General features: G+C 56.5%; 193 protein-coding genes, 8 tRNA genes, 1 pseudogene and 1 riboswitch (2 of these 203 only partly in view). Of the genes and pseudogenes, 132 read left to right on the top strand and 70 right to left on the bottom strand.

Annotation, left to right across the window (positions count from 1 at the left end; translation table 11 throughout):
- On the top strand, positions 1–475 hold the 3' portion of the coding sequence (locus tag FGO67_RS12715; RefSeq protein WP_203301016.1) for a biliverdin-producing heme oxygenase. Its footprint begins 149 nt before the window's first position; the window shows 475 of its 624 coding nt (coding positions 150–624); its start codon lies beyond the left edge, outside the window; it ends in the stop codon at positions 473–475.
- A 54-nt stretch (positions 476–529) separates the two neighbouring features.
- On the opposite strand, the gene FGO67_RS12710 is transcribed toward FGO67_RS12715, so the two are convergent.
- A complete protein-coding gene (locus FGO67_RS12710) occupies positions 530–1,096 on the bottom strand; it encodes a DUF2845 domain-containing protein (RefSeq protein ID WP_238942356.1) in 567 nt (188 codons plus the stop codon).
- Between the two features lie 126 nt (positions 1,097–1,222).
- Between FGO67_RS12710 and FGO67_RS12705 the strand changes: the two genes are divergently transcribed.
- Positions 1,223–2,014, top strand: coding sequence for a bestrophin-like domain (locus FGO67_RS12705; RefSeq protein ID WP_203301015.1), 792 nt, complete (start codon positions 1,223–1,225; stop codon positions 2,012–2,014).
- A 77-nt stretch (positions 2,015–2,091) separates the two neighbouring features.
- On the opposite strand, the gene FGO67_RS12700 is transcribed toward FGO67_RS12705, so the two are convergent.
- Both FGO67_RS12700 and FGO67_RS12695 read right to left on the bottom strand, forming a co-directional pair.
- The gene (locus FGO67_RS12700) at positions 2,092–2,880 is read right to left on the bottom strand and encodes an OmpA family protein (RefSeq protein WP_238942355.1); all 789 of its coding nucleotides are present in this window, start codon (positions 2,878–2,880) and stop codon (positions 2,092–2,094) included.
- Positions 2,881–2,900: 20 nt separating this feature from the next.
- Positions 2,901–3,278 (bottom strand): DUF4398 domain-containing protein, encoded by a 378-nt coding sequence (locus FGO67_RS12695; RefSeq protein WP_203301014.1) that lies wholly within the window; start codon positions 3,276–3,278, stop codon positions 2,901–2,903.
- Positions 3,279–3,577: 299 nt separating this feature from the next.
- On the opposite strand from FGO67_RS12695, the gene yghU reads away from it, so the two are divergent.
- Entirely contained in the window at positions 3,578–4,459 is an 882-nt protein-coding gene (gene yghU, locus FGO67_RS12690; RefSeq protein WP_203301013.1) for a glutathione-dependent disulfide-bond oxidoreductase, read from the top strand.
- A 36-nt stretch (positions 4,460–4,495) separates the two neighbouring features.
- Here the strand turns inward: yghU and ftsH are convergent, their stop codons facing one another.
- From ftsH to ggt, 3 genes are read right to left on the bottom strand one after another with little or no spacing between them, the layout of a single operon-like run.
- On the bottom strand, positions 4,496–6,361 hold the full coding sequence (gene ftsH, locus FGO67_RS12685; RefSeq protein WP_203301012.1) for an ATP-dependent zinc metalloprotease FtsH: 1,866 nt from the start codon (positions 6,359–6,361) through the stop codon (positions 4,496–4,498).
- Positions 6,358–6,606 carry a YkoF family thiamine/hydroxymethylpyrimidine-binding protein gene (locus FGO67_RS12680; protein ID WP_138441052.1) on the bottom strand — a complete coding sequence of 83 codons (249 nt, stop codon included), beginning with the start codon at positions 6,604–6,606 and terminating at the stop codon, positions 6,358–6,360. Before FGO67_RS12680 ends, ftsH begins: the two co-directional genes overlap by 4 nt.
- A gap of 39 nt (positions 6,607–6,645) precedes the next feature.
- The gene (gene ggt / locus FGO67_RS12675; RefSeq protein ID WP_203301011.1) at positions 6,646–8,409 is read right to left on the bottom strand and encodes a gamma-glutamyltransferase; all 1,764 of its coding nucleotides are present in this window, start codon (positions 8,407–8,409) and stop codon (positions 6,646–6,648) included.
- Between the two features lie 144 nt (positions 8,410–8,553).
- Here ggt and purU point away from each other — a divergent pair, with 144 nt between their 5' ends.
- The 12 genes from purU (at position 8,554) to pyrF (ending at position 23,066) form a co-directional block, all read left to right on the top strand.
- The gene (gene purU, locus FGO67_RS12670; protein WP_203301010.1) at positions 8,554–9,408 is read left to right on the top strand and encodes a formyltetrahydrofolate deformylase; all 855 of its coding nucleotides are present in this window, start codon (positions 8,554–8,556) and stop codon (positions 9,406–9,408) included.
- 126 nt (positions 9,409–9,534) lie between these two features.
- The gene (gene gyrA / locus FGO67_RS12665) at positions 9,535–12,201 is read left to right on the top strand and encodes a DNA gyrase subunit A (RefSeq protein ID WP_203301009.1); all 2,667 of its coding nucleotides are present in this window, start codon (positions 9,535–9,537) and stop codon (positions 12,199–12,201) included.
- Positions 12,202–12,251: 50 nt separating this feature from the next.
- Positions 12,252–13,334, top strand: a complete 1,083-nt coding sequence (gene serC / locus FGO67_RS12660) for a 3-phosphoserine/phosphohydroxythreonine transaminase (protein WP_203301008.1) — start codon at positions 12,252–12,254, stop codon at positions 13,332–13,334.
- 2 nt (positions 13,335–13,336) lie between these two features.
- Positions 13,337–14,434, top strand: coding sequence for a prephenate dehydratase (gene pheA, locus FGO67_RS12655; RefSeq protein ID WP_041338924.1), 1,098 nt, complete (start codon positions 13,337–13,339; stop codon positions 14,432–14,434).
- Positions 14,435–14,481: 47 nt separating this feature from the next.
- Positions 14,482–15,627 (top strand): histidinol-phosphate transaminase, encoded by a 1,146-nt coding sequence (gene hisC, locus FGO67_RS12650; protein WP_203301007.1) that lies wholly within the window; start codon positions 14,482–14,484, stop codon positions 15,625–15,627.
- A 1-nt stretch (position 15,628) separates the two neighbouring features.
- Positions 15,629–17,857, top strand: a complete 2,229-nt coding sequence (locus FGO67_RS12645; RefSeq protein ID WP_203301006.1) for a bifunctional prephenate dehydrogenase/3-phosphoshikimate 1-carboxyvinyltransferase — start codon at positions 15,629–15,631, stop codon at positions 17,855–17,857.
- Positions 17,857–18,537: a (d)CMP kinase gene (gene cmk, locus FGO67_RS12640; protein WP_203301005.1), complete on the top strand. Its 681-nt coding sequence runs from the start codon at positions 17,857–17,859 to the stop codon at positions 18,535–18,537. The genes FGO67_RS12645 and cmk overlap by 1 nt, the downstream gene beginning before the upstream one ends.
- A 130-nt stretch (positions 18,538–18,667) precedes the next feature.
- Positions 18,668–20,359 carry a 30S ribosomal protein S1 gene (gene rpsA / locus FGO67_RS12635; RefSeq protein ID WP_041338919.1) on the top strand — a complete coding sequence of 564 codons (1,692 nt, stop codon included), beginning with the start codon at positions 18,668–18,670 and terminating at the stop codon, positions 20,357–20,359.
- Between the two features lie 134 nt (positions 20,360–20,493).
- Positions 20,494–20,790 (top strand): integration host factor subunit beta, encoded by a 297-nt coding sequence (locus FGO67_RS12630; protein ID WP_041338916.1) that lies wholly within the window; start codon positions 20,494–20,496, stop codon positions 20,788–20,790.
- A 63-nt stretch (positions 20,791–20,853) separates the two neighbouring features.
- Positions 20,854–21,156, top strand: a complete 303-nt coding sequence (locus tag FGO67_RS12625) for a LapA family protein (protein WP_138441062.1) — start codon at positions 20,854–20,856, stop codon at positions 21,154–21,156.
- Positions 21,156–22,325 carry a lipopolysaccharide assembly protein LapB gene (gene lapB / locus FGO67_RS12620; RefSeq protein WP_203301004.1) on the top strand — a complete coding sequence of 390 codons (1,170 nt, stop codon included), beginning with the start codon at positions 21,156–21,158 and terminating at the stop codon, positions 22,323–22,325. The genes FGO67_RS12625 and lapB overlap by 1 nt, the downstream gene beginning before the upstream one ends.
- A gap of 30 nt (positions 22,326–22,355) precedes the next feature.
- Entirely contained in the window at positions 22,356–23,066 is a 711-nt protein-coding gene (gene pyrF / locus FGO67_RS12615; RefSeq protein WP_203301003.1) for an orotidine-5'-phosphate decarboxylase, read from the top strand.
- Positions 23,067–23,649: 583 nt separating this feature from the next.
- On the opposite strand, the gene FGO67_RS12610 is transcribed toward pyrF, so the two are convergent.
- Both FGO67_RS12610 and FGO67_RS12605 read right to left on the bottom strand, forming a co-directional pair.
- Positions 23,650–23,725, bottom strand: a tRNA-Asn gene (locus FGO67_RS12610).
- A gap of 70 nt (positions 23,726–23,795) precedes the next feature.
- On the bottom strand, positions 23,796–24,980 hold the full coding sequence (locus FGO67_RS12605) for a pyridoxal phosphate-dependent aminotransferase (RefSeq protein WP_203301002.1): 1,185 nt from the start codon (positions 24,978–24,980) through the stop codon (positions 23,796–23,798).
- Between the two features lie 184 nt (positions 24,981–25,164).
- On the opposite strand from FGO67_RS12605, the gene uvrB reads away from it, so the two are divergent.
- Positions 25,165–27,222 carry an excinuclease ABC subunit UvrB gene (gene uvrB, locus FGO67_RS12600; protein ID WP_203301001.1) on the top strand — a complete coding sequence of 686 codons (2,058 nt, stop codon included), beginning with the start codon at positions 25,165–25,167 and terminating at the stop codon, positions 27,220–27,222.
- Here uvrB and FGO67_RS12595 read toward each other — a convergent pair whose 3' ends face one another.
- Positions 27,223–28,341 carry a GNAT family N-acetyltransferase/peptidase C39 family protein gene (locus FGO67_RS12595; RefSeq protein WP_203301212.1) on the bottom strand — a complete coding sequence of 373 codons (1,119 nt, stop codon included), beginning with the start codon at positions 28,339–28,341 and terminating at the stop codon, positions 27,223–27,225.
- A 201-nt stretch (positions 28,342–28,542) separates the two neighbouring features.
- On the opposite strand from FGO67_RS12595, the gene FGO67_RS12590 reads away from it, so the two are divergent.
- Positions 28,543–30,042, top strand: coding sequence for a RimK family protein (locus FGO67_RS12590; protein WP_203301000.1), 1,500 nt, complete (start codon positions 28,543–28,545; stop codon positions 30,040–30,042).
- A 3-nt stretch (positions 30,043–30,045) separates the two neighbouring features.
- Here the strand turns inward: FGO67_RS12590 and FGO67_RS12585 are convergent, their stop codons facing one another.
- Positions 30,046–31,206 carry a cation diffusion facilitator family transporter gene (locus FGO67_RS12585; protein WP_203300999.1) on the bottom strand — a complete coding sequence of 387 codons (1,161 nt, stop codon included), beginning with the start codon at positions 31,204–31,206 and terminating at the stop codon, positions 30,046–30,048.
- A 404-nt stretch (positions 31,207–31,610) separates the two neighbouring features.
- Here FGO67_RS12585 and FGO67_RS12580 point away from each other — a divergent pair, with 404 nt between their 5' ends.
- Positions 31,611–32,657 carry a quinone-dependent dihydroorotate dehydrogenase gene (locus FGO67_RS12580; RefSeq protein WP_203300998.1) on the top strand — a complete coding sequence of 349 codons (1,047 nt, stop codon included), beginning with the start codon at positions 31,611–31,613 and terminating at the stop codon, positions 32,655–32,657.
- A gap of 180 nt (positions 32,658–32,837) precedes the next feature.
- Here FGO67_RS12580 and rmf read toward each other — a convergent pair whose 3' ends face one another.
- On the bottom strand, positions 32,838–33,050 hold the full coding sequence (rmf, locus tag FGO67_RS12575; RefSeq protein WP_094191138.1) for a ribosome modulation factor: 213 nt from the start codon (positions 33,048–33,050) through the stop codon (positions 32,838–32,840).
- A gap of 315 nt (positions 33,051–33,365) precedes the next feature.
- Between rmf and rlmKL the strand changes: the two genes are divergently transcribed.
- Positions 33,366–35,540 (top strand): bifunctional 23S rRNA (guanine(2069)-N(7))-methyltransferase RlmK/23S rRNA (guanine(2445)-N(2))-methyltransferase RlmL, encoded by a 2,175-nt coding sequence (gene rlmKL / locus FGO67_RS12570; RefSeq protein ID WP_203300997.1) that lies wholly within the window; start codon positions 33,366–33,368, stop codon positions 35,538–35,540.
- A 3-nt stretch (positions 35,541–35,543) separates the two neighbouring features.
- Here rlmKL and FGO67_RS12565 read toward each other — a convergent pair whose 3' ends face one another.
- A complete protein-coding gene (locus FGO67_RS12565; protein WP_203300996.1) occupies positions 35,544–36,164 on the bottom strand; it encodes an outer membrane beta-barrel protein in 621 nt (206 codons plus the stop codon).
- Between the two features lie 117 nt (positions 36,165–36,281).
- Complete coding sequence (locus tag FGO67_RS12560; RefSeq protein ID WP_203300995.1) at positions 36,282–36,767, bottom strand: hypothetical protein; 486 nt, start codon at positions 36,765–36,767, stop codon at positions 36,282–36,284.
- 122 nt (positions 36,768–36,889) lie between these two features.
- On the opposite strand from FGO67_RS12560, the gene FGO67_RS12555 reads away from it, so the two are divergent.
- Positions 36,890–38,179 carry a M18 family aminopeptidase gene (locus FGO67_RS12555; RefSeq protein WP_203300994.1) on the top strand — a complete coding sequence of 430 codons (1,290 nt, stop codon included), beginning with the start codon at positions 36,890–36,892 and terminating at the stop codon, positions 38,177–38,179.
- 56 nt (positions 38,180–38,235) lie between these two features.
- Here the strand turns inward: FGO67_RS12555 and FGO67_RS12550 are convergent.
- Positions 38,236–38,311, bottom strand: a tRNA-Asn gene (locus FGO67_RS12550).
- 123 nt (positions 38,312–38,434) lie between these two features.
- On the opposite strand from FGO67_RS12550, the gene FGO67_RS12545 reads away from it, so the two are divergent.
- The gene (locus FGO67_RS12545) at positions 38,435–39,442 is read left to right on the top strand and encodes a YheT family hydrolase (protein WP_203300993.1); all 1,008 of its coding nucleotides are present in this window, start codon (positions 38,435–38,437) and stop codon (positions 39,440–39,442) included.
- Positions 39,443–39,472: 30 nt separating this feature from the next.
- On the opposite strand, the gene FGO67_RS12540 is transcribed toward FGO67_RS12545, so the two are convergent.
- Positions 39,473–40,105 (bottom strand): arylesterase, encoded by a 633-nt coding sequence (locus FGO67_RS12540; protein ID WP_203300992.1) that lies wholly within the window; start codon positions 40,103–40,105, stop codon positions 39,473–39,475.
- 63 nt (positions 40,106–40,168) lie between these two features.
- On the opposite strand from FGO67_RS12540, the gene FGO67_RS12535 reads away from it, so the two are divergent.
- Both FGO67_RS12535 and FGO67_RS12530 read left to right on the top strand, forming a co-directional pair.
- On the top strand, positions 40,169–40,888 hold the full coding sequence (locus FGO67_RS12535; RefSeq protein ID WP_203301211.1) for an ABC transporter ATP-binding protein: 720 nt from the start codon (positions 40,169–40,171) through the stop codon (positions 40,886–40,888).
- Positions 40,888–43,374 carry an ABC transporter permease gene (locus tag FGO67_RS12530; RefSeq protein ID WP_203300991.1) on the top strand — a complete coding sequence of 829 codons (2,487 nt, stop codon included), beginning with the start codon at positions 40,888–40,890 and terminating at the stop codon, positions 43,372–43,374. Before FGO67_RS12535 ends, FGO67_RS12530 begins: the two co-directional genes overlap by 1 nt.
- Positions 43,375–43,382: 8 nt before the next feature.
- On the opposite strand, the gene FGO67_RS12525 is transcribed toward FGO67_RS12530, so the two are convergent.
- From FGO67_RS12525 to FGO67_RS12510, 4 genes are all read right to left on the bottom strand, one after another.
- On the bottom strand, positions 43,383–44,159 hold the full coding sequence (locus FGO67_RS12525) for a substrate-binding periplasmic protein (RefSeq protein WP_238942354.1): 777 nt from the start codon (positions 44,157–44,159) through the stop codon (positions 43,383–43,385).
- A gap of 128 nt (positions 44,160–44,287) precedes the next feature.
- Positions 44,288–45,475, bottom strand: coding sequence for an iron-containing alcohol dehydrogenase (locus FGO67_RS12520; protein ID WP_203300990.1), 1,188 nt, complete (start codon positions 45,473–45,475; stop codon positions 44,288–44,290).
- Positions 45,475–46,020, bottom strand: coding sequence for a hypothetical protein (locus tag FGO67_RS12515; protein ID WP_203300989.1), 546 nt, complete (start codon positions 46,018–46,020; stop codon positions 45,475–45,477). Before FGO67_RS12515 ends, FGO67_RS12520 begins: the two co-directional genes overlap by 1 nt.
- A 181-nt stretch (positions 46,021–46,201) precedes the next feature.
- A complete protein-coding gene (locus FGO67_RS12510) occupies positions 46,202–47,479 on the bottom strand; it encodes a M48 family metalloprotease (RefSeq protein ID WP_203300988.1) in 1,278 nt (425 codons plus the stop codon).
- Positions 47,480–47,681: 202 nt separating this feature from the next.
- On the opposite strand from FGO67_RS12510, the gene FGO67_RS12505 reads away from it, so the two are divergent.
- The 7 genes from FGO67_RS12505 to FGO67_RS12475 all read left to right on the top strand — a co-directional run bounded on the left by FGO67_RS12505 (position 47,682) and on the right by FGO67_RS12475 (position 54,082).
- Positions 47,682–48,413: a DUF599 domain-containing protein gene (locus FGO67_RS12505; RefSeq protein WP_203300987.1), complete on the top strand. Its 732-nt coding sequence runs from the start codon at positions 47,682–47,684 to the stop codon at positions 48,411–48,413.
- Positions 48,414–48,439: 26 nt separating this feature from the next.
- The gene (locus FGO67_RS12500) at positions 48,440–48,940 is read left to right on the top strand and encodes a PaaI family thioesterase (RefSeq protein ID WP_203300986.1); all 501 of its coding nucleotides are present in this window, start codon (positions 48,440–48,442) and stop codon (positions 48,938–48,940) included.
- On the top strand, positions 48,937–49,371 hold the full coding sequence (locus FGO67_RS12495; protein ID WP_203300985.1) for a PaaI family thioesterase: 435 nt from the start codon (positions 48,937–48,939) through the stop codon (positions 49,369–49,371). The genes FGO67_RS12500 and FGO67_RS12495 overlap by 4 nt, the downstream gene beginning before the upstream one ends.
- Before the next feature lie 220 nt (positions 49,372–49,591).
- On the top strand, positions 49,592–51,484 hold the full coding sequence (htpG, locus tag FGO67_RS12490) for a molecular chaperone HtpG (RefSeq protein WP_203300984.1): 1,893 nt from the start codon (positions 49,592–49,594) through the stop codon (positions 51,482–51,484).
- Positions 51,485–51,489: 5 nt separating this feature from the next.
- Positions 51,490–51,708: a DUF2835 domain-containing protein gene (locus tag FGO67_RS12485; protein WP_203300983.1), complete on the top strand. Its 219-nt coding sequence runs from the start codon at positions 51,490–51,492 to the stop codon at positions 51,706–51,708.
- A gap of 281 nt (positions 51,709–51,989) precedes the next feature.
- Positions 51,990–52,967, top strand: a complete 978-nt coding sequence (locus FGO67_RS12480; RefSeq protein WP_203300982.1) for a tRNA dihydrouridine synthase — start codon at positions 51,990–51,992, stop codon at positions 52,965–52,967.
- A gap of 122 nt (positions 52,968–53,089) precedes the next feature.
- Positions 53,090–54,082: an MBL fold metallo-hydrolase gene (locus tag FGO67_RS12475; RefSeq protein ID WP_238942353.1), complete on the top strand. Its 993-nt coding sequence runs from the start codon at positions 53,090–53,092 to the stop codon at positions 54,080–54,082.
- Between the two features lie 2 nt (positions 54,083–54,084).
- Here the strand turns inward: FGO67_RS12475 and FGO67_RS12470 are convergent, their stop codons facing one another.
- A complete protein-coding gene (locus tag FGO67_RS12470) occupies positions 54,085–55,098 on the bottom strand; it encodes a class I fructose-bisphosphate aldolase (protein ID WP_203300981.1) in 1,014 nt (337 codons plus the stop codon).
- Between the two features lie 164 nt (positions 55,099–55,262).
- Between FGO67_RS12470 and FGO67_RS12465 the strand changes: the two genes are divergently transcribed.
- Complete coding sequence (locus FGO67_RS12465; protein WP_238942352.1) at positions 55,263–57,347, top strand: dehydrogenase; 2,085 nt, start codon at positions 55,263–55,265, stop codon at positions 57,345–57,347.
- Here FGO67_RS12465 and FGO67_RS12460 read toward each other — a convergent pair.
- The 6 genes from FGO67_RS12460 to FGO67_RS12435 all read right to left on the bottom strand — a co-directional run bounded on the left by FGO67_RS12460 (position 57,322) and on the right by FGO67_RS12435 (position 64,265).
- On the bottom strand, positions 57,322–58,017 hold the full coding sequence (locus tag FGO67_RS12460) for an aspartate/glutamate racemase family protein (RefSeq protein WP_203300980.1): 696 nt from the start codon (positions 58,015–58,017) through the stop codon (positions 57,322–57,324). The two genes, FGO67_RS12465 and FGO67_RS12460, sit on opposite strands and share 26 nt — an antisense overlap.
- Positions 58,018–58,101: 84 nt before the next feature.
- On the bottom strand, positions 58,102–58,800 hold the full coding sequence (locus tag FGO67_RS12455) for a TSCPD domain-containing protein (RefSeq protein WP_203300979.1): 699 nt from the start codon (positions 58,798–58,800) through the stop codon (positions 58,102–58,104).
- Positions 58,801–58,828: 28 nt separating this feature from the next.
- Positions 58,829–60,967: an adenosylcobalamin-dependent ribonucleoside-diphosphate reductase gene (locus FGO67_RS12450; protein WP_203300978.1), complete on the bottom strand. Its 2,139-nt coding sequence runs from the start codon at positions 60,965–60,967 to the stop codon at positions 58,829–58,831.
- 551 nt (positions 60,968–61,518) lie between these two features.
- The gene (locus tag FGO67_RS12445) at positions 61,519–62,313 is read right to left on the bottom strand and encodes an ABC transporter ATP-binding protein (protein ID WP_203300977.1); all 795 of its coding nucleotides are present in this window, start codon (positions 62,311–62,313) and stop codon (positions 61,519–61,521) included.
- A gap of 9 nt (positions 62,314–62,322) precedes the next feature.
- The gene (locus FGO67_RS12440) at positions 62,323–63,225 is read right to left on the bottom strand and encodes an ABC transporter permease (protein WP_138441092.1); all 903 of its coding nucleotides are present in this window, start codon (positions 63,223–63,225) and stop codon (positions 62,323–62,325) included.
- A gap of 65 nt (positions 63,226–63,290) precedes the next feature.
- Entirely contained in the window at positions 63,291–64,265 is a 975-nt protein-coding gene (locus FGO67_RS12435) for an ABC transporter substrate-binding protein (RefSeq protein ID WP_203300976.1), read from the bottom strand.
- Positions 64,266–64,565: 300 nt separating this feature from the next.
- On the opposite strand from FGO67_RS12435, the gene FGO67_RS12430 reads away from it, so the two are divergent.
- Complete coding sequence (locus FGO67_RS12430; protein WP_203300975.1) at positions 64,566–66,233, top strand: AMP-binding protein; 1,668 nt, start codon at positions 64,566–64,568, stop codon at positions 66,231–66,233.
- Positions 66,234–66,363: 130 nt separating this feature from the next.
- A complete protein-coding gene (locus tag FGO67_RS12425) occupies positions 66,364–66,849 on the top strand; it encodes a thioesterase domain-containing protein (RefSeq protein ID WP_203300974.1) in 486 nt (161 codons plus the stop codon).
- An 18-nt stretch (positions 66,850–66,867) separates the two neighbouring features.
- Here the strand turns inward: FGO67_RS12425 and FGO67_RS12420 are convergent, their stop codons facing one another.
- Both FGO67_RS12420 and FGO67_RS12415 read right to left on the bottom strand, forming a co-directional pair.
- Positions 66,868–68,556: an ABC transporter permease gene (locus tag FGO67_RS12420; RefSeq protein WP_203300973.1), complete on the bottom strand. Its 1,689-nt coding sequence runs from the start codon at positions 68,554–68,556 to the stop codon at positions 66,868–66,870.
- Positions 68,557–68,700: 144 nt separating this feature from the next.
- Positions 68,701–69,717: a Fe(3+) ABC transporter substrate-binding protein gene (locus FGO67_RS12415; RefSeq protein ID WP_238942351.1), complete on the bottom strand. Its 1,017-nt coding sequence runs from the start codon at positions 69,715–69,717 to the stop codon at positions 68,701–68,703.
- A gap of 182 nt (positions 69,718–69,899) precedes the next feature.
- Here FGO67_RS12415 and FGO67_RS12410 point away from each other — a divergent pair, with 182 nt between their 5' ends.
- The 3 genes from FGO67_RS12410 to FGO67_RS17305 all read left to right on the top strand — a co-directional run bounded on the left by FGO67_RS12410 (position 69,900) and on the right by FGO67_RS17305 (position 72,236).
- A complete protein-coding gene (locus FGO67_RS12410; protein WP_203300972.1) occupies positions 69,900–70,178 on the top strand; it encodes a PilZ domain-containing protein in 279 nt (92 codons plus the stop codon).
- Between the two features lies 1 nt (position 70,179).
- Positions 70,180–70,752: a hypothetical protein gene (locus FGO67_RS12405; protein WP_238942350.1), complete on the top strand. Its 573-nt coding sequence runs from the start codon at positions 70,180–70,182 to the stop codon at positions 70,750–70,752.
- 176 nt (positions 70,753–70,928) lie between these two features.
- Entirely contained in the window at positions 70,929–72,236 is a 1,308-nt protein-coding gene (locus FGO67_RS17305; RefSeq protein WP_203300970.1) for an HD-GYP domain-containing protein, read from the top strand.
- Here FGO67_RS17305 and FGO67_RS12395 read toward each other — a convergent pair.
- Positions 72,226–73,344, bottom strand: a complete 1,119-nt coding sequence (locus tag FGO67_RS12395; protein WP_203300969.1) for an organic solvent ABC transporter permease — start codon at positions 73,342–73,344, stop codon at positions 72,226–72,228. The genes FGO67_RS17305 and FGO67_RS12395 overlap by 11 nt on opposite strands.
- Before the next feature lie 276 nt (positions 73,345–73,620).
- Between FGO67_RS12395 and FGO67_RS12390 the strand changes: the two genes are divergently transcribed.
- Genes FGO67_RS12390 through queF form a run of 3 tightly spaced genes read left to right on the top strand, consistent with a single transcriptional unit; the run spans position 73,621 to position 76,177 of the window.
- Complete coding sequence (locus FGO67_RS12390) at positions 73,621–74,571, top strand: ABC transporter ATP-binding protein (RefSeq protein ID WP_203300968.1); 951 nt, start codon at positions 73,621–73,623, stop codon at positions 74,569–74,571.
- Entirely contained in the window at positions 74,568–75,341 is a 774-nt protein-coding gene (locus FGO67_RS12385) for an ABC transporter permease (RefSeq protein WP_203300967.1), read from the top strand. The genes FGO67_RS12390 and FGO67_RS12385 overlap by 4 nt, the downstream gene beginning before the upstream one ends.
- Before the next feature lie 14 nt (positions 75,342–75,355).
- On the top strand, positions 75,356–76,177 hold the full coding sequence (queF, locus tag FGO67_RS12380; protein WP_203300966.1) for an NADPH-dependent 7-cyano-7-deazaguanine reductase QueF: 822 nt from the start codon (positions 75,356–75,358) through the stop codon (positions 76,175–76,177).
- Between the two features lie 51 nt (positions 76,178–76,228).
- Here queF and FGO67_RS12375 read toward each other — a convergent pair whose 3' ends face one another.
- Together FGO67_RS12375 and FGO67_RS12370 are read right to left on the bottom strand one after the other, a co-directional pair.
- The gene (locus FGO67_RS12375; protein WP_203300965.1) at positions 76,229–77,656 is read right to left on the bottom strand and encodes an adenylate/guanylate cyclase domain-containing protein; all 1,428 of its coding nucleotides are present in this window, start codon (positions 77,654–77,656) and stop codon (positions 76,229–76,231) included.
- 1 nt (position 77,657) lies between these two features.
- On the bottom strand, positions 77,658–77,969 hold the full coding sequence (locus tag FGO67_RS12370) for an Mpo1-like protein (protein ID WP_203300964.1): 312 nt from the start codon (positions 77,967–77,969) through the stop codon (positions 77,658–77,660).
- A 143-nt stretch (positions 77,970–78,112) separates the two neighbouring features.
- Here FGO67_RS12370 and FGO67_RS12365 point away from each other — a divergent pair, with 143 nt between their 5' ends.
- The 18 genes from FGO67_RS12365 to secF all read left to right on the top strand — a co-directional run bounded on the left by FGO67_RS12365 (position 78,113) and on the right by secF (position 96,028).
- Positions 78,113–78,667, top strand: a complete 555-nt coding sequence (locus FGO67_RS12365; protein WP_203300963.1) for a nitroreductase family protein — start codon at positions 78,113–78,115, stop codon at positions 78,665–78,667.
- Positions 78,668–78,906: 239 nt separating this feature from the next.
- Positions 78,907–79,305: a flagellar basal body rod protein FlgB gene (gene flgB / locus FGO67_RS12360; RefSeq protein ID WP_203300962.1), complete on the top strand. Its 399-nt coding sequence runs from the start codon at positions 78,907–78,909 to the stop codon at positions 79,303–79,305.
- Positions 79,306–79,339: 34 nt separating this feature from the next.
- Complete coding sequence (gene flgC, locus FGO67_RS12355; RefSeq protein ID WP_203300961.1) at positions 79,340–79,789, top strand: flagellar basal body rod protein FlgC; 450 nt, start codon at positions 79,340–79,342, stop codon at positions 79,787–79,789.
- Positions 79,790–79,807: 18 nt separating this feature from the next.
- On the top strand, positions 79,808–80,485 hold the full coding sequence (locus FGO67_RS12350) for a flagellar hook assembly protein FlgD (RefSeq protein WP_203300960.1): 678 nt from the start codon (positions 79,808–79,810) through the stop codon (positions 80,483–80,485).
- 27 nt (positions 80,486–80,512) lie between these two features.
- Positions 80,513–82,366 (top strand): flagellar hook protein FlgE, encoded by a 1,854-nt coding sequence (locus FGO67_RS12345; protein ID WP_203300959.1) that lies wholly within the window; start codon positions 80,513–80,515, stop codon positions 82,364–82,366.
- A gap of 75 nt (positions 82,367–82,441) precedes the next feature.
- Positions 82,442–83,194, top strand: coding sequence for a flagellar basal body rod protein FlgF (locus FGO67_RS12340; protein ID WP_203300958.1), 753 nt, complete (start codon positions 82,442–82,444; stop codon positions 83,192–83,194).
- 82 nt (positions 83,195–83,276) lie between these two features.
- Positions 83,277–84,065, top strand: a complete 789-nt coding sequence (flgG, locus tag FGO67_RS12335) for a flagellar basal-body rod protein FlgG (protein ID WP_203300957.1) — start codon at positions 83,277–83,279, stop codon at positions 84,063–84,065.
- A gap of 3 nt (positions 84,066–84,068) precedes the next feature.
- Positions 84,069–84,770 carry a flagellar basal body L-ring protein FlgH gene (gene flgH, locus FGO67_RS12330; RefSeq protein WP_203300956.1) on the top strand — a complete coding sequence of 234 codons (702 nt, stop codon included), beginning with the start codon at positions 84,069–84,071 and terminating at the stop codon, positions 84,768–84,770.
- Positions 84,767–85,864 carry a flagellar basal body P-ring protein FlgI gene (locus FGO67_RS12325; RefSeq protein WP_203300955.1) on the top strand — a complete coding sequence of 366 codons (1,098 nt, stop codon included), beginning with the start codon at positions 84,767–84,769 and terminating at the stop codon, positions 85,862–85,864. The genes flgH and FGO67_RS12325 overlap by 4 nt, the downstream gene beginning before the upstream one ends.
- Positions 85,865–85,872: 8 nt before the next feature.
- Positions 85,873–86,868, top strand: coding sequence for a flagellar assembly peptidoglycan hydrolase FlgJ (gene flgJ, locus FGO67_RS12320; RefSeq protein WP_203300954.1), 996 nt, complete (start codon positions 85,873–85,875; stop codon positions 86,866–86,868).
- 5 nt (positions 86,869–86,873) lie between these two features.
- Entirely contained in the window at positions 86,874–88,904 is a 2,031-nt protein-coding gene (flgK, locus tag FGO67_RS12315; protein WP_203300953.1) for a flagellar hook-associated protein FlgK, read from the top strand.
- Positions 88,905–88,947: 43 nt separating this feature from the next.
- A complete protein-coding gene (flgL, locus tag FGO67_RS12310; RefSeq protein ID WP_203300952.1) occupies positions 88,948–90,171 on the top strand; it encodes a flagellar hook-associated protein FlgL in 1,224 nt (407 codons plus the stop codon).
- 85 nt (positions 90,172–90,256) lie between these two features.
- Positions 90,257–90,343, top strand: a tRNA-Leu gene (locus FGO67_RS12305).
- A gap of 138 nt (positions 90,344–90,481) precedes the next feature.
- Positions 90,482–91,585 carry a tRNA preQ1(34) S-adenosylmethionine ribosyltransferase-isomerase QueA gene (queA, locus tag FGO67_RS12300; RefSeq protein WP_203300951.1) on the top strand — a complete coding sequence of 368 codons (1,104 nt, stop codon included), beginning with the start codon at positions 90,482–90,484 and terminating at the stop codon, positions 91,583–91,585.
- Positions 91,586–91,599: 14 nt separating this feature from the next.
- Complete coding sequence (tgt, locus tag FGO67_RS12295; RefSeq protein ID WP_203300950.1) at positions 91,600–92,721, top strand: tRNA guanosine(34) transglycosylase Tgt; 1,122 nt, start codon at positions 91,600–91,602, stop codon at positions 92,719–92,721.
- Between the two features lie 41 nt (positions 92,722–92,762).
- On the top strand, positions 92,763–93,125 hold the full coding sequence (gene yajC, locus FGO67_RS12290) for a preprotein translocase subunit YajC (RefSeq protein ID WP_041338799.1): 363 nt from the start codon (positions 92,763–92,765) through the stop codon (positions 93,123–93,125).
- A gap of 82 nt (positions 93,126–93,207) precedes the next feature.
- Positions 93,208–95,082 (top strand): protein translocase subunit SecD, encoded by a 1,875-nt coding sequence (gene secD / locus FGO67_RS12285; protein WP_203300949.1) that lies wholly within the window; start codon positions 93,208–93,210, stop codon positions 95,080–95,082.
- Positions 95,075–96,028 carry a protein translocase subunit SecF gene (gene secF / locus FGO67_RS12280; RefSeq protein WP_203300948.1) on the top strand — a complete coding sequence of 318 codons (954 nt, stop codon included), beginning with the start codon at positions 95,075–95,077 and terminating at the stop codon, positions 96,026–96,028. The genes secD and secF overlap by 8 nt, the downstream gene beginning before the upstream one ends.
- A 75-nt stretch (positions 96,029–96,103) precedes the next feature.
- On the opposite strand, the gene FGO67_RS12275 is transcribed toward secF, so the two are convergent.
- Positions 96,104–96,904, bottom strand: a complete 801-nt coding sequence (locus FGO67_RS12275) for an inositol monophosphatase family protein (protein ID WP_203300947.1) — start codon at positions 96,902–96,904, stop codon at positions 96,104–96,106.
- 184 nt (positions 96,905–97,088) lie between these two features.
- Between FGO67_RS12275 and trmJ the strand changes: the two genes are divergently transcribed.
- The 13 genes from trmJ to der all read left to right on the top strand — a co-directional run bounded on the left by trmJ (position 97,089) and on the right by der (position 109,810).
- Positions 97,089–97,964 carry a tRNA (cytosine(32)/uridine(32)-2'-O)-methyltransferase TrmJ gene (trmJ, locus tag FGO67_RS12270; protein WP_203300946.1) on the top strand — a complete coding sequence of 292 codons (876 nt, stop codon included), beginning with the start codon at positions 97,089–97,091 and terminating at the stop codon, positions 97,962–97,964.
- Positions 97,957–98,733 (top strand): serine O-acetyltransferase, encoded by a 777-nt coding sequence (cysE, locus tag FGO67_RS12265; RefSeq protein ID WP_203300945.1) that lies wholly within the window; start codon positions 97,957–97,959, stop codon positions 98,731–98,733. The genes trmJ and cysE overlap by 8 nt, the downstream gene beginning before the upstream one ends.
- Before the next feature lie 77 nt (positions 98,734–98,810).
- Positions 98,811–99,308, top strand: a complete 498-nt coding sequence (gene iscR / locus FGO67_RS12260) for a Fe-S cluster assembly transcriptional regulator IscR (RefSeq protein WP_041338790.1) — start codon at positions 98,811–98,813, stop codon at positions 99,306–99,308.
- Between the two features lie 19 nt (positions 99,309–99,327).
- Positions 99,328–100,476, top strand: a complete 1,149-nt coding sequence (locus tag FGO67_RS12255) for an IscS subfamily cysteine desulfurase (protein WP_203300944.1) — start codon at positions 99,328–99,330, stop codon at positions 100,474–100,476.
- A gap of 68 nt (positions 100,477–100,544) precedes the next feature.
- Positions 100,545–100,973, top strand: coding sequence for a nucleoside-diphosphate kinase (gene ndk / locus FGO67_RS12250; RefSeq protein ID WP_041338786.1), 429 nt, complete (start codon positions 100,545–100,547; stop codon positions 100,971–100,973).
- 60 nt (positions 100,974–101,033) lie between these two features.
- Entirely contained in the window at positions 101,034–102,146 is a 1,113-nt protein-coding gene (rlmN, locus tag FGO67_RS12245; protein ID WP_203300943.1) for a dual-specificity RNA methyltransferase RlmN, read from the top strand.
- Positions 102,147–102,187: 41 nt separating this feature from the next.
- A complete protein-coding gene (gene pilW, locus FGO67_RS12240) occupies positions 102,188–102,997 on the top strand; it encodes a type IV pilus biogenesis/stability protein PilW (protein ID WP_203300942.1) in 810 nt (269 codons plus the stop codon).
- Positions 102,987–103,976, top strand: a complete 990-nt coding sequence (locus FGO67_RS12235) for a RodZ domain-containing protein (RefSeq protein ID WP_203300941.1) — start codon at positions 102,987–102,989, stop codon at positions 103,974–103,976. Before pilW ends, FGO67_RS12235 begins: the two co-directional genes overlap by 11 nt.
- A gap of 35 nt (positions 103,977–104,011) precedes the next feature.
- Positions 104,012–105,130 (top strand): flavodoxin-dependent (E)-4-hydroxy-3-methylbut-2-enyl-diphosphate synthase, encoded by a 1,119-nt coding sequence (gene ispG, locus FGO67_RS12230; RefSeq protein ID WP_041343536.1) that lies wholly within the window; start codon positions 104,012–104,014, stop codon positions 105,128–105,130.
- A gap of 52 nt (positions 105,131–105,182) precedes the next feature.
- Positions 105,183–106,463, top strand: coding sequence for a histidine--tRNA ligase (gene hisS / locus FGO67_RS12225; RefSeq protein ID WP_203300940.1), 1,281 nt, complete (start codon positions 105,183–105,185; stop codon positions 106,461–106,463).
- A 42-nt stretch (positions 106,464–106,505) separates the two neighbouring features.
- Positions 106,506–107,159: a YfgM family protein gene (locus tag FGO67_RS12220; protein ID WP_203300939.1), complete on the top strand. Its 654-nt coding sequence runs from the start codon at positions 106,506–106,508 to the stop codon at positions 107,157–107,159.
- A 5-nt stretch (positions 107,160–107,164) separates the two neighbouring features.
- Entirely contained in the window at positions 107,165–108,331 is a 1,167-nt protein-coding gene (bamB, locus tag FGO67_RS12215) for an outer membrane protein assembly factor BamB (RefSeq protein ID WP_203300938.1), read from the top strand.
- Between the two features lie 57 nt (positions 108,332–108,388).
- Positions 108,389–109,810 (top strand): ribosome biogenesis GTPase Der, encoded by a 1,422-nt coding sequence (gene der / locus FGO67_RS12210; protein ID WP_203300937.1) that lies wholly within the window; start codon positions 108,389–108,391, stop codon positions 109,808–109,810.
- A 17-nt stretch (positions 109,811–109,827) separates the two neighbouring features.
- On the opposite strand, the gene pta is transcribed toward der, so the two are convergent.
- Genes pta through FGO67_RS12195 form a run of 3 tightly spaced genes read right to left on the bottom strand, consistent with a single transcriptional unit; the run spans position 109,828 to position 115,647 of the window.
- The gene (gene pta, locus FGO67_RS12205) at positions 109,828–111,990 is read right to left on the bottom strand and encodes a phosphate acetyltransferase (RefSeq protein ID WP_203300936.1); all 2,163 of its coding nucleotides are present in this window, start codon (positions 111,988–111,990) and stop codon (positions 109,828–109,830) included.
- A gap of 24 nt (positions 111,991–112,014) precedes the next feature.
- Positions 112,015–113,208, bottom strand: coding sequence for an acetate kinase (locus tag FGO67_RS12200; RefSeq protein WP_203300935.1), 1,194 nt, complete (start codon positions 113,206–113,208; stop codon positions 112,015–112,017).
- Between the two features lie 21 nt (positions 113,209–113,229).
- On the bottom strand, positions 113,230–115,647 hold the full coding sequence (locus tag FGO67_RS12195) for a bifunctional diguanylate cyclase/phosphodiesterase (protein ID WP_203300934.1): 2,418 nt from the start codon (positions 115,645–115,647) through the stop codon (positions 113,230–113,232).
- 217 nt (positions 115,648–115,864) lie between these two features.
- Here FGO67_RS12195 and ccoM point away from each other — a divergent pair, with 217 nt between their 5' ends.
- Entirely contained in the window at positions 115,865–116,038 is a 174-nt protein-coding gene (gene ccoM, locus FGO67_RS17300) for a cytochrome c oxidase subunit CcoM (protein WP_338039567.1), read from the top strand.
- 26 nt (positions 116,039–116,064) lie between these two features.
- On the opposite strand, the gene FGO67_RS12190 is transcribed toward ccoM, so the two are convergent.
- The 3 genes from FGO67_RS12190 to FGO67_RS12180 form a co-directional block, all read right to left on the bottom strand.
- Positions 116,065–116,140, bottom strand: a tRNA-Glu gene (locus tag FGO67_RS12190).
- Positions 116,141–116,261: 121 nt separating this feature from the next.
- Positions 116,262–117,164 (bottom strand): TIGR01777 family oxidoreductase, encoded by a 903-nt coding sequence (locus FGO67_RS12185; protein WP_203300933.1) that lies wholly within the window; start codon positions 117,162–117,164, stop codon positions 116,262–116,264.
- A gap of 71 nt (positions 117,165–117,235) precedes the next feature.
- Complete coding sequence (locus FGO67_RS12180; RefSeq protein ID WP_203300932.1) at positions 117,236–117,607, bottom strand: sirohydrochlorin chelatase; 372 nt, start codon at positions 117,605–117,607, stop codon at positions 117,236–117,238.
- 100 nt (positions 117,608–117,707) lie between these two features.
- Between FGO67_RS12180 and FGO67_RS12175 the strand changes: the two genes are divergently transcribed.
- The 6 genes from FGO67_RS12175 to FGO67_RS12150 all read left to right on the top strand — a co-directional run bounded on the left by FGO67_RS12175 (position 117,708) and on the right by FGO67_RS12150 (position 122,932).
- Positions 117,708–118,310: a DUF924 family protein gene (locus FGO67_RS12175; RefSeq protein WP_203300931.1), complete on the top strand. Its 603-nt coding sequence runs from the start codon at positions 117,708–117,710 to the stop codon at positions 118,308–118,310.
- A gap of 134 nt (positions 118,311–118,444) precedes the next feature.
- On the top strand, positions 118,445–119,167 hold the full coding sequence (locus FGO67_RS12170) for a murein L,D-transpeptidase catalytic domain family protein (RefSeq protein ID WP_203300930.1): 723 nt from the start codon (positions 118,445–118,447) through the stop codon (positions 119,165–119,167).
- Positions 119,168–119,315: 148 nt separating this feature from the next.
- Positions 119,316–119,391: transfer RNA gene (locus FGO67_RS12165), tRNA-Gly, on the top strand.
- 135 nt (positions 119,392–119,526) lie between these two features.
- Positions 119,527–120,321, top strand: coding sequence for an MOSC domain-containing protein (locus tag FGO67_RS12160; RefSeq protein WP_203300929.1), 795 nt, complete (start codon positions 119,527–119,529; stop codon positions 120,319–120,321).
- A gap of 8 nt (positions 120,322–120,329) precedes the next feature.
- On the top strand, positions 120,330–122,267 hold the full coding sequence (locus tag FGO67_RS12155; protein WP_338039566.1) for an ATP-binding cassette domain-containing protein: 1,938 nt from the start codon (positions 120,330–120,332) through the stop codon (positions 122,265–122,267).
- Positions 122,264–122,932, top strand: a complete 669-nt coding sequence (locus FGO67_RS12150) for a DUF6901 family protein (RefSeq protein WP_203300928.1) — start codon at positions 122,264–122,266, stop codon at positions 122,930–122,932. Before FGO67_RS12155 ends, FGO67_RS12150 begins: the two co-directional genes overlap by 4 nt.
- Positions 122,933–122,990: 58 nt before the next feature.
- On the opposite strand, the gene FGO67_RS12145 is transcribed toward FGO67_RS12150, so the two are convergent.
- Both FGO67_RS12145 and FGO67_RS12140 read right to left on the bottom strand, forming a co-directional pair.
- Positions 122,991–123,422, bottom strand: a complete 432-nt coding sequence (locus FGO67_RS12145; protein WP_203300927.1) for a universal stress protein — start codon at positions 123,420–123,422, stop codon at positions 122,991–122,993.
- 149 nt (positions 123,423–123,571) lie between these two features.
- Complete coding sequence (locus FGO67_RS12140) at positions 123,572–124,390, bottom strand: hypothetical protein (protein WP_203300926.1); 819 nt, start codon at positions 124,388–124,390, stop codon at positions 123,572–123,574.
- Positions 124,391–124,754: 364 nt separating this feature from the next.
- On the opposite strand from FGO67_RS12140, the gene fadB reads away from it, so the two are divergent.
- The 3 genes from fadB to topA all read left to right on the top strand — a co-directional run bounded on the left by fadB (position 124,755) and on the right by topA (position 130,995).
- The gene (gene fadB / locus FGO67_RS12135) at positions 124,755–126,902 is read left to right on the top strand and encodes a fatty acid oxidation complex subunit alpha FadB (RefSeq protein ID WP_203300925.1); all 2,148 of its coding nucleotides are present in this window, start codon (positions 124,755–124,757) and stop codon (positions 126,900–126,902) included.
- A gap of 33 nt (positions 126,903–126,935) precedes the next feature.
- Positions 126,936–128,111: an acetyl-CoA C-acyltransferase FadA gene (gene fadA / locus FGO67_RS12130; RefSeq protein ID WP_203300924.1), complete on the top strand. Its 1,176-nt coding sequence runs from the start codon at positions 126,936–126,938 to the stop codon at positions 128,109–128,111.
- Positions 128,112–128,361: 250 nt separating this feature from the next.
- Positions 128,362–130,995, top strand: coding sequence for a type I DNA topoisomerase (gene topA, locus FGO67_RS12125; RefSeq protein WP_203300923.1), 2,634 nt, complete (start codon positions 128,362–128,364; stop codon positions 130,993–130,995).
- Between the two features lie 88 nt (positions 130,996–131,083).
- Here the strand turns inward: topA and FGO67_RS12120 are convergent, their stop codons facing one another.
- Together FGO67_RS12120 and gltA are read right to left on the bottom strand one after the other, a co-directional pair.
- The gene (locus FGO67_RS12120; protein WP_338039574.1) at positions 131,084–131,977 is read right to left on the bottom strand and encodes an NAD(P)-dependent oxidoreductase; all 894 of its coding nucleotides are present in this window, start codon (positions 131,975–131,977) and stop codon (positions 131,084–131,086) included.
- A gap of 177 nt (positions 131,978–132,154) precedes the next feature.
- Complete coding sequence (gene gltA, locus FGO67_RS12115) at positions 132,155–133,429, bottom strand: citrate synthase (protein WP_203300921.1); 1,275 nt, start codon at positions 133,427–133,429, stop codon at positions 132,155–132,157.
- A gap of 474 nt (positions 133,430–133,903) precedes the next feature.
- Between gltA and sdhC the strand changes: the two genes are divergently transcribed.
- From sdhC to rluB, 13 genes are all read left to right on the top strand, one after another.
- Complete coding sequence (gene sdhC / locus FGO67_RS12110) at positions 133,904–134,281, top strand: succinate dehydrogenase, cytochrome b556 subunit (protein WP_203300920.1); 378 nt, start codon at positions 133,904–133,906, stop codon at positions 134,279–134,281.
- Positions 134,272–134,619 (top strand): succinate dehydrogenase, hydrophobic membrane anchor protein, encoded by a 348-nt coding sequence (gene sdhD / locus FGO67_RS12105; protein WP_238942349.1) that lies wholly within the window; start codon positions 134,272–134,274, stop codon positions 134,617–134,619. Before sdhC ends, sdhD begins: the two co-directional genes overlap by 10 nt.
- A gap of 3 nt (positions 134,620–134,622) precedes the next feature.
- Complete coding sequence (gene sdhA / locus FGO67_RS12100; protein ID WP_203300919.1) at positions 134,623–136,395, top strand: succinate dehydrogenase flavoprotein subunit; 1,773 nt, start codon at positions 134,623–134,625, stop codon at positions 136,393–136,395.
- A gap of 15 nt (positions 136,396–136,410) precedes the next feature.
- Positions 136,411–137,115: a succinate dehydrogenase iron-sulfur subunit gene (locus FGO67_RS12095; RefSeq protein ID WP_203300918.1), complete on the top strand. Its 705-nt coding sequence runs from the start codon at positions 136,411–136,413 to the stop codon at positions 137,113–137,115.
- Between the two features lie 313 nt (positions 137,116–137,428).
- On the top strand, positions 137,429–140,266 hold the full coding sequence (locus tag FGO67_RS12090; RefSeq protein ID WP_203300917.1) for a 2-oxoglutarate dehydrogenase E1 component: 2,838 nt from the start codon (positions 137,429–137,431) through the stop codon (positions 140,264–140,266).
- A 25-nt stretch (positions 140,267–140,291) separates the two neighbouring features.
- On the top strand, positions 140,292–141,512 hold the full coding sequence (gene odhB, locus FGO67_RS12085) for a 2-oxoglutarate dehydrogenase complex dihydrolipoyllysine-residue succinyltransferase (protein WP_203300916.1): 1,221 nt from the start codon (positions 140,292–140,294) through the stop codon (positions 141,510–141,512).
- 35 nt (positions 141,513–141,547) lie between these two features.
- A complete protein-coding gene (lpdA, locus tag FGO67_RS12080; RefSeq protein WP_203300915.1) occupies positions 141,548–142,990 on the top strand; it encodes a dihydrolipoyl dehydrogenase in 1,443 nt (480 codons plus the stop codon).
- A gap of 195 nt (positions 142,991–143,185) precedes the next feature.
- A complete protein-coding gene (gene sucC, locus FGO67_RS12075) occupies positions 143,186–144,352 on the top strand; it encodes an ADP-forming succinate--CoA ligase subunit beta (protein WP_041338720.1) in 1,167 nt (388 codons plus the stop codon).
- Entirely contained in the window at positions 144,352–145,224 is an 873-nt protein-coding gene (gene sucD, locus FGO67_RS12070; RefSeq protein ID WP_203300914.1) for a succinate--CoA ligase subunit alpha, read from the top strand. The genes sucC and sucD overlap by 1 nt, the downstream gene beginning before the upstream one ends.
- Before the next feature lie 118 nt (positions 145,225–145,342).
- On the top strand, positions 145,343–146,557 hold the full coding sequence (locus FGO67_RS12065; protein WP_203300913.1) for a tryptophan--tRNA ligase: 1,215 nt from the start codon (positions 145,343–145,345) through the stop codon (positions 146,555–146,557).
- A 59-nt stretch (positions 146,558–146,616) separates the two neighbouring features.
- A complete protein-coding gene (locus FGO67_RS12060; protein WP_203300912.1) occupies positions 146,617–147,444 on the top strand; it encodes a segregation and condensation protein A in 828 nt (275 codons plus the stop codon).
- A 51-nt stretch (positions 147,445–147,495) separates the two neighbouring features.
- Entirely contained in the window at positions 147,496–148,125 is a 630-nt protein-coding gene (gene scpB / locus FGO67_RS12055) for an SMC-Scp complex subunit ScpB (RefSeq protein WP_203300911.1), read from the top strand.
- Positions 148,126–148,163: 38 nt separating this feature from the next.
- On the top strand, positions 148,164–149,135 hold the full coding sequence (rluB, locus tag FGO67_RS12050; RefSeq protein WP_203300910.1) for a 23S rRNA pseudouridine(2605) synthase RluB: 972 nt from the start codon (positions 148,164–148,166) through the stop codon (positions 149,133–149,135).
- A 3-nt stretch (positions 149,136–149,138) separates the two neighbouring features.
- Here rluB and FGO67_RS12045 read toward each other — a convergent pair whose 3' ends face one another.
- Positions 149,139–150,065 carry a diguanylate cyclase gene (locus FGO67_RS12045; protein ID WP_203300909.1) on the bottom strand — a complete coding sequence of 309 codons (927 nt, stop codon included), beginning with the start codon at positions 150,063–150,065 and terminating at the stop codon, positions 149,139–149,141.
- 288 nt (positions 150,066–150,353) lie between these two features.
- Between FGO67_RS12045 and FGO67_RS12040 the strand changes: the two genes are divergently transcribed.
- From FGO67_RS12040 to FGO67_RS11995, 10 genes are all read left to right on the top strand, one after another.
- Positions 150,354–151,037: a GntR family transcriptional regulator gene (locus tag FGO67_RS12040; RefSeq protein WP_203300908.1), complete on the top strand. Its 684-nt coding sequence runs from the start codon at positions 150,354–150,356 to the stop codon at positions 151,035–151,037.
- A gap of 1 nt (position 151,038) precedes the next feature.
- Entirely contained in the window at positions 151,039–154,539 is a 3,501-nt protein-coding gene (smc, locus tag FGO67_RS12035; protein ID WP_203300907.1) for a chromosome segregation protein SMC, read from the top strand.
- A gap of 129 nt (positions 154,540–154,668) precedes the next feature.
- Positions 154,669–155,760 carry a cell division protein ZipA gene (gene zipA, locus FGO67_RS12030; RefSeq protein ID WP_203300906.1) on the top strand — a complete coding sequence of 364 codons (1,092 nt, stop codon included), beginning with the start codon at positions 154,669–154,671 and terminating at the stop codon, positions 155,758–155,760.
- A 73-nt stretch (positions 155,761–155,833) separates the two neighbouring features.
- Entirely contained in the window at positions 155,834–157,867 is a 2,034-nt protein-coding gene (ligA, locus tag FGO67_RS12025) for an NAD-dependent DNA ligase LigA (RefSeq protein ID WP_203300905.1), read from the top strand.
- A gap of 326 nt (positions 157,868–158,193) precedes the next feature.
- Complete coding sequence (locus FGO67_RS12020; RefSeq protein WP_203300904.1) at positions 158,194–159,918, top strand: efflux RND transporter periplasmic adaptor subunit; 1,725 nt, start codon at positions 158,194–158,196, stop codon at positions 159,916–159,918.
- An 8-nt stretch (positions 159,919–159,926) separates the two neighbouring features.
- Positions 159,927–162,074, top strand: a complete 2,148-nt coding sequence (locus FGO67_RS12015) for a zinc metalloprotease (RefSeq protein ID WP_203300903.1) — start codon at positions 159,927–159,929, stop codon at positions 162,072–162,074.
- 149 nt (positions 162,075–162,223) lie between these two features.
- The gene (locus tag FGO67_RS12010; RefSeq protein ID WP_203300902.1) at positions 162,224–163,597 is read left to right on the top strand and encodes an efflux RND transporter periplasmic adaptor subunit; all 1,374 of its coding nucleotides are present in this window, start codon (positions 162,224–162,226) and stop codon (positions 163,595–163,597) included.
- Between the two features lie 44 nt (positions 163,598–163,641).
- Positions 163,642–172,539: a tandem-95 repeat protein gene (locus FGO67_RS12005; RefSeq protein ID WP_203300901.1), complete on the top strand. Its 8,898-nt coding sequence runs from the start codon at positions 163,642–163,644 to the stop codon at positions 172,537–172,539.
- A gap of 13 nt (positions 172,540–172,552) precedes the next feature.
- A complete protein-coding gene (locus FGO67_RS12000) occupies positions 172,553–175,627 on the top strand; it encodes a sensor domain-containing protein (RefSeq protein ID WP_203300900.1) in 3,075 nt (1,024 codons plus the stop codon).
- Between the two features lie 207 nt (positions 175,628–175,834).
- Entirely contained in the window at positions 175,835–178,618 is a 2,784-nt protein-coding gene (locus FGO67_RS11995; RefSeq protein WP_203300899.1) for a hypothetical protein, read from the top strand.
- Here the strand turns inward: FGO67_RS11995 and FGO67_RS11990 are convergent.
- The 3 genes from FGO67_RS11990 to FGO67_RS11980 all read right to left on the bottom strand — a co-directional run bounded on the left by FGO67_RS11990 (position 178,615) and on the right by FGO67_RS11980 (position 181,835).
- Positions 178,615–179,250, bottom strand: coding sequence for a CBS domain-containing protein (locus FGO67_RS11990; protein WP_203300898.1), 636 nt, complete (start codon positions 179,248–179,250; stop codon positions 178,615–178,617). The genes FGO67_RS11995 and FGO67_RS11990 overlap by 4 nt on opposite strands.
- A gap of 67 nt (positions 179,251–179,317) precedes the next feature.
- Entirely contained in the window at positions 179,318–181,210 is a 1,893-nt protein-coding gene (mnmC, locus tag FGO67_RS11985) for a bifunctional tRNA (5-methylaminomethyl-2-thiouridine)(34)-methyltransferase MnmC2/FAD-dependent 5-carboxymethylaminomethyl-2-thiouridine(34) oxidoreductase MnmC1 (protein WP_203300897.1), read from the bottom strand.
- A 4-nt stretch (positions 181,211–181,214) separates the two neighbouring features.
- Positions 181,215–181,835: a peptidylprolyl isomerase gene (locus FGO67_RS11980; RefSeq protein ID WP_203300896.1), complete on the bottom strand. Its 621-nt coding sequence runs from the start codon at positions 181,833–181,835 to the stop codon at positions 181,215–181,217.
- Between the two features lie 214 nt (positions 181,836–182,049).
- Here FGO67_RS11980 and FGO67_RS11975 point away from each other — a divergent pair, with 214 nt between their 5' ends.
- Entirely contained in the window at positions 182,050–182,793 is a 744-nt protein-coding gene (locus FGO67_RS11975) for a cyclic di-GMP-binding domain-containing protein, MshE-related (protein ID WP_203300895.1), read from the top strand.
- 68 nt (positions 182,794–182,861) lie between these two features.
- Here FGO67_RS11975 and FGO67_RS11970 read toward each other — a convergent pair whose 3' ends face one another.
- The 3 genes from FGO67_RS11970 to flgA form a co-directional block, all read right to left on the bottom strand.
- Positions 182,862–183,332: a flagella synthesis protein FlgN gene (locus FGO67_RS11970; protein ID WP_203300894.1), complete on the bottom strand. Its 471-nt coding sequence runs from the start codon at positions 183,330–183,332 to the stop codon at positions 182,862–182,864.
- 7 nt (positions 183,333–183,339) lie between these two features.
- Positions 183,340–183,666 carry a flagellar biosynthesis anti-sigma factor FlgM gene (gene flgM / locus FGO67_RS11965; RefSeq protein WP_041338680.1) on the bottom strand — a complete coding sequence of 109 codons (327 nt, stop codon included), beginning with the start codon at positions 183,664–183,666 and terminating at the stop codon, positions 183,340–183,342.
- A 203-nt stretch (positions 183,667–183,869) separates the two neighbouring features.
- Positions 183,870–184,571, bottom strand: coding sequence for a flagellar basal body P-ring formation chaperone FlgA (flgA, locus tag FGO67_RS11960; RefSeq protein ID WP_203300893.1), 702 nt, complete (start codon positions 184,569–184,571; stop codon positions 183,870–183,872).
- Between the two features lie 186 nt (positions 184,572–184,757).
- On the opposite strand from flgA, the gene FGO67_RS11955 reads away from it, so the two are divergent.
- The 4 genes from FGO67_RS11955 to FGO67_RS11940 all read left to right on the top strand — a co-directional run bounded on the left by FGO67_RS11955 (position 184,758) and on the right by FGO67_RS11940 (position 187,835).
- Positions 184,758–185,687 (top strand): chemotaxis protein CheV, encoded by a 930-nt coding sequence (locus tag FGO67_RS11955; RefSeq protein ID WP_203300892.1) that lies wholly within the window; start codon positions 184,758–184,760, stop codon positions 185,685–185,687.
- Positions 185,688–185,724: 37 nt separating this feature from the next.
- Positions 185,725–186,552, top strand: coding sequence for a CheR family methyltransferase (locus FGO67_RS11950; RefSeq protein WP_203300891.1), 828 nt, complete (start codon positions 185,725–185,727; stop codon positions 186,550–186,552).
- Positions 186,553–186,556: 4 nt separating this feature from the next.
- On the top strand, positions 186,557–187,174 hold the full coding sequence (locus tag FGO67_RS11945) for a flavin reductase family protein (RefSeq protein ID WP_203300890.1): 618 nt from the start codon (positions 186,557–186,559) through the stop codon (positions 187,172–187,174).
- Positions 187,175–187,265: 91 nt separating this feature from the next.
- Entirely contained in the window at positions 187,266–187,835 is a 570-nt protein-coding gene (locus FGO67_RS11940; RefSeq protein ID WP_203300889.1) for a lipocalin family protein, read from the top strand.
- A gap of 4 nt (positions 187,836–187,839) precedes the next feature.
- On the opposite strand, the gene FGO67_RS11935 is transcribed toward FGO67_RS11940, so the two are convergent.
- Both FGO67_RS11935 and FGO67_RS11930 read right to left on the bottom strand, forming a co-directional pair.
- On the bottom strand, positions 187,840–188,496 hold the full coding sequence (locus tag FGO67_RS11935) for a cupin domain-containing protein (protein ID WP_203300888.1): 657 nt from the start codon (positions 188,494–188,496) through the stop codon (positions 187,840–187,842).
- A gap of 21 nt (positions 188,497–188,517) precedes the next feature.
- Positions 188,518–189,048, bottom strand: coding sequence for an isochorismatase family protein (locus tag FGO67_RS11930; protein WP_203300887.1), 531 nt, complete (start codon positions 189,046–189,048; stop codon positions 188,518–188,520).
- A gap of 209 nt (positions 189,049–189,257) precedes the next feature.
- On the opposite strand from FGO67_RS11930, the gene FGO67_RS11925 reads away from it, so the two are divergent.
- A tRNA-Ser gene (locus FGO67_RS11925) sits at positions 189,258–189,348 on the top strand.
- 219 nt (positions 189,349–189,567) lie between these two features.
- On the opposite strand, the gene FGO67_RS11920 is transcribed toward FGO67_RS11925, so the two are convergent.
- Genes FGO67_RS11920 through yccX form a run of 3 tightly spaced genes read right to left on the bottom strand, consistent with a single transcriptional unit; the run spans position 189,568 to position 192,522 of the window.
- Positions 189,568–191,601 (bottom strand): TonB-dependent receptor family protein, encoded by a 2,034-nt coding sequence (locus tag FGO67_RS11920; protein WP_203300886.1) that lies wholly within the window; start codon positions 191,599–191,601, stop codon positions 189,568–189,570.
- Positions 191,602–191,627: 26 nt separating this feature from the next.
- Positions 191,628–192,266 carry a DUF938 domain-containing protein gene (locus FGO67_RS11915; RefSeq protein ID WP_338039565.1) on the bottom strand — a complete coding sequence of 213 codons (639 nt, stop codon included), beginning with the start codon at positions 192,264–192,266 and terminating at the stop codon, positions 191,628–191,630.
- Positions 192,244–192,522, bottom strand: a complete 279-nt coding sequence (gene yccX, locus FGO67_RS11910) for an acylphosphatase (RefSeq protein WP_203300885.1) — start codon at positions 192,520–192,522, stop codon at positions 192,244–192,246. Before yccX ends, FGO67_RS11915 begins: the two co-directional genes overlap by 23 nt.
- A 59-nt stretch (positions 192,523–192,581) precedes the next feature.
- Here yccX and FGO67_RS11905 point away from each other — a divergent pair.
- Positions 192,582–193,379 (top strand): annotated as a pseudogene (locus FGO67_RS11905) (fructosamine kinase family protein); the annotation flags it as partial.
- Here the strand turns inward: FGO67_RS11905 and FGO67_RS11900 are convergent.
- On the bottom strand, positions 193,376–194,323 hold the full coding sequence (locus FGO67_RS11900) for an AEC family transporter (RefSeq protein ID WP_203300883.1): 948 nt from the start codon (positions 194,321–194,323) through the stop codon (positions 193,376–193,378). The pseudogene FGO67_RS11905 and the gene FGO67_RS11900 sit on opposite strands and share 4 nt — an antisense overlap.
- Positions 194,324–194,593: 270 nt before the next feature.
- Between FGO67_RS11900 and FGO67_RS11895 the strand changes: the two genes are divergently transcribed.
- Positions 194,594–194,998, top strand: a complete 405-nt coding sequence (locus FGO67_RS11895) for a DUF1330 domain-containing protein (protein ID WP_203300882.1) — start codon at positions 194,594–194,596, stop codon at positions 194,996–194,998.
- Positions 194,999–195,000: 2 nt separating this feature from the next.
- On the opposite strand, the gene FGO67_RS11890 is transcribed toward FGO67_RS11895, so the two are convergent.
- Both FGO67_RS11890 and FGO67_RS11885 read right to left on the bottom strand, forming a co-directional pair.
- Positions 195,001–195,333, bottom strand: a complete 333-nt coding sequence (locus FGO67_RS11890) for an AzlD domain-containing protein (RefSeq protein ID WP_203300881.1) — start codon at positions 195,331–195,333, stop codon at positions 195,001–195,003.
- Positions 195,326–196,033: an AzlC family ABC transporter permease gene (locus FGO67_RS11885; protein WP_203300880.1), complete on the bottom strand. Its 708-nt coding sequence runs from the start codon at positions 196,031–196,033 to the stop codon at positions 195,326–195,328. Before FGO67_RS11885 ends, FGO67_RS11890 begins: the two co-directional genes overlap by 8 nt.
- Positions 196,034–196,201: 168 nt before the next feature.
- On the opposite strand from FGO67_RS11885, the gene FGO67_RS11880 reads away from it, so the two are divergent.
- From FGO67_RS11880 to pgsA, 5 genes are all read left to right on the top strand, one after another.
- The gene (locus FGO67_RS11880; RefSeq protein ID WP_203300879.1) at positions 196,202–197,821 is read left to right on the top strand and encodes a methyl-accepting chemotaxis protein; all 1,620 of its coding nucleotides are present in this window, start codon (positions 196,202–196,204) and stop codon (positions 197,819–197,821) included.
- A gap of 97 nt (positions 197,822–197,918) precedes the next feature.
- Positions 197,919–198,173 carry a YheU family protein gene (locus FGO67_RS11875; RefSeq protein ID WP_203300878.1) on the top strand — a complete coding sequence of 85 codons (255 nt, stop codon included), beginning with the start codon at positions 197,919–197,921 and terminating at the stop codon, positions 198,171–198,173.
- A 91-nt stretch (positions 198,174–198,264) separates the two neighbouring features.
- Positions 198,265–198,924, top strand: a complete 660-nt coding sequence (gene uvrY / locus FGO67_RS11870) for a UvrY/SirA/GacA family response regulator transcription factor (RefSeq protein ID WP_041338642.1) — start codon at positions 198,265–198,267, stop codon at positions 198,922–198,924.
- Positions 198,908–200,767: an excinuclease ABC subunit UvrC gene (uvrC, locus tag FGO67_RS11865; RefSeq protein WP_203300877.1), complete on the top strand. Its 1,860-nt coding sequence runs from the start codon at positions 198,908–198,910 to the stop codon at positions 200,765–200,767. The genes uvrY and uvrC overlap by 17 nt, the downstream gene beginning before the upstream one ends.
- A 7-nt stretch (positions 200,768–200,774) precedes the next feature.
- Positions 200,775–201,323, top strand: coding sequence for a CDP-diacylglycerol--glycerol-3-phosphate 3-phosphatidyltransferase (gene pgsA, locus FGO67_RS11860; protein ID WP_203300876.1), 549 nt, complete (start codon positions 200,775–200,777; stop codon positions 201,321–201,323).
- A gap of 11 nt (positions 201,324–201,334) precedes the next feature.
- On the opposite strand, the gene FGO67_RS11855 is transcribed toward pgsA, so the two are convergent.
- From FGO67_RS11855 to thiB, 7 genes are read right to left on the bottom strand one after another with little or no spacing between them, the layout of a single operon-like run.
- A complete protein-coding gene (locus FGO67_RS11855) occupies positions 201,335–201,949 on the bottom strand; it encodes an ABC-type transport auxiliary lipoprotein family protein (RefSeq protein WP_203300875.1) in 615 nt (204 codons plus the stop codon).
- Complete coding sequence (locus FGO67_RS11850; protein WP_203300874.1) at positions 201,946–202,884, bottom strand: MlaD family protein; 939 nt, start codon at positions 202,882–202,884, stop codon at positions 201,946–201,948. Before FGO67_RS11850 ends, FGO67_RS11855 begins: the two co-directional genes overlap by 4 nt.
- Positions 202,885–202,889: 5 nt before the next feature.
- Entirely contained in the window at positions 202,890–203,720 is an 831-nt protein-coding gene (locus tag FGO67_RS11845) for an ABC transporter ATP-binding protein (RefSeq protein WP_338039564.1), read from the bottom strand.
- Positions 203,721–203,723: 3 nt separating this feature from the next.
- Entirely contained in the window at positions 203,724–204,890 is a 1,167-nt protein-coding gene (locus FGO67_RS11840) for an ABC transporter permease (RefSeq protein ID WP_420844508.1), read from the bottom strand.
- 44 nt (positions 204,891–204,934) lie between these two features.
- A complete protein-coding gene (locus FGO67_RS11835) occupies positions 204,935–205,549 on the bottom strand; it encodes a thiamine ABC transporter ATP-binding protein (RefSeq protein ID WP_203300873.1) in 615 nt (204 codons plus the stop codon).
- Positions 205,542–207,224, bottom strand: coding sequence for a thiamine/thiamine pyrophosphate ABC transporter permease (gene thiP / locus FGO67_RS11830; RefSeq protein ID WP_203300872.1), 1,683 nt, complete (start codon positions 207,222–207,224; stop codon positions 205,542–205,544). Before thiP ends, FGO67_RS11835 begins: the two co-directional genes overlap by 8 nt.
- Positions 207,225–207,239: 15 nt before the next feature.
- The gene (thiB, locus tag FGO67_RS11825) at positions 207,240–208,244 is read right to left on the bottom strand and encodes a thiamine ABC transporter substrate binding subunit (protein WP_203300871.1); all 1,005 of its coding nucleotides are present in this window, start codon (positions 208,242–208,244) and stop codon (positions 207,240–207,242) included.
- 54 nt (positions 208,245–208,298) lie between these two features.
- Positions 208,299–208,397: riboswitch (TPP riboswitch) on the bottom strand.
- A 153-nt stretch (positions 208,398–208,550) separates the two neighbouring features.
- Here thiB and FGO67_RS11820 point away from each other — a divergent pair.
- The 8 genes from FGO67_RS11820 to FGO67_RS11785 all read left to right on the top strand — a co-directional run bounded on the left by FGO67_RS11820 (position 208,551) and on the right by FGO67_RS11785 (position 219,923).
- A tRNA-Gly gene (locus FGO67_RS11820) sits at positions 208,551–208,626 on the top strand.
- A gap of 98 nt (positions 208,627–208,724) precedes the next feature.
- Positions 208,725–208,798: transfer RNA gene (locus FGO67_RS11815), tRNA-Cys, on the top strand.
- A 182-nt stretch (positions 208,799–208,980) separates the two neighbouring features.
- A complete protein-coding gene (locus FGO67_RS11810; RefSeq protein WP_203300870.1) occupies positions 208,981–210,102 on the top strand; it encodes a metallophosphoesterase family protein in 1,122 nt (373 codons plus the stop codon).
- Positions 210,099–212,738, top strand: a complete 2,640-nt coding sequence (locus FGO67_RS11805; protein WP_203300869.1) for an AAA family ATPase — start codon at positions 210,099–210,101, stop codon at positions 212,736–212,738. The genes FGO67_RS11810 and FGO67_RS11805 overlap by 4 nt, the downstream gene beginning before the upstream one ends.
- Positions 212,739–212,846: 108 nt before the next feature.
- Entirely contained in the window at positions 212,847–213,194 is a 348-nt protein-coding gene (locus tag FGO67_RS11800; RefSeq protein ID WP_203300868.1) for a nucleotide pyrophosphohydrolase, read from the top strand.
- A 9-nt stretch (positions 213,195–213,203) separates the two neighbouring features.
- Complete coding sequence (locus FGO67_RS11795; protein WP_203300867.1) at positions 213,204–215,588, top strand: DNA/RNA helicase domain-containing protein; 2,385 nt, start codon at positions 213,204–213,206, stop codon at positions 215,586–215,588.
- A 140-nt stretch (positions 215,589–215,728) separates the two neighbouring features.
- A complete protein-coding gene (locus FGO67_RS11790; RefSeq protein WP_203300866.1) occupies positions 215,729–219,574 on the top strand; it encodes a DUF3427 domain-containing protein in 3,846 nt (1,281 codons plus the stop codon).
- A gap of 97 nt (positions 219,575–219,671) precedes the next feature.
- The gene (locus tag FGO67_RS11785; RefSeq protein WP_238942348.1) at positions 219,672–219,923 is read left to right on the top strand and encodes a beta/alpha barrel domain-containing protein; all 252 of its coding nucleotides are present in this window, start codon (positions 219,672–219,674) and stop codon (positions 219,921–219,923) included.
- 87 nt (positions 219,924–220,010) lie between these two features.
- Here FGO67_RS11785 and FGO67_RS11780 read toward each other — a convergent pair whose 3' ends face one another.
- On the bottom strand, positions 220,011–220,529 hold the full coding sequence (locus FGO67_RS11780; protein ID WP_203300865.1) for a hypothetical protein: 519 nt from the start codon (positions 220,527–220,529) through the stop codon (positions 220,011–220,013).
- A complete protein-coding gene (locus FGO67_RS11775) occupies positions 220,526–221,059 on the bottom strand; it encodes a demethoxyubiquinone hydroxylase family protein (RefSeq protein ID WP_238942347.1) in 534 nt (177 codons plus the stop codon). The genes FGO67_RS11780 and FGO67_RS11775 overlap by 4 nt, the downstream gene beginning before the upstream one ends.
- A gap of 183 nt (positions 221,060–221,242) precedes the next feature.
- Here FGO67_RS11775 and FGO67_RS11770 point away from each other — a divergent pair, with 183 nt between their 5' ends.
- A complete protein-coding gene (locus FGO67_RS11770) occupies positions 221,243–222,076 on the top strand; it encodes a formate/nitrite transporter family protein (RefSeq protein ID WP_203300864.1) in 834 nt (277 codons plus the stop codon).
- Between the two features lie 10 nt (positions 222,077–222,086).
- Here the strand turns inward: FGO67_RS11770 and FGO67_RS11765 are convergent, their stop codons facing one another.
- From FGO67_RS11765 to FGO67_RS11750, 4 genes are all read right to left on the bottom strand, one after another.
- Entirely contained in the window at positions 222,087–222,881 is a 795-nt protein-coding gene (locus tag FGO67_RS11765) for an RES family NAD+ phosphorylase (protein ID WP_203300863.1), read from the bottom strand.
- Positions 222,878–223,246 (bottom strand): MbcA/ParS/Xre antitoxin family protein, encoded by a 369-nt coding sequence (locus FGO67_RS11760; protein WP_238942346.1) that lies wholly within the window; start codon positions 223,244–223,246, stop codon positions 222,878–222,880. Before FGO67_RS11760 ends, FGO67_RS11765 begins: the two co-directional genes overlap by 4 nt.
- A gap of 75 nt (positions 223,247–223,321) precedes the next feature.
- Entirely contained in the window at positions 223,322–223,987 is a 666-nt protein-coding gene (locus FGO67_RS11755) for a transglutaminase-like cysteine peptidase (protein WP_203300862.1), read from the bottom strand.
- An 8-nt stretch (positions 223,988–223,995) separates the two neighbouring features.
- Positions 223,996–224,646, bottom strand: a complete 651-nt coding sequence (locus FGO67_RS11750; RefSeq protein ID WP_203300861.1) for a type II secretion system protein N — start codon at positions 224,644–224,646, stop codon at positions 223,996–223,998.
- Between the two features lie 163 nt (positions 224,647–224,809).
- Between FGO67_RS11750 and gspE the strand changes: the two genes are divergently transcribed.
- From gspE to gspK, 7 genes are all read left to right on the top strand, one after another.
- Positions 224,810–226,318 carry a type II secretion system ATPase GspE gene (gspE, locus tag FGO67_RS11745; protein WP_203300860.1) on the top strand — a complete coding sequence of 503 codons (1,509 nt, stop codon included), beginning with the start codon at positions 224,810–224,812 and terminating at the stop codon, positions 226,316–226,318.
- Between the two features lie 3 nt (positions 226,319–226,321).
- Positions 226,322–227,533, top strand: coding sequence for a type II secretion system inner membrane protein GspF (gene gspF / locus FGO67_RS11740; RefSeq protein WP_203300859.1), 1,212 nt, complete (start codon positions 226,322–226,324; stop codon positions 227,531–227,533).
- Between the two features lie 66 nt (positions 227,534–227,599).
- Positions 227,600–228,052, top strand: coding sequence for a type II secretion system major pseudopilin GspG (gene gspG / locus FGO67_RS11735; protein WP_203300858.1), 453 nt, complete (start codon positions 227,600–227,602; stop codon positions 228,050–228,052).
- Positions 228,053–228,058: 6 nt separating this feature from the next.
- Positions 228,059–228,589 carry a type II secretion system minor pseudopilin GspH gene (gene gspH / locus FGO67_RS11730; RefSeq protein ID WP_203300857.1) on the top strand — a complete coding sequence of 177 codons (531 nt, stop codon included), beginning with the start codon at positions 228,059–228,061 and terminating at the stop codon, positions 228,587–228,589.
- Positions 228,586–228,960, top strand: coding sequence for a type II secretion system minor pseudopilin GspI (gene gspI, locus FGO67_RS11725; protein WP_203300856.1), 375 nt, complete (start codon positions 228,586–228,588; stop codon positions 228,958–228,960). Before gspH ends, gspI begins: the two co-directional genes overlap by 4 nt.
- Entirely contained in the window at positions 228,960–229,715 is a 756-nt protein-coding gene (gene gspJ, locus FGO67_RS11720) for a type II secretion system minor pseudopilin GspJ (RefSeq protein WP_203300855.1), read from the top strand. Before gspI ends, gspJ begins: the two co-directional genes overlap by 1 nt.
- Positions 229,715–230,686, top strand: the 5' portion of a protein-coding gene (gene gspK / locus FGO67_RS11715; RefSeq protein ID WP_203300854.1) for a type II secretion system minor pseudopilin GspK. The gene runs 39 nt beyond the window's last position; 972 of the gene's 1,011 nt are visible here — the first part of the coding sequence; its start codon is at positions 229,715–229,717; its stop codon lies off the right edge, out of view. The genes gspJ and gspK overlap by 1 nt, the downstream gene beginning before the upstream one ends.

Genomic DNA, 230,686 nt, shown 5'->3' with positions numbered 1-230,686 from the left:
TCGGTGCTGGCAACCACAGCTGGACAGGGCATTCCCGGCAACGCGACTGGGTAAACCCTGGCAGATTGATTTGGCGTTGGACAAGTTAAGCCTGGACTGCGCGGACCAGCTCAAAACATCTGTGCGACTGACCGCTCCCGAGCCAGCGCCACTGACTGTTGAAGGGTCTGCCGAATACCTGGGGTGTGCCTACGTTTTTGAGGGCTCCAGATTGGGCGGCCGCTACATATATAAAGCCTTGCAGTCTCGACGAGCTCACCTTGGTGTTGACCGTTTTCACTATTACGAGACGCTTGCCCAAAATACTTCCGTCGCCTGGCCGGCGTGGGTGCAGCAGCTAGAGGCCTATGCGGTTGCCAATGATCTGGCGTTCGAACAGATCGTGAGCGGCGCTGTCGCTTGTTTCGAAGTCTTGACTGATTGGTTCAAACAACCACAGGTAGCGCCCAGCAGAACGATACAGACGGTGTTGTAGGCCAGAACGGTTGCCAGGGGAGGTCGAACCCCGCAATAACACGAAGCTGATGCTTTACCGACTGGGGCGGGACTCAATGTCCACTACCTGTCCGTTTCTCAGGGTAACGACCTGCCGGAACTGGTTGTCGGACAAATCGTACAGCCACAGCTGAACCAGCACAGGCCGTATACCTTGCCAGGTTTCCAGCCTACGCGTTGGTTTGGGTGTTCGCCATTCCACGCGCTTTGAGATGGGCTCGCCGCAACGGGCGACCAACTCGTACTCGGTTCTGGCGTGGCGAAGTGTGCTGATGTTGCAGCTGGCCCGCTCGGACACGTGGAAGCCGTACCCCAGGCTCTCCACCTGCGCCAGCTTGCCATTACGGAAGGTCAACCGACGGATAAACCGCTGCGGCCCCGGGTTGTAGTACCAGTGCATTTCGGTTTGCACTACGCCCAGCCCGTGAACCGTGGCCGTCGGGTATTCCACCACGTAGTCCGGCGGCCCGCAGCGCTCTTCCACTTCGATGGGCCAGGCGTCGTTGTCGACCAGGTACGAACCGCAGCGCAGGGCGCCCTGAACGCTCGGGGCGAGGGCGGTCAGCACAAGCATCCACATGAATCGTCGGGAGCGGGTCATGATCTGGTCACTGTTCTGCGCGTTGGTTTCTCCTTATTGTACGCCTCGACCACTAGTGCAGACTAAGTAACTGTGGATAATGTGCTTTTCGCGGATTATGGCTATTGGCTTCACCTAGGAAATTCCATGAACGAACAGGAAGTACTCTACAGTTTCAGCAGTGTTCTGATTGCCACGTCGCTTTTCGTAGCGATTGTGCTTTGCAACGAACTGGGGGTCGGCATTGGCCGTTTTACCCAGAATCGGACGACGTCGGAGATGAAGGCACTCACAGGGTCCGTTCAGGCGAGTATCCTGGGTTTGTTGGCATTGCTGCTGGGTTTTACCTTCAGCATGTCGATGCAGCGCTACGACAATCGCAGCATCGCGGTTATTGATGAAGCCAACGCCATCGGAACTGCAGTGCTGCGGGTGGAACTGCTGCCACAGGAGTTGCAGAACGACGCCAAGCGGTTGTGGCGTGACTACGTTCAGCTGCGGGTGGAAGTTGGTCAGGTGGACCTAACCAAGGTTGATGAGCGAAATGAGTACAACGCCAAAATTGCCGCTTTGCAGAGCGAGCTTTGGTCGCTCGCGGTCTTGGCGACCAACCTTGACCCTCGGCCAGTAACCACGGGGGCGTTTGTTAAATCCCTGAACGACGCGATCGACAGCCAAGGCAAGCGCAATGCCTTGCTTCAGATGCATGTGCCGGAAGTGGTGCTCATTCTTCTGTTTGTCGTTTTTATCGCGTCGGGAGGGATCATGGGCTACTCCTCGGGGTTGAGCGGCGAGCGGATGGTCGTGCCGATCATGCTGGTGTCTTTGCTGATTACGCTGATTGTGTTCCTGATTATCGATCTGGACCGGCCGAAACGCGGGTTCATTCAGGTGAACCAGACCCCGATGGTTGAGTTGCTGACCAGTTTGAACCGATAGCAGGCTCGCTGTGAAGGCTTTAATCCGGATTCGAATCAAGGCCCTGGCGGCTGTGTGCGCCGCCGGGCCGGATGATGTCAGCGGCTTTGGATTTGGCCGGATTCGTCCGAAATGACGATCTCGACCCGCCGGTTTTGCTGCCGCCCGGCGCTGGTGTCGTTACTGGCCACCGGATAGGATTCTCCGTAACCTTCAACTTCGACGCGGCTGCTGGAAACGCCGTGGCTGAGTAGTTCGTCATAGACCGCCATGGCGCGACGCTCGGACAACCGTCGGTTGTAGGACTCATCGCCAGTGCTGTCGGTGTATCCTTCAATGCGCACTCGACGGTCATCATACTGCAGCATGAACTCGGCTAATCGGGCGACGGTGCGTTGGCCTGAGGCCTTGAGGTCAGCCTTGTTCAGATCAAACAGGACATCGCCGAGCGTCAGCACCATGCCGCGTTCGGTCTTTTCTGCTTGAAGCGCCGCCATCTGGGCCCGCAGTGCCTCGGCTTCGTTGGTTTTCATCTGCAGCATGATCTTCTGACGCCGCTCTTCCGCGGAGCTTATCTCTTCCTCGAGGCCAGCACGAAGGCCCTGTTGCTGGGCGATTTCTGCGTGGCGGGTGGCAAGATAGGCGGCATGTTCAATGGCGACGAGGTCGGCTTCCTCCTTCAGCAACGATTCAGCCCGCTCAAGTTCACGTTTGGCTGCCCGAAGTTGACTGGCGCCACTGCGGGCGACATCCGGGTCCTGCTCAATGTTCAGGTATAGGGTGCGCGCCTGATCGACCTCGGCATTGTACGGTGGAGAGCTGGCACAGCCAGTAAGCAGTGCAAGCAGCCCGACTGCGATGCTGGTGGCAAAAGTACGAGTCATCATCTCAATCTCCTGGTTCGGGCTCACGATTCGTTGTTCTCGAGCTGATCCTGCAGTTCGTCGATAGACCGGTTAATCTCCGCTACCGCACGCTGGGCTTTCTCGGTTTCTGAGCGAGCGGCGGCCAATTGGGCATCCACGGTGGCCTGCTCCAGCAGGCGTTCCGCCTTTCTGTATTGCTCCTGGTCCATTAACTCACGGGCATCCGCCACTTTGTTCTGGGCCTGATTCAGCAGAACCGGCTCAAATTTCCGAGCGTCGGCCGCTTCGGCTTGCTGAACGGACGACTCGGCAGCTTGCAGTTCGCTGTCTGGTTTTGGCCCTGGTCCGGCGCAGGCGACCAGAAGTGTGGCCGTGGCGACGACCAGCCAGGTACCTGCTAATCGATTTAATGGCTTCATATGTAAACTCCCTTGTTTACAGCGGTATTCGTCACAGGACGGTGTGAACAAGATTGTCAAAAAATGTGAAACAGACTATTTCAACTATAGCAGTGAATTCGGATCTTGCCGTTTCGACTCCGGTGCGCCCAAGGCTCGGGAAGGGCCCTGCTTGAATCCTCGGTTTCCAGCCCAATACCTCTGAGTTATAGGCATTTTTTCGACTGGTCCTGTCCGCCTTAAGCGGCGTATCACTTGCAGGAAATCCAAAGGGCAGCCGCAAAGCGTTGTCCGTTTGCCCGTTAGGAGAGAATTTCGTTATGAGTGACCCGACTTACACCCCTCCCAAAGTCTGGAAATGGGAGTCCGAGAGTGGCGGCACCTTTGCCAAAATTAATCGGCCGATTGCCGGGCCGACCCACGATCAGGAGCTGCCGGTGGGCGAGCACCCATTGCAGCTGTATTCGCTGGCAACGCCCAACGGTGTCAAAGTCACGGTGATGCTCGAGGAGCTGTTAGAGCAGGGTATCAGGGGCGCGGAATACGACGCTTACCCGATCAAAATTGGCGATGGCGACCAGTTTGGCAGTGGCTTTGTCGAGGTGAATCCGAACTCCAAGATTCCGGCTTTGGTGGACCGCAGTACCGATCCGGCCATTCGCGTGTTCGAGTCCGGTAACATCCTGCTTTATCTCGCAGAAAAGTTTGAGGCCTTCCTGCCCAAGGATATCGCCAAGCGCACGGAAACCCTGAACTGGCTATTCTGGCAAATGGGCAGCGCGCCCATGCTGGGTGGTGGTTTTGGTCACTTCTACGCCTACGCGCCGGAAAAGTACGAGTACCCCATTAACCGCTACACCATGGAGGTAAAGCGGCAGCTGGATGTGCTGGATCGCCAGTTGGCGAAAAACCGGTACATTGCGGGTGATGAATACACCATCGCCGATATGGCGATCTGGCCCTGGTACGGGGCCCTGGTGGCCAACAAGGTGTATGACGCGGCCGAGTTCCTGGAAGCTCACACCTACACCAATGTGGTGCGCTGGATGGAAGACATTGCCCATCGCCCAGCGGTGCAGCGTGGACGGATGGTTAACCGCACGTGGGGCGAGCCAGAGGAGCAGCTGCACGAGCGCCACGATGCCAGTGACTTTGAGGATAACACCCAGGATAAACTGGCCGCGATCCTCGGCCATTCCTGATGGCCGGGCAGTCCGCCTGGGCGGCGTGAATGCCGCTCAGGCAATTTTGCGGTTGTCTTCCCGCTTGAGGATTTCATCGACTTCTTCCGCCGACAGGGTTTCCTGTTTAAGCACGGCTTTGGCCAGGGCTTCAAGTTGCGCGCGGTGCTTAGTCAGGAAATCAAACGTGGTCTTTTCCAGTGCTTTCAGTTGTGCCTGAATTTCAGCATCGATCAGCTCGGCGGTCTTCTCGCTGAACTCTCTAGGCAGACCCATTTCGCGACCGAGAAACACGTGCTCCTCGCCAATACTCAGTCCTAGCGGCCCGATCTTCTCGCTCATGCCCCACTGGCCGATCATTTTCCGGATCAGTTTGGTGGCTTCTTTCAGATCGTTCTGGGCGCCGGTGCTAACCTCGCCGTAGATAAGCTTTTCGGCTGAGCGGCCACCCATCATTACTTTGATCCGATCCTTCAGATAGCTCTCGGTGAAGCTGTACTGATCGTCTCTTGGTGTCTGTTCCGTGACGCCCATGGCCATGCCGTGGGGAATGATGGTGAGCTTGGTTAGCGGGTCGGCCTTGGGTAGGTAGTAAGCCATGATGGCGTGACCACACTCGTGGTAAGCCACGGCCTCACGCTCCTCGGGTGAGAGGTGAGCGTCGCGCTCTTCGCCGAGAATGATTCGGTCTCGGGCCAGTTCAAAGCAGTGGGCCGTAACTTCATGCAGGTTCTCCCGGGCTGCGGTCAGGGCAGCTTCGTTGACCAGGTTTTTCAGGTCCGCGCCGGAGAACCCAATGGTGCGCGCGGCTACTTTTTCGAGATCAACATCCTCCGCCAGGGGCACTTTGCGCACGTGCACTTTCAGGATCTCGGTGCGTGCTTCCTTGTGGGGGCGGTCCAGGGTGATTTTGCGGTCGAATCTACCGGGGCGGAGCAGGGCGCTATCCAGGACATCCGGCCGGTTGGTAGCGGCCAACACCAGAATGTTCTCGTGGGGTTCAAAGCCGTCCATCTCCGTGAGAATCTGGTTCAGGGTCTGCTCCCGTTCGTCGTGACCGCCGCCGAGTCCGGTGCCCCGGGACCGGCCGATGGCATCCAGTTCGTCAATGAATATCAGAGCCGGCGCGGCTTTACGGGCGTTCAGGAACATGTCCCTTACCCGGGCGGCACCCACACCGACAAACATCTCGATGAATTCCGAGGCGCTGATACTGAAGAAGGGTACGTCGGCTTCGCCGGCGATGGCGCGGGCCAACAGGGTTTTGCCAGTGCCTGGTGGGCCTACGAGAAGCACGCCCCTGGGCATTTCGGCACCGAGCGCCCGGTATTTTTCCGGGGATTTGAGGAAATCGATGATTTCAGCTATCTCCCGTTTTGCAGATTCGATCCCTGCGACATCATCAAGCGTGGTGGTGGACGTTTCCGGGCGAGCCAGCCGCGCTTTCGACTTGCCGTAATTGAAGGGGCCGCCGCCCTGGGTCATCCGCTTCTGGGCCACTCCCCAGAACCAGAACATCAGTGCCAGCAGAAGGATCCAGGGCAGGAAGCCGCGAATTAATTCCTGCCACCAGGGCAGCCCGGAAGGGGCCGCCGAGATGGTGACGTCGTATTCTTCAAGTAAGTTGAGTAATGCCGGGTCCTCCATCGGTGGGCGAATGGTCTGGAATCCGGCATCGGCGTCGGAAAACTGGCCAGTGATGCGCTCGTCTTTCAGAGTGACGGCGGCCACCTGGCCATTGATAACCGCTGTCTTGAACTCGGAGTAAGCCAGTACCTGCAGCTTTGGTTGCCCGCTGTCCTGGAGCCAGAGCACCATCAGGAAGATGGCGGCACTCAGCCACAGGAAGGAATACTGGTTCGGAATGGCCGGTTGTGGTGAATCCGACGGCTTCCGATCGCCCGGTTCATTGGGAGCGGTCATTTCGGTCTCCGGTCACCCTCCATGATCTTGGCCACGAACACGGATTTGCCGTAGGTTTCGAATGACCATTTCATGGTATCCGAGAGCACCTTCATGACTTCGTCGTACTCTCCAAAGATTTCTGTGCTCATGCGGCCGGGGTAGACTTCCAGCCCGGTTTGTTCCAGGCGGGCAATCAGGTCCCGGATCGGTTGTTTGTAGTCTTCCTTGAGCGGGTAGCAGCTCAGTTGCACAGACAGATACATAATCGCCTCCTGGTTTGGGAAATCCGGCGCAGCGGCGGTTTAATAACCTTTTGCCGAGGACGTACTTCGCCGCGGATCCGCGCCCCCGTATAGCGTTCCGTCCTCTCCCACCATAATACTCTGTATAGCGCCCATCGCCGAATTGGTCACCACAGTATGGCCGCGATCCTCAAGAAGCCTGATGGTGTCGCCGCTGATGCCCTGTTCAATCCGGAGTTCATCGGGCAGCCACTGGTGGTGGACCCGGGGCGCACTGACTGCGGTCTGGATGTTCATGTCGTGGTCGATCACATTCAAAATGACCTGAAGCGTGGTGGTGATTATGCGTGAACCACCCGGGCTTCCGGTTACCAGGAAGTTCTTGCCCTGCTTTTTCATAATGGTGGGCGACATGGAGCTGAGCATGCGCTTGCCGGGCTCCACCTTGTTGGCCTCACCGCCGATCAGGCCATAAGCGTTCGGCACGCCGGGTTTGGCGCTGAAATCGTCCATTTCATTGTTGAGCAGGAAGCCGGCGCCCTCAACGGTGATGCCGGAGCCGTAGCTGAAATTGATGGTGTAGGTGTTGGAGACGGCGTTGCCCCATTTATCAACGACGGAGAAGTGCGTGGTCTCGGGGCTCTCGTAGGCCGCAGGCTGCCCGGGCCCGATGTCGCTGGCGGGTCGAGCCTGCTCGGAACTGATATCTTTTCTGAGGGTCTCGGCGTAGGACTTGCTGGTAAGACCGGCCAATGGCACCTCGACGTAGTCGGTGTCCCCCAGGTACTGGGAGCGGTCAGCGTAAGCGAGTTTCATGGCTTCGGCCATCCAGTGAATGGTGTCGGCAGTGTTGTGGCCGGATTCCCGGATCGGGAAACCTTCCAGGATGTTGAGGATCTGGACGATGTGAGTGCCGCCAGAGGAGGGCGGTGACATGGAGTAGATATCGTAGCCGCGATAGGTGCCGTGCACCGGGCTGCGGACAACCGGCTCATAGGCGCTCAGATCCGCCTTGGTGATCAGGCCGCCGTGACGTTCCATTTCTTTGACAATCAGGTCGGCGGTTTTGCCCTGATAAAAGCCATCGACACCTTTTTCCGCGATGCGCTGGAGTGTATTGGCCAGTTTCGGTTGGCGAAATGTCTCGCCTGGCTGGTAGGCGCTGCCGTCGCGTTTGTAGAAGGTTGAACGTGTGGCCGGCCAGCGTTCAAGGCGGGGTCGGGCCTGTTCCAGGCCATCGGTAAAGCGCTGGGGTACCGTGAAGCCGTCCCGAGCCAGTTTGATCGCCGGTGCCAGGGCCTGTTTCAGGGATAGAGTACCGTGGCGCTCCAGGGCCATGGCCAACCCGGCGACGGTGCCCGGGACACCCGCTGCCAGATGGGTGAACCGGCTTCGATTCTGCACGACGTCACCGTTGTCATCCTGGAACATGGTTTCGTTGGCGGCGGCTGGCGCCTTTTCCCGGAAGTCGATGGCTTCCGGTGCGCTGTGATCGCCCTTGGCGATGAGCATGAATCCACCGCCACCAATGTTGCCGGAGCGGGGCTGGGTGACGGCCAGGGCAAAACCCGCGGTGACCGCCGCATCAATGGCATTGCCGCCTTCTTTTAATACCTGCAGAGCTACGTCGGTGGCGAGGGTGTGACTGGTGGACACCATGCCCTGAGTGGCAACGGCGGGGTGGAAACGTTCGCCTTCCAGAATGGCCTGCCCGGAGACTGGACTGGCAATGAATAAGGTCAGGGTCAGGGCGATGGCGCTGAGGCTCTCTGACCGCCTCTTGAGGCGGGTTCCTTTGATTTGCCGCTGTGGGGCCTTGTCCATGATTCTGTTCCTCGTTTCTGGCGTTCAGATAGGCTATGATAGCCGGTCATTTTCATCGGTGCGTAACGTCAACCTGTCGATTGTTCCGCCAGTGGTTCCCCGGCGCACCTGCTTTCCCGGATTTCAGTTAAGGAAAGGCTTTCCATGGAGCATACCTATCGTCTTGTGATTTCCTGCCCGGATCGGGTCGGAATTGTCGCTAAGGTGAGTAATTTTCTGTCCACGTACAACGGCTGGATTACCGAGGCGAGCCATCACTCGGACACCCAGAGCGGCCGGTTCTTCATGCGGCACGAAATCAAGGCCAGCTCGATTCCCTTTGGCCTTGACCAGTTCCGGGCGGCGTTTGAGCCGATTGCCCGTGAGTTTGAGATGGACTGGCACATTGCCGACTCGGCCCAGCCTAAGAAGGTCATTCTGATGTGCAGCAAGGAGTCACACTGCGTGGCGGACCTGTTGCACCGCTGGCACAGCAAGGAGCTGAATGCCGAGATCGCCGCGGTGATTTCCAACCACGACGACCTTCGCCGCATGGTGGAGTGGCACGAAATTCCCTATCACCATGTTCCGGTGAGCAAGGACAACAAGGCCGAGGCCTTCGCTCACATCGAAGAGCTGTTCCAGCAGTACGATGTGGATGTGGTTGTGCTGGCCCGCTACATGCAGATTTTGCCTGCCGAGTTGTGCCGCAAGTACTCGGGCAAGGTGATCAACATCCACCACAGCTTCCTGCCGTCGTTTGCCGGTGCGCGTCCATACCACCAGGCCTATAGCCGGGGTGTGAAGCTGATTGGTGCGACCTGCCATTACGTCACCGAGGATCTGGACGAAGGTCCGATCATCGAGCAGGACGTTATTCGCATAACACACCGCGACTCCATCGACGACATGGTGCGCCTGGGCAAGGATGTGGAAAAGAACGTGTTGGCCCGAGGCCTTCGCTCCCACATCGAAGACCAGGTGATTACCTACGAAAACAAGACCGTGGTGTTTGATTAAGCCTGTCTCACAGTTGCCCCGGTAACGGTGTGATTGTGGTAGACTCGGCGGCTTATTACAGAATAACTAGGGGGCCCGGAAACGGCTCCGACACGACTTCCAGATAACGCAAAGGAACCTTTCTCGATGGGTGAGTTAGCCAAAGAGATCCTGCCGGTAAATATAGAAGACGAGTTAAAACAGTCCTACCTCGATTACGCCATGAGCGTCATCGTCGGCCGTGCGCTGCCGGATGTGCGGGACGGCCTCAAGCCGGTACATCGCCGCGTTTTGTTCGCCATGTCTGAACTGAACAATGACTGGAACAAGGCGTACAAGAAGTCGGCCCGTGTGGTCGGTGACGTTATCGGTAAATATCACCCGCACGGCGACTCTGCGGTCTACGACACCATCGTACGCATGGCCCAGCCGTTCTCCCTGCGTTACCCGCTGGTTGATGGCCAGGGTAACTTCGGTTCGATCGATGGCGATAACGCGGCTGCCATGCGTTACACCGAAATCCGCATGGAAAAGATCGCCCACTCCCTGCTGGCGGATCTGGAGAAGGAAACGGTTGATTTCGTCGACAACTACGACGGCACCGAGCGCATTCCTGAAGTACTGCCCACCCGGGTTCCCAACCTGCTGGTTAACGGCTCTTCCGGCATCGCCGTTGGTATGGCCACCAACATTCCGCCCCACAATCTGACGGAAGTGGTAAACGGCTGTCTGGAACTGATCAACAATCCGGACCTCACCGTTGACGAGCTGATGGAATTTATCCCCGGGCCGGATTTCCCGACTCAGGGCATCATCAATGGCCGGGCGGGTATTGTTGAGGCTTATCGAACAGGTCGCGGCCGGATCTACATTCGCGCCCGTCACGAAATCGAGCACGACAAGAAAACCAACCGCGACGCCATCATCATTACCGAGCTGCCGTACCAGCTGAACAAGGCACGGCTGATCGAGAAGATTGCGGAGCTGGTAAAAGAGAAGCGCCTGGAAGGCATTTCCGAGCTGCGGGACGAGTCCAACAAGGAAGGTATCCGTGTTGTGATCGAGCTGCGCCGGGGTGAAAACCCGGACGTTATCATTAACAACCTGTTTGCCCAGACCCAGCTGGAAACGGTCTTCGGCATCAACATGGTTGCCCTGATCAACGGCGAGCCCAAGACCCTGAATCTGAAGCAGATGCTGGATGCGTTCATCCGTCATCGCCGGGAAGTGGTCACCCGCCGGACCATCTTCGAACTGCGCAAGGCCCGTGAGCGTGGTCATATCCTTGAAGGCCTGACTGTTGCGCTGGCCAACATCGATGAAATCATTGAGCTGATCAAGGCCTCGCCGTCCGCGGCGGAAGCCAAGGAAAAGCTGATGGATAAGGGCTGGTCGCCCGGTGATGTTCTGGCCATGCTGGAACGCGCCGGCGAAGACGCCTGTCGTCCGGACGATCTGCCCGAGATCTACGGCCTGCGTGAAGGCCTGTACCACCTGTCACCCGAGCAGGCCCAGGCGATTCTGGATCTGCGTCTGCACCGCCTGACCGGTCTTGAGACCGAAAAGCTGCAGAACGAGTACAAGGAAATCCTGGAGAAGATTGCTGATCTGCTCGACATCCTGGGCGATCCGGAGCGTCTGATGCAGGTGATTCGTGATGAGCTGCAGGAAATCGTGAACGACTACGGTGACGAGCGCCTGACCGAGATCACCAGCTCCCGTCGTGACCTGACCATTGCCGATTTGATTGACGAAGAAGACCTGGTGGTAACCATCTCCCACAGTGGTTATGCCAAGACCCAGGCGGTCGAGGATTACCAGGCTCAGCGTCGCGGTGGTCGAGGCAAGGCAGCAACGTTCATGAAGGACGAAGACTTTGTTGAGAAGCTGCTGGTCGCAAACTCTCACGACACCATTTTGTGTTTCTCCAACCGCGGCAAGGTTTATTGGCTGCGAGTCTTTGAGATTCCCCGTGCCAGCCGTGCCCACCGTGGTCGTCCGATGGTAAATATCCTGCCGCTGGACGAAGGGGAGCGTATTACTACCTTCCTGCCGGTGCGCGATTATCCGGAAGACCAGTTTGTGCTGATGGCGACTTACGCCGGCGTCGTTAAGAAGACTCCGCTGCCGAACTTCTCCCGTCCGCGCAGCAGCGGCTTGATTGCGCTGTCACTGGACGAAGGCGATACCCTGATTGGTGCAGCCATCACCAAAGGCGACGCCGAAGTCATGCTGTTCTCCACCGCTGGTAAAGCAGTGCGCTTCAATGAAGAAGCTGTTCGCCCGATGAGTCGGACCGCTCGTGGTGTGCGCGGCATCAAGATGCCAGAAGGGCACCACGTGGTTTCCCTGATTATTCCTCAGGAAGATGGCGTGATCCTCACTGCCAGCGAAAACGGCTACGGCAAGCGCACAGCCATTGATGAATTCCCGACTTACGGCCGAGGCAGCCAGGGCGTTATTGCCATGCAGTGCTCCGAGCGTAACGGGAACCTGGTAACGGCCCTGCAGCTGTTCGACGGCGATGAAATGATGCTGATCTCCGATAAGGGCACGCTGGTGCGGACCCGTACGGACGAAGTTTCCGTGCTGAGCCGGAACACCCAGGGTGTGCGTCTGATCAAGCTGAGCCAGGAAGACGAGCGCCTGGTAGGCGTGGAGCGGATTGCCGAAGCCGATGACGCTGGCCTTGATGGTGAAGAGCTTGACGGTGAAGCACCTGAGGGCGAAGCGCTGGACGGTGCAGAGTCCAATGGTGAAGCCGGTGATGCGGCGGGTGAAAGCAGCACCGAGGAAGGTGCCGGCGAAGACTAAGCCGGCACTGCCAACAGACCGAATCAGTATGACTTGAGAGATCACGGAACATGAGTAGGGCGTATAACTTTTGTGCAGGCCCGGCAACCTTGCCGGAAGCAGTGCTGCAGCAGGCACGCGAGGAAATGCTGGACTGGCGCGGCACTGGCATGTCCGTGATGGAGATGAGCCATCGCAGCGACGAGTTTGTACAGATTGCTGAGACTGCCGAGCGAGATCTTCGTGAATTAGCCGGTATATCAGATGATTACGCGGTACTCTTCATGCAGGGTGGAGCTTCCAGTCAGTTCGCCACCATCCCCCTCAATCTCCTCGGAGAAGGTGGGACTGCGGATTACGTGAACACCGGAATCTGGTCCAAAAAGGCGATCGCCGAGGCCAAGCGGTACGGCAACATCAATGTGGTGGCCAGTGCCGAGGATTCCGGATTCAGCTCGATTCCGGATGTTTCAGGTTGGCAGACCAGCGCCGATGCGTCGTATCTCCACTACACGCCGAATGAAACCATTGGCGGCCTGGAATTCGACTTTATTCCAGACAGCGGTTCCGTGCCGCTGGTAGCGGATATGTCCTCAACCATGCTGTCCCGGCCAATGGATTTTTCCAAGTTTGGTCTGATTTACGCCGGCGCCCAGAAAAACATCGGGCCGTCCGGTCTGGTGGTGGTGATCATTCGGAAAGACCTTCTGGGCAAAGCCCGTAGGGAAACTCCGACGATGATGAACTACCAGGTCATCGCCGATAACGATTCCATGTACAACACGCCGGCTACCTATTCCTGGTACCTGGCAGGGTTGGTGTTCCAGTGGATGAAGGCTCAGGGTGGGGTAGAGGCCATGGGGGCGATCAATGCCCGCAAGGCCAAAAAACTCTACGATTTCATCGACACTAACGATTTTTACGCCAATCCGATCGATCCTCGTTTCCGGTCCTGGATGAACGTGCCGTTCACCCTGGCGGACGATGCTCTCAATGCTGACTTCCTTCGCGGTGCTGATGTCCGAGGTTTGCTTAACCTCAAGGGGCACCGCTCCGTGGGTGGCATGCGTGCGAGCATCTACAACGCCATGCCGGAGGCCGGTGTCGATGCGTTGGTGCAGTACATGGCTGAATTCGCGAAGGAGCGTGGTTAATCATGAGTGACGAGCAGATTCGTCTGGCTGAACTCCGGGACGAGATTGATAGCCTTGATCAGCAGATCATGGATCTGATCAGTGCCCGCGCTCGCTGTGCCCAGGAAGTGGCGCACGTGAAGATGGATTCAAATCCGGACCAGGACGTGTTCTTCTATCGTCCGGAGCGGGAAGCCCAGGTGCTGCGCCGTATCAAGGAGCAGAATCCCGGGCCATTATCGGGCGAGGAAATGGCGCGACTGTTCCGCGAGATCATGTCGGCCTGTCTGGCATTGGAAAAACCAATGCACATTGCCTTCCTGGGGCCGGTAGGAACGTTCACCCAGGCGGCTGCTCTGAAGCACTTTGGGCATTCAGTGGTCAGTGTACCGTTGCCCGCCATTGATGCAGTGTTCCGGGAAGTGGAGTCGGGTGCGGCTCATTACGGCGTGGTGCCGGTGGAAAACTCCACCGAAGGCATGATCAACCACACGCTGGATATGTTCATGTCGTCACCGCTGAAGATTTGCGGCGAAGTCCAGCTGCGGATTCACCACCACTTGCTGGTGTCGCCCAAGCACGAAGACCAGGACATCACCCGGATCTACTCTCATCAGCAGTCTTTTGCCCAGTGCCGCCAGTGGCTGGATACCCATCGCTACGGTATTGAGCGCATCACCGTGTCCAGCAACGCCGAGGCGGCGCGCCGGGCAGCGGAAGAGCCTGGTGCCGCGGCAATCGCCGGCGACATGGCCGCCGAACTTTACGGCTTGAAAAAACTGGCGAACAGCATTGAAGATCGCCCGGACAACACCACCCGGTTCCTGATTATTGGTCGGGAAGAAGTGCCGGCCAGTGGCCACGACAAGTCTTCCATCCTGGTTTCCATGCGCAACAAGCCGGGCGCCCTGTACCAGTTGCTGGAACCCTTCCATCAGCACGGTATCAGCCTGACTCGCATTGAAACGCGGCCGTCGCCCAGTGGTACCTGGGCCTATGTGTTCTATATCGATTTCGAAGGCCATATGGAAGACGACCAGGTGAGTAAGCTACTGGCCCAGGTGGACGAGGAAGCAGTTGAGCTGAAACGTCTGGGTTCCTATCCGATTGGTGTTCTCTAGCATTGCGATGTTAAGGGCAGGAACAAGTTACGGAGTGAGTGATAGCGATGGCAGTTGATTACCAGAGTCTGGCAGTAACCGGGGTTCAGGCGCTGTCTCCCTATCAGCCGGGCAAGCCAATTGACGAGCTGGCCCGCGAGTTGGGTTTGAATCCGGCCGATATTGTTAAGCTGGCCAGCAATGAAAACCCGCTCGGCCCCAGTGACGTTGCCCTGAAGGCAGCCCAGAAGGCGCTGTCAGAGCTGTGTCTGTATCCGGATGGCAACGGCTTTGATCTGAAGCAGGCATTGGCGAATCGATTTGGCGTCAACATGGATCAGATCACTCTGGGTAATGGCTCCAACGATGTCCTTGAGGTTATTGCTCGCTGTTTCGCCGATCGAGATGCCGAAGTTATCTTCTCGCAGTATGCGTTTGCGGTTTACCCGCTGGTGACCCAGGCCATTGGTGCCAAAGGGGTCTCGGTACCTGCCCGAGACTGGGGCCATGATCTCGACGCCATGGCGGCGGCCGTTACCGACCGTACCCGCCTGATCTTCGTCGCTAACCCGAATAATCCCACCGGCACTGTCCACGGCGCTGGGGTGATAGAAGCTTTCCTCGAAAAAATACCGGCCGATGTGCTGGTTGTGCTGGACGAAGCCTACTGCGAATACTTGCAGGGCGATGAGTTTCCGGATGGGGTGAAACTGCTGGCACGGTTCCCGAACCTGATTGTCTGCAGAACCTTTTCCAAAGCCTGGGGCCTTGCGGCACTCAGGGTGGGCTACAGCATCAGCTCGGCAGCCATTGCCGATATTCTCAACCGTGTGCGCCAGCCCTTTAACGTTGACACTGTGGCGCTGGCGGCCGCAACTGCCGTGCTGGCAGATGAAAGCTATCTGGAGCGTTCCCGTGAGGTGAATACGGCCGGCCTGCGCCAGCTTGAGCAGGCCTTCGACCGTCTCGGGCTTGAGTATATACCCTCTGCCGCCAATTTCGTCGCAGTTGATGTGGGCGACAGGGCGCAGGACATCTATCAGGCCTTGCTCGCCAAGGGCGTGATTGTACGCCCGGTAGGCGGTTACGGCATGCCTCGCCACCTGCGGGTGTCAGTTGGTCTGGCGGAAGAGAATCAGCAATTTATTGAGGCGCTCGAACAGTCTTTGTCATCTGGGTCGTCATCAGAGTCGCTGTCTGAGAGGGAAGCCTGAGGTGTCGGGTCAGCAAGCTCTGTTCAAGCGTGTTGCGATTATCGGCTTGGGCCTGATTGGCGGTTCGCTGGCCAGCGCATTGAGGCGCAATGGCCTGGCCGACGTGGTGGTCGGAGCGGACAAACGCGCCGAAGAGCTGGCGCTGGGCGTTGAGCTGGGCGTTATTGATCAGGCGGCCAAGTCTATTGAAGAGGCGGTCACCGGCAGTGATCTGGTGGTTCTGGCGGTGCCGGTTCGGGCAACCCGGGCGGTGCTGGCAGAAATTAAACCTTGGCTGGGTGAGTCGGCAGTACTGACTGATGTTGGTAGCACCAAGTCCAGCTTTGTGGCCGACGTTGAAGCGGTGTTTGGCAGTTTGTCCCCGCAGGTAATTCCCGGTCATCCGATTGCGGGCTCTGAGAAGAGCGGTATTCGGGCTGCCAATCCCGACCTGTTTGCCCGCCATAAAGTCATTCTGACGCCGGCCGACGACGCCAATCCCGAGGCCCTGGCGAACCTCAAGCGGTTATGGGAAGGCTGCGACGCCACCGTATTGACGATGTCGGTGGCGTATCACGATGAGGTGCTTGCGGCCACCAGCCATCTCCCGCACCTGATCGCCTTTTCGCTGGTGGATACCCTGGCTGGCGAAGACGAGAATATGGACATCTTCCGGTACGCCGCGGGCGGGTTTCGCGACTTCACCCGAATCGCAGCCAGCGATCCGGTAATGTGGCATGACATTTTTCTTTCCAACCGTGACGCGGTGCTGCGCGTGATTGACCATTTCACTCATGATCTGGATCAGTTGCGCGATGCGATTGCCAAACAGGACAGCGCCATGCTGCTCCGGGTTTTCAGTCGCGCCAAAGCGGCGCGGGAACATTTTTCAAAAATGCTTTCAGGGCAGGCTTACGTGACAAAAAACAGTGAGAATCAGGTAACGTTCCGTCTTAAGCCCGGCGGCGCGATCGCCGGTGATATCCGGGTTCCGGGCGATAAATCCATGTCCCACCGGTCGATCATGCTGGGTGCGCTGGCTAACGGCATCACCGAGGTAAAGGGATTCCTCGAGGGCGAGGATAGCCTGGCAACGCTTCAGGCGTTTCGGGATATGGGTGTAACCATTGAAGGGCCGGATGACGGCTTTGTCCGTATTCACGGCGTCGGCGTCAACGGTTTGCAGGCACCGCGGGGCCCGTTGTACCTGGGCAACTCCGGGACAGCCATGCGTCTGTTCGCTGGTTTGCTGGCGGCGCAGCCATTCGATTCTGAGTTGACGGGCGATGCTAGCCTGACCAAGCGGCCAATGGGTCGTGTAGCCGATCCGCTGCGGGCCATGGGAGCAGTGATTGAGACCGCCGAGGGCGGGCGTCCGCCGATGAAGATCCGTGGCGGCCAGCACCTGACCGGTATCCATTATGAAATGCCCGTGGCCAGTGCCCAGGTTAAATCCTGCCTGTTACTGGCCGGTCTCTATGCCGAGGGCAGCACCTCGGTGACAGAGCCTGCGCCAACCCGGGACCACACTGAGCGCATGCTGGCCGGATTCGGCTATCACGTGCATCGCGATGGTGCCACCGCCAGTGTCAGCGGCGGCGGGGAGCTCGTTGCCAACGATATTGATGTGCCTGCAGATATTTCTTCCGCTGCCTTTTTTCTGGTGGCTGCCAGCATTGCCCCGAACTCAGATTTGGTGCTTCGCCACGTCGGCATGAACCCGACCCGTGTTGGTGTCATCAACATCCTGCGCCAGATGGGCGCGAATATCGAAGTGCTCGATGAGCGTGAGATCGGCGGTGAGCCAGTGGCCGACCTTCGGGTTCGTTCCGCAGAACTGTCCGGTATCGACATTCCGGAAGACCAGGTGCCCCTGGCTATCGACGAATTCCCGGTGCTGTTCATTGCTGCCACCTGTGCCAAGGGGCGAACCGTGCTGCGTGGCGCCGAAGAGCTTCGTGTGAAGGAGAGTGACCGGATTCAGGTAATGGCTGATGGTCTGGCGAATCTGGGTGTCGAAACCACGGTAACGCCGGACGGCATCATCATCGATGGTGGGCAAACCATTTCCGGTGGTCAGGTCGACAGCGAAGGCGATCACCGCATTGCGATGGCGTTTGCCGTCGCCTCCTTGCGGGCAACGGGTGACATTGAAGTGACTGATTGCGCTAATGTGGCAACATCGTTCCCCGGTTTCGTCGAGTTGGCCCAAAGCACCGGAATCCGCATCACTGCGGAGGGAGCTGAGTAATGACGGATAACCTGCCGACGGTAATCACGGTCGACGGCCCCGGTGGGTCGGGCAAGGGCACGGTCACCCAGATGCTGGCCAAGAAACTGGGCTTTCATCTGCTCGACAGCGGCGCACTCTATCGCTTGACCGCACTGGCGGCGGTGCGTCAGGGTGTGTCTCTCGAAGATGAGGCGACCCTGGTGGGCGTGGCAGCGTCTTTGGATGTGGCATTTGAGCCGACGCCCCCGGGTGAACCGGCGAAGGTCATTCTGGCTGGAGAGGATGTCACCTCAGAGATACGCACCGAGACCTGCGGCGATAACGCGTCGCGGGTTGCAGTCATGCAGCCGGTTCGCGATGCGCTGTTGCAGCGTCAGCGGGATTTCCGAAAGGCGCCGGGCCTGGTGGCCGACGGTCGTGATATGGGCACTGTGGTATTCCCCGATGCTCCGGTTAAGATCTTCCTGACCGCCAGTGCCGAGGAACGGGCTCGCAGAAGATTCAGCCAGTTGAAGGATGTAGGCGTCGATGTTAACATTGATGCCCTTTTAGAAGAGATACGGGTTCGCGATGAGCGGGACATGAACCGTTCTGCAGCCCCTCTCAAGCCTGCGGATGATGCGCAAGTCATTGATTCTACAGGGTTGAGTATTGAAGAGGTGTTAGGCAGGTGTATGGCCGCAGCGGGTCAGGCCTGACTGCACCTTTTCGTCGTTGAAATGCCGGATGTGGCGTTATCGGCCAGCCACTGGCTTCATCCGGACATGACTAACAGACCGTGTTGCTGGTAGCACGGAGTAAACTTGCGTTGATCACATAGGACACATAATGAGCGAGAGCTTTGCGGATCTTTTTGAAGAAAGCCTAAAAGAAATTGACATGCAACCGGGTTCCATCGTCCAGGGAACCGTAGTTGACGTCGACAGCGACTGGGTCACCGTTAACGCCGGACTGAAGTCCGAAGGCGTTATCCCCGCCTCCCAGTTTCTTAACGAAAAAGGCGAGTTGGAAGTTGCGATTGGCGACGTTGTAGATGTCGCTCTCGATGCTGTCGAAGATGGTTTCGGGGAAACCCGTCTGTCTCGCGAGAAAGCCAAGCGCGCAGAAGCCTGGAAGGTACTTGAGAAGTCCTTCGAAGCGGAAGAGGTTGTTAAGGGTATTATCAACGGTAAGGTCAAGGGTGGTTTCACCGTCGATCTGGCCGGTATCCGCGCCTTCCTGCCTGGCTCTCTGGTAGATGTTCGTCCGGTTCGCGACACCGCGCACCTGGAGAACAAAGAGCTCGAGTTCAAGGTTATCAAGCTGGACCAGAAGCGTAACAACGTGGTTGTTTCCCGCCGCGCGGTTCTGGAAGCTGAAAACAGCGCTGAGCGTGAAGCTCTGCTGGAAACCCTGACCGAGGGTATGGAAATTAAGGGTATCGTCAAGAACCTGACCGACTACGGCGCGTTCGTAGATCTGGGCGGTGTTGACGGCCTGCTGCACATCACCGATATGGCCTGGAAGCGCATCAAACATCCGAGCGAAATCGTGAATGTGGGCGATGAGATCAGCGTTAAGGTTCTGAAGTTCGACCGTGAGCGTAACCGTGTATCCCTCGGCCTGAAGCAGCTGGGTGAAGATCCCTGGGTTGATATCAAGGGTCGTTACCCGGAAAACAGCCGGGTCAAGGCACGTGTTACCAACCTGACCGACTACGGCTGCTTTGCTGAGCTGGAAGAAGGTGTTGAAGGTCTGGTTCACGTATCCGAAATGGATTGGACCAACAAGAACATCCATCCGTCCAAAGTCGTTCAGGTTGGCGACGAAGTGGAAGTGATGATTCTGGACATCGACGAAGAGCGTCGTCGTATCTCCCTGGGTATCAAGCAGTGTGTATCCAACCCGTGGGAAGATTTCTCCAGCAACTTCAACAAGGGCGACCGCATCTCCGGTAAGATCAAGTCTATTACTGACTTCGGTATCTTCATCGGTCTGGACGGTGGCATCGATGGTCTGGTTCACCTGTCTGACATCAGCTGGAACGAGACTGGCGAAGAAGCAGTTCGTGAATACAAGAAGGGTGACGAAGTTGAAACCGTTATCCTGTCTGTTGATCCTGAGCGTGAGCGTATCTCCCTCGGCATCAAGCAGCTTGAAAGCGATCCGTTCGCCGAGTTTGTACAGCTGAACGACAAGGGCTCTATCGTTAAGGGTACCGTCTCTGCTGTAGACGCGAAGGCCGCGACCATCGCTCTGAATGACGAAGTGGAAGCTGTCCTGAAGGCCTCTGAGATCAGCCGTGACCGTGTTGAAGATGCACGCAACGCGCTGAAAGAAGGCGAGGAAGTTGAAGCGAAGATCATCAGCATCGATCGCAAGAACCGCATCATCAACCTGTCTGTGAAGTCCAAAGACGTTGAAGATGACAAGCAAGCGGTTGAAGGCATGCGTGCCAAGACAGCTGAAACTTCTGGTGCGACCACCATCGGTGATCTCATCAAGGAGCAGATGCAGCAGCAAAACGCCAACAAAGACTGATAATCTCGGTTGGTAAGAAAAAAACGGGCTCTAAGAGCCCGTTTTTTTTGTGTTTTTTTTTGGTTTGGCTAAACTAGGAGTCATGAGAGTCCGGTATCCGGCGGACACATAATAAAGAAAGAGGGAAACGCCTCATGACGAAGTCCGAACTGGTCGAGCTGATTGCGTCCAAGCAAAGTCAGCTTTCCGTTAAAGACGTCGAGTTGGCTGTAAAAACCATTATTGAGCACATGTCCCAGTCGCTCGCCGATGGCCAGAGAATTGAAATTCGAGGGTTTGGCAGTTTTTCGCTGCATCACAGGGCTGCACGCACTGGTCGCAATCCGAAAACCGGCGAAGCCGTGCAACTGCCCGCCAAATTCGTGCCGCACTTCAAGCCTGGCAAGGAATTGCGGGAACAGGTTAATGACAGCCTGAAAAAAGGCTTCTGACGCAGCATCAGGGAACTTGTATAATCCGGGCTTCTTTAAAGTCCGTTTGGGAGCGTTATTGCTATGGCAGGATTGCAGAAAATCTTTATTATTCTGTTAGTACTGGTGCTCATCCTGCTGGCACTCGTGTTCTCTCTCAACAATCAGATGGCGGTATCGCTCAACTTCCTGTTGTTCGAAACCCAGCCCCACGGCGTCGCCGTCTGGATTATCATGTCTTTTATCATTGGCGCGCTTGTGGGCGTGTTGATGACCATGCTGGCCACCGTTCGTAACTCGGTGTCCCGGCGAACCCTCGAGAAGCGACTTAATCGTGCCGAGCAGGCATTGGAGAAATCCAGGGCCCAGACCGACCGGACTCTTTAATGGATATAGTGCTTCAGTGGCTGCTGCTGACGATAGCGGTTGCGGCCGGCTGGTTTGCAGGCCGGCTTGGCAAAAGCCGTCGCAGGTCCAGCACCCCGATCGCTGATGAAGAGTCGGTGCGCGACCGACTCCAGTTCCTTTTTACCAATTACTCCGATCAAGCCGTCGAGAACTTCGTACAGTCCCTGGCCGTGAACAAAGAGACGGTCAGCCTGCATTTATCCATTGGCAGTCATTTCCGCCTCAAGGGCGAGACTGAGCGCGCCATTCTCATTCATCAGAATCTGCTGGCGCGCCCTGAATTACCTACCCGCTTTTCTCCCCAGGTTACCCTCGAGCTTGCCAAGGATTATCTCAAGGCGGGTCTGCTGGACAGGGCCGAGGCACTGCTGCAGGAGCTGATGGGCGATCGCGATTACGGTCGCGGGTCGTCGCAGCAACTGATCGAGCTGTACCAGCAGGAAAAAGAGTGGGGCAAGGCCGCCGACGTGGCGCGGGCGCTCACCAAGGGGGACGCCGATCCGGCCATGTTCAAGGTGCTGGCTTACATTACCTGTGAGCTGGCCGAGCAGGCGTTGCGTGAGGATGACCGCTGGGGCGCCCAAAAGCTCTGCAAACAGGCGTTGGATTATGACCAGTCCTGCGTTCGCGCCACGCTGATTCTGATGAAGTTGCAGATTCGCCAGGGTAGTTTCCGGGAAGCCGCGAATCAGAGCTTGAAGGTGTTCGATCAGAATCCAGAATTTGGTCCCGAGGCTGTGGATCGGTTGATGAAGCTGGAGCAGGAGCACGGCGATGTTGGGCGGCTGGGCAAAAAGCTGCGGAAGCTTTACGAGAGCTACCCCAGTACCAGTCTCTTGTTGGCGCTAGTGGAGTCCGTTGAGCGATCCTCCGGGCGCCTTGCCGCCATCGAGCTCCTGCGCAAGGAGCTTGAAGTGCGCCCTAGCGTTCGGGGCCTGTTGCGGCTGGTTGAGATGGCCGGGTATGAGAAGGGCATGACTACTGATGAGGGGCGTTTGGTAAGCCGCATCGGTCACCTGATTCTCGTGAACCGACCCATATACCGTTGTGCCAACTGCGGCTTCTCCGGCCAGCAATTGCACTGGCTCTGCCCCAGCTGCAAGCAGTGGGAGACCATTCGCCCGATTCAGGGTGTAGAGGCCGAATAATTCTTTAAAGCATTCTGTAGGGTTTATAACGTGCAAAACCAAAACGATCCGAAGATCATTGTCGCCCTGGATTTTCCATCTGAGAAACCGGCTGTAGAGCTGGTAGAGCAACTGGATCCGGCCAAGTGTCGGCTCAAGGTAGGCAAGGAGTTGTTCACCCGCAGTGGTCCGCAGCTGGTAGATCGCCTGCAGAAGCGCGGTTTCGATGTGTTCCTGGATCTGAAGTTTCACGACATCCCGAACACAACCTCGGCCGCCGTGGCAGTGGCTGCAGATCTGGGTGTTTGGATGGTCAACGTTCACGCCTCAGGTGGTGAGAAGATGATGACCGCCTGCCGGGAGCGGCTGGAATCTTACGGTGCCAGCCGCCCGTTGCTGATCGCAGTCACTGTGCTGACCAGTATGTCTGCGGATGATCTGACCGGAATCGGTATCACTGACTCGCCCGAAGTCCAGGTTTCGCGCCTGGCGACCCTCACCAAAAACTGCGGCCTCGACGGCGTCGTCTGCTCCGCCCAGGAAGCCCCCAAGCTCAAAGCCGAGCAGGGCGCCGACTTCCAGCTGATCACCCCCGGAATCCGCCCGTTGACCGCCGACAAAGGTGATCAGCAGCGCATCATGACGCCCACGGACGCTTTGAAAGCCGGTTCCGACTACCTCGTGATTGGGCGCCCGATTACTCGGGCTTCTGATCCTCTGGCTGCTCTAGAGGCGATTCATGCTGAGGTGATTGGTCTCTAGCTCTGATTCTTTGTTTTCGTTCCTGCCCCAGCCTTCTTGATTCGGAGGTTGGTGGTGTGGGAACGCCCTCCCAAAAACCGCTACAAGCACGTCCGTGTGCGCTTGTTTCCGGCCGTCCATGGCCTCCAACATTTTTGGGAGGGCGTTCCCACACCACCTTTTCGAATTTGGGAGGAATAGTCGCGCTCCAAACCGTCTGAGTCGGCTTTTCTCTGAAAGGAGTTTGGCCTGCCATAGCCGTTTCCTAAGAGAGGTGTATAACGTGTCGCTTGCTGTTCTTCGCTGGGTTTGAGTTGATCAGGTTTATGAGGTTGGAGGTCTTTGAAGCGTTAGCTATATCTGTAAATTAAGATAGGGCGCGGCCGCACCTACTTCTCAAAAATGTTGGAGGCCATGGACGGCCGGAAACAAGCGCACACGGACGTGCTCGTAGCGGTTTTTGAGAAGTAGGTGTGGCCGTGGCCAAACACCAAATCTCGCAGGCTAGGAGCAGAGTTCGGCCTCACAAAACGGCAAACGTTAGGAGAAAAAGCAGGCAATAAAAAACCCGCTAACTCAGAGAATTAGCGGGCTTTTCGAATAGTGGCTCCCCGAGCTGGGCTCGAACCAGCGACAAACGGATTAACAGTCCGTTGCTCTACCAACTGAGCTATCGGGGAACGTCGTCGTGTGACGAGGCGCGTATATTAGTGTGGCTATACGCCCTCGTCAACCCCTCGCCATATTTTTTTAGCCAAGGGCCTTTTGCAGACGTTCAATGGCCTGCTTGAGGTTGTCCATGCTGGTGGCAAAGCTCAGTCGCATGTGGCCCGGAACACCAAAGGCAGAGCCCGGAACCAGGGCAACACCGGCTTCAGTCAGCAGCTTCTCGGCAAACTCGACGTCTGTGTTGGCGTCCTTGTCGGCTTCGATTGCGGCGTGAAAGCTCGGGAATACGTAGAAGGTGCCGTCACCATGCAAGCAATCCACACCGGGCAGGCCGTTCAGGGCCTCTACGAGCCAGTCGTGACGCTCCTTGAACGCGCTGACCATCTCGCCAACGCAGTCCTGTGAGCCATCAAGAGCCGCCTGGGCAGCAGCCTGGGACACCGACGACGGGTTGGACGTGCTCTGGGACTGGATCTTCTTCATGGCGCCAATGATCTTGGCGGGGCCAGCGGCATAGCCGATGCGCCAGCCAGTCATGGAGTAGGCCTTGGAAACACCGTTCAGAACGAAGGTGCGGTCGTACAGCTCCGGCGTCGCGTTCAGGATGTTGCAGAACGGCTTGCCGGTCCAGAGGATGGGCTCGTACATGTCGTCGGTGGCGATCATGATGTTCGGGTGCTTCTTCAGCACTTCGCCAATCGCCTGCAACTCTTCCAGGGTATAAGCCATACCGCTTGGGTTGGACGGGCTGTTGATTACGAACAGACGAGTCCGCTCGGTAATGGCGTTTTCCAGTTGTTCCGGCGTGATCTTGAAGCGAGTATCAGCACCCGTTTCGAGAATCACTGGTTTGCCTTCGGCGACCAGAACCATGTCCGGGTAGGACACCCAATAGGGCGCCGGAATAATGGCTTCGTCACCGGGGTTCAGAGTGGCAAGTGCGAGGTTGAAAAAGCTCTGTTTGCCTCCACTGCTTACCAAGATCTGGTTGGCTTCGTAATCCAGGCCGTTGTCCCGTTTGTACTTCGCGATAATCGCTTTTTTCAGGGCCGGCGTACCATCCACAGCCGTGTACTTTGTCTGGCCGTTGTTGATGGCTTCAATGGCTGCCTGTTTGATGTGATCCGGGGTGTCGAAGTCGGGCTCGCCAGCTCCAAGGCCAATGATGTCCTGGCCGGCTGCGCGGAGTTCAGCGGCTTTGTTGGTGACTGCGAGGGTGGGAGAGGGCTTGATAGCCTGTACTCGGCTGGAAAGTTGAAGGTCCAAACTTGCGCTCCTTAAAGCTGCGTCTGATAGGGCTCTGCGACGGGCGGAAATACGCACAATGACTTATTTTCTGCCGGCCGTCGATTGCTCCGATGGTATCATGAAGCCGGCATAACGCTAAATTTCTGGACAGTGGGGCTTTTCGTGGCCCTGTCCGTCAAAAACCGGAGGTTGTCCGCCTATTATGGCCAAGAATGAGCCGAGTACCGCAAACGAGGGGAAGTTCAGGGTTGATTCACCCTTCGAGCCCGCCGGTGATCAGCCGAAGGCCATCGAAGGTCTGGTGGATGGCATCCATTCCGGCCTGGCACACCAGACCCTGTTGGGCGTGACGGGCTCCGGCAAGACTTTCACCGTTGCCAAGGTGATCGAGGAGATTCAGCGGCCCACCATCATCATGGCCCATAACAAGACGCTGGCCGCGCAGCTGTACGGTGAGTTCCGCGAGTTCTTCCCGGAGAACTCAGTGGAGTATTTCGTTTCCTACTACGACTACTACCAGCCGGAAGCCTACGTACCGTCGTCCGACACGTTCATCGAGAAAGATGCGTCGATCAACGAGCACATTGAGCAGATGCGCCTGTCAGCCACCAAGGCTTTGCTGGAGCGGCCCGACGCAATCATCGTGGCCACGGTATCGTCCATCTACGGTTTGGGCGACCCGCAGTCCTATCTGAAAATGATGCTGCACCTGGATCGGGGTGATCAGATTGACCAGCGCTTTATCCTGCGCCGTCTGGCCGAGCTGCAGTACACCCGGAATGACATCGAATTCCATCGCGCCAATTATCGGGTTCGCGGTGACGTCATCGATGTGTTCCCGGCCGAATCCGAGAAAGAAGCCATCCGCATTGAGCTGTTCGATGACGAGGTAGAAAACCTTAGCTATTTCGATCCGCTCACCGGTGAGGTGCTGCGCCGAGTGCCTCGGGTGACGATCTACCCCAAGTCCCACTATGTCACTCCGCGTCAGACCGTGCTCGATGCGGTGGAACACATTCGCGTAGAACTGGATGAGCGTCTGAAGCAGCTGCGTGACAACAACCGGCTGGTGGAAGCGCAACGGTTGGAGGAGCGCACCCGGTACGACATCGAAATGATGATGGAGTTGGGTTATTGCAACGGCATCGAGAACTACTCGCGCTACCTGTCGGGCCGTCGTCCAGGCGAGGCGCCACCGACCCTGTTCGACTACATCCCGGCCAATGCGCTGCTGGTGGTGGATGAGTCCCACGTAACCATTCCCCAGATTGGCGCCATGTACAAAGGCGACCGGTCCCGTAAGGAGACCCTGGTGGAATACGGTTTCCGGTTGCCATCGGCACTGGATAACCGACCCATGAAATTTGACGAATGGGAGCGTATCGCGCCCCAGATGATTTTTGTGTCGGCGACTCCGTCCACCTACGAAGCCGAGCATGCTGGGCAGATTGTGGAGCAGGTGGTCAGGCCCACCGGCTTGCTGGATCCCGAAATTGAAGTCCGCCCTGCATCAACCCAGGTGGATGATCTGTTGTCCGAGATTCACGCCCGAGTGGCGATCAAGGAACGGGTGCTGGTGACCACCCTGACCAAGCGCATGGCCGAAGATCTCACCGACTTCCTGATGGAGCACGATATCAAAGTGCGCTACCTGCACTCCGACATCGATACTGTAGAGCGCGTGGAAATTATCCGCGATCTGCGCCGCGGTGAGTTCGACGTACTGGTCGGGATCAACCTGCTGCGGGAAGGCTTGGATATGCCCGAGGTGTCGCTGGTGGCCATACTGGACGCCGATAAGGAGGGCTTCCTGCGCTCGGAGCGCTCGCTGATTCAGACCATCGGCCGGGCCGCGCGGAATGTAAACGGCCGGGCGATCCTCTATGGTGATCGGATTACTGGCTCGATGCAGAAAGCGATTGATGAAACGGCTCGCCGGCGAGCCAAACAGGCCGAACACAACGAAGAACACGGCATTACGCCGCAGGGTCTTAATAAGAAGATTGCCGACATCATGGAGGGTGCCGGCGGCGGCGGTCGTGGTCGCCGCAAGGCTGAGCGTCCGGGGCAGAAGGCGGCCGAAGAAGCCGAGAAGTATCGGGCCAAGACCGGCAACAAGTCGCCTGAAGAGGTGCTTAAGGAAGTTTCTCGCCTTGAGGATGAGATGTACAAGGCAGCCACGGATCTAGATTTCGAGACCGCGGCGCGGCTCCGGGATGAGATCTCGGAGCTTAAAGAAGCTGCCTTGCGGACCGGTTGATCAGGGCTTTCGCTTAGGGCCGACGATGACGGCGGCCTGGAGCGGTTGCAGACTGCCGTAGCGCGACATCTTGTCGAATATCCGGCGGTCGATGGGCAGATATTGCTTGTCGGCCACGGTCTCACCGGCCTCCACGTCGATTTCCGGATCGTGCAGGTAGACGAACTGATCATCGATGGCACACACGGTTACCCAGTGCGGCACCCGGCTGCGGTTCAGTTGCCAGGTGCTGATCAGGATGACCGGGATGCGCCCTTGGTGCAGTGCGCGCTCCATTCCTTCAAGTGTTAGCGGGTCGTGCCGCAGTTCGATCTCGGTCTGGCCGATGTCGTGCAGAAAACCCTCGTGCACCAACTCCAGAACCCGTTTCTTGTCTTCGTTCCGCACTGTGTCCTTGAACAGGGCGCCCTCTTTGCTGATCCATGCGCTGGCATGAAAGCCACGGTTCCAGGCGGACAGCGCCAGACCATGGGGGCCACAGCCTCCGTGGCCCGCAAGCATGAAGATGGTGGTGGCCTCACGCCAGAGCTTTAATTCCTCAAGAGTGCTGACGGCCTGGCCCTCGTCAAGCGCTGCCATGGCCATGATCAAAGCTGCCGGACCACAGGAAAATTCCGTGGTTTGAGGGTAGTAGGGTACGTCTGGGAAATTCCCGGAGGGTTCGTAAAACAGAATGCGTCGTTCAAAGCGCAGAGCGTTACCGTGATCCTCGTAATAGTCACGGTATGTGCCAAACTGGCGGTAGCCCAGGCGCTCGTAGAGACCGATGGCAGACTGGTTGTCCTCACGAACTTCCAGGCGCATCACAATACGGCCGGCTTCGACCGCTTCCTGTTCCGCTGCCCGAATCAGTTTTTCCCCGGCACCGCGACCCCGGGCTGAAGGGGCAACGGCAATGGAATAAATGCGGGCCAACCGGGTGGCCGCATTCATCAGTACCAGGGCATAGCCCACGAGCTCTCCGGCCAGAGTCGCGACAATCAGACGGTCTCGGGGCACCTCGAGAAAACGGCGAAAACTGCGCCGGGAAATCCTGTCTTCATCGAAGCACAGGTTTTCGAGACGGACGAGCGCATCCAGGTCGGCAGTCGTAGCCTGTCGGAGCAGGAGGTCGGTCATGGTGATGGAGCCTTGGCGAGTGACGGGTCGGGGCATGCAGGGAGCTTCCCTTACCTGGGTATTATGAGAGAGAGTGTGCTACTGGAACATAGCTCAAGTATGCGTAAAAGCACGCATTATTCGAAGATTGTGCGGGTACCCGTCCAGGGGTATTGTTGCGCAAATTAGTCAGGGCTCAACCTTCAGGGAGGATTGCCCCAGATGTCTCGATTGTTGATTGTGGTGGACCGCGCGAAAGACTGGTCTCCGTATTACCCCAGTGAAGACGTACTGACGTTTGACCAGTACCTGCAATTTACAACACCGGCCAACGGCCGGGTGCGGGTGATCAACCTTTGCCAGAGCGCCAAGTACCTCAGTCGCGGCTATTACTGCTCCCTGTTGGCGGAGGCCCGTGGTCATCACGTGGTGCCCTCAGTGATGACGCTGAACGACCTGAGCCGCAAGGGCCTGTTCTCACTTGAGCTGGAAGAGCTGGATAGCAGCGTTTTGGAGTGGCTGGAAGCGTCAGGCTCGGCCATCGATCCGTCCAAAGATGCGCGTCATGCCACTCACGAAGTGCGTATCCGGACCTATTTTGGTCAGGTCGAACATCCGGAGCTGAAGCCGGTGGCGAGAGCGCTGTTCGAGCGTTTCCCCTGTCCGATTCTTGAGGTGGTGTTCAAGCGACGCAAAGGCTGGCAGATTGAATCCATGAAGCCGGCATCTCCGGCCGATCTGGAAGAACGCGAGCAGGATGTGTTTGCCGCCGCCCTGGACCGGTTCAGCAGTATGATTTGGCGCAAGCCACGGGCCCGCCGCCGCTATCGCTTTGATCTGGCGGTGCTGGTCAATCCGGACGAGGAAATGCCGCCCAGTGACAAGGTGGCCCTGACACGATTCGAGAAAGCCGGCCGCAAGCTGGGTATCAACGTTGAGCAGATAACCCGGCGCGATTACATGCGACTGCCGGAATACGACGGCCTGTTTATCCGGGAAACCACCGCCATCGACCATCACACCTATCGGTTTGCCCGCAAGGCCGAAGCCGAAGGAATGGTGGTGATTGATGATCCGGTGTCCATCCTGCGCTGCACCAACAAGGTCTTCCTGGCTGACTTGTTGAAGAACAACAAGGTGCCTACGCCCAAGACCCTGATCCTGTCGAAGGACCAGAAGCAAGCTGTGGAGCAGGTGATGGATGAGCTGGGCTTCCCGGTGGTCATCAAGATACCGGACGGCGCCTTTTCCCGGGGTGTGACCAAGGCTGAAGACGAGGAATCACTGCGTGCGGGCCTGAAGGAGCTGTTCAAGCAGTCGGCTCTGGTGCTGGCCCAGGAATACCTGTACACCGATTACGACTGGCGTATCGGAGTCCTCGGTGGCCGTGCCATCTATGCGTGCAAGTACATGATGGTGAAGGGGCATTGGCAGATTTATCAGCACGGCGAATCGACCAGCGAAAGTGGTGACTTTGAGACCATGCCCACCTACGAGGTGCCGCGTAATGTGATCCAGGCAGCCTTGAGCGCGACCAAGCTGATTGGTAATGGGCTCTACGGTGTTGATATCAAGCAGTCGGGCAATCGCGTGGCAGTCATTGAGGTCAACGATAACCCCAGCATCGACGCCGGGGTAGAGGATCGGTTCCTGGGGGGCGAACTCTATACCCTGATCATGCAGGAGTTCCTGTCCCGGATGGAGGCCAACCGGCGCCGGTAAATCTCAGGGGCCACTGACCCACACCCGAACACTGCCAAGCCAGCTGTAGTCCGCCAACTCACCCCGAATTCGTTCGGCGGTGAGTATGTCGCTGCCTGCCGAGGTGTCAAAGAACAGTTCCAGGTGCACCTTGTTTTTCAGGTAGTGCAGCCGGAGCCGGGTGTTTGACGGTAAATCCCCAACGTGATCAACCAGTACCCTGTGAATTTCATCCCGGTGGGGCAAACGCTCGGACGTGGGTGAGTGGTCTTCATCGTTCTCGGCATCGATGTGGAAGTTGATGTCACGGATGTTGTCGAGTGCGTGCCGCATGCCACTGACAACCTGCATGCCGATCTGGTGGCCCTCGGAAACACTGATGTCGGGCCGGACCAGGAGGTGGATGTCCAGCAGGATGTCGTGGCCCATACGCCGGCTCCGCAGCTCGTGTACATTGCGCACGCCATCGGTCTGTCGGGCAATGTCCTTTAGCATTTCGGTATCGGCAGGAGACAGGCCGGTATCGACCAACTCTTTCACGCTGTCCCAGGAAAATTTCCAGCCTATGTGAATAATGATGCCAGCAATGACGACCGCCGCCAGCACGTCCAGCCAGAGAAAGCCTGCCATCGCCCCTGTGGTTGAAATCAATACGACAACAGACGAAAAAGCATCCGAACGACTGTGCCAGGCGTTGGCAAGGATAAGGTCGGAGCGAATGGCCAGGCCAACGCGGCGAGTGTAGTGGTAGATCCACTCTTTGCTGGCGACCGATACAGCCGCTGCCAACAGCACCGGCCATCCGGGAACAATGTCTGCTTTACCCTCGATCAGTCGTAAGGTATTTTCCCACGCCAGCGCTGCACCCACTGCAATCAAGATGCTGCCCAGAACCAGGGTGCCGAAGGTTTCGATCCGTTGATGGCCGTAGGGATGCTCCTGATCGGGTTCTTTTCGGGACACCCGCATGACTCCGAGCACTACCAGATCGGAGGCAACGTCAGTAAAGGAGTGAATGCCGTCAACAACCAGGGCCTGGGAATGAAAAAGAGCACCTGCAATGACTTTAATGAGACCGAGTATCACATCCAGAATCATGCCGATGATGGTGACCCGGGATGCCGCCTTTTTTTCACCGGACAGGTTTTGGCGATGCTTTTGAGCGGGTGAAGCGGGCTCGTTCATGAAGGGCTCCGGAATCATGGGGAGTGCCTAATTATAACGTTATTCCCCGTCAAGGGCTGAATCGCTTTTTCAGGCCCATTTTGACTTTTTTATGCACAGTGTTGCGAAGTTGTGACCAGCTAACATTTTGTTCATGTTTACTCAACACCTTATAAAAATATTTATAACTCACTGAAAACAAAGCAAAATTTAACTGGTTAAAAAATGATCAATCTGTAGGCGGGCGCAGTTATCAAGGGATAGCACCCGTTGCCCCGGGATTTTCAACAGGTTTATCCACAGATTCCGTGGAAAAGATTTCAAGAGCGGCTCTCGACAGCTATTTACCTCATTTTTTTCAGGTGCGGCGATGCTGTGGACAACTTCCGGTATACTCCGATCACCGAAATGCAAGGAGTTTTCAGATGTACGGCTTAATTCGTAACCTGCTTTTCCGGCTGCCTCCCGAGCAGGCTCACAACCTGGCACTGAGTGGCCTCGATGCGATCAACCGGATTGGCTTGCTGAATGCACTCTCGCCCAAAATAGATGCATTGCCAGTGAATGTTATGGGGCTGGATTTTCCCAACCCCGTGGGATTGGCCGCCGGACTGGATAAGAACGCCGATCATCTGGATGCCCTGGGAGCTTTGGGCTTCGGTTTTATCGAAGTAGGTACCGTGACTCCGCTGGCCCAACCGGGTAACCCCAAGCCGCGGATGTTCAGGTTGCCGGAGCATCAGGCGATCATTAATCGCATGGGCTTTAATAACGAAGGTCTACAGCACCTGTTGGATCGGGTAGATCAGCGGCGCTACCAGGGCGTTCTCGGTATCAATGTGGGTAAAAACAAGGATACCCCGAACGACGAATCGGAATTGGACTACCGCAAAGGCATTCGCTCGGTTTATACACGGGCGGACTACATTACCGTCAACGTGTCATCGCCCAATACGCCAGGCCTGCGGGATCTTCAATTTGGTGATTCGCTGAAACAGTTGCTGGCGTCGATTAAAGACGAGCAGCTTCAATGTCAGAGCCAGCTGGGCCGCTACGTTCCCATCGCGGTAAAGATCGCGCCGGATATGGATGACAACGGAATTCGCTTTGTGGCCTCCGCCATGAAAGAAACCGGCCTGGATGGGGTGATTGCCACCAACACCACCATTAGTCGCGACGCGGTCGCCGGTCACGCGCACGCGGGTGAAGCGGGCGGGCTTAGCGGCGCACCTGTTCGGGCCGCCTCTGTGCGAGTCATTGAAGGGCTCTACGCAGAATTGGGTGAGGCACTGCCGATCATTGGGGTAGGCGGCATTACCGATGGCGAGAGTGCGGCAGAAAAAATTCGCGCCGGTGCCAAGCTGGTGCAGATCTATACCGGGTTTATCTACCGTGGCCCCGAGCTGATTCGGGAGGCGGTGGAAGCCATTCGTCACCTGGAGCAGGGTGGTGAGCTAGCGACAGCGCCCTGAGTTTTCAGCAGGCAAAAAAAATGGGCCCGCTTAGCGGGCCCGTGCGGGGAATGAACCCCGTGGCGCTTCTTCGCATGGTACGGGGCGGGAGGCCCCGTTTGGGTTACACTTTGGTTTTTAAGTTACTGCTTCAAATTGTGTACAAAAGACCAGATCAAGATCCGGGGTTGTATTGAATTGTCACGCCGACGTGACGTTTGAAAGTTTGTGGATGCCGGAAACTCCGGTCATGCCCTCCCAGTTATCGGTGCGGCCTTCACGCCACCCGTTTAGCCATTCCTGGCGAACTTCCATTTGTTCTGAGGGGCAACTGTCTTTAGGTTTACCTGATACGCCGGCTAGATAACCCCGTTTGAATGCACGAGCGAAAACGTCTCTCTTCTGTCTTTTCATGCCGTTCCTCACTGATGGATTAACAGAACAAGCGTGTACACATCTGCAGTGGCGAGGACAGAGGGCCCATTCCGGGATAACCCACTATTGTCAGCTCAAGCCAGAGCAGTCAGGATCCTGTTATCGGAGACCTTTGTTTGCCTCCGGAACGACGCGTCACCTACAAGGTAGTTCGAACGTCGAGCGGATGTACACTAATAATTTCATCTATATGACGCTTTTCTTATAGTTGTATGAAATAACGAAGAGTGGCTGGCTGCTTAAAGTCCGCTATTCCGGAAACTTACCCGAACCCGAGTGAACCAGGAGTTGAACTTGTCCAAATCCGTCTTTTTCGTAAGCTGCCCAAAAGGGGTTGAATACCTTTTGGCAGACGAACTCAGTACTTTCGGCCTGGAACCGGTGCGTAATGCGCCGGCTGGTGTCTGGGCGGAGGGTAGTCTGGAAGGCGGTTACCGAGCCTGTCTGTGGTCGCGCCTGGCCAACCGGGTCATCCTTCATCTGGACGAGGTGGATGCCACCAGTGGTGACCAGCTGTATGACGGCGTGGTGCACATGGACTGGCAGCAGCACATTCCGGTTAACGGCAGTTTCCGGGTGACCTTTCTCGGGCAGAACGACGCGATCCGCAACACACAGTACGGGGCCCAGCGGGTCAAGGACGGAATTGTGGACCGATTCCGCGCCAGCGGTGGCCAGCGCCCTTCGGTGGCGGCCAAGATGCCCGATGTCACGGTGTCGGCACGCTTGAATCGTGGTCGGCTGTCGCTGGGCATCGATCTGAGCGGACACAGCCTGCACATGCGTGGCTACCGTATCGAAAAGGGCATGGCTCCTCTCAAGGAAAACCTGGCAGCGGCGCTGTTGATGCGTGCCGGGTGGCCTGAGCTGGCAAAGGAGGGTGGCGATTTTGTCGATCCCATGTGCGGTTCCGGCACTCTGGTTATTGAAGCGGCCATGATGGCCCTGGATCTGGCGCCGGGACGCAAGCAGGAACATTTCGGGTTTGAGAAGTGGCTTGGGCACCAGCCCGACCTCTGGCTGGCTTTGCGGCAGGAGGCCGAGCGCAGGGCTCATGAAGGCAAGCAGCGAAAATTGCCGAGAATGGCAGGTTTTGATCAGGACAGTCGGGTGCTTTCGACCGCCCGGAATAATATTGAACGGGCTGGGCTGCAGGGCCTGGTGCAGGTGGACAGTAGCGCGATTGCCGACCTGGCGCTGGAAGGTGACTGGGCATCCTCAGGTTTGGTGCTGGTCAACCCGCCTTACGGTGAACGGCTGAGCGAGCGACGTGAACTGGGCACTCTGTATCGGGCGCTGGGCGATACCGTTAAGCGTCTGCTGCCGGGTTGGCGCCTGGGGGTGTTCACCGGCACACCGGAGTACGGCAAGTCCATTGGTCTGCGCAGCTACAAGCAGTACCGGTTGTTCAATGGCAAGCTGCCCGCCCAGCTGCTGCTGTTCACCGTAGACGAAGCCAGCGCGATGACGCCCCACGAGCCGGACGTACCGGGTGAAATCACGCCCAAGATCGCCAATGAGGAACGGGCGGCTATGCTCAGAAACCGGCTGAAGAAAAACCGCAAGAGCATCGGTCAGTGGGCCCGCAAGCAGGGCATCGGCTGCTATCGTCTCTACGATGCCGACATGCCCGAGTTTGCCCTGGCCATCGATGTCTACGAGGGCAGGGTGCACGTTCAGGAATACGCTGCTCCGAAGACCGTGGACGAGCGTTCCGCCCGGGAGCGCCTGGCAGAGGCGCTGGCGGTGATACCCGAGGCTCTGGGTATCGAGCGAGAGGATATGGTGTGCAAACAACGCCAGCGCCAGTCAGGCACCAGCCAATACGAAAAGCAGGCCGCCAGCGGTGACTTTTTTCAGGTGCACGAGCACGGCTGTGTGCTGAAAGTAAACCTCAAGGACTATCTGGACACCGGCCTGTTCCTGGATCATCGGCCTGTTCGGCACTGGATTCAGCAGCATGCCAAGGGTCAGCGCTTCCTGAACCTGTTCTGCTACACCGGAGCGGCTACCGTGCACGCTGTGGCTGGGGGCGCGAGTCGCTCGTTGAGTCTGGATATGTCGAAAACCTATGTGAACTGGGCCCAGGATAATCTGGCCCTGAATGGGGCAGATCCCAAGAAGCATGTTGTGGAACAGGCTGATTGCCTGGCCTGGCTGGCCTCGAAGCCGACTCTGGATCAGCGTTACGATCTTATATTCATGGATCCCCCGACCTTTTCCAACTCAGCGAGAATGGCCGGAGTGCTGGATATCCAGAAAGACCATGGCCGGCTGGTGCGCCAGGCCATGGCTCGCCTGAACTCCGAAGGCTTGCTGATTTTTTCCAACAACTTCCGTCGTTTTAGGCTGGACGAAGATCTGGCTGCGGAATTTGATATCGAAGAGGTCAGTTCCAGCACGCTGGATAAGGACTTTCAGCGTAACGCCCGTATTCACCGGTGCTGGCATATCCGCCATCAGGGCTGAGCTTTAGAACTCGTAGCGTAACCCGCCGGAGAACTGGAACGTATTCACCTCCGTTTCAGTATCTTCGAACAGCCGGCCGCCTTCGAAGGCGAGGTAGGTGTTGTCGAGAAGTTCGATGTCCAGGCCAACCAGCCAGCTGACACTGAAACTGCTGCCAGGAAAGTCTTCCTCGAAGAGTTGAAACTGGCGGTTCTGGGCGGCCTCGGGCCGCTTCAGTTCAGACTTGCCGCTGAGGTGGGAAAAACCGAACTGGCCGTAGACGTTGGCGTAGTCTGTGATCGAGTGATGCATGCCGATGTACCAGCTGGCGAAATAGTCGATGGCCAGGGTCAGGTTGCTGTTGGGTACGTCAGCATCAGTGATGCCGCCACCAGCGCGGATTTCGGCGTGAAACAGATCGGTGATGTGGCCGCCGACTACCAGTGTGGCGCCATTGCCCCAGGCTGCCTCGTTGGTCACGGTTCCGACAGAGCGATGATTAAAGGCCGTGGCCAGTAATCCCACGTAGTGCATGTCTTCCCGGGCCTTGTCAGAGGCCATTTCCTGGGCGAAAACAGACGAAGTGGTCATCAGTGTCGCTGGAATCAGCGCGGCAAGCAGGGATGTTCGCACAACCTTGTTCATTAGTATCGGGCTTCCTGACGTCAACGGTACGGACCTGATCTTGCCCTGTGTAACCGTTTGTTACGTCGACCCGTGTCACACTTCCCTGTGTCGGTTCCCGGTCAGCACTGGTCTGCGTCAGTCGGCGTCGAACAGGCCTTCTTCGCGGGCCATCAGAAGCAGGGCATACACCCCGTTTTCCGGTAGCTGTGGTTCCAGGCCTTCGTCGATCATTAGCTGACGGCGGCGATCCTCTAGGGTGTCACCGTCCAGGCTGGTGATCAGCTCGGTGATGGGGGCAATTTCGAAAGGGGCATCTTGTCCGATGGCGCTGAAAATCTTGTCGATCAGAATCTCATCCGGGTCCAGACCGTCCACGTAGACAGTCTGGTCGGGCAGGTCTTCGTGCAGTTCGCGCGCGATTTCCAGCGGAGGCACGCCCTGTTCTTCCAGGTAGCGAAGGTCGAAGTCACCCAGGTCACCGTCGTCCGGCAGCCATGCGTCCTCGGGGCTGATCACCACGGTTTTCATGCGGCCATCGGCCAGGGACCAAGCCATGGCAACGGGAAACAGGGCATCGTCGGTTTGGCAGTATTCGATATCAAGAAATCTGGGTGCTTGCACGCTGAGCTCCGCTTGCGACGGGTGAGTGTGATTAGGGCATAAGGAATGTCCGTGCAGCCAGTATGAGGCATCAAGGCTTCATGCCATACTGTTGTGGCAATTATCATTCAATCAGGGACATCATGGAACACGCTGAATTTAACAAAGATTTGCTGAAGTTTCTGGATTCATCGCCAACACCCTGGCACGCCGTGTCGACGATGAAAGACCGACTGGACGCCGCCGGCTTTGTCGAGCTCGACGAAAAGGACGATTGGTCGCTGGCCTCGGGGCAGGGCTATTATGTCATTCGCAACGGCTCTTCCATTGTCGCCTTCCGGACCGGCCAGCGGGATGTAGCCGCCTCCGGGATTCGAATGGTTGGCGCGCACACCGACAGTCCCTGTCTGAAGGTGAAACCGAACCCGGAAGTTCGTCGCAAAGGATTCTTTCAGCTTGGTGTCGAAGTGTACGGCGGAGTGCTGCTGAACCCCTGGTTTGATCGCGATCTGTCACTGGCCGGTCGAGTTACCGTGCTTGATGAAGCGGGCGAAGTTCGGGACAGCCTGATCAATTTTCGCAAGCCGGTAGCGTTCATTCCCAGCTTGGCAATCCACCTCGATCGGGAAGCAAACAGCAACCGCACCGTAAACCCACAGACTGATCTGCCGCCGGTGCTGATGCAGGTGCCAGAAAGCGACACCACCAGCTTTGCCGACTTACTGCGCCAGCAGATTGCGACCGAGTCCGGATTGAAGGTGCGTAAGGTGCTTGGTTACGAGCTGAGCTTTTACGATGCCCGCGAAGCCTCGTTTGTTGGCCTGCGTGATGAATTCATCGCCTCCGCCCGGCTCGATAACCTGCTCAGTTGCTACATCGGCCTGCAGTCTCTACTGACCGCCTCTGGCGACGAAGCCGCGCTGTTGGTCTGCAATGACCATGAGGAAGTCGGCAGTATGTCCGCTGAGGGCGCCCAGGGGCCGTTTCTGTCGTCGGTTCTGGATCGCTGGTGCGGTGCCGGCAGGAATCGTGCTATTGCCCGTTCCATGATGATTTCCGCGGATAATGCCCACGGTATTCACCCCAACTACATGGATCGACACGATGAAAACCATGGACCGCTGCTGAACCAGGGGCCGGTGATCAAGATCAATCATAACCAGCGTTATGCGACCAACAGCCGGTCAGCCGCCGTTTATCGTCACATCAGCGATGAACTGGGCTTGCCGCATCAGTCGTTTGTGGTGCGCAGTGATATGGGCTGTGGCAGCACGATTGGGCCAATTACGGCAGGTAATCTGGGTGTCACCACGCTGGATATTGGTGTGCCGCAATTCGGTATGCATTCGATTCGGGAGCTCATCGGCACTGAGGATGGCTATACTCTGTTTAGGGTGTTGACCGAATTCATGCAGCGCGAACAGGTTTTGTGAGGCCTGAAACGAAAAATGCCGCTGCTTCGTATGAAGTAGCGGCATTCCGGAAAAAGTGGCTCCCCGAGCTGGGCTCGAACCAGCGACAAACGGATTAACAGTCCGTTGCTCTACCAACTGAGCTATCGGGGAACAGCATCAGAGTGGCGCGCATATTAAGTGCTTTGGTGAGCCGGGTCAACCCCCTGAATTAAAAGGTTAAAAATTGTACGAAAGCCAGTGTTCAGTAGTGCGTAGTGACAGGGAGGTGTCGTTATGACTGCTTTCGAATCCGCCCCTCAACCTTTGCCCGCGAATGTAAAGCCGGACCGCCTGCAGTATCACCCACCACCCTGGTTACGTAACGGCCACATTCAGTCGGTCTGGCCGACGCTGTTTCGCAAGGTCGATATGATCTCGCCCCAGGCCGAGATTCTGCCCACCGACGATGACGATGAACTTCACCTGGATTGGTATCGCCAGGGCAGTAATCGCCTCGCCATTGTCTCCCATGGTCTGGAAGGGCATAGCCGGCGACCCTACGTGCTGGGCATTACCCGAGCCCTTCTGAGTGCGGGCTGGGATGTGCTGGCCTGGAATTATCGATCGTGCGGCGGAGTAATGAACCGGCAGCCCCGGTTTTACCACAGTGGGGCAACGGCTGATCTCGAGCGTGTCATCCACCATGGCCTGGGCAAGACCTACGACACGCTGTTTCTGTCCGGCTTCAGTATGGGTGGCAACCTGACCCTGCTGTATTTGGGCGAGCAGGGAGAGCGGATCGATAGCCGAATTTGCGGTGCTGTTACCTATTCGGTGCCGTGCGATCTCGCTGGCAGCGCCGAGGTGCTCTCCCGGCCAACGCGGCGCATCTACATGCAGCGTTTCTTGAAGGATCTTCATTGGAAGATGCGCGAAAAAGCGCAAAGATTCCCGGATCTGATCGACGTGTCCGGCTTCGAGTCTATTCGCAATTTTCATCAGTTTGACGATCGCTACACCGCGCCCCTGCATGGCTTCCGCAGCGCCGTGGACTATTGGGCGCAGGCGTCCGCGCTTGGGCGGCTCCGGGATATTCGGGTGCCAGCGTTGATGGTCAATGCCGCTGACGACCCGTTCCTGTCTAGCAGCTGCTTTCCGGAATCACGAAATCTTCTGGGAGCCTACGTGCGCGTGGAGGCGCCACGCTGGGGTGGGCATGTCGGCTTTGTTGAGCACGCCCGCGACGGCTATTACTGGTCGGAACGCCGCGCCATCGCGTTTCTCCGCGATATCTGCGCTTAGTCGATCAGGGAATAGTCGATCAGGGAAGGTTCAGTTTAGGGCTGGTTTGAGCACCGGCCACACGTTCTCCAGCAGTTTTGGCTGCGCCTCGGCACTTGGGTGAATGCCATCGTCCTGCATCATGCCTTCCTGGTCGTATACGCCCTGCAAAAAGAAGGGAACAAGCGCGGTGTTATAGCGGTCTGACAGTTTCGGAAAGATATCAGCGAACATCTGGGTGTAGCGTTGGCCGTAGTTCGGCGGGATCTGCATACCGACCAGGATGGCCCGGGCACCTGCATCCTGCACCTGAGTGATCATCTGGGCCAGGTTGGACTCAATGACGTTTGGCGGAAAACCGCGCAGGCCGTCGTTGCCGCCAAGCTCAATAACCACAACATCCGGGCTATTATCGGCCAGCAGGCCGGGTAGGCGCCGCGCGCCACCATCGGTGGTTTCACCACTGATGCTGGCATTGACGACGTTCCACTGGCTCAGGCCATTGTTGTTCAGGCGTTCCTGCAGCAGCTGAACCCAGGCCCGGTCCGACGGAACACCGTAAGCCGCACTAAGGCTGTCGCCCACTATCAGAAGTGTGTTTTGATTGGCCAGAGCCACTGATGCCATTAACCAGGTCAGTGCAATGAAAAGGATTGATCTGACCCACAGCCGTGCCGTATGCATAAACAAATTAAGTACCTTAAATCCGTTGATTTGAACCCAGAATCGGGAGTGTCCGTGAACCAGATGACCAATGTTAAAGCCGACCGTCCAGCACCGATGTTGCGGGTCGACAACCTGACGCACCGGGTTCGCCTGGAAACCGATACGTTAACGATCTTGCAGGGGGTCAGTCTGGAAATCAATCGCGGCGAATCGGTGGCGATTGTTGGTCGCTCCGGTTCCGGGAAAACCACCTTGCTGGGATTGCTGGCGGGGCTGGATACGCCCAGCGACGGCACCGTTGAGCTGGATGGTGCCATGATCAGCCAGTTGTCGGAAGACGAGCGCGCCAAGCTTCGTGCCCATCGGGTCGGGTTTGTCTTCCAGTCGTTCCAGCTGCTTCCGGCGCTGTCTGCGTTGGAGAACGTAATGCTGCCGCTGGAACTGGCCGGCTCCGAGGCGCCCGAAGACCGGGCGCGTGAGCTGCTGGAGCGAGTGGGGTTGGGGGAACGGCTTAATCACAGCCCGCGGCAACTGTCCGGGGGAGAACAGCAGCGAGTCGCAATCGCGCGGGCCTTCGCCTCGGATCCTGCCATCCTGTTCGCTGATGAACCCACCGGCAATCTGGACAACCGCACCGGGCAATCGGTGTCGGATCTGTTGATGGAGCTGAACCGGGAGCAGGGCACTACGCTGGTGATGGTTACTCACGATGAGCATCTCGCGGCGCGCTGCAGTCGTCAGTTCCACATCGAGGCTGGTGTATTGACTGAACCGTCGGCGGTCGAGGAGTTGACCCACTGATGGCCGCTGCACGGAAATTAATGTCAGTGCGCCGGGACTGGCGCGAACGTGACGTACGGGTGGTGCTGGTAGCACTCATCATTGCCGTGGCCACGGTCGCCACCATCGCGCTGTTTGCGGCGCAGTTGCAGCGCACTCTGGTGTCGTCGGCAAGTTCGTTTTTGGCGGCAGACCGTCAGCTGGAGGCGGAAAATGGCCGGGAAATACCGCCTGACTGGCTCACCGAGGCGCAGTCTCGTGGGCTTGAGACCGGTCGCATGGTGGAGTTTTCCACCATGGTTTTTGGCGCCGGCGGATTCCAGCTGGTTTCGGTGAAAGCGGTCAGCGATGAATACCCCCTGCGCGGCCAAATTGAAACCCAGGCTGCTCCGGAGCAGCCCAGAGAGCTGGTACGCTCGGGGCCTCCACCGGGCGAGGTGTGGATCAATCCGAGATTGCTGCGCCTGTTGGAGCTGGAAATCGGCGATTCTCTGGAAGTGGGTAACCGGAATCTCAAAGTGTCGTCGTTGCTGGTGCGGGAACCGGATGGAGGGTTCCGGCTGTCGGCGCTGGCTCCAAGGGTAATGATGCACGTCGACGACGTGACCTCTACCGGTGTGATTCAGGAAGGCAGCCGGGTCGAGTATGTGTACCTGTTTGCCGGCGACGACACGGTTATTGAAGACTATTACCAATGGCTGGAGCCGCGTCTGGAGCCCAGCCACGAGTGGGAGGGCGTTCGCGATGGCGAGACCTTCTCTCGGTCCCTGGAACGCGCTGAGCGCTTCTTGTTACTGGGTGGCAGCCTTGCGGTGTTGCTTGCGGCCGTGGCCGTGGCGGTGGCCAGCCGACAATACGCGCTGGCGCAGCGGGACACCGTCGCGCTACTGAAAACCCTGGGTGTGCGTAGCCGCGGCATTGGCCGACTCTATCTGCGCCGACTGGTGCTGTGGGGCGTAACTGGCGTGGTGGGCGGCTTGATGGTGGCCCTGCCGTTGTTCTGGCTGCTTACCCGATTGCTGAGTGAGGTGTTGGAGCGACCGGTTGAATTCCACCTGTCGCCGCAGGCCCTGATCCCGGCGTTGTTGACTGCGCTGGTGTCCCTGTTTGCGTTTGCCTACCCCCCCATTCGCAGGCTGCGGGATGTGCCGGCCATGCGAGTGCTTCGGAGCCAGCCCGGAGAGGCGGGACGTGGTGCTTTGACGGATGCAGCGATTGCCATCCTTGCGGTTTTTGGTCTGGTTTGGCTGTATGCCGGCGAGATTAGCCTGGTGGTGTCGCTGTTAGCTGGTCTTGCGTTGCTGTTGGGCGCGCTCGGACTGCTGGGTTGGCTTCTGGTTGCCCTGTTACGCAAAGTACGGGGCGGCGGCAATGCCTGGCGCCTGGCACTTGTGGGTTTGTATCGTCACCGTCGGGCCAGCCTGTCGCAGATGGCCGTTTTTGCCATGACGCTGATGCTGGCGGCAACCCTGGTGTTGGTGCGCACATCGTTACTGAACGACTGGCAGGCGCAACTGCCGGAAAACGCCCCCAACCATTTCCTGATCAACATCGCGCCGGATGCCGTGGAAGAGGTTGGTGCGTTCTGGCAGGAGCGCGGACAACCGCTAAACCAGTTATACCCTATGGTGAGGGGCCGATTGACCGAGCTCAATGGCGAGCCGGTCAAGGAAGCGGTCAGCAAGGATGAGCGAATTGGCGCCCTTAACCGTGAACTGAACCTGACCTGGATGTCGGCGTTGCCTGAGGATAACGAGATCGTGCAGGGCCAGTGGTTTGGCCAAGGTGACGTTGATGGGGTTTCTGTTGAAGCCGAATTGGCGGAGAAACTGGGTCTGGCTCTGGGTGATCGGTTGACGTTCACCATCGGCTCGGAAAAAGTAACGGAACCGGTTACCAGCATCCGCACCGTGCAATGGGATAGCATGAAGCCCAATTTTTACATGGCGTTTCCTCCGGATGGCGGCCTGACCGACATGCCGGCCACCTGGATCACCAGTTTCTATCTGCCGTCGGATGAGAAGACGGCATTGAATGCGTTCTCCAGGAGCTTCCCGACCATTTCGGTGCTGGAGATTGATCACATCATTGACCGCATCCAGCAGATCGTTCGCCAAGTCACTCAGGCCATCGAGGCGATACTGGCTCTGATTCTGGCTGCGGCACTGGTGGTGATGGCGGCCGTGGTGAGTGCCACCCTGCATGACCGGCAGAGAGAGGGGGCCTTGCTTCGGACCTTGGGCGGCCGGCAGTCGTTGTTGGTGCGCAGTACGATGCTGGAGTTTGCCCTGCTGGGTGGTTTCGCCGGGGTGTTGGGTGTCGCGGCCGCGGAAGTCGCGGTCTGGGCGTTGCAGTTCCGGATGTTTGAGGGCTCATTCAGCTGGCACTGGCAGGTGGTCTTGCCGGTGCCGCTGATCAGCGCCCTGGTGCTGGCGTTCTTTGGCCGTTGGCAATTGCGCCCGGTGCTGAATGTGTCGCCGATGTTGTTGCTTCGTCGGCTGGAGTAATCGGCAGGCTAGCGATATTTCGCGAGGATGGCGTCCAGTTCGCCGTTCTCGCGGATGCTCTTTAACTCTGCATTGAAGGCATCAACAAACGCTTTCGAGTCTTTCCGCAGCATGATCCGAAAATCAACCTGGCTAATGCCCCGGCGAGTGCTCCGGAATTGGTCCTGAAGACCTTGTTTTTTAAGTATCCACTGGCCTACTAGCCGGTCGGCGACAGCGGCGTCAAACCGGTCTCCGTGAAGGACAAAAGTAAACATGTCCTGATCCTTGGGAACATCGAAACGGCGGATGTTTCCCGCATCAAAATGAACCTGAAGTTCCGGATAGTGATAGCCCAGGTGGGTCACCACGGTTTTCGAATAAAGATCTTGCGGGGATCGGTATTCCAGCTTCGATTCCCTGGGCACAAAGAACACTTCTTCAATGGGCACCACCGAATCGGTGAACAGGAAACGGTTGGGGTTTTCGGTCCACTCACGGGCTCGTGAGGTTCCGTCTATCACCCCGTCCAGCAACATCTGGTCGACGCGCTTTCTGGGTACTTTTTTGGGCACGACGTTATAGTTTAGTCGCTGACCAATCAGTGAGACGACATCCCAAATAATTCCGGAAGGCTGTTCCTGCTCAACAATCAGGTACGGTGGATAGCCGTTAGGAGAAACGTTGAAGCGGAAGGTTTTCTGATGTGAGGCCGCGCTGGTGTTAAAGCTGAGGGCCAAGACCCACACGAAGGTAATAACCAGTTGTGGGAAATAGGCCAGTCGGTTCGACCGATTTCTCATCATTATGCTGGACCCTTGTTACTGGAAAGTGTCCGGCCGTCCTGCCAGTGTAGGAATCAGTGTCACGTTTTTGCGGGGAAACTTCAATGATAGGGAGCCAGGGACCGGATAAGGCCCCTGGCGGGAGGAGATTAGGCCCAGGCCCGTTGCAATACCGCTCGGGCGTCCTCCAGGGAAACTTCTTTTGGATTGAACATGATGGCACCGTCGTCCAGGGCCATCTCTGCAATCTGGTTTCGTTGGTCTTCGGAGACCTTACCGGTTTCCTTGAGTGTGCGGGGCAACTGGCAGCGCTTGTGCAGTTGGTCCCGCAGCTTGCGCAGCGCCGAGATGCTGGCTTCGGCCCGGCGGGCTGCTGGCGTTGCCGAGAACACCTCAGGGCCCTCGAGTGACAGCAGTAAGTCGCCCAGCGGTTCGCGTATGGTCTCGAGGTTGTACTCGAGCACGTACGGCAGGTAAAGACTCATGCACAGGCCGTGGGGCAGGTGGCAGATAGCGCCGGTCGCGTGGCCCAAGGCGTGCACCAGACCAACCATGGAGTTGGAGAAGGCAATGCCGGCCATGGTGGACGCCTGGGCAAGTTCGAGTCGGCCATCCACGTCTTTCGGGTTGTCCATGACGGACAGCAGCGACCGACTGACTTTCTTCACGGCAGCGGTGGCATAGGCATCGCTGAGCGGATTCTTGGCCATGCAGGTGAACGCCTCAACGGCATGGGTCATGGCGTCCATGGCGGTTGCGGCGGTGATGTGCGGTGGCAGGGTCAGGGTCATGCGGGGATCAATGATGGCCGCATTGGGCAGCAGGAACGACGACGTGAAGGGCAGTTTCACGCCCTTGGCTTCGTCGGTGATGACGGCAACGGAAGTTACCTCAGACCCGGTGCCGGCAGTGGTGGGCACCACGAAGAACGGCTTCAGCGGGTGTTTGATAACACCGGCACCGCTGTACTTGGCGATGTCATCGCCACCCTCAGATACCAGAATGTTTACGGCCTTGCCAGTATCGATGGCAGAGCCGCCGCCTACGGCGATGATCGAGTCGCACTTTTCCTGGCGATAGATGCCGGCGATGTCCCGAACTACGGTTGTGGAGGAATCCGGCGGCACGTCATCGTAAATGGTGACGATCTCCAGACCACTCTCTTCACAGGCGGCGATGACCGGATCCAGCAAGCCCGCTGCCCGAACGCCCTTGTCGGTCACGATCATTGGCCGCTTTGCGGCCAGACCCGTGAGCTCGTAGGGAATGTGCTCAAGGGCGGATTTGCCGGCGATGACTTTGACCGGGCAGAAGAACTCATAATATTTTTGGGTCATTACGCTCTCACCGTCTCAACAAAATTAGTGGCAACTTTCAGGTAGATTCGCACTGCACTGATCAGCTTGTGCGGCAGGTGCAGATTGCTGGGGTATTCCTTGACTGCTCGTTCGGCAATGAGTTTGGGCAGAATGAACGATTCCAGCCGGTTCAGCACACGGGTCATGCGCACGGCGTAACTGATGTCGCCGTCTACCAGCATTCGGTCATTGGCAAAGGCCACCGCCGTCTTCTCCTGAAACGACAGAACCAGAAAGGCGTGGGCGATGTGCTTGAACTGAATCGACAGATCGACCGGTCGGGGCGCAGAGGCGCCGTGGTAATGAAGGCGTCCCAGACCGGTATGTTCCACAATCAGACGCGGACCGTTCGGCATCACCATCATTTCGAAAAGGAAACCCGCTGGCAGGGCCTGGGTCTCTTTTTTTACTGCATCATCGACTTCACTCACGGCCTGAAGGGCCCGTCCCATTACCTGGAACATCAGCTCGACATACAGGCGTCGAGCCTGGGATACCATTGGTTGGATACGTTTCGCCAGCATTGCTGCCATCCACTTGTTGTTTGTGTAATCTGATTTTTAGAGTTATTGCTCTAAAAGTCAATGTAGTGATGACAGGTAATGGGCGTCAGTGCGGTCAACTCATGGAGAAACCGTAAAAAAAGAGCCGGCGGAGGGGCTCCGTCGGCTCTTTTTGCTCAATTCGTTTCGTTCAATTTGGGGCCTAGTTTCTGAGCGCCTCGAGTTTCTGCTGGGCTTCCTTGGCGATCTCACCGCCTGCTTCGGCTGCCTTGCCGTAATAGGCGATGGCCTCGTCCCGGCGGTTCTGCCGCGCGGCGATGTCGCCCAGGCGCAGGTAAGCGATAGAAGTGGGTACCACCTGGTTGGCGCGCTCAAGGTTAGTGCGGGCCTTATCGAGGTTGTTCAGCTCCAACGCATTCAGACCGTTATAGATCCTATACACGAACATTTCCGGGTACAGCGATACAGCCTTGTCGAAATCGTCTGAGGCTTGTTGCAGCTTCTCCTGCTCGTTGTAGATCCGGCCGCGCAGGGTATAGAACATGGCCTCATCCGGGGCCAGTCGAATGGCCTCGTTGACCTTTTTCAGGGCTGCGTCCATATTGCCGTCCGAGGCCAGTTTGAGGGCCTCGTCGTGGGCGTCATAGGCAGGCTGGAGTTTGCGGAGGGTCGCCAGCTTGCGCTCGTAGACATCCTCGCCCCGATAGCCGCCAACTCCAATCTCGTCGACCAGTTCCCGATTTCGCTGAACCCGTTTTGCTGACGGCGGGTGTGTGGCAAACATGCCTTGAATGAAGCTGCTATCACGACCTTCTGACAGCTCGAGGAACAGCTGCTGCAGTTCAACCGCGGCGGTGGGGTCGTAGCCCGCCTTTTTCATATACAGGATGCCGTAGTAGTCGGACTCAAGTTCGTCCGACTGGCTGTACTGCGCCAGCGCTAGTTGGGCGCCCAGCGCCGCACCGCCCATCAGCACGCCAGCCCACTCATTGTCGGACAGGGCAAAGCCCAGGCCGGCAACGCCGGCGCTGATCAACATGCTTTGCTGCATACGTTGAACACTGTGACGGGCAGCGGCATGGACAATTTCATGGCCGAGGACGGAGGCCAGCTGTGCTTCGTCGTCCAACTTGGTCAGCAGGCCCCGGTTAATGGCAATTTTACCGCCGGGCAGCGCCCAGGCATTCGGCGTGCTGCTGTTCAGCACTACAAACTCATAGGGCAAATCCGGCCGGTCACTGACCTCCGCCAGTTTCTGGCCAACCTCGCGAACATAAAGAGCGAGTTCCGGATCCATGTAGAACTGACCACCCTGGGTTTGCTGGGTCGGGGTGTATTGCTCCGCGCCCATGGACAGTTCCTGGCTTTCCGGGATCAGCGATAACTGTTTTTCACCGGTAACCGGATTGACCGAACAAGCGGTCAGCGACAGCGCCACCACTACCGGGGCGATGCAGCGTTGCAAGAGGTACTGATTCACACGAAACTCCCTTTTTGAATGGCTTCCAGGCGGACAGATCGGAGTCTTATCGCCTCATCGTGTCCTTCACGTTAGCTACATGATTGCATGGCTGGGGCGGCCTGAAAATCCCCCGTCGTTCTGGTGACGTAAAGGCCCTTAGCGTATTATAAGTGCCTGTTCCAGCACCATTTGATTGTGCATTTTCTACCAAAGGCGGCCTATGGGTAATATTCTCGAAGTAATTGCGTTGCTCTGGTTTCTGACCTGCTGGCTGGGGTACACCGTGTACTCCCGGCGTCGGGCAAGTGACCGTCCGTGCCTTTCTAATACGCTGGATATGTATCGGGAAGACTGGATGCGTGTGATGCTACGCCGTGAAAACCGCATCGCAGATGCTTCGGTGGTGGGTAACCTTGAGCGTAATGGTGCCTTTTTCGCGTCCAGTTGTCTTCTGATCCTGGCGGGTATCATCACCGCCCTGGGTTATACCCAGGAAGTGATGGAGGTATTCAGCACCCTGCCATTCGGCACCTTGCCCAGCCGTGAAATCTGGGAGCTCCGGATGGTGCTGTTGCTGGTGGTGTTCATCTACGCTTTCTTCAAGTTCACCTGGTCCATGCGGATGTACAACTTCGTGTCCGTGATGGTGGGCAGCGCGCCGCCACCGGACGACACCAAGACCAGCCCTGCCGGGCGCGAGGCCTTCGCGCGCAGTGCGGGCAATGTCTGCAACCTGGCTGGCGACGCTTTCAACCTTGGCTTGAGATCCTACTATTACGCCATGGCGGTTGTCGGTTGGTTTATACACCCGCTGGTCTTCATTGCCGGGTCCACACTGGTGGTGGTGGTTCTGTATCGGCGGGAGTTCTGCTCTGACGCCCTCGGCGCTTTGCGTTCCGGGAAGGTGTTTGACGAAGAAGCGCCAGCCAAAGCCGAGAAAACACCCAAATAAATCTTTGATCCACAGGTTCGCTCTCAATGAATGACGACATCCGACTAGACCGGGTTGCCCGGTTTATCGACACCCTGAAACAGGCCAAGGAACTTGGCCTGTCGGTAATTGAGGCCAGGGAAGGCAGCCTGACGCTGTGCCTGCCATACAGCGATCGTATTATTGGTAACCCGGATACCGGCGTTATCCATGGCGGTGCCATTACCACCCTGATGGACACAACCTCCGGCTCGGTAATCCTGTGCGCTCTGGACGAGTTCGAGCTGTGTCCAACGCTGGATTTGCGGGTGGATTACATGCGCCCTGCAGCACCCCACAAGCCGGTCTACGCCCGCGCCGAAACCTACAAGGTTACCCGCAACATCATTTTTACCCGGTGTGAGGCCTACCAGAAGTGCGACGAGCAGGGCGGTGCTGAACTGAACGAAATTGAGACCATTGCCAACTGCGTGGGTACTTTCATGCGCATTGGCCAGGAAGCAACGCCGAAGCATTACCGTGACCTGATTACCGGAGGTGCCCAATGACCGATCCGGAGATCTATCGTCACACCCGTGAAACCGGGGATTTCACCCGTTTTTTGGAGAGTATCCCTTATGCCACCTTCATTGGTCTGGAGTGCGATCAGTTCGGTGACGACCTGATTTTCCGCCTGCCTAAGAAAGAGGAAAATATCGGCAATCCCATCCTGCCTGCCATTCATGGTGGGGTCATCGGTGGGTTCATGGAACTCTCGGCCGCGATCTACCTGATGATGTCCCAGGACAGCATGCGAATGCCGCGTATCGTCGACTTCTCCCTGGATTACCTGCGGGCAGGCCTGAACCGCGAAACTTACGCCGAATGCCGGCTTACCCGACAGGGTAACCGTGTTGCGAATGTGATGGTCACCGCCTGGCAGAAATCCCGTGCTCAGCCCATTGCCACGGCTCGGGCGCACTTTCTCCTCGAAGACTAATCTCCCTCCGATACCGGGGCTTGAAATGCCCCGGCATGCCCCCACTTTTGTCTGCAAGTTAATTCCGTAGTCGGATGACACGGGTGCGCAGGGCTTTCCAGAACCGTGCGGAGCCATGGATGGCGGAGCCGAGCGTACAGGGATGTATTTACAGCGTGTTCTGGAAAGTTTTGCGCACCCGAGTCCTCACCAAACGTTGAATGTAGGAGACACATAAGCCATGACGGTTGAGTCGCAAAAAGAGACCCTGGGTTTTCAGACCGAAGTGAAGCAGCTGCTTCACCTGATGATCCACTCCCTCTATTCCAACAAGGAAATCTTCCTTCGTGAGCTGATTTCAAATGCCTCAGACGCCGAAGACAAACTGCGTTTCGCGGCACTGAAAGACGATGGTCTGTACGAAAACGATCCGGAACTGAAGATCCGCCTCGACTACGACAAAGAGGCGAACACCATCACGCTGGCCGATAACGGTATCGGCATGAGCCGTGACGACGTGATCGAGAACTTGGGTACCATTGCTCGTTCCGGCACCGCAGAGTTCCTGAAGCAGCTGTCCGGTGATGAGAAAAAGGACAGCAAGCTGATCGGTCAGTTTGGTGTGGGTTTCTACTCGGCCTTTATCGTCGCCGACAAGGTAGACGTCTTTACCCGCCGTGCCGGTGCGCCAGCCGAAGAGGGCGTGCACTGGGAGTCCAAGGGCGACGGCGAGTTCTCCATCGAGCAGGTGAACCGCGAGAACCGGGGTACCGAGATTGTTATCCACCTGAAGAAAGACGCCAGCGAATTTGCCGATGGCTTCCGTCTTCGCAACCTTGTGAAGAAGTACTCTGACCACATCTCGTTCCCGGTCGTCATGAAGTCCGAGTCGGAAGACGAGGAAGAGAAGGGCAAAGACGAAACCGTCAACGATGCCACTGCGCTGTGGACACTGCCGCGTACCGAGATCAAAGACGAAGAGTACAAAGAGTTCTACAAGCACATCGCGCACGATTTTGAGGACCCGCTTACTTGGTCCCACAACAAGGTGGAAGGCAAGTTGGACTACACCAGCCTGCTGTATATCCCGGCTCGTGCGCCGTTTGACCTGTACAACCGCGAAGCGCCGCGTGGCCTGAAGCTTTACGTTCAGCGTGTCTTCATCATGGACGACGCCGAGCAGTTCCTACCGCTGTACCTGCGCTTTGCCAAGGGTGTGATTGATTCCAACGATCTGTCCCTGAACGTGTCTCGTGAGATTCTCCAGAACGACAGCACCGTGGAAAGCATCCGCACCGCACTGACCAAGCGGGTGTTGGACATGCTGTCCAAGCTGGCCAAGAAGGATCCGGAGCACTACCAGAAGTTCTGGGGTGAGTTCGGTACCGTGCTAAAAGAAGGCCCGGCAGAAGACTTCAGCAACCGAGAGAAGATTGCCGGCCTGTTGCGCTTTGCCACCACCCACACCGGCGAAAGTGCCCAGTCAGTGTCTCTGGACGATTACATCGGCCGGATGAAAGATGGTCAGAAGAAGATCTACTACATCACTGCTGACAACTTCATGGCCGCCAAGAGCAGCCCGCATCTGGAAGTCTTCCGCAAGAAGGGCATCGAGGTGCTGATTCTGTCGGATCGCATCGACGAGTGGATGATGGGTTACCTGAACGAGTACGACGGCAAGCAGTTCCAGGACGTTGCTCGTGGTGACCTCGATCTTGGCGAAGTAGAGACCGAAGAGGACAAGAAGCACAAAGAAGAGGCTGCCGAGGAGCACAAGGATCTGCTCGAGCGCATCAAGACAGCGCTGAGCGACCGAGTGCAGGAAGTTCGTGTGACCAACCGCCTGACTGACTCCCCGGCGTGCCTGGTTGTGGGCGACTTCGACATGGGTGCCCAGATGAAGAAGATCATGGAAGCTGCTGGTCAGAAAGTGCCGGACAGCAAGCCAATCTTTGAAATCAACGTGGACCACCCGCTGGTTCAGCGCCTGGAAAATGAAAAGGGCGAGGAGCGCTTTGGCGAACTGTCTGCGGTACTGCTGGATCAGGCTACCCTGGCCAGTGGCGAGCAGCTGGAAGACCCGGGCGCTTATGTCACCCGCCTAAACCGTCTGTTGCTGGAACTGGCTAACTAAGCCCTATGCAGCAGATTATTGTGGACATCAGCATCAGTCCTGATGAGTGGATCAAACTCTATCAGGGCGTTGCCACCGACGTTCACACCACGGCCCGGGACGGACGTTCTGTCCGTTTCCCGGCCCGTATTCTCTCCCGTTTTTACCTGCGCGATGGTGTGCGCGGATCCTTCCGTATCCTGTTCGATGGTCAGGGCAAGTTTGCAGGCATCGAGCGGCTTTGATAGCTAATACCTACCGTTAGTTTTTCTTTCCTTTATTTCCCACAGTGGCTGAGCATTGACTATTCTTCGAGTATCCACACTGGAAAGGGAGTTGTGTGATGGTTCGTTGGATGGCGTCCTGGTCCGAACAATGGCAACAACAAAGTAAGGTGCTGGCGGATTACTGCGTCAATTACGCGATGTCCCAGTAGGCCCCTGGCGTGGTTTGCCACGCTTCATTCTGTCCCAAAAACTGACTACAATGCCGGCCCGCTCAATCTTTAACCACGTCCGGAGCCGACATGCGAGTAATCCTCGCCCCTATGGAGGGGCTGGTAGATGCACCCATCCGTGAAACGCTGACCAAAGTTGGCGGCATAGACCGGTGCGTTACCGAGTTTGTTCGCGTGACCCACGGCATGCTGCCCCCCCGTGTTTTCTACAAGTACGCACCCGAACTCTACAACCAGTCGCTGACCCGGGTCGGTACGCCGGTGGCGTTGCAGTTGCTGGGTTCTGACCCCAAGCAGATGGGGTTGCACGGCGCCCGGGCTGTTGAGCTTGGTGCAACCCAGGTGGACATTAACTTTGGCTGCCCGGCCAAAACCGTCAACAAGCACAAAGGCGGCTGCGTACTGATGCGGGAACCCGAGCTGATGCACGAAATTGCTGCGGCCGTGCGCCGGGCGGTGCCAGACGCTATTCCGGTAACTGCCAAGATGCGGCTTGGCTACGACGACCGCTCCATGGGCGTCGCCTGTGGCCAAGCCCTGGAAGCAGCCGGTGCGGCCGAAATCGTAATTCACGCCCGGAGCAAGGTTGATGGCTACAAGCCGCCGGCCTACTGGGAAGAGATTGCGAAAGTGCGTAACGCGGTGGCAACCCCGGTGATTGCCAATGGCGAGATCTGGACCGTTGACGATTACTGGCGGTGCCGCGAGGTTTCTGGCTGTGACGATGTCATGATCGGTCGAGGGCTGATTGCCCGGCCTGATCTGGCCCGCAAAATCAAAGCCAGCCAGCGTGGTGACGAGATTGCTGACATGACCTGGCCGGAGGCAGTTGCTCTAGTTCGGGAGTACGCCGAAGTCCTGCAAGGTTGGCTGGAAGACCGCTACGTAACCGGGCGCATAAAACAATGGATGAATTTCCTCCGGCTGGGCTTCACCGAAGCTGAGGCAATCTGGCCCCAGGCTAGAAAGATTCGGGAAGTCGCTCCGATGATGGCGTGCCTGGAACAGGGCGCTGTTTCAGACAGCTCCGGTATTCGAGCCGCCTGATGATCCTTTAATCTTCCTGCGATCGCTTTTCCTCCCTGGTTGCCAACTACACTGGTACGAAGCGGGCTGAGGCTCGTAACTGTTGTGGTTGTAGAAGAATAATCCACCAGGGAGGAATACCCATGTTTGATCGATTATCACGACGTGCGCTCGCCACAATGGCGGGCTGTGTGACCCTGACAATTGGGCTGGTCGCCGGAGCAGGCGCGGCTGAGGGCGATGTAAAGGTGACGCCGCTAGGCAGCCACGACGGTGAGTTCTGCAGTCGCGACCGGGCCCTGGTGTTCGAGGATCCCAACGGCACCCGGATTCTGTACGATGCCGGGCGCACCGTGGCCGGGCCGGATGATCCCCGGCTTGGGGACATTGATGTGGTCCTGGTGTCGCACATGCATGGCGATCACGTTGGCGATGCCCGTATTGCCAAGACTAACGCTGGCACCTGTGCCGCTCCGGATACCTCCGTGTCCACCCTGCCACAATCAAATACCGTAGACATCGCTGTAAAGAAGCAGGCCAAGATCCTTACTGGCAGCGAAATGCCGGCGTTCTTTAGCGCTAAACTGCGTGAGGCTGGCGGTGATGCAGGGAACTCCATGCTGGTGCGCTTCGGCGCCGAGCAGGAGTTGGGTGGCGTGGCCATGACCACCGTGCCAGCGGTGCACAGTAATGGTGTGTCGCCCAGTTTCCTGACTGGACCGCTCGCAGAATACCTCAAGGCAGCAGGTGTTGGCGCGAGCGTCGGGCCGCCCACCGGCTATGTCCTGACCTTCTCTAACGGCCTGGTGGTTTATCTTTCAGGGGATACCGGTATTACCGCGGAGCAGGAGTTGGTGGTGAAAAATCACTACGGCGCCGAACTGGTGGTTATGAACATTGGTGACACCTACACCACCGGCCCTAAAGAGGCGGCTTATGTCATTAATGAGTTGATTGAGCCAAAGGCCGTTATTGCCTCCCATGCTAACGAGCCGGCCACCGACGGTGGCAAGCTTAGGCAGGGCACCCGTACCGCACAGTTCCGAGAGCTGGTGAAAGTGCCGATGTACGTCCCCCTGAGTGGACGCACCATGGCTTTTAATGGCGACGCAGACTGCACGCAGGGCTGCGACTGAATTTAGTGCTCCATGTCGGGGCTGTAGGTGCCTGAGCGCGCGGCTCCATTGAGCCGTGCCCGCTTCAAGATGGCGTCCTGAGCTGCAGGGCCGTTGCCCAGATCGCCAGCCCAGGCTTTCTGGGCCGGTTCCTGAAGGGCTCGGCCGTAGGAGAAGCTCAGCTCCCAAGGCTGGATTCCCACGCTGTTGATGGCGTTCAGATTCAGGGTCGCCTCCTCCGGTGTCTGGCCGCCAGACAGGAAATTAATGCCGGGGACCGCTGCAGGCACCACCCGTCGGAACACTGAAACGGTTGCTTCCGCCACTTCTTCCGGGCTGGCCTTGGGGCTATCCTTGCCGGGAGTAACCATACTCGGCTTCAGGATCATGTACTCGAATTGCACCCGATGCCGGGCCAGCGCGTTAAACACTTCCCGCAGAACCACTTCACTGACCTCCGCGCACCGCGCCAGACTATGGTCGCCATCGATCAGCACTTCGGGCTCAACAATAGGCACGATGCCGATGGATTGACAGATCGCGGCGTAGCGGGCCAGGACCTCGGCGTTGGCTTCGACAGCCTGGCGGGAGGGCAGGGTGTCTGATATGTGGAACACGTTGCGCCACTTCGCAAACCGGGCGCCGGCGTTCTTGTAGATCTCCAGCCGGTCTTCGAGACCATCCAGACCCACGGTGATTTCATCGCCCGGCGCATTGATCAATGGCTGTTTGCCTTTGTCGACCTTGATGCCCGGCACAATACCCTGAGCCTCCAGCATTTTCGGGATCGGTACGTTATCCAGACTTTGCTGGTTGAGCGTCTCTTCGAACAGGATTACGCCACTGATGAATTCACCCAGGCCCGGCGCAGACAGGATCAGGCTGCGGTATTCCCGGCGCTTTTCTTCGCTGGAATCGACGCCGACCGCGGCAAACCGTTTGGCAATGGTCGGGTGGCTTTCATCGGCGGCCAGAATCCCCTGGCCGGGCTGAATAAGCTTTTGGGTAGTGGCTGAGAGTTCATCCTGAATACTCATTGCTAATGCCTCCGTAGCGGGGTCAGTCTGAAGGATTCCGCATGTGCTCCTGACTAGTGTAGACGGTTAGCGGATGACTGAAATTTGATCTGTGCTAAAGCACAAAGCGCTAGCCTGGCTTAACCTGAACCTAATAACGCTGTGAATCAGGATCGATACAGACTATGAAAACGGTGGTGAGTGTCAGCCAAGGCTCTTCAGATTTCGACTATGAGATCGAGACCGAATTTCTGGGCCAGAACTTTCGTGTCATTCGGCTAGGCGCTGACGGCGATCTGGGGCGTGCCGAGGCGCTGCTCGAATCGGTCCGGGATCAGGCCGATGCCATTGGCCTGAGCATGGTGCATGACCACTACCAGATCGGAAAGGAGCGGCTTCGACACCCGGACACCGAGCGCCTGGAAGCCTGCGTGCCCGACAAGCCAGTGACCACCGGCGCCGGGTTGCGGGGAATTCTGCAGGAATGGGCCATTCGACACACGCAGTCAGAACTTGGCCATTTTTTTGATAACGCACGGGTGCTATTCCTCAATGGCCAGGCGGGTTATCGGATCGCCAAGGCGGTCGCGGAGCATACCGACAACCTCATGTTTGCCGATCCCTACATCGACCTGGGAGTGCCCCGATTGCTGACCAGCCTGGGCCAACTGGAGACCTACACCGGTTTGACCGGGCCGCTACTGTTCCGGCCGGCCGCAGCCGCAACCCTGACCCGCATGCGGCGTAGCCCTCTGTACCGACTTGGGGAGGGGCTGGTGAAGGATTCTCTGAACCATGCTGTTGAGAATTCCCATGTCATTGTGGCGGGTATGGCTGACCTTGCGAATTTCAGTCAGAAACTGCTGGATGGAAAAACCATCATTACTTCACGGGTGACCGAGTCCGGATTGGACTGGATGCGCTCCCGGCGGGTGGCAATGGTGGTCGATTACAGTCCCTGGCTGGATGATCGGCCAGTGGGCATGAACGTAATGGAGGCCATGATCAGTGCGGTGCTCTCCCGCAGCCCCGGGCAACTGAAACCAGACGATTACCTGGGGGTGATTGAGGCCCTCGGAATCAAACCCCGCATCTTGTATCCGCTCGGCTATCGCCGGGTAAACCGGTTCGCGTTCGTGATTCACCCCCTGTCTCAGCAATACCTGACCAAAACCCCTCCGCTGGACTGGATCGCCAGTATTTCACCGCCGGCGGTGATGAATCTGGTGGAAAAGGCAGTGGCTTACTCACCGCCGTTTATCTATTCGAAGGTTTCCGGCATTCGCTCGCCCACCGGCGACGAGGTTGAGGGCTGGTTAATAACGGTGGGTGGCACACCCAGGGAGATCATGGCCCATGGTCCGGAGTTCACTTATTCGCGGCTACTGGCGGCGGCGAAGCTGGCAAAAAAACTGGGCGCTCAGATCATGGGTTTGGGGGCCTTCACCAAGGTGGTGGGGGATGCTGGTATTACGGTGGCCAAGCGGGCACCACTGCCGATTACCACGGGCAATAGCTACAGCGCCTCTGGCGCGCTCTGGGCTGCCCACGATGCCGTGAAGCGGATTGGGCGTGTGCATTTAGGCCCGAGTGGAAAAATGGCTGGGAAAGCGATGGTAGTGGGTGCCACGGGTGCCATTGGTTCTGTCTGTGCCCGATTACTGGCCAAGGCGGTGGACGAAATCTACCTGGCCGCACCAGAGCCAGCCAAGCTCTTGGCTCTAAAGGAGAGCATTGAGCAAGAAACGCCGGGGGCCCGGGTCCACGTTGCGGGTACCGCCGACCGGGACGTGGCCGATATGGACATGATCGTTACCGCCACGTCGGGCGCGGGCAAGCAGATTCTGGACATCATGAAGGTGAAACCGGGCTGTGTGATTACCGATGTCGCCCGGCCACTGGATATTCCTGCTGCGGATGTCGCCAAGCGGCCAGACGTGCTGGTGATCGAATCCGGTGAAATCCAGTTACCTGGTGACGTCATGATGAAGGATATCGGTTTGCCCCGGGGGATCGCCTATGCCTGCCTGGCTGAAACCATCGTTCTCGCGCTCGAGGGACGTTTTGAGAATTTCACTCTGGGCCGGAACATCGAGTGGGAAAAAGTCCGCGAGATTTACAAGCTGGGGCTCAGACACGGGATGAAACTGGCCTCCGTTTCCGGCGTAAACGGGGTGTTCAGCGACGATGATTTTGAACGAGTGAGAGCCCGGGTGAGGGCGCTCGAAGGTGAACCCTCTTCCGTCAAATCTCACCCAAAGCGAGCCTGACCGCGGCGTCGGCATGAATTTCGGTGGTGTCGTACAGCGGCACTGAGGTGTCCGATGGTTGAACCAGTAATCCGATTTCGGTGCAGCCAAGAATGACCGCCTGGGCGCCTCGATGGGCCAAGGAGTCGATTGTCGCTAAATAGTTTTCTCGGGAGCTGGGCAAAACCTGCCCCTGGCACAGTTCCTCGTAGATGATGCGGTGAATGTCATTGCGTTCGGCCTTGTCTGGAACCAGCACTTCAATCCCCGCCCGCTCCAAGCGGCTGCGGTAGAACGCCTGCTCCATGGTGAATCGGGTGCCGAGCAGGCCGACACGGCTAACGCCATCGTTCTGCAACGCCTGGGCCGTTGCGTCGGCAATGTGGAGGAGCGGAATATTGATAGCCTCGGCGATCTCTGGCGCCACCTTGTGCATGGTGTTGGTGCCGATCATCAGGAAATCAGCACCTGCGGCCTCGGTAGACCGGGCGGCTTCGGCGAGGATGTTGGCGGTAGACTCCCAGTTCCCCTGGTGTTGCAACGCCTCAATCTCGGCAAAATCCACGCTGTAGAGGATGACGCGCGCTGAGTGCAGGCCACCCAGGCGGCTCTTGATTCCCTCGTTCAGCAGGCGGTAGTAACTCTGGCTGGACTCCCAGCTCATCCCGCCCAGCAGGCCAATCGTTTTCATCTGGGCAACCTCCCTTTTTAAACGGAAAAAGGCCCGAAAGTGGTTACTTTCGGGCCTTTTGGTTACAGCTTCATGGCGTGTCGTTTAGCCGCATTTGCTGTCGCCGCAGGACAGGCACGTGGCGCAGCCATCCATAACAATGACAGCCTTGGTGCTGCACTTGCCGCACATGGTGGCATTGGCTGGATAGTCACTGGCCTTGTCGTCGTTTGTAGCCGTGGTGTGGCTGGCTTCGAACTCAGCGCGTTTTTCCGCCAGGATACGCTTGGTGGTCTCGCTCATTTCTTCGCTTTCGAGCAGACCAATGGCCTTCAGGTGCTTCTCGATTACGGCGCCAATTTCAGCGACCAGCGACGGCATGAAGACACCGCCTTTCTTGAAGTAACCGCCGTTCGGGTCATACACCGAGCGCAGCTCTTCCACCAGGAAGGTCACGTCGCCGCCTTTACGGAATACCGCGGAGATAACGCGGGTGAGGGCGATAACCCATTGGAAGTGTTCCATCGACTTGGAGTTGATGAACACCTCGTAGGGCTGACGGCTTTCGTGGTCCGTGTCCTCGTTGAGCAGGATGTCATTGATGGTGATGTACATCGCATGCTCGCCAATCGGCGGCTTGATCTTGTAGGTGGTGCCCAGCAGGAAATCCGGCCGTTCGATGTGTTCGTTCATCTGAACGGGCTTGGTTTCCTGGCTCGCTGTTGCCTTGGCTTCAGCGTTGCTGTCTGTGTCGGCTTTCTTAACGCGGTAGCCGACGATTTTGTTGCTGATTTTAACTGTCATGTTCGTTGTCCTATGTCGGGTTCCCGGATCAGTACTTGCCGTAAGTGCCTTCTTTCAAAGCGTCAAACAGGTTGGCGGCGTTGTGAATCTCGCCATCGTACTCGACCTGCTCGTTGCCTTTCAGAGTCACCTTGCTGCCATCATCCAGTGTGAACTCGTATTCGGTGTTCTCGAGATCTTTCTCTTTAACCAATACGCCCTGGAATGCTTCCGGATTGAATCGGAAGGTGGTGCAACCCTTCAGACCCATGTCGTAGGCGTACAGGTAAATGTCCTTGAAATCCTGATAGGCGAAGTCTGTCGGAACATTGGCCGTCTTGGAAATCGAGGAATCTACCCATCTCTGGGCTGCAGACTGGATATCTACGTGCTGAGACGGCGTTACATCGTCAGACGTGGTGAAGTAGCTCGGCAGCTTCTTGTCTTCGTCGTCAGAGAACGGCATTGCACCCGGATTGACCATGTGGCGGTAAGCCAGCAGCTCGAAGGAGAACACATCAACTTTCTCTTTCGTCTTACGGCCTTCACGAATGATGTTCCGGGCGTAGTGATGCGAGAAGCTTGGCTCAATACCGTTACTAGCGTTGTTGGCCAGCGACAGGCTGATGGTGCCAGTCGGCGCGATCGAGGTGTGGTGGGTAAAGCGGCCGCCTTTCTCGGCCAGCTCTTCCACCAGCTTCGGCTCAACGCTGGCGATCTGCTGCATGTACTTGCTGTATTTGGCGTGTAGGACGCGGCCCTTGAGCTTGTCGCCCAGCTTGTAGCCGTCCTCAGACAGCTGCGGGCACTTGCTCAGCATCTTGGGTGTGATTTCGAACTCGTCGTCCATGATCGGAGCGACACCCTTTTCTTCGGCGAGGGCCAGGGATTGGCGCCAGCCCTCTACGGCCATCTCACGCACCACTTCTTCGGTGAACTGGACGGATTCTTCAGAACCGTAAGGCATACGGAGCATCGCCAGTGTGGAGCCCAGGCCCAGAATGCCCATGCCGTGACGACGCTTGTAGGTGATTTCGTGGCGCTGCTCTTCCAGCGGCAGGCCGTTGATCTCAACCACGTTGTCCAGCATGCGGGTGAAGATGCCCACAACCTTCCGGTACTTCTCGTAGTTAAAGCTGGCTTTGTCAGTGAACGGGTAGTCCACGAACATAGTCAGGTTCACCGAGCCCAGCAGGCAGCTGCCGTAAGGAGGCAGGGGCTGCTCGCCACAAGGGTTGGTAGCGCGGATGTCCTCGCAGAACCAGTTGTTGTTCATCTGATTGACCTTGTCGATCAGGATGAAGCCAGGCTCGGCGTAATCGTAGGTGGAGGTCATGATGGTGTCCCAGATGAACTGGGCTTTCAGAGTGCGGTATATCCGGCACGCCACTTTGCCTTCTTCATTGACCACGTAACCCTTGAGGATCGGGAAGTCGCGGTACACGAACTGGCTGGCATCGGTCAGATCCAGACCTTCGTCGTCAACTTCTTTCTGGGTGACCGGGAATGACAAGTGCCAGTCATCGCCGTTTCGAACGGCTTCAATGAAGTCTTCGGTGATCAGCAGCGACAGGTTGAACTGGCGCAGCCGGCCGTCTTCACGCTTGGCCTGGATGAAATCGATGACGTCCGGGTGGTGCACGTCAAAAGTGGCCATCTGGGCGCCGCGGCGACCACCGGCGGAAGACACGGTGAAGCACATGCGGTCGAAGATATCCATGAACGACAGCGGGCCGGATGTGGTCGCGCCGGCACCGGCAACATAGGCACCTTTCGGACGCAGCGTGGAGAACTCATAACCAATGCCGCAACCCGCTTTCAGGGTCAGGCCTGCTTCGTGGTTTTTTTCCAGGATATCGTTCATGGAATCCTGAACAGAACCGGACACGGTGCAGTTGATGGTGGAGGTGGCAGGCTTGTGGGCTTCGGCGCCGGCGTTGGAGGTGATACGTCCGGCCGGAATGGCTCCGTGCTGAAGGGCCCAGACAAAGTCTTTCTTGTGCTTTTCGCGTACAGACTTGTCTTCTACTTCGGACAGGGCTTTCGCTACGCGTTCGTACGTTGCTTTAATGTCCTTGTCGACAGGCTCGCCAGTCTTGGTTTTCAGCTGATATTTGCTGTTCCAGATGTCGAGTGAAGCTTCCTGCATCGGAATCGTTGTTACCACTGCCTGTGCCTTAGCGTTCATTGCCACCCTCGGAATTTCCAGTATGTCTTCTTTTGACAGCGCCGTGCTTGTGACAGCACTGCACCCCTTGAATTTCTCACAAACCGGCTCTGCCCCTGGCGCGTTAGCGACCACTATATATGGTGGTTGTTTTTTGAACAAAAAGCGCCTGGATGTGCCGGTATCTATCTCTGATCGTTATTGTTGGCCCGGTGGGGCCGTTTATAAGCCCGCCTGGCGGCGGTCAGTCGTATCGAATCTGGGCCCTATATATAGGCTTAATTTCGAAAAGTATAACAGGATATTGTGTTCTGTGAAGAAGATCGGAACTATTGAATAGCGTTGAGGTGCTAAGAAAATCAATCGCCCTGCGGTTGCAACGGTGAAAATCACCGTAAAACCACGGCTTGCGGGTAATTATTCATAAACACTACATCTTGTGTTTAAAAAATGGGCGGGTAAGCACTTATCATTTCAGGAGGGGACGCTATGGAAGGGCCGGGATCGGGCCGGTGGCGATTCAAAGGCATTGAGCAGCCCGTGCTGTCGCCAGCCAGCCCTTATCCAGTCTTTTAGCCGAGTAGCAAACTGTCATCATCCACGGATAATCCGCGCTGTTTCTCGAACAGCCCGAGCAGATCCTTTACTTCCAGTCCTTCGCGTTCCTTGCCGGCTATGTCGAACACAACCTGTCCCTGGTGCAGCATTACGGTACGGCTGCCGACTTCCAGGGCCTGCTTCATGCTGTGAGTGACCATGAGGGCAGTCAGTTGCTGTTCTTCAATGATCTGAGTGGTGAGTTCCAGCACGAATGCCGCTGTCTTGGGATCCAGTGCGGCCGTGTGCTCATCAAGCAGCAGAATGCTAGACGGCGTAAGGCTTGCCATCAGCAGGCTCACGGCCTGGCGCTGGCCGCCGGACAGTAGCCCCATCTTGTCGCCCAGGCGGTTTTCGAGCCCGAGGTTGAGTGACGACAAGCTGTCCCGGAACTGCTCCAGATACTGTTTCTTGACCGCAGCTGTCAGGCCACGGCGTTGACCGCGTTTTATCGCCAATGCCAGGTTTTCTTCAATGGACAGGGTCTCGCAGGTTCCAGCTAAAGGGTCCTGGAATACCCGGGCAACCTGGCCTGCGCGTTTGTGAGTGGGTAGCTTCGTGACATCGGTGTTATCGACGATGATTTCGCCACTGTCCACCAGCACCTCGCCGGAGAGGGCGTTAAGAAAGGTGGACTTGCCGGCGCCGTTACTGCCAATGACGGTGACGAACTCACCCTGGTTGACCGTCAGGCTCATGCCCCGGAGTGCGGGGTTTTCCAGTGGCGTTCCCTTGCCGAAGGTAAGTCGGAGATCGCTTGCACTGATCATGTCGCCTCCTCAGGCCTTGTTGCGGGTCAGTTTGCCGATCACAGAGGTACGGACTCCGGGCAGCACGATGGCCAGGGTAACCAGTACGGCAGTGATCAGGTTCAGATCCTGGGCCTGAAGGCCTAGAAAATCGGCATTCAGAGCAAAGGCTATGGCCAGGCGGTAAATGATGGCACCGATAACGCAGGCGAGCAGGGCACGCACTACGGTTGACGGGGTAATGACGGCTTCACCGCCAATCAGGGAGGCCAGGCCAATGACGATAACGCCAACGCCCATGGTGACATCGGCTGCGCCCTGGCTCTGGGCAAACAGCGCACCGGCCAGACCGACCAAGCCGTTGGACAAGGCTACACCCAGTACAATCATGGCACCGGTGGCGATGCCCTGGGCGCGGGCCATCCGCGGATTGGCGCCGGTGGCACGCATGGCCAGGCCGGTCTCTGATTTCATGAAGCGCCACAACAGAATCAGGGATACGGCCACCACGATCACAAACAGCAGTACAGGAACATGGTGGTAGGCCAGGTCCAGGTTGTACCAGGGGGTGAGTACCGTTTCTTCGGTCAGCAGGGCCACGTTGGGTCGGCCCATGATGCGCAGATTCACGGAATAGAGCGCGATCATGGTCAGGATCGAGGCCAGCAGGTTCAGGATTTTCAGCTTGACGTTGAGCAGGGCGGTGACTGCACCTGCCGCCATACCGGCCAGAATAGCTGCCCCGGTAGCAATCCATGGGTTCCAGCCTGCGATGATCAGCATGGCTGCAACAGCCGCACCGAGTGGGAAGCTGCCATCCACGGTGAGGTCGGGGAAGTCGAGAACCCGAAACGAGATGTAGATGCCAAAGGCGACCAGGCCATAGATGAGACCGGTCTCAATGGCGCCGTATAGTGCGATTTCACTGAGCATGGGTAATATTCACTGTGAAAGAAAACGGGCGGGCCCTTTTGGGGTCCGCCCGTTTTGGTCGGGCGTTACTTGTCGTTCTTGACGACTTCTTTGGCGTCCTGGATCAGGTCATCCGACAGGGTAATTCCCATGCGCTCGGCGGCAGCGGGATTTACGAACAGGTCCAGGGTGTCCATGGTTTCAACCGGCATATCGCCTGGTTTGTCGCCATTTAAAACGCGGGCAACCATGGCGCCGGTCTGGCGGCCGTGATTGTAATAGTTGAAGCCAAGGGCTGCTACCGCACCGCGGGAAACCGTGGCTGTATCGGCGGCAAATACTGGGATACTGGCGCGCTCGCCCACGGAAATCACTGCTTCTACAGCGCTGATCACCGTGTTGTCGGTGGTCAGATAAATGGCATCGACTTCTCCAACCAGGGAGCGGGAGGCACCGAGCACTTCTGAGGTTTTAGTGGCGGCAGCCTTGACCAGTTCCAGATCTCGTGCGGCGAGACGCTCTTCCAGCAGGTTTACCAGAGAAACCGCATTGGCCTCACCCGGGTTATAGACCGTGCCGATACGCTTGGCGTCTGGCATGACGCGCAGGAGCATATCAAGGTGCTTGTCGATCGGCAGCATGTCGCTTACGCCGGAAATGTTGGTGCCGGACGCTTCGAGGCCGGGCACCAGCTTGGCGCCGACCGGATCGGTAACCGCAGAGAAAATAACGGGGATGTTGCGGGCTGCTGCTGCAACCGTCTGGGCTGAGGGGGTTGCAATGGCCACGATCACATCCGGACTGTCACCTACGAATTTACGTGCAATCTGGGAGGCAATGGCCGAGTTGCCTTGTGCGCTCTCGTGCATCACCTTCAGGTTTTCACCTTCCTTGAAGCCCTGCGCTGCGAGTTCATCTTTCACGCCCTGATAAACAGCATCCAATGCCGGATGTTCTACGATCTGGGTGATGGCTACGGTACGAACGTCCTGAGCCTGCACCAGGCCTGCTGCTGCCAGCAGTGTTGCACCAATCAGGGTGCGCAGAGTTCTCTTGGCCATATGCCTGTGTCTCCGAGTCAGTGTCTGGTTATGGTAGGGTTTTGATGTTCAGTGCTATTTTGGTGTTTAGAGCTATAAAGGTGCGCAAGTTTATCACAGGCGGACGGTATTCTGGGTAGGGATTCTTGGCTCTGGCAAGGGCAGTGCATTAAGCAGTGCACGAGAGCAGTGCACGAGATAGTTGCGAACCGGAATAGTTTTGCGTGTGTCACACTTTGACGGGGCATTGTGTGTTGAAATACCCTACGAAAGTCTAATAATAGCCCCCAACAATTCGAACAACGAATGCAAGGAAGATTCATGGACACAACAAACAAGCTCCCCCTGGATATGGTCTATCACTGGGAGAACGCGAAGGCGAACTCCCTGTACATGACCCAGCCAATTGGTGATGGGAAAGTGGTGGAGTATACCTGGGGCAGAGCTGTTGATGAGGCTCGGCGTGTTGCGGCTTATCTGAAGTCGCTCAACCTCCCGGAAAAAAGCCGGATTGGACTGATCTCCAAGAACTGCGCCCAATGGGTCATGACCGACTGGGCCATCTGGATGGCCGGCCACATTTCTGTACCGCTATATCCAACCCTGAATTCCGACACCGTCAACTACATCCTCAATCACGCCGAGTGCGATGTGCTGTTCGTCGGCAAGCTCGACGACTGGGATATGATGAAGCCTGGGGTGCCGGAGTCAGTGCGCTGCATTTCCTTCCCTCTGAGCCCGCCCAACGATTTCGAATCTTGGGACGACATTGTGGCCAAGTACCCGCCGCTGGAAGAAAATACCCATCGCGATCCGGACGAGCTGGCGACCATTGTTTACACCTCGGGCAGCACAGGGCGTCCGAAAGGCGTCATGCTGAGCTTCCGTAACATGGCTTTTTCTGCTGAAGGTGGAACGCAAGTCCTGGGTGTGGGTTCGGAAGAGCGGATGCTTTCCTATCTGCCCTTGGCCCACGTGTTTGAACGGACGTTCGTTGAGCTTGGCTCTCTTTACACCGGCTTCCAGCTGTATTTCGCAGAGTCCCTGGATACCTTTGTGCAGGACCTTCAGCGCGCCCAGCCCACGCTGTTCCTCTCCGTTCCCCGGCTGTGGGTGAAATTCCAGCACGGTGTTCTGCAAAAACTGCCCAAGCAGAAGCTGGAGCGGTTAATGAAGATCCCGGTGGTCAATAAGTTGATCAAGAAGAAGGTCCTCAAGGGCCTGGGTCTGAGCAAAGTCAAGCTGGCGGGCAGTGGCTCCGCGCCCTTGTCCAGCGATGTGCTCGATTGGTATCGCAACCTCGGCCTTGAGTTGCTCGAAGGCTACGGTATGTCCGAGAACTTCGCGTACTCTCACATGAATAAACCGGGCCGCTCGCGCACCGGCTATGTGGGTGAGGCGCTGCCGGGTGTGGAGGTCAAAATCAGTGAGCAGGGCGAAGTGCTGGTCAAGAGCCCGGCTACCATGATGGGCTATTACAAGGACGAGGAGAAAACCCGCGAAACGTTCACTGACGATGGCTTCCTTAAAACCGGAGACAAAGGCGAGATTGACGAGATGGGCCGTCTGAAGCTGACCGGTCGCATCAAGGAAATCTTCAAGACCAGCAAAGGCAAGTACATCGCGCCTGCGCCCATTGAAAATCGTCTGATGTCCCACGCTGCCATTGAAATGGTGTGTGTGTCTGGTGCCAATCAGACCCAGCCCCACGCCCTGGTGATGCTTGGTGAGGAGGTTCGTCCGAAAACCGCGGATGAGAACTTCCGCAAAGAGCTTGAGGCCAGTTTCAAGGCCCTGATTCAGGAGGTCAACAAAACTGTCGACCCCCATGAGCAGCTTGCCTTCATCACCGTGGTTAGTGATGAGTGGTCGATTGAAAACAGCTTCCTGACGCCGACCCTGAAGCTGAAGCGGAATGTGGTCGAGGATGCCTATCAGGAGAAGGTCGATAACTGGTACGCACAGCGCCAGGCGGTGATTTGGCAGTGATGCCAAGGTGACACCTGGAGTGCTTCAAAAAGCCCGGCCATGCCGGGCTTTTTGCGGTCTGGAACCGACGTAAGTCGCATAGGGAAACCCAGGGCGTGGGAATAAACTGGAACAAGATCAGGAGGATGATATGAGTCGGCTGAGTCATTTCCAGAAACGCATCAATAACGAAATCCCGTTGTCGGAGGCCTTGGGCATTCGGTTGATTTCCTGGGATGGTCACGCCCTGTTGCTTTCGGCACCCCTGCAGCCCAATCGTAACCACCAAGGGACGGGTTTCGGAGGTAGCGTCTACTCCGCTGCGGTTACCGCCGCCTGGGGCCTGACAGAGCTGGCACTGGCGGACATGGGCCTAACGGGTGCGGTTGTGGTGCAAAGCGGCAATATTGATTATCTGGAACCTGTTGATCAGGATTTCTATGTGATTTGCCGGTTGCCGGCGGGCGAGATTCCGCCCCGGTTCCGGAAAAGCCTGGCCCGCCATGGCAAGGGGCGCCTGGACCTGACGGCGGAAGTGTTCTGCGGTGAGCCAAACACTCAGCCCGAGCGTGAGCCTGTAGCTGTGTTTCAGGGCCGCTTTGTGGTTCAGGATGTTCGTTCCCGGGTCAATTCGTAAGACGCAGGCCTGTCAGGGTTAACCCATGGCTCTGGTCTTGGAGATGGAACGACTCATCAGGATGATGGGAACGATCCCCGCCAACACGATAATAAGTGCCGGTAAGGCACTGTGATAAAGCCGCTCGTCAGACGCAAACTGGTACACGTACGTTGCCAGCGTTTCAAAGTTGAATGGCCGTAGAATCAGCGTAGCCGGCAACTCCTTCATGCAATCCACGAACACCACCAGTGCTGCCGTCATCAGCGTCCCGCGAAGCATCGGCAGATGCACGCGCACCAGGGTTTTGCCCGGGGTGTGGCCGAGTGAGCGCGACGCCATGTCCATGCTGGGGGTGATTTTCTGCAAAGCGCTTTCGACACTGCCTGCCGACACCGCGAGAAAACGCACGGTGTAGGCGAATACCAGGGCAAAGGTAGAGCCACTCAGGAGCAGCCCCGTGCTCACGCCGAATACGTCCCTGGCAAGGCTGTCCAGCCAATTGTCGAAGCCTGCCAGAGGTACGATAACGCCCACCGCGAGAACGGCGCCCGGCATCGCATAACCAAGACTGGACAGGCGCATGAGCACCTGCATGCCTTTGGTGTCATGCAGCCGGCGGCTGTACGCCAGGGTGATGCCGATCAGCAGTGTGGTGAGTGCCGCGGTGCCGGAGAGAAACAGGCTGTTCAGGGTGTTCTGGATGAAATCGGTGTTCCAGCTCTCGCCGAAGTATTCCCAGGCGTACAGGCCAAGGGTGAAGCCGGGAATAAGGAATCCGAACAACACGGGGATGGCACAAACCGCCAGACATGCATATTGTCTTGGGGTAGACATGGTAAAGCGCTGGATGGGGTCGCGGTTGTCGCGTGCGGCGAACTGCTGCTGTCGGCGTCGTGAATAGCGCTCCAGAGTGACCAGGATAACCACAAAAATGAGCATGGTGGTCGCAATCTGGGCGGCGCCGCCCAGATTGCCCAGGTTCATCCAGGTGTCGAACAGGCCGGCGGTCAGGGTCTGGACCGCAAAGAAGTCCACGGTCCCGAAGTCGTTCAGGGTTTCCATCAGAACCAGAGACAGGCCTACCGCCACGGCCGGTCGGGCGATCGGAAGAACCACCCGGAAAAAGGTGCTCAGAGCGGAGTGCCCGAGGCTGCGGCTGACCGCAAACAGAGAAGGCGACTGTTCCAGGAACGCGGCCCGCGCCAGCAGGTACACGTAGGGGTAGAGCACCAGGCCGATCATCAGGATGGCGCCCTCAAGGCTGCGAATTTCCGGGAACCAGTAGTCGCTGGCATTCTCCCAGCCGAACCAGTCCCGCAAGTTTCTTTGGACCGGCCCTGCATAGTCCAGCAAGCTGGTATAGACATAGGCGATGACATAGGCCGGCACGGCGAAGGGCAGCAGCATCGCCCATTCGAAAAAGCGTCGACCAGGGAATTCGCACATGGTGACGGCCCAGGCAGACGATAACCCGATGACCAGTGTCAGTGCGCCCACGCCAAGCATCAGCTGCAGTGTGGTTGAGAGGTAGCGGGGCAGGGTGGTATCCAGCAGATGAGGCCAGATATTCTCTTCCGGGAAAAAGGCGAGAAAGATAACCGAGAGTACCGGCAACGCCACGATCGTTGTCGTAAGGAAGGCGGCAATGAGCCAGTGCCGAGAGGTACGCTTCGCCAGCAGGGGTTCGGTTAACCCTGGGTCAACTCTGCTAACGGCCTCGGTCATAGCTTTCCTGTGATTGGTTCGAAATGAGAATGGCTGCCGATTGTAGACAGCTGAGGTGCTGCCTGCAATGAACAGACGTCACTCACCGAGATTGACCGGGAATTATGAGGGCCGACGCCGCATGTGGCGCCGGCCCGCTTCCGGTTACTCGCCGTCGTAATCGACGCGGTCAACCATCTTTACTACTGCGTTGCGGTTATTTGCGATTTCCTGCAGGGACAGCTGGTCCGGGTTGATCTCGCCCCACTCAGCGACCAGGCCAGACGGTTGAACGTCAGGATTCGCCGGGTACTCGGTGTTAGCTTCCGCGTAAATACGCTGGGCTTCTGCCGACGACAGGAATTCCATCAGTTTGATGGCATTGTCACGATTCGGCGCGCTCTTGGTCAGTGCAATGCCGCTGATGTTCACGTGAGTACCGCGACCTTCGGCGTTCGGGAATACCAGGCGAACCTGTTCGGCAATGCCGCGCTGATTTTCATCCTGCAGCATGTTGCCGTAGTAGTAGCTGTTGCCAATGGAAATGTCGCACACGCCTTCGGCAATCGCTTTGATCTGATCACGGTCGCCGCCCTGGGGCTTGCGGGCAAGGTTGTCCTTGAGGCCTTCTAGCCAGGCCTTGGTGTCTGCTTCGCCGTGGTGGGCCAGCATTGAGGAGAACAGGGCGATGTTGTAGGGGTGCTTCCCGCTCCGTGTACAGATGCGGTCGTTCCACTTGTCATCGGCCAGTTCCTCATAGGTAGTGATTTCGCCTTCCTCAACACGCTCCTTAGAGGTGAAGATCAGACGACCGCGAGTCGTCAGCGCGAACCACTTACCCTCCGGGTGGCGAAGGTTCTCTGGAATGTTCTGGTTGAGTACGTCGTTGTCGACGCCTTGTACGAGATCACGCTCGACCAGTTCGTTGATGCGGGAAATATCGACCGTCATCACGACGTCGGCCGGGCTGTTGCGGCCTTCACGCTCCAGTCGCTCGGCCAAGCCTTTTTTTGCAAAGACAACATTGGTATCGATACCCGTTTCCTGCTCAAAGGCATTCAGAAGCGGTTCCAGCAGATAGGCCTGGCGATAGGAGTAGATGTTGACGTCGCCCTCGGCGGAAGCGCTGAGGGGCAGTGCCGTCAAGGTCAGGGCTGCAGCAGCTGCGAGCTTCATGTGCATGGTTGTATCCTCGTTACCAGGTGATGTGGCTGTGCTAAGCGAAAGTGCACTTGGAATTAAAACGTCAACCATTCTCATTTGGATTAGTGCCGGAGTCAATATTATCGGTGGTCTATTTGATTGAAAATGGTGCTATGCTTCGGAAGACTATAAAAACTATGTAAAAAGTAGTGGGCAGGCCGATGGCAGGGATTGATAGAAGAGAGTACATCCGCACCGCGATGAGCGCCAAAGTGAAGGTCGTGCATCCGGAACTGGGTGAGTTCATGTTCTCCACCCGGGATATTTCGGATGGTGGCGTGTTTATTATCGTTGATGCGGAACCGTTTGAGCCGAACATTGGTGACACGGTGAGCGTTCAGGTGCAGGGCCTTCCCGTACCCGCACCCGTGCTCGAAATGGTAATAGTGCGACGAACCAACGATGGCTTGGGGCTGCAGTTCGAACTCAGGGATGCCTAGCATGAAACGGCTGTGCCTGGTATTAGTCGCCTTCGTCACCTCCGGTTGTGCTTCTTATCATTCCCATTATGCGATGTTCCCTGCCGAAAACTCCGCCGGTGAACCCCGCCAAGTCCGACTGTCTTGGCAAAGCGCAGATTACCCGGACTGGTGGTTTACGAGTGACAAGGCCACTGCGATTCGGGTTGAAACCCAATGCAGTGAGCGGGTCTGGCGGTTGCGAGACAGCGCTGATCCCCAAGCCGGAGAGTGTGGCCCAGGTATCCGCGCATGCGGGGAGGCCGGCCAGGACCTGCATGCGCCGAGTGGCAAATTGGCCACAGAGGGCGTGCGCTGTATGGTGGCGGAACCCTCCGATCCTCAAGCCAGAGTTGCCGGAATTGGGGGCAGCCTTGACCTCCTCGTTTCCTGTGCTCCGGTTTCCACGACCGTGCAGGCAGGTGACAAAAAACGTAACCTCGACTACCTGCGGGCCTCTCCGGTTCCTTATACCGTGTATGTCCGAAAAGCGCCGCGTGGCTCCCTTCGCGCCAAGATGCCGGAATTCGATGACTCGGTGTGTGACGTACAGTGACACATTTTGACGTTGCCGTGTGACCGTCATCACACTCCTACATTTTGTTTCCTTCTGAGCTAAAACGTTACCCTTCGTCGCTCTCTGGTTACTTCGTGCTACCAAACTGTTATGGACTCTGTTGGTCACTCCGCCAAAATGGTAGCCATCGAAAAGTTTCCGTATTGAGGTGACCTGTGGGCGTCCAGCAAAAGAAAATTGCGGTGCATGATCTGGAAGTGGGCATGTTTGTGTCTGACCTGGACAGGCCCTGGCACCAGACTCCCTTCCCAATCCAGGGGTTTCATGTCCGGTCTCAGGACGATGTTCGGGCCCTGGCTTCTCACTGCAAGTGGGTGATGGTGGACGTTGCCGAAGTGCGCGGTGTCCATGAGGCCTCTGAAAACAGCACTCCCCGTTTCGGCCGCAAGGCTGGCCGCAGAGGTCAGGGCCGTGATGTCCTGCAGTTGCCGCCGCTGACGATCCGTGAGCCGGTTCGCTACGAAGAAGTGACCACCCTGAAAAAGGAAGCGAAGGCGTCAAAACGTCTTCTGGATGATGCGGATATTGCACTTCACCGGCTGTTTGACACGTTGAAGGTCAACGGAGTGGTTGATCTCAAGCCTATTGCCGAAGTCACCAGCAAGATGGTGAGCAGTGTGGTGCGTCAGCCTGATGCCTTGTTGTTGTTGAGCCGAACACGTCAGCACGACGATTACGTATACCGGCATGCCCTGAACACAGCAGTATGGGCCCTGGTGTGCGGTCGGCACCTGGGGCTGAACGAAGGCCTTATGAACCACCTTGGGCTGGGCTGCCTGCTGTCGCAGGTGGGCAAGAGTGCTCTGCCCAAAGCGCTTCTGAGTCGGGAAGGTCAGTTGGATGCCGGCGAATACGCCCAGTATCGGGAGTACGTGGACAAGGGTGTGGAGATGCTGTCGGACAGCGGCCTGTCTCGGGCCGTCTTGAGTGTTGTTCAGGGGCATCGTGAGCGCCATAACGGCTCTGGTTTCCCGGAAGGTGTCCGTGGTGACCGCATTCCGTTGTTGGCCAAGATTGCAGGTATCGCTGAATTTTTCGAATCGTTGATTGGTCCAAGAGAAGCTGCGGTTCCGGTCACACCGGACAAGGCCGTCGCCCTGTTGTATGAAATGAGAAATATCGAGTTCCAGGATGATCTGGTGGAGAACTTCATTCAGTCCATTGGCATCTATCCAACGGGCAGCCTGGTGGAGCTCTCGGACGGCCAGCGTGGGATGGTGATGTCACATTCCCCCGAGCGCCGCTTGTGGCCGCGCATCATGTTGATGACGGACAGCGATTGCAATCCGTTGAAGTCGGCAAAGATTATCGACCTTGCTCGCCACAACGAAGCCAAGACGGCTGCCGAGACCGTTACCATTCGGGAGTGCCTGCCCCATGGCACGGAAGAGCTGGATCCGGCGAGATATGACGTGACCGGAACGGAGTCCCGCTGGAGCTTGAACCGTTTGATCAGCGGATGACTACCCGCAACTGTTTGTGAATCCACCGATAAGTATCTTCCGGGCGGAAACTGACCACCAGCTCAGACTCTCCGCCCGCGTCTCCCGCAACAAAATAGTCGAATTCGGCTGCCTGCCAGTTGGTGGCGTGAATGGCGACCTGATCCGTTCGCGTACTGATGGCTTCGATATTGCCTATCTCCGGAGCTCCGTCGATTTTCCGGATGCGCACGGACTGCACTCCGGTATCGCTGGCGGTATGGCTGGCAACGTGCTCATCCAGGTAATAGCGGTTCGCCACCGCTGTTGTTATGGCCGTGAGTTCCCGGGAAAGATAGGACTCCAGGTCGTTCGGCAGTGTGTCGTCTAGGGTCCGGATGGCGTCGAGGATGCGATCACGGGTGTTTTCCAGATCCTCTTTATAGGTGATATTCGGATCTCGATCGGCTTCGTTTTCCGGCCGGGAGGGCGCCAGTTCTATTGCCTCCTTTGTTGGCGGTTCGTCACATAAAGAATGGCCTTCCGGGTAGAAGCAGATTTCCGCGAGTAACCGGTTGGCGGGTGAGACCTCCTCATTTGAACCGGTGAACGCAGCTTCACTGACGCTGAAGTCGATCGGTTCAGGCAGATTGGGCAGGGCAGCGTTGAGCTGGCTGATGACTCTTTTCCGGATGGCGATACCCTGGCCCTTGGGCACGTCTCCCGTCCAGTTCAGGCTCATCAGAAATCGGGTGATATTTCTCAGTTCCGCGTTACCTAGCAGCAGCTGCTCTCTGACCGTGTGAGTGCTCAAGCCCTCATCGTCGGTTGAAGGGTCGGTCAGAGCAGCTCGAACCTCGGGCACAAACTCCAGAAGGGTAACGTACTTCTGGGTGGGAACGTCTTGAACAAGAGCCAGGTCACCGACCCAAAGGCTGAGAGTTTCGCCCGGATAATAGCGGAATTCGCCATTGGCATTGGTAGTGCCACGCTGGCTTTGGGTCTGATAGGTCAGGCCGCTGAAGCCGTTGTAGTTAAGGCGGCCGACCCTGGTGTCGTTACTGTCGGAGCCGCCGTCGTCCAGGCATCCGGTGAGGGCGAGGGTAGTTACCAGGGTCGCGGACAATCGAATCAGGTGGGCAGATCTCATGGTTTGCTTCGGTTCCCGGTGCGCGGGCGTCACGCTCCAATCGAAGAGTGAGCTCGTCGTTTGTAAGTTGTTGTAATCGGATTATAGGGATGGGGTGCTGCGGATATCGGGATACTCGTCGCAGTTTCCGTTTTTGCCCCGGATTCCGACGGCGGGATTTGCACCTTGAAATAACCCGAGCTGCCACAATCAATAGCACTCTCTATTTCACTCTAAATGTTGGCCCCGGTGGAAGTTCCTGCTGGGGGACAGGTGCCTCGGAATTCAGGATGATTTATGACCCACGCTCTTGAGATTGAAGGTCTGATCAAGACCTACGGTGATGGTTTCGAAGCTTTGAAGGGAATCGACCTTCACGTCGCCGAAGGTGATTTCTTTGCATTGCTCGGTCCTAACGGAGCCGGCAAATCCACCACGCTGGGTATTGTCTGTTCACTGGTCAATAAGTCCGCAGGCAAGGTGCAAGTGTTTGGCAATGACATAGATACCCACTTGTCCGATGCCAAGCTTAATCTTGGCGTGGTGCCCCAGGAATTTAACTTCAACCAGTTTGAAAAAGTCTTTGACATCGTCACGACCCAGGCCGGCTATTACGGTATTCCGCTTAAACAGGCGTCGGTGTCGGCCGAGAAGTACCTCAAGAAGTTGGGTTTGTGGGAGAAGCGGGATACGCCTGCGCGTATGTTGTCCGGCGGCATGAAGCGGCGGCTGATGATCGCCCGGGCCCTGGTTCATGAGCCAAAGCTGCTGATTCTGGATGAGCCCACCGCAGGGGTCGATATCGAGCTTCGGCGCTCTATGTGGGCATTCCTCGAAGAAATGAACCGCCAGGGCACCACCATTATCCTGACCACCCATTACCTGGAGGAGGCGGAAGCGCTGTGCCGCAACATTGCCATCATTGATCACGGTCGGATTCTGAAGAACACCAGCAAGAAAGACCTGTTGCAGGAACTGAGTGTCGAGACCTTCGTGCTGGATACCGCCACGCCGTTGGCATCAGCACCAGAGCTGGCGGGTTTTTCCACTCGCATCGATGGGGAAGGGGCGCTGGAAGTGGATGTGCAGAAGGGCCAGGGCCTGAACCAGGTATTCGTTCAGCTGGACAAGTTGGATATCAAGGTAGTCAGTATGCGAACCAAGGCCAATCGCCTCGAGGAATTGTTCATTCGTATGGTGGAGGAAAACGCCTCGGAATCGAAAAATAGCCTGGAGGGTGTCGCATGAGGGCTCAGGCGCTAGCTACCGCATTCAACACCATTGTGACCCGGGAAATTCGCCGCTTTACCCGTATCTGGGCCCAGACCCTGCTGCCGCCCGCGGTCACCATGACCCTGTACTTCATCATTTTTGGCAATCTCATTGGCGCGCGCATCGGTGAGATGGGCGGATTTGACTACATGGCCTTTATAGTTCCTGGCCTGATCATGATGGCGGTGATCACCAACTCCTACGCCAACGTGGTGTCGTCGTTCTTCTCGATGAAGTTTCAGCGCAGCATAGAGGAGTTGCTGGTGTCACCGGTTCCGAACTGGGTCATCCTGGCGGGATACGTCTGTGGTGGAATGGCTCGCGGGCTTGGCATTGGCCTGATCGTTACCCTGTTGTCGCTGGCGTTTACCAGTCTGACCATTCACAGTCTGCCGATGATGGTGGTGACGGTGTTTCTGACGTCTGCGTTGTTTTCCCTTGGCGGTTTTATCAACGCCATGCTGGCCACCAAGTTTGACGACATCTCCATCGTGCCGACCTTCGTGCTGACACCGCTGACTTATTTGGGCGGCGTGTTCTACAGCATCGATATGCTGCCGGAATTCTGGCAGGGCGTATCCATGGTTAACCCGATTCTGTACATGGTTAATGGCTTCCGGTATGGCATTCTCGGGGTCTCGGACGTTAATCCGTTCGTATCTCTTGGTATGATTCTGGTCTTTATTGCCCTGCTGGCGTTCATTGCCCTGAAAATGCTGGCCCGGGGTAAAGGCATCCGTCACTGATCTCAGGAAATTTTATGGCGCTTCACAACGCACCGCTGGGGAAAGCCAGCGAATACCCGGATCGGTACGATCCGTCTCTGCTGTTCCCGGTTGCCCGGGACGAGAACCGTCGCCGGATTGGGCTGAACGATGGCCGCTGGCCATGGTTTGGGGAGGATCTCTGGCAGGCCTGGGAAGTGTCCTGGCTTCGTTTGAGTGGTGTGCCGGCTGTGGCCTGGGCGGAAATCCGATTTCCAGCCGCGTCGCCGTCCATCATTGAGTCCAAGTCCCTCAAGCTGTACCTGAATTCGTTCAACCAGAGTGCGTTTTCATCACCTGAGCAGGTTGCCAAAACCATCACCGATGACCTCTCCAGCGCCTGCGGTGCCGCCGTTCAGGTTGATATGAAGAGCGTGGATGAGCCGGGAGATGCCTTTGGCCGCCCCCAGGGGTACGAGCTCATTGACGACGAGCCGGTCAGCGACGTGGTTTACGAGTATTCCCCGGAGTCGCTGAACGCCGGTGGTGAAGTGGTTACCGAGAAGCTGTGCTCGCATCTCCTGAAGAGTAATTGTCCGGTGACCGGGCAGCCCGACTGGGCCACGCTTATGGTCAGCTATACCGGGCCCAAGCTTGATCGGGCGGGTTTGCTTAAATACGTCGTCAGTTTCCGGCAGAAGCAGGATTTCCACGAACACTGCGTGGAAACGGTGTTTACGGATTTAATGGCACAGTGCCAGCCGGAAAAGCTCATGGTATGTGCCCGCTATACGCGAAGAGGCGGGTTGGATATCAATCCCTGGCGCGCCACCGAGCCTACGCAGGACGGTTCCTCTGGCAGGCTGGTTCGTCAGTAGCGGCCGATTAAAGGGAAAGAGGGGAGCGGAATGGGCGCATGAGGAAAGGTCTCAGGATGCGCCTTCTTCCTGGCGTAGCCGGTCAGCGGCATCCTCGAGAGCAGCCAGGATGGCCTCCCGTTCTCTCTCGGTCACCTTGTCGGAATCCAGGTACATCGCAAAACCACTGTGCTCATGTTCGAGAAAGCTGCGGTGGGGGCCCATATCCCTCCGGAAATCGACCACTTCGTAAATGGGAACGGGTTTGCCGAAGCCCTTTACTGTAATTTCCCCTTTATCCCGGCACATGATCTTGTCTTTGATGAGCGAGAAGGTTTCGTAGGAAATCAGGATCTCGCCGGGTTCGGCAAGTGATTCCAGCCGGCTGGCCAGATTTACTTCCTTGCCGATGATGGTGTAGTCCATCCGGTTTTCGGCACCAAAGTTGCCCACGGTGGTATACCCAGTGCTAATCCCCATCCGTATCTGCAAGGGCGTCTTGATGCCCTGGCTGCGCCATTTCTGGCGCATGATTTTCATGTGTTTGCGCATCTCAACAGCCATGGAAACGCAGGCAAAGGCGTCCTCTCGTTGGCCTCGGCTGGTGGGGTCGCCAAAGAACACCATGATGGAATCGCCGACGAATTTGTCGATGGTGCCGCCGTACTTTAGCGCCACTTCCGACATTTCGTTGAAGTAGTGGTTCAGGAGTTCTGTCAGCGCCTCCGGTTCCATTTCTTCCGACAGCTCGGTAAAGCCCTTGATATCGGAAAAGAACACGGCCAGTTTCTTGCGCTGGGTTTCCAGCCGAACGTCGCGCTCACCCGTGAAGATCGATTGCCAGACCTGAGGTGACAGGTACTTGGACAGTTTGTGGGAGAGTGCGATGGATTGTTCACGCTGATTCTGGATTTGGGTTTTGGCCAGCATCAGCGCCTGGGCCTGCTGGTGCGAATAGTAGGCAGTGAGGCAGATATAAAGGCCGGTGGCGCAAATTGCGAGAATGCTGGTCAGCAGCGGTGATTCCAGCGACTCAGCAGGCCCGACAATGGCGACGGAGGCCGCAATGGCCGCGGCCATAAAGATGCTGCCCAGAAACCATTGCCGGATGCCACCAACAATAAGACAGCTGAACATCAGCATTAGGACAACAGACACCGATGGAATGGCTACCAACCCGATACAGCCAATAAAGGCGCCGCCAACCATGCAATCGAAAATCAGCATCTTATGTCGGATACGGGGCGAGTGCTGGAGGAAGGTGCGGCGGGTCAGTGCGTGAGCTACGTGCGGCCAGGTCAGGGCACCGGCCACCAGCCACAACAACCATTGCTCGAAGGCTCCCTGGAGCGCGCCGGTAACGATAATGACGGCAGTCGCGGTGTAGGCAAGAATTCGGCCGTTATAGTCCGGCATCGGGGGGATCACCACAGGATGATTGTGATGATCCATGGTCAATGCGCTGCTGGGGCTGCGCAGCTCCGGCGGGACGCTAACCATGCTAGAAGCGAATCCGGCCGATGAGCATATCCCTGAACATGACCCAATCGCCTGCAAGGCTGTAAAGTGGGTGTTTGAACGTAGCGGGTCGGTTCTTCTCGAATTTGAAATGGCCAACCCACGCGAAGCCATAACCGATGACTGGCACCAATAGCAGCCACGCCAGCTTCCCGGACATTAGAGCCCAGGCTGTGACAATCAGAACTAACAGACTGCCCACGAAGTGAAGCCGACGACACATGACGTCGCTGTGTTCTTCGAGGTAGTAAGGATAGAATTCGGAAAAGTTGTTAAACGTGTGTTGCTCACTCATGGTGCTGCTACTAAGTTGTTTTTTAATTTTTAGGTAGGCCGGACTACGACTAAAGGTTAGCAGTATTAGGTGTAACCCACAATTCACCTGAGCTCCAAAGTATGGCCAAGATTCCTGAAACCATTATCCGATAGCGAGACGATATGACCGCAGTCAGCGAATTCCTGCTCAACCGTGCTTCCGAGCCAAGGCTGGAGGCACCAGCACCCGATTCTGAAACCCTGGAGCGCGCCTTTGCGTGTGCCGCGCGGGCGCCTGATCATGCACTCCTGCGCCCCTGGCGCTACCTGGTCATCGAAGGCGAGGGTCTGAAGGCCCTGGGCGACCTGTTTGCTTCTACCTGCGCCAATAACAGTGACGAGCAGGCCATCGAAAAACTGCGCAGGGCACCCCTGAGGGCGCCGATGGTTATCGTAGGAATTGCCTCTCCGACGCCCCATCCGAAGGTGCCGGAAGTTGAGCAGATTATGTCTGCTGCAGCCGGCATGAGTTTTCTGGAGTTGGCGCTGCAGGACGCCGGATTTGGTGTCATGTGGCGCACCGGGAGTCCGGCCTATCACACCCAGGTACACCAGGGGCTGGGTCTCAGTGAGGCCGAATCGATCGTCGGCTTTCTTTATACGGGTACGGTGTCGTCGGAAAAGCCCCCGGTGCCGAGGCCGGAAACCCCCGAATTTGTCCAGCACTGGAACGGTTGAGCCAGGCGGCTGATTCTGGCCAGATCCCCCGGCCCGCCGGTCGGGGGAAACAGTTTGCCGCTTTCCCGATGTGGTTATTGGTTTTGCCCCGTCTTTTCAGTGCCTTCCTCGCCTCAATCCCTCGTTTCGCCGCTCCCTGGCTAGCTTTTCGAATTCTGGCATCTGCTTTGCTTTAACCCTTTCAAAGAGCACAACCGGCAATTCCGGCCGGCAGGCGAGTGCAGATTTTGGGAGGCAGTATGGCAATTTCATTTGATAACGCTCTGGGAGTTCACGCTCAGGCGCTGGAAGCCCGGGTAAAGCGGGCTGAAGTGTTGGCGAATAACCTCGCCAATGCCGACACTCCGGGTTACAAGGCGCGGGATGTCGATTTCCAGGCGATGATGCAGAAGGCTCAGCAGAGCGTTTCCGGACTTGAAATGGCCAAGACGGACGATGGCCACATGGACACGTCCACAGAGTCTGCCAGCGGTGATCTGCTTTACCGCACCCCGCACCAGCCATCACTGGACGGCAACACTGTCGACGCCCAGCAGGAGCAAACCCGGTTCATGCGCAACGCCATGGATTACCAGGCCAGCTTCCAGTTTCTGAGCAGCAAATTTTCCGGGCTGACCAAAGCCATCAAGGGCGAGTAAGCCGCAGCGACGCGATTAGCGAAGGAGAGACAACATGTCATTAGGCAGCATTTTTGACATCGCCGGGTCCGGTATGACCGCTCAGTCACTGCGGCTGAACACCACGGCTTCCAACATTGCCAATGCTGAAACCGCCAGTTCCAGCACTGAAGAAACCTACCGGGCACGCAAGCCGGTTTTTGCCGCCATCCAGCAGTCCATGCTTAACCCGGATCAGCAAAGCCTTGGAATGGGTGGGCAGCAGGGTCCTGGCGCCGGGGTTCGTGTGGAGGGTGTGGTTGAGAGCCAGGCCGATCTGCAGATGCGTTATGAGCCACAGCACCCTGCGGCCAACGAAGAGGGCTATGTGTTCTACCCGAACGTTAACGTGGTGGAAGAGATGGCCGACATGATGTCCTCCTCGCGCAGTTACCAAATGAACGTGGATATCATGAACACCGCCAAATCCATGATGCAGCGCATTCTGACGCTGGGTCAGCAGTAATCTGGTGAGGAGCACGCAATGAGCGCAATTAACGCAACAGACGCTTCCGATGTTCTGAGCCAATACCAGCTCAAGCAACAAAGCGGTGCCGAGGGTAACAGTGAGCTCGGCAAAAACGAGTTCATGGAGCTGATGCTGGCCCAGCTGAAAAACCAGAATCCGCTGGAGCCCCAGGACAACGGCGAATTTATCTCCCAGCTGGCCCAGTTCAGTTCGCTGGAGGAAATGCAGAAGCTATCCGGCAATGTCGACGACGTGGTTGGTCAGTTCCGCTCAACCCAGGCACTGCAGGCCTCGGCCATGGTGGGCAAGAGCGTGCTTGCACCGTCTCAGATCGGGTTGCTGGGCGCCGAGGGCGTGGTAGATGGAACCATTGAGGTGCCGGCATCCACCGGCGGCCTGCGGCTTTCGGTTCAGAATCAGCAGGGCGAACTGGTGCGTCAGATTGACCTGGGCAGCAGTCCGGCGGGCGTGAAGTCCTTCAGCTGGGATGGCCAGGACGGCAACGGCAATCAATTGCCGCCAGGCCCTTATCGGATTGTCGCTGAGGCATCTTATCCGGAAGGCCAGCAACAACTGTCGACCATGGTTAGTGCCAACGTCGATAGCGTCTCCCTGGGCCAGGGCGGTTCAGTGACATTGAATCTCGCGGGTATGGGCTCGATCGCCCTGTCCGACGTCAAACAAATCAACTAATACCGGTGTCAGACCAAGGGGTGAATCATGGCATTTAATACAGGGCTCAGTGGCCTCCGGGCAGCATCGGTGGATCTGGACGTTACCGGCAACAACATTGCCAACGCCAGTACCGTCGGTTTCAAAGGCAGCAAGGCGCAGTTTGGCGATCTTTATGCCAGTGGCTTTCTGGGTGCGGGCAATAGCCCGGTGGGCGACGGCGTGCGGGTTCAGGACGTTAAGCAGTCTTTCAGTCAGGGCAATGTCAGCTTTACGGACAGCGGCCTGGACATGGCGATCAGCGGTGATGGCTTTTTCATCCTGAATAACGGTGGCGAGACCCGCTATTCGCGGGCCGGGCAGTTTGGTATCGATAAGGATGGCTTCGTTACCAACAATCAAGGCATGCGAGTTCAGGGTTTTACCGCAGACGATAACGGTAATTTGTCGGGGATTCGCGGAGATCTTCAGATCGATAGTGATAATTTGGCGCCACGCCGGACTACTAATCTTGTCTCGGACCTGAACCTCGATTCCAGGGAACCGGTATTGGAGGTGCGGGGGACCAATGTTCAAACTGGTCAGCCCGATCCTGACAATCAATACGCTGCTGAGACAGTCAGATTTACCCAAGCTGATGGCTCTACTAACGTTGTAAATATCCCAGCTAATAGCAGCGCCGCAGATGTCGCTGGTCTTTTAGGCTCAGTGGAGAATGTCAGTGCCTCTGCACGCACAACATTTACGTTTTCCCCTGCTATCGTTGATGGTAGAGCCTACACGGTTCAAGGCGAATCATTTACAGCCTCCGCCTCGTCAACGCAAACGCCACTTCAATCTCTCATTGATCAGATAAATAACAGTAGCCTTGATAGTGTTTTTGCGAGTGATGTTGGCGGGGAGCTTCAGCTAATCGAGAGCCAAGGACGTGATATTTTATTTCAAGACGGGTCTAGCCCGGCGGTGAGCCAGACCGGCGCCCTATCAATTACTTTAGGGCGTGATATTGACCCGCCAGTGGATGACGGTTCAGGTGGCACGCCTTTGTTCCTTTCAACATCGGGCACTGACGTATCGCCATTTGTAACTAATGAATTTGATCCGCAGGATCAGCGAACTTATAACCACGCTACATCAACGACGGTTTACGATAGCCTCGGTAACTCTCACGAGCTGACGCAGTTTTTTGTAAAAGATCCTGCGCCGGGCAATGGCGTTGGCCAAAGCCAATGGTCGATTTACGTAGAAATAGATGGAGAGATGGTTCCTGATATCAGCTCGGGTCAACAGCCGTTTACTGCAACTTTCAATCAGAATGGCTCATTGGAATCAGTTAATGGTGATCCTAGCGGGGAAATTTTTGTCACGGGCTGGACGCCAAAGGACCCGAATGGAGATGCTAATGGTGCGGACGGCCCCCCAGGAGCGGGTGTGACTGAAATTACTGAGCCGCCTTCCAGCTCCGCATTTGTGATAAATCTGGGTGGTACAACGCAGTTTGGAGCATCTTTCGGGGTTAATGACCAGAAGCAAGATGGCTACACAACCGGGCGTCTTTCGGGACTGGATGTCTCAGATACCGGCGTTATTTTCGCCCGCTACACCAACGGCCAATCCCAGTCGCTAGGTCAGGTGGCTCTGGCGTCCTTTAACAACACAAACGGCCTGTCGCCGGTAGGGGATACCTCCTGGGTAGAGACCTTCGAGTCTGGCCAGCCGATTTTTGGCGCACCGGATACCGGCACGCTTGGCTCCATCCAGGCAAGTTCTGTTGAGGAATCCAACGTTGACCTGTCGGCCGAGCTGGTGAACCTGATCATTGCCCAGCGCAATTACCAGGCCAACGCCAAGACCATTGAAACCTCTGATGCGGTTACCCAGACCATCATCAATCTTCGCTAAATCCTAAAGCGATAAACATGGCACAACTCCTGCAGGAAGACTGGAAACAGTCAAAATTCCGGCAGGAGTTTTCCCATGGACAAAGCCCTCTATCTCGGTATGTCTGGCGCCAAGCAAACTATGCTGGGCCAGCGTGCCCACGCCAATAACCTGGCTAACGTCAGTACCACAGGGTTCAAGAAAGACTTCGCGCAGGCCCGCAGCATGCCGGTTTACGGCGAGCATCATCCAACCCGTGCCTATGCCATGACCGAACGTCCGGGCTCGGACTTGTCGGCCGGGGCGCTGATGGAAACTGGACGGAAGCTTGATGTTGCCCTGGAAGGTGATGGCTGGCTTGCGATCCAGAACAATCTTGGCGAAGAGGTTTTCACGCGCTCCGGTAGTCTCCAAGTTGATGTAAACGGCCTGATGCGCCTTGCCGACGGCGAGCTGGTGCTCGGCAATGGCGGCCCGGTCGCACTTCCCCCATTCGAAAACGTTCAGATTGGTGCCGACGGTACCGTATCCATTGTCCCTGTTGGCGGCGCTCCTGATGAGCTGGTTGAAGTCGATAGGCTCAAGCTGGTGAATCCACCGGCGGGCGCGTTGGAGAAGGGGGTGGATGGTTTCATGCGACGCAAACCGGACCAGGCCATTGATGGAGTTGAGCCTCCTGACGCGAACCTGCGAGTGGCCACGGGATTCCTGGAAAGCTCCAATGTGAACGCCGTTGAGGAAATGATTTCCAACCTTCAGCTGTCCCGACAGTACGAGATGCAGGTGAAGGTGATGAGCACGGCCAAAGAAAATTCCGAAGCGGCGGCACGGCTGTTGCAGAACCTTTAATAACGATTGAAGACCACGGCCTGGTGGGCTGAAAGCGGCAAAACTTGGCCGCTTCGACAGTCATCCGGCAAGGAGAAAGAACATGCATCCAGCACTTTGGGTCAGCAAAACCGGGTTGAGCGCACAGGACACCAACATGTCCACCATTTCCAACAACCTGGCCAACGTGAATACCACCGGTTTCAAGCGAGACCGTGCCGTGTTCCAGGATCTTCTGTACCAGATCAACCGTCAGCCGGGCGGTTTGAGCACCCAGAACTCGGAATTGCCTTCGGGCCTTCAACTGGGTACCGGTGTTCGCGTGGTTGGTACGGCCAAGCAGTTCTCCCAGGGCAACCTCCAGGTGACCGAGCAACCACTGGACATGGCCGTAAACGGCCGTGGATTTTTCCAGGTGCAGTTGCCGGATGGCCAGGTGGCGTACACCCGCGATGGTCAATTCCAACTCAACGCCAATGGCGATGTGGTGAACCCGGACGGTTATGCACTGGAGCCGGCGATTACCGTGCCGGAGAACGCTACGACCGTCACGATTGGCAAGGATGGCACGGTTACTGCGATCACCGATGACCAGGCTGCTCCGGTCAATCTGGGTCAGGTCACGCTGGTAGATTTCATCAACCCGCAAGGGCTGCAGGCCATTGGTAACAACCTGTTCAAGGCCACTAACGCAAGCGGCGACCCGACCGAAGGCGAGCCCGGGCTGGCCGGTCTCGGCACCATTGAGCAAGGCTCTGTGGAAGCCTCCAACGTTGAGGTGGTTGAGGAGTTGGTCAATATGATAACAACCCAGCGCGCCTATGAAATGAACTCAAAGGTCGTGTCCACTACCGACCAGATGCTTCAGTTCATCACCAACAATATTGGTTAAGTTATGACACACGTCCTCCGAACCAACCTGCTTGATCGAGTGCCTACCTTGGCGCTGGTCGGTGCTTTGATCGTGCTCCAAGGGTGCACCGCGATGAGCCGTCCCAGGGCGGTTCCGGACGATCCCCAGTATGCGCCAGTGCGTGCGCAGGCCATGATGCAGAAAGACCCGAATTCCGGGGCGATCTTTCAGAGTTCCCGCAACTACAACTTCTATGGCGACACCACCGCGCTGAACGTGGGGGATGTGCTGACCATTACGCTTGCAGAGTCCACACGGGCGAGCAAGAACGCCGAAACCAGCATCACCAAAGACACCGAAATCAGCTTGCCCGAGCCAACGATTCTTGGGAAAAGCAACTTCGGCATCAACACCGCGCTCAATCAGGAACGGGATTTTGAAGGTTCCGCCGAGGCGGACCAGAGCAACAGTCTGGCCGGCAACATCACTGTTACGGTGACTGAAGTGCTGCCAAATGGCGTGTTGCGTATCCGGGGCGAGAAGTGGCTGTCGCTGACCAATGGCGACGAATACATCCGTCTGACGGGCCTGGTGCGGCCGCAGGACATTCAGCCAGACAATACTGTTGCCTCCAACCGCATTGCCGACGCCCGTATTGCTTACGGTGGTACCGGTGATTTTGACCAGGCCAACCAGATGGGTTGGGTTGCGCGTTTCTTTAACAGTGAGTGGTGGCCGTTATGAGCCTGAAAAAGCTTCTGGCTGTGGCGTTGATGCTGACGGTTTGTGCCGCACCGGTGATGGCGGATCGCCTGAAGGATCTGGCGCGGATCAAGGGTGTACGGAACAACCAGCTGGTGGGGTATGGCCTGGTGGTTGGTCTCGATGGTACCGGTGACAAGGCTCCGTTTACCAATCAGACCTTCCGAAACATGATGAACCAGTTCGGTGTGACTCTGCCGGAGGGCGTGAATCCGAACCTGGCGAATGTGGCGGCGGTTACCGTCAGCGCGACTTTGCCGCCCTTTGCCAAGACCGGTCAGGAACTGGATATCACCGTGTCATCCATTGGCAATGCCGATAGCCTTCGCGGCGGCACGTTGCTGATGACTCCGCTGAAGGGCGCCGATAACAATATCTACGCCATGGCCCAGGGCAGCCTGGTCGTTGGCGGTTTTGGTGCCCAGGGCCAGGATGGTTCCCGCATCACCGTCAATGTTCCTAGTGTGGGCCGGATTCCCAATGGCGCAACCATCGAGCGGGAAGTGGCATCGCCGTTCACCAAGGGCGACACCATCACCTTCCATCTGTTGCGTCCGGACTTCACCACGGCTCGCCGTGTGGTGGAAGCGGTTAACGGTCACCTGGGCCCGGACATGGCCTACGCCCACGATGCCACCTCCATTTCGGTGCGGGCGCCCCGGGATCCTTCCCAGCGGGTCAGTTTCTTGTCGATCCTCGAAAATATCAATGTCGATCCCGCCCAGGATGCCGCCAAGGTGGTGATCAATAGCCGTACGGGCACCATCGTGGTTGGACAGAATGTTCAGGTCAGCCCGGCCGCGGTGACCCACGGTAACCTGACCGTCACCATTCAGGAGAACCCGAATGTGGTTCAGCCTAACCTGTTGGCCCAGGGCGAGACGGCTTTGGAGCAGGATTCCCAAATTGCCATTACCGAAGAGCCCGCCCGGATGTTCAAGTTTGGGCCGGCAGTGACCCTGAATGACATTGTTCAGGCAGTGAATCAGGTAGGTGCGGCACCCGGGGATGTCATGGCGGTGCTTGAAGCCCTCAAACAGGCCGGCGCTCTGCGCGCCGAGCTGATTGTGATCTAGGTGTCGTGATGCAGGACTATCAGGTTCAACAGGCTCAGGTTTACACCGATTTCAACGGGCTGAATGCGCTGAAATCTCAGGCTCGCACTGACAAGCAGGCGGCCCTGGAAGAGGTGGCGCGCCAGTTCGAGAGCCTGTTCCTGTCGGAAATGCTGAAATCCATGCGCAAGGCCGGCGATGTGTTCGCGGAAGGCAATTACCTGAACAGCAGCCAGTCTGAATTCTACCGGGACATGTTCGACAGCCAGTTGAGCCTGACTATGGCCAAGGGGCAGGGCACCGGACTTGCGGAAGCGCTGGTTCGTCAGCTTGGTGAACAGACTCCCGGACTGGCCAGCGATGGCGGTAAATTGGCGGCTCACAAGGCGAGTCTGGCGGATTACGAGCGCAGCTTGCCCGTTTTGTCGGCGAAATTGCCGGAACAGCTGGACCAGGTTACCGCAGTGGCAAAGCAAGCAGCGTCGACAGCACACTCGCTGAAACCTTCGGCAACCAAAGCACTGCCTGAGCAGTTCGATTCGCCAGACCACTTTGTTCGGGAACTGTTACCGGTGGCGGAACGGATTGCTGCCGATTCGGGAATCGATCCCAAGCTGATGGTGGCCCAGGCGGCTCTGGAAACCGGCTGGGGTCGGCACATGATCAAGGGGGATGGTAATCAGCCGAGTTTCAATCTGTTCGGTATCAAGGCCGACAGTCGGTGGCAGGGCGAAGCGGTCACCATCACCACCACGGAATACCGGGAGGGTTTGCCCCTGAAAGAGCAGGCGCAGTTCCGGGCCTATCCCGACTACGAATCCAGCTTCCGTGATTACGTGTCGTTCCTGGAATCGAATCCGCGCTACCGAGACGTGTTGTCCGTAGCCGACCAGCCGGAGATCTTTGCCGACAAGCTGCAGGAAGCAGGCTACGCGACTGACCCCAATTACGGTGAAAAGATCCGCAGGATCATGGGCCGTGATTCACTGATGACACTGTCCATGGACAGTGGAACTAAGGAGTAACGGTTATGGCGGGACTGCTGGGTATTGGCCTTACCGGGATTCTGAGTCATCAGTCGGCTTTGAATACCACCGGCAACAACATCACTAACGCGAACACGCCTGGTTACAGCCGTCAGGAAGTGCAGTTTGAAACCCAGACCGGGCAGCGAACGGGCGCTGGGACTATTGGCAGCGGCGTTAGCATTTCCAATATTCGTCGGTTGGCGGATGAGTACCTGGTTCAGCAGGTTCGCGAAGACAGCACCCTTTCCGGTGAGCAGGAAGCGCTGAACTCCGAATTGACTCGGCTGGACAACCTGTTGGGCGGTGAGTCCACAGGTTTGAGCAACGCGCTGAACAACTTCTTCGCTTCATTGCAGAACGCCGCCGAAGATCCGACGTCGTTGCCTCAGCGTCAGTTGGTGTTGAGTGAAGCGCAGCAAGTTGTGAATCGGTTTCAGGCGCTGAATCAGGAATTCATTCAGCAGCGGGAATCGGTAAAGACCCAGATGCAGCAGGGTGTGAAAGACGCCAACACACTGCTCAAGAGTATTGCTGAATTAAACCTGGCCATCTCGGAGTCGCCTGGTATTGCCCAGGGAAAAATGCCGAACGAGCTGCTGGACAAGCGAGACGAGAACCTCCGGCAATTGTCAGAACTGGTCAGCATCAAGGTGTCCGAAACTGAAGGTAGCCAAGTTAATGTTTCATTGAGCAACGGCTTGTCCCTCGTGGTGGGTAACAATGCTGCTCAGTTCGGCACTCAGGAAAGCTCAGAGGATCCGACTCGGTTGTCCTTCACACTCTCCAATGGTGGCCGGGTCGTCAATGTTGACGAGCAGATCAACGGCGGCAAGCTGGGTGGTCTTCGTCGTTTCGATAACGAAGCGCTCAAACCAGCTTTTGATGAACTGGGCCGGATTGCCATTGCCCTGTCGGACACGATGAATCATCAGCACGAAATCGGCATGGATCTGGAAGGCGAGCTGGGCGGGCTATTCTTCAGCGACATCAACTCGCAAGCGGCCCAACGTAGCCGCGTTGTTGCGAATGGCAATAATCAGCAACCCCAGACGGGACAGCTGGCCGTCGAAATTACGGACAGCTCAGTGTTGGCTGCGGACAGCTATACGCTGCAATTTAGTGGCGATGGCCGTAACTTTGAGCTGATCGACAAGGCGACCGGAGAGACGGTTAATCAGGGCCGCCTTCCGGATCCGGTCCAATCCGAAATTTCTATGCCGGGCTTCAACATCCGGGTGGAGGGTGGTGCCTTTAATGCGGGTGATAAATACCTGATTCAACCAAGCCGGAATGCGGCTGAGAGTATCAGCCTGCAGGTTGACCGGGAGGAAGATCTTGCGTTCGCTAGTCCAATTCGAGCGGAGACGGATCCTGGCAATTCAGGCACGGGAAAGATTGATCAAGGGACAATGCTTAACGTCCGTAACCCCAATACAAACGCTCTTTTACCTGGGTTCCAGACCGCAGGAACGCTAGCCAACGGCCCATTGACGATAGCCTTTGCGCAGAGCGGCAGTGATTTGACATTTACGGTTACAGATTCCAGCGGCGCCGTGGTCGGAACGCCAGGTCAAGTCTATCAAGCTGGTATCGCCAACACGGTTTTTTCGGACGATCCGAGCGCAGGGAGCGATTATCAAGGTTATCAGTTCCGTATCACTGGTCAGCCTGCAGTGGGCGATACTTTCTCCATAAGCTATAACGCAAATGGCGTTTCCGATAACCGCAATGCAGAGCGTCTTGCAGCGCTTGGAACGGCGAATACGCTGAATGGCGGAAACCAGAGTTTCTCCGAAGGCTACGCTGGATTGGTAGAGGATGTTGGCGTGAAAACTCGCCAGAGCCAGCTGGATCTGGATGCGGGCAAAACGCTTTTGGAACAATCGACCAATCAACGTGAGAGCGTGTCGGGCGTAAACCTTGATGAGGAAGCCGGCAAGCTGATTCAGTATCAGGCCGCATACAATGCCTCGGCGCAGGTTATGTCCGTGGCTCAGGATTTGTTCAATACGCTGTTACAGAGTTTCCGGTGATGGAACTGGTAACGGTCGCAATGGCAGCGTGAGGTGATTTGAGATGATACGTATTTCATCGCAACAAATTTTTTCCGGTGGCATTAACCGCCTCCAGGATCTGAACAGCAACCTGAACAGTACTCAGCAGCAGATTTCCACCGGCAAGCGGGTCAACCAGCCGTCGGATGACCCCGTTGCCGCTGCGCGGATTCTGAAGCTTGATCAGGAGCTTTCTCGTGTCGAAACCTACCAACGTAATGTGAATCTGGCGGACAACCGACTCATTCAAGAAGAGAGCGCTTTGGAAAGTTCTATTGACATTATCCAGAGGGTGCGAGAGCTGACCGTGCAGGCAGGTAATGGATCATTGTCGGCGAATGATCGGCAATCAATCGCGTCCGAGCTCAAGGAGCGGCTGGGGCAGCTTGCGAACGTTGCCAATACGCGAGATGCGTCGGGTGAGTATATATTTAGTGGGTTCCAGGGTTCTCAGCCCGCTTTCGTGCAAGGGAGTGACGGTAGTTGGGGCTACAATGGCGACGAGGGGCAGCGAGTCCTTGAAATCGATGACGGCGTAACTGTGCCGATCAGTGACCATGGCAAGGGTATCTTCGCCGACGTCACAAGTGCTGATGCGTCTTTCCGGACAAAAGTTCTAAACAATGAAAGCGGCACGGCCGCTATTTCATTTGTGTCAGTCAATGATCAAGATGATTTAAACAATTTCTCTCCTAAAGTTCTGACCGTCCGTATAGAGGACAATGGGATCGGTGGTCTTCAGGTTAGAGCCAGTGACGGTACGACATCCACGGTTTTACAGAATCCTTATACAGCTGGAAGCCCGCAGACGTTCGTAGAGGAGGGTATGGAATTTGAGATAACGGGTGACGTTGATGACGAATTTGTTCTTAATACAAGCAATAAGCAGTCAGTCTTTAAAACAATAGAGAACCTCATTTCGGGCTTAGAGACCATCGACAAGTCCGCGGTGGGCGGGCAGGCTGACTACGACGATTTAATCGCCGATTCGCTTTCCAATCTCGACAGCGCCCAGGAAAGTATCATCCTCAAGCAAACCGAGCTCGGTGGCCGGATGAACGCCGTAGAGTCCACCAAGAATTTTCTGGAGGATTCCTCGGTGTACACCAACCAAATCCGCTCGGAATTGCAGGACGTGGATTACGCCGAAGCCATCAGCAATTTGAGCTTCCAGAGCTTCGTGTTGCAGGCGGCACAGCAGTCCTTCGCACAGGTGTCGCAGCTGTCGTTGTTCGACCGGCTTTAAATAATTACTCGAGCGGGCGTGATCTGTCCGCATGAGTTATTGATTTCATGGGCAAGCTCAGTATAATCGCCCATCTCATCTTGCTGGCGGCGTGGTGAAATTGGTAGACACGACGGATTCAAAATCCGTTGGGGTAAAACCCGTGGCGGTTCGAGTCCGCCCGCCGCTACCACCTTTTCAGGTGTTCTGGTTCGCTCTGACACTCTCGCAAAATCATAATAATTGCTCCTGCTGTTCAGGCGAGTTCCATTCCGTGGTAAATTCCGTTCTCTTTTTCACAACCGCAGTTGCGTCTTGACAGTCCTTTCCTATGAACGTCTCTGATTTTGACTTTGAATTGCCGGACGAGCTGATCGCCCGATATCCGCTGACTGAGCGCACGGCCTCCCGCCTTTTGTGTCTGGATGGGATGTCAGGCAAAACCGTCCATCGGCACTTTGCGGATCTTCCTGACCTGCTACAGCCCGGCGATCTGCTGGTGTTCAACGATACCCGGGTAATCCCGGCGCGCCTGTTTGGTAAAAAGGAAACCGGTGGCCAGGTGGAGATCCTGGTAGAGCGGGTGACCGGTGAACATGAAATCATCGCGCACGTGCGGGCATCCAAGGCGTTGAAAGAAGGCCAGAGGGTCATTCTTGAGGACGGTACCAACCTGTGTATGGCGAGCCGGAATGAGGCACTGTTCACTCTGGTTTGTGAGTCTGCCGAGCCCGTGCTTGAGGTGCTGGAGCGCATTGGTCATATGCCATTGCCGCCGTACGTGGATCGCCCGGACGAGAGCACGGATCGCGAGCGTTACCAGACGGTTTACGCCCGAGAAGCGGGTGCCGTTGCCGCACCCACTGCGGGCCTGCATTTTGATGAAGCCCTGCTGAAAACGATTCAGGACCTGGGGGTTGAGACGACCTTCGTTACCCTGCATGTGGGTGCTGGCACGTTCCAGCCAGTGCGTGTTGATCGTATCGAAGACCATGTGATGCACAGCGAAGTAGTGCAGGTTCCGCAGGCGGCGGTGGACGCCGTGGAGCGCGCCCGGGCACGGGGTGGCCGTGTCATTGCTGTGGGGACTACTTCCGTTCGCTCACTGGAATCCGCGAGCAGGGGAGGCCGACTGAAAGCCTTCCGAGGTGAGACGGACATCTTTATCAGCCCGGGTTACCGATTTGAGATGGTCGATGCCTTGATCACCAATTTTCATTTGCCGGAATCCACGCTGATCATGTTGGTTAGCGCGTTCGCGGGCTACAAGAATGTTATGGATGCCTACGAAGAGGCGGTGGCCGAACGATACCGCTTCTTCAGTTACGGCGATGCAATGTTCATCACTTGCCAGGAGCCGAGTCGCGGGATGTTGCTCGGACCAGCTGGCACCACAAACGATTCAAGCTCTGATACCAACGGGGAATCACTTTGAGTCAGTCCTGTTTTATGTCATTTGAAAAACTCGGGGAAGATGGTCGCGCTCGTCGCGGGCGGCTGAGCTTTCCCCGGGGCACTGTCGAAACCCCAGCGTTCATGCCTGTCGGCACCTATGGCACCGTCAAGGCGATGCTGCCCCGTGATATTCACGGTATCGGGGCAGAAATCATTCTCGGCAATACCTTCCACCTGATGCTGCGTCCGGGCACCGAAGTCATTAAAGCCCATGGCGATCTGCATGATTTCACCCAGTGGCAAGGCCCGATTCTGACCGATTCCGGGGGCTTTCAGGTCTTCAGTCTGGGCGAGATGCGAAAGATCACTGAAGAGGGCGTTACATTCCGCTCCCCGGTCGATGGCTCGCCGGTAAAGCTGAATCCGGAAATTGCCATTCAGGTGCAGCGTGACCTTGGTTCCGACATCGTCATGATTTTTGACGAATGCACGCCGTATCCGGCAACCGAGCAGGAGGCCAAAGACTCCATGGAGCTGTCGCTCCGCTGGGCAGAGCGCAGCAAAAAGGCGCACGAAGGCAATCCGGCAGCTCTGTTCGGGATTGTTCAGGGCGGTATGTACGAGGGCCTGCGGGACGTTTCGCTTGAGGGTCTGACCGACATCGGTTTCGATGGCTATGCCATTGGCGGGCTGTCCGTGGGTGAGCCCAAAGAGGACATGATCCGCATTCTGGACCACCTGCCGCCCAAGATACCGGAAGACAAGCCGCGCTACCTGATGGGAGTAGGGCGTCCGGAAGACATCGTGGAAGCGGTTCGCCGCGGCGTGGACATGTTCGACTGTGTCATGCCAACCCGGAATGCTCGTAATGGCTATTTGTTTACCTCAACCGGAATTGTGAAAATCCGGAACGCGCGGCACCGTCACGATACCGCTCCGCTGGATGAGCGTTGTGACTGTTACACGTGTCAGAATTTTTCGAGGAGTTACCTGTATCATCTCGATAAATGTGGAGAAATGCTTGGTTCACAGCTCAACACAATCCACAACCTGAGGTTCTACCAGAACCTGATGGCTGGATTGCGTGGCGCCATTGAAGCAGGTACATTGTCCGACTTTGTAACCGACTTCTATGCTCTGCGCGGCGAGACAGTGCCGCCGATGGGCAGTGCCTGATTATTCGTAAAACACTTTTGTAAAACCAACGGAGATATTCAATGAAATCTATTAAGTTGCTCGTAGCCGGCCTTTTGGCAATGATGCCCACACTGGCTCTGGCACAGGATCCCGCTGCCCAGGGTATGGGTGTGATGGGTCAGGTTATCTTTTTTGCCGGCTTTATCCTGATTTTCTACTTCCTGATCTGGCGTCCGCAGTCCAAGCGCGCGAAAGAGCACAAGGCCCTGATGTCTGGCCTGAACAAAGGTGATGAGGTTGTTACCTCTGGCGGCGTTGCCGGCAAGATCACCAAGGTCACTGACGATTTCATCGTTGTTGAAATTGCCGACAATGTTGAAATCAAGGTGCAGAAAGTGGCTGTTGCGGCAGCACTGCCGAAGGGCACACTGAAGGACATCTGAGCCGGAGTCCGGCACCGGACGGACTGATTCTTTCTGGCTGAAACACCAAGGCCGGCCCGATGGGCCGGCTAAAAGGGATCCCATGCTGAATAAGTATCCGCTTTGGAAAAACCTGGTTATCCTGGTCGCCCTTGTGATCGGGTTTATTTATGCCTTGCCCAATCTTTTCCCCGACGATCACGCCATTCAGATTACTGGCGCCCGCAGCAGTACCGAAGTTAACTCAACCGTTCTGGATCGTGCTGTAAAGGCGCTGGAATCCGAGGGAATCGAGGTTAAAAGCAGTACGCTTCAGGATCGGGATGCCCTGATTCGCCTCAACAATGGCGATGACCAGCTGCAGGCTCGTCCAATTGTTCAGTCCGCTCTGAGCAACGACTACCTGGTTGCCCTGAACATGGCGGCGTCCACCCCCGACTGGCTGAAGAGTCTTGGCGCGGGCCCGATGAAGCTCGGCCTCGATTTGCGCGGTGGTGTTCACTTCCTGCTTGAAGTTGACATGGTTACGGCGGTTAATCAGCGCCTTGAAGCTTTGTCCAGCCAGATCAAGGGTGATCTGCGTGAAGAGCGCATCCGCTATCGCGGTGGCGATTTGGAAGGTGATCGCCAGATCGTTCTGAGTTTCCGCGACGAAGAAGGTCGCAGCGAAGCCTTTGACTTGATTCGCGATCAGTACAGCCAGTTTCTGATGGACGAGCGCACTGTTGATGGCGAGCTTCAGATCGTGCTGTCGCTGTCTGAAGCAGAGGTACGTTCCATCCAGGAATATGCCCTCGAGCAAAACCTGACCACTATCCGTAACCGGGTTAACGAGTTGGGTGTTGCCGAGCCGCTTGTTCAGCGTCAGGGTGCTGACCGGATCATCGTTGAATTGCCTGGTGTTCAAGATACTGCCCAGGCCAAGCGGGTACTTGGTGCAACCGCGAATCTGGAGTTCCGCATGGAGGCCCGTCAGGATGCTTCAGCGGGTGAAGTCGAAGAGTTCAGCTTTCGTGATAATCGCCAGCGTTCAGCCCGCCTTGAGCGTGACATAATTACCACCGGTAACAACGTCGCCAATGCCCAGCAGGCGTTCGATGAGAACGGTCAGCCTCAGGTCAATATCACCATGGATTCCGTGGGCGGCGACCAGATGAATCGCGCCACCCGCAACGCTATTGGTCGTCGGATGGCGGTACTCTTTATCGAGTTCCGCACAGAAACCGAGAACCGTATGGTCGATGGCGAACTGACGTCGGTCGACAAGCGCGTGGTAGAGAAGGGCATCATCAGCCTGGCTACCGTTCAGTCGGCGCTGGGGAGCAGCTTCCGTATCACCGGTCTGGACTCCATTCCGGAAGCGGCGGAGCTGGCGCTGCTGTTGCGTGCCGGTGCCCTGGCTGCGCCCATGTACTTCGTGCAGGAGCGAACCATTGGGCCAAGCCTTGGGCAGAAGAACATCAATGCCGGTGTAATGTCGGTGGCGCTTGGCTTTGGTCTGGTACTGCTGTACATGCTGGTTTACTACCGCGGGTTTGGTCTCATCGCCAACGTGGCATTGTCGCTTAACCTGATGCTGTTGATTGCCTGCATGTCGATCCTGTCGGCCACGCTGACGCTACCAGGCATCGCAGGTATCGTACTCACGGTCGGTATGGCTGTAGACGCCAACGTCCTGATATTTGAGCGGATACGTGAAGAGCTGAAGGCAGGGCTGCCACCGCAGTCGGCCATTAATTCAGGTTACTCACGGGCATTCGTTTCCATTTTCGATGCCAACATCACCACCTTGCTGGTCGCCGTCATTCTGTTTGCCATGGGCTCTGGCCCAGTTAAAGGCTTCGCAGTGACCCTGTGCCTGGGCATCCTGACGTCGATGTTCTCCGGCCTCATGGTTAGTCGCAGCATCGTGAATTTTGTATATGGCGGTCGCAAGATCGAGAAGTTGTCGATCGGAGGGAAGCTCGCAAATGTCTGAGCACGAGAAAAAACCATTTGATTTTATGGGGTTCCGGAAGATCGCTTCCGTTCTCTCCATCGCGTTGCTGGTTGCCTCCGTGGTGCTTCTGGCGGTTCGGGGGCTTGATCTCGGCATGGACTTTACCGGCGGTACGTCGGTGGAGTTTGAATACGCTGAGGCTCCGGTTCTGGAAGAGATCCGGACCACCCTGGATGCCGCGGGATACGATCAGTTTGTCGTGCAGAACTTCGGTGCCGACACTACTGTGCTGGTGCGGTTGGCCGAGGCAGGCAACGATGAACTGGCAGTTGAGGTCACTAAGGCCCTGAAGGCTGACGGCGCAAGCCTTGAGTTGGTGAGCTCAGAGTTCATCGGCTCTCAGGTAGGTGAGGAATTGCGGGAAGACAGTGGGCTTGGTCTGCTGCTCGCCCTCGCTGTGGTGCTGATCTACGTTGGCATGCGCTTCCAGTTCAAGTTCGGTATTGCCTCGGTGCTGCCATTGGCCCACGATGTCATCATCGTGCTGGGTGTTTTCTCATTGTTCCAGTGGACCTTTGACCTGACCGTTCTGGCGGCACTGCTGGCTGTCATCGGTTACTCGCTGAACGACACCATCGTGGTGGCGGACCGCATCCGTGAGAACTTCCGTAAGATGCGGGTGGGTGATTCCTGGCATATCATAAACACCTCGATTCACCAGACGATTAGCCGGACCATCAACACCTCCGGGACCACACTTGTGGTGCTGTTTGCGCTGTACCTGTTTGGTGGTGAGGCGATCAATAACTTCGCCCTGGCGCTGATCATCGGTGTTGTGGTGGGTACCTATTCCTCCATCTACGTGTCGGCAAACCTGCTGTTAGCGTTCGGTGTGTCGCGGGAAGATCTCGCGCTGCCGTCGAAAGAAGGTGCCGCTACCGATGAGCAAGAGGAAGAGCCGCCGGAGTGGTTGAACCGCATGTAATCCGTATTGCAGGCGTAAAAAAAAACCGCCATCCCTCAGGGGTGGCGGTTTTTTTGTGGCTGCCTTAATAACCGCTTAGCGCGGCAGGCGTCCCCGGAACGGGTGTAGTACTTTCAGTACTTCCCGGAACAGTTTGGGGTTGGCTACGACGAGCTGACGGGCACCACCGGTAGAGGGGTTGCCTGAGAAGTCGCCGGTCAACGCGCCAGATTCCATGGCCAGGGTCACGCCCAGGTCAAGGTCCACTGTTTCGGGACGGAAGATGATCGCGGCATCAAGGCTGCCGGCTGAGACGCGGGCAATGTCCAGAACCACACAGCCTGATGTCCGGAACATGGCTGATTCGCTGGCCACGACTGAGGCCATTTCGCCCCACAGTTGCGCGTCTTCATTCTTGCGGGCCTGATCCAGCAGGTTGGTGGCAATAGCAGCCTGTTTGCTGTGTTTGATTTCAGAGGCGCGAACCCGACGGCTGTTAAGCGCTGCACCGTGACCACGGCTGGCCGAGTATTCCTCGCCAGTCACCGGGTTGATCACCAGAAGGTTTTCGGTGCGGTTGTTGCGCTTTTGCGCCAGGGCCAGAGCAAATTCCGGGATGCCTCGAAGGAAATTTTCGCGACCGAGAACCGTGAAGACGTGCCAGCTTTTTTCGCTGTCACCCGCATTCGCTTCATTCAGAGGCGCGATGCTGTGGTCCTTGTAGGCCTTTTCGAGTTGCTCCGCAAAATTGTCGTAAATCGACTGCTCGACCCGTTCCAGCTGTCGCCGACGCTCAGCGTCGTCCTTGCCGGTGGGTTCTTGGCGCTCAAAATGGGCTTTCAAATAATCGGACCCCTGACGCGCGACGCGCAGGGCCATTTTTATAGCTGGTTGCATCTGAGTGTTCGTTATCCGGGTGTGTGAAGGGCGGCTATCATAGCAAAAGATCACCCCTCTTGTATGTTTTTTGGCTTAGCAATAGCACGGATAGCAATGGATTAGGGCATCTTGGGAGGGGCGATGGGTGCCCTGTTTCTGGTATCATTTTAACCACTATTCACTCAGCTTGGGCCTGTTCGCAATGCACAAACCGGCACTTCCTCTCGAAGGCACCGATACATTTGAAGATCAGATAAGAATTGTTCTGGTCGAGACGTCTCACTCCGGCAATATTGGTGCGGTGGCCCGCGCCATGAAAAACATGGGGCTTGGCAATCTGTGGTTGGTGAACCCGAATTCGTTCCCTGACGAAACTTCCTATGCCCGCTCCGCCGGTGCCTCGGATATTCTCGATCGCGCTCAGGTAGTGTCGTCATTGGAAGACGCGCTTGGGGATTGCTCCCTGGTGATGGGCACCAGTGCTCGTGGACGCAAGGTGCCCTGGCCGGTGATCGCGCCACCAGAAGCCGCTGTCGCAGCCGCTGAGAATGCGGTAAACGGGCCCGTGGCCCTGGTGTTTGGTCGCGAGAATCACGGACTCAGTAACGACGAGCTGCAGCGTTGTCATTATCACATTCATATCCCGTCGAATCCTGACTACAGCTCGTTGAACCTCGCGATGGCAGTTCAGGTCATGTGCTATGAATTGCGCATGCATCACCTGCGAGGTCTTGAAGGTGGTGAGGGTAGCCCCTATTTAAAGCCGATGACTGCGCCGGGCGATCCCGGCTGGGATGTTCCGCCGGCGCCGGTCAATGATGTTGAAGGCTTTTTCGGACACCTTGAGCAGGTTCTGGTTGATGTTGAGTTTCACCGTCGGGATAACCCGCGCCAGCTGATGACACGCCTGCGCCGTCTTTTTCAGCGCGCCAGGATGGATCAGATGGAAATCAACATTCTCAGGGGCGTACTGACGTCGGTGCAAAAGGCCGTAGGTACCGGAGATCGCGCCGGAGATAACAGCAAATCAACCGAGGCCGAAGCGAAGGCTACGGGACAGGAAGATGGCCATGTTTGAGCGTTTAAGGGAAGACATCAACAGCGTGTTCCACCGCGACCCCGCGGCCAGAAACACGTTTGAGGTCCTGACTAACTATCCGGGGCTACACGCGCTGCTGTTCCACCGGTTTTCCCACTGGCTATGGGGGTTGGGGCTGAAATGGCTTGCCCGCACGATCTCCACCATCGCGCGCTGGTTGACCGGAATCGAGATCCATCCGGGCGCAACCATTGGCCGTCGGTTCTTCATTGACCACGGCATGGGTGTGGTCATCGGCGAAACCACCATCATCGGTGACGACGTTACGCTGTATCAGGGGGTTACCCTGGGTGGCACCAGCTGGAACAAGGGTAAGCGTCATCCCACTATCGGTGATGGCGTAGTGGTCGGTGCTGGCGCCAAGATTCTCGGACCTTTCGAGGTGGGCGCAGGAGCCAAGGTGGGGTCGAATTCTGTTGTCACCAAGGCGGTTCCCGACGGTGCAACGGTGGTTGGGATTCCGGGTCGGATCATCGTGAAGCCGAAGGGTGAGGACGATCAGCGGCGCAAGGAAATGGAAGAGCGAATGGGCTTCGACGCGTACGGCGTAACCGAGGAAATGCCAGACCCGGTTGCCCGGGCTATGCGATCGCTTTTGGACCACATGCACGCAGTGGACGACCGGATCGAGAATATGTGCAAGGCGTTGCGTAAGGTCAATAGCGAATACCAGAATGGCGCTTTGCCACCGTTGCAGGAAGAAGACTTCGATTGCGTGCGTGACGACAGCGATGGCACCCGGGGGTGAATACTTGACTGTTTTACTAGGTCAATTCATACTCGCTGCTGTGAATCGCGATTCAATCCCATCATGGGGCTGATATTATGAAGTTGACCACCAAAGGCCGCTACGCCGTGACGGCAATGCTGGATCTGGCCCTGCACGGAGATCAGGGGCCGGTGAGTCTGGCGGATATTTCAGCCCGTCAAGAAATCTCGCTGTCCTACCTGGAGCAGCTTTTTTCTCGTCTGCGTCGACAGAATCTCGTGATCAGTGTTCGTGGTCCCGGCGGAGGGTATCGCCTCAGCCGTGAGGCCGGAGCGGTGTTCATCGCGGAGGTTGTGGACGCTGTGAGCGAATCACTGGACACCACCCGATGTGGAAACAAGGGTGATTGCCAGAAGGGCGAGAAATGTCTGACTCATCACCTGTGGTCAGATTTGAGCGATCAAATCCATCAGTTCCTGAGCGAAATCAGCCTCGGCGACCTGATGAAAAAGCAGGAAATCCGCCAGGTTGCGGACCGGCAGAACCAGCGTCAGTCAGACAACGGCTCTGAAACGATCAATACCGAACGCCTGTCCGACCAGGCGCCGGCCTGAAACTATACTCCTTACGCCCATGAAAAAGCCCGTATATCTGGATTATGCGGCGACGACGCCCGTTGACCCGTCTGTCGCTGAAGAAATGGTGAAATACCTGACCCCGGATGGGGTTTTTGGTAATCCGGCTTCGCGCTCCCACGCCTATGGCTGGCAGGCAGAGGCTGCGGTTGAATCTGCGCGTCGGCAGGTTGCCGAGCTGATTAGCGCTGATCCCCGGGAGATTGTGTGGACATCGGGTGCTACCGAATCCGACAATCTCGCCATCAAAGGTGCGGTGGCAGGCCATGACAATCCGCACATCGTAACTTCCATTATCGAGCACAAGGCCGTACTGGATACCTGTAAATGGCTTGAGCAGCATGGGGTAGAAGTAACCTGGCTGACGCCGGGGCCGGACGGGCGAATCCGGCCTGAGCAGGTATCCGAGGCGCTGCGGGACAATACCGTGCTGGTCAGCCTGATGCTGGTAAACAACGAGCTTGGCTGCGTTACCGATGTTGCCGGTATTGGTCGCATGCTGCGCGAGCGCGGCGTTCTTTTTCATGTGGATGCGGCGCAGGCAGCCGGGAAGATGCCGGTGGATGTCAGTGCGCTGTCGTTAGACCTGGTGTCTCTGTCAGGTCACAAAGTCTACGGTCCCAAGGGCGTTGGCGCGCTTTATGTCAGGCGCTCGCCAGATGTCCGTATCGAGGCCCAGATTCACGGTGGTGGGCACGAGCGGGGCATGCGCTCAGGAACCTTGCCGACTCATCAGATTGTCGGTATGGGTAAGGCGTTTGCCATCGCCAAGGATTGTCTTGGATCAGAAATGGCGCACCTGGAGGAGTTGAGAGCGTCGTTTCTGCAGGGGCTTTCGGATCTTGATGGTGTCACCCTTAATGGCAGCAGTGAATTCCGGGTCCCCGGTATCATCAATCTGGCGTTTGAGGGAGTTGAGGCGGAATCGCTGATGCTGGGCCTGCGGGATCTCGCGGTTTCATCAGGATCGGCCTGCGCCTCGGCGACTATTGAACCGTCCTTTGTGCTGCGTGGTATCGGCTTGAGTGATGAGCTGGCCCATCGGGCACTGCGTTTTTCCTTTGGCCGATTCAGTACCGCCGAAGAGGCCACCTTCGCCGCGTCCCAAATTGTTGATGTTATTAGCCGCCTGCGTGCAGTGCGGTAGGCAGTTGGCCCTGGACTGCGTATAATCGCAGGCCTGAATTTTAACCCGAACCTTACTGGAGAAAGATCATGGCAAATGAGCGCACGCTCTCTATTATCAAGCCCGACGCGGTTGCAAAGAACGTAATCGGCGAAATTTACAGCCGTTTTGAAAAGGCTGGCCTGAACATTGTTGCCGCCAAGATGATGCACCTGACCCAGGAGCAAGCCGAGGGCTTCTACGCTGAGCACAAAGAGCGTCCGTTCTTTAACGACCTGGTTGCGTTCATGACGTCTGGACCGGTTGTTGTTCAGGCTCTGGAAGGCGAAGGCGCCATCCTCAAGAACCGTGACCTGATGGGTGCAACTAACCCGAAGGAAGCTGAAGCCGGAACTATCCGCGCTGATTTCGCATCGTCCATCGATGCCAATGCCGTTCACGGCTCCGACTCTGCAGCGTCTGCAGAGCGTGAAATCGCGTATTTTTTCAATGACAACGAGATCTGCCCGCGCGGTTGATTTTGTTGATCGGGGGTGGCGATGCCACCCCCGAATTGGTTATTTGATCGAGGTTATAAGATGACAGCGGCCGCTGAAAAAACGAATCTTCTGGGGATGCCGAAAGCAAAACTTGAGGCTTTCTTTGAGTCCCTGGGCGAGAAACGTTTTCGTGCCACACAAGTTTTGCAATGGATTCATCAGCGTGGTGCCGATGACTTCGATCAAATGACCAATATGAGCAAATCCCTGCGGGAGAAGCTCAAGGACGTGGCAGAAATTCGCGGTCCGGAAGTAGTTTACGACGAGACGTCCAAAGACGGCACCCGCAAGTGGGTGATGCGCATGGACAATGGCAACAATGTTGAGACGGTCCTGATTCCGGATGGCGAGCGTGGAACCCTGTGCGTGTCCTCACAGATCGGCTGCAGCCTCGATTGCACTTTTTGCTCCACCGGTAAACGCGGTTTTAACCGAAACCTGACTGCTGCCGAAGTGATCGGTCAGGTGTGGGTGGCAAGAAAAGCCTTTATGCCGTTCGAGCCCGGCCCTGATCGCCCCATTACCAACGTGGTGATGATGGGTATGGGCGAGCCGCTGCTCAATTTCGACAATGTCGTTGATGCCATGAACCTCATGATGGAGGATCTGGCGTATGGTATCTCCAAGCGCCGGGTAACCCTGAGTACCTCCGGTGTTGTCCCGGCATTGGATCGCCTGGCTGAAGTTAGCGATGTTTCATTGGCAATTTCATTGCATGCGCCCAATGATGAGCTACGTAACAAGCTGGTACCGCTCAACAAGAAGTACCCTATTGCTGAGCTGTTGGCCGCGACCAAGCGCTACTTTGCAAGGCTGCCGGACAAGCGCAAGGCAACCATTGAATACACGGTAATTGAAGGCATGAACGACCAGCCGGAGCACGCCCATGAACTGGCGGTGCTGCTGAAGGATCTGCCATGCAAGATCAACCTGATTCCGTTTAACCCGTTCCCGGAAAGCGATTTCCGTCGGCCAAGCATGAACGCCACTCGCCGGTTCCAGAAGGTGCTGAACGAGGCAGGTCACATTGCAACCATCAGAACGACCCGCGGTGACGACATCGACGCGGCGTGCGGTCAGCTGGTGGGTAAGGTTGAAGACAGAACACGCCGGAGTCAGCGATATATCGAAGTGCGCCAGGTAAACCCCTGAAACGGAATTGACAACAAACAAGTAGCGAGGAATGCACAACTGTGACCCATAGATCAACGAGCTCGCGTTTTGCTGTCGTAGCGGCCCTGACATTGGTCGCCCTATTGGTTGCAGGCTGTGTCACCACTACCGACAGTCGGTTCTCCCGGGAGGCGGACCGACAGGAAGCCATCGCTGATTACGTTCAGTTGGCGACCGCCTACATCGGGCAGGGCAACCTCGAACGAGCGCGCCATCACCTTGAGCGTGCGCTTGATCTCGATTCCGACAGCGCCGGGGCCTTGGCCGCCATGGGCCTGATCTACAATGCTGAGGGTGAAGCCGCACTGGCCGAGAAGAGCTTCAAGCGGTCGATTTCCTCGGATTCTGATTATACCCGCGCACGGGTTTACTACGGTGCATTTCTGTACGGCCAGGGCCGGATGGATGAGGCCGTTGATCAATTCCGTTTGGCCTCACGAGATACCGAATACAAAGATCGGGGCTCGGTGTTCTTCAATCTGGGCATGACCCAGGAGCGTTTGCAGGATATCGAGGGTGCCACGGCGTCCTACCGCAGAGCCGTTGAACTGACCCGAGGTGACGCCCGATCACTGTTGGCCCTTTCACGAGTGCTGGCAGAGCAGGGTGACTTCAATGCTGCGTCGCGCTATTACGCCCGCCTTTCAATGATGATGCAGAAAAACAACCGCCTGCGGCATTCTCCGGAAAGTCTGCTGACCGGTATTCGCATCGCCCATCATTTGGATAACCGAAATCAGGAAGCCAGCCTGGCCCTGCAGCTCAAGAATAATTTCCCGGAGTCAGTTGAATATCAGCAATATAAGGCACTGATGTCCAATGGCAAATGAAGAAAACCTTGAAGTTATGACCAGCGATCCGGTGGGCCTGCAGCTGAAGCGGGCACGCGAACAAAGAGGATTGAGTGACAGTGACGTCGCCCGGGCCCAGCACCTTCGGCCCGCCGTAATTCAGGCCATTGAAGCCGGAGAATACGGTCAAGTAGACAGCGAACTGTTCTTGAAAGGCTATGTCAGAGCCTATGCCCGCCAGGTGGGATTGGACGATAACAAGATTGTTGCCGATCTGGACCGCGAGCTGGAGCCGCTGCGCCAGAAGCGGGAGCAGGAAGTTGAAGCCAATCCTCTGGTCGACATTGAACGTCGGCGCCGGAGAAAGCGCCGCCTTGCTAAGGTGATCTTGCTGCTTGGTGTGGCAGCGCTGGCGGGTTATCTGGTGTTTGCATTCGTCCTGTCGGAATCAGAAATGACGTCGCCTTCGGATGCCACTGAGGCGCCGGCGCAGGACGAGTCCGCGACGGTCGGCTCGGAGCAGGCTGCGCCCGAGATTGAAAATGGGGAGCCTTCCGCCCCTGAACCGCAAGAGCCTGCAACGCCGATTGTGGAAGACCCGGAAGTTGCTCAGTCTGAGGCAGACATTGGCCAGGAACCGACAGCTGATCCGGTGACGGACAGCGCCGCAGACGACAGCGCCTCAATTGCGCCGGTCCAGACCGCTTCGGTAGCCGCACCGGCCACGGAAACGGGCATCCAGGCGCCTTCGGAGCCGGTGGCGATGACAGAAACCGGCCGGCTGGAGATCAGTTTCCGAGCTGATTGCTGGGTTCAGGTTAGTGATGCCGATGGCGAACGGCTGGTAAACTCTTTGCAAAGGGACGGTGATCGGATTGATGTGTCCGGTGACGCCCCGCTCCGGGTAGTGATCGGCGCAGTTACCGCGGTCGATTCTATCCGTTTTCAAAACGAGCCAGTGGATATGGGCAATTTCCGCGTGGTCAACAATCGCTCAGAATTCACTCTGGCGAATTGAAACTAGATGAACTTATTGATATCGGTCTGCAATCCATGAAGCACGAATCCCCGATCGTTAGACGCAAATCCCGCCAGATCATGGTGGGCAATGTACCTGTTGGTGGTGATGCGCCGATTGCGGTTCAGAGCATGACCAACACCAACACCCTGGATGTGAACGCCACGGTTGGCCAGGTCCGGGCGCTTGAAGAGGCCGGTGCTGATATCGTTCGTGTATCGGTACCTTCAATGGATGCCGCTGAAGCCTTCGGCAAGATCCGCGAGCAGGTGTCAGTGCCTCTGGTCGCGGACATCCACTTTGACCACAAGATTGCACTCCGGGTGGCGGAACTGGGTGTTGACTGCCTTCGCATCAACCCAGGCAACATCGGTCGGGAAGACCGCGTCAGTGCTGTGATCAGCGCGGCCCGCGACCGCAATATTCCCATTCGTATTGGTGTTAACGCTGGCTCCCTGGAAAAGGAACTGCAGCGTAAATACGGCGAGCCGACCGCAGATGCTTTGGTCGAGTCCGCCATGAGACACATCGACATTCTTGACCGTCACGATTTTCAGGACTTCAAGGTGAGCCTCAAGGCGTCCGAGGTGTTCATGACCGTGGCGGCCTACCGTAAGCTCGCTGGGCAAATTGAGCAGCCGCTGCACCTCGGTATCACCGAGGCCGGTGGCTTCCGCTCTGGAACGGTGAAATCGTCGATTGGGCTGGGCATGTTGTTGATGGATGGTATCGGCGACACCATCCGGGTTTCCCTGGCGGCTGATCCGGTTCAGGAAGTGAAAGTCGGTTACGACATTCTTAAGAGTCTTCGTCTGCGTAGCCGCGGCATCAACTTCATCGCGTGCCCGAGCTGCTCTCGTCAGAACTTTGATGTTATCCAGACCATGAACGATCTGGAAGCGCGTCTGGAAGACGTGAACACGGCCATGGACGTTGCCATCATTGGCTGCATCGTCAATGGCCCGGGCGAGGCGAAGGTGGCCGATATCGGCCTGACCGGTGGCAGCCCGAAAAACCTGTTCTACATGGCGGGTAAACCGAACCAGAAGCTTGATAATGCGAACCTTACCGACGACCTTGAGCGCCTGATCCGAGACGAAGTGGCGCGTCGCAAGGAAGAGGAAGACGCTATCATTGCCCGCTCAGGAAGCTGATTTCATACGGTTTTCCGGCACCATTATCCAGACATACGTTTAAGGGTTTAACTTGGCTAAGATTCAGGCAATTCGCGGGATGAACGATATCCTGCCGGAGCAGACGCCCGTTTGGCAGTTTGTTGAGGGCAAAGTACGAAAGGTTCTTGCCCAGTATGGGTATCAGGAGATCCGTATGCCCATCGTCGAGCAGACGGATCTGTTCAAGCGCTCCATCGGCGAAGTAACCGACATTGTCGAAAAGGAAATGTATACCTTCGACGATCGCAACGGCGACAGCCTGACCCTGCGCCCTGAGGGCACGGCCGGCTGTGTGCGCGCAGCAGAGGAGCACGGGCTTCTGTTCAACCAGACGCGTCGACTCTGGTACACCGGCCCCATGTTCCGGCACGAACGTCCGCAGAAGGGGCGCTATCGTCAATTTCACCAGATTGGTGTGGAGTGTTTCGGCATGGCCGGACCGGATATCGACGCCGAGCTGCTGATACTGACAGCCCGCCTGTGGCGTGAGCTGGGATTGGCTGAGCATACCCGCTTGGAAATCAACTCCATTGGCACGTCAGAGGCCCGCAAGGTCTACCGGCAGGCCCTGGTGGAGTATCTTAGTCAGTACAAGGCAGACCTGGACGCCGACAGTCAGCGTCGCCTGGAGACTAATCCGTTGCGGATCCTCGACAGCAAGGACCCGGCAACACGCAGCATTCTGGAAAATGCTCCGAACCTTGACGAGTACCTGGACGATGATTCCCGTGCTCACTTCGACCGTTTGCGTGAGCTGCTGGACGCGGCAGGGATCGAGTACACCATTAATCCAGCACTGGTTCGTGGTCTGGACTATTACGGCAAGACGGTCTTTGAGTGGATCACCGACAGCCTTGGTGCCCAGGGCACTGTCTGTGCTGGTGGCCGTTACGACGGTCTCGTGGAACAGCTCGGTGGAAAACCTACCCGTGCCGTCGGCTTTGCTATGGGGCTTGAGCGCCTTATTCTACTGCTCGAGACGCTCGACCTGATTCCCGAGCATGTAAACAACAACGCCGACGTCTACGTCACCGCAATGGGAGACGGCGCGCTGGCGTCGGCGCTGGCATTGGCTGAGGAACTGCGCGCTGAGCTGCCGAATGCGGTGGTGGTTTCCCACTGCGGCGGTGGCAGCTTCAAGAGCCAGATGAAAAAGGCTGACAAAAGCGGCGCTCGCTATGCCATTATCCTCGGCGAGAACGAGGTGGCCAACGGCCGCGTAGGGCTTAAACCCCTGCGTTCGGACGAACTCCAGCAGGATCTGGCGCGGGATGAGCTGGCTTCGTCACTGGCTGCCGCTCTCAAACACTGACGTTTACCAAAAATAGCAACGAATTCGACTACAGGAGTCATCATGGCTGAACTGCGCACCGAAGAGGAACAGGTCCAGGCGATCAAGGACTGGTGGAAAAAGAATGGTAGTTCACTGCTGATCGGTATCGGCGCCGCGCTGGCAATCGTGTTCGGCTGGCAGGCCTGGCAGAACCATGAAGCCCAGCAGCGCACGGAAGCCGCTAACCAGTTCGCCAACCTCTTGAATGCCTTCAGCGATCAGGCCGACGAAACCAGCGGTGAAACCGTAGCCTTCGTTGCCCAGACACTTCGTGACGACTACACCGATAGCGCCTACGCGGTCTATGGCAACCTGCTCTTGGCACGTCAGCAGCTGATGGACGGAGAATCTGAAGCCGCCGTCGAATCGCTTGAATGGGCTCTCGAGAAGAGTGGTGAACAGCAGGCTCTGACCCTGGTTGTGCGCAGCCGTCTGGCCCGCGCTCAGTTTGATGCCGGTCAGTATGACGAAGCACTGGCCACCATTGATGAGGCGGCTGATGCCGACAGTTTCAACGCCATCTTCTCGGAACTCCGTGGCGATATTTTGCTGGCACAGGGTGATCGAGACGGCGCCCGTGACGCTTATCTGGCCGCACGAGAGCAGAGTCAGCAGGGCCGCAGTGGCATCCTCGAGCTGAAGCTGTCTGATCTTGGTGTAGGGGAGGATGCCTGATGCGGATGTCTCGCACCAGGTGTGTTCGCGCGCTCCTCGCCACCGGCATGCTGGCCGTTTTCGGGTTGGCCGGGTGCAGCACCACAGATTCCTTCGAGCAACCGGCGCCGGTGCCGGACATCGAAAGCTCCGTTGAATTCAAACAGGTCTGGAGCATGTCCGTCGGTGACGGTCATGATGGTGAGTACCTTTATCTCACGCCCCTGAATACGGGCGAGATTCTGTACGCTGCCTCCGCCGACGGTGAAATCTATGCGGTGCAGGCCGAGAATGGCAAGGTTGTCTGGCGGACTGATCTTGAGGATCGGATTTTTGCCGGTGTTGGCGGTGACAACGACAGTCTTTTCCTAACCACTCGTAACGCTGACCTGCTGGCGCTGTCCCGGGCAGACGGAACCGAACTGTGGCGCGCTTCGCTGCCGACAGAAGTGCTGGCAACCCCGCAGTCCAACGGGCGGCTGGTGGTGGCGCAGACCATCGATGGTCGGGTACTGGCATTTGACGCGACGAATGGCGAAAAACTCTGGCAATACGATGGCGTTGTGCCGGTCCTGTCCATGCGTGCTGCAGCGGCGCCGCTGGTGGGAGGCGATGTGGTGATTGCTTCGTTTGCCAACGGCAAGCTGATTGCGCTCAGCGCCGAGGCTGGTCAACCGTTGTGGCAGTACGAAGTCGGTGAGCCTCAGGGGCGTACGGAACTGGAGCGCCTGGTCGACATCACTGGCCAGCCCCTGGTTATTGATTCCGCCCTCTTGGCGGTGGGTTATCAGGGCAAACTGGCCCTGGTGGACATCCGCACAGGCCAGGAAATCTGGAGTCGTAAAGCCTCCAGTCTGTATTCGCCGATGATTGGCGACGGTAATATCTATCTGGCCTCCGCCAATGGTGAAATCGTAGCCCTTCGTGGTTCTGATCGCCGTGAGCTTTGGGTTCAGGATCGTCTGGCCTGGCGTCAGCTGACCCAGCCCATGGTGGTGGATGATTATCTGGTCACCGGCGACTTCGAGGGCTATCTGCACATTCTGGACAGCAAGGATGGCAGTCTGCAGGGACAGCTTGAATTCGATGATGAGGGTATACGCGTACCCGCACAACGCTTGCGCAATGGTAATCTGCTGGTCTTTGGTAACAGCGGTGATATGACGGTGTTTAAACTCCGTCCCGTTGAGTGAATTTCTCCAGCCTGGCGACGACGCCGGGCTGTTTTCCTTTTTTTGTAGCGATCTATTATGACCCCAGTTATTGCCCTTGTCGGCCGCCCAAACGTAGGCAAGTCGACGCTTTTCAACCAGATGACCCGGTCCCGGGATGCACTGGTCGCGGATTTTCCCGGCCTTACCCGCGATCGCAAGTATGGTGAGGGTAACTATGAGGGTCAGCGCTTCATTGTCATTGATACCGGCGGTCTGACCGGTGACGAAGAAGGTCTCGATGCGGAAATGGCGCGGCAGTCGATGCAGGCGGTGGAAGAAGCCGACATCGTTCTGTTTCTGGTGGATGGTCGTGCCGGTTTGACCGGCGGCGATGAAACCATCGCCAACCACTTGCGCCGCTCAGGCAAGCAGGCGCACTTGGTCGTCAACAAAACCGATGGCCAAGACCCTGATATTGCCGCTGCGGATTTCTATAGCCTCGGTTACGAATCTACTTTCCTGATTGCTGCCTCCCACAACCGGGGTATCCGGTCGATGCTGGAATTGTTGCTGCCATCAGAGGAAGAGCGTGAAGCTGCCGATCGCGCGGACAAGTACCCGGGTATCCGGATTGGCGTGGTCGGGCGCCCCAACGTAGGAAAATCCACGTTGGTCAACCGCATGCTGGGTGAAGACCGGGTCGTGGTCTACGATATGCCGGGAACGACCCGCGACAGTGTCTACATTCCTTACGAACGCCAGGGGCACGAATACACCCTGATCGATACGGCCGGGGTTCGTCGCCGGAAGAACGTTCGGGAAACCGTCGAGAAGTTCTCCATCATCAAAACCTTGCAGGCTATCGATGACGCCCACGTGGTTATTTTGGTGATTGACGCGAGGGAAGGGCTGGTCGATCAGGATTTGCACCTGATTGGCTTTGTTCTTGATGCCGGGCGATCGCTGGTGGTTGCAGTGAACAAGTGGGACGGCATGGATCCTGACGACCGGGCCAAGGTTAAGGAACAGGTTCGGCGCCGGCTCGACTTCCTGGACTACGCCGACAAGCATTACATTTCGGCGCTGCATGGCTCCGGAGTTGGGGTTATGTACGATTCGGTGCAAGACTGCTATGAATCCGCCATGGCCAAATGGCCCACCAATCGTCTGACAGCAATCCTGCAGGACGCTATCGCGCAACACCAGCCACCGATGGTTCACGGGCGCCGGATCAAGCTTCGTTTCGCCCACCAGGGTGGGTCCAACCCACCGGTTATCGTGGTCCATGGCAACCAGGTGGATGCGTTGCCGGGCTCCTACAAGCGCTATCTCGAAAATACCTTCCGCAAAGTCCTGAAGGTGACGGGCTCGCCCATTCGCTTCGAATTCAAGTCGGGCGAAAACCCGTTTGCCGGTAAGGTGGATCGCCTTACGCCGCGCCAAAAGGTAAAGCAGGACAACGATCTGAAGAAGGGTCGGCGGATCAAGAAAACCCGCCAAAAAAGCCTCAAACGCTGAGCAGTTGGGGGCTGGGATCAGCCCCCCTTGGCGTCCTCAACCTGTTTGGCCTGAACCGCAGTCAGGGCAATGGTGAAGACAATGTCTTCCACCAACGCACCCCGCGAGAGGTCATTGACGGGCTTCCTCAGGCCCTGGAGCATTGGCCCAATACTGACAACATTGGCACTGCGCTGAACCGCCTTATAGGTGGTGTTGCCGGTGTTAAGGTCAGGGAATACAAACACCGTTGCCTTGCCTGCCACCTTGCTGTCTGGTGCCTTGCTTTTTGCCACGCTCTCAATCGCCGCTGCGTCGTATTGCAGGGGGCCGTCGATGAGCAGGTCCGGTCGACGTTGCTGGGCTATCTTCGTCGCCTCACGTACTTTCTCCACGTCCTGTCCGGTGCCTGATTCCCCGGTACTGTAGCTGATCATCGCAACCACGGGCTCGATACCAAAGGCCTCGGCTGAGTCAGCACTCTGGATGGCAATGTCCGCCAGTTCCTCGGCATTGGGGTCCGGATTGATGGCGCAATCGCCGTACACCAAAACCTGCTCCGGCAACAACATGAAGAAGACCGACGACACCACCCGGGCGTGGTCGTGGGTCTTGATCAATTGCAGGGCCGGCCTAACGGTGTTGGCCGTAGTATGGACCGCCCCTGAAACCAAGCCATCCGCTTCGTCCTGGGCCACCATCATGGTACCCAGAACCACATGGTCTTCCAGCATGGCCAGGGCCATATCCGGTGCCAGTCCCTTATGTTTGCGCAGCTCCACCATGGGTGCGATGTAGTTGTCCCGCACGGTGGCCGGATCGATCACCTCGATATCGTCGGGCAGTGTTAATCCCTGGGAGCTGGCCACGTTTCTGATTTCATTTGGATTGCCCAAAAGTACACAGCGGGCCAGACCTCGCTGGTGGCAAATAATGGCAGCCTGCACGGTCCGGGGCTCGTTGCCTTCCGGTAGAACGATCCGCTTGTCGGCAGCTCTTGAACGTTCGGACAGCTGGTGGCGGAAGGCTGGGGGCGAAAGCCGGCGCTGGCGCTGCACCTTCAGGTGATCCTGAAGCCAGTCGGTATCGATTTGCGTGGCAACGGCTTCCATGGCTCTGTCGATCCGCTCGGGATCGTCCACCGGGATCGCAGAGGAAAGGTTCGCCAGCAGGTGGGCGGTTTCATAGGTGTTGGTGTCTGAGGCCAGCACCGGCAACCCGGTATCGAGGGCTCGGCGGCACAAATCAATAACACGAGAATCAGGCAGCAGTCCGCCGGTCAGCATCAGGCCGGCGAGGGGCACGCCGTTCAGGGCAGCCACCGCAGTGGTGACCACGATATCCTCTCGGTCCCCGGGGGTGACCAACAGCATGCCGGGCTTGAGAGTGTCGGCCATGTTCCTGATCGACCGGGCGACCACCGAAACCGATTGGACCCGACGTTTGTGCATCTGACCTTCGTTCAGAATTTGGATGTCCAGTTCGCGCGCAAGATCTGAGACTCGGGGTGCCAGCAACTCCGGCTGCCACGGGATTTCCGCGAGCAACTGGAATCGGTTGTCGATAAATACCTTGCATTGGCTGCGGTAATCGGTGGGCGATGTCTCGTCTTCAATGCTGCGCTGGAGCGAGAGCCCTGACAGGCCGTCCCGTTCCGGTTCGCCAACCTTGTTCAGGATCACACCAATTACGTCCGGGTCGGAGGGATCGGCAAACAGCCGCGCGGAGAAGTCGAGCTCTCCATCCAAAGCATCCGGGCGACTGCTCTTCGGTGAACTAACCAGAATGACTTCGGAGCCGAGATTGCGAGCAACTTCCACATTCAGTCGGGCGATGTAGGCTTCAGTCCGATCCGGGACCAGACCTTCGATGATGACCACATCCACATCCTGTGAAACTTTCTGATACTCGCCGACGATGGTTTCCATCAACTGGTCGGACTTGCCGCGATTCAGCAGGTGCTGGGCCTTTTTCAGTGACAGTGGGGCCGGTGGCTGGAGGTGACTGCGGGCACGGATAAACTCGACGGAGGTATCCTTGCCGTTGTTGTGCAGCGCCTCACCCTGATGGACGGATTGCTGGAACGGCTTGTAGAAACCGACACTGACGCCAACCCGTTCCAGCGCTCGCAGCAGGCCCAGGCAGACCGAGGTCAGGCCGGAGTCCAGGGACGTCGGAGCGATAAACAGACTTTTTGCCATAACAGATTCCTGGAATTAAAAGGGTTAGACCGAGCCGCCGGTGGCAAGCCGTGACGCCTCCCGGGCGATCACCAGTTCTTCGTCAGTGGGGATGACCAGAACGGGAAAACGGGAGTCGCTGCTCTCAATACGACCTTGGCTGTGCGCTCCATGGGACTTATTCAGTGCATTGTCGATTTGGAAGCCCATCAAACTGAGATGCCCGAGAGTCTGTTGCCGGACACGGGCACTGTTTTCTCCGATACCTCCGGTGAAGACCAGGGCGTCGAGCGAGGTAAGTGAAGCCATCATAGCGCCAACGTACTTGGCGAGTCGGAAGCAGAAGATGTCGATGGCCAGCGCCGAAGGCGTGTGGCCATGGTCGGCGAGATCGCAGAGGGAGCGCATGTCGTTGGTCTGGCCCGACAGCCCCAGCAATCCGCTTTGCTTGTTTAGAACCTCGTTGATGTCTTTTGCAGAGATACCCTTGCCGGCCAGGAAGTCGAACAGGCCTGGGTCCACGTCACCGCTGCGAGTGCCCATTACCAGGCCTTCCAGTGGCGTTAATCCCATGCTGGTATCGACGCTTATGCCATCGCGAATTGCGGTGATGCTGCAGCCGTTACCAAGATGGGCCGAGATGATGGATGTGGTTGCAGGTGTTCGCCCCAGCAGCCGGGCTGCTTCGTGGGCCATGAAGTAATGGCTGGTGCCGTGAAATCCATACCGCCTGACGGCCCAGTCGCGGTAGTAAGTCTCGGGCAGGGCATACAGAAAGGCTCTGGGCGGTAGGGTCTGGTGATATGCGGTATCAAAGACAGCAACTTGCGGCACGCTTGGAAACAGGCTTCGCGTTGCCAAGATTCCATCGAGGTTCACCGGGTTGTGCAAGGGGGCCAGGCTGGCGCAGTCCTCGATAGCGGCGATGGTCTCGTCGTTGAGCAGGGCTGCCTCACGAAAGGTTTCTCCGCCATGGACAACCCGGTGGCCAATGGCACATGGATCGTTCGCCATTATGGCCCGGTCCTTCAAGGCCTTGATCAGGGTGCCGAGGGCAATTTCGTGGGAAGCGCCGGAGGGCAGTGGCACCGCCTGTTCGCTACCGGCGATCCGGGCAAAGGCATTCTTGCTGTTCAGGCGTTCCGCGAGGGCGGAGGCACGCTTGCGGTGTTGGTCGTCAAAAACGGCCAGTTTCAGCGATGAACTACCGCAATTGATGACGAGTAGGCTGGCATCCATGGTTCGAGGGGTCCTGATGGATCAGATCTGCACGCGCTGGTTGGTCTTGAGCCAGGCTTCAAATTCTGCGGCGGGCAGCGGGTGGCTATAGAAATAACCCTGGGAGAAATCACACCCTTCGGCTTTCAGGAAGTGGGTCTGGGGTTCATCCTCAACGCCCTCGGCAATCACGCGAAGCCCCAGGCTATGGGCCATGTTAATGATGGCCCGAACCAGCGACGCGTCCTCCGGCTCCTTCATAACGTCTTGCACAAAGGATTTGTCGATTTTCAGGGTGTCGAAGGGATAACTCTTCAGGTAGCTGAGTGCCGAATACCCGGTACCAAAGTCGTCAACGGACAGGCGAATGCCCTCCCGGTCAAGCAGGCGCAGGATTTCGGCCGTTTCGATGGAATTGTCCAAAATCAGCCGCTCTGTGATTTCAAGCTCGAGCTGTTCTGCTTCAAGGCCACTGTTGTCCAGTGCCTGCATGACTGCGTCGGTAAAGCGTGGATCTCTGAACTGTCGAGGAGAAACGTTCACCGCAATGCCGATATTCCTTCCGGCAATCTCTTTCCATTCAACCGCGGCCTTGCAGGCCTCCTCCAACACCCATTCGCCGATTGGGATGATCAGGCCGGTTTCCTCAGCCAGCGGAATAAAACGGTCCGGCATGACCATGCCCATGGTGGGATTGTTCCAGCGCAGCAGTGCTTCGACTGCAACAAGGTTGCCTGAGTCGGTGTGAACGATTGGCTGGTAGTAAAGTTCAAGCTCCTTGAGCTCCATCGCCCGACGCAGGCGTGACTCCATTTGCAGGCGCTCATGGGAAACTTCGGTCATTTCCGGAGCGAAATGGGCGTAGGCGCTCTTGCCTTTATGCTTGGCCTGGTACATGGCTGCGTCAGCGTGCTGGAGTAGGGTGCCGCTGTTGTCGGAGTCGACGGGGAATACGGCGATGCCAATACTGGTGGTGATGAACACTTCCTGGTTATTCAGGATATAGGGTGGCGAAAAGGTCTTCAGAATGCGCTCGGCGACCTGTGAGGAGTCATCAGGGCCGGTCAGTCCGGGTAGAATCACCAGGAATTCATCCCCGCCCAGCCGGGCTACGGTACTGGTGCCACGCAGGCAGCTGGAAATTCTGCGGGCGGCCTCGATCAGCAGGTTGTCGCCCGCGTCATGGCCCAGGGTGTCATTGATGTGTTTAAAATTATCGAGATCCAGGAACATTACCCCGACCTGGGTGTTTTCACGACGGGCCTGAGCCAGTGCAAGCTTGAGGCGGTCAAGTGCCAGCATGCGATTGGGAAGGCCGGTCAGGATGTCGTAGTTGGCCTGTCGCAGAAGTTGCTGCTCGTAACGCTTTCGAATACTGATGTCTTCACCGAGAATCAGGTAGCCGGTGGTCTCGCTACCGCTGTCCTTGATGGGGGTGACGATGAGTTGTTCCCAGAATCGCTCGCCATTCTTTCGAATGCTGTTGACCTCGCCCTGCCAGACACCGACCCGTTGAACCTGAAGTCGGATGGATTGCCACAGGTGCCGGCTTTCACGGTTCTCAAGGTCGTTTTCACTGAGTGCGCCCGGGTGTTTGCCAATAATTGAGGAGGCGTTGTAGCCGGTTAGCTGAGTGAATTTATGATTGGCAAACTCAACCCGCCATTGCCGATCGCAAATAAGGACAGAGGAAGGGCTCTGTTCAATAGCTTTGGAAAACTTGCGAATTTCAGCAGCATCCCGCTCTTGGCGGGCAACGTCATCGTTCAAGCGCTCCCGCATCTGATTAATGGCATCGGTAACGCGACCGAGTTCATCTCTCTCGTTGGACGGAGTTCGGGGGCGATCAAGCTCCAGTGGTCGGGAAAGATTCGACAGGGAGAAGTCCCGGGCGTAATCGGCCATGGTTGAAAGGTGGCGGGTGACGAAGTGCTGAAAGATCAAGATGATCAGGATGGAGATAAAAAAGGTTTTCAGGAACTGGGTGGCGAGGATGATGCCAACCTTGTGTTCCATTTCCTCATAAACCCGCTCCAGATCGGCGGTGACGGTCAATTCTCCGAGCTCGAACATCTCGTCCCCCTTGTGAACGAGCCTGAAGCTGTGAGAACGGGTTTGTGCGCCGCGTGGAATATCGCCCATGACCAGTTCGGAATCTGGCTCGATGCGCAGTCGGAGATGAACGATGTCTGGCAGGCTCAGAATACCTTCCATCTGAGTCTGCAGCAGTTTTTGGTCCAGTGCCCACAGGCTTCTGGCAAGGCTGGAAGAATAGCCAGCCTCGACAACGTTCATGCGGTTGTCGATTTGGGACAGGTCTTTCCTGTAGTCGGTGTAGATCTGGATACCGGAGGCAATCAGGGTGAATGCCGAGCTGAATAGGAGTATCCAGGCCAGCAGCCTGAAGGACAGGGGAGAACCTTTTCGGAATCGTTGGAGACGCGTCGACAATTTTGGCATGCCGTAAACTTCTGCCACCCAGTCTGGTTTATAGGTGCGTACGAGCCGCTACCTGTTGGACTATAGCAGTAGTTTGTTTCAACTGTCGTGCAAATATAGGATAAATAGAGAGAAATGTGTGCCGGCTCAGTAAATGTTGAGAGCTACGAAATCGGCTCAGTTGATTTGAATCAAGGTTGGCCGTGTCGCTGTCCGGTAGTTTGGGGAGAAAGCAGCAATGGAAAACCGGAGGGTTCAGATGTACACGGATGCTATCGTAATCGCGGGGATTGTAGCAGTACTTATGGTGTTGGGATTCTTTGTGGGAATAGCGCTGTTCGTAATCAAGGACCAAAGGGTCCATGGTCAGAACGAAGGAAAGAAAATGCCGTCTGACAGAACGCCAATCTAATAGGCGTTCTAACAAGCAAAAAGAAATGGCGTCCCCTAGGGGGTTCGAACCCCTGTTGCCGCCGTGAAAGGGCGGAGTCCTAGGCCACTAGACGAAGGGGACGCAACGTTTTCAAAAGCTTGCCTCGTCGAGGTGGCGCGTATATTAAGTAAGGCTCCTGGGTGTGTCAACGATTTTTCCAAAAAAAATGAATTAATTTAGCCATTCCCTTTTTTCGGGCTCACTAGCGCACCGAATCCTCCAGCGCCGCCTGAAGCTCAGGAAACCGAAACTCAAAACCCTGTGCGGTTAGTCGAGCCGGTTTGGCCTTTTGTCCAGTCAGCAGCAGTCCCGCCATTTCTCCCAAGGCAATCTTGAGAACCGGGGCTGGAGCAGGGAACAGGGTTGGGCGTCGAACCACTTTGCCCAGGCATTGAGTGAATTTGGCATTAGTGACCGGATTGGGGCTGACTACATTGTAGGGGCCCGAGGCGTTGTCCTGTTCCAGCATCCATATAAGTGCTCCGACTACGTCATCCCGGTGCACCCAGGGCATGTACTGGCGGCCGCCTCCCAGCCTGCCGCCCAGCCCCAGCTTGAAAGGTGTCACCATTCGCGCCAGAAAGCCGCCGCCTGGCCCAGCGACAACGCCGGTTCTGGACAGGCAAATCCTGACCTTGTCCTGCTCCAGCGCCAGGGCTGCATTTTCCCAGTCTCGGCAGAGCTGATGGGTGAACTCATCGTGGGGTTTGGTCTGTTCTGTGACTTCGGCATCGGCTTGATCGCCATAGAAGCCGACCGCGGATCCTGAAACCATCACTTCAGGCGGAGTCTCCCAGCTTCGGATTACATCGACCAGCGTTTCGGTGATGCCGATGCGGCTGTCTCTGAGTTCCTGCTTTCGCTTATCAGACCAGCGCTTATCAGCAATGCCTTCTCCTGCGAGGTTAATAACGGCGTCGAAGCCAGGGTGGGATCGGAGCTGGTTAAGGTCTTTCGTGGTTTCTACTCGCCCGCAGGCAGCTCGCACATCGTCGGGGTTCTGACGGCTGAGTACAGTCAATTCGTAGCCCCGATTCAGTAATTCGGGGCACAGGACTTTGCCAATAAAGCCGGTGCCACCGGTAACAAGAATGCGTTTTTTCATGGCTTTTGTCCTCCTTGCTCTACATCCCTAAAGGGGCGCCCGGTGATCAGGGGCGCCTGCTGCGCTGGAATTCAGCCTTTGATGGCGCTTAGCTGATGCATAACGACATCTTTAATGGCTTCGCCAAGTTGCGGGTTTTCGCCGATTGGCGGTGCTAGTTTTATAGTGACTCCGTGCGTTTCCTCGAGCCCTTTGATCATAGCAGGGACGTCCTTGCGCAGGTGCCGGCCCGCTGCCAGGAACAGGGGGACAATCGTAAACTGATGCACTCCGTCCTTAACGCCTTCTGCCACGATATTGTCCAGTGAAGGTTCAGCCAGCTCCATGTAGGCAATGCGCGAGTCGGCGACGGCGGTAAGGGTAGGGGTAGCGAGGTTCTCGAATGTCTCGCACCAGCGCTTGTCACTACTGCCGTGTGCTAACAGAATAATGCGATTGCTCATCTGTGCTCCTGAGTCATCAGTTCTGGGATGTTGGTCGTAAACCCGCGCTGTGGCTTAAACAGTCGGTTCACAAACGTTAAAAATAGCAGGGTGTTGGTTTATGTTCGATTGGAAAGAGATTCTGGATTTCTGGTTTGGCGAACTGGATGCCGATGGCCTGTCCGATCGAGTACACCGAAATCGATGGTTCCGAGCCGATCGCAAGTTTGATCAGGAGATCCGTCGCCGTTTTATGTCGATGGTGCTGTTTGCCTCAGAGCAGGGGCTGGACCATTGGCGGAGTGAGCCGGGAGGCGTGCTGGCAGAGATCCTTCTGCTCGATCAGTTCTCGCGAAATATCTTTCGTGGCGCCGGTATGGCCTTTGATCAGGACGCTCAGGCTCGCAAGCTCTGCCGGCAGGCAATGGCTAGAGGTCAGGACATGGCGCTGCCACCCCTTCAGCGGGCCTTTCTCTATATGCCCCTGCAACACTCAGAGCGTCTTGAGGACCAACGAACCTCGGTGGATTGTTATGAGCAGCTGGCGGCCTCCACGCCGGGACTGTTGGGAGACTTCCTTCAGAGTTTTGCGCAGTCCGCCCGGGACCATAAGGCAATTATCGAGCGGTTCTCGCGTTTTCCTCATCGCAATAAGGCATTGGGACGAACATCCAGCGATCCCGAAAAAGAGTACCTGGCGGGCGGTAGAACATTTGGCCAATGATATCCGGCCTCTTTTCAGTTTGTATAAGAAATGTACATTGTGACCCGTTAGCCGGAATAGCTTGATAAAATGCGCAACTCTTGTGACGTGGGTATGCGCACCGTATGCCTGTAAATATTTGGGGAAGAATTCGGATGTTTACTGCAGGGCGTTTTTTGCGTTCCGGGCTTTTTTTGGCGGTTTCAGTGGTGATTCCGTCGTTTTCTCAGGGCGCTTCCCTGGACGACGATTTGCTGCATCGGATGTCCAAGGCGGCGCCGGAGCTTGATCCTGTTGTGCTCGAAACCGCGTTCAATGCGTCCCGCTGTGCGGTGTTCTCTGGTGTGGAGATGCCACAGCGGCTGGCAGTGATCGACTTTTCACTGCCATCCAGTCGTGAACGCTTGTGGATCTTTGATCTGGAGCAGGGTGGGCTGGTGCTTCGGGATCTTGTCGCCCATGGAAAGAATTCTGGTAACTTCGAGTCCACAGTCTTTTCCAATGTGGAAGGGAGTTATCAGTCCAGCATCGGTTTGTTTCGCGGCAGCGAATCCTATTACGGCAAGCACGGGTACTCGCTACGCCTGGATGGACTGGAGCCGGGCATCAATGATCACGCCCGGCGTCGAGCAATCGTGATTCATGGTGCGGACTATGTGAATGAGTCTTGGGTGAATAAGTACGGCAGGATCGGTCGCAGTCATGGTTGCCCGGCGGTTGATAACCAGGTGATCGAGCGGGTGGTGGATAATCTCAAGGGCGGCCAGCTGGTCTTTAAGTTTTACCCGGATCAGGACTGGCTCCACAGCTCGAACTACCTCAATTGTGGCGGTGGGGCTGTTGCCAATAACGATGCCGGTCCCGGTGAGCAGGGGTAAGTGATCAGCTTTTGGGCAAGTTGTTCACTCCATAAACAGGTTGGCTCAGAAGAGAAAAAAACATCGAAAAACTTGAGAAAAAGAGGTTGACGGCCAAGCTCTGATCCGTAGAATACGCCTCCGTTGTCGGCATGAACCGAACAGCATTGCGGGAATAGCTCAGTTGGTAGAGCACAACCTTGCCAAGGTTGGGGTCGCGAGTTCGAATCTCGTTTCCCGCTCCAGATTTTAAAAACCCGGTTTCGAAAGAAGCCGGGTTTTTTCGTTTCAGGCCACAGCAAGTTCGGCGTTACCCTGCCTGGTCAGTTATAATCGCCAGCCTCAAAGGCGATTAATAAACAGGTTGGGAGCGCCACCGCATGAAAGTCCATTCTCTCTGGGTGTATCCGGTGAAATCCCTGGCCGGTATCTGTGTGGATGAGCTTGATCTGGATGATTTTGGTCCTGCCGGCGATCGTCGCTGGATGATTGTCGATGAAGAAGGTCACTTCGTCACCCAGCGTTCCCATCCAGAGCTTGCCAATATCCAGGTGTCGCTGGTCGAAGGGCAGGTGCAGTTGGGCATTCCCGGGCAAGGCAGTTTCACGCTGAAGCCAAGCAGTGAGCGCATCACAACGCTGGTCTGGCGCGACTGGACATCAGCGCTGCTGGGGCAGCCCGATGCCAGCGAAGCGCTAAGCCGCTTTTGTTCCAGCTCCGTGCGTTTTGTCTATATGCCTGACGACTCCTTTCGGCGAGTGGACCCGGAGCGGGTAAAAGATCGACGTCGAGTCAGTTTTGCCGACGGATTCCCGCTCCTGATTACCAATCTGTCGTCCCTGGAAGAGCTTAACAGCCGTTTGCAGGTGCCCGTGGAAATGCGCCGGTTCCGGCCCAATGTGGTTGTTCAGGGCGCTGCCCCCTGGGACGAAGATCACTGGCGTGAGCTTGATGTGGGAGCTTGCAGGCTAAGTTTGGTCAAGCCGTGCTCTCGTTGCGCCATGACCACGGTCGATCCTGATCTCGGGGTTAAAGATCCTGCAACACAACCGCTAAAAACCCTGTCTGGCTACCGACGAACTGAAGACGGGGTCATCTTTGGAATGAACGCCGTTCACGACTCGGCGGGTCGAATTCAAGTTGGCGATTCAATCACCACGATCAAAACGGAGTAATACGTAACGTGCCATTGTTAACACTGGATGCCTTGTCCCTGGCTTATGGGATGCACCCACTGCTTGACCAGGCGTCACTGATCGTGGAGGCCGGCGAACGGGTGTGTCTGCTCGGCCGGAACGGCGAGGGCAAATCAACGCTTTTAAAAATAGTCAGCGGGGAAGTGGTTCCCGATGGTGGTCTCGTTCGTCTGGATGATGGTGCTGTGCTGGCAGTTCTGCCTCAGAACCTGCCGACAAACGATACCCGCACGGCCTACGATGTGGTCGCCGGCGCTTTTCCAGAGACCGGTGAACTGCTGACTGAATTCCACCGCCTTTCTCAGCAGGCCGATGAGGCCAGTCTCGATCGCATGATGAAAGTGCAGGAGCGCCTTGAGGCGCTGGACGGGTGGCGCCTGGATCAGAAGGTGACCACTATTCTGGGGCAATACGGTATCGACCCTGACCGGCAGCTGGATACCCTTTCGGGCGGCTGGCAGCGCCGGGTGTTGTTGGCGCGAGCTTTGGTCGCTGAGCCCGATATTCTGCTGCTGGATGAGCCTACCAACCACTTGGATGTGCCAGCTATTGCCTGGCTGGAAGAGGCGCTGGGCCAGTTCCGGGGCGCGATGCTGTTTGTCAGTCACGACCGGGCATTCATTCGCAGTATGGCGACCCGGATTGTGGAGTTGGATCGTGGCAAACTTGTCAGCTTTTCAGCGACTTATGACAAATACCTTGAGTTGAAAGAGAAGGCGCTCGAGGAAGAGGAGCGCCAGAATGCGCTCTTCGACAAACGCCTGAAACAGGAAGAAGCCTGGATCCGCCAGGGTATCAAGGCCCGCCGCACCAGGAACATGGGGCGGGTGCGCGCCCTGAAGGCGATGCGTGAGGAGCATCGGCAACGCCGAACTCGTGGTGGCACAGCAACCTTTGCGGTCGAAGATGCGGCGCGCTCTGGCAAGCTGGTGGTGGAAACCCGGGATGCCGGATTTGGGTATCAGGCCCGCGCCGATATCATCCGGGATATGAACCTGACCGTCCTGCGCGGCGACAAGATCGGTCTCGTTGGCGAAAACGGCACCGGAAAAACGACTCTGGTGCGGCTGTTGCTCGGAGACCTTGAGGCCACTGAGGGATCGATCCGCCTGGGCACCAATCTCCAGGTTGCTTACTTCGATCAACTGCGTGGTGAGTTGGATTTGAGCAAGAATGCGCTGGACAACTTGTCGGAAGGTCGCGAGTTCATCGACATCAATGGCCAGAGCAAGCATGTATTGGGCTACCTGCAGGAATTCCTGTTTACGCCAGAGCGTGCCCGGTCTCCGGTGCGGGTCTTTTCCGGTGGTGAGCGGGCGCGTCTGCTGTTGGCAAAGCTGTTCAGCAAGCCGGCCAATATCCTGGTGCTGGACGAGCCTACCAACGATCTGGATGTCGAAACGCTGGAACTGCTGGAAGAACAGTTGGCCGAGTTCAAGGGCACCGTCATCGTCATCAGCCACGACCGTGAATTCCTCGATAACGTGGTAACTGAAACAGTCTTCCTGGATGGCTCCGGACGGGTGCGCGAGTATGTCGGTGGCTACAGTGACTGGCGTCGGCAGGGTGGACGTTTTCCTTCCGAAGCGGGTGGCAATCGGCCGGACAAGCAGGATAAGCGCTCGAAGAACGGAGGCGACGAGAAGCTGTCCACATCACCGTCCAAACCTGTGGGCCAGTCCACACAATCGAAACCCGCTAAGCTGAGTTACAAGCTTAAACTTGAACTCGAGGAATTACCGGGGAAAATCGAGGCCTTAGAGCAGGATGTTGCCCGGCTGCAGACGACGATTGCAGACTCAGAGTTTTATTCCGGTCCACCGAATGATGTCTCTGCCACGCTTGATGAGTTGGCGGATAAGGAATCTCGTCTTGAGCAGGTGATTGAGCGGTGGATGGAGCTTGAGGAACAGGCGAATCAATGAATGTAAATTACAGTTTCAGGTTTCAGGGCGGGCGTACGGTTGAGTTCAAGGTAACCGATCAGCCGGCAGTGTCGGCTCCGAAACAACCCTCCTGGGTAAAGTTGGAGCATTGCCAGTGCTCCAACTGTCCGCTGCGTTCCGGCGATACCGAACATTGCCCGGCCGCAACGGAAATTCTGCCCGTGGTGGAGGCGTTCCAGGCCGATGATGCCTACCAGAAGGTCGATGTAACCGTGACCGATGAACGCCGCGCCTATGTAAAGCAGACTGCTCTCGAGGAGGCACTTCGGTCATTGTTGGGTCTTAAGATGGCGACCAGTGGTTGCCCCGTACTCGCGGAACTGAAGCCGATGGCAATGCACCACCTGCCATTTGCCAATACCGACGAGTTCATCATGCGCAGCGTGTCCCATTACCTGCTGCAGCAATACTTCGCCAAGCGAAACCATGAGGAGCCGGATTGGGAACTGAAGGGTCTGGTGGAGCGGAACCAGCGCCTACAGTTGGTTAACCAGGCACTGTGGCAGCGAATCCATTCGGTCTGTAAGGGCGATAGCAATCTCAAAGCATTGTTGAACTTCTTCTCCATGGCTTCCAGCGTGAGCTTTTCCCTGGAAAGTCAGCTCCGTAAGCTCGAATCCAAGATGGGCGGCGAGCCGCACTAAACGGCACAGCGCGCTGCCGCTGTCTGAAAGGGCCCTGAGGTTTTTTCGGGGCCTGGTGCTAGTTGATCCTTACAGCCAGCACATCACATTCGGTGCCGTGCAAGACCCCATTGGCGGTGGAGCCCAGCAAGAGTTGGAAACCTTTTCTGCCGTGACTTCCGACGATGATTAGGTCCACTTCGTGTTCCTTTGCCAGGCGGTGAATCTCTGATTCCGGACGGCCAACGGTGACCACCTGATTGGCTTTTGGTATGTCGTACTGGTCTCCATAGCCGGCGAGCTGGTCGTGGGCAGCTTTGTCGAGCTGATCCTGCAACTCCGTGAGATCCATAGGGATGTCGCCGCCATAGGCGTAACCGACCGGCTCTACCACATGAATCAGTAGTAACTCAGCGCCGTGGGCCTCGCAGACTGCCTTGGCCTTGTTCAGCACCTGCGGGGCCTCTTCGGTCAGATCGATAGCAACAAGCATCTTGTTGTAAGTGGACATTGCATCACTCCTTCATGCCGGACATAACTTCAGAATAGTCGCTCTATTCTGATCCGAACAGTGTAGTGGGTAACTGATGCACATCAATGAAGGGTAATAAATTCAGGAAGCTGGCGGGCTGCGAGGCTCGCCAGGTTCAGAGGAGAGGGTCAGGCGCTGCGTTGCAGCAGGTTAATAGTGGTTGCCAGTCCTTTCAGAATGCCTTTTGAGTATCGGTCGATCACGAATCCAACGTTCTTTTCGTTGTAGTTTATGTACGAGCCCCGGATGAATTCCCACTTCGACGATACATCACTCATGATTTCTTTCAGCTCGGCGCCGGAGTCGCCCCGCATAACTGTAGCCAGCAACTGGTCGAATTCGCGGGCCTGCTCGTCCAGCGGCTTTTCAGTAGCGGAGCCCTGAAAGGTCTGGGCAACCTGCGAATTGGTTCGCACCGAATACTTGGCCATCATTTGCGCCATCTTGACGGCCGCTGAGCGGGCCGCTTCAACCCTTGGGTTGGTCTCGGTTTGAACACTTTCCTGAGCAGTCTGATAAAGGTCTGTTGCCATGTTGTTCATGGCAAGTGCCTGGTTCGCCATATCGGAAACGAGGCGAAGGTCAGGGTAGCCAGTCTTGCGAACGTCATTGATATTGCTGCGCATCAGTGCCTTGAACTGGTCAAACTCCTGATTCAGGCTTTCGATCTGCTCGGTCGAGAGCACGCCGGTGGTGCTTTTTATGATGGTGTTCATTGCATCGTTGGCCGCATTGATGCCGATGACGATTTCATTGAGGGTGTCAGTGTCGCCACTGCCGCTGAACCGGTAATAGGCGTCCAGGGCCATATAGTTGTTGACGCGGAATTCGTGCAGTTCTGACAGAAACCCTCCCGCGGTTTCCTGGGCGCGGGCACCCAGAGAGGTCAAAGTGAGCAGGATCAGTGCGGCTACCAGGGAGCGAACTCTCAGGCGGGTGTCTTCCATCGGATGAGTCTCCGTAATGCTGTTTTATTATTGTGGACTAAAGTCGCATATCGAAGTTAAAGTAACTTCGTTGGCCAATCAAGCGGTTTTGGCCGCTGCAACGGCGGTAACTGTAAACAAGTATCAAATCCGGGGGTTAGCGTCTCGGAGTCTGTGGCCAGCATCCACTTTTCAGATCCGCCGCAAGAAACAAATTGACAAACGCCCGTTTTTTTTTCATCGTGTGCCCTCGCGATTCAAACGACTGTATGAATTTTGGATCGAATGATCGGGCAGTGACCGAAATCTCGCTGCACAAACAGTCATCGCACCGCAACGTGTAGATGGCTGGAAGCAGTTCCTAACACAGACTGGAGATCAGTTGATGATTTACGAAGGTAAAGCCATCACGGTTAAAGAGATCGAAGGCGGGATCGCTCAGTTGAACTTCGACTTGCAGGGCGAGTCAGTCAACAAGTTCAACCGTCTCACTATCGAAGAACTGGGTGCCGCAACTGACGCAATTAAAGCGCAAAAGAATCTGAAGGGTCTGGTCGTAACCAGCTCCAAAGACAGCTTTATTGTTGGTGCCGACATTACCGAATTCACCGAGCTGTTTGCTGGTTCGGAAGAGGATCTGGTAGCCAACAACCTGAAGGCCAACGAAGTATTCAACGCCGTTGAAGACCTGCCGTTCCCGACTGTTACTGCCATCAATGGCATGGCGCTGGGTGGCGGTTTCGAAATGTGCCTGGCCACCGACTACCGGGTAATCGATAAGAAGGCCAAGGTTGGTCTGCCGGAAGTGAAGCTGGGTATCTTCCCGGGCTTTGGCGGTACCGTGCGTCTGTCTCGTCTGGTCGGTGTTGATAATGCCGTTGAGTGGATCAGTGGTGGTACCGAGAACCGTGCCGATGCTGCCCTCAAAGTAGGCGCAGTTGATGCCGTGGTTGAATCCGACAAGCTGGTTGCGGCCGCTGTTGGCATCATCAACCAGTGCAACGAGGGCAAGCTGGATAACCTGGCCCGTCGCGAAGAGAAGAAGGGCAAGATCAAGCTGAACGCCATGGAAAGCATGATGGCCTTCGAGATCTCCAAAGCCTTCGTTGCTGGCAAAGCAGGCAAGAACTACCCGGCGCCGGTTGAAGCCATCAAGGTGATGCAGAAGCACGCTGGCCTGACCCGTGACAAGGCCATTGAAGTTGAAGCCAAGGGCTTTGCCAAGATGGCCAAGACCAACGTGGCAGCCTGCCTGGTTGGTTTGTTCCTGAACGATCAGGAGCTGAAGAAGAAAGCCAAGGCTTGGGAAAAAGAAGCCAGTGACGTCAACCTGGCGGCCGTACTGGGCGCTGGCATCATGGGTGGCGGCGTAGCTTTCCAGTCTGCGCTAAAAGGCACCCCGATCGTCATGAAAGACATCAACCAGGACGGCATCAAGCTCGGACTGGAAGAAGCCAAGAAGCTGCTGGCCAAGCGAGTAGCCAAAGGCAAAATGGACGCCAGCAAGATGGCGGACGTTCTCAACAGCATCACGCCGACCCTGAATTATGGTGATTTCAAGAGCGTAGATCTGGTTGTTGAAGCTGTCGTTGAGAACCCGAAGGTAAAAGACGCTGTACTGCGTGAAACCGAAGATGCGGTTCGCGACGATACAATCCTGACGTCCAACACCTCCACCATTTCCATCGACCTTCTGGCCAAGAACCTGAAGCGTCCGGAAAATTTCTGTGGCATGCACTTCTTCAACCCGGTGCACATGATGCCGCTGGTTGAAGTTATCCGTGGCGCGAAGACCAGTGATCGCGCTATCGCGACCACCGTTGCCTACGCCAAGGCCATGGGCAAGACTCCAATCGTAGTTAACGACTGCCCGGGCTTCCTGGTTAACCGGGTACTGTTCCCGTACTTCGGTGGCTTTGCTGGATTGGTCCGTGACGGTGCCGACTTCCAGAAAGTTGACAAGGTCATGGAGAAGTTTGGCTGGCCGATGGGTCCTGCCTATCTGCTCGACGTAGTCGGCATGGATACCGCCAAGCACGCCAACGAAGTTATGGCTGAAGGCTTCCCGGACCGCATGAAGGACGAGAACAAGTCCTCCATCGACGTAATGTTCGAGAACAACCGCTACGGTCAGAAGAATGACAAGGGTTTCTACAAGTATGAAACCGACAAGAAGGGCAAGCCCAAGAAGGTTGTAGATGAAGAAGTCTACAAGCTGCTTGAGCCTGTTGTTCAGGGTAAGAAGGACTTTGATGAGGAAGACATCATTGCCCGGATGATGATCCCGCTGTGCCTGGAAACTGTTCGCTGCCTGGAAGATGGCATCGTTGAGGATCCGGCCGATGCGGATATGGGCTTGATCTTCGGTATCGGCTTCCCGCCGTTCCGCGGTGGTGCCCTGCGCTATATCGACGATATGGGTGTAGACGCATTCGTCGAGCTGGCAGACAAGTATGCAGACCTTGGTCCTCTTTATCACCCGACCGAGAAGCTGCGTGAAATGGCCAAGACTGGCGAAAAGTTCTTTGGTTAACCCTGAACGAGATTTCCGAACGGAGACAGATCTATGAGCCTTAATCCGAGAGACGTTGTCGTCGTCGATTGCGTGCGGACTCCGATGGGTCGTGCCAAGAACGGTTGCTTTAGAAACGTGCGCGCCGAGACTTTGTCAGCTGCGCTGATCGAAGCACTGTTTGAGCGCAACCCGAAGCTTGACCCGAAAGAAGTAGAAGATGTGATCTGGGGCTGTGTAAACCAGACCAAGGAACAGGGCTTTAACGTGGCTCGGCAGATTTCCCTGTTGACCCGTGTTCCTCACGAGTCCGCTGCCCAGACCGTAAACCGCTTGTGCGGCTCGGCCATGTCCGCCATTCATACCGCAGCACAGGCTATCCAGACTGGCAACGGCGATATGTTCCTGGTGGGTGGTGTCGAGCACATGGGTCACGTACCCATGACCGAAGGTTTCGACCACAACCCGGCGGCGTCCAAGTATTCAGCCAAGGCCTCGAACATGATGGGCCTGACTGCTGAAATGCTGGCGAAGATGCACGGCATCACCCGCGGACAACAGGATGAGTTCGGTGCCCGGTCTCACCGCCTGGCCCACGAAGCGACTGTTGAAGGCCGCTTCAAGAACGAAATCGTGCCGATCGAAGGTCACGACGAGAATGGCTTCAAAGTGCTGATCGAGCACGACGAAACCATCCGTCCGGAGACCACGGCTGAGTCCCTGGGTCAGCTGCGTCCAGCCTTTGATCCGAAGAACGGCACCGTGACTGCTGGTACTTCATCACAGCTGACCGATGGCGCTGCTGCCATGGTGCTGATGTCCGCAGAGCGCGCCGAAGCCCTGGGCCTGAAGCCGATGGCTCGCATTCGCAGCATGGCGGTTGCCGGCTGTGATCCCGCGATCATGGGTTACGGTCCCGTTCCGGCTACCAAGAAGGCCCTGAAGCGCGCAGGCCTGAAAGTCGAAGACATCGACTTCTGGGAGCTGAACGAAGCGTTTGCAGGTCAGTCTCTGCCGGTTCTGAAGGACCTGAAGCTGCTGGGCGTAATGGAAGAGAAAGTGAACCTGAACGGCGGTGCGATTGCCTTGGGCCATCCGCTGGGCTGTTCCGGTGCGCGAATCTCCACAACCCTGTTGAATGTCATGCAGGCTAAAGGCGGTAAGCTTGGTGTTTCCACCATGTGTATCGGTCTGGGGCAGGGCATCGCAACAGTGTGGGAACGCCTCTAATCCGCTCAATACGTTGAGCAAGAGCGTTCCAGAAAGGCCCGGCACCACGCCGGGCCTTTCTATTTATAGCCCGGGAAAAAAGCAGGGTGTAAGTGAAATAATGGGTTGTCTTGCTATTCTTGACCCTGTAAAACAGAGGGCTTACACAGAATAGCGGCAATTTTGTTTTTTCTAGCCGACTGATTTTGCAGCGAGTTTACGGTTTGCTGACGAATTGACCGATTTATCGCCAAGGATACAGATCTCCGATATGGGTAAAAGTCTCGTAATTGTCGAGTCACCTGCGAAAGCGAAGACCATCAACAAATACCTGGGCTCGGACTTTATTGTTAAGTCGAGCGTCGGGCACATCCGTGATCTTCCCGTAAGTGGCAGTGGGTCCCAATCCGATCCCAAAGAGCGGGCCCGCCAAGCGGCGGCAACCCGAAAAATGGCTCCGGAAGAAAAAGCTGCGCACAAGAAGCGTAAGGCCCGTGAGCAGCTGGTCGCCCGCATGGGTGTTGATCCTGACAAGAACTGGGACGCCCGCTACGAGGTGTTGCCCGGTAAAGAGAAGGTGGTCAGCGAGCTGAAGCGGCTGGCGAAATCCGCCGATCACATCTATCTCGCAACGGATTTGGATCGCGAGGGAGAAGCCATCGCCTGGCACCTGCAGCAGACCATTGGCGGTGAGCCTGAGAAGTACCGTCGTGTGGTCTTCAACGAGATCACCAAGCGAGCCATTCAGGACGCGTTCAAGGACCCGGGTACGCTCGATAACAACCGCGTTAATGCCCAGCAGGCCCGTCGTTTTCTCGACCGGGTGGTGGGCTACATGGTGTCGCCGCTGTTGTGGGCCAAACTTGCCCGCGGTCTTTCTGCTGGCCGGGTACAATCGGTTGCGGTTCGTCTGATCGTCGAGCGTGAGCGAGAGATCCGGAAGTTTGTGCCGGAAGAGTTCTGGCAGTTGTACGCTGACCTGGCGCCCGGCAAGTCTGACCCTGTGCGGTTTGAAGTAACCCGTTACGACGATAAGCCTTATCGGCCGGTAAACGAGCAGCAGAGCAATGACCATGTTGCCAGGCTGGAATCGGGCAGCTTCAAGGTTGCCAAGCGCGAAGACAAGCCAACCAAATCGCGGCCGTCGGCGCCGTTTATTACCTCAACCCTGCAGCAGGCAGCCAGTAACCGCATGGGCTTCAGCGTCAAGAAAACCATGATGCTGGCCCAGAGGCTTTACGAGGCGGGTTTCATCACCTACATGCGAACCGACTCAACCAACCTGAGTCAGGACGCGGTGGCGGGCTGCCGGGAGTTTATCCAGAAGCAGTTTGGCGAACGTTACCTGCCTGAGAAACAGCGGGTCTATGGCAGCAAGGAAGGCGCCCAGGAAGCGCATGAGGCGATCCGTCCTACCGAGGTTAGCCGTCGTCCGGCGGATATCAGTGGTCTCGAAAAGGATGCGGAGAAGCTCTATGACCTGATCTGGCGTCAGTTCATTGCCTGCCAGATGGCGGATGCCGAGTTCCTCAGCACCTCCATTGTGGTCGCTAACGGCGATTACGAGCTCCGTACCCGGGGCCGGATCATCAAGTTTGATGGTTTCCTGAAAGCGGCTCCCCAGTCGTCCAAAAAAGACGAAGACGTGGCGTTGCCGGATATCAAGGTGGACGAGGTGCTGGACCTGAAGAAGCTGGATCCGAGCCAGCATTTCACCAAGCCGTCGCCGCGGTACACAGAAGCCAGTCTGGTTAAAGAACTGGAGAAGCAGGGTATTGGCCGGCCGTCGACTTATGCATCAATCATTTCCACCATTCAGGATCGTGGCTATGTCAGGCTGCAGAACCGCCGGTTCTACGCTGAAAAGATGGGTGAGATTGTCACCGAGCGTCTGTCGGAGTCGTTCCCGAACCTGATGGATTTCGACTTTACCGCCCGGATGGAAGGCGAACTGGACGAGATCGCCGAAGGCGATGTCGAGTGGAAGAAGGTGCTCAACGATTTCTATGGCAAATTTCGGCAACAGCTGGAAACTGCCGAGAGCACCGAAGACGGTGGCATGCGCGCGAACGTGCCAACGGAGACCGATATTCCTTGTCCGACCTGTTCCCGCAACATGCAGATCCGGGTCGCCAGCACAGGGGTTTTCCTGGGTTGTTCCGGCTATTCGTTGCCGCCCAAGGAGCGTTGCAAAACCACCATCAACCTTACCTCAGGGGATGAAGTGGTCAGCGCTGACGAGGATGTCGAGGGCGAGGGCGAAACCCGGCTGCTGCGCAAGAAGCGTCGCTGTGCCAAGTGTGGTACCGCGATGGACAGTTACCTGATCGACGAAACCCGGAAACTGCACGTGTGTGGCAACAATCCGGATTGTTCTGGCTTCGAGGTCGAGCAGGGCACTTTCCGAATCAAAGGTTATGATGGCCCGACGCTGGAGTGCGACAAGTGCGGTTCTGAGATGCAGCTCAAGACCGGGCGTTTTGGTAAGTACTTCGGATGTACAAGCGATACTTGTAAAAACACTCGTAAGTTACTGAAAAGTGGCGAGCCTGCGCCGCCTAAGATGGATCCGGTACCAATGCCGGAGCTGCAGTGCCAGAAAGTGGATGACACTTATGTGCTGCGTGACGGTGCTTCCGGGTTGTTCCTGGCTGCGAGCAAATTTCCCAAGAATCGTGAAACACGGCCGCCGCTGGTCAAAGAGATCAAGCCGCATCGCGACGAGATCGACCCCAAGTACGAGTTCCTGATGAAGGCGCCGGAGTCAGACCCCGAGGGTAATCCTACGGTCATTCGCTACAGCAGGAAGTCCAAGGAGCAGTACGTCATGTCCGAAAAGGACGGAAAGGCGACGGGCTGGTCTGCCTGGTACGTGAAGGGCAAATGGCAGCCGAAAGAAAAGTAGTCAGTACCTTGCCGGTCTGATGGATCGGCAATAAAAAGAAAAGGGGGCTTCGGCCCCCTTTTTTTGTGCGCTGAGTTTAGAAGCTGTCCTAGCGCAGTTTGCGGAGTCTCTGGATTAGGGAGGAGGTGTCCCATCGGCGCCCGCCCATGGCTTGAACGTCACCATAGAACTGATCCACCAGGGCTGTGACCGGCAGCGAGGCATTCACCTTGTTGGCTTCGGCCAGACAGATTCCGAGATCCTTGCGCATCCAGTCGACGGCGAAGCCGTGGTCAAATTCCCCGGCAATCATGGTTCCGGCGCGGTTTTCCATCTGCCAGGATTGGGCTGCCCCCTTTGAAATGACATCCACGACCTTTTGAACGTCCAGCTCGGCTTTCTCTGCGAAGTGCAGCGCCTCGGACAAGCCTTGGACCAGTCCGGCAATGGCAATTTGATTGACCATTTTGGTCTTTTGGCCGCTGCCTGCAGGCCCCATGAGGTTCAGGGCGCGGGCGTAAAGTTCAAGAATCGGCTTGGCTTTACTGAAATCTGTGTCAGCGCCGCCGCACATGATGGTGAGCTGGCCATTTTCGGCACCTTGTTGGCCGCCTGAAACTGGCGCATCGATAAAGCCTTGACCGTTTTGGCGGGCGGATGCAGCCAGCTGCTCGGCAATTCCGGCGGAAGCGGTGGTATGGTCCACCAGGATGGCGCCCTTGGGGGCTTTGGCGATGATGCCGTTGTCGCCCTCGAAAACTTCAACCAGATCCTTGTCGGCGCCGACGCAGGTCATCACAAAATCGGCATCTTCGACGGCCTCAGCGATGGTTTGACAGGGTGTTCCGGCGTAGTCCTGTGCCCATTGCTGGGCTTTTGCGGGGGTGCGGTTCCAGACTCTGACATTGAGTCCGGCTTTTGCCAGGTGTCCAGCCATTGGGTAGCCCATTACTCCCAGCCCGATAAAGCTGACGGTAGTTGTCATAGCGTTTGTCTCCTGGATTTCCAGTGTTGTTTTAGGTTCAAGTGACGTGATTTTGAATCGCTGTGCTAAACGGTACCACAGGCACGGCCGTTCCTCCCGATGCAACAATAGGTCAGCCGCTGGCAGGGCAAAAAAAAGGCCGCTAAAGTTAGCGGCCTTTTCTGTATTGCGTCTTGGTGCACGCTTATTCTAGCGTTACTTTCCCGGATAGTCCCGGGAGTCGGAACCGGTGTACAGCTGGCGTGGACGGCCAATGCGGTAGTCGCCACTGACCATCTCGTTCCAGTGGGAGAACCAGCCAATGGTGCGCGACATGGCGAAGATGACCGTGAACATGGAGGTCGGAATGCCGATCGCTTTCAGGATCAGGCCAGAGTAGAAGTCTACGTTCGGGTACAGCTTGCGCTGAACGAAGTATTCGTCTTCCAGGGCGATTTTCTCAAGGCGCTGTGCGATGCGCAGCAGTGGATCGTTTTCCAGGCCAAGCTCGCTCAGTACTTCGTGAGCGGTTTTCGCCATGACTTTGGCGCGCGGGTCGAAGTTCTTGTAAACGCGGTGGCCAAAGCCCATCAGGCGGAAAGGATCGTCTTTATCCTTGGCCTTGGCGATGAACTTCTCGATGTTGGACTCGTCACCGATCTCGGCCAGCATGTCCAGAACCGCTTCGTTAGCGCCGCCGTGCGCCGGGCCCCAAAGTGCCGCAATGCCAGAGGCAATGCAGGCGTAAGGGTTGGCGCCGGTAGAGCCGGCCAGGCGAACCGTGGAGGTTGAGGCGTTCTGCTCATGATCTGCGTGCAGAATGAAGATTTTGTCCATGGCCTTCGCCAGGATCGGGTTTGGCTTGTACTCCTCGCAAGGAACGCCAAACATCATCTGAAGGAAGTTCTCTGAGTAGGACAGGTCGTTGCGCGGATACATGAACGGCTGGCCAATGCTGTACTTGTAGCACCAGGCAGCAATGGTCGGCATCTTCGCGATCAGGCGGTGCGCGGTGATTTCACGCTGATGCTCGTCGGCTACGTCCATCTGGTCGTGGTAGAAGGCGGATAGGGCGCCAACAACGCCACACATAATAGCCATCGGATGCGCGTCACGGCGGAAGCCCTGGAAGAAATTGCGCATCTGGTCGTGCAGCATGGTGTGGTTCTTGATGGTGTCGTGGAACTGCTTGTTCTCTTCTGCAGTCGGCAGTTCACCTTTCAGGAGCAGATAGCACACTTCGAGGTAATCGGAATGCTCTGCAAGCTGCTCAATAGGGTAGCCCCGGTGCAGGAGGACGCCTTTTGCACCATCAATGTAGGTAATGGCTGATTCGCAGGCCGCGGTGGATACAAAGCCTGGGTCGTAAGTAAAAACGCCTTCCTGAACTAGGCCTCGTACGTCGATAACGTCAGGGCCGACGGTGCCGGAATATACCGGTAACTCAATGGACTTATCACCCACCGAGAGCGTGGCTTTCCTGTCGGTCATGGTGCTCTCCTATATGTCAGCTTGTCAGCTATGTCTACATTTTTAGATGCGCTAGAAGGCGCGTATTATCGCAAAACTGGCGGCAAAATATAGGGCGTTGGCTTTTTTTGTCAATGAAAGAGTCCTGAAAACCCCTTTTTTAGCCGGTTTTGTAAATCAGGGATATCCCACACAACGGTGAAAGACGAGCCAAATAAGTTTTGTCAATAGGCCTTATAGCGGTCTCAAGCCCATGAATTCCGGGCTGTCCACGGAGTTGCGCGTTTGTAATTAATTAGGGTACTCCTTATAATCCGTAGCCCGGAATTGGGGATATTCCTTGCTCCAGAGTCGAATGGTGGCTGTGACAAGGTAGTTATTCTCCCTCCTGAGCCAATCGCGTGTCGGTCTCGTATCGAATGCCGATCCTTACATACCAACCATCCGCAACCGGGTTTCCGGATATGTGGAATAAAGAGAGAGTGTGAGAGCGCTGTGAATAGCAAACGACCAGTAAATCTCGATCTCGGCAAGTTTCATTTTCCGCTGCCAGCCATAACGTCCATTCTGCACCGCATCAGCGGCATCATCCTTTTTGTTGGTGTTGCGTTCATGCTTTATGGTCTTCAGCTTTCCCTGTCTGGGGAAGAGGGCTTCAGCCGCGTCAGTGAACTGCTGGACAGCTTCCTTGCAAAGCTGATTACCTGGGGCATTTTGTCTGCTCTGCTGTACCACTTGGTTGCCGGTATCAAGCACCTGCTCATGGATATGGGTATTGGTGAAGAGCTGGAAAGCGGCCGTCTCGCCTCGAAGATCACGATTGTGGTTTCCGTCATCCTCATCGTTCTGGCAGGAGTTTGGGTATGGGCATGAACAGCGTAACGAACATTGGCCGTAACGGTATCCAGGATTGGATCATCCAGCGTGTCTCTGCCTACGTATTGGCGTTGTACACCTTGTTCCTGCTCGGCTTCTTTGTCACCACCGACGTAGATTATCAGTCCTGGTCAGCGCTGTTTGATCAAGCGTGGTTCCGGATCTTTACTCTGCTGACATTGTTGTCCATCGGTGGCCACGCCTGGGTAGGGCTTTGGACCATTTCGACCGACTACATTAAATCCGCAGGACAGCGCATGCTGTTTCAGGCAGTCACCGTCCTGGCGATCTTTGTTTATGTGGTCTGGGGTATTCAGATTATTTGGGGGCTTTAATCGATGTCTAACATAAAGACCATGTCTTTTGATGCGATTGTAATTGGCGGCGGTGGTTCCGGTATGCGGGCCGCGCTGCAACTGACGGAGTCCGGTGTAAATACCGCGTGTATCACCAAGGTATTCCCGACTCGGTCGCACACTGTGTCTGCCCAGGGTGGTATCACCTGTGCAATCGCGAGCGCCGACCCCAACGATGATTGGCGCTGGCACATGTATGACACGGTGAAAGGCTCCGACTACATCGCCGATCAGGACGCGGTAGAGTACATGTGCTCGGTTGGCCCCCAGGCTGTCTTCGAGCTGGAGCACATGGGTCTTCCTTTCTCCCGTACGGAGCAGGGCCGCATTTATCAGCGCCCGTTTGGTGGCCAGTCCAAGGGTCCTGATAACCCGACTCAGGCCGCTCGTACTTGCGCCGCAGCCGACCGTACCGGTCACGCGCTGCTGCACACCCTGTACCAGGCAAACCTGAAAGGTGGCACCACGTTCCTTAACGAGTGGTACGCCGTAGATCTGGTTAAAAACAGCAAAGACGAAGTGGTTGGCGTAGTCGCCATCGAGATCGAAACCGGTGAAGTGGCCTACATCAAGAGCAAGGCTACCGTACTCGCCACCGGCGGTGCTGGTCGTATCTACTCGTCTACAACTAACGCATTGATCAATACTGGTGACGGTATTGGCATGGCCCTGCGCGCCGGTTTCCCGATGCAGGACATGGAAATGTGGCAGTTCCACCCAACCGGAATCCACGGTGCTGGTACGCTGGTTACTGAGGGTTGTCGCGGTGAGGGTGGTTACTTGATCAACTCCGAAGGTGAGCGGTTTATGGAGCGTTATGCTCCGAACGCCAAAGACCTCGCCGGTCGTGACGTTGTAGCTCGGGCCATGGTTATCGAGATTCTGGAAGGCCGCGGTTGCGGTCCTGAGAAGGATCACGTCCTGTTGAAGCTCGACCACCTGGGTGAAGAAACCCTGAATCTTCGTCTGCCGGGTATCTGCGAGCTGTCTCGCACATTCGCCCACGTGGATCCGGTCAAAGAGCCTATTCCGGTGGTTCCGACCTGTCACTACATGATGGGTGGTATTCCGACCAACGTTGGTGGTCAGGCGCTTACCCAGGATGAAAATGGCAACGACAAGCCGATTGCTGGTCTGTTTGCCTGTGGCGAAGCCGCTTGTGTATCTGTACACGGTGCTAACCGTCTGGGTGGTAACTCTCTGCTGGACTTGGTTGTCTTCGGTCGGGCTGCCGGTCTGCACATCGAAGAGCAACTGCGCGGTGGTTTTGAAGTCGACGGCGCCAGCGAAGAAGATATCAAGCGTGCCATGGCTCGCCTTGACCGTCTGGACGGTGCTTCCGAGGGCGAAAGCGTAGCGGACGTTCGTAAAGACCTGCAAAGCTGCATGCAACTGTATTTCGGTGTATTCCGTGATGGCAAAAGCATGGAAGAAGGTCTGAAGAAACTGGAAGCCATCGGTGAGCGTGTTCGCAACACCAAGCTGGCAGACACCAGTAATGCGTTCAACACTGCGCGGATCGAAGCGCTGGAGCTGGACAACCTGTACGAAGTTGCACTGGCTACCGCGATTTCCGCCTTTGAGCGTAAAGAAAGTCGTGGTGCTCACGCCCGTAACGATTTCACCGAGCGTGACGACGAAAACTGGCTGAAGCATTCCATGTACTTTCCGGCTGACAAGCGTGTCGGAAAGCGCGCGGTGAACTTCGCGCCGAAGACCGTGGACACGTTTGAGCCGAAGATTCGGACTTACTAAAGGGGAGTGCCAAAGATGTTAGTAAGCCTTTATCGTTACAACCCGGAAGCTGACAACGCGCCTTACATGCAGGACGTGGAAGTCGAGATTCCGGAAGGCAAAGACCTGATGGTTCTTGATGTGCTGAACCTCATCAAGGAGCGGGATGCGTCAATGTCCTACCGTCGTTCTTGCCGTGAGGGAGTCTGTGGCTCCGACGGTATGAACATGAACGGGAAAAATGGTCTGGCCTGCATCACGCCGCTTTCTCAGGTTGTTAAGAACAACAAGCTGGTGCTGCGTCCGCTGCCCGGTCTGCCGGTAATTCGTGACCTGGTTGTCGACATGAGCCTTTTCTATAAGCAGTACGAGAAGGTTATGCCGTATCTGGTGAACGATAATCCTGCGCCCGCCATTGAGCGCCTGCAGTCGCCAGAAGATCGGCAAAAGCTGGACGGCCTGTACGAGTGTATTCTCTGTGCCTGCTGCTCCACTTCCTGTCCGTCGTTCTGGTGGAACCCGGACAAGTTCATTGGTCCGGCCGGCCTGCTCCAGGCGTACCGATTCCTGGCGGATAGCCGGGATACCGCACAAGCCGAGCGTCTGGAAAATCTTGATGACCCGTTCAGCGTGTTCCGCTGCCGGGGCATCATGAACTGTGTAAGTGTCTGCCCGAAAGGCCTGAACCCCACAAGGGCAATCGGCCACATCCGGAACCTCCTGCTGCAACGAGCTTCCTAAGCAGCAGGATCTGCACCAGGCGCTATACTGTCCTGATTAGGTTAGGCACCCTGAAGGCCCCGCAATGACGCGGGGCCTTCAACCAAAGGCTTATAGTCAAAAGTCTTACTCGGGTGCACACTACACAAGCCGTGACTGAAGCTTATAAAGTTGATGCACGGATTGCTGAGTACAAAAACCACCGGGGAATGGAAAACATCCACGTCGAGTGTGGCGGCCAAAGTCGATCCCGTAAAAACCCGTATTGACTGAGAATTACCCCTGGCCGACCATATTGCGCTCCCCCGCACCAGCCCAAGGTGAGCTATTCAAAATGCACGAAAGCATCATGGAGCAGTTATGGCAGACTTCCCACTTGCAGGGTGGAAATCTAGCCTACGTTGAACAGCTTTTTGAAACCTACCTGACAGACCCCAATGCCGTTCCCGAAGAGTGGCGTAGTTATTTTGACAAGCTTCCCAGCGTCGATGGCTCTCATGGCCGTGACGTTGCGCATTCTTCTATCCGCGAACAGTTTGAACACATCTCCCGTAATCAGCGTTTTCTGGCCAGTGGAGGCGTCCCCGCCAGTGCCACCAGCGATGCCGACAAGAAGCAGATTCGCGTTCTACAGCTGATTAACACGTACCGTTTTCGTGGTCATCAGGAAGCGAAGCTTGATCCGCTGGGCGTTTGGCAGCGACCCAAGGTAGAAGATCTCGATCCTGGGTTTCACGAGCTTTCAGACTCCGACAACGACCTGGAGTTCCAGACTGGCTCCCTGAATTTTGGCTCCGAGACCATGAAGCTCGGAGATATCATCGATGGTCTGCGTCGCACCTACTGTGAAAGTATTGGTGCCGAGTACATGCACATCGTCGATACTCGCATTAAGCGGTGGTTCCAGCAGCGCATGGAGCCAGTGCGTTCCCGTCCGGACTACGAAGCAAAGACACGCAAGCATCTCCTCGAACGTCTTACCGCCGCTGAAGGCTTGGAAAAGTACCTGGGCTCCCGATACCCTGGTGTGAAGCGCTTTGGTCTCGAAGGCGGTGAAGCGCTGATCCCGTGTCTCGACGAGCTGATTCAGCGCGCCGGTTCCTACGGCGCCAAGGAAATTGTTCTGGGCATGGCACACCGTGGCCGCCTGAATGTCCTGGTTAATACGCTCGGTAAGAACCCGAAAGAGCTGTTTGACGAGTTCGAAGGCAAGAAGCTTGCAGATTCCGGGTCAGGCGACGTTAAATACCACCAGGGCTTCTCCTCGAACGTCATGACTTCCGGTGGCGAAGTGCACCTGGCGATGGCGTTTAACCCGTCACACCTGGAAATTGTATCGCCGGTGGTTGAGGGCTCTGTTCGTGCCCGTCAAACCCGCCGGAAAGATCCCGACGGAACCCAGGTTGTTCCGATCATCATGCACGGTGACGCAGCGTTTGCCGGGCAGGGCGTGGTCATGGAGACATTCCAGATGTCCCAGACCCGCGGTTACGGCGTGGGTGGCACCATCCACATCGTGATCAACAACCAGGTGGGCTTTACCACCAGCAAACAGGAAGATGCGCGCTCTACTGAGTACTGCACCGATGTCGCCAAGATGGTTCAGGCGCCGATCCTGCACGTGAATGCGGATGACCCTGAAGCGGTCATGTTCGCCACCCAAATGGCAATGGACTACCGCAACGAATTCAAGAACGACGTGGTCATCGATCTGGTCTGCTACCGTCGCCGTGGGCATAACGAGGCCGACGAGCCTGCAGCTACCCAGCCGCAGATGTACGAGAAGATCCGTAAGCTGAAGACCACGCGCAACCTGTACGCCGAAAAACTGATTGCTGAAGGTGTCATCACCGAAGAAGAAGGCAAGCAGATGGAGAATGACTACCGTGACGCACTGGATGACGGTGAACACGTGGTCAAATCCCTGGTCAAGGAGCCCAACAAGGAGCTTTACGTTGACTGGTCGCCGTACCTTGGTCATGAATGGACGGCCAAGTGCAAGTCCAGTGTTGCTCTGAAAACCATTCAGAAACTTGGCAAGAAGCTGACTTCCGTGCCGGAAGGCTTCAGTGTTCAGCGCCAGGTGTCCAAGATTGTCAGCGACCGCGAGAAGATGACCGCCGGCGCACTGCCCATCAACTGGGGCTACGGCGAAGTGATGGCCTACGCGACGTTGCTCGACGAAGGGCATCCGATCCGGATCACCGGTCAGGACGTGGGCCGCGGAACTTTCTCCCACCGTCACGCCGTACTGCACAACCAGAAGGATGGCGCAACGCACATCGCACTGGAACAGCTGTCTGATGATCAGCCGCTGTTTGAAATCTATGACTCGCTGCTGTCTGAAGAAGCGGTCATGGCGTTTGAGTACGGTTACGCCACCACCGCACCCAGCGGTTTGATTGTCTGGGAAGCTCAGTTTGGCGATTTCGCCAACGGCGCCCAGGTGGTGATCGACCAATTCCTGACCAGTGGTGAGCACAAGTGGGGCCGTCTTTGCGGACTCACGCTGTTGCTGCCTCACGGCTACGAGGGCCAGGGTCCGGAGCACAGCTCCGCCCGTTTGGAGCGATTCCTGCAGCTGAGTGCCGAGCACAACATTCAGGTGTGTGTGCCGACAACGCCCTCGCAGGTATTCCACATGCTGCGTCGTCAGGTGAAGCGTCCGCTGCGTAAGCCGCTGGTTGCGATTACACCAAAGAGTCTGCTCCGTCATAAGGAAGCGACCTCTGATTTGGATGACCTGACTTCAGGCACCTTCCAGACCGTTCTACCAGAGAAAGAGCCGTCTGATCCGAAGAAGGTGACGCGCCTGATCATGTGCAGCGGCAAGGTTTACTTCGATCTTCTGGAAAAGAAGAAGGCAGAAGAGCGCGATGACGTCGCGATCTTCCGAATCGAGCAGCTGTACCCGTTCCCGGGTGACGATCTGGACGCTATGCTGGCCAAGTACCCCAAGTTGAAAAACGTGGTCTGGTGCCAGGAAGAGCCGATGAACCAGGGTGCCTGGTACCCGAGCCAGCATCACATGAGAAATGCGCTCCAGCGCCTGAACCCAAAGCTGTACCTCCAGTATGCCGGTCGCGATGCTTCAGCTGCTCCCGCTTGTGGGCACATGTCTGTGCACATTGAAGAGCAGAAGAAGCTGGTGAACGACGCGTTTGAAATCTGACGAGCTACCGAACTAAGGATCTGTAATGTCAACTGAGATTAAAGCCCCCGTTTTCCCGGAGTCGGTCGCAGAGGGTACCGTTGCGACCTGGCACAAGCAGCCGGGTGAAGCCTGTTCACGAGACGAGCTGATTGTCGATATTGAAACCGACAAGGTCGTCCTGGAAGTCGTTGCGCCCGCCGACGGTGTGATTGAAGAAGTGCTGAAGGGCGAAGGCGACACCGTGGAAAGCGGCGAAGTAATCGGCAAGTTCAAGGAAGGTGCGGCCGGAGAATCCAAGCCTGCCGAGAGCAAGAAAGAAGAAGCGCCGAAAGAGGAGGCTCCGAACGAAGAAGCCGCTGCCTCTGGCGATGCCATCCTCAGCCCGGCTGCTCGCAAGCTGGCTGATGAGAACAACGTTGACCCCAACTCCGTCAAAGGCACTGGCAAAGACGGTCGGGTCACCAAGGAAGATGTGCAGAGTCACATTGATAACAAACCGGCCGGCGGCGCTGCTGCAGCGGCACCGGCTGCTGGCATGCCTGAGGTTAATGTGGCCTCTGGTGAGCGTCCTGAGAAGCGCGTACCGATGACCCGTCTGCGGGCGAGCATCGCCAAGCGCCTGGTGAATGCGCAGCAGAGCGCAGCCATGCTGACCACCTTTAACGAGGTGAACATGGGGCCGATCATGGAAATGCGCAAGCAATACCAGGACAGCTTTGTTAAGCGTCACGGTATCAAGCTTGGCTTCATGTCCTTCTTCACCAAAGCTGCGACCGAAGCGCTGAAGCGTTTCCCGGCAGTGAATGCCTCGATTGATGGCAACGACATGGTGTACCACGGCTACCAGGATATCGGCGTGGCCGTATCCACCGACCGCGGTCTGGTTGTTCCGGTTCTGCGCGACTCCGACGCGATGGGTCTGGCAGACATTGAGAAGAAGATTGTCGAGTACGGCACTAAGGCGAAAGATGGCAAGCTGGCCATCGAAGACATGACGGGCGGAACCTTTACCATCACCAATGGCGGTATCTTCGGCTCGCTGATTTCGACGCCGATCCTGAACCCGCCGCAGACAGCTATCCTGGGTATGCATAAGATCCAGGAGCGTCCGATGGCAGTTAACGGCAAGGTCGAGATCCAGCCGATGATGTATCTGGCGCTGTCATACGACCACCGCATGATCGATGGCAAGGAAGCGGTACAATTCCTTGTCGCCATTAAGGAAATGCTTGAAGACCCAGCGCGTATTCTGCTGGACGTCTGAGCTGACACTTAACGAATCAGAAAACGGGATCAAATATGTCTGATAAGTATGACGTGATTGTCATTGGTGCAGGTCCTGGCGGCTACGTTGCCGCCATCAAGGCTGCCCAGCTGGGTCTTAAGACGGCCTGTGTAGAGTCCTGGACGTCTGCGGACGGCAAAAGCCAGGTGTTGGGCGGTACCTGCCTGAACGTTGGCTGCATTCCCTCAAAGGCGCTGCTGGAAATTTCTCACAAGTATGAGGAAACCACGCACGATTACGAGATGCAGGGCATCATCGCCAAGGATGTCAAAATGGACATCGGCAAGATGATGGAGCGCAAGGGTGGCATCGTGAAGCAGCTGACCGGTGGTATCGCCGGACTGTTCAAGGCCAATGGCGTTACGTCCATCCACGGTCACGGCAAGCTGCTTGCCAACCGCAAGGTTGAAGTCACCGATAAGGATGGCAACGCAAAGACCTACGAAGCCGATAACGTCATTCTGGCTTCAGGTTCCAAGCCGATTCAGATTCCGCCGGCTCCGTTCGACGGTGAGAACATCGTTGATTCCGAGGGCGCACTGGAATTCTCTGAAGTACCGAAGCGCCTGGGCGTCATCGGTGCTGGCGTTATCGGTCTTGAGCTGGGCAGCGTATGGGCACGCCTGGGTTCTGAAGTGACCGTACTGGAAGCTCAGGATACGTTCTTGCCAGCGGTTGACCAGCAGGTCGCTAAAGACGCAATGAAACAGTTCCAGAAACAGGGACTGAACATTGTTATGGGCGCACGCATGACCGGGGCCGAGGTTAAGCGTAAGCTGGTTAACGTTACCTATGAAGATTCCAAGGGTAAGCACGAAGCCAAGTTCGACAAGCTGATTGTCGCGGTTGGTCGTCGTCCGTACACCGACAACCTGCTGTCTGAAGACGCGGGTGTCCAGATGGACGAGCGTGGTTTCATCTTTGTTGATGACAACTGCAAGACCGAAGCGCCTGGCGTTTGGGCGATCGGTGACGTAGTTCGTGGTCCGATGCTGGCGCACAAGGCTTCGGAAGAGGGTGTCATGGTTGCCGAGCGGATCGCCGGACACAAGCCGCAGGTTAACTACGATTGCATCCCGAACGTGATTTACACGGCTCCTGAAGTAGCGTGGGTTGGTAAGACCGAAGAAGAACTCAAAGCCGAAGGCGAAGAGTACAATGTCGGTTCCTTCCCGTTTGCCGCCAACGGTCGTGCCATGGCTGCCAACTCGGCGTCGGGCCTGGTCAAGATTATCGCTGATGCGAAAACAGACCGGATTCTCGGTTTCCACGTTGTTGGTCCCCAGGCCTCGGAAATCGTTGCCCAGGGCGTAATTGCCATGGAGTTTGGTTCCAGCGCCGAAGATCTGGCGCTGACCTGCTTCGCGCACCCGACTCTGTCCGAGTCTGTGCATGAGGCAGCTCTGGCTGTCGCCGGTGGCGCGATTCACGTCGCCAACCGTCGCAAAAAGAAGTAACGCAAGCCAGGAAGCGGGGGCGCCAATATTGGCGCCCCACTGCCATAAAAACGGCTGGCTTCCGGTTGCGCTCACGGCGAGCTGAGGTGATCCCCGGCTCGCCAAACCGAATTCGCAACAGCAGTCCCACAGCGGGGCTTGCGCGGGTTCATTTCCGTACGTGGTTATCCTCCATCAAAAAGCGGGACATTAACTATGAATTTGCATGAATATCAGGGCAAACAGCTTTTCGCTGAATATGGCCTGCCAGTATCTCAGGGCGTTGCCTGCGATACCCCTCAGGAAGCCGTAGCGGCTGCCACCGAAATTGGTGGTGACGCATGGGTCGTCAAGGCACAGGTTCACGCTGGTGGCCGTGGTAAGGCCGGCGGTGTAAAGCTGGTCAAGAGCAAAGACGAAATCCGTGAGTTCGCTGAAAAGTGGCTGGGCAAGAACCTGGTAACTTACCAGACCGACGAGAACGGCCAGCCGGTGAGCAAGATTCTGGTTGAATCGCTGACCGACATCGACCAGGAGCTGTACCTGGGCGCGGTTGTGGATCGTGGCACCCGTCGTATCGTGTTCATGGCCTCCACCGAAGGTGGTGTTGAGATCGAACAGGTTGCCGAAGAGACTCCGGAAAAGATCCTGAAAGCCGAAGTGGATCCGCTGGTTGGCGCACAGCCGTACCAGGGCCGCGAGCTGGCGTTCAAGCTGGGTCTTGAAGGCAAGCAGATCGGTCAGTTCACCAAGATCTTCATGGGTCTGGCGAAGCTGTTTGAAGACCGTGACCTGGCGCTGCTGGAAATTAACCCGCTGGTTATCACACCGGCCGGTGACCTGCACTGCCTGGACGCGAAGATTGGCGTAGACGGCAACGCGCTGTACCGTCAGAAGAAAATTCACGAGATGCACGATCCTTCCCAGGAAGATTCCCGTGAAGCCGAAGCTGCCAAGTGGGAACTGAACTACGTGGCGCTGGAAGGCAACATCGGCTGTATGGTTAACGGCGCAGGCCTTGCCATGGGCACTATGGACATCATCAAGCTGTCCGGTGGCCAGCCGGCCAACTTCCTGGACGTTGGCGGCGGTGCTACCAAAGAACGCGTTTCAGAGGCGTTCAAAATCATCCTGTCTGACGACAGCGTACAAGCCGTTCTGGTTAACATCTTCGGCGGTATCGTACGTTGCGACATGATTGCCGAAGGCATTATCGGTGCGGTTAAGGACGTGGGCGTTAAGGTTCCTGTGGTTGTTCGCCTCGAAGGCAACAACGCCGAGAAGGGCACTCAGGTACTCGCCGACAGTGGCCTGAACATCATTGCCGCCACCAGCCTGGCGGATGCCGCAGAGCAAGTCGTTAAAGCCGCAGGGGGTAAATAATGAGCATCCTGATCAATAAAGACACCAAGGTTATCTGCCAGGGCTTTACCGGCGCACAGGGTACCTTCCACTCAGAGCAGGCCATCGAGTACGGCACCAAGATGGTTGGTGGCGTAAGCCCGGGTAAGGGCGGCACTGAGCACCTGGGTCTGCCAGTATTCAACACCGTTCGCGAAGCGGTCGAGAAGACTGGCGCTGAGGCGACTGTTATCTACGTACCGGCTCCGTTCTGCAAGGACGCCATCATTGAAGCCGCAGACGCTGGCATCCAGCTGATCGTGTGCATCACCGAAGGCATCCCGACCATCGACATGCTGTACGCGAAAGAGTACGTCGATCGCAAAGGCGTTCGCATGATCGGCCCCAACTGCCCAGGTGTTATCACTCCGGGTGAATGCAAGATCGGCATCATGCCGGGCAGCATCCACAAGCCGGGCAAAGTCGGTATCGTGTCTCGTTCAGGCACCCTGACTTACGAAGCCGTCAAGCAGACCACCGACTTCGGCTACGGCCAGTCGACCTGTATCGGTATCGGTGGTGACCCGATTCCGGGCTCTAACTTCATCGACATCCTGAAGCTGCTTCAGGAAGATCCGCAGACCGAAGCCATCGTAATGATCGGCGAGATCGGCGGTACCGCTGAAGAAGAAGCCGCTGCGTTCATCAAGGAAAACGTAACCAAGCCGGTGGTTTCCTACATCGCTGGTGTTACTGCACCTCCTGGTAAGCGTATGGGTCACGCCGGTGCGATCATCTCCGGTGGTAAGGGTACAGCAGACGAAAAGTTTGCCGCCCTGAACGACGCAGGCGTTAAAACCGTGCGTAGCCTGGCCGATATTGGCAAGGCTCTGAAGGAAGTAACTGGCTGGTAAGTCGGTCTTCTTTGCTGAAACCCCCGTTTCTGCCCTGCAGAGCGGGGGTTTTTTATTTATAATGCCGGGTCGCCTGTCTTATCATGGCGGTCCAAAAACAAATTGAGGAGTTCGTGCTTTGAGTTCTGTAGATTCCCAGCAAAGGGTTCTGTCCGGCATGCGTCCGACCGGCAAGCTACATCTCGGTCATTACCATGGTGTGCTTAAAAACTGGGTGAAACTCCAGCACGAGTTCGAGTGCTTCTTCTTCGTGGCCGACTGGCACGCGCTGACCACTGAATACGATAACCCCGCCGGCATTGAGCAAAGTGTCTGGGACATGGTTATTGACTGGCTGGCTGCGGGCGTCAACCCGGGCTCATCAACGATGTTCATCCAGTCCCAGGTGCCTGAGCACGCGGAGCTGCATCTGTTGCTGTCAATGATCACTCCACTTGGCTGGCTGGAGCGGGTGCCCACCTTCAAGGATCAGCAGGAGAAGCTCAGGGAAAAGGATCTCGCGACTTACGGGTTCCTGGGATACCCACTGCTGCAGAGCGCGGACATCCTGGTCTACCGGGCCGGCAAGGTTCCAGTCGGTGCGGACCAAGTCTCCCACGTCGAGATTACTCGGGAAATTGCCCGTCGGTTCAATCACATCTATGGCCGCGAGCCAGGATTTGAGGAGCAGGCCGAGGGCGCGATCGTCAAGATGGGTAAAAAGAACGCCAAGCTGTATCGCAACCTCAAACGGCGTTACCAGGAAGAGGGCGATCTGGAGGCACTGGAAACCGCCCGTGCCTTGCTCAAGGAACAGCAGAACATCTCCCTGGGTGATCGCGAGCGTCTCTATGGCTACATCGAAGGTGGCGGCAAGGTCATTCTGCCAGAGCCGCAGCCGTTGCTAACGCCGGAATCCAAGATGCCGGGGCTGGACGGCCAGAAGATGTCCAAGTCCTACAACAATTACATCGGTCTGCGCGAAGAGCCGGACAGCGTTGCTCAGAAGATTCGCACCATGCAGACCGATCCCCAGCGTGTGCGCAGAACCGATCCCGGCGACCCTGAAAAGTGCCCAGTCTGGGAGATGCACAAGATTTATTCCGATTCCGATACCCAGGATTGGGTTCAGAACGGCTGTCGGAGCGCCGGCATTGGCTGCCTGGATTGCAAAAAACCGCTGATCGACTCCATTGTCGAGGAACAGCGCCCGTTGCATGAGCGCGCCCGCGAGTACGAAAGCAACCCCGACCTGGTGCATTCAATCCTTCAGGAAGGACGTGAACACGCACGTGATGCGGCCCGCGATACACTCGAGGAAGTTCGGGCGGCGATGGGGCTGCATTACCGTTAAGCTGCCTGTTCAGGTGTGATGGTCAGGGTAGCAAGGTGCTTCCAGGGGAGAGAGTGTTGATGGACGACAGCGAAGCTACGCCAGTGGCCGACGAGGAAGAGACGCCCGAGCAGTCGCCGCTTGCTCGGGTTTCCGGCAAACCCTTCGTTGATCTGCCCAAAGATCTTTACATACCGCCCGACGCCCTTGCGGTGTTCCTGGAGGCCTTCGAAGGGCCTTTGGACCTGCTGCTTTATCTGATTCGTCGCCAGAACATGGACATCCTGAACGTCGATGTCAGCGAAATCACCCGCCAATACATGGATTACATTGGTGCCGTCGAGGCCATGCGCTTCGAACTGGCTGCCGAGTATCTGGTGATGGCGGCGACGCTGGCAGAGATTAAATCGCGCATGTTGCTGCCGCGACAGGAGAGCGAGGACGACGACGAGGTAGATCCTCGGGCTGAACTGATCCGTCGATTGCAGCAATACGAGCGGTTCAAGAAGGCGGCAGAGGATATCGACGAACTGCCACGACTGGAGCGTGATAATTTCTCGGCCTCGGCAGCACTGCCTAAAATGCCGTCGAGCCAGCCGCATCCGGACGTTGATTTGCGGGAAATGCTGCTGGCATTGCAGGGCGTGCTCCAGCGTGCCGATCTGTTTACCAGTCACCATGTTGAGCGGGAGAAGTTGTCCACCCGGGAGCGCATGTCGGCGATTCTGTCGGTATTGCGAGACGATCATTTTGTCACGTTCGAAAGCCTGTTTACTCCGGAGGAGGGCAAGCTGGGCGTCGTGGTGTCGTTCCTGGCGACCCTGGAACTGGTAAAGGAACAGCTGATTGAAGTGGTTCAGGCCGAAGTGCTGGGGCCAATTCATGTAAGAGCCAGGGCGGCGAGCTGATGGAGCCAGCTGGCTGTTATCTGAGAGACGTGTGGAGCACGGGGCACCGTTATGAATGAAGAGCATCTGTTACGTATCCAGGCGATCGCCGAGGCGGCTCTGTTGGCAGCCGGTAAACCGTTGTCGTTGGACCAGTTGCGAGAGCTGTTCACCGAGGATGAGCGGCCTGCGCGGCAGGTTATGGAGCATGTCATGATGCTGCTGGAATCCGCGTGCGAGAATCGCGGCTTTGAGCTGAAGAAGGTTGCCAGTGGTTTCCGTCTCCAGATCCGCGAAGAGTACGCGCCCTGGGTCGGACGCCTGTTCGAGGAACGACCCCAGCGCTATTCTCGGGCATTGCTGGAAACCCTGGCGCTGATCGCTTATCGCCAACCCATCACCCGGGGCGAAATTGAAGATATTCGAGGCGTTACGGTAAGCAGCAATATCATTCGCACGCTGCTTGAGCGAGAGTGGGTGCGCGTCGTCGGGCACCGGGATGTTCCGGGGCGGCCTGCTATGTACGCGACGACCAAACAGTTCCTCGATTATTTCAATCTCAGCGGCCTGGACCAGTTGCCACCTTTATCCGAAGTGCGGGATCTCGAAGAGATCGGGCGTGAGATTGAAAAGAACATGCAGGCGGAAATAGAGTTTGAGTCGCCAAAAGACGACGACTCGAACGAGCAGACACTTCACTGAGACCGCTACGGTTTCGGTCAGTAACTAAGGATTTATAGATGGGTTCACAACGCCCAAAGAAAGCCGCTAAACCAGCGGTCGACACAACCAGCGATGCGGGTCCCGAGCGCATCCAGAAACTTCTGGCACGGGCCGGTGTAGGGTCACGGCGTGAAATTGAGGGCTGGATGGAGGCCGGGCGTCTGACTGTGAACGGCAATGCGGTCGCACCCGGGCAGAAGGCCACGGTCGAGGACCAGTTCGAGCTTGATGGCAAGCGCCTCGATGTCTCCGGCGCCGCCGAGGTCGTTCGACGGGTCCTGATCTACAACAAGCCTGAGGGCGAGGTCACCACCCGCAAGGATCCGGAAGGGCGGCCGACAGTGTTCGACCGATTGCCCCGTCTCAAGGACCATCGCTGGATTTCCATTGGTCGCCTGGATATCAACACCACCGGCCTGGTGCTGTTTACCACCGACGGCGAGCTGGCCAATCGATTGATGCATCCGTCCAGCCAGATTGACCGTGAGTACGCGGTGCGCATCTTCGGCGAGGTGGACGACGCCATGATTGAGCGCCTGATGCAGGGCGTGTTGTTGGACGATGGCATGGCCAAGTTCACCGACATCAGCCCCGCGGGTGGCAGTGGCATGAATCGCTGGTTCCACGTGACGCTGCTCGAAGGGCGTAACCGGGAAGTCCGCCGCCTCTGGGAATCCCAGGGTGTGAAGGTTAGTCGCCTGAAACGGGTTCGCTATGGGTCGGTTTTCCTTCCCAGCCGATTGACCCTGGGCAAGTGGGAAGAGCTGGACCAGAAGGCTGTGGACTCCCTGAGCCGCGCGGTTGGTTTGAACGCGCTCGCCATCCCGCAGAAAACCCCCAGTGAAAAAGCGGCGCAGGATCGACAGCGCCGGAAAAGTCCCACCAGAAATCAGAAGCGCAGTGGCGGTCGCTGGCAGGTAAGCGACTCTCGGCCGGCGAAATCTTCGGTAAAGGCCACTGCTCCCAAGCGCAAGCCGGTTAAAAAGTAGGCCTCAGCCGATAGTTGCGAATACCTGAGTGCAGTTCCGCCCGTGGCGCTTGGCGTTATACAGGGCATCATCGGCCCGCGCCAGCCACTGCTCGGGCGTTTCGTTGCCAAGATGGGTAGCGACGCCGCAGCTGGCGGTTACTGAAAGCTTACCGTCCCCGCAGTCAACACGGATGTTGGCAATGGCCGTGCGAACTCGGTCTGCCACATCCCGTGCATCCTGATCACAGGTGTGCGGGAGCACAATGGCAAACTCCTCACCCCCGAACCGGTAGACACTGTCTGACGTCCGCAGTGCCCGCTCAATGCTTTCTGCCGCCTGCTGCAGGAGGTGGTCACCTACCACGTGGCCGTGATTGTCGTTGACCTTCTTGAAATGATCCAGGTCGCACAGAATAAGGGAGTAAGATTCCGCATGGCGATCCGACAGCTGACTCGCCCGCAATAGACTGTCGTCCAGGGCACGTTTGTTGGGAATGCCGGTTAGAGAATCAGTCAGTGCCGCCTGCTCAATGGTAAGGAACTGGCAGGCATTGCGCAGTGGGCAGATTGCCGCGCCCAGTATCGTTTCGACCCCCTCCAGTTCCTCCTCAGAGAATTTCTTGCGCCGGTACAGGGTAAGAGTGCCGTAGGGAACGCCCTCGAGATTGAGTCGGTACTCGCACTTGTGCTGGCCACCCAGGCCCGAGGCAAACACGAAATCCTGGCGCGCAATCCGATGCCGGTAGTTCAGTGAATCAAAGGGTACGATGGCGCTGAGTTCGTCGGCGACAATGCCCAGCTGGGTTTCCAGAGAGAGTGTCGTGGTCAGTCGTCGGGTCAGACGTGAGAGCACATCAGGGGTGTTGGCCCAGTCCTTCTGCGCCTGCTTCAGTTCCGCCAACTTGCGGGGCTGAGCGATGGATCGTTCGATGGAAGGTATCTGTTTCACTGGTGTTTACTCTGTCCGTGGAATTTGCGCGACTCTGACATGGTGAAAGCAGAAGCTATGCCAAAATATGAAAGTGCCTAATTTACAGCTGGTTAGGATTTACCTCTCACGCTGAATCTGAGGCTTTTCACGCGTTGGCTTGGGGTGGTGTCAATTTACCGGCAGACCTTTGCCGCCTGGGTGCGGGGTCGAAATCGAAATGTCAGGCAGGGCATTGGGCTGGCGGACGCCTGTGGTAAACTGCTGCGCTTGTACCTATGCCGTCTGCAGAAGTGAGCGACTATCTTTATGAGGTTTCAGGCCCCGGAAAGTCTGTCTGAACAAATCGCCCAGCACCTGGGGCAACGGATCATTACTCGAGATCTTGAACCTGGAGAGCGCATTCAGGAGCTTAAGGTTGCCGGAGATCTCAATGTCAGTCGTGGCTCTGTGCGTGAAGCCCTCCTGATTCTCCAGCGTCGTCACCTGATCAACATTTACCCACGTCGTGGCGCGGTGGTTTCGAATTTAACGCCTGAGAGCGTTAACAGCCTTTACGATATCTACATTGATCTGCTGTGCATGCTCGGGCGCAAAGTGCTTGAGCGCTGGTCCGGCAAGGAATTAGGCGGGGTAATGGGGCAGGTCAGCGAGCTGCAAGCGGTGATTGCGGCGATGAATTCGACCGGCGCTGACGCTGCCGAAAAAGTCATCGACGCCGGTTTCGGGGTGATGCGGTACGCTTACAAACTGGTGGAAAATCCGTTTCTGGAAGAAACCCTGGAAAACTTCCGGCCAGCTATCAGCCGAACCTATTTTGTTGCTTTGGAGCATTTCCGGGACGAGATCGGTGAAACCGCGACCTTTTTCCGTCAGTTGGCCGATGCCGCGGTCAATGATGACGTAGTTCGTCTGCAGTCCGTTATCGAGTCCTTCGGTGAGCACCAGCGCAAGCAGGTCCTGACCATTCTCAGGGATGAGGAGAACACCTGATATGCGCCTGAAATCCATCAAGCTGGCTGGATTCAAGTCCTTCGTTGACCCAACCACGGTACCGTTCCCATCGAACATGACCGCAGTGGTGGGGCCTAATGGTTGCGGCAAGTCCAACATCATTGATGCCGTTCGATGGGTCATGGGTGAAAGTTCCGCCAAGTACCTGCGTGGCGAATCCATGACTGATGTCATCTTCAATGGCTCCAGCGCCCGCAAGCCTGTCGGTCAGGCCTCCATTGAACTGGTTTTTGATAACAGCGACGGCTCCGCTCCGGGCGAGTTTGTCAGCTTCAACGAAATCTCCGTACGCCGCCGGGTGTCCCGCGAAGGTCAGTCCGATTACTTCCTGAATGGCTCAAAATGCCGGCGCCGGGATATTACCGATCTGTTCCTGGGGACCGGCCTCGGCCCGCGTAGCTACGCTATCATCGAGCAGGGTATGATTTCCCGGCTGATCGAGGCCAAGCCAGAAGAGCTCCGGATTTACATCGAGGAAGCGGCGGGCATCTCCAAGTACAAGGAACGTCGCCGGGAAACCGAAAACCGCATTCGCCGCACCCAGGAAAACCTGGAACGCCTGACTGACCTGCGGGACGAGTTGGGACGACAGTTGCAGCACCTGGAGCGTCAGGCTGCGGCGGCTGAAAAGTACAAGGCTTATAAGCACGAAGAGCGTCAGAAAAAAGCCGAGCTCACGGTCTTGCGTTGGCAGACTCTCGATAACGATCTGCAAAGCTGGCGCAGCAAAATCCGAGACACAGAGCTCGAGCTGGAAAAACGGCTCACCGAGCGCGTTAACCTGGAAACCTCGCTGGAATCCCTGCGGGACAACCATCTGGATCGAACAGAGCACTTTAACAAGGCCCAGGCGCGTTATTACGAGGCCGGCGCCGATATCGCCCGAATTGAGCAGAGCCTTGAGCACCAGCGTGAGCGTAGCCGTCAGACTGCAGCGGAGCTGGACCAGGCCATGGCCAACCAGCGCGAACTGGCCCGGGAACTGGAACAGGATGAAAGCCGACTGGCCGGCATCCAGGAAGAGCTCGATATGATCGAGCCGGAACAGGAAGCCCTCGCGCTGCGTTCCGAAGAGTCGGGTGAAAAACTCCAGATGGCAGAAGATGCCATGAGCGAGTGGCAGCAGCAGTGGGAGGACTTCAGTGGTCGCTCCTCAGACGCCCGTCGCCAGGCTGAGCTGTCGCAATCCCGCATTCGCTCTCTGGAAGATGCCATCGAGCAACTGAGGAACCGATACCGCAAGCTGGAAGACGAGCAAGCACTGCTGGAAGGCCAGATGGATCGTGCCGAACTGGAGGAGTTGCTCGAGCAGCAGGAAACCCTGGAGCTGCAGCGTGAAGAAGCGGCGGAGCGTATAGCAACGATTCAGGAGACTCTCTACCAAGCCCGGCAAAATCAGCGTGAGGCCGAGCAGGCTGCCGCCGAGGATCGCCAGAGGGTTCAGAGCCTGCGGGCGTCACTCGAATCCCAGCAGGCCTTGTTGGATGAGCAGTTAGGCGGCCAGGACGATGCCTTGCAGGGCTGGTTGTCTGAGCATGGCCTGACCGACTCGCCCCGCGTGGCTGGCAAGCTGAGTATCGAGAATGGTTGGGAATTCGCGGTAGAGCAGGTCATCGGTCGATTCACCCACGGGCTGGCGTTGCCCGGCATTGAGGACCTCTCCACGGCCATTGCGTCGGCGCCAAAAGGTCTCGCTTTGGTGAACTCGGGTGAACAACAAGCAGCCGAGTTAGTCAGCGACAGACTGGCTGCCAAGGTTTCCGGGCTGCCGGCCGTTGCCTCGCTCATGGCCGGCATCAGAACAGTTGAAACGCTGGATCACGCCCTCAAGCTTCAAGCGTCCCTGGCCGATGGTGAAAGCGCGATAACTCCCGAGGGTGTTTGGGTATCCCGTGACTGGCTGCTGATGCCGGATTCGGAGGCGGGCCAGGTTGGTGTTATTGAGCGTCAGAAAAAGGTCAGCGAATTGACCGAACAGCTGGCTCAGGCCGAAGAATCCCTGGAACTGGCCAACGATCGGCTCGACAGCCTGCAGGAACGCGCAGAGCGCGCGGAAGCACAGCGTGATGACGCCCAGGCCAGTTTGAGCGATGCCGAACGTGAACTGAGTGGTTTGTCGTCCCGGATCAGTGGCCTGCGGGCTCGGGCTGAACAGATTGATGCCCGGCTGAAAAGTATTCGCGAAGACCTGTCCGACGTGTCCCTCAATCTTGAGGATCGGGAAGAGAGCTTGCAGAGTGCTCGGGAAGAGTGGCAACAGGCTCTCGCGTCCAGCGAAGACAGTGATGAGGAAAAGGAACGTCTTCTGGAACAGCGGGACAGCCTCCGGGAGAACCTGGATCGGCTCCGGCACGATGCCCGTCATGACCGCGATCATGCCCACCAGCTGCAATTACAGCTGCAGTCCCTACACAGCCAGCGTGATGGTCTGAAGCAGACTATCGAGCGGATGCAGATGCAGAAGGAACGCATTGAAGAGCGCCTGGAAATACTCCGGGAATCTCGCGAAAGTGCAGAAGAGCCCATCGAAGATCTCCAGATGCAGCTAGAGGGCCTGTTGGATCGTCGTCTGGCGGAAGAGGAGAAGCTGGGCGGTGCTCGTGACGCGCTCGAGGAAATCGATCGAGAAGTTCGGGATAAGGAGCAGGGGCGTAGCCGTGTTGATCATCAGATTCAGGATGTCCGTTCGAGTCTTGAGAAACTGAAGATGGAATCCCAGGCCTTGGAAATTCGGTCTGGCAATCACATCGAGCAGTTGAAAGAGCTGGATGTGAAGCTGCAGGAAGTTCTTGAGCAGCTGCCCGAAGGTGCCAATGAAAAGGATTGGGCCGAGGAATTGGAAAAGATCGGCAATCGCATCCAGCGCCTTGGTGCCATCAACCTCGCAGCCATCGAGGAATACCAGGTCCAGAGCGAGCGTAAGACTTACCTCGACAGCCAGAACGATGACCTGATGGAAGCACTGGAAACCCTGGATAACGCCATCCGGAAAATCGACCGGGAGACCCGTCAGCGTTTCAAAGAGACCTTTGACCAGGTCAACAGCGGGCTGCAGGCGCTATTCCCCAAAGTGTTCGGCGGCGGTAACGCCTATCTGGAGCTGACCGGTGAAGACCTCTTGGAAACCGGTGTTGCCATCATGGCGCGCCCGCCGGGCAAGAAAAACAGCACTATTCATCTTCTGTCTGGTGGTGAGAAAGCTCTGACCGCGATTGCCCTGGTGTTCTCGATCTTCCAGCTCAATCCGGCGCCGTTCTGTATGCTCGACGAGGTCGACGCACCGCTGGATGACGCCAACGTTGGCCGCTACGCCAATATGGTCAAAGAGATGTCGAAACAGGTGCAGTTCATCTACATTACCCACAACAAGATCGCCATGGAGTTAGGGGATCAGTTGATGGGGGTAACCATGCACGAACCGGGTTGCTCGCGACTGGTTTCGGTGGATGTGGAAGAAGCGGCGGCATTGGCGGAAGCCTGAATGCTGTAACTGGACAGAAAACCGTCAAGGATGACAATAACGCCATCTGGCACGCCTGTGCGTTGTATTCGCAACGGGCTTTTCTTAGAGTAACACTGTTACCCGATCCGCAAACAGGACAGCAGGACTATGTCACTTAGGGAATGGTTAATCGCCATAGGTACCCTCGTCATTATTGGTATTGTCATTGACGGAATCCGCCGCGTCCGGCGCGCCCGCAAGGAATCCCTGGCCATCTCCTCCGGCATGGGAGCCGATGAGCTGGAAGAGTCGCCGCTGGACGACCATTTCAATCCGGAGCTGCCGAATGGCGGCGCCCGCACGATTTCCCGGGATACCCTCGAGGAGCGTGGGTACGTGAAGCCCGAGCGTTCCGGGCGCTTTGGCTCGCCAAAACCCAAGCCAACACGCCCGGTCACCGCGTCGGCCAGCACTCCGGCAAGTGAAAAACCGGCCAGGGGGGGTGATGATTCGTCCTGGGACTCCGGTTTTTCCGCCCACGACGAAGAAGACGCTACCGTGGATTCTGGCTGGGGCGCGAACGATGAGCATCTGGCTGATGATGACCAGAGGCAGGAAGAGTCCTGGGTTAATAGAGAGGCTGAGGCAGAGACCGAGAAAGAGGCTGAGCACGAGTCATCGATTGATGAAGCCCAGCCAGTCCAGAATCGGGAATCCGGAGATTCGGTACCGCCGACGGCCACCACAGAAGTGGAAGAAGATACTGCTCGCCGGGGCCCGATGGAGCACAACCACGGCCAGCCGCTTGCAGGCGCTAACCGTCCGGAAGCCCGGGAGGTCATCGTAATCAATGTGCTGGCCCGTGCCGGTGGCGATTTCAGTGGAACGGCTCTGAAAAACCTTTTTGAGGCCTGCGGCCTTGAATTGGGAGATATGGACATCTATCACCGGCATGAAACGACCGATAACACCAGTCCGGTTCAGTTCAGCGTTGCCAATGCGGTTGAGCCGGGCACCTTCAGGCCAAAAGACATACCCGGAATGACCACACCGGGAATCAGCTTCTTCATGAGCATGCCGGGACCCTCGAATTCGCTCCAGGCGTTTGAGTTTATGCTCGAAACGGCCCAGTGCGTGGTTCGTAACTTGGGCGGTGAACTCAAAGATGAGCGGCGCAGTGTAATGACGCCTCAAACCATTGAGCACTGCCGCCAGAGGATCCGGGAATTCGATCGAAAGCAACGTTCCCAGCGGGTTTAACGCGGGGCGACAGAGTAACGAATGATGCCCGGAGTATTCCGGGCATTTTTTTGACAGTTGAGAGCGCAACCCCATGAGTAAAGCCACGCCCGAGGTGATCCAGCGGGTCGAAGAACTCCGGTCTTTGATTGAAGAGCACAATTACCATTACTACGTGCTGGACGATCCAAGCATCCCGGATGCAGAGTACGATCGGCTATTCCGTGAATTGCAGGCCCTGGAATCGGAGTGTCCCGAGCTCGCCTCGGACGATTCGCCGTCACGCCGGGTTGGGAGTAGTGCTGAAACCAGTTTCGAAGAGATTGTTCACCGCATTCCCATGTTGTCGCTGGATAATGCCTTCAGCGAGGACGAGTTGCGTGATTTCGATCGCCGCGTTCGCGAGCGCTTGGACGCCTCGGAAGACATCGAGTATGTCTGTGAGCCCAAGCTCGATGGCCTTGCGGTCAGCCTGCACTATGAGCAGGGCCGGCTGACTAGGGCCGCGACCCGGGGTGACGGCTATGCCGGCGAAGATATCACCGCCAATATCCGCACCATTCCATCGGTACCCCTGAAGCTCCGGGGCGAGGGCGTTCCCGACTTGGTTGAGGTCAGGGGTGAGGTGTACATGCCTAAGGCCGGGTTCGACAAGCTTAACAAGCGGCTGGCGGATCAGGGCGAGAAAACGTTCGTAAATCCTCGAAACGCAGCCGCGGGAAGTCTGCGTCAGAAAAAATCCACGATTACGGCGAAGCGACCGCTGGAGATGTGTGCCTACAGCGTGGCGGTCGTTGATGAGCGTGATCTACCGGACAATCACTGGGCTGGATTGCAGCAGGTGAAAAGCTGGGGCTTCCGCATCAACCCCGAGATGCGCAAGGCCCGTGGCGTCGAGGAATGCCTCGAGGCCTACACCGAACTCATGGAAAAGCGCGATTCGCTGGCTTATGAAATTGATGGCATCGTGTTTAAGGTCGATCGGTTGGACCTGCAACAAAAGCTCGGTTTTGTGTCCCGGGCTCCGCGCTGGGCCATCGCGCATAAGTTCCCGGCGCAGGAAGAACTCACTGTCATCGAAGATGTTGAATTCCAGGTTGGCCGTACCGGTGCCGTTACCCCAGTGGCGCGCCTGAAGCCAGTTTTTGTCGGGGGTGTGACCGTAAGCAATGCCACCCTGCACAACATGGACGAAATTCGACGCCTCGATGCCCACATCGGTGATACCGTTTTCATACGGCGAGCCGGTGACGTCATTCCCCAAGTCGTTAAAGTGGTGCCAGAGAAGCGACCTGAAAACGCTCGCGAGGTGGTCCTGCCTGAACACTGCCCGGTGTGTGGTTCTGATGTCATCCAGATTGAGGGCGAAGCAGTCGCCCGTTGCTCCGGTGGGCTTTATTGCCCGGCCCAGCGCAAGGAAGCCATCCGTCACTACGCCTCCCGTAAAGCGCTCGACATCGAGGGCCTGGGTGATAAGTGGATCGACATCCTGGTCGGGCACGAACTGGTGGAAACGGTCGCCGACCTATACCGGTTGAAGAAGCAGGATCTCATTGGGCTTGAGCGAATGGGCGACAAGTCGGCCAGCAATCTGATCGCGGCCATTGACCGGTCCCGTCAGCCGGTGCTGTGGAAATTCCTGTACGCCCTCGGTATCCGTGAGGTGGGTGAGGCGACGGCAAAGTCACTGGCATCGTTCTTCGGCACGCTTGAGGCGATAGCCAGCGCCGATGAAGAGGCGTTGCAGTCGGTGCCTGATGTCGGGCCCATCGTGGCCGGGCATATTCGCAGTTTCTTCGAGCAGCCCCACAACCAGGAAACCCTGGCAGCTTTGAAAGATGCGGGCGTTCAATGGCAGGAAGAGATCGTTGAAGAATCCGAGAAGCCGCTTCAGGGACAAACCTGGGTACTGACCGGGACCCTGTCTGAGATGACCCGAGACGAGGCCAAGGAGAAGCTGGAAAGCCTTGGCGCCAAGGTGTCCGGAAGCGTCTCCAAGAAAACCGCCTGTGTGGTGGCTGGTGAGGCGGCCGGCTCCAAGCTCGCCAAGGCCGAGCAGCTTGAAGTTCCGGTGTTGGACGAAGACGGGTTGCTGGCGATGTTCAAACAACACGGACTGGAAATTTAGACCGGCATGCCGCCTTCTGGGGTAGGAGGTAAAGGATATATGTACACATTTCGGACGTGTCGTAACAAAAATAAACAGTAGGATCGCTGTTTTGAGTAATACTAGCTTGTAATTCATCGGAAGAATTATGTATGGCTATAAGTTCGGTCTTAACGTCGCGGCCAGTTCGTAACAGATCCCAGGAGCAGGAAGCGCGCGGCGTTATCGAGCCTCAAGCACCTCATCATGGACAGGCGTATGCCCTTGATCGGGCTACAGGCTCCGCCCCTCACTCAACTCTCCTTTCAGCCGAGCTGGCGCAAAGCTGGCTTGCGTGGCAGTGCAGGATGGTCACCGGCATTATTCGCGGCGCACTGTACTTGCCAACGGATGCTCGTGGTGTAACGACCGCCATTGCGAGTTGGCCAGAAGAGGGCGATGGAGAGTGCCTGCTAAGGGATGCGGCCACTCAGGCATTAGCAGAAAAGAGTAGCGTAGTCCGCTCACAGCAGCATTACGGGCCGGAAAAACAGCGTGCCTGCGAATTGATAGCCTGTCCTCTTATTGTTGATCGCCAGCTCGTAGCGGTTGTAGCGGTCATGATCTCGCCTCGTTCCGAAGCTCAACAACACGCCATATTGCAGCTGCTTCAATGGGGTGGCCTATGGATGGAGACGCTGCTTCAGCATCAAACCAAAGCCCAGCACCAATCGGGTGCCTTCGCTCTGACAGCAATGACGGCCATTCTTGGTCAAGCTTCGTCCCACGCCGCGGCAATGGAAACGGTCAATCAGTTAGCTGACTACTTCAGATGCGAACGGGTCAGTATCGGTTTTCGTCGGGGCCTGCCCATACGCCTTCAGGCCTTATCTCATATCGCCCGTTTTGATCCGCGAACCCAGCTGGTGCGAAGAATTGAAGCAGCCATGGAAGAGGCTGTGGACCAAAACCTTACGATCATATTCCCCGCCATTTCAGGTCAGGACTCAGCCGTTGCCCGGGCTCATGCCGAATTGGCGGGTCAGCAGCAGGACTCTGCTGTTTGTACTATTCCGCTACGGGGCCGGTCAAAAACTATCGGGGCCATTACGCTCGAACGCCCGGCTAACCAACCCTTTGACAAGCTGACGGTGGCTTTGTGTCAGTCTCTGGCCAATCTCGTTGGCCCCTCGCTGGAGTTGAAGCAGCGGGAAGAAAGATCTTCATGGGCCAAAGGCTTTGAAGCGCTGAGTGGGTTAGCTGGCAGCGCATTGGGTCCCGCTAATCTGAAGCTAAAGATGGTAACGCTTACGGCGCTGGTGTCGCTCGGTTTGCTCGCCCTGATTGATGGGACCTATGAGATGACGTCAGTGGCAAGAATCGAGGGTTCCGTTCGCCAGGTATTGGCCGCACCACAAAATGGCTACGTCCAGCAGACGGAGGTGCGGGCGGGTGACTTCGTCAATGAAGGACAGCTGATTGCTTCGTTGGATAGTCGTGACCTGCAGCTTCAGCGCCAGAAATGGCAGAGTGAGTACGACAAAATTCAGGCCGAGTATCAAGAGGCTTTGGCCAAGCGTGAGCGGGTTCAATTAAGTTTATTGCGTGCACAACTTGACCAAGTGAGTGCCGAAATCAAGCTGACTGAAGAAAGACTAAAGCGAACTCAACTGCATGCGCCCTTCGATGGCGTTGTGGTTAGCGGTGATCTCAGCCAATCATTGGGAGCACCGGTAGAAACGGGGCAGGTTCTGTATGAGGTCGCGCCGCTGAACAGTTATCGCGTCGTGTTGGAAGTGGATGAGCAGGATGTGGCCGGCCTCGAAAGCGGCAAGACTGGACGTTTGATTATCTCCGCTTTACCGGAATCAACGTTCGATCTTGTGATTGATAAGGTAGTGCCGGTCGCGGAGTCCAGTGATGCACGGAATTATTTCCGGGTTGAAGCTGCGCTGGATGAGCCCTCACCGTTATTGCGTCCAGGTATGCGAGGAGTCGCCAAGATCGACATGGGGCAACGTAGCCTGCTGTGGATCTGGACCCACTCGGTTGTTGATCGTATCCGACTCTGGATCTGGGCAGCAGGGTGGTAGCGGAAAAAATGACCACGGCATCCTCAAACCCGAACTGGCCCTTGCTTGCCCGGTTGCACCCAAAACTCCGTAAGCACGTGAGCATTTCTGCCCAGCACTATCGTGGCGAGCGCTGGTATCTCCTGCGTGATCGAACCAATGGTCGCAATCTTCGTTTTAGTGCACCAGCCTACGAGTTTGTTGGGCGTCTTGATGGCAATCTCAGTGTCGAGGAAATCTTCAGTGCAACACGGTCCATTCTGGGTGACGGAGCGCTGACTCAAGACGACATTGTGCTGATCTTGACTCAGTTATTCGCGATGGATCTTCTCAAGAGCGAATTGCCAACTGAGGCAAAAGAATTCTTTAACCGTTTTCAGAACGAACGCCGTCTTCGCACGCAACGTGCCATCATGAACCCGTTGTCGATACGGATTCCATTGCTGGATCCTGACAGCCTGCTCAATCGCTTTTTGCCGTTGGTACGCCCCGCTTTCTCCCGCACGGGCGCTGCTGTGTGGGTACTCATCATAAGTATCGCCGCACTATTGGGGCTGGCTAATATTCCGGAACTCACAGCGTCGGTAAATAAGGACATTCTTCAGCCTTCTAACCTCGTTGTGATGCTGTTTACCTTTGTGGTTATAAAGGTTCTGCACGAATTTGCTCACGCTTTCACGGTAAAGAGGTGGGGCGGAGAAGTGCATGAAATGGGCATTACGCTACTGGTGTTTGCTCCGGTGCCCTATGTGGATGCCTCTGCTGCCTGGGAGATTCGAGACAAACATAAACGGGCCCTGGTTGGCGCGGTGGGGGTCCTGGTTGAGTTGTTTCTCGCGGCACTGGCGTTGTTCGTATGGCTGGCCGTGGAGCCTGGCTTGGTGCGAGATGTCGCGTTCAACGCGCTGTTAATTACCACCGTGTCGACCTTCCTGTTTAATGCTAATCCGTTACTACGATTCGATGGTTACTATGTGCTGCAGGATTTGGCGGAAATTCCAAATCTTTACACCCGCGCCAGCCGTTACTACTTATATCTGATCCAGCGCTATCTGTTTGGTATCGAATCCGCCCGTTCACCGGTGACGGCAAAAGGTGAGGCAGCTTGGTTCGGTGTATATGGTCTGGCTGCCTTGCTGTACCGACTGTTTATTCTATCCGTCATCGTTCTTTTTCTGGCGGAAGAGTATCTCTTTATAGGGGTAGCTTTGGGTGTTTGGGCCGTGGCAACGCAAGTCGTGCTGCCTCTCTATCGCGGCGTTCGCTTTCTCCTGAAAGGCCCCTTGCTGTCTGGAAGGCGTGCGCGGGCTGGGGCAGTCTCCGCGCTGCTGGTCGGCGGCATCAGTGGTTTCTTATTGTTGGTGCCCGTGTCGCTGACCAGTTATACCGAGGGCGTTATATGGGTGACCGAGCAGGCCATGGTGTATAGCGGAGCAGAGGGTTTTGTCGAAGAAGTGATGGTGGAATCTGGCACGACTGTCGAAGCCAATACGCCGGTAGTTCGAATGCGTGCATTGTCATTGGAAACGCAAATTTCAAAGCTGGAAGGCAGGCACCGCGAGCTGAGCATTCGAAGTGCTGCCGAGCGCATGAGAGAGCGGGTGCAATCTGAAATGATCAACGCAGAACTGAAATCGGTTGAAGCAGAGTTGGCAATGTTAAAGGAGCAGCAGGCCTCGCTGATCGTCCATAGCGAAGTGGCTGGCGTTTTCGTATTGCCCGATGAAAGCAGCTTTGCTGGTCGTTACCTGCGTAAGGGTGAGTTGATTGGATATGTGATCAGCCCGGAACGCCTGATTGTTAGAGCGGTAGTGCCGCAATCGAAAATAGGCCTGGTTCGCGAACAGGTCACTCAGGTTGAGGTGCGGGTTGCTGAACGGCTGGGGGAAACGGTGACGGCTGATATCAGCCGGGAAACGCCAGCGGGCAGCAGGGTTCTCCCCAGTCGTGCCTTGGGTACTGCCGGGGGCGGCACAATCGCCGTGAAAATGACTGATAACGGCGGTACAACGGCCGCAGAAGAGGTTTTCCATGTGGACTTGTCGCTGCCCGTGAATCTTGATGTGGCTGGGGTAGGCGAGCGCGCTTATGTGCGCTTTGATCATGGCTCTGAACCGCTGGCCAGTCAGTGGCTGCGCAGTGGTCGCCAACTGCTGTTAAGCCGGCTTTCATTTTGACATTAAGAATGACGGGTTATGAACTACGTTAAAGGACAGGCTGATCTTTGGGCTCGTTAGAGAAGCGAATATCAGAGGACACAAACGTCAAGGAATAACCAATACAGACGAAGGGAGTGGGCGTGATAATCAACACACGGATGTTATCAATGTTGGCGTTTATCGCCTTTTACGCTGCTAGTGTTCAAGCAAATGCGAGCTCGATGGAAGCGGCTGCTAGCGCGATACCTGTTCAGGATTGCGTAATGGAGCCTAGTGAAATTGTCGATGTTGGCAGTGCTATCCCGGGGGTTGTGGAGGTCATTCACGTCTACCGCAGTGATCTGGTAAAAAAAGGCGCAGTTATTGTCGAGCTTGAATCCAGTGTCGAGAAGGCCTCTCTCGAGTTGGCTAGAGTTCGCGCCGGCCAGGATGCCGCAATCAAGTTGCGCCAAGAGAGCGCCAGGTTTGGTTCTCTTACGCAAAAGCGTGAACAGGAGCTGTTACGTAAGTCTGCGATTTCCTTGCATGATGTCGATAAATCAAAAACAGAAACCCGTATTGCCGAATTGCAGGTAAAGCAGGAGCAAGATAATAAGGCCATTTCCGAGCTTGAGTATCGCCGCGCGCAAATGGTCCTGCAGCAGCGCCGTATTCGGAGCCCGGTCGAGGGCGTGGTGATGGAGCGCTTTAAATCGGTAGGTGAGTTTGTTGAAGACGAACCGGTGGTGCGCGTTGCTCAGCTGAATCCGCTGCATATCGAGGTCATTGTGCCGGTGGATTATTGGGGCAGTATCGTGCCGGGCATGCAAGCGGACGTTACGACGGGGTTAGCAAGTTCTGGGGTCTATCGGGCAACGGTTGAACGTGTTGATCGTGTAGCGGACGCGGCCAGTGGCACCTACGGTGTACGTTTAAGCTTGCCCAACCCAGACTACACAATTCCGGCAGGCTTACGGTGTCAATTAAGTTTCTTACCTCAGCCGTTGAACGAGCCTGAGGAGGCTGTCGGTGCTACTGGGGTCGTCGTATCCGGTGAGAGCGACAGTGAAGGCTCGCTAGAACGTTGTTTTAGTGTTGGCCCTGTTGAGGACCAAAGCACTGCTGAGCTGCTTGCTGAAAAGTTGAGGGAACAAACAGACAGCCTGCTGTTACGCACTGATAATGACAGCGTCGAGGTTGGCTATCGAGTGCTGGCCTCTCAGCAATCAAACGCTCAAAAAACTGCAGAGTTACTAGCCCGTCTTGAAAAAGCAGGTATCAAGGATCGTTTCATCTTAGCGCAGGGTGAGCATAAGGGCCGTTTAGCTCTGGGATATTTTAGTAAGCTTGCATTTGCAAACGAACGCCAGGAAATGCTTGCGCTAAAAGGGTTCGACACTGAAATCCTGCCTCACAGCAAAGACGTTCAGCACTATTGGCTGGATGTCGCCTTAAACGGCGATCCCGATCGTTCAGATCCGTTAAAGAATATCACCGCATCCTTAGCGTCGGCCGCCACCTTTAAGCCGATGGCTTGCTACCCTGAATTGGCCCATCGTTAAGTGTTTCCATTTAACAAGGAGTCTTACATGGAGTTCGACGCCTGATGGATAGAAAACAACAAAAGCGAAGAGCGCCAATCATTGAGGCTCTGGAGCCGCGGGTGCTGTTCTCGGCGGATATGTTTGGCGGGGCAGTTGATAGCCCCGCTGCCGACGATTCTTTGGCCACACTGCTGGATGACACCGCCGCAGCGCTTGATAAACAAACGGCCCAGCTTCACAAAGAACAGACTGATAAAGCGCGATCCGAACCACTGCCCGAAGATGACGATGTGACGTCAGTTCTGGCGGAAGACTCCATCCGCATTGAGCTGGTATTTGTTGATACCGATACCCCCGATTACCAACAACTTGTTGATGACGTCTTATCTGCAAGCGATGAAAGCCGCCGTTTCGAGGTGATCCTGCTGGATAATGACCGGAATGGGATCGACCAGATCACTTCAACGTTGCAGGGTTATCAGGGGGTAGGTGCCATTCACCTGATCTCTCACGGCGCAGATGGCACCGTTGATCTGGGTAACACGCAACTAAATAACCAGAACCTATCTGATTACCAAAGCCAGCTGAAATCCTGGGCTGACTACCTGGATGCCAACGCTGATATTCTTTTTTATGGCTGCGATCTTGCAGCCTCGGCCGATGGCCAAAATCTGATTGATGAAATCGCTACCTTAACGGGTGCAGATATTGCTGCATCGGATGATTTAACCGGACATGCGGCACTTGGTGGCGACTGGGAGTTAGAGTACAGCAAGGGCCAGATCGATACCCAGATCGCGTTCAGCGACTATGCCCAGGCAGCGTGGCAAGGTAGTTTGTCGCAGTCGCTGTGGTTGAGCACTGATTCCAACGTCAGTTCACCCGGCGCAGACGGGTTGGCAAGTTGGACAGAGGGGCAGGTTTTGGAGTTCTCGGGGCCAACACTGGCCCACGGTGACGCAACCGAAGGCGAATTTTCGATAGTTATAGACTTCGATACCTTCACCCTCGATGCGGTTGATGCAGGGGCGCTGCATTTCGTATCCCATGACATGACCGTAGGTGGCGTAAATGGCACCTTCGATTTAAAAGCCGGTGACGTGCTGGTTTCGTTTTTGCAGGACGAGACCATCTTGGCCGCATACTCTTCTACCGGTTCGGATATGCTGGTAGGGGATCAGGACCTTCTGGTTTTTCGCCCGAATGCGTTCAACGATTACAGCGCAGGAACGTTCTCCGTATTGCTCGATGAAGTGGTCGCTGACGATCTAAAGGGCGTGACCCTGATCGAACAGGACACCACCATCGGTGGCACTGACATTGCCGCTGGCAGCTTTTTGCTCATCTCGGAACTGTCCGGAACCACGTCGATTGATCTTTTTGTGCCTACTGGGGTCGGTGCGACCACTACTACCGGTACCGTAACGGCGTTGATTGATCTCAGTGACCTTGGCATTGATCCTAATCGCCTGCGTGGAATTGAAGTGATCGAGGCCGCGACCACCATAGGCGGCCAGTCACTGGCCAAGGGCGATATCCTTGCGACGTTAAACGTAGATGACAATGTCTCAGGTGTCGGTAGTAATGGCCTGAAAGTCGACCTAAACGACGTATTTGTGCTGAGTCTAACATCTACCGGTATGGGGACGACCGCGGGCACCGCAACCATGTTCCTCGATGGCAGTGATGTCGGGCTTGATAATTCCCCGAGTCAGGAGAGCCCTTACGCTCTGGCGTTGTACAACTACAGTCAACTGACGGTCGATACCACCAGTGATGTTTCCGATGGTGATACATCTTCCATTGAAGCATTGCTCCTCAATAAAGGTGCTGATGGCAAGATATCGCTACGGGAGGCCATCGAAGCGGCCAACGCCACACCCAACGGCGATATCGCAGACGTCATTCGGTTCAATATCACCGATGCTCTGGTCAATGGTGCGCACACCATTGCGTTAGGTAGTGCACTGCCCACAATCAGCGATACTTTGGTGCTTGACGGTACCTCCGAACCGGATTTCTCTGGCACACCCGTGATTCGTATTGACGGCGGATCTGCCGGCGCAAATGTTGATGGTCTCAGCTTTTCTGCCACCTCGGACAACAGCATTGTCCGCGGGTTGATGATCACTGGCTTCACTCGAGATGGAATCCTGGTGCAGTCTGGTGCCGACTACCTGACGTTTACCGGCAACTGGATCGGTACCTCAGGAACCGGTTCAACCGGTGTTGGTAACGGCGATGACGGCATTGAGTTGCTCGGATCCAATGCGACCATTGGTGGCACAGGCGCTAACGAAGGCAACGTCATAACCAACGCTGGCGACGAAGGTATAAACATCGCCGGAACAGGAGTCACCGCGCACTTAATCCAAGGGAACTACATAGGCCTGGATCCGGACGGTGCTTCCGGTTCAGGTAATAGCGATGTCGGTATAGCGATCATCTCAGGCTCTGGCAATACCATTGGCGGCACCACCGCCTCAGCACGCAACGTCATTGCCAATAATTTCGAAGGAATCGAGGTCAACACCTCAAACAATGTCCTCCAGGGTAACTATATTGGCACCGACGCAGGCGGCACCCTGGATCGCGGCAACCGAAGTGACGACGGTATTGAAATCCAATCAGGGGCAACAGGCAATCTGATCGGCGGCACTGAAACCGGAGCCGGAAACGTGATTGCCTTCAATGCGCTCGATGGCGTCAACATTGTAAACGGCAGTGCCAATACGGTGCTCGGCAACCTGATCCATTCCAACAGCGGTCTGGGTATCGACTTGGGCACCAGCGGCGTTACCAGCAACGACACCAACGACGGTGATAGCGGTGCTAATAATCTTCAAAACTACCCGACTATCAACACGGCCGACCTCAATGGTTCGAACCTAATCCTGAGCGGCACCCTCGACACAAATGGTGTGAGCACCTCATACCGCATTGAGTTTTTTGGCAACGCAGTCGGCACTCAGGATGCAACCCATGGTGAAGGTCGGTTCTTCTTGGGAAGCACGACGGTAACCACTAACGGTACCGGCGATAGCTCTTTTAATGACGTAATACTGACCGGTATTTCATTGAACGAGGGTGATTACGTCACCGCGACCGCTACCAGGGTTGACGACGCCGGCCAAGTGGGCAGTGATGACCAGCTTGCATATGGGGATACCTCGGAGTTTGCAGCGAATGTTGCGATCGCTAACGGAAACGATGCCCCCGTACTCAGCGGTGCTAATGACCTTAATTCAATCAACGAAGACGACGTTAACAATTCCGGCACCCTTGTATCGGATCTGATCGCCGGGCAGGTGTCCGATGCCGATAGTGGATCGAGTGGCGGTATTGCCGTGGTCGGGGTCGACAACACAAACGGTACTTGGGAGTACACCACCAACGGCGGTGGTGTTTGGACGGCGTTTGGATCGCCAAGCACCGCGGCTGCGCGTTTGCTGGCTGACGATGTGAACACGTTAGTGCGATTCGTGCCCGATGCAGACTGGAACGGTACTGTCACGAACGGCATCACCTTCCGTGCCTGGGATCAGACAAGCGGTGCTAATGGCAGCTCGATGGCGATCGAGGAAGGTACCAGGTTTACATTGGACGAATTCAGCAGTGTCTCTTACAGCAACAATAATGGCACGAACGTTTGGAGTACTGACTGGGTCGAAAACGATTCAGGTAACGCTGGGTCTGATCCCGCAAATGGCCGGATCAGTGTTTCGGGTAATGAGTTGAAATTCCAGGTGGCCAACGCAGGGAATAGTCTTTCCCGTGAAGTTAATCTGGAAAATGCGACCAGTGCGACGCTCTCGTTTTCCTACGATAACACGCTGGGCGCATCAGCCGTGCTTCTCGCTCAGGTTTCGAACGATGGCGGTACCACCTACAACACGGTGGCAACATTTAACTCGAGTATAAACCAAGGTATTGGCACCCAAACTATTGACATAAGCTCTTATATTGCATCGAACACGCAGGTTCGTTTTTTTGTCGATAGCGGAGAGACGGGTGCCGGAAACAACAAGTTGTCTATCGACAATGTTCAGGTCGAGTATACGGAGCTGGGTGGAGGGAGTTCTCCATTCTCCTCGACGACGGCTAGCGCGAGTGTGGTTGTTAACGCTATGGCCGACACCCCATCCGTCACGAATACCAGCACAAATGAGGACACGCAATCGACAAGTGGTCTGGTGATTTCGCCAAACCCCGCAGATGGTTCCGAAGTGACTCATTACAAAGTCACTGGCATCACTGATGGCACGCTTTATAAAAACGACGGTATCACTCAGATAAACAACGGCGATTTCATTACTGTTGCCGAAGGTAGTGCCGGGTTGAAATTTACCCCGACGGCCGACTTTAACGGCAGCGGAAACTTTACGATACAGGCCTCTACATCCAACAACGACGTGGGGCTGGGTGGGGACACGACGGTCGCCACTATCAACGTTGCCCCCGTCAACGACGCGCCGGTGCTCGCCGATGCCAACGACCTGACCGTGATCGACGAGGATCCGAGCAGTAACGGTGGTACGTTAGTCTCGGACCTGATCGTCGGGCAGGTAACCGATAGCGACATTGGCTCGCTGGAAGGCATTGCTGTAGTCGCAGTCGATGATGCCAACGGCACCTGGCAATATACCACCGACGGCGGCACCAACTGGACGGCATTCGGAGCGGTCGACACCGCGAACTCTCGACTGCTCGCGGCTGATGCCAACACCTCAGTGCGTTTTGTACCCGATGCGAACTGGAACGGCACCGTCACCAATGGAATTACCTTGCACGCTTGGGACCGGACCAGTGGCACGGCTGGCGGCATCGCTGACCTGAGCACCGGTGTCGGCGGCACCACCGCTTTCAGCGCAAGCACGGCCAGCAGCATCACGGTCAACGCCGTGACCGATCTTACGGCTCAGGACGACAGCTTCACGCTCAACGAGGACAACACTCTCATTGGTACGGTCGCCACCAATGACAGCACCACCAGTGGTGGATCGCTGAGCTATGCGGTCAATACCGATGTGACCAACGGCAGTCTGACGTTCAACAACGACGGCAGTTTCACGTACACCCCGACGGCCAACTACGACGGCAGTGACGGCTTCACCTACACGGTCACGGATGCCGGCAGTGGCGAGAGCTCGACCCAGACCGTTGCCATCACCGTCAACCAGGTCGACGATGCCGGCATCTTCGGTGGCGATGTTTCGGCGACCACCAATGAAGATACCGCCACGTCCGGTACGGTGACCTTTGCCGATGCTACTGATGGGTACACCGCCAATAATTTCGTTCTAACCAGTGGTGCAGGTAACGGCACTGCTGCCGTCGATAGCAATGGCAACTGGTCGTATACCCCGAGTGCGAATTACAGCGGTGCCGACAGCTTTGTGGTTCAGGCCACCGATGATGATGGCAATGTCGAAACTCAGGTGATCAGCATCACGATCAACGCCGTGACCGATCTTACGGCTCAGGACGACAGCTTCACGCTCGACGAGGACACCACCCTTAATGACACGGTGGCGGCCAATGACAGCACCACCAGTGGCGGGTCGCTGAGCTACGCGGTCAATACCGGTGTGACCAACGGCAGCCTGACGCTCAATAACGATGGCAGCTTCACGTACACGCCGACGGCCAACTACAACGGCAGTGACGGTTTCACCTATACGGTCACGGATGCCACCAGCGGCGAGAGCTCGACCCAGACCGTTGCCATCACCGTCAACCAGGTCGACGATGCCGGCACCTTCGGTGGCGATGTTTCGGCGACCACCAATGAGGATACCGCCACGTCCGGCACGGTGACCTTTGCCGATGCTACTGATGGGTACACCGCCAATAATTTCGCTCTAACCATTGGTGCAGGTAACGGCACTGCGGCCGTCGATAGCAATGGCAACTGGAGTTACACGCCGACGGCCAACTGGAGTGGCAGTGACAGCTTTACGGTGTCGGTGACCGACGACGACGGCCATGTCGAAAGCCAGGTGATCGCCATCACCGTGAATCCGGTTGGCGATCTCACGGCCACCGATGACAGCTTCACGCTCGACGAGGACGCCATCCTCACTAATACGGTTGCGACCAATGACAGCACCACCAGTGGTGGATCGCTGAGCTACGCGGTCAATACCGATGTGACCAACGGCAGCCTGACGCTCAATGCCAACGGCAGCTTCACGTACACCCCAACGGCCAACTACCACGGCAGTGACAGCTTTACCTACACGGTCACGGATGCGGGCAGCGGTGAGAGTGCGACCCGGACCGTGAGTCTCACCATCAGCTCGGTTGATGATGCGGTCACCATCGGTGGCAACACCTCGGGCAGCGGGGCAGAGGACACCGCCATCAGCGGCACGCTGACGGCCAGCGACAGCGCCGACGGCCTGACCGACGGCACCTATTTCACGGTCTCGACCGGCGCCACCAACGGCACGGCCAGCATTGACCAGGCTACTGGTCTGTGGGGCTATACCCCAACCGCCGATTTCAACGGTAGCGACTCGTTTACTGTCACGGTCACCGACGATGACGGCTATACCGCCACCCAGGTGGTCAATATTACCGTGACCCCGGTGGCCGATATTGTTGATGACAGTCTGACCACGAATGAAGATACCGCGATCTCGGCCAACGTACTGACCGGCACCAACGGCACCAGTGCCGACAACTTCGAGGGTACGCCGACCCTGACTGCAGTGACCAACGGCAGTAACGGGACCGTCAGCTTCCTGGCTGATGGCACCGTCACCTACACGCCGACTGCGAACTTCACCGGCAGCGACTCGTTCACTTACACCATTACCTCGGGCGGGGTGACCGAGACCGGGACCGTCAGCATCACGGTCAACGCCGTGACGGATCTTACGGCTCAGGACGACAGCTTCACGCTCAACGAGGACACCACCCTCACTAATACGGTTGCGACCAATGACAGCACCACCAGTGGCGGGGCTTTGAGCTATGCGGTCAATACCGGTGTCAGCAACGGCAGCCTGACGCTCAATGCCGATGGCAGCTTCACGTACACCCCGGCGGCCAACTACCACGGCAGTGACAGTTTCACCTATACCGTAACCGACGCTGGCAGCGGCGAGAGTGCGACCCGGACCGTCAGTCTGACCATCAACCCGGTTGATGATGCGGTCACCATCGGTGGCAACACTTCAGGCAGCGGGGCAGAGGACACCGCCATCAGCGGCACGCTGACGGCCAGCGACAGCGCCGACGGTCTGACCGACGGCACCTATTTCATGGTCTCGACCGACGCGACCAGTGGCACCGCCAGCATCAACCCGGCCACGGGCCTGTGGAGCTATACCCCGGTTGCCGATTTCAACGGTAGCGACTCGTTCACAGTCACGGTCACCGACGATGACGGTTACACCGACACCCAGGTGGTCAACGTCACTGTGACCCCAGTGGTCGACATTGTCGATGACAGTCTGACGACGAATGAAGATACGGCGATCACCGCCAACGTACTGACCGGCACCAACGGTGCTAGCGCCGACAACTTCGAGGGCACGCCTAGCCTGACCGCTGTGACCAATGGCAGTAACGGGTCCGTCAGCTTCCTGGCTGACGGCACCGTCACCTACACGCCGAATGCGAACTTCAACGGCAGCGACTCTTTTACTTACACCATCACATCGGGTGGGGTGACCGAGACCGGAACCGTGAATGTCATGGTCAATCGTGTCGACGATGCCGCAGTGATAACCGGAGACACCAGCTACAGCGGTAACGAAGGTGACGCGGTGTCCGGTGACTTGAACGCCACCGATGTCGATGGCCTCACTGATGGCACTTACTTCACCGTGAGCGCCGGGGCAACCAATGGCACGGCCGCCATTGATTCCGCTTCGGGCGCCTGGACCTTTACCCCCACCGATGCCAACTGGTTCGGCACCGATCAGTTTACGGTGACGGTGACCGATGACCTGGGTTCGACGACTGAACAATTGGTCAGCATCACGCTCACCAACGTCAACGATGCGCCGATCGGCTTGGTGACCATATCCGGCACTGCCGTGGCAGGTGAAACCCTGAACGCATCTAACACTCTTACGGATGCCGATGGTATGGGGCCGGTCAGTTACGTCTGGAAAGCCGATGGAGTACAGGTTGGTGCTGGCACAACCTATACGCTGACGCAGGCGGAAGTGGGCAAGATTGTAACCCTGGAGGCACGTTACACAGACGGAGAAGGGTTTGCAGAAGTGGCGGCCTCGTTTGCTACGACTGCAGTGGTTGAAAGGCCGCAACTAGAACCGGGGCTGAATCCAGAGCTCGAATTCGAACCCGAGTTAGAGCCCGAGCCAGAAGTCGAACCAGATCCCGAAACTGAGGCGGAACTGGATTCCGAAGCCGAACCGAAGCCGAAACAGCTTCAAGGCCCAGGTTCGTTAACGGCTGGAGCTGAAAGGTTGTCCTCGATTGATGATGACGTTTTGGTTCAGGTGCTGACAAACGTATTTGCTGTGACCGAAGGCTATGACTACCCGAGTAAGGATTCTAAGGTGGTCTTACCTAAGGCCCTCGATTTGTTGAATTTAGACCTCACGCCTTTCCAGCCTGAAAGTAAGGAGTTTCTCGAGTTAGTTTCACCAACGAATAACGCCTCTTTAGCTGATGGACTGGACCAAATGAAGCGGGATCTTGATGACATTGCGTTGGCTGAAGACAAAAACAAAATGTTCAAAACAGAGGCGATGCTGGGAGCCACCATGGGTCTGTCTGCGGGGTTCATCAGCTGGGTGCTTCGCGCTGGCTCATTAATGGCTGGATTTATGTCGATAACGCCGTTGTGGCGACAGCTTGACCCAATGCCAATTCTTGGGGGAACCGAGGAGAAAGATCTGAACAAAGACGTCGAGGATGAAGCCAGTGAAGGCGGCCGCAGCGTTGAAGAGATCTTTGCAGACGAGGATTCCGACCGGTAAGGCGGATAAGACTATGAAAAAATTCTTTTTGTCTCCTTTGATAAGAATCAGCTTCAGCTTAACGCTGCTTACTGTATCCATGCTGCTCATCTCGGACCTGCTTGGCTTGATACCCGACACGAGACATGCCGAACTTCAATCAAGAAAATTTGCAGCTGAGTCGTTAGCGGTTCAATTATCGAATGAGATCACTCGAAAGCAATTAGAAGGGGTCGATCACATACTGCAATCGATTGTCGCGAGGAACGAATTTATTACCTCCGCTGCGGTGCGAAAAAAGGGTGGTGAGCTGGTATCCGAATTTGGGGGGCACGAGCAATACTGGACCTTGCAAAGTGGCGATAAATCAACAGCAACGCAAGTTCTGGTGCCGCTCTTCAATGGGCAGGATCGCTGGGGAAATGTCGAGCTGACGTTTACCGATTTGAACGGGAATGGTGGCCTATTCTCTCTTAGAAACTCCTTTCTTGGCATTCTCTTGTTTATTTCTTTAGGCGGATTCCTGGTTTATCTGCTGTTTTTAAAGCGGGCGTTGCGCGAGCTAAACCCTGACGCTGTCATTCCCGAACGGGTGAGCAAGGCTCTGGACACCTTGTCAGAGGGGTTACTGATCGTGGACCAGAAGGGGTTTGTTGTCTTTGCGAACCTGGCATTTGCAAAGAAAATGGGCCTGAAACCTCAAGAGCTTCTGGGCAAGGACATTGCCGGGTTCGGGTGGGGAAGTCCCGGTGAGGGTGGCGACCGTTTGAACCTTCCTTGGGCGGATGTGCTAACCGGCCAGACTTTATCCCGTAGTGCCACATTGACACTGACAAATGGTCTCAATGAAGTTTGCATTCTTAACGTCAACGTCTCTCCGATTACGGCAACGGAGGGAAAAGTGCGAGGCGTCTTAATTACTTTCGACGACATTACCCAAATAGAAGCAAAGAACGAAGCTTTGCATCGTACGCTACAGAAACTGGAACGCAGTCAAAAAGAGATCTCGCGGCAGAATCAGGAATTGCAATGGTTGGCTGCGCGTGACCCGCTGACAGGTGTGCTTAACAGACGCTCCCTAACTCATCATATGGATTTATTGTTCGATGAGGCACGAGAAGAGGGCGGAGAGTTCAGCTGTATTATGGTTGATATTGACCACTTCAAATCGGTGAATGACCGGTTTGGACACGGGGTTGGTGATGAGACCATTAAACTGGTAACCCAGATTCTCACAGAGTGTTCGCGTTCGGGGGATCTCGTGGGACGACTTGGTGGCGAGGAGTTTGTGGTCATACTGCCAGAAACCGATGTGAACGCCGCTGCCCGTATTGCCGAACGAATGCGTTCGGCCATTGAGGGGGCAGATACGGCTACGATCCATAGTGATTTGCGAATTACCTCCAGCTTTGGCATTGCTGCTTTGTTGGATGGTGCGGCAAGTGCCCCCGACCTTTTGGCGCAGGCGGATAAAGCGCTGTATGTCGCAAAGGAGACTGGGCGGAACCGTGTGATCTGTTGGTCGAGAACAATGGCATCGGACCCGTCGCTAGAATTGGCTCACGAACAGGACAGCGTGGTGAGCGCATTGCCTGTAATCGATAGCAAACCGGCTGTGCAGTTACCGGCAAAAAAGAGTGGAGCGGAGGCTAAGCTAGGTCGCGATTCCGCAGCTGGTCGCCCAAGTGATGCTTTACTGCAGGACCGGATCGAGCAGGGAATAAACAGGGCGCGGCGGGATGGTACCCATATCGCGGTTTTAGTGGTGAATGTGGATTCATTGCAGCGTGTGAAAGACACGCTGGGTTTTGCTTTGGCAGAAAAGTTAGCCAAGAAAATAATCGCATGTCTAAAGCAGACGCTCCGCTCGACAGACACAGTGGCCGTTTGTGAACAGGAAGGGTTGTTATTTACGGTGTCACGGCTTGATGGAAACGAAATTGCGCTCGTTCTCACCGACCTTGAGCGCCCTGAAATTGTAACGAAAATATTGCAACGTATATTTTTGGCATTTAAGACGTCAATTTCCGTTGAAAGCAATGAGTTCTATTTGAACGTTAATCTAGGTGTAAGCCTCTTTCCGCGTGATGGTGCAGACGCGGAGATACTGCTCAGAAATGCAGGCAGCGCGATGCGCGAGGGTAAAAGAGCTCAAGGGGATAACAGCTTTTGGTTCTATGCAGATGAAATAAACCAGAGTGCCAAGAAACAGATTCAGTTAGAGGCTGAGTTGCATCGGGCAATAGAGCGCAACGAACTTACTGTTTATTACCAGCCCAAAATTGACTTGAGAACGGGTGAAATTAACAGCATGGAGGCCCTTGTTCGTTGGCAGCATCCGATATCAGGGCTGGTACAGCCAGGTGAATTTATTCCGCTGGCGGAGCAGGCGGGATTGATCGAAGAGCTCGATCGCTGGGTCATTAGGGCCGTGTGTCAGCAAATCAGTTTTTGGCAGAAATCGGGCTATGGCACAGTGCCAGTTGCCGTAAACCTTTCCCCTTTTGAATTCCGAAACCCAAACCTGGCCGAAGAAATAATAGCGGTGGTGGAAGAATTCGACATACCAGCTGAAGCGCTAGAAATTGAAATTACGGAAACGGCTGTCATGCATTGTCTGGATGCGGCAACGGGCATATTGGAAAAGCTTGGCGCAGCCGGAATACGTTTTTATTTGGATGATTTTGGTACCGGATATTCGTCAATAAGTTATTTGAAGCGATTCCCGATCAGCGTCGTGAAAATAGACCGCACCTTCATAACCGATTTCCTGAAAAATTCGAGTGACGCGTCGATTGTCAGCGCGATTATCGCGATGAGTCACAGCCTGGGTATTCGGGTTGTGGCGGAAGGTGTCGAAACGGAGGAGCAGTTGCGCTTCTTGCAGGATCTTCATTGTGATGAAGTTCAGGGCTACCTGATGAGTAAGCCGTTACCAAAAGAACAGATAACTGAGCTTTTGGCTCATGCTTCAAATATCCGGCAGAAGGTTCTTGAATACGGGGCCGAATACAGGAGACTGAGGGATGTGCAGGGATCAGCCCCGGCTATGATAGGTATTGTGAACGCTTTTCCCGAAAAAATCCGAGCTGATCTGCCAGCAAAATAGAACAAGATAAAGCCACTAAGGTTGTTTCGCTGCAGTGATGTGCGGCCGGCGTGTGGTGACTGTGGCTGGCGGAAAAATCTGAGAACTCGCGCAGATCGCCCGCACGGTAAATTGGCTACCATGGCGTTGTTCTGTAACGGAGTGTAAATGGGCTTTCAATCGAGAGCCAGGGCACCCGATAACAACAACGTTAAAACGGATTTTTCCATGCGCGCCGATTTAGTCTCCCGCACTGGTTCCGCCAGCCGCCTCCTCGTGACGCTGGTTTTTGCTTCGGCCCTGATTGCCTGCAAGACCGAAAAAGACCCCGACGACCCTACGATTATTGGAGTGCCACCGGCAGAAGCCTATCTCGGCGTGGAGTACTACTACAACTTCGGCGCCTATGGCGGTGAGGACATTCTCGATTACACCCTTACTAACGCGCCATCCTGGCTTGCCCTCGAGGGCACCAGCAATAAGGCCCGCCAGGGCATCATCATGCGAGGCGTCCCTGGGCTTAGTGGGGGCAGTCGGGGCGAAGCGGATCTGGGGCGTCAGCTGGGTATCAACCTCGTCAGCACCGACGGGGGTATGTCGGGTGTGCAACCGTTTGATATCGAGGTTAAGTACAATGCGCTATCGCTTGAGAACGACACCTTCACGGAGGGGCAGAGTTCCGATAGTGGTGCTAATACCGGAGCCGGCAGCGGCGAAGAGTCGGAAGAGAGTGACGGGTTTTGTGACGTTCCGAACCTGGATACCCCGGGGGAACACAGTTTTACCGTAAACCAGTACGCCGAAGACGGCTCGGTTTCGGGTACCAAGACGATCACCGCCGAAACCCAGCCGGTTCTGGTTCGAGTACTGCTCGATCAACCATCCGTCACCCGGGTGGCGGTGGCCTTTGAACTCACGTCCGAGTACAACCCGGCCAGCTGCGACAAGGATCCCGATACTGACTACCTTCCGCCCCATCAGCGTTGTGATCACAGTAAGGCCAACGAGGCCGATGCCACTATCGGTCATGACATAGTCGCCCTGGGCAGCAACAGTCAATCTCGTCTGGAAGAGCTGGATTACCTTGTCTATCAGCAGGACGAGTCCGGTACCTACAGCCGCGGCGTTGTCACGCTGGAGCCGGGCATTACTGAGTGCTATATCCGCCTGGAAGTCATTGACGATTCTTTCCCGGAGAAGCAGGAAACGGCCAAGCTGAAGCTCACTGAAGTACGTTCGGGGCTGGCGGGACTGGGCCCCAATAACAAAGAAGCCGATACCTCTCTGAAAATCGATGACAATGAGCCTCTGGTAAGCATTCAGACCGAAGCTGGGGGCGCGCGAGATGCTCTGAACGTTGGCGATGCAAGGGAGTATCTGGCGGTGCTGACGGGGAACCGGGACGAGGTGATTCGGGCCAGACTTCAGGAAACCAAGGAGTCCGACGTCGAGCTGGGTGCGGGTGTAGTCACCGAGCGCTGGATTAATGGCGGTTGGTCGCCTTCCGATGAGCTGGAGTTTCCTGTTGGCGTCAATGAAGTCAGGTTTCGCATCCGGGTTCCGGATGGTAGCTATGCCAACCCGGAATTGGAGGACCGTTTCCTCCTGCTCGGTTTGGATCAGGAGTATCAGGCAGGCCGGGAAAACTACGCCCGTGTGGTTGACGAAAGTATTCTGAGAGTAAGCTTTAACGAGCAGGTTAAAGCACTAGCCTTGAACAAATCCGACGGCTTTGTTGCGACCGACCTCGATGTGTCTCACGAGGGGCGGGTCTTCGTCGCTGGTTATGACAGCCTCAACAGCGATCGTGTGCGGGTCAGGGTTTACGATCAGAAAGGCAGCGAACTGCAGGATATTCTGATTTCCAGCACCAGCGATACACTGTCACAGCCAAAACCGCTGATTGCCACCGTCAAGCGAGAGGTAGCCAAGGATAAAGGCAAGGTCGACCGCTTCGAATTTGTCGTCTCCTACAGCACGGATGCGGCCGTTGCGGGCACCGTCGCCCAGGGCGGAGAGGATATTGTGACGACCCGATACAGGTTTGATGAGCCGTCCAACGGTGGTGAGTATGTTGAGAACTGGACCATTCGAACCGGCACCAGTGCCGAAGACCAGGTGCGATCGGTGCACATGAATTCCGACAGTGGCTATGTACTGATCGCCGGGGAAACTGGGGGAACCTGGCCCAACCAAACTAACGCCGGTGGTAGGGACAGTTTCCTGCAACGCATCGATACTCAGCTGGATGGAGCCAACGAAGTTCCGAAGGTCGCCTGGACTCGCCAGGTCGGCTCGTCCGCCAACGAGTCTGTGGTCGGCGCTGCCCCACGCTCGGTAGCGCCTCTGCTCTTCGGGTCTGTGGCCGGTTCGGTGAATGGCGAACCGGTATTAGGCGGGGTAGATGCGTTCTACTACAGCACCACCTCAGGGGAGCGCGGGCTCGCCGTGTTCCAGGTTGGCTCCGAAGCCGATGATCCGCTGACTGATGCTACCTACGAAAGTAATCAAATGTGGCTACTCGGCACTGCGGCCGGCAGCTATCGGCTGCTGAAAGACAAGGAGGGCAATCGCAGCCTTGAGCGTGGGCCCCTGGACAGCCAAGCGGGTTTCCTGCTGGCTTACACTACCACCGGTCTGATCAGGCAGGCGTTCACTCTCAACGATGCTGGCGACCAGTCGGACGACCGCCTCAGGGTTTTGATGGCGTTTGAAGACGATATGGTAACCAGCGGGGTCACCGACGGTGGGTTCGACGGGATAACCGAGGTGGTCAACGGCGATCAGGGTATTTTGGCCAGGGTATCCCTGATTGAAGAAGATTCAGAATCTGATAGCGAGGAAAAGCCTTACAAGAACGAATGGCGTTACCAGTTGCCGAAAGGTGACTCCGAGATTATCGCCCTGGCCAATTATCGCGATGATGAAATCGCGGCGTTGACTCGCATTGGCAGTGATTGGTTGGTGCTGGTGTTCGGTCCGGAGGGCCACCTGCTTTCAGCGCTGGATTAAACTGCGCCTTCATGCCTGCTGGCGCTGGCATACAGCCTCAGGTAATCCGTACTGGTCACGATGCCTGAGGCCTTACCGTTCGGGTCTACCACCAGGGCAGCATTTAACTGGTGTGCAAGCATCAGTCTAGCCAATTGATGGGCGTCGGTTTCCGGTGAGGCCGTGAGAAATGCCGGCAGTTCCATATGGACCAGGTTCTGGTCGAAGGCATTGGCGCGATGGCGGTGCAACCAATCGAGAAGCCAACGGAGATCAACCAGGCCTGCAATGTTGTCTTCCGCTGTGATGACCAGATGGTGTACGCCGTGTTCTTCCATGAGTGCCATGGCATTCGAGATGGTGGACGTGGCCGGCACCGAGTACAGGGCGGGAGAGCAGATCATCGATACCGGTAGGTAGACCCGTTCCGCTCTGGGCTCTACTGCCGCCGTGGCGCCATATTCCTCCAGCGCTCGATGATGCCGTCCCGAGTTGGCTGCCTGCTGAAATTCCGCGTCCGTTGCTTCGCTGTGGCTGGGGTTGATGGCATGGCTCTCGGTCAGCTCCGTAACATCGTTCACACGCCGTGCCCGGAAGGCTTCCGGAAGGCGGGTCCCGATTGGACGGCCTGGCTCACTGACGAAGATGGACATGAATAGGAATCCCCAAGTTTTACACTGGCATTAGTCACTTATCGGCCGTGAAGCCCATTACTGTAGTTTACCCTGTATTCGATTCCGGTTTTTCCACCTGGTGCAGGCGCCGACTTGCCAGCCGACGCACCAGGTGTGATGGCAGGCATTGTGGTTGGTTTGACAGTTTGTCCGCCAGGTATTCCGCAAGCAACGGGGCATAGGTGAGTCCCTTGCTGCCGAGCCCAGTGAACATGAACAGGTCCGGGCTCACCCGGCCCTCAGAGTCGCACAATTCATCGGCCACGGGCTGGTAGTCGTGGGTAGCGCAGCGGAAGCTGACTCGCCCTTCAACGGATTCTTCGAGCCCCTCTTTGTCCTCCAGAATGCCCGGCAACAGGTCGGTTAGCTCTTGCAGGTTCTGTTCATGGCTGGCCATGGTGGGATTGGGATTGTCATCGCGCAGGTCAAAAGTGGCGCCAACCACAGCCACACCGCCATGGGCGGGATTCAGGTAGCGAGGGCCACAGATCACGGATCGAGGGCTTGTCAGGGATTGTGATTCCAGGTGAGTGACCTGACCACGAATCTTCTTGAGGCGGAACCGGCCCGAAACCGGCAGCAGCGACGGGGTAAGATGTCCGGCGCAAATCACCACGCGATCCGCGGCTATCTCTGGCCCGGTTGCGGGCTTTATGGCCCAGGCGTTGGTCAGTCGTTGCAGCTGCTGCACATCGGTCTGGAACTGCTGGCGGATCAGGGGGTGCGCCGCGAGTTCCGCACACAGCTTTGCCGGCTCCAGCCAGCCACTGCCTGGAAACCAGAGCCCGCCGGTTTGGGTCGGAACGCCGGTCAGTTGCTCAGCCTGGTGTTGGTCTACCGGGTAGAAGACGTCCGCCGGGTAAGCGTTCCTTTTGAGGAAACGCCGCTGACGGTCCTGTTCCTGTTCGCTCCAGGCCAGCTGGAGTAAACCGGTAGGATGCCAATACTGATCACGGAAGCGGTTGTAGAAGCGCTGACTAAAACACAGGGCGGTCAGTGCCAGCTCTGTTTGATCGTTGAATTCGACCCCCAGTTTCACATAGGTCGCGCCCTGAAGGTTTCCGGAGGCGCCCGCGCCAGGGCCCTTGGCCGAGTCGATCAGCGTTACCGGAAGGCCGCGCTCGGCGAGATTGCGGGCGAGCAGGCAGCCGGCGATGCCCGCGCCGATGATCGCAACCGAATGCGCGGGCTGATCTTGGTCTGAAACAACGTCAGCCGGTAGCGTCCCCGCCAGCATGTCTCTTTTGCGCCCGAATCCCGGTGAGATGTTCATGGTGAAGCCGGCACTTTCGAGTGCCCGCCGAACTCGGCTCACCGCGGTAAAGGTGGCGAGGGTCGCGCCCGGTTTGCTGTGCGCGCTGATCATGGCAAGAGCCTGATCCTGCCACATTTCCGGGTTACAGGCCGGGGAAAAACCGTCCAGAAACCAGGCGTCGGCCTTGAACTGGAGCGCCTGCCAGGCTTCATGAACATCCCCCAGGTAAAGCGTTAGCCGAACCCGGCCGCCATCCAGCAGAATGCGATGCGCGCCGCGGGTCATCGGTGGATACTTGTCAGCCAACTCGGCCGCCAATGGCGCCAGTTCCGGCCATAAGGCGAGGGCCCGAACCAGGTCGTCCCGTTTTAGGGGAAAGCGCTCTACCGACACAAAATGCAGGGTGGCCGACTGGTTGGTCGCATGCTCTCGCCACGCCTGCCAGGTGGCGAGGAAATTCAGCCCCGTTCCGAACCCGGATTCGGCGACCACAAAGCTGCCACCCGCCGGAACCGACGTAAACCGTTCAGTAAGCCGGTTGGGGCGAAGAAAAACATACCGGCTCTCGGCCAGCCCGTCCTCACGATTGAAATAGACGTCCCCGAACCGGGTTGATTCCGGGACACCGTCCTGCCAGGTCAGTTCAGCGGTTTCGATACTGGGTGAGAGCAACTCGTCGGGCATGGGATCAGTTAGCGGGCTCGAGTACCGAGACGGATTCAATGATCACCGGGTTTACCGGTACGTTTGCCATGCCACGAGCATTTTTTGTGTCCACGCCCGCAATCGCGTCAACCACGCCCATCCCTTCAGTCACTTTGCCGAAAACGGCATAGCCCGCGCCCCTGACGCCAGCATCCAGAAAACCGTTGTTGACCACATTGATAAAGAACTGAGAGGTGGCGCTGTCCGGAGCGCTGGTGCGCGCCATGGCAATACTGCCACGAAGGTTCTTCAGGGTCGGCTTGGCTTCATTCACGATCGGATCCTGGGTGGGCTTCCGGGTCAGGTCACTGGTAAAGCCGCCGCCCTGAATCATGAAGCCAGGAATTACACGGTGGAACACGGTGTTGTCGTAGAAGCCATCGCGAACGTACTCAAGAAAATTCTCAACCGTCTTTGGCGCAGCGTCCGGGCGCAACTGGAGGACAAACGGACCCTTGCTGGTGACAACTTTGACGCTGGGCAGAGCTGCAGAAGCAGTCTCGGAGGCTGTTTCGGCGTGGGCTCCGGTCATCGGCAGTAACGTCGACATCGCCAGAAGCAGGGCAGGGATCACACTACGAACCGGTTTTACGGAATTTAGCATTTGATTACTTATCTCCTGGTGAGCTGCAGAGTGATTTCCTGCAATAATTCATTGAATCTTAAGTTACCGCAGGATTTTAGCAGAAGCTTGGGCTGTTTCGGCGACTCATGAGATACGGAATCGCGAGACTAAGCTACGCTCAGTGGTTGCTGCAGTTTTTTTCCTCCATGCCGGGCCGGGTTGTACGGTTTTCACGAATAATAAGGAGAATTCAGTGAAAATCCGTCAGGGATTTGAAGAAAAGTCGCGATTAGGACGATTGCTCGTCGGTCGAGGCTACCTGTCTGAAGCGCAGCTTGAAGAAGGTCTGCGCCTGCAACGGAAATCAGGAGAGCGACTGGGTGAGGTGTTCATTCAGTCTGGCTGGATCAGTGAAAAAGAGTTGCGTCGCGTACTGAAGCATCAGTCCCGCTACCGTAACGCCGCCGCGCTCGTCGCCGTTGTAGCTCTGCCTTTCCAGCCACTGGTCGGTTTCGCGGCCACCAACCATGTCAACAACACGAACTCCACTTCGTCCGCGTCTGGCGAGATGTACGAGGAGGCGGGCTTCACGCCCTTGGAGGACGATGAGTTAGCCGCCGTGTCGGGGCAGGGCGATTCCTCGCTGCTGGAGCGTATGGCGCGGGTGGGCAGCATGGTGGATAACGCAACGGAACAGGGTGACGGATCGGAAGCGGATGTCATGAAGGGGCTGAAGCTTACGACCAACGTGTTCGTACCTGTCCTGAACTTCCTGGATTCTGACCTGAGCATCAAAGGAGTTCATTACCGGGAGGGAGAACCCCGATATAGGTTGCAAGAGGATGGCGGCCTAACTCTGGCGTTTCCGGAGCGCATTGAGGAAATCAGGATGAACAACATACGGGTGACTGGCAGTCGGGGGCCTTCGTTTGGCAACGTCAGCATCCATGATATTCGCTTCAGCCCCTCGTCACAGATGACTATCTATACCCGCTAACTACACCAATCCCCCCCCGGTAAAAAATAACGCCCGGCTTGCCGGGCGTTATCTCAGGTCTGGAGCACCTAGGCACTGGCCAGAATAGTCCTGCTTGATACCGAAGTCTGCTGGCCTTGCTGGCCGTAAAGCTTTTGCTGGCCGGTGGCACCGCGGAAAATATCGGTCAGTCGTGAGAGGCGTTTTTGCAAGTGGCCCATAACCCGGCCGTTGTGCTGATTCAGAGCCTGGCACTTGCGCATTTGCTCATCGGCACGTTTCCAGAGATCAAACAGTTCGGTCAAGCCGGCGCTTTGAATAAATCGGGAAGGTGCACCGCTCTCCGGCTTGTAGCCCATGGCGACGAGAGTGTGGATCTTCTGTTTTGCCCGCTCCCTGATCTGCGCTAGAAGCTGATTCTTTTCTGCGGTCAGCGCTTGCAGCGCACGAACATCTGAGGCCGACAGGCAGGCTTTTTCCTTATCAAGGATGTCCGTCAAAACCGCAAGTTGTTGCACGTCTTGCAACAGAAGCTCTTTCAATTCATCGATAGCAGCCATGATTTACTCACCCAAAAATGCTTTCATCCATCTCAAGCATTTTCTGGGCCAGTTTCTCTGCATCAATCTTGTAGGTTCCGTTCTCGAGCGCTGACCGGATTTCTGCAATGCGGTCGTCGTCCATCTCGGGATAGTCACCCAGCTTCTGTTCCAGCTGCTTCAGGTTTTTTGCCTGATTGCTGAGGCTAACGCTTTCGCCGCGAGCGGACTGTGCCTGGGTTTTAGCCTGCTCGCTGCTTGCCGGCTGGGTTCCCTGGCTGCTGGAGGACTTGTCGGCCGTGGTTCTTTGGGTGTTGACCTGGCCGGGGCCAATTCCATTTAAGTCAACTGACATATATATACCTGCTTGCCTGTAGTGCCGCGCGGGGGCGCGACTTACTCGAGTGTGTATCTATGTAACGGCCGTGCCGTCCATACCTTTAGTGAAATTTTCTCGATTTTTATTACCAATTCTCCATCTGCCGAGCCTCTAGCCATGCACTATGGCGAAAGCGGGCGGCAGGCTATTGCCGAGCGGCAGGAACTTGCCAGTTCCGGCTACATCGGAACCTCAACACGCCCCGGTGCGATTACATTGGCCCGAACCGTCCGGGCAGATCGGAGGTTCTCAACCAATACCTGTTCTCCGACCGAGGCATTCGCCAGGGCTTTGCCTCGGGATGTCACCGAGAAAGCTCCACTCCTGGCGAAGATAATAACATGATCGCCCCGTTCCACTGCGTCGGGAGCGGAGAGAAGATCCGGGGTAATCACGGACCCTGCGTTGATTGGCCGACGGATCTCCATGCCCTGTACATCATCAGACTTGCCCAGCACGCCTCTGCGACTGGCATTTACCACGACTGATTCAGTGGTGACCATATCGGTGGTTATGCGCTCGCCACGGGCCAGCGGTCGTGCTGCCACCAGGGCGGGACCGTTGATCGAAACCGACGCGGTCACAAACATGCGCCAGGGGCGTTTACCCTCACACGCGATCTGCAGGGACGGATGGGTGCTGCGCCAGGGATCACCGGTAAACTCAACTGCCAAAGGCTGCTCACAGCTGGCCAGGGCAAGCCGGCTGTCAACACTGCCCGGCTCAAAGGTAACCTCATAGCCTCGTTCAGCCTGCGCCTCGGCAAATGCGGTTAAATAGTTTGTTGCAGCCTGCTCAATCTCCATGGCCGAAGTCTGGGCCGCTGCGCCGCCCGCGACGCCGGACATGAGTAGAGCGATGCTAAAAATGGTGATGCGCATACGTGTCACTTTGTCCTATGCTGTCAATGTCCGGCCATTACTCTGGAAAAATCCTAAGGATTTGGCCCTGTCGGCCGTTAAGCGAGCAGATAGTCGTGTCGGTGACGATTTTTCGTCAGCTCGTTCATGATCTGAATAACAGCAAAATACATGCCGGTGATGAGCCGGTGAGTTAGGAGAGTATAGATGGCAGGGGTATTGGATAGCGTAAACCAACGGACTCAGCTGGTAGGGAAAAACCGCCTCGAGCTGCTGATGTTCCGTCTGCGCGGACGGCAGATGTACGGTATCAACGTGTTCAAGGTAAAAGAGGTTCTTCAATGTCCGAAGCTGTCCTCCATCCCGAACAGCCGCTCCGTGGTTCGAGGTGTCGCCCACACTCGCGGTGAGACCATCCCCATCATTGACCTCAGCATGTCCATTGGCCTGCCGGGCATTCCCCAGGAAGAACTGGCCAACAGTTTTGTGATCATTACCGAGTACAACCGGAAAACCCAGGGCTTCCTGGTTACCGGAGTGGATCGGATCATGAATATGAATTGGGAAGATATCCTTCCGCCGCCTAAAGGTGCGGGCAAGGATGTTTACCTCACTGCCGTTACCAAGATTGATGATAAACTGGTTGAAATCATTGACGTAGAGAAGGTTCTTTCAGAGGTTTCTCCGCTCAGGGAAGATGTTACTGAAGCGGTCTTGAGCAAGAGCGCTGGTCGGTCGCCTGCCGATTTGCCGGTCCTGGTAGTGGACGACTCCTCGGTAGCCCGTCGTCAGATCGAGCGCTGCCTGACGGCGATTGGTATGGATGTGGTCACCAAGAACGACGGCAAACAAGCCTATGAGTACCTGAAAGAGATCACCAGTGATGGTTCCAAGGCCCGCGATCACCTGGCACTCATTATCTCTGACGTGGAGATGCCGGAAATGGATGGCTACACACTGGTGACCCAGTGTAAGAGTGATCCGGCTATCAGCGAGATGTTTATTATGCTCCATACCTCGTTGAGTGGTGTCTTTAACCGGGCCATGGTGCAAAAGGTTGGGGCCGACGATTTCATGGCTAAGTTCAGTCCCGACGAACTGGCCGAGCGAGTGATGGAGATCATCGACCAAGGGTGATGCCATTGCTCACTGATGCACAAACAACAGAGATCCAATGAAAGCGGAAATAACGCCACAGGAATATGAAGCCTTCAAAACGTTCCTGCAGGATGCGTGTGGCATTTTGCTGGGCGAAAATAAACAGTATCTGGTTAAGAGCCGCCTTCGTCGAATCCTGGAAGAAAACGAACTTAACTCCCTCGGTGAACTGCTCGACCGACTGAAGCGGACGGGTAGGGCGAGCCTCCGTGAAGTGGTCATCGATGCGATGACCACTAACGAAACACTCTGGTTCCGAGATAATCATCCGTTCCGAATCCTGCAGGAAAAGCTGCTGCCAGAGTTTGCCGAGCGTAAAACGGCTCAGCCACTTCGGCTCTGGTCCGCGGCCTGCTCTACCGGGCAGGAGCCTTATTCGGTGGGCATGATTGTGGAAGAGTTTCGGCGTCAACGGCCGGGCCGCCTGCGTGATGTGAAAATTACCGCTACCGACATCTCCAAAAGTGTTCTCGAAGTGGCGCGCCGGGGCGAGTACGAAATGATCGCCATCGGCCGTGGACTCTCTCCGGAACGGCAAAAACAGTTCTTCACGCCCTCGCTGAACGGTGGCTGGCAGATCCGCCCGCAACTCAAGAGTATGGTCGAATTCAAGGAGCTGAATCTGCTGGAGCGTTACATACTCGGGAAATTCGACATCGTGATGTGCCGTAATGTCCTCATCTACTTCTCGGCAGAACTCAAGAAAGACATTCTGACCCGCATCCATGCCACCCTGAATCCGGGTGGTTATCTCATCCTCGGCGCCTCTGAATCGTTGAATGGTTTGCCCGACTTGTATGAGATGGTGCAGTGTCACCCGGGTATCATTTACAGGAAAAAATAGCCTGATGTTTATCGATTTTGAGAACATGGATCCGACCGAGGCTTACCACACTCTGACCCAGACCGTGGTACCTCGTCCGGTTGCCTGGGTGCTGAGTGAAAATCCTGATGGCGACTACAACCTGGCGCCGTTTTCATTCTTTACACCAATCACCAGCAATCCTCCCTTGTTGATGTTTTCGGTTGGCCGAAAGCCCACGGACAATGCCTTCAAGGACACGCGGGTGAATATCGAAGCTCGCAAGGATTTTGTTGTACATATCGCCCATCGAGAGCTCGCCAGTGCCATGACGGCAACATCCCGTACCCTGCCACACGGTGAGTCAGAGCTGGCGGACTTGGGCTTGGAGTTGACGCCGATGGAAGGGTCCCGCCTGCCGCGGCTCAAGGATTGCCACGTTGCATTCGCGTGTGAACTCTACGACATCAAGGAAATTGGCGCGGCGCCACAGAGTCTGGTGTTTGGTCTGGTGAAAGGGGTCTACGTGAGTGACCAGGCGACGCATTTTGACGATAAAGGCCGGTTAAAAATCGATGCCGCCGCGTTGGATCCCATCGGTCGCCTGGGCGGCAGCGAATACGTCACTTTCGGAGATATTCTTAAGGTGGCACGCCCCTCCTGAACATGGACTGCGGCCTTGCACGCGGCCCGGCTGTCGAGTCGATTAAGGCTCTACGAGAGGAAAGGGGAAGGTGCTGGGTTAGGGGGAAATTTTGAGCAGGATATTCGCATTAATTGTATTGGCAGCTGGCGTTTTGGCCGGCTGTACCGGGGTTCCTGAGGGTATTCGTCCGGTCCAGAATCTGGAAGTGGATCGTTACCTGGGCACCTGGTACGAGATCGCCCGCCTGGATCACTCGTTTGAGGAAGGGTTGAGCCGTGTCTCGGCCGAGTACGAGCTCAAGGAAGACGGCAGTATTGTCGTTACCAATCGGGGTTATGACGCCGGTGAAGGGCAGTGGAGTGAAGCGGAAGGTCACGCGGTGTTTGTTGACGAGCGAAAGAGCGGTCATCTGAAAGTGTCCTTTTTCGGCCCGTTTTACAGTTCCTACGTGGTGTTCGAGCTGGATAGTGTGGGTTATGAATACGCCTACATCAGCGGCTATAACCGGGACTACCTCTGGTTCCTGTCGCGTACCCCCACCGTCAGTGACGCCCAGATGGCCAAGTTCCGAGAGCGGGCGAGGGCAGAGGGCTTCGATCTCTCCGAACTTATCGTGGTCGATCAAAGCCCTTTAGAGAGTTCTGTAGAGAGTCCTTTGAAGGCAGGTGGCGAGCGCTAAGCGATCAGGCCTGGAATGGCAGGTGGCCGGTTTTCACCCAGATCACGGTTTCCTGCTCCACAAAAGGATGGTGTTGACTGAGATGAGGGCTGCGAATCCAGGTGCCGACCGGGTAGCGGCCGTATTCATCACAGAACTCGCCCGAGAGCACAAAAATTTCCTCGCCACCGAAGTGCCGGTGTGGTTGAAACCGCTCGCCCGCCGGCCATTTCACCAATGCGACATGCTCATGCTCGAAATCATGCAGAGGCATTACCTCCAACCCACCAATACCCGGTAGCCAGGGCCGGGAGTGGGTGTCTATTTGCACAGGGGTAAGGTCGCGTTCTTCAAACTGATGCAATTTGACCAGCAGGGTGCAGCCGTCACGGCTGAAGGGCGCATGGCCTGTTCCGGGCGGGTTCCGGAAATAAGTTCCGGCCGGATAATCTCCGGTTTCATCGGAAAAAACACCATCCAGAACCAGGATTTCCTCGCCTAATGGATGCTCGTGCCGCTTGAATGAAGCGCCCGCCTCATAACGAACCACGCTGGTGGCGTGACCACGTTCAGCTTCTTCACGGGCCAGCGGTTTTCTCAGCACGCCGCCCGCCGGGCTGGGAACCCACTCCTGTTCTTCAGTGCGGATTACTACACGCTTGGAGAAGTCCATGTTCAACATCGCTGGCCTCGTGCTTGGTTACTACTTGATCAAGTGTTGTACATCTCGGAAGTGCGGGTGCTTGCTGTTCTTCATCCACTCAAAGGCGACCATTTCCAGGGTCACGATCCGTGCGCCACTCTGAGCCAGTCGATCCAGGGCAACGTCCCGGTCGAACTCGTTACGGGAACCGGTGGCGTCTGCCACAACCCATACGGTGTAGCCGGCATCGAGCAAACTGAGCGCCGTCTGCAGCATGCATACGTGAGTTTCACACCCTGAGATCACGATCTCCTGACGTCCTTGCGGAAGCTGTTCGAGGAGACCGTCACCACAGGCGTCGAAGTGGTCCTTGGAAACGACCTGATCACACAGCTCCCGGATGTCGTCCACGTTATGGCCAAGCTTTTCCGGCGATTGCTCTGTGGCCACAATGGGCACGCCAAGAAGCCCTGCAATGGTGGCGAGAGTGAGGCACTGGTCGACCACTTCCTGACCGTGGGCGATGGCAGGCATCAATCGTTCCTGAACGTCGATCAACACCAGGGTTGATTGCTCGGCTTTCATCATCATTGGTTGGCTCCTTAGGCGGGATTGGCAGGATTGGAGTGGCGCGTGACCTGTCTCTCATAGTGCCCAATCCTAACAAGAGGTAAACGAAAACCCACCCGAAAAGAAAAAAATGCCGGAAGTACAGAAAGGGAGTTGCCAAACGGCATAAAAACCATTAGAGTTTGCGCCCTCAAATGAGCGACGATATGGCTGATTTGAAACAGTTTATTGGAGAGGTGGCCGAGTGGCTGAAGGCGCACGCCTGGAAAGTGTGTAAACGTTAATAGCGTTTCGAGGGTTCGAATCCCTCCCTCTCCGCCAATACTAAACCCCAGCATTTGCTGGGGTTTTTTATTGGCCGATTGGTAGGGTAAAAGGACCCCCGCGGGTTCGACCGAAGCCTGCTCTGCAGGCGGAGGAACGTCGGAGCAACGCGACGACGGCCCCGAAGGGGTGAGGGCCGAGGGCCCGAATAATCCCTCCCTCTCTGCCAATAGAAAGCCCTGACCTTGCAGAAGGTCAGGGCTTTTTTTTATGGGTTCAGAACGTGAGCTCTACCCCCGCGTAATAGGTGCGTTTGGCCGCCGGTTCGAAATATCGGCCGTTACTGGCGTTGATGCGCACATTGGCGAAATGCTCCTCGTCCAGAACATTGCGGACACCTGCGAAGGCTTTCAGCAGGCTGTTGCGGCTAACGTACCAGGTATCGCCCCCTCGCAGGTTCACCAGCCAATAATCGTCGACCTGAACATCGTTGGCATCATCCGCCACCAAGTCTCCGACATAGCGGGTTTCAAGGGTCGCGAAAGTGCCGCCGAGACCGCTCCAGTGGAGCTGGTTGCTCCAGACCTGTTCTGGCAACCCGGGCAGCCGGTTACCAGCAAAGTTATTGCCGCCAACCTGATAGTCATCAAAGGTGTAACGGGCCAGGGTCAGGGCTGTTTCAATCCGCCAGGCTTGCGAGATACTCCAACCTGCGGCCGCCTCAACACCCTTGCGGGTGGTGTCGCCGGTGTTGCGATAGAAGGTCCGGTCGTTGTCGCCGGGCAAGGTGTAGGGGGTCAACTCGTCACGCACATCGATCCAGAACAGGGTCAGGTCATAGTCGACGCCGACGTCCAACTCGCCCCGTAAGCCCAATTCATGGTTCACCGCCTTTTGAGGCTCAACATCCGGGTTGAAGCCGCCCTGGCCGGAGGGGTTGGCGAACTCCGAGAACGTGGGGGTCTCGAACGCGGTGCTGAGGTTGGCATAGGCCTGGTGGTCGGGGCGATATCTGTAACTCAGGCCGGCTGAGCCACTCCATTCACCAAAGGAGCGATCACCGGACTGATCGCCGTCCTCATCGAATTGATCGTCCACATCCAGGTGGATGTGATCGAAACGGGCGCCCACTGACAGGGTCAGATCGGAATTCAGGTCCAGATCACTCTGGCTGAAAACGCTGAGGGCCGTGGCGGTTTGCACCTCATCGGCGGTCTCACCCTGCAGTGTGCCGTCAAAACTCACTTCGCGTCGGCTGCGGTCATCCCGCTGTCGTCGTGCCTCAATGCCTGTGACTGTCCGGACAGGGTAACCGGCCAATGTTAAGGGTTGTCGATAGTCAGAGTTGAAGCCAAAATAATCACGGTTGTAGTCAATTCGGCTGGGGCCGGGAAAGGGCAGTTGCTGCTCGAAGTTACGACGCAGGTAGAACGTTTTTGCCCGCCATTCGCCGGAGCCGGCTGACAAGTCCTGGTATTGCAGGCCGAGCACTTGCTGGTCGACGGTCTGCCCAGTGTCATAGTCCTTGGTAAAGCGCCCGGCCTGGGTGCGGTCGTCTTCAACCTGTTCAGCGGTGAGGGCGCCGGGGTCGTCCGAGCGCGGGTTATCGAGAAGATTCAGGATAACCGTCAGGGATTGATCGTCACCCAAATCCCGGCTCAGCTTCGAATTGAACAGGTATTTTTCAACCTCGTTCTGCTCCCGGTACCCATCCACATTTAAAGCAGTGAAACCGATGTTATGGGCCCAGGCTCCATCAGTACCGCTGTTGCGGGCGGTAAGCTTGCCAAAGCCATGGCTGCCCCCGGTGAGGCGAATGCTGGAGCCTTCGGGTGTCCGCCGGCCATCGGCGGTCGTCACGCTGATCACACCGCCGGCGGCGTTGCCATAGAGTACCGAGGCCGGGCCTCGAATGACTTCGATCCGCTCGGCGTTGTCTAAATCAATGGCGTCGAGCTGGGCCTGACCGTCGGGCAGTGTGTAGGGAATACCGTCAACGATCACGGTGATTCCCCGAACCCCAAAGGGCGACCGGGCGCCGAAGCCCCGAATGGCAATGCGCTCGCCCTGGGCGTAATTTTCCTGGTTTTGCAGGTACACGCCGGGAACCAGCGCCAGGGACTCATCCAGCTTGTTTCGTAACTGGCCCCGTTGAATGGTGGGGCGATCGACAACGGAGAGCGCTGCAGGGGTCTCGTAGAGCGTGCGTTCCAGTAACGGTGCAGTTACGACGATATTCGCACCGGGCGCCCCGTGAGCGGCTGAAATACACAGCGTCAGCATGGCGCCAGCAGCGCTGCTGTGGGTCAATGGGCCAGGTCGGAACCCGGACGACCTCATGCTTGGCGCCGCCAGACGGTGATCCGGTTATTGGCGGGCATGTCGAGATCTTCATCCAGCGAAAGCCCGCAGCGACCAGCAAGCGCGATCAGATCGCTCATGTCCCGGATGCCCATACTCGGATTTTGCGAACGAAGGTGGCGGTCAAAATTCAGGTTACTGGCACTGGTGTGTTGGCTCCCATAACTGAACGGGCCGTAGAGGCAAAACGCCGACTCAGGTGCCAGAATCGTAGCGACACCCGCAAACATTCGCTCCACTTCGGGCCAAGACATGATGTGGGCGGTGTTGGCTGAGAATACACCAGTCACTGGGCCGGGCAAGCCCCAGTCTGATTGGCAAACGTCCAGTGGTTTGGGTGGATTAAGGTTGGCCAGACCGGCCTGCCTTATTCTGGGCAGGCAGAGTTGGTAATTCTGGGGATGGTCGCTGGGCTGCCAGGTAAGGTGCGGTAAATGGCCGGCAAAATGCACGGCATGCTGACCAGTGCCGGTGCCGATTTCGAGAACCAGCCCCGGCGCATGGAAGATGGCCGCCAGCTTGTCGAGAATGGGCTCTTTGTTATTCTCGCAGGCTTGAGAAAACGGTAGATCCTGAGTCACATTGGCACCGTTAATGCCGAATGCCGAAGTCACTGAATTCTCCGGTAGCCTCTTGTTTCGATACCTCCACCGAGTCCACCCGCGCGGCCGACGGGCCGATCTCACACCAGCTTTTCAGTTGCTGCAGTTGCTCTTCAGTACCCTCCGCTACGACTTCCACTCTGCCGTCGGCGAGGTTGCGGGCAAAGCCAGTAAGCCCGAATTTGGTGGCTTGAGTTGCTGTGGACGCTCTGTAGTAGACTCCTTGAACGAGCCCGGAGACGAGCAGGGACCAGCGCTTGGCGTGCATGAAATGTCCTTGTCAGGCAGAAATGTCAGCGATCTTTTAATCTACCGGCTGTTGGTGGATGTATTCAAGAAGGCTGGAGCGCAATGTCTGGAATTTTTTGCAAACAAAACACTACGGTATACGCCGATGCCTTGATCTGCGAGGCCGAGGGCTTGCGCCGGCTCTTTAACGGTTTAAAGGAGGCAGGGGTTGGGTCTGTCCGGGTACCCGAGGTTTTCAGGGTAGACGAGTCGACGCTTGAGATGACGGCCATTACGCCTGCCCGGTCTGGTAACGGAGCGCTGGAAACATTGGGTGAGGGGCTGGCCGCGCTGCACCGGCTGCCGCAGTCTATGTATGGTTGGCACAGGGACAATTACATCGGGCTGTCGCCGCAGCCGAATTGCTGGGCCGAGTACTGGGGTGAGTTCTTTGTTCAGGAGCGCTTGCGCTATCAGGTGTCCCGCATCCGGGCGAGCGGTGTTCGCAATCGGTTCGAAGACATTCTGGATCAGTGTGATGACACCTTGATCGGCTGGCTTAACGATCATTGCGACCAGCCAAGCCTGCTGCACGGCGACCTCTGGAGTGGCAATGTCTTGTTCAGTCAGGAAGGTCCCTGGCTGATCGATCCCGCTATCTACTGCGGAGATCGCGAGGCAGACCTGGCGATGACGGAGCTATTCGGAGGGTTTGGGTCTGCGTTTTATCGAGCTTATGACCGGGCATTCCCGCGAACACCGGTGTACGAGCAGAAGCGCGATATTTACAACCTGTACCACTACCTGAATCACTACAACCTGTTTGGCAGCAGCTACCAGTGGGGCTGCGAGCGCGGCTTCGTAGCGATGCAGGAGCTCTGCATGCGCACCGCCTAGATCAGGCCAGCACTGCGCAGGGCAAACACGCCAACAGTCACCGTTATGCTGGCCATCAGGGTTGTCAGCGCAATGATGTTGGCGGCCAGGCGATCGTTACCACCCAGTGCCTTCACCATGACAAAACTCGCGGCGGCAGTGGGGCTGGCAAAATACAGGAACATCAGTCCCAGTTCCGCACCCCTAAAACCTACCAGCCAGGCCGCGGCCGTGCACAGGGCCGGCAAAACAACCATTTTGAGCGAACTGGAGCCCAATGCCGTTGAACTGTCGCTGCGGATGGCGCTGAGCGAAACCGTGGCGCCAATACACAGCAAGGCCAGGGGCAGGGTCAGGGACGCAAAGTAGTCACCGGAGGTCATAACCCACTCAGGAAACCGAATATCCAGCCACGCCACGGGAATGGCGATGATAACCGCAATGATCAACGGGTTCCGGATAATGTCGTGGCCGATGCGGCGCCAGCTGGCGGATTGGCCAGGCTGATAGGCAATGAGCACGATCACCGACAGCGTGTTGTAAGAAATGATCACCAGCCCGAGCAGGATGCCACCTGCAGACAGTCCGAAGTCGCCGTAAAGGTTGGCCGCCAACGCCAGGCCAACAATGCCGCAGTTGCCCCGGAACGCGCCCTGGACATAAACGCCCCGGTCGGCGTGAGGGACCCGCCAGTAAGCCCAGAGCCAGGCCAGCGCAAAACTTGCGATGGTTGCCACCAGGTAAAAGCCCAGCAAGCTGAAGTTCAGTGCCGTGTCCAGGTCTGCCCGGATGATGCTTAGAAATACCAGTGTCGGCAGCGTGGCCTTAAAAACCAGGGCCGAGGCGGTGTTGACGAACGCGCTGTCGATCCAGCCAATCCTGCGCAGGCCCATGCCAATGAAAACCATGGCAAATACAGGCAGGGTTGTTTCCAGGGTTTGCAGGAAGATGTCCGTCAGATTCATGCCGGTATTGAGTTCCCTTGGTCGGCGAATGGGCTGCGTAAGTGAGGGTTTCACAGCAGGTTTTATTGTATGTGCTCGCTAAATAGTAAGCTATCTTTATGCTCCTAAAGTCCAATGCCAATCCCAACGGCTAATAGACCTGTTTTCAGTAGGTCCTTGTTGGACGGCAAAAAAGCGCCAGTGTCAAAGAATGCTAACGAAAATCCTTGTCCCAAGGCCTCAGGCCTGGGCTATAGTGGGCGCCAATCGCCGCAGAAGAAGAGGATCAGGATGGAAGCCGTCAATCCGACCCCGGAGCAATTACAGAAAGTGCTGGCGGATACGCCAAAGAACCAGCCGGTGGTCATGCTGAACCTGCTAAGATTCCGCGACCGGGCCAGCTACCCCGATGAAGCCATGGAGCGCTCAGGGCGCGAAGCCTACAAGCTCTATATGGAAGAGGCGGGTGCCTGCGTCAGGTCGGTCGGTGCCGAGGTAATATGGTCCGGCAACAGTGTTGGCTCCCTCATAGCACCACCGGAAGAATCCTGGGACCAGGTTCTGCTAGTCCGTTATCCGTCCATCGATGCTTTCATGGCAATGATTGAAAGCCCGGAATACAAGGGTGTGGTTAAACATCGAACCGCCGCCGTTCAGGATTCCCGGCTGGTCGCCAATCTCGAAGAGCGTGGTTAACGTCAAACCACGCCGGCTTGCTGAATGACCATGTAACTGGCGGTGCCCGCAGCAATGGATAGCAGGGCATTGCGCTGCCAGAGGTGTACAGCGACCACCAGCAATCCTGGTATGAGGGCATCGAAACCCGGCAGGTCTGCCGTCCAGCTGCCAGAACGTTGCAGAAACACCGTGGCTAGCAGGGCCATCACCGCGGCCGGCAAGTAACGCCCCAGGTGCTGAATCAGCGGATGTTCCGTGTGCCGCTCGAAAAACAGAAACGGAATGACCCGCGTCGCGAAGGTCGCGACTGCAGCAACGGCAATGAACGCGGCAATATAAGTCGATTCAGCCACGATTCACTTCTCCTTCCGATGATTGCTCACCACGAATTCGCCGATAGTGCAGCAGCAAAATAGCGGTAACGATGGCAATGGCCCCGATAAGCTGATGAGCCGGGGGCAGGGCGATCATGGCTACGCCTGCGGCCGCTGCGCCGAGCCAGACCGGCAGGCTGTCACCGAGCGCCTTCAGCTGCTCAATGGTTAGGACAATGAAGAGCGCGACCAGGGCAAATTCGATGCCGGTGCTGTTAAACGCCACATTATCCGCAAGCAAGGCGCCCAGCGCGCAGCCGATAACCCAGTAGCCCTGATTGAACGCGGTAATCCGGAAATCAACGGTTTGTTCATGGGCGCGGTCTGGCCCGCGTGGACGGCTGGTCAGCAGTGAGTAGGTTTCGTCGGTGAGACCAAAGATCAGGTAAACCTTGCGCCAGCCAGCGCCGCGGAACTGGCCGAGCAACGACAGGCCGTAAAACAGATGGCGCGCGTTCAGCACGAACATCGCCACAAACACCTCAACCAATCCGGCATTGGCGGCCAGCAGGCTCACCGCGAGGATTTGCCCAGCGCCGGCGAAAATCACCACGCCCATCAACGGCGCAATCCACCAGGCGTAGTCCAGCTGGGTCGCGAACAGCACGCCGAACGCCATGCCCAGAGGCAGGTAGCCGAATAGAATGGGCAAGGTCAGCCGAAAGACGGAGTGATTCATTAGCATCCAATCTGATTTAAAGTCGCGATGATAGGCAAATAGCCCCTGTTTTTGAAGCGATTCAGCGCGGGCTACTAAAGCTAAAGGCGGTGTTTCAACGCCCTTTTGACATAAAAGCGTCACAGAACCGTCTTAACCTGCTGCTCTCAGTCTGTCGTTGGAGTCGTCATGTTAGGCACTGTTCGCGCTCGCATTTTCTGTTTTGCCTTTCTCTGCGTTTTTGCACTGGCCGGGCTGGCCACTCTCTCCGGAACGATCATTCTTAAGGCCGAGGAGGCCTCGGATAAACTCATCCGCACCAACCTTGAAGACACCTGGCTACTTGCAGACCTGGAGCAGTCTCACCGCAAGCTCCAGGATCTGGCCTATAAAATTAAAGCCCAGCTATTGCTATGGGATGAGATCCAGCCGGCTTTTGCGGCCCTGGACGTCTCACTGCCGGCGCACTGGGAGGCGGTGCAGGCCAACAGCGGTCTGCAACCCTGGTCTGAGAGCCACATCGAGGATTTCGAGCGGGTTCAGTCGCTGATGGACGCCATGAGTGAGGGTATAGAACAAAAGAGCTATTACCGGGTTGGTCAGGTGGTGGACTTCGATCTGTTCCCCGCCCTTGAGCCCATGCTGACGGCTATCAACGAACGTCAAGAGAGTAGTCGCGAATCAGTTAAAAACGGCGCTGACGATCTGCTGGCCTTTCTGTCCGATCAGCAAGCTTTCCTGGTGGCCGGTTCGGTCGGCTTCCTGGCGTTGGTGATCTTGATGACCCTGTGGTTGCGGGTGTCCGTCATCCAGAGATTGCGGCGAATTGCCCGGGAGCTGGAGGCCATGGAAGAGCACAGCGACCTGACTCGAATCCCTGTACTGGCCGGCAAAGACGAAGTGGCCGGTGTCAGTCGTGCCCTGGGCGCCTTGGTGAGTCGTTTTGAGCAATTTATTGGTGACGTTCGCGGCGCGGCCGGTGGGTTGAACGAGCGCTCCAGCACCCTGGATCGTGGTGCAGAATCGTTGCAGCAGGCCTCGGAGAAAACCCGTCAGCAGATCCAGGACGTCAGTCAGTCAATGGCGGCCATTGCCGATCAGGCCTCAGCGATTGATCAGGCCACGAACGCCTCAGCAGACACCGTGAGAGAGGCCGTTGCCGCCAATGCCAGGGTGCAGGAGCGCCTGGTAACCAGCGAAAAAGCTGCAGAGAACACTGTGGAAGTCATTTCCCGGGTGTCTTCTTCCATTCAAGCCCTGAATGAATCGACCGGGAAAATTGAGCAGGTGATCGGCGTGATTGCTGAGATTGCCGAGCAAACCAATCTGCTGGCGTTGAACGCGGCAATCGAAGCAGCCAGAGCCGGAGAGCACGGGCGCGGTTTTGCGGTGGTGGCGGATGAAGTTCGAACGCTCTCTTTGCGGACCTCTGAATCGACCCAGAATATCTCGCAGTGGGTTCAGGACCTGATGTTGGGAGTGGGCGGCGTAGACGGCTTGCTGGGAGAAATGAGCGAAGCGGGCAATCAGAACCGCGAGCATCTGGTGGCCCTGCGAGGACATCTTGAAGGCCTGGGTGAGCGGTTTATCCGGCTTGAGCAGCACAGTGCGGAGATTACGGCCGCCATCACCACCCAGCACGACGAAATTGGCCGGGTGGGGCGCCGATCCGCGGTTTTGGACGAAAGCGCTGACTTTCTTGTCGAGAGCGTTGAGAATACGCGCTCCATCAGTGAGGCGCTGCGCCAGGAATCCCTCTCCATGCGGCAATTGATCGCTCACTTCCGGACGGCATCTGAAGCTTCCTGAGTCGTCGATTTCTTCCATTATTAATCAGGGCAATCGTCGATCAGGGCTTCTCGCGCGCAGCCATAATCCTTACCATGTTTGCCACGAGGGAGAATCTATGACCGACGATGCAGCCTACCAAGGCCAACCAGACCCACGGGAAGAGAAGTTCGTGGTGGAAACCGAGCTACTGACTCAAGAGCAGTTGACGGGGCTGGTTGAGGAATATTGCACCCGCTACCACGGGCTGAACGACACCGAGAGTCCGCTGGCCGAACGTGACAGGGTTATGGCTGCGGTCAAGCGCGGTGACCTCGTGGTCTGGTTTGATCCGGTCGAAAATACAGCTGGTTTGGGTCCTTCGGCACGATAATTAGGCTGATATCATGATTTCGGCCCTATTAGAGTGGTAAGGTAGCCAGTACAATTCTGCCGTTTCCCGTAGTCCGTGTGCGAGGTGAATTTTGATCAGGGTATTGGTTGTCGATGACCATGAGCTGGTGCGTTCGGGCATAACCCGTATGCTGGCCGATAACCCCGACCTGGACGTTATCGGGCAGGCATCCTCGGGCGAGGACGCCATAGAATTCGTTCGCCAGGAGCGGCCAGACATTGTTCTGATGGACATCAGGATGCCGGGCATTGGCGGTCTCGAGGCTACCCGCCGTATCCTCCGGATTGATGATTCCATTCGTGTCATTGTTGTCACCGCCTGTGCCGACGATCCGTATCCCACCCGAGTCATGCAGAGCGGGGCATCCGCCTATATCACCAAGGGCGCGGACATCAAGGAAATGGTTCGGGCTATCCGCATGGCCCATTCAGGGCAACGCTACATCAGCCCGGAAATTGCCCAGAAGATGGCTCTCAAGCAGATGAGCGGCGATCGTGATGACGACGGTGAGCTGTCGCTGTTCGAGCGGCTGTCCGAGCGGGAAATGCAGATCGCCATGATGGTGGTCGATTGCCAGAAAGTTCAGGATATCTCCGATAAGCTGTGCCTGAGCCCCAAGACGGTGAACAGCTACCGCTACCGAATCTTCGAAAAGCTCGAAATCTCCAGTGATGTTGAACTGGCCTTGATGGCCGTCCGCCTCGGGTTGCTTGATGCCGACAAGGTCTGACCCCGCCAATAAAGCAGCGGAGTTCGACAGTAAGAACTTCCTGAAACAGCTCACGGAACGGCCCGGCGTCTATCGAATGTTCGATGAAGGCGGCAACGTCCTGTACGTGGGCAAGGCACGCAACCTCAAGAACCGTGTCAGCAGCTACTTCCGCAAAACCGGTCTGGCGCCCAAGACCGAGGCGCTGGTGGGCAAGATTGCCTCCATTGAAGTGACCATCACCGGTAGCGAAACCGAAGCGCTGCTGCTTGAGCAGAACCTCATTAAATCCCTGCGGCCTCCCTATAACATCCTGCTGCGGGACGATAAGTCCTATCCCTATATTTACCTCTCGTCCCACAGCGATTATCCCTCGCTGACCTTTCGGCGTGGACGCACTAAAAAGGGCGGCGGCACCTGGTTCGGGCCTTTTCCAAGCTCCGGAGCGGTCAAGGAAAGCCTTAATGTATTGCAGAAGGTTTTCCGTATAAGATCTTGTAGTGAAAGCTATTTTAAAAACAGGACTCGTCCTTGCCTGCAGTATCAGATCAACCGGTGTACCGCCCCCTGCGTGGAGTACATCAGTCCCGAGGATTACCGCGAGGACATCCGCCGTGCCAGCATGTTCCTGGAGGGCAAGAACCCGGCCATTATCCAGGATCTGATGAATGCCATGGAAACGGCGTCCAAAAGCCTCGATTTCGAAAAGGCGGCGGCCTACCGGGACCAGATTAATCACCTCCGCCATGTCCAGGAACAGCAGTCGGTGGACGGCGAGGGCGGCGACGCCGATGTGATCGCCATCGCCCAGGACGCCGGCATTGTCTGCATCGTGGTGATCATTGTGCGCGGTGGCCGGGTGCTGGGCACCAAGGATTATTTCCCCCGTTATTCCATTGAGCAGACCGAAGGTGAATTGCTCAGCGCCTTTCTCGGCCAGTATTATTTTGGTGGTAACACGCGCCGGGAAATTCCCCGGGATGTACTCGTACCGGTGGATGTCGATGGCCAGGAGTTGCTGGCCGAAGCACTAACCAAGGCCGCTAACCGGGAAACCCGGATTCGCGGCAATGTTCGGGGCGAGCGCCGTCGCTGGCTGGAACTGGCAATGACCAACGCCCGACAGACCCTGCTGACGCACCTGGCGAGCAAGGAAACCGTGTACCGCCGGTTGCTGGCGTTGCGGGATACGCTGGAGTTGTCGGAAACGCCCTCCCGGATGGAGTGTTTCGACATCAGCCACAGCCACGGTGAAAATACCGTCGCATCCTGCGTGGTTTTCGACGAGAATGGCCCGCTGAAAAGCGACTATCGCCTGTATAACATCGAGGGCGTAACCGCTGGCGATGATTATGCCGCCATGCGCCAGGTGTTAACCCGGCGCTATAAGCGTATGGTGGCCGGCGAGGGCAAACGCCCGGACCTGGTGTTTATCGACGGCGGTAAGGGTCAGCTGAATATAGCGCGAGAGGTCTTTGACGAACTGGAGATCTCGGAGATCCCGCTGATTGGTGTTGCCAAAGGCGTGACCCGGCGGGCGGGTATGGAGCAGCTGATCGACGCGATGACCGGCGATGTGTTCCGGATACCGGCCGATTCGCCGGCCCTGCACCTGATTCAGCACATCCGGGATGAATCGCATCGGTTCGCTATTACCGGCCATCGGGCACGTCGGGATAAAAAACGCCGGCAATCCACCCTGGAGGGCATCGAAGGGGTGGGACCCAAGCGCCGTCGCGATTTGATTCGCTATTTTGGCGGGATACAAGGAATCCGCAAAGCCAGTGTGGATGAGATGACCAAAGTAACGGGCATTAGCAAGTCATTGGCGGAAAACATCTACGCAGCATTGCACGACGAGTAAGGACAGCATGAATTTACCTAACATACTCACGCTCTCACGCATCATCATGATTCCGGTGTTTGTGGTGATCTTTTATTTGCCGGTGGAGTGGAGTTACCTGGTAAGTGCCAGTATTTTTGCTTTGGCCGGTGTGACCGACTGGCTGGATGGGTACCTGGCCCGAAAACTTGACCAGAGCACCCCGTTCGGGGCGTTTCTGGATCCGGTGGCGGATAAGTTGATGGTGGCCGTCGCCCTGGCCGTGCTGATTGAAGAGCACGCGGCGATTCTGCTGACCATCCCGGCTACCGTCATCATCGGTCGTGAGATTGTCATTTCTGCGCTGAGGGAATGGATGGCTGAAATGGGCAGTCGCGCCAGCGTTGCCGTTTCCTACATTGGCAAAATCAAGACGACCGCCCAGATGGCCGCCATCGTGGGGTTGTTGGCGTTCCCGCCGGGCGTGCTGGGATCGAACATTGCGATCGCTCTGCTGTACATCGCTGCCGGCCTGACGCTTTGGTCCATGGGCCTTTACCTGAAGGCTGCCTGGGCTGACCTGTTTCCCGCCAAATAACGTCCGGCAGGCTAGGGTTTGGGCTGGTGGCACTCGCCAGCCCAGCGAACGACGGACTCCGATAATTCCTGCCCGGCGCGGCTAAACGCCTCCACCACCTGTTCAATGGACACGCTCTCTGAACGCTCCTGCACTTTAAAACTGGTCGCGCACAAGGTCTTGCGACTCTGGTTGTCCACCAACTGGCCATGCAGTTCAATAACAGCCTGGATGTCTTCGGCCTGATACTCGGTGTGAAAGGCGGTCAGTTCGCTTACCAGGGTCCAGTCTGCGTTGGCTGGGTTGGTGTCGCTGATCACCGAACTGAATCCTTGGCTGTCCCGTAACGTTTCGACCAACAGATCGCGCATTATCACGGGGGCAGTGTCCCGCCAACGCACGGCCTGATAAATCTGAAATTCCAGGGGTGTGGGTTTGGCCAGAATCCGGTTGGTGCCCAAGGGATCAGAAGCGTAGGGCGTGTCCACCCGCAAACTCAGTGGGCGTGTTTGATTGGCACGGATCTCTGAGGAGGGCGCCGCAAAATCCATGACTCGGGGCGCCTCCAGTTTTGGATACACCGTGCATCCTGTGATCGTGCCCAGAAACACCGCGTTGGCTACGAAGACCACTCGCCTCAAGCTCACTGTGTTAGCTCCTGTATTGTTTCGCCGCCCCAGATGGCACGTGTCGGGTCTTCACCCAGCCTGCGAGTGAGCTGGTTGAGGTTACGTAAAGTGCTGCGCAATTCGCGCAACGCCGGTGACAGGTCACCCATACCCTGCAGGCCAGATTCGATGGCGCCCTGATTGTTCTGGGTTAGCTGGTCAATGCGCGCCGACGTTGTCTCAATGGTTTGCAGTGCCGCGTTCAGGGAGCCCAGTACCGCACGCCCCTCGTTCTGCAGCAGGGCATTGGCGTTGTCGGACACGTTGGCTACTTTAGCGGCCGCCTCTCCAGCTCGCTGACTGGCGGTATCGAGGCGCCCTAATAATTCGTCCAGTCGACTTCGTTGCTCGATGAGCGCATCGGATACCTCGCGGGTGTTATCGAGAACGGCGGTCAGGTTGTCGATGTTTTTTTCGGAAAACATTTTGTTGGCGTCGACCAACAGTGATTCCGCTTTCTCCAGCAGACTCTGGCCATTGGCCATCAGGCTGTCTAAAGCCGAGGGGTTGGCGATGATCAGGGGAGGATCGTTTATGTCCCCAATGAGTTCCGGGCTATCCGGACTACCGCCACTGAATTGTATGCTGGTGCTGCCCGTAATGTTGGCCAGAACCAGCGTGGCCTCGGTGTTCTCCCGAATCGGAATGTTCTGATCGACCCGAATCAAAACCCGAACCTCGCTGGGGTCGAGGGGATTCAGTTTTAATTCCACGACATCGCCGACCTGCACGCCGCTGTAAAGCACCGGGTTGCCCTTTGAGAGGCCGCTGACCGGTTGATTGAAGCCAACCTCATAGTAAGACCAGTCCCGATCGGCCGTGGATTTCGCGAGCCACAGGGCGAAAAACAGTGCTGCAATGAAGGCGAGCAGGGTAAATAGGCCGATAATAACGTGGTGGGCCTTCGGTTCCATGGTGCTTACTCCTGTGGCCGCAGTGTGTTTGTCCCGGTGGCGCTGCTCGCAGCGCGCCCACGCGGACCGTTAAAATAATCCTGAATCCAGGGGTCGTCGATGGTAGCAACGCGCTCCAGCCGGTCGGCAACCAGAACCCGTTTCTTTGCCAACACCGCAATGCGATCACAGGTGGCGTAGAGTGTGTCCAGATCGTGGGTGACCAGAAACACCGTGAACCCGAGCGCATCCCGCAGGGTCAGAATAAGGCGATCAAAGGCTGCTGCACCAATGGGGTCGAGGCCGGCCGTTGGCTCATCCAGAAACAGAATTTCTGGATCCAGCGCCAGCGCCCGTGCCAGGGCCGCCCGTTTAACCATGCCACCGGACAGCTCTGCTGGGTATTTCAGTGCGGCTTCCGGCGGTAATCCGGTCAGCGCCAGCTTCACCCGGGCCAGGTGCTCTGCGTCTGGTCTACTTAGATCGGCATGCTCGATCAGTGGCAATGCTACGTTTTCCTGCAGGTTCAGAGACGTAAACAGAGCGCCGCCCTGAAAGAGCACGCCAAGGCGCTGCTCTATGAGTGAACGGTCACCGGCCGAAAGTTCCTGTAGATCTTCGCCAAATACCCGAATGTGACCTGCCGTTGGCGGATTCAGGCCAACAATGCTTCGCAGCAACACCGTTTTACCGGTTCCCGATCCACCAACCACGCCCAGAATTTCCCCGGTCATCACATCAAGATCCAGGTTTTCATGGATAACCTGGCTGCCAAATCGGTTGCAGAGCTCGCGAACCTGAATCACGGTCTGGCTCTGCAGGTCAGGGTGGGGCGCAAGCTGATGGTGTTTAGACACGGCCTACCACCCCATTTCCATGAAGAACAGAGCGGCGATCGAATCGATCAGGATCACCATGAAAATCGACTGGACTACGCTGGCGGTGGTGTGCTCACCGACTGATTGCGCGCTGCCACTGACCTTGAAGCCCTCAAGGCAACCGATAACCGCAATCAGAAAGGCAAATATTGGCGCCTTGGACAACCCCACCAGGTAGTGTCTGAGCTCAACGCTCCGTTCCACAATCGCGATAAACTGCGGAGGGTAGATGTCGAGCACCAGGGCACACACTGTGGCACCACCGGCCATACCGGCAATCATGCCTACAAACGCCAGGATGGGCAGGGTGATCATCATCGCCAGCACACGCGGGATGACCAGCAGTTCAATTGGGTCAAGCCCTAGAGTCCGGATGGCGTCCAGTTCTTGGTTTACCTTCATGGCGCCAATGTGCGCCGTAAATGCACTGGCGGTTCGGCCAGCCAGCAGGATGGCGGCAAGTAGCACGCCAAACTCCCGCAGGAAGGAAAAAGCGACCAGATTGACCGTATAGATAGTCGCGCCGAAGCTCTCAAGTACCGTTGCCCCAAGGAAAGCGACCACGGCACCAACCAGGAAGGTGAGCAGTGCCACAATGGGCAGCGCATTCAATCCGGTCTCTTGAATAGCGGCAACGAATGGCGTGATGCGCCAACGCCAGGGGCGCAGGAGGACCCAGAACAGGACGGCAAGGGTTTGCCCAATGAAGCCATTGAGTGCTTTGACCAGTTGATAGATGCCATCGGTGAGCTGACCGGTTTCGGACAGGAAGCGGGTAACCACTGGGATGGCCGGCGGTTCCGGCTCAGGGCGATTGATGACCGCGTCACACACGGCGCAGAGCAGTGCGGACCTTTCGGCAGTGAGCGCATTAGGTTCCGATGCCAGCGAATGCAGGCGCTCTGGCCCCAACAGGGTTATCAGTTGAGACGCGCCCGCGGTATCCAGGCGATCCAGGCCGGACAGGTCAACGGTTTCGAAAGCCTGGGCTTGGGACGATGCGGCTTCAACGGTTCGCTGAAGCTGCGAATAATTTTGTAACGTCCAGTCACCGCGGATGGCGATCGCCCTGTCGACGACCACGGCTTCGCCCGGCGACGAGGTGCTTGTCGCGAAAACCGATTTTTTCTTGCCCGCGGTGCTGGTCACGTTGGCCGATAATCCATTGATTGTTTTGTTGGTTAATCACTAGCTTAGAGGCTCCATTGGCTATCCGCCAGCACCTGCTTGTCCTCCTCATCGTGACTAGCCAGAACCATGGTAATGCCTTGGCTTTTTTGTTCCAGCAGCATCGCCCGAAGTGTATTGCGGGTATCCTCATCCAGCCCGGTCAGGGGCTCATCGAGCAGCAGCACCGGTTGGTTTCGAAGAAGTGCCCGCAACAATGCCACCCGCTGGCGCTGCCCACCAGACAGGGCCGATGGCATCCGTTCGCCATAGCCGGCGAGACCAACTCGCTGTAGTCCCGTCTGTATCGCCTGGTTTTGTTCGTGGGACAGTTTCATGCCGGGGTGCATGCCAAGGCCAATGTTGGTCTGGACATCCAGATGCTCAAAGAGGTTGTGTTCCTGAAACACACTGGTCATGGGGCGTTGCCACGGAGCCAGCTGATCAACGGTCTGTCCCAGCCAGGTGATGGTGCCATCGGCAGGTGGAAGAAAGCCCGCGAGCAAGCTCAACAGGGTTGATTTGCCAGACCCGCTGGGTCCGTCGATGGCAATGCATTGGCCCCGATCAACCTGAAAATCAAAGCACCAGGTGCGGTCGTTCGACGGGTAGGTGAAGGTCAGGTTGCGAACCTCAAGCATCCGATGTCTCCAACTGTAAGGGTTTCGGGCCCTTAAGCCTCTGGGTTTTCGTGGATGGCCTTCCGACCAGATTGAATAGGCCAAATAATGCCAACAGCACGATCATCAGCCAGAGCCCGGTGCCGGCGGCAGCGTCAATTTGATAACTCCCCAATTGCTGGTAGAGCAGCACTGGCAGAGTAGGGGCGCTGGGCGATCCAAACAAAGCAATCACGCCAAAATCACCGAGTGACAGGCCAGTACCATAGGCCAGGCTCAGGGCAAGAGGGCGCCTGAGCCTTGGCCAGTGTAGCCAGCGCCAGCGATACCAACCCCTGATGCCCAACTGGTCTGCCAGGCGGATACTCGCCGGATCAAGGTTGCGAAGTGGTCCCCGTAATAGCTGCATCACAAAGGGCAGGGCCATCATGGCATTGATGAGCGCGACCAGAGCCAGGCCCTCATCCGCGACCCCAAGCCCGGGCCGCAGTAGCAGAAACAAACCGGTGGCAAGCACCAGGGGCGGAATAATCAGGGGCAAGTAACCGGCGGTTTCGAGCAGCCGGGTACCGGGCTTGTGACCGCTGCCGGGTTTTGCCCCAAGTATCAGAAGCGACGTTACCACCGACATTGCGCCAGCGGGCAAGGCAATGCCAAGGCTCAGCGCTGTTGCTTTCAACAGTTGGAGCCCCTGGGTAGCAAGACCGCTTGGGGATAGGGCGTCGGTCAGCCCTGGCAGGCCACGGATCAGAACAGCTAGCAACGGAAGCGTCAGAAACAGAACAAAGGCTGCGAGCAAGCCGGCATCCAGCAGCTTTCTGACGCCGCCTGCGTCCGGGCGGGCGCAACCTATCGACAGTTGCCGGTCTGGAACCAGGGCGGTGTTGAGCCCTTTGCGCAACACCAGCCACCAGAGTGTTCCACAGATCAGTAGCTGTATCAGTGCCAGCAACGCTGCCCGGCCAGCATCGAACTCAAAGCGCAGTGCCTGGTAAATGGCGACTTCGATGGTGGATGTGGCGGGCCCGCCGCCAAGGGTCATGACAATGGCAAAACTGGTGAAGCAGAGGGTGAAAACCAACGCCACAACGCCGGGCAGAACCGGTCGGATGCTTGGCCACTCCAGGCTGCGCCAGAGCCAGAGTGAACCGAGGCCCAGTTGGCTGGCAATCCGTCGCTGCGCGGATGGTGCGCTTTCCAGGGCTTGCAGCAAGATGCGAGCGACCAACGGCGCATTGAAGAAGACGTGAGCCAGCACAATGCCGTTCAGCCCGTACAGGTTCCAGGTCATGGCTGGCAGCCACTCTTGCAGGGCTGCTGTGAGCCATCCTTGCCGGCCGTACACGCTGACCAGCCCCGACACCGCGACGATGGTGGGCACCACCAGACTCAGCTCCATCAACCTCAGCAGCAGAGCCCGCCCGACAAACTGCCGATGGCGATCAAGTGCCCGGGCGATGGGCAAAGCCAGCAGGACGCTGAAGGTGACCGACAGAAAGGCCTGCCAAAGCGTAAACAGCACGACGCTGCGGAGATATCGGCTACCCCAAAGCTCGCTGACCTCAAGCGCCGGTGCCTGCCAGAACAAGGCGCCGGCGCCACTGACCGCCAGCAACACAATCGCCGCTGCGAGCAGAGTTCCGGGCCAGCGCTGCCAGCCCGGATGACTTAAAGGAGCGCGAATAAGGTGGGGCATAACAACCTGAATCCGTTATCGAGTCATGGCATCCAGCCACTCATCCAGCCAGGCGCGACGGTTGTCAGCCACCTTGGCGGGCTCAAAATAGCGGGTCTGGTTCGGCGTGATCAGCCGGTCGAACACCTCGGGCAATTCAGGCCCAAGGTCGATGGCCGGATACATCACGTTCTTCAGCGGAATGTGGCGCTGAAAGCCGTCGGTGAGCATGAATTGCAGAAATTCCCGACCCAGCGCCTTCTGATCTGAGGAGCCTACCAGCGCGGCCACTTCAACCTGCAGATAATGCCCTTCGGCAAAGTTTGCCGCCTGATAGCGTTCGGTCTTGTCGATTGCCATATGGTACGCCGGAGACGTGCTGTAGGAGAGGATCATCGGGGCTTCGCCGTTCATGAACAGCGAGAAGTAGCCATCGCTCCAGCTTTTGGTGGTGGTGAGAATCTTGCCTTTGAGTTGAGCCCACTTCTCCGGCGCCTGATCCCCGTAGACGTGGCGCATCCAAAGTAACAGGCCCAGGCCGGGTGTGCTGGTGCGTGGGTCCTGAATAATGATCTTCAGGTCATCGGGCGCAGCAATCAATCCGTCCAGGCTGGCCGGCGGATTGGGTAGCTTTTCGGTGTCGTAGACAAACGCAAAGTAGCCCCAGTCAAACGGCACGAACAGGTCGTCTGCCCAGGCAATCGGCAGCTCCAGCGCGGTGGTGTCAATCTGATGAGAGGCCAACAGTCCGGTCTTTCGCGCGGTATCCATGGTGCCGGTATCGAGCCCCAGAACCACATCCGCCTCACTGCTGTCGCCTTCAAGGCGAAGCCGCTGCAAGATGTCGCCGCTGCTTTCCAGAACGACGAAGTTCACCTGGCAGCTGCACTGTTGTTCAAACGCCTCTTTGACCGCCGGGCCGGGGCCCCAGTCAGAGGCAAAGGAAGGGTAGGTATAGACAGTCAGTTCGCCTGCCGTCTGCGCCGAGGCCGCTAGCGGCAGGAGCAGGGCAAGTAGCAAGCGTGCAGTAGGGAAGCGCATGGTTGTAGATTCCTCCGACAAATCTGGGGGAGCAACCATGGCGCGGACCACCAACCGAGGTGAGCACTCAATCCCTTCGCCGGCATAATCCGGATCAGGTTCCGCGGGTCTGGTCTCAGCCCTGCGTTTAAGAGGGCACCCCGTTGAGTTGGTCGAATTGTATCACGCTGGCCTTCGGCCTGCCTGACCACGGTTTTCAGACAGGGAGATCGGCTAAAATTTGTCCAGAAACCCCTATAAAACAAAAAGTTGAAAAAGTGGTTGACGCAATCGGGCGAATCCGTAGAATACGCACTCGTTGATCAGGCGGGAATAGCTCAGTTGGTAGAGCACAACCTTGCCAAGGTTGGGGTCGCGAGTTCGAATCTCGTTTCCCGCTCCAATTTTTCGTTTATATGAAACGTTGGATCTGAATCAACACAGTCTCTCACAGCCCACCTGAGAGCATGAAAGTGTCGTAGTCCTTACGAGCTTTTACCCGGCGCGGTGGCAGAGTGGTTATGCAGCGGACTGCAACTCCGTGTACGCCGGTTCGATTCCGACCCGCGCCTCCATTTTTTCCCTGATTGCTTTTCCATCTCGACACTCCGTCATTGGTTTGTGTCTGTTGGCGATTCGTTCGACTTTTGCCTCTTTCCCCGAGCCATAACCCCCTCGTTAATTGCATCGCATCTGTAAAGTATTCGTGGGTAGTCTAGAATGACGCGAAAATTCCCCGATCTTTCAGGTACATAAAATGCCAAAGTTTTTGCATACGGCAGACTGGCAGATGGGCCGGGCCTTTACCCGTTTCGAAACGGAAGACGGCGCAGCCCTGGTCGAGGCCCGGTTTGAGGCCATTGAAAAACTTGCGCAGTTGGCCACTGAACATCAGTGCGATGCGGTCTTGGTAGCCGGTGACGTTTTCGATGCACAAACGGTCTCTGACCGCACCATTCGTAGGGTGTTCAATGCCACCCAGAGTTTTTCCGGACCCTGGGTGATGCTGCCGGGAAACCATGATGCTGCCTTGGCAGAGAGTGTATGGACCCGAGCCGAGCGCCTGGGTGCGGTGCCCGGGAACGTACACCTTGCGCTTCAGCCCGGCGTCATCAATCTGGAACCCCAGAAACTCAGCATCCTGTGCGCGCCTCTGACCCAACGCCATACCTACGGTGATCTGACCGAGCCCTTCACCGGCTACGAGTCGCCGGAGGGCTGCCTCAGAATCGGCCTGGCTCATGGCAGTGTGCAGGGTTTGTTGCCGGAAGAGATTGATTCCACTAACCCGATCGCTCCGGATCGGGCGGAGGCCAGCCGGCTCGATTACCTGGCGCTGGGTGACTGGCACGGCACCAAACAGATCAATGAGCGCACCTGGTACAGCGGAACCCCGGAGCCGGAACGGTTTCGGAACAATGAAGCGGGGAATGCCCTGATCGTTGAGGTGTCCGAACCAGGGGCTTCACCCAAAGTAACTTGTATTCCAACGGGACGTTATACATGGCACCAATGGCGGGAAACCCTGTCGGTCCAGTCCGATCTTGAACAACTGCTGCAGCGTCTTACTGACTTGCCCGACTCCGCGGTGGTCGACCTGCGCCTTGAAGGCTCGATTACCCTGGCCGGCGAGCAAACGCTGTTGAAAGCCCTTTCGGTCGCGGAAGCCAGATTCCGGAGCCTTCGCTGCGAACGCAGCGGGTTACAGCTTGCGCCCACGGATGAGGACATTGCGGCCCTGAAAGCGGATGGGTATGTGGGCGAGGTGATTGAGAATCTGCGTCAACGGCAAGAAGGCACACAAGATGATGCCGCCCGGGATGCGTTGGCCATTCTGGCGGGACTCTTAAGAGAACGCGAACAGGAGGCCAGCCAATGAAACTGCAGCGAATGCGCATTGAGCAGGTACGCCAGTTCCGCAAACCGTTTGTTCTGGACAACCTGCAACCCGGCCTCAACCTCATTCACGGGCCCAATGAATCCGGTAAAAGCACCCTGGTGCGGTCGATCCGAGCAGCCTTTTTCGAGCGCTATCGCTCAACGGCAGTCGATGATCTGCGCCCTTGGGGTGACTCCGCCGCAGCGCCCACCATTGAACTGAATTTTGAGCACGACAATCACACCTGGCAGCTCACCAAGAGCTTTCTCCAGCGCAAACGCTGCGACCTGACGGTCGGCACCGAGACCTACAGCGAAGACGATGCCGAAGAAAAACTGGCCGAGTTGCTGGGCTATCAGTACCCGCAAAAAGGCATCAGCAAGGCCAAACACTGGGGCATACCGGGACTTTTGTGGGTGGAGCAGGGCACCGGGCAGGACATCGAGCAAGCCATCGAGCATGCCGGGGATCACTTGAAGTCGGCCTTGAACTCCATGGTCGGTGAGGTGGCCAGTTCCGGCGGCGATGACCTGATTGAGGAGGTTAGAACCCAACGTGACACGTTACTGACGGGAACTGGCAAGCCCCGAGGGGATTACTTGCAGCTGGAAAAAGACCGTGTCCTGTATGAGCGTGAAATCGAAGAGTTGAAGCAACGGGTGCAACAATACCAGGAGCAGGTCGATCGGCTTGGCAAACTGGCTCAAGACTACGATCAGGCGGAGGCCGAGCGCCCCTGGGAAGAGGCCCAGCGACAGCTGGAGGAAGCCCGGACACGCTATCAGCAAATAGAGGGCCTGGAACAACAGCAAAACCAGGAAAAAACCACGCTCACCCAGCTGCAGCAAAACCACCGTTTGTTGCAGCAGAACAAAGAACATCTGGAAGGCTTGAACCGCCAGCTTGAGGGCCGGAAGGCCGAACTGGACCGCGCCGAGCGCGACCTCGGCCTGGCGGAAGCGCAGACCCCGGCTATTGCAGGCCGATTGGCCGAGGCCAGAACCGCCTACGAGCGGGCGGAAAAGCAACGGAAACTGGCGGGCTTGGTGCAAACCCGGGAACGGCTGGAGCAGGATGTCCGGCGGCTCGAGCAGCAGAGACAAGTGCTAACCCAGAACCTTGCTAAAGCGAAGGACTACCACCAGCAGTTAGAGCAAGCCAGGCAGCAGGCCAGAGACAACCGGACTGATTCAGGGTCGGTCAAAAGCCTGAAAGCGACCGCGAACCAGCTGAACGAAGAAACCATCCGGTCACGAACCATCGCCACCCGATTGAGTTGGCAGTTGGACGCCAGCGCGGCCTTGACGCTGAACAACGAGTCGCTGACCGGGCAAGGCGAGCAACAGCTTCTGGAAGAATCGACCCTGGTTATACCGGGCGTGGGCACCCTGGGTATAACACCCGGTGGAGAAGAGCTGGCCAGCACCCGAAGGAAGCTCAAAGCGCTTGAAGACAGCCTCGAAGAGCAGCTTAAAACCCTTGGCGTAGAGTCGGTGGAACAAGCGGAAGATCGTCTTTCAGCCTTTGAAAGCGCCGGAAGAGCCCAGAAGCATGCCGAGGATTTGCTCAAATCCGTGGCGCCGGCCGGCATCGAACAATTGGTCTCCGAGCAGAGCGAGGCAGAGAGCGAACTGGAAAAAGCCAGAAGCCAACTGCAGGTCACGCCAGAACCGGATTCGAAAGAGCAGGTACCTGCCCTGGAAGAAGCGGAAGCCGCTTTCGGGCAGGCAGGTACTGCGCTGGACAAGGTTGAATCCGAGGACCGTGAACACCAGGCGAGGCTGTCGGCTCTGAAGCATTCCCGGGACAACGCCAAGACAGAATGGCAGCGGCTGGCGGATGAAGAAAAGAGCCCAGAACGGCAGCAGCAACTGGAGCAATTAACCACCGATCTGGCGAACATCGAAAAACAACAGACTGAACTGCAAGCCAGCCTCGAACGCCGGGAACGGGAAATCCGGGAGGCCCGCCCGGACTTTCTCCGGCAGGATATCGAGCGCTATCAGAACGCGGTAAATCACCTGCGCCAGACCCAGGAGAATCGCGGCCGGGAACTCCGCGATATTAAAGTCCGGCTGGAAGCCTGGGGTGCGGAAGGGCTGGAAGAACAGCTTAACGAGAAAGAGGCGGAACTCGACCAATGCAACCGCCGCTATGAGGAGCTGCACCGCCGTGCCCAGGCGCTGGACCTCCTGCTGAATCTGCTCACGGAAAAGCGCCAGGCTCTGACACGTCGCCTGCAGGCACCATTGCAGAAACACCTCAACCATTACCTGTCGGTGCTCTTTCCGGAAGCCTCTCTGGAAGTGGATGAGCAACTAATGCCGGGCACCTTCAGCCGGGGCGCCGAGCTGGGCCAGATCACCGAACTGAGTTTTGGGGCGCGGGAGCAGATGGGACTGATCAGCCGCCTGGCCTATGCCGATCTGCTGCGGGAAGCTGGAAGGCCGACGCTGGTGATCCTGGACGACACTCTGGTGCACAGTGACAGCGACCGCCTCGAAGATATGAAACGCATCCTGTTTGATGCGGCGGGCCGGCATCAGATATTGCTGTTTACCTGCCATCCGGAGAAGTGGCAGGACCTGGGTGTGCCTCCTTTGGATATTCAGGCATCCAAGGAACAGAGCGCTTAGCGGTCATGTTGATTATGGATTATATGGACCGGTGCACTCGAAGTTGGTTAATGTGCGACTGAATTGGGAGTAAACGATTATGTCATCAGAAAGGGGAGCTTGATCTAGATGGATTCGTTGGAAGAATTGCGCCTAAAACTGAAGCGATTTGCTGAAGAACGCGATTGGCGTCAGTTTCACTCTCCGAAGAACCTGACCATGGCCCTTTGTGGTGAGGCGGGTGAGTTGTCGGAGCAATTCCAGTGGCTAAGCGAAGACGACTCGAAAAACCTCAGTGAAAAACGTTTGGCAGCAGTGAAAGACGAAATTGCGGATATCCAGCTATATCTTGTACTCCTGGCAGATTCTTTGGGCGTCGATATTGCTGAAGAATCTGCCCGGAAAATAGAGGCAAATGCTCTCAAGTATCCTGTTTCCAAAGCTAAAGGCAGGTCCAATAAATATAACGAGTTGTAGGGGTTATTCGTGATCGTCTATTCGGCTTCCAAGGCAGAATTTGTTGAACACGTGAAGTTCAATCAGATCGAGAAGGTTATTGAAGACGAGGTGTGGAAAAAGCTCAAACGACGAACCCCAAAATCCGAAATCGTTTCCTGGAAGAATTCACTTCAATACATGTTTAACGCGCTGCTGGACGACGGCATACCTCCGTCGGCTGGCGTGGCCATCGAATACACGATTCCACTGACCAGTCGGCGGGTGGATTTTATCCTGACGGGCAAAAATGCGTCACGCTGTGACACCGCAATCATCGTTGAATTAAAGCAATGGTCCAAAGCAGAGGTTACCGACAAGGACGCAATCGTCAGAACCTTCCTGAACGGATCCGACCGAGAAGTTAATCATCCTTCCTATCAAGCGTGGTCCTATTCAGCCCTGATTGAGGACTACAACGAAACGGTCCGAGAAGAGCGAATCAGTCTTCAACCCTGCGCTTACCTGCACAATATGGATAGTGCTGAGGCTATCAACGACCCTCGCTATGCTGAGCACACCGACAGAGCGCCTATTTATATTTCGAGTGATGCGAAAAAACTGTCGGACTTTCTTAGTCGCAATATCCGGTATGGCGATAGCGACAATATCCTCTACCGAATTGAACATGGTGTCATTAAACCGTCGAAAGGGCTTGCTGACAGCCTTGCCTCGATGCTTCGTGGCAATCGAGAATTCATTCTGCTCGATGAGCAGAAACTGGTTTACGAGACCGCGTTGGAGCTGGCGGAAAAAGGGCGCAAGAGTCCAAAACAGACGTTCATTGTGAAGGGTGGGCCGGGCACGGGGAAATCGGTCGTTGCAATTAACCTCATCGTTGAAGCAACCAACAGGGAGATGTTGACCCAGTTTGTCAGCAAGAATGCCGCACCCCGAGAAGTCTTCAAAGCCCGCCTGACGGGCACTATGCGGAAATCCCACATCGATAATCTGTTTCGAGGTTCTGGTGGTTACACAGATACCGAGAACAACTTTTTTGATTTGCTGGTCGTTGATGAGGCCCACAGACTGAATGAAAAATCTGGCCTCTACGGCAATCTGGGGGAGAACCAGATAAAAGAACTCATAACTAGCGCCAAAACCTCCGTTTTTTTCATTGATGAAGACCAGCGCGTCACTCTTTCGGATATCGGCACGGTTGAAGAGATCCGGTATTTTGCTAACCAATTGGGTTCAGACGTCACTGTCTTGGAGTTGAGTTCACAATTCCGCTGCAACGGTTCTGATGGTTATCTGGCGTGGATTGATCATGTCCTCCAGATTAGGGAAACCGCCAATACAGCGCTAGATGGCATCGACTATGATTTTCGGGTCTTTGACGACCCGAACGAACTGCGGAATTTTATTGAGCAGAAAAATCGTCGGGCCAACAAGGCGCGGTTGGTCGCTGGGTATTGCTGGGATTGGAACAGCAAGAAGGATCCAGCCAAGTTTGATATTGAGCTCCCTGACCATGAATTCAGAGCAAGATGGAATCTGGACAAGCACGGCTCAAAATGGCTGATCGCTGAGGATTCGATAAGTGAGATTGGCTGTATTCATACCTGCCAGGGGTTGGAGCTCGACTACGTAGGCGTGATTATCGGAGATGATTTTGTAATCCGGGACGGGATTGCGGTCACAAACGCTGGCGCGCGCTCAAAATCCGATCGGTCTGTACGTGGTTACAAAAAGAGGCTGAAAGAGGATCGAGAGAGTGCCCTCGCGGATGCTGACATGATCATCAAGAACACTTATCGAACTTTGATGACGCGGGGTATGAAAGGGTGTTACGTCTACTCTTCAGATCCAGAAACCAGAGAACACTTCCGTAGCTTTGCAGAGACGGAGATAACGGAACAGAAGAATGATGTTTCCGCTCTGCAAGTCCCGTATGAGGTGGTTGATTACGAATCAGCTTTCCCTTATGAAGGCTTCGTGCCCCTCTACGACTTACAGGCAGCCGCCGGCGAATTCAGTGAACTCCAGTTTCCCGTTGCAGATTTTGAGTGGGTGAAATTGCCCGAACATTTTGCCACCAGACCGGGCCAGTTTGTCGCCCAGGTTGTTGGTGAGTCGATGAACAAACGGATACCTAACGGCGCATGGTGCCTCTTTAGTGCCAACCCGGGAGGAACGCGAAATGGAAAAATAGTTTTGGTGCAGCATCGGGCTATTGAAGATCCTGACAACGGCAGTTGCCTTACCGTTAAACTGTATCGCAGTGAAAAAACGATGTCCGGCGATGAACTCGTCAACGAAAAAGTCATTTTGATGCCCGTCACTAGCGCTCATGGTTATCGAGATATCGTTATTGAAGATGATGATCTTCACGACCTGAGAGTCGTTGGAGAGTTTGTTGCGGTGTTGGCCTGAGCTCGGTCAGTAAAAAAACAGTCCTGCATCCTTAAGTGAAGTTTTGACGTGGATCCCAAGAGTCTGTTGGCGGCGAGACCGCTGCCTGGTAGCCTGACCAGACTCAATTGCATGCGTATTGGTCGCAAGGGAACTATTCAATGAAGGATACGCTGGCCTATTACAACAACAATGCCGATGCGTTTGTTGAATCAACATTTCAAGTCAGCATGGAAGTGCTTTACCAAGAGTTCCTGCCGCTAGTCCCCGAAGGTGGACATATCCTGGATGCCGGCTGTGGCTCTGGCCGGGATGCGTTGTTTTTCGATAAACAGGGCTACCGTGTTTCCGCCTTTGATGGTTCTGAAGCCATCGCCTCCCTCGCTGGCGAAAAGACCGGCTTATCGGTTCAGCATCGCTATTTCTCAGATATTCACGAGTCCAGTTCGTTTGACGGTATATGGGCCTGTGCAAGCCTCCTGCATTTGCCCCTTGTCGAGATACCCGGTGCTATCGGCCGGTTGTGGAATGCCTTGAAACCAGACGGCATTTTCTACATGAGCTTCAAGATTGGGACGGGAGAACGCAACCACAATGGCCGGCACTTTACTGATGCTAACGAGTCGATTGCCGAGCAGTGGATCCAGGATCTCCCAGGATTGGAAGCCTGTCGGATGTGGCGCTCTGATGACCAACGACCCGACAGGAAGGAGCAGTGGTTGAACATTCTTTTGAACAAGGCACCGGCTCCAGCGGAAAAGTTAACGACGGGCGGTAAAAATGATCATTTTCTGCCGAAATTGTGCCAGTCCATTAATGCTGCTGATCAAATAGATATGGCCGTAGCATTTGTGAAAACCACTGGTTTGAATCTATTGTTCCCAGATTTAGTTAGCGCACTTCAGCGAGAATCTGATCCAGCCCGTATTCGCATTCTCACGAGCGATTATTTAGATATCACCGATACGGAGGCGCTAAGAAAGCTTGTCCTGTTGCATGATCATGGAGCTCAGGTTCGTGTTTACCAGAGCCAGGGTAGTAGCTTTCATTTGAAGGCTTATTTATTCGCTGGCTATGTTGATAATCAACAAATGTGGGGCCGGGCGTTTATCGGCTCTAGCAATATCAGCCGACAGGCGCTTCAGGATGGGTTGGAATGGAATTATCAGGTGGATTTCCCACCCGACTCCGGATACCTGGAGGCTGCCCGCAGGTTCGATGAACTGTTTCAGCACCCAAATGTGGTGCCGCTCACTGACAACTGGATCGATGAGTACGAGAAACGGAGAAAGCCACCAGAACAGTCACTGGAACCAGGCAGTGATGAAAAACAGGAAGTTCCAACACCTAATGGGGTGCAACAGGAAGCGCTAGAGGCACTGAATTTTACCCGCGGAGAGGGCTACCGAAGGGGGTTGGTCGTTTTAGCAACGGGTTTAGGTAAGACCTGGCTATCTGCCTTTGATGCCGTTCAAATGGGCGCACGTCGGATTCTTTTTGTCGCCCACCGCGAAGAAATTCTCTATCAAGCGGCGGAGACCTACCTACGGATCAAGCCGAATAGTCGCGTCGGTTTTTACATGGGTAAGCAGCGCGATCGAACAGTGGACATCCTTTGTGCTTCGGTGCAAACGCTCGGCAAAGAAACGCATCTCGATCGATTTGACCCCCGGCATTTTGATTATATTGTGGTCGATGAATTCCACCATGCGGCAGCACCCATTTACCATCGGCTCTTAAGTCACTTTGCGCCGCAGTTTCTCCTGGGATTAACGGCAACCCCAGACCGTACCGACCGCTCGGATATCCTGTCGTTGTGTGACGACAACTTGGTTTTCGAATACCCGTTGTTTGAGGGCGTTAGGGGCGAATTCCTCGTGCCGTTTCATTACTACGGCATCTACGACGAGACGGTCGATTATACCGAGATCCCCTGGCGCAACGGAAAGTTTGACCCCAATCTGCTTGCCAATAAGCTGGCCACTTATGGACGTGCCAAACATGTGCTCAAGGTGTGGAGTGAAGAAAAGCAAAGCCGGACCTTGGCGTTTTGTGTTTCACGGATCCATGCCGATTTTATGGCCAGCCAGTTTGTGAAAAAAGGAATCAGGGCGGCAGCCGTTCACGGTGAATCTGAGATGTCTCGTGGCGAGGCCTTGGAGAAGTTGGAAAATGGTCAGCTCGACGTGATTTTTTCTGTCGACCTGTTCAACGAGGGTGTCGATTTGCCCGCCATTGATACGGTGCTGCTGTTGCGTCCGACGGAGTCCAAGATCCTGTTCCTTCAGCAAATTGGCCGGGGCCTGCGGAAAAGCGTGGCGACAGGGAAGGACAATCTTGTGATTCTGGATTTCGTGGGTAACCACCAAAGCTTCCTACACAAACCCCAGGCGCTGATTGGCCAGGCGATGAATCACCGGCAGCTAGCCGAGTTCGCCAGGAAAGCTGAAAAGAATCAGTTGGACCTGCCAGATGGATGCTTTATCAATTACGATCTGCAGATAATCGACTTCCTGAAAGGTCTTGATCACCAAGGCGCCGAACAAGACTATCAGGTATTGAAAGATACATTGGGTCGTCGTCCAACACTTACCGAATACTATCGTTTCGGTGCCAGTATCGCTAAGACTCGCAAGTTGCACGGAAGCTGGTTTGGATTGGTTCGAGATATGGAAGATCTTAGCGAGGTTGAGACGGAGCTCTTATCCCGCTACGAAACGTTTTTGCTGGAAGTTGAAACGACAGCCATGAGCAAATCATTCAAAATGATATTGCTCGACGCGTTCCAGAAGTTGGGCGGGTGGGGAAGCCCTCCTAAGCTCTCGAAACTGGCCCAAGCATCCTGGGAGACACTGAAGCGCCGACCAGGGCTATATCAAGAAATTGCTGCTTCAGTGAAGGAAGTTGATGGCTCCTCGGCGCAATGGCAGCAATATTGGAAGAAGAACCCTGTCGATCATTGGACCAATAAGTCTCCAGCGGTTTTTGAGATTGAAAACGATCATTTTAAACCAGCTGTTAGCCTCGAAAGTCATCAGATACCGCCTTTCGAGGAGATGGTGCAGGAGTTAATTGATTATCGCCTAGCCTCCTATGAAGCACGGCAGTCTGCCAAGCAGGAGCAATCGCCTCAAAATGTAGTTCCGATTACTCCGTCTGGAACGGAGTTGCCTTACTTCCCATCCTTGAAGATAGCTTGTGGCCACTTCAGAAGCAGTCACGCTGAAGAACCGGAGTACAGGTCCATCGGATTGGGACACGGGCGAATAGAGCCAAATCGTCATTTCATTGCCAGGGCGTCCGGTAACTCCATGAATGGCGGTAAGCAGCCGATCCAAGATGGGGATTATCTGTTGCTTGAGCAAATGAACCCTGATCAAGCCGGGTCCATTACCAACAATACGCTTGCTATTGAGCGGCTCGATGAGGCCGGTGACACCCAGTATCTTCTGCGGACAGTTCGCAAATCCCCGGTTGGCCAATATCTTCTCGAAGCTGCTAACTCAGAGTATGAAGACATTATTGTCACTCCAGAGCTTCTCGAACAGTTTCGAACGTTCGCACGCTTTTGCGAGATTATCGATCCATTGGAAATGGCTCTTGGACAGGAAATCCCGAGAGAGGAAATTCCGGAATTATTCGGCGCTAAGTTTAATCCCGGCAATTGGCAAAGCGGTCACGTCTTCCTGAAAGACGCCAATGCGCATATTTTGCTTGTGACGTTAAACAAACAGGGCAAAGGCGTTCAGCACCGCTATGTTGATCATTGGATTGATGAGCAAACCTTTCATTGGCAGAGCCAGAACTCAACTACGCCTCAAAGCAAGCGCGGTCGGGAACTGATCGAACACAAAAAGCTTGGACTCTCAGTGCACCTATTTGTCCGCGAGAATAAGCTGCGTAATGGTAAAGCGGCACCCTTTACTTATTTCGGACCGGTCAAGTATCAGAGCCATGAAGGAAGCAGTCCAATGAGTGTGATTTTCAGACTTAATTCGACGGATTAAGACCTCATGATCGAGGATCTTGCTCTTCTAATGAAATATAACCCGCTCCGCGATCATGATTCGAAAACCAACGAACTCAAACCATCAGGGTGATGCCATGCCCGAATCGCCCCTCGCGCAACCTCTAAAACTCCCTTGCGCAGCAGTCCTGCCTGTCCGCATCGCCAAGGCCGCCATGACCGAAGCTCTGGCCGACAATCAGCTACACGCCACCGACCGCTATGCAACCCTGTATCGGCGCTGGTCCGATGGCGGAGCAGGGCTGTTGATTACCGGCAACGTGATGATTGACCACCGGGTGCTGGAGCGCCCGGGCAACGTGGCTGTTTTCAAGGTCGTTGGGGCATAGCTGAAGGATGAGCTGAGCCAGGCCCAGCGGGTGAATAAGGCCCTTCAACAGCGCGGGAGCTGAGGTAATTAAGTTTGAGCCTGGCAATCAATGGTAATGAGGTGGGTGCGCAGAGCTAATCACACGCTGTCGGATCCACGCACGAGCCTGTTCGGCAGGTAACGACTCCATTGCAAAGCTCAAAGCCGACCAAACCAACGCCAGCAACACAGTCTGAACTGGAACGCTACCGTCAGCCGGCAGTATCTGGTCATCTGCCAGAATAGAGCCGAGCTCCTTCATGAGCTCCCGGGACTTTCGGAGATTGTTCGAAGGCTCCTGATGAGTGGGATAATCTGCGGACACGGATTCGAAAAAGATCGTGTCGGCCGCGCGGGCACATTCTGTGCGATATTCCTCGTGAGCGGAGGTGTCGATGATTTCGCCTAAGATATCGCAGAGAACCAGAGTGACTTCCAAGCCAGAGAGTGGGTTGGTTGCCTCACCCCGGAGATGGCTTCGCTGGCGAAACTGTTCTATCCGTTTAGAAATTGATGTGCCATATCGAGCGATGTCATCGACCATTTCTACGCCACTGTCATCGAACGGTTTGGATATCAGGCTCATAGGACGGCTCTTAAAGCAATCTGGCAATTCGAACGGCCGCTCTGGACCCAACACCAACTAGTTAGTGCAACCCATAGGCGTAAGGCGGTGCTGAGATGTGCTGATCGCCTGTGTTTTGCGTCATCGCGATGGTGAATCTCGTCGAACCGGCATTTTTCGAAGCCTGCGAGTACCGCCCTCTCAGAATCACGCAATGCCAGGGGCTCCAGCGCCTCGATCTGTTGCTGATAATGCTGATCGACGAACGTTTCCACGGCTTCAATGGTCGCAAAAACCGCCTGCCTTCCTGAAATGGCCGGAAGGAAGCCGGTTAAAAAGCCTGCAACTCGCCAGAGTGGCAACATCAAGCTCGGCCGGTAGCAGAACTGCAATTGCTCGAAAAAGTGAAGGTGTTCGCTCTCCCCAGCGAGGTGATCGCGGGCAAAAGTCTTCAGTTCACCTTTGGGGCGAGTCGCTAGAATCCCCCGGTAAATCCAGACTGCACCGGTCTCGCCAGCCTGGCTGCAGCGCAATTCCCGTTCGAACTGCATACTCACTCCCGATACCGAAAGCTGATTCCTATGTCTCAAGTTGATCTGCAATTCAGGCATTTCTCTGTGCTCTTTACTCTGTTCAGAATTCATACGAGCAGAAGGGTTTATGGTTCTCCCAGTTGACTCTCGCTTGCCTGCAACGCAACCTAAAGTTCCACCACCTAACGAGCGATATCTCCTATGGATCAGGACGAACCAACGGCCCAGGCTCTGGATTCCAGTGAAAAGCGAGATGCTCGTCGTCGAGAAGCACCCAGTGCCGCTGTGGTGTATGAGGCCATTCGGCGTGAGGCCGAATCAGAGCTGAATCGACCGTTGGTTGCTTTAGCCTGGTCTGCATTGGCCGCAGGCCTTTCAATGGGCTTCTCTCTGATTGCCCAGGCGCTTCTCTACAGCTATACGCCAGAGGCGCCCTGGCGTCCGATTATCAGCAGCTTCGGGTACTCGATCGGTTTTCTGTTCGTCATTCTTGGGCGGCAGCAGCTGTTTACGGAAAACACGCTGACGCCGGTGCTTGAGGTTTTGAGAGTCAGGAATCTGCCCACCGCCTCGGGCACGCTGAAACTGTGGGGCGTTGTTCTTTGTTTCAATATGCTGGGTACCGCGATTTTCGCTGGGGCCCTGAGCTGGTTTGACGTGCTCGACCCCAAAATAGATGGGGCACTTGAAGCCATTGCTGCTCGGGAATATGGCCATGGTTTTGGCACCATGTTTGTCAGGGCAATTTTTGCCGGCTGGCTGGTGGCGCTGATGCTCTGGCTGCTACCGTTCGCTGAGGCCGCGCGGGTGTTGGTGATTATTCTGGTCACCTATGTCATTGGCCTTGCGCATTTCCCCCATATTATCGCTGGCTCCGTGGCTGCGCTTTATGGGGTATTTTGTGGCTCGCACAGTATCGGGGAATTTCTTTTCCAGTTCTTCACGCCAACCCTGCTCGGCAACATGGTTGGGGGGATTATGATGGTAGCCGCTGTTAATTATGCCCAGGTGGCTTATAACGTGCCCGAAGAATAGCGCCTTAGTGTCACGTAGCAGGATCAGGCAGCGTGCCGTCTATCAGAAAACTGCTCAGGGCAAACTCTGAAACCTGTCGGGAACCGTCTGCCAGCGTGAGGCTCATGGACACGGATTCGGGACTGGTAACGATAATCAGCCGGGATGATTCCCGGGGTTTCCGGTCCTTTAGAGCGCTTGGCTCGAATAGCGCGACATTGATGCCTTCCATGCCATCGCCGGCATCGTAGGGCAGGCGGTAGAGTTCTGCCTGTCGGGCTCTGGCGGACAGAAACTGAAAGCAGTGCACACCGCACGCCCGCATCTGGGTGCCAAGGGATTGGGTCAGGGCATAGCTCGAAGGATGGGTAAGCGGTTCGTGGAGATCCTGCCAGGCAGGAACATGCAGGCGCACCCCATATTCGCTCCGAATTCTGGCGCCGAAAACCGTGTGCAGGGTTTGCAGGGGCTTTGGAAACGGCACGCTCAGGTGGCTGACGAAGACAAAGCGGTAGAAAGCAGTTTCGGCCAATGCGGTGTTGATGGTCATGGCGCCGTAGAACAGGCTTTTTTCGAACGCCCGGCCGAACCGTGACCCGTGTTTCAGAGGCGGGTAGCGAAATGGGGTAGCCAGCAGGTAGTGAAGGTTGTCGGTGCCTTTGGCGCGGGTCGGTTTGGTAGCCTCCAGTAACTCCTCCAGGCGGGCCTGTTCCGGTATGTTGTCGACCAGACGCGTGGTGGCTATCTCCTCCTGAGACTCCACCACCCGGTAAGCTGTTCCCTGCAGCGGTTCGAGGGCCTCGTAGATGCGTTCTTCATAATTCACACCTTACCTCGCATGGCATCAAGGTAGTGATTAACCCGCACCAGCCCTTCGGCTGATCTGATCAGCTGCCGGGGCACCTCATCGAAGTAGCGGTTTTCGGTGTTTATCCAGTGCTTCATGGCCGCAGGTTCACCCCCGGTCAGCGCAAATACGCTGCGGTAGAGGCGAATAAAGAGCAGGGCGAGTTCACCTGACTTGCTAGCCGGATCAATGCCGTCCCGAACCAGACCGGTCCGGTTCCGGCCCACAATGTCGGCCAGTTCGGTTTGATTGAAGCCGAAGGCTTTACCGGCGTTGAGCAGCGCTTTGGCGAGCAGTGCTTTGTCATGGGTTTGCTCGTTGGGGAGCTGTGCAGTACTCATCATAGAGCTCCTTTGTCGATTTTTCACAGTATAAAGCATTTTCGTGAAAAATCGATGAGCGTCCAGAGGTGGAAGTTGCTATTGCTGTAGGGAGTCGGTCAGGCGCTCGTTCAGTTCCTGCCAGCGCGAAAGCTTCTGCGCCTCGCCGATGCGTTCGCCTTCGCCGCCGGATGAGTTGTTAAGCCAGAGACCCTCACCATTAAAGCTGTAAACCGGTTCAAGATCAGTGCGTTGAGAGGCAACCTTTATCTCGTTTATAAGGTTGTCGAGGATCAGCGGATCAGCGTCGGGTTCCGAGTACCAGGCCAGCACCATGTGGGCCTGGTTCAGCTCCAGCGCTTTTACATAGACAACACGCAGTTGGTCATCCGGTACACCCATGGATTTCAGGGTCAGGTATTTGGCGATGGAGAAGTCTTCGCAATCACCGGCGTTGGTGGTCAGCAGTTCCACTGGCGTGGCCCAATAGTCCTCCTCGCCCCAGTGTCGGATGTCGCTGACAAATTTAACGCGGTTGAAAAAGCGGTTCACAAGCTCGAGTTGGCGTTCGACCGGAGCATTCGAGGCGAGCTTGTGCAGTCGCTGCCAGTTCTCCAGGCGCTCGAAGGCCTCGGTGCCGAATTCTTGCTGCACATAGTTCATCAGGCGGCTGCTAAGCTCGAAAGCACCGACCAAGGCAGCTGCCAGCATAAGAGCCGGTAACAGTGACGCAGGGTGCCGAAGTGCAGGAGCGGCAGTGCCCATTGGTGGCCTCAGTTGCTGTTATTTCGCAGCCGTTCCCTGAGTTGTTCAAGGCGCCGGCGGATTTCCTCTCTGCGCTGTTCATCGGCGGCAGGTGAGGGTTCCTGGTTGGATGTTGGTATCTGGGCTTCTGGCTCGGATTGCGCTGGCTCATCCTGATTGCCGGACGCCACGCTCATGCCCGAACGGTTTTTTTCTTCTGGAAAGAACAGGTTCTCCAGCTTGCCGCCGCGCTCTATGACCACCCGGTTGGCGTGCACGGATCGAAGCTTGGCGTTGCCGGGCAATTCGTCGCCTACCGGGTAAGCTTCGGTGTTGCCTTTCTGGTCTTCAATCAGGGCGCTGCCGGGGAATTCGCCGTCGGCCGCCATCACACCCCTTAAAAACAGGCGCAGGTTGGTTTCCGGTAGGTTTTCGGTCTCGACCGGTCCGGCGCCACCTTCCTGACTGGCGGTTCCGAACAACGCCAGTGTGGTCAGATCCACCTCTGGCGCCTGGCTCAGATCCCGGCCCTCGCGAACCAGTTGCTTCGTGTCCGACGATGACGCTGCCTGGTTCTGGGCGAGGGAGAAACTATAAACCTGCCAGGCTGTCACACCCACCATGGCCGCGCCCGCGATAACGGTGAGAAGGAGAGGAAGCCGTTGGTTATTAAAGGGCATTGATCTTCCTGAATAAAATTGTGTGGGCGGAAAAAGTCCACAGGTTATCAGACGGCAATGAATTATTGGCAGTATAGTGTATAGAGTTATTCAGCGGGTCCATATCCTGTGGTAGCCTTTCTGAATTGATTGAATAAAAAAGAATTTCGGGACGGGGAAGACCTTGACTACAGAAACTGAATTTCAGCAGCAGGATGCTCCGCTGGGCCGTCTTCCTTTTACATTTGCCAAGCGCAATGGGGTTATTCTGACGCGCTCGGAGGAAGGGGACCCGATCATCCTGATTCGGCCCGGTGCCTCGCATTCCGCTCTTGCGGAAGCCAACCGCGTGAGCGGTGGCCGAGCACGGTTCTCCACCATCGATCCCGACCGGTTCGACCACGCCCTGAACGCTGCCTATCAGAACGATTCCGCTGAAGCCATGCAGATGGTGGAAGGCATCGGTGACGATATGGACCTTGCCTCCTTGGCAGAATCCGTTCCCGAAACCGAGGACTTGCTGGAGCAGGAAGACGATGCGCCGATCATTCGGCTGATCAACGCCATCCTGACTGAAGCCGTCAAAACCAGTGCCTCCGATGTTCACATCGAGACCTATGAGAAGCGATTGGTTGTGCGGTTCCGGGTTGACGGTGTTCTGCGTGAGGTGGTGCAGCCCAAACGGGCGTTGGCGCCGTTGCTGGTGTCCCGTATCAAGGTTATGGCCAAGCTGGATATCGCCGAAAAGCGGGTTCCGCAAGACGGCCGGATTGCCCTGAGAGTGGCCGGCCGGGAAGTGGATATCCGGGTGTCGACCATGCCTTCGTCCAGCGGCGAACGGGTGGTACTGCGTCTGCTGGATAAACAGGCCGGCGCGATTCGCCTGGAATCACTGGGCATGTCCGGTGACGATCTGAAAGTGCTGAGGAAGCTGATCCATCGGCCCTACGGCATTCTGCTGGTTACCGGCCCCACCGGTTCCGGTAAATCGACCACGCTCTACGCTTCTCTGCAGGAAATCAACGACCGCAGTCGCAACATCCTGACGGTTGAAGACCCTATCGAATACGATTTGCCCGGCATTGGACAAACCCAGGTTAACACCAAGGTCGACATGACCTTTGCCCGCGGGCTCAGGGCCATCCTGCGTCAGGACCCGGACGTCGTGATGATCGGTGAGATTCGGGATCTGGAAACCGCTGAAATCGCAGTACAGGCCAGTTTGACCGGCCACCTGGTGCTCTCCACTCTGCACACCAACACGGCGGTGGGCGCTATTACCCGTCTGATGGACATGGGCATCGAGCCGTTCCTGATTTCGTCCAGTCTGGTGGGTATTCTGGCCCAGCGCCTGGTTCGTGTGCTGTGCACCGAATGTCGTGAGGCCTACACGCCCACGGAAGAGCACTGTGAGTTCCTGCAACTGGATCCGTCATTGCCGCCGACTCTCTACCGCGCGAAAGGTTGTGAACACTGTAACGACCTGGGTTATCGCGGTCGTATTGGTATTTATGAGGTGGTAGAAATCACCGACGAAATAAGCGGATTAATTGATAAGCGGGGCGGCGAACTGGACCTGGAAAAGGCAGCCCGCAGGCGGGGGCCGAGCATCCACGCAGACGGTGTGCAGAAAATTCTCGATGGCGTGACCAGTGTAGAAGAAGTTCTGCGCGTTACTTACCGGGGCCGATAAACCATGCCTGCTTACGATTACAAGGCACTTGATACCCGGGGCAAGCAGAAAACCGGCGTGATGGAGGCGGATGCGCCGCGAGCGGTTCGTCAGCAACTTCGTGAGAAAGGCTTAACCCCCCTGGCCGTCGAGCCTTCGACGGAGAAACAGGTACGCTCCAACCCCCTCAGCCGTCGTGGCTCACTGGCGGCGGCCGATCTTGCCCTGGTGACTCGCCAACTTTCTACCTTGATTCAGTCTGGCATCCCGGTGGAGCAGGCCCTGTCGGCAGCCGCACAGCAGTCCAGCAAGCCCCGTATTCGCAGCATGCTCATCGCTATTCGGGCAAAAGTGATGGAAGGCTACAGCCTGGCTGAGAGCTTGGGGGAATTCCCCAACGCCTTTCCGCGCCTGTACCGATCCACCGTGTCCGCGGGCGAACACGCCGGCCACCTGGATCTGGTATTGAATCGATTGGCCGACTACACGGAAAGCCGCCAGGAAGCCCGCCAAAAGATCCAGCTTGCCGCCATTTACCCCATCATTCTCAGTGTGGTGGCGATTTCCATCGTGGTGTTCCTGCTGACCTACGTGGTGCCGGACATCATTGAGGTGTTCCTCAAGCAAGGGCAGGATCTGCCGGCCCTGACCCAGGCCATGCTGAATGTATCGGACTTCCTCGGCAGCTACGGTATCTACCTTCTGGTTCTCTTGATCATTGCGGTGATCGCGTTCCGGCTAGCGCTCAGCAGGCCGGCTTTCCGGCTGAAGTTCCATAAACGCCTGCTGCATCTGCCGTTATTCTCCGGCATGGTGCGGGGCGTGAGTACGGCTCGGTACGCCAGCACCCTGAGTATCCTGACCACCAGTGGCGTGCCTCTGGTAGAGGCCATGCGGATTGCGGGCGAAGTCTTGTCCAACGATTATTTGCGGGGCGAACTGCGGGATGCGGCGCGAAAGGTCAGTGAGGGCGGATCGCTGCATCGTTCTCTGGACCAAACCGGGTACTTCCCACCGATGATGCTGCACATGATTGCAAGCGGTGAGGCCAGCGGTGAGCTGGACAGTATGCTGGAGCGAACGGCCCGGATGCAGGAAAACACTCTGCAATCAAAGATTGCGGCCATCGTTGGTTTGTTTGAGCCAATGATGCTGCTGATAATGGGCGTGGTGGTGCTGATTATTGTCTTGGCCATCATGCTGCCAATTCTGAACATGAGCAACCTGGTGGGTTAAGCCCCGACGGATGTTCGTGAATGCCACTTAAAACGAAGGAATTCCATTCCAATGACGAGCGAATCAATGACGAATCGAAATAGGAACCTGCGGACCAACAGTCGCGGCTTCACCCTGATCGAGATCATGGTGGTGATGGTCATTCTGGGACTTCTGGTGGCGATTGTTGCGCCGAATATCATGGGCCGCAGTGATCAGGCCAAAGTTACGGTTGCTGAAACCCAGTTGAGTAACATTGCCAATGCCCTGGACCTGTATCGGCTGGATAACAGCCAGTATCCCTCCACCCAGCAAGGCCTGGAAGCGCTGGTGTCAAAACCCAGCGGCAGCCCTGAGCCGAAGAACTGGAACCCCGATGGCTACCTGAAAAGTGTGCCAGAAGACCCCTGGGGAGCTGAGTACCAGTACGTGAGCCCGGGTACCGAGGGGCCTTACGATCTGTATTCCTTCGGATCCGATGGCCAGGAAGGCGGTGAGGGTGACGCGGCAGACATCAGTGCCTGGAACACCAAGGAATAAGTGACTGTGCGCTTCGGGACGCGGCAAACCGGCTTTACACTGCTGGAAATCCTGGTTGTCCTGATCATCGTCGGGCTGCTGGCTTCACTGGCGGTGTTCAGCTTTGGCGGCAGCTCCCAGCAAAGGGAGTTGAAGAACGAAGTGCGCGATTTGTACCTGTTGATGCAAACCGCCTCCGAGCAAGCGATTCTCAATAATCGCGAACTGGGGGTGCAGGTGATGGAGGAGGGTTACCAGTTCGTCGCCTATGAAGATGAATCCGGTGACTGGGCGGCTTCCGGGGAGCGCTTGTTCCGTCCGGGCAGTTTTCCGGAGTGGCTGGTAGTAACCAAGTTTATTGAAAGCGATGCCCCGAGACTGGCCTCGACCGAAGACGAGTTACGCCCAGACGTCGTGTTTTTCTCCAGCGGCGAAACCACACCTTTTGAGATTGAGTTTACTGCCGGAAAAAACAGCGACTACCTGCATATCCTGGCGTCCGATGGTGTCTCTGAGCTGGAATGGCGCAAGCCCGGTGATGACGAGGAAGATTTGTGAACAATCACAGAGGCTTCACGCTCATCGAGGTTCTGGTTGCGTTGCTGGTGTTTGGCCTGATTGCCACGGCGGCCGCGGAAGTGGGGAGCCAGTACATTTCCAGCTATGAACGAGTCCGCGATAAAACTCTGGCAGCCTGGCTGGCGGATAACCGGATCAATGAGCTGCGTCTCGCCGAGAACCTGCCAGGAATTTCTGAGAACTCTCGTGATACCGACTATGGTCCTTTCCGATGGCAGGTGACCACTGCCGTGCTGGCCACTGAAGAGCCAACCATGAGACGCGTTGAAGTCACGGTGTCTCGCTATCGCAGCGAGGGGGCAGAGCCCGCGCCGGTGCACTCCTTATCAGCGTTTCTGGGGCAAAACTGATGAGCCTTCCCCCGCACCCGACTCGGTCGCAGCGTGGCTTTACGCTACTTGAGGTTCTCATTGCCGTTACCATCACGGCGGTGATTGGTCTGGGCGTATGGCAGGTGTTAAGCGGTGTGATCACGTCCCGGGATCGGGTGAACGAGTTGGCTGAAGAGTTCGATGGACTTCAGCGGGCCATGTTGCTGCTCGAGCGCGATCTGATGCAGGTAGTGAATCGCCCGGCGCGGGATGTGTATGGCGACTATAAGGTTGCGTTGACCAGCCGGGAGGACGATTTTGCCCTGATGCTGACCCGGCAGGGTTGGCGAAACCCTTTGGGGTCACGCCGCAGTGGACTGCAACGGGTAGCCTGGGAATACACCGGTGAGGAACTCCGGCGCCGATACTGGCCGCTGGTCGATCAGGGACAGGAAGACAGCAGTAGAGACGTACTGTTGCTGGAAGGTGTGCTGGACTTTGAAGTGCGTTTTCTCAACGAGCAACGGGCCTGGCAACCGGAATGGCCGAGTGATGAAACCATGGCGGGCCTGTCGCCCGGCAGCCGCCCAGAGACGCCACTTCCCATGGGGATCGAAATCACCTTGGAGCATGAGCGCTACGGCGATCTGGTACGCACCTTTGTGCTGCCGGACTTTAATGCGGAAGAGGCGCAGGGCGTGGTGAATCAGGCCAACGAAGCGGAGAGCGAGACAGAAGCCGAAGAGGGCGCTGACGATTCGGCGGATCCCGGTACTCAGGGGCAGGGTGGCTGATGGAACACGTCCGTACGAGCCGATTCCCGCCCAGAGAGCGTGGCGTGGCGCTGATCATGGTATTGCTGGCGATGGCGTTGGTGGTGATGCTGACGTCCGGGATGACCCAGCAGCAAAGCATTCGGGTGTTCAAGGCCGGGCATTACCTGGCCCAGCAACAGGGAACGAGCATCGCGCTCGGGGCGGAAGCCTTCGCCCGACAGATTCTGGTCAGGGACTACGAGGACGATAAAGAAGAAAGCGAGATGATCGACAGTCTCGATGAGTTCTGGGCCATGAACGCGGCAATATTGCCATTGGACGACAACGGCGTGGTTGAGGTTCAGATCGATGATCTGGGTGGTCGAATTAACCTGAACGATTTGGTGACTGGCAATGGTCAAGTTAACACCCTGACTAAAGAACGTTTGACCCGGCTCTTCGCTGCCCTCGATATTTCGGCGATCAACGTCGACGTACTCGTCGACTGGATAGATGATAATGACCAGACCATCAGTGCCTATGGAGCGGAAGATGGCCAATATTTATCGGCCGAACCCGGTTACCGGGCTGGTAACCAGCCATTCGTTAGTGTGACCGAGCTGCGGTTGCTGGAAGGGATGACGGAAGAGATCTACCTGGCATTAAGCCCCCATGTGGCGGCACTTCCGGTTTCCGGGCTGGGGATTAACGTGAACACCGCCACCGCACCGGTGTTACGTTCGCTCAGTGAGGAGCTGACGGATGCTCAGGCGGCCGCTATTCTGGAAAAGAGAGAGGAGGAGCCATTTCTGAACCTTCAGGACTTTCTCGCGCTACCAGAATTTGCCGGGCTAGGTTTAACCTCGGCGGGGCTTGGGCTTCAAACGCGCTTTTTTGAAGTCGTTTCCAGGATTACCTACGATGACCGGGTTGTGAACATGGTCAGCACCGTTTTCAGAAACCCGGAAGGCGAAATTCGGACGGTTCGACGGGATACCGGCCAGAAAAAC

Source organism: Marinobacter sediminum, assembly GCF_016820575.1.
Lineage (GTDB): Bacteria > Pseudomonadota > Gammaproteobacteria > Pseudomonadales > Oleiphilaceae > Marinobacter > Marinobacter sediminum.
Note: the sequence above shows the minus strand (reverse complement) of the source record. Positions and strands in the feature narration are given on the sequence as shown.

Coding starts and splice junctions, on each gene's coding strand:
- FGO67_RS12710 (WP_238942356.1), bottom strand. CDS start 1,096: ATGACCCGCTCCCGACGATTCATGTGGATGCTTGTGCTGACCGCCCTC.
- FGO67_RS12705 (WP_203301015.1), top strand. CDS start 1,223: ATGAACGAACAGGAAGTACTCTACAGTTTCAGCAGTGTTCTGATTGCC.
- FGO67_RS12700 (WP_238942355.1), bottom strand. CDS start 2,880: ATGATGACTCGTACTTTTGCCACCAGCATCGCAGTCGGGCTGCTTGCA.
- FGO67_RS12695 (WP_203301014.1), bottom strand. CDS start 3,278: ATGAAGCCATTAAATCGATTAGCAGGTACCTGGCTGGTCGTCGCCACG.
- yghU (WP_203301013.1), top strand. CDS start 3,578: ATGAGTGACCCGACTTACACCCCTCCCAAAGTCTGGAAATGGGAGTCC.
- ftsH (WP_203301012.1), bottom strand. CDS start 6,361: ATGACCGCTCCCAATGAACCGGGCGATCGGAAGCCGTCGGATTCACCA.
- FGO67_RS12680 (WP_138441052.1), bottom strand. CDS start 6,606: ATGTATCTGTCTGTGCAACTGAGCTGCTACCCGCTCAAGGAAGACTAC.
- ggt (WP_203301011.1), bottom strand. CDS start 8,409: ATGGACAAGGCCCCACAGCGGCAAATCAAAGGAACCCGCCTCAAGAGG.
- purU (WP_203301010.1), top strand. CDS start 8,554: ATGGAGCATACCTATCGTCTTGTGATTTCCTGCCCGGATCGGGTCGGA.
- gyrA (WP_203301009.1), top strand. CDS start 9,535: ATGGGTGAGTTAGCCAAAGAGATCCTGCCGGTAAATATAGAAGACGAG.
- serC (WP_203301008.1), top strand. CDS start 12,252: ATGAGTAGGGCGTATAACTTTTGTGCAGGCCCGGCAACCTTGCCGGAA.
- pheA (WP_041338924.1), top strand. CDS start 13,337: ATGAGTGACGAGCAGATTCGTCTGGCTGAACTCCGGGACGAGATTGAT.
- hisC (WP_203301007.1), top strand. CDS start 14,482: ATGGCAGTTGATTACCAGAGTCTGGCAGTAACCGGGGTTCAGGCGCTG.
- cmk (WP_203301005.1), top strand. CDS start 17,857: ATGACGGATAACCTGCCGACGGTAATCACGGTCGACGGCCCCGGTGGG.
- rpsA (WP_041338919.1), top strand. CDS start 18,668: ATGAGCGAGAGCTTTGCGGATCTTTTTGAAGAAAGCCTAAAAGAAATT.
- FGO67_RS12630 (WP_041338916.1), top strand. CDS start 20,494: ATGACGAAGTCCGAACTGGTCGAGCTGATTGCGTCCAAGCAAAGTCAG.
- FGO67_RS12625 (WP_138441062.1), top strand. CDS start 20,854: ATGGCAGGATTGCAGAAAATCTTTATTATTCTGTTAGTACTGGTGCTC.
- lapB (WP_203301004.1), top strand. CDS start 21,156: ATGGATATAGTGCTTCAGTGGCTGCTGCTGACGATAGCGGTTGCGGCC.
- uvrB (WP_203301001.1), top strand. CDS start 25,165: ATGGCCAAGAATGAGCCGAGTACCGCAAACGAGGGGAAGTTCAGGGTT.
- FGO67_RS12595 (WP_203301212.1), bottom strand. CDS start 28,341: ATGACCGACCTCCTGCTCCGACAGGCTACGACTGCCGACCTGGATGCG.
- FGO67_RS12590 (WP_203301000.1), top strand. CDS start 28,543: ATGTCTCGATTGTTGATTGTGGTGGACCGCGCGAAAGACTGGTCTCCG.
- FGO67_RS12585 (WP_203300999.1), bottom strand. CDS start 31,206: ATGAACGAGCCCGCTTCACCCGCTCAAAAGCATCGCCAAAACCTGTCC.
- FGO67_RS12580 (WP_203300998.1), top strand. CDS start 31,611: ATGTACGGCTTAATTCGTAACCTGCTTTTCCGGCTGCCTCCCGAGCAG.
- rmf (WP_094191138.1), bottom strand. CDS start 33,050: ATGAAAAGACAGAAGAGAGACGTTTTCGCTCGTGCATTCAAACGGGGT.
- FGO67_RS12565 (WP_203300996.1), bottom strand. CDS start 36,164: ATGAACAAGGTTGTGCGAACATCCCTGCTTGCCGCGCTGATTCCAGCG.
- FGO67_RS12555 (WP_203300994.1), top strand. CDS start 36,890: ATGGAACACGCTGAATTTAACAAAGATTTGCTGAAGTTTCTGGATTCA.
- FGO67_RS12545 (WP_203300993.1), top strand. CDS start 38,435: ATGACTGCTTTCGAATCCGCCCCTCAACCTTTGCCCGCGAATGTAAAG.
- FGO67_RS12540 (WP_203300992.1), bottom strand. CDS start 40,105: ATGCATACGGCACGGCTGTGGGTCAGATCAATCCTTTTCATTGCACTG.
- FGO67_RS12535 (WP_203301211.1), top strand. CDS start 40,169: ATGACCAATGTTAAAGCCGACCGTCCAGCACCGATGTTGCGGGTCGAC.
- FGO67_RS12530 (WP_203300991.1), top strand. CDS start 40,888: ATGGCCGCTGCACGGAAATTAATGTCAGTGCGCCGGGACTGGCGCGAA.
- FGO67_RS12525 (WP_238942354.1), bottom strand. CDS start 44,159: ATGATGAGAAATCGGTCGAACCGACTGGCCTATTTCCCACAACTGGTT.
- FGO67_RS12520 (WP_203300990.1), bottom strand. CDS start 45,475: ATGACCCAAAAATATTATGAGTTCTTCTGCCCGGTCAAAGTCATCGCC.
- FGO67_RS12515 (WP_203300989.1), bottom strand. CDS start 46,020: ATGCTGGCGAAACGTATCCAACCAATGGTATCCCAGGCTCGACGCCTG.
- FGO67_RS12505 (WP_203300987.1), top strand. CDS start 47,682: ATGGGTAATATTCTCGAAGTAATTGCGTTGCTCTGGTTTCTGACCTGC.
- FGO67_RS12500 (WP_203300986.1), top strand. CDS start 48,440: ATGAATGACGACATCCGACTAGACCGGGTTGCCCGGTTTATCGACACC.
- FGO67_RS12495 (WP_203300985.1), top strand. CDS start 48,937: ATGACCGATCCGGAGATCTATCGTCACACCCGTGAAACCGGGGATTTC.
- htpG (WP_203300984.1), top strand. CDS start 49,592: ATGACGGTTGAGTCGCAAAAAGAGACCCTGGGTTTTCAGACCGAAGTG.
- FGO67_RS12485 (WP_203300983.1), top strand. CDS start 51,490: ATGCAGCAGATTATTGTGGACATCAGCATCAGTCCTGATGAGTGGATC.
- FGO67_RS12480 (WP_203300982.1), top strand. CDS start 51,990: ATGCGAGTAATCCTCGCCCCTATGGAGGGGCTGGTAGATGCACCCATC.
- FGO67_RS12475 (WP_238942353.1), top strand. CDS start 53,090: ATGTTTGATCGATTATCACGACGTGCGCTCGCCACAATGGCGGGCTGT.
- FGO67_RS12470 (WP_203300981.1), bottom strand. CDS start 55,098: ATGAGTATTCAGGATGAACTCTCAGCCACTACCCAAAAGCTTATTCAG.
- FGO67_RS12465 (WP_238942352.1), top strand. CDS start 55,263: ATGAAAACGGTGGTGAGTGTCAGCCAAGGCTCTTCAGATTTCGACTAT.
- FGO67_RS12460 (WP_203300980.1), bottom strand. CDS start 58,017: ATGAAAACGATTGGCCTGCTGGGCGGGATGAGCTGGGAGTCCAGCCAG.
- FGO67_RS12455 (WP_203300979.1), bottom strand. CDS start 58,800: ATGACAGTTAAAATCAGCAACAAAATCGTCGGCTACCGCGTTAAGAAA.
- FGO67_RS12450 (WP_203300978.1), bottom strand. CDS start 60,967: ATGAACGCTAAGGCACAGGCAGTGGTAACAACGATTCCGATGCAGGAA.
- FGO67_RS12445 (WP_203300977.1), bottom strand. CDS start 62,313: ATGATCAGTGCAAGCGATCTCCGACTTACCTTCGGCAAGGGAACGCCA.
- FGO67_RS12440 (WP_138441092.1), bottom strand. CDS start 63,225: ATGCTCAGTGAAATCGCACTATACGGCGCCATTGAGACCGGTCTCATC.
- FGO67_RS12435 (WP_203300976.1), bottom strand. CDS start 64,265: ATGGCCAAGAGAACTCTGCGCACCCTGATTGGTGCAACACTGCTGGCA.
- FGO67_RS12430 (WP_203300975.1), top strand. CDS start 64,566: ATGGACACAACAAACAAGCTCCCCCTGGATATGGTCTATCACTGGGAG.
- FGO67_RS12425 (WP_203300974.1), top strand. CDS start 66,364: ATGAGTCGGCTGAGTCATTTCCAGAAACGCATCAATAACGAAATCCCG.
- FGO67_RS12420 (WP_203300973.1), bottom strand. CDS start 68,556: ATGACCGAGGCCGTTAGCAGAGTTGACCCAGGGTTAACCGAACCCCTG.
- FGO67_RS12415 (WP_238942351.1), bottom strand. CDS start 69,717: ATGCACATGAAGCTCGCAGCTGCTGCAGCCCTGACCTTGACGGCACTG.
- FGO67_RS12410 (WP_203300972.1), top strand. CDS start 69,900: ATGGCAGGGATTGATAGAAGAGAGTACATCCGCACCGCGATGAGCGCC.
- FGO67_RS12405 (WP_238942350.1), top strand. CDS start 70,180: ATGAAACGGCTGTGCCTGGTATTAGTCGCCTTCGTCACCTCCGGTTGT.
- FGO67_RS12395 (WP_203300969.1), bottom strand. CDS start 73,344: ATGAGATCTGCCCACCTGATTCGATTGTCCGCGACCCTGGTAACTACC.
- FGO67_RS12390 (WP_203300968.1), top strand. CDS start 73,621: ATGACCCACGCTCTTGAGATTGAAGGTCTGATCAAGACCTACGGTGAT.
- FGO67_RS12385 (WP_203300967.1), top strand. CDS start 74,568: ATGAGGGCTCAGGCGCTAGCTACCGCATTCAACACCATTGTGACCCGG.
- queF (WP_203300966.1), top strand. CDS start 75,356: ATGGCGCTTCACAACGCACCGCTGGGGAAAGCCAGCGAATACCCGGAT.
- FGO67_RS12375 (WP_203300965.1), bottom strand. CDS start 77,656: ATGGTTAGCGTCCCGCCGGAGCTGCGCAGCCCCAGCAGCGCATTGACC.
- FGO67_RS12370 (WP_203300964.1), bottom strand. CDS start 77,969: ATGAGTGAGCAACACACGTTTAACAACTTTTCCGAATTCTATCCTTAC.
- FGO67_RS12365 (WP_203300963.1), top strand. CDS start 78,113: ATGACCGCAGTCAGCGAATTCCTGCTCAACCGTGCTTCCGAGCCAAGG.
- flgB (WP_203300962.1), top strand. CDS start 78,907: ATGGCAATTTCATTTGATAACGCTCTGGGAGTTCACGCTCAGGCGCTG.
- flgC (WP_203300961.1), top strand. CDS start 79,340: ATGTCATTAGGCAGCATTTTTGACATCGCCGGGTCCGGTATGACCGCT.
- FGO67_RS12350 (WP_203300960.1), top strand. CDS start 79,808: ATGAGCGCAATTAACGCAACAGACGCTTCCGATGTTCTGAGCCAATAC.
- FGO67_RS12345 (WP_203300959.1), top strand. CDS start 80,513: ATGGCATTTAATACAGGGCTCAGTGGCCTCCGGGCAGCATCGGTGGAT.
- FGO67_RS12340 (WP_203300958.1), top strand. CDS start 82,442: ATGGACAAAGCCCTCTATCTCGGTATGTCTGGCGCCAAGCAAACTATG.
- flgG (WP_203300957.1), top strand. CDS start 83,277: ATGCATCCAGCACTTTGGGTCAGCAAAACCGGGTTGAGCGCACAGGAC.
- flgH (WP_203300956.1), top strand. CDS start 84,069: ATGACACACGTCCTCCGAACCAACCTGCTTGATCGAGTGCCTACCTTG.
- FGO67_RS12325 (WP_203300955.1), top strand. CDS start 84,767: ATGAGCCTGAAAAAGCTTCTGGCTGTGGCGTTGATGCTGACGGTTTGT.
- flgJ (WP_203300954.1), top strand. CDS start 85,873: ATGCAGGACTATCAGGTTCAACAGGCTCAGGTTTACACCGATTTCAAC.
- flgK (WP_203300953.1), top strand. CDS start 86,874: ATGGCGGGACTGCTGGGTATTGGCCTTACCGGGATTCTGAGTCATCAG.
- flgL (WP_203300952.1), top strand. CDS start 88,948: ATGATACGTATTTCATCGCAACAAATTTTTTCCGGTGGCATTAACCGC.
- queA (WP_203300951.1), top strand. CDS start 90,482: ATGAACGTCTCTGATTTTGACTTTGAATTGCCGGACGAGCTGATCGCC.
- tgt (WP_203300950.1), top strand. CDS start 91,600: ATGTCATTTGAAAAACTCGGGGAAGATGGTCGCGCTCGTCGCGGGCGG.
- yajC (WP_041338799.1), top strand. CDS start 92,763: ATGAAATCTATTAAGTTGCTCGTAGCCGGCCTTTTGGCAATGATGCCC.
- secD (WP_203300949.1), top strand. CDS start 93,208: ATGCTGAATAAGTATCCGCTTTGGAAAAACCTGGTTATCCTGGTCGCC.
- secF (WP_203300948.1), top strand. CDS start 95,075: ATGTCTGAGCACGAGAAAAAACCATTTGATTTTATGGGGTTCCGGAAG.
- FGO67_RS12275 (WP_203300947.1), bottom strand. CDS start 96,904: ATGCAACCAGCTATAAAAATGGCCCTGCGCGTCGCGCGTCAGGGGTCC.
- trmJ (WP_203300946.1), top strand. CDS start 97,089: ATGCACAAACCGGCACTTCCTCTCGAAGGCACCGATACATTTGAAGAT.
- cysE (WP_203300945.1), top strand. CDS start 97,957: ATGTTTGAGCGTTTAAGGGAAGACATCAACAGCGTGTTCCACCGCGAC.
- iscR (WP_041338790.1), top strand. CDS start 98,811: ATGAAGTTGACCACCAAAGGCCGCTACGCCGTGACGGCAATGCTGGAT.
- FGO67_RS12255 (WP_203300944.1), top strand. CDS start 99,328: ATGAAAAAGCCCGTATATCTGGATTATGCGGCGACGACGCCCGTTGAC.
- ndk (WP_041338786.1), top strand. CDS start 100,545: ATGGCAAATGAGCGCACGCTCTCTATTATCAAGCCCGACGCGGTTGCA.
- rlmN (WP_203300943.1), top strand. CDS start 101,034: ATGACAGCGGCCGCTGAAAAAACGAATCTTCTGGGGATGCCGAAAGCA.
- FGO67_RS12235 (WP_203300941.1), top strand. CDS start 102,987: ATGGCAAATGAAGAAAACCTTGAAGTTATGACCAGCGATCCGGTGGGC.
- ispG (WP_041343536.1), top strand. CDS start 104,012: ATGAAGCACGAATCCCCGATCGTTAGACGCAAATCCCGCCAGATCATG.
- FGO67_RS12220 (WP_203300939.1), top strand. CDS start 106,506: ATGGCTGAACTGCGCACCGAAGAGGAACAGGTCCAGGCGATCAAGGAC.
- bamB (WP_203300938.1), top strand. CDS start 107,165: ATGTCTCGCACCAGGTGTGTTCGCGCGCTCCTCGCCACCGGCATGCTG.
- der (WP_203300937.1), top strand. CDS start 108,389: ATGACCCCAGTTATTGCCCTTGTCGGCCGCCCAAACGTAGGCAAGTCG.
- pta (WP_203300936.1), bottom strand. CDS start 111,990: ATGGCAAAAAGTCTGTTTATCGCTCCGACGTCCCTGGACTCCGGCCTG.
- FGO67_RS12200 (WP_203300935.1), bottom strand. CDS start 113,208: ATGGATGCCAGCCTACTCGTCATCAATTGCGGTAGTTCATCGCTGAAA.
- FGO67_RS12195 (WP_203300934.1), bottom strand. CDS start 115,647: ATGCCAAAATTGTCGACGCGTCTCCAACGATTCCGAAAAGGTTCTCCC.
- ccoM (WP_338039567.1), top strand. CDS start 115,865: ATGGAAAACCGGAGGGTTCAGATGTACACGGATGCTATCGTAATCGCG.
- FGO67_RS12185 (WP_203300933.1), bottom strand. CDS start 117,164: ATGAAAAAACGCATTCTTGTTACCGGTGGCACCGGCTTTATTGGCAAA.
- FGO67_RS12180 (WP_203300932.1), bottom strand. CDS start 117,607: ATGAGCAATCGCATTATTCTGTTAGCACACGGCAGTAGTGACAAGCGC.
- FGO67_RS12175 (WP_203300931.1), top strand. CDS start 117,708: ATGTTCGATTGGAAAGAGATTCTGGATTTCTGGTTTGGCGAACTGGAT.
- FGO67_RS12170 (WP_203300930.1), top strand. CDS start 118,445: ATGTTTACTGCAGGGCGTTTTTTGCGTTCCGGGCTTTTTTTGGCGGTT.
- FGO67_RS12160 (WP_203300929.1), top strand. CDS start 119,527: ATGAAAGTCCATTCTCTCTGGGTGTATCCGGTGAAATCCCTGGCCGGT.
- FGO67_RS12150 (WP_203300928.1), top strand. CDS start 122,264: ATGAATGTAAATTACAGTTTCAGGTTTCAGGGCGGGCGTACGGTTGAG.
- FGO67_RS12145 (WP_203300927.1), bottom strand. CDS start 123,422: ATGTCCACTTACAACAAGATGCTTGTTGCTATCGATCTGACCGAAGAG.
- FGO67_RS12140 (WP_203300926.1), bottom strand. CDS start 124,390: ATGGAAGACACCCGCCTGAGAGTTCGCTCCCTGGTAGCCGCACTGATC.
- fadB (WP_203300925.1), top strand. CDS start 124,755: ATGATTTACGAAGGTAAAGCCATCACGGTTAAAGAGATCGAAGGCGGG.
- fadA (WP_203300924.1), top strand. CDS start 126,936: ATGAGCCTTAATCCGAGAGACGTTGTCGTCGTCGATTGCGTGCGGACT.
- topA (WP_203300923.1), top strand. CDS start 128,362: ATGGGTAAAAGTCTCGTAATTGTCGAGTCACCTGCGAAAGCGAAGACC.
- gltA (WP_203300921.1), bottom strand. CDS start 133,429: ATGACCGACAGGAAAGCCACGCTCTCGGTGGGTGATAAGTCCATTGAG.
- sdhD (WP_238942349.1), top strand. CDS start 134,272: ATGGGCATGAACAGCGTAACGAACATTGGCCGTAACGGTATCCAGGAT.
- sdhA (WP_203300919.1), top strand. CDS start 134,623: ATGTCTAACATAAAGACCATGTCTTTTGATGCGATTGTAATTGGCGGC.
- FGO67_RS12095 (WP_203300918.1), top strand. CDS start 136,411: ATGTTAGTAAGCCTTTATCGTTACAACCCGGAAGCTGACAACGCGCCT.
- FGO67_RS12090 (WP_203300917.1), top strand. CDS start 137,429: ATGCACGAAAGCATCATGGAGCAGTTATGGCAGACTTCCCACTTGCAG.
- odhB (WP_203300916.1), top strand. CDS start 140,292: ATGTCAACTGAGATTAAAGCCCCCGTTTTCCCGGAGTCGGTCGCAGAG.
- lpdA (WP_203300915.1), top strand. CDS start 141,548: ATGTCTGATAAGTATGACGTGATTGTCATTGGTGCAGGTCCTGGCGGC.
- sucC (WP_041338720.1), top strand. CDS start 143,186: ATGAATTTGCATGAATATCAGGGCAAACAGCTTTTCGCTGAATATGGC.
- sucD (WP_203300914.1), top strand. CDS start 144,352: ATGAGCATCCTGATCAATAAAGACACCAAGGTTATCTGCCAGGGCTTT.
- FGO67_RS12060 (WP_203300912.1), top strand. CDS start 146,617: ATGGACGACAGCGAAGCTACGCCAGTGGCCGACGAGGAAGAGACGCCC.
- scpB (WP_203300911.1), top strand. CDS start 147,496: ATGAATGAAGAGCATCTGTTACGTATCCAGGCGATCGCCGAGGCGGCT.
- rluB (WP_203300910.1), top strand. CDS start 148,164: ATGGGTTCACAACGCCCAAAGAAAGCCGCTAAACCAGCGGTCGACACA.
- FGO67_RS12040 (WP_203300908.1), top strand. CDS start 150,354: ATGAGGTTTCAGGCCCCGGAAAGTCTGTCTGAACAAATCGCCCAGCAC.
- smc (WP_203300907.1), top strand. CDS start 151,039: ATGCGCCTGAAATCCATCAAGCTGGCTGGATTCAAGTCCTTCGTTGAC.
- zipA (WP_203300906.1), top strand. CDS start 154,669: ATGTCACTTAGGGAATGGTTAATCGCCATAGGTACCCTCGTCATTATT.
- ligA (WP_203300905.1), top strand. CDS start 155,834: ATGAGTAAAGCCACGCCCGAGGTGATCCAGCGGGTCGAAGAACTCCGG.
- FGO67_RS12020 (WP_203300904.1), top strand. CDS start 158,194: ATGGTCACCGGCATTATTCGCGGCGCACTGTACTTGCCAACGGATGCT.
- FGO67_RS12015 (WP_203300903.1), top strand. CDS start 159,927: ATGACCACGGCATCCTCAAACCCGAACTGGCCCTTGCTTGCCCGGTTG.
- FGO67_RS12010 (WP_203300902.1), top strand. CDS start 162,224: ATGTTGGCGTTTATCGCCTTTTACGCTGCTAGTGTTCAAGCAAATGCG.
- FGO67_RS12005 (WP_203300901.1), top strand. CDS start 163,642: ATGGATAGAAAACAACAAAAGCGAAGAGCGCCAATCATTGAGGCTCTG.
- FGO67_RS12000 (WP_203300900.1), top strand. CDS start 172,553: ATGAAAAAATTCTTTTTGTCTCCTTTGATAAGAATCAGCTTCAGCTTA.
- FGO67_RS11995 (WP_203300899.1), top strand. CDS start 175,835: ATGCGCGCCGATTTAGTCTCCCGCACTGGTTCCGCCAGCCGCCTCCTC.
- FGO67_RS11990 (WP_203300898.1), bottom strand. CDS start 179,250: ATGTCCATCTTCGTCAGTGAGCCAGGCCGTCCAATCGGGACCCGCCTT.
- mnmC (WP_203300897.1), bottom strand. CDS start 181,210: ATGCCCGACGAGTTGCTCTCACCCAGTATCGAAACCGCTGAACTGACC.
- FGO67_RS11980 (WP_203300896.1), bottom strand. CDS start 181,835: ATGCTAAATTCCGTAAAACCGGTTCGTAGTGTGATCCCTGCCCTGCTT.
- FGO67_RS11970 (WP_203300894.1), bottom strand. CDS start 183,332: ATGGCTGCTATCGATGAATTGAAAGAGCTTCTGTTGCAAGACGTGCAA.
- flgM (WP_041338680.1), bottom strand. CDS start 183,666: ATGTCAGTTGACTTAAATGGAATTGGCCCCGGCCAGGTCAACACCCAA.
- flgA (WP_203300893.1), bottom strand. CDS start 184,571: ATGCGCATCACCATTTTTAGCATCGCTCTACTCATGTCCGGCGTCGCG.
- FGO67_RS11955 (WP_203300892.1), top strand. CDS start 184,758: ATGGCAGGGGTATTGGATAGCGTAAACCAACGGACTCAGCTGGTAGGG.
- FGO67_RS11950 (WP_203300891.1), top strand. CDS start 185,725: ATGAAAGCGGAAATAACGCCACAGGAATATGAAGCCTTCAAAACGTTC.
- FGO67_RS11945 (WP_203300890.1), top strand. CDS start 186,557: ATGTTTATCGATTTTGAGAACATGGATCCGACCGAGGCTTACCACACT.
- FGO67_RS11935 (WP_203300888.1), bottom strand. CDS start 188,496: ATGTTGAACATGGACTTCTCCAAGCGTGTAGTAATCCGCACTGAAGAA.
- FGO67_RS11930 (WP_203300887.1), bottom strand. CDS start 189,048: ATGATGATGAAAGCCGAGCAATCAACCCTGGTGTTGATCGACGTTCAG.
- yccX (WP_203300885.1), bottom strand. CDS start 192,522: ATGCACGCCAAGCGCTGGTCCCTGCTCGTCTCCGGGCTCGTTCAAGGA.
- FGO67_RS11900 (WP_203300883.1), bottom strand. CDS start 194,323: ATGAATCTGACGGACATCTTCCTGCAAACCCTGGAAACAACCCTGCCT.
- FGO67_RS11895 (WP_203300882.1), top strand. CDS start 194,594: ATGGAAGCCGTCAATCCGACCCCGGAGCAATTACAGAAAGTGCTGGCG.
- FGO67_RS11885 (WP_203300880.1), bottom strand. CDS start 196,033: ATGAATCACTCCGTCTTTCGGCTGACCTTGCCCATTCTATTCGGCTAC.
- FGO67_RS11880 (WP_203300879.1), top strand. CDS start 196,202: ATGTTAGGCACTGTTCGCGCTCGCATTTTCTGTTTTGCCTTTCTCTGC.
- FGO67_RS11875 (WP_203300878.1), top strand. CDS start 197,919: ATGACCGACGATGCAGCCTACCAAGGCCAACCAGACCCACGGGAAGAG.
- uvrC (WP_203300877.1), top strand. CDS start 198,908: ATGCCGACAAGGTCTGACCCCGCCAATAAAGCAGCGGAGTTCGACAGT.
- pgsA (WP_203300876.1), top strand. CDS start 200,775: ATGAATTTACCTAACATACTCACGCTCTCACGCATCATCATGATTCCG.
- FGO67_RS11850 (WP_203300874.1), bottom strand. CDS start 202,884: ATGGAACCGAAGGCCCACCACGTTATTATCGGCCTATTTACCCTGCTC.
- FGO67_RS11835 (WP_203300873.1), bottom strand. CDS start 205,549: ATGCTTGAGGTTCGCAACCTGACCTTCACCTACCCGTCGAACGACCGC.
- thiP (WP_203300872.1), bottom strand. CDS start 207,224: ATGCCCCACCTTATTCGCGCTCCTTTAAGTCATCCGGGCTGGCAGCGC.
- thiB (WP_203300871.1), bottom strand. CDS start 208,244: ATGCGCTTCCCTACTGCACGCTTGCTACTTGCCCTGCTCCTGCCGCTA.
- FGO67_RS11810 (WP_203300870.1), top strand. CDS start 208,981: ATGCCAAAGTTTTTGCATACGGCAGACTGGCAGATGGGCCGGGCCTTT.
- FGO67_RS11805 (WP_203300869.1), top strand. CDS start 210,099: ATGAAACTGCAGCGAATGCGCATTGAGCAGGTACGCCAGTTCCGCAAA.
- FGO67_RS11800 (WP_203300868.1), top strand. CDS start 212,847: ATGGATTCGTTGGAAGAATTGCGCCTAAAACTGAAGCGATTTGCTGAA.
- FGO67_RS11790 (WP_203300866.1), top strand. CDS start 215,729: ATGAAGGATACGCTGGCCTATTACAACAACAATGCCGATGCGTTTGTT.
- FGO67_RS11785 (WP_238942348.1), top strand. CDS start 219,672: ATGCCCGAATCGCCCCTCGCGCAACCTCTAAAACTCCCTTGCGCAGCA.
- FGO67_RS11780 (WP_203300865.1), bottom strand. CDS start 220,529: ATGAGCCTGATATCCAAACCGTTCGATGACAGTGGCGTAGAAATGGTC.
- FGO67_RS11775 (WP_238942347.1), bottom strand. CDS start 221,059: ATGCAGTTCGAACGGGAATTGCGCTGCAGCCAGGCTGGCGAGACCGGT.
- FGO67_RS11770 (WP_203300864.1), top strand. CDS start 221,243: ATGGATCAGGACGAACCAACGGCCCAGGCTCTGGATTCCAGTGAAAAG.
- FGO67_RS11760 (WP_238942346.1), bottom strand. CDS start 223,246: ATGATGAGTACTGCACAGCTCCCCAACGAGCAAACCCATGACAAAGCA.
- FGO67_RS11755 (WP_203300862.1), bottom strand. CDS start 223,987: ATGGGCACTGCCGCTCCTGCACTTCGGCACCCTGCGTCACTGTTACCG.
- FGO67_RS11750 (WP_203300861.1), bottom strand. CDS start 224,646: ATGCCCTTTAATAACCAACGGCTTCCTCTCCTTCTCACCGTTATCGCG.
- gspF (WP_203300859.1), top strand. CDS start 226,322: ATGCCTGCTTACGATTACAAGGCACTTGATACCCGGGGCAAGCAGAAA.
- gspG (WP_203300858.1), top strand. CDS start 227,600: ATGACGAATCGAAATAGGAACCTGCGGACCAACAGTCGCGGCTTCACC.
- gspJ (WP_203300855.1), top strand. CDS start 228,960: ATGAGCCTTCCCCCGCACCCGACTCGGTCGCAGCGTGGCTTTACGCTA.